Below are 230,686 nucleotides of genomic sequence, written 5' to 3' on the forward strand. Positions count from 1 at the left end.
CTCGACGCCGGCTGCGAGACGCCCACGCCGCGGATGCCCACCGCCTGCGGCGTGTTGCTGAAGCCGCTCGGGACCGTCACGCCGGCGATCAGACCGGCAAGATCGCTCAGTTGCGTGATGCCCTTGATCTCGATGTCCTGCGCCTGCAGCACGCCCATCGAAACCGGCGTGCGTCGGCCCAGCGACTCGGTGCGCTCGGCGGTCACGACGACCTCCGGCAGCGTCGCGACGGTCTTCTCCGAGGCCGTCGTGGTGTCGGAGGATGTCTGCGCTTGCGCTGACGACAGCGTCGCCACGCTCATCCAGAGCATGACCGCGATGCGCGTCATGACGAGGCGCGCGCCGCTCGCGGCAGCGATGAGTGGTGCGAGGACTTGAGCGACGCGATGAGTGCCGCGGCGTCCTGCAGGTCGCGGGTCTCGAAGCCCTCGCTGAACGCCTGATGCGCGGACTGCAGCAGGTCGAGTCCGCCCGCGGCATCGCCCCGGGCCGATCGCAGCCGGGCCGCGTCGATCGCCGCGCGCAGGCACCAGGACAGCGTGCCCAGACGGCGGGCTTCGTCGAGGGCCAGCGCCAGCACGCGTTCCGCCTCTTCCGGCCGGCCGCGGGCGGTCAGCACCAGCGCCTGCACGCGCAGCACTTCCGCCAGGCACCAGCCCTCCTCCTGCGCCTGCGCGATCGACAGGGCCTGCGCGATCGTGGCCTCGGCCTCGTCGAGTCGGCCGCACTGCGCGAGCGCCGTCGCCAGCACGCTCAGGTAGTACGGCATCCTCACCAGGTGATTGGTGCCGCGGAAATCCTCGATGGCGTCGCGCAGCGCGGCCACGATCTCCGGCGATCCGCCCTCGCGCGAGAACGACAGCGCGGCGCGGTAGAACGACGCCGTCGGCCGGCGCGTGATGATGCGATGGCGGCTGAAGTGCTCCTCCAGCAGGCGCACGTTGCGTTCGCAGTCCTCGTACCGGCCGGTCCAGTACAGCACCGCGCAGGTGATGGACAGCGCGTTGTTGACCGTCAGGTGATGCCCGCTCGCCCGCCCCGCTTCCAGGCAGGCCTCGGCGGAACGAAGGGCCGTGTCCGGCAGGCCCGTGAGCCACTGGGCCTGGCACAGGATCCCGCCCGCCAGCGCATACGGATCGAGCACGAAGCGCAGGCTGGACGCGCTGGCCTGGCGGAAGTCGCGCTGCCGGACCGCCTCGAAGCGACGGATGGCGCTCTGCAGTTCGCCGAGCATGAGCTCGCCCACGCCCTGGTTGATCTCGCTGGCGACCAGGATGTCGGGGTCCACCGCCGCCGCGATGACCGCGAAACGGTCGAGCGATCGCTGCCCCGCGCGCAGCTCGCCCGAGAGCATCTGGAACGCGCTGATCGACATCAGGCAGCGCAGCTGGCAGTCGGTGTCGCCGAGGTCCTGCGCGATCGCCAACGCACGCTGCATGGACCCGACCGCTTCGAGCTGCAGGCCCTGCGTGTACATGGACGAGGCGCCCAGCCCCAGCCGCAGCTGCATCTCGTGCGCCGTGCCGGCCAGGCCCGCCGCGTCGAGGTCCTCGATCGCCGCGGCAAAGTGGAAGCGGCTTTCGTGGGTGAGCGAGAAGTGCTCCCACACCGGCATGCCCGCCACGGTCAGGCGGATGGGGAGCGTCCGGTCCGCACCGGACGACCTCGCCCACGCCAGCGCCAGCCGCAGGTCGTCGAGCACCCGGCCGTAGCGGACACCCCAGGCCGGCGCGGCCAGACGCGCCCGCTCGCCCCTGGCGCGCGTCAGCACGTCGCAGACCAGTTCGGCGTGCCGCGTCCGGACACGCTGCTCGTCGAGCGGCTGTTGCCTCAGCCGCTCCAGGCCGTAGGCGCGCGTGCTTTCGAGCATGCGGTACGCGGCGGCGGCGCCGGGCCCGCGGTCGTCGATGCCGCTGTCGATGTCGACCACCAGCAGCGACTTGGCCGCGAGCTGGCCGACGGCCGCGGCCGTCGCCTCGGCGGTCCCGCCGGACACGGCGATCGCGTCGTTCACGTCGAACAGCCCGGCGAAGACGGCGAGCGCGCGCAGCAGCGCCGCCTCCCCGTCGTCGAGCAGTTCGTAGCTCCAGTCGAGCGTGGCCGTCAGGGTGCGCTGCCGCTCGTTCGCCGAGCGCAGTCCCTTCAGCAGCCGGAACCGATCCTCGAGCTGCGCCAGCAGGCCGCGCACGCCGAAGGCGTCCACCCGCGTGGCGGCCAGTTCGATGGCCAGGGCCAGGCCGTCCAGGCGGCGGCAGATGTCGCCCACCGCGGGCGCCTCCGCATCGGTCAGGCGGAAGGTCTCCAGCTTGTCGGTCGCGCGCTCGACGAAGAGCTGCACGGCGGGAAAGGTCATCGCCTGGACGGCGTCGATGACCGCGTCCCGCGGCGGCAGGCCCAGCGCCTGCAGCTGGCGCACGCGCTCCCCCTTCACCAGCAGCGGCTCGCGGCTGGTGGCCAGGATCCTGACGCCGGGCGCCTGCGCCAGCAGGCGGTTCGCACACGCCGCCACCGCGTCGACGACGTGCTCGCAGTTGTCGAGCACCAGCAGCAGCCGTCGTTCGCGGAGGAACTCGCCCAGCGACGCCATCACGTCCGACGAATGGTTGCTCAGGCCGACGGCGGTCGCGACGGCGTTGGGGGTGAGCGCCGGGTCCCGGAAGGTCGCCAGATCCACCAGCCAGACGCCGTGCTCGAACCGGCCGAGGCAGCGTTCCGCCACCGCCAGCGCGACCGTGGTCTTGCCGATGCCGCCGGCGCCGGTGATGCACACCAGCCTGGCCTCGTCGATCTCGCGCCGCAGGGCCGCGATCGTGTCCGCCCGGCCGAAGAGGCTGGTGACGGCGGTGGGCAGGTTGTTGTCCCGTTCGGCGAGGGGCGCCGGCACCGATGCCTGCGTGGATGCCCGCGCCTGCGCGTGCGTCGCCAGCGCGGCCGCCGCGGCCACGGGGACGACGAATCGGTAGCCCCGTCCGGTCACCGTGGCGATGTAGCGGTTGCCCTGCGCGTCGTCGTGGAGCGCGCGCCGCAGCGACAGCATGTTGACCTTGAGGTTGGCCTCCACGACGACAGCGTCCGGCCAGGCGCGGGCCATCAGCTCGGCCTTGGTGACCAGCTCGCCTGGGCGCTCGACCAGGGCCGTCAGCAGGTCGATCGCGCGGCCGCCCAGACGCACCGGCTCGCCGTCGCGCAGCAGCACCTGACGCCCCGGGATCAGGACGAAGGGGCCGAAGCTGAAGCTGTGAGAGGACGCCATGGGCAGGCAATGTAGGCAGTCCGCCCGCGCCCATGACGACGGCCTTACCAGAATTAACCCGCCGGATGCGCCCTTCCCGTGCCGCCCGGCCAACGGCCTGCCCGGCGGTCCTCTCGACGGTCCAATCGACGGTCCACTCCTCGGCTCACTGCATGTTCCACCCGTGGCTGACCACCAGCGACTGCCCGGTCAAGGCATTGCTCGGGAAGGCCGCGAACAGCAGCGCGACCTGCGCCACGTCCTCGAGCGTGGTGAACTCCCCGTCGACGGTCTCCTTGAGCATCACCTTTCGGATCACGTCCTCCTCGCTGATCCCCAGCGTCGCCGCCTGCTCCGGGATCTGCTTGTCCACCAGCGGCGTGCGGACGAAGCCGGGGCAGATGACGTTGGCGCGCACGCCGTGGCTGGCGCCTTCCTTCGCCACGACCTTCGCCAGGCCGATCAGCCCGTGCTTGGCGGTCACATACGGCGCCTTGAGCAGCGACGCCTCCTTCGAGTGGACCGAGCCCATGTAGAGGATGCTGCCGCCCCTCCCCGCCGCGTACATGTGCCGCAGCGCCGCGCGCGTGGTGAGGAAGGCGCCGTCGAGGTGGATCGCCAGCATGCGTTTCCATTCCTCGAAGCTCAGGGCGTCGACCGGCTTGACGATCTGCACGCCGGCATTGCTCACCAGGATGTCGATGGCGCCGAAGTGCTCCACGGCCCGGTCCATGGCCGCGTCCACCTGGGCCTCGTCGCCCACGTCCACCGCGACGGCGATGGCCTGCGCGCCGGTCGCGACCAGCGCTGCGGCGGCCTCGTCTGCGGCCTTCCCGTTCAGATCCGCGATCACGATCCTGGCGCCTTCCCGCGCGTAGCAGTGGGCGATCTCGCGGCCGATGCCGCTGGCGGCGCCGGTGATGAAGGCGACCTTGTCCTTGAGTTTCATGTTGCTCATGCCTTGGAGGTGGAGGTGGAGGAGGAGGAAGCAGTTGTGGAGCTGCCGGGCAGGTAGTCGTGGACCACCGTGCCCAGCGCGAGCGTCAGGTCGGCGACGAAGTGCAGGGCCGACACGACGCGCCGGACCGGCAGGTCGGTCAGCGGCGCCAGCGCATGGGGATGAAGTTCCAGCGCCGCCGGTCCCGACCACGCGCCCTTGAGCACGACCTCGGTGGTGTGATAGCGGACCAGCTCGCAGATGCGCGGCGTGCCGTCGACGTGCGGAATCACCTTGAGCAGGAAGTTCGGCGCCGCCAGAGACGCGCGCACCGCGTCGAGGTCCGCGGGCCGGTGCTTGAAGCCCATCGTCGCCGTGGCCACCCGCACCGGACCGTAGTCGAGCGTGCCCAGCAGGGTGTCGCCGGCGACCGAGAGCTTGGGCGCGCCCAGCTTCTTCGGGAAGCCCCACAGCTCGCGGCCGCCGGCGATCGGCGATTCGTTGTCCAGGAACATGGCGTGCACGTAGCTGCCGGCCTCGCCATTGAAGCTCACCGGAATCACCTGTCCCGACTCGGTGTAATCGCCGAACCCGGTCGAGTCCGGCATCCGCATGAATTCGAACTTCACGACCGGCTCGCGCACCAGCAGCGGCTCGGGCACCACGGCGCGCAGCGCCTCCGGGTCGGTCTCGTAGGTGACGATGAGGTACTCGCGGTGGATGAAGCGGTAGGGCCCGCACGGAAAGGCCGGACTGGTCAGCGGCATCGCGAAGGCACGCTCGCGCACTTCCTGCTCACGCATGGCAAGACTCCTGGTTGAGGATGGACAGAGGATCGGGCCCTCGAGGGGCGACGGCTCAATAGAGCCCGAAGAGCAGGTAGACCGCGATCACCACGAAGACGGCGATCGTCTTCAGGCAGGTGATCGCGAAGATGTCGGCGTAGGCCTGGCGGTGCGTGAGGCCGGAGACGGCCAGCAGCGTGATGACGGCGCCGTTGTGCGGCAGCGTGTCCATGCCGCCGCTGGCCATCGCGGCCACGCGGTGCAGCACCTCCATCGGGATGCCCGCGGCCTGCGCGGACTGGATGAACTGCTCCGCCATCGCGGCCAGCGCGATGCTCATGCCACCGGACGCCGAGCCTGTGATGCCGGCCAGCACGGTGACCGTCACGGCCTCGTTGAGCAACGGGTTGGGAATGCCCTTGAGCGCGTGCGCCACCACCGCGAAGCCCGGCAGGGCCGCGATGACGGCGCCGAAGCCGTACTCCGAGGCCGTGTTCATGGCCGCCAGCAGCGCCCCGGCGATCGCGGACTTGCTGCCGTCGACGAAGGAACGCATCACCCGCCGCCAGGCGAAGGCGAGCACGGTCGCGATGCCGATCAGCAGCGCCGCCTCGACGGCCCAGATCGCCACCACCGGCCCGACGTCCGCCGTGACGGGGTGCGCCAGACCGGGCAGCGCGACGGTGTAGGTCTTGCCGTAGAGCTGCGGGATCCAGCCGGTCAGCAGCTTGTTGCTCACCGCCACGATGACCAGCGGCAGGACGGCCACCCAGGCGTTGGGCATCGCTCCGCCGTTGGCCGTCTCGTTCTCGGGCTCGTTCAACGTATGCTGGCCGTAGCCCTCGCCCGCGGCGGCGGCGCGCCGGCGTCGCCATTCGAGGTAGCTCAGTCCCGCGATCAGGATGAACACGGCGCCTATCGTGCCCATCCACGGCGCGGCCCAGGTGGTGGTCCGGAAGAAGGTGGTGGGGATGATGTTCTGGATCTGCGGCGTGCCCGGCAGCGAATCCATCGTGAAGCTGAAGGCGCCCAGCGCGATGGTGCCGGGGATCAGGCGCTTGGGGATGTCGAGCTGGCGGAACAGTTCGGCCGCGAAGGGGTACACGGCGAAGACCGCCACGAACAGCGAGACCCCGCCGTAGGTGAGCGCGGCGCACACGACGACGATGGACAGCATCGCGCGCTCCTTGCCCATCAGCCGGATCGTGGCGGCCACGATGGCGCGCGCGAAGCCGGAGATCTCGATGAGCTTGCCGAACAGCGCGCCCAGCATGAACACGGGGAAGTACAGCTTGATGAACTGCACCATCTTGTCCATGAAGACACCCACGTAGACGGGCGCGACCAGACCGGGGTCGGTCAGCAGCACGGCCAGCAGCGCGGCCACCGGCGCGAACAGGATGACGCTGTGCCCCCGGTAGGCGACGACGATGAGCAGCCCCAGGGCGAGGAGCACGATCAGGAGGGACATCGGAAGAATCCTGGACGGTGGGAAGTGGGTCCACTGTCGTCGGATCCCGCGCCGCCCTCGTCCCCCGGGCGGGAGTCGCCGCCTCCTCCATTGGTGGCACGAGAACGCGACGACCACCCCATCCGCGCCAGGCACGGTGCCCCGGGAATAGGGTCACCCGTTGCCTTGCCCTCAGGTCGCCTGAAGGACGCTCCGAGCCTTGCGCAGGTCCTTGGTGTCGAAGCCTTCGCTGAATCGTCCGTAGATGAGCGCCAGCTGCGCGAGGGCCTGATCGCGCAGGGCGACGTCGGCATCGGCATCGGCGCGGGCGTCGGCCTCCGACCACAACGCGGCCAGGTTGGTCGCCGACCGCAACTCCCACGCCAGCGCCGCCTGCTGATGCGCCATCGTGATCGACTGGCGGTAGCACTCGGCCGCCGCGGCCGCCCAGCCCGGCGACTGGCCCGGCGACTGGCCCATCGATCGGCCCGCCTCGATGTAGCTGCCTTTCAGGCGGAGCATCTCGGGGATGCCCCAGACCTGGCCGCTGCGCGCGGACAGGGCGATGGCCTCGTCGATGCTCGCCAGCGCGCCTTCGGTGTCGCCGCGCAGCGATTGCACGTGTCCGAGATTGGCCAGGAACGGCGCATAACGGATGCCGAGGCTGCCGTCGCGGATCATCGCGAGCGTCTCCTCGTACCGCGCCTGGTCGACCGCCCTGCCGGCGTCGAGCAGCCATTTCACGCGCACGCATTCGGTCATGGCGCCCCACATCGGCAGGCCGTGTTCGGCCGCGTACCGGGCGACGAAGTTCAGGGACTGGTCCGCATCCTCGAAGTCGCCCGTGTAGATGGCCAGCGGCGCCGAGGTCAGGACCATGGACGAGCAGACGGGCGCCGCATAGTGGCTCGCCTGTGCCTCCGCACGCTGGCGCCGCGCGGTCTCGATGGCCTGGTCGGAATACCCCAGCAGCCAGAGCACGAACGCGAGCGACCCGCGGGCCTCCAGGCGTTGATCGAACTGGAAGCGGGCCGTCTCCCAGCCGGTGCGCGCCTGGACCGGCGACGCCAGGAAGTCCTCCAGGTGACGGCGCGACTGGTGCAGGTCGCCGAGGTAATGCAGCGCGGATCCCGCGTGGGCATCGGCATTGGCGATCGCGGCCAGGTCCCCCTGCGCGCTCGCGAGCACGCGGATCTCCGCGGAGACTTCCAGGGAGGCCCGCGAGTCGCCTTCCCACAGGTGGTACTCCGACAGCCGTTTGAGGCACTCCAGCCGCAGGTCGCCGCGGCCCAGGCCGTCGGCGATCGCCAGGGCCTGCAGGAACAACGCCTTGACCTCCGGCATCGGTCCGCGCGTGAAGAGCTGCGCGCCGCCGGACGCCAGGGACAAGGTCAGTTCGTCCCGCGGGGTCCGGTCCGTGGCGAGGCTGTTCTCCAGCGCGCGCTTCACGAAGAGCCGGCATTCCTCCAGCAGCGACAGCCGTTCCCACAAGGGGATGGCGGCGACGGTGAGCCGCACGCCGAGCGCGGCCTGCGCGGGACGCGAGAAGCTCCAGTCCAGCGCCGTGCGCATGTCGGCGATCGTCTCGCCGTAACGGGCGAGCCAGTCCGCCTGCGTCAGCGCCTCGCCGTCCGTGCGGGCGTGCCCGGCCAGCTCCAGCACATGCCGGGCGTGACGCAGGCGCACGCCGTCCGGATCGTCGTGCGCGGCGAGCTTCTCCGACGCGTAGCCGCGCGTGGTGTCGAGCAGCCGGTATTCGAGATCGACCTCGCCCGGCTCCGCCGCGAGCAGCGATTTCGCCACCAGCGTGGCCACGCCCTCCACCACGTCGGCGGGACCGATGCCGCCGTCGGCGGCCACCGCCACCGCGGACGAGAGCGTGAAGGCGCCGGCGAAGACGGAAAGCCGGCACAGGATGGTCTGATCGCAGGGCGACAGGAGATCGAAGCTCCAGTCGATGGTCGCCATCAGCGTCTGGTGCCGGTCCGGACCGGACCGACGCCCCTTGAGCAGCCGGAAGCGGTCATTGAGCAGCGCGAGGATCTCGCCGATGCCGAAGGCGTCGACGCGCGTGGCGGCCAGCTCGATCGCGAGCGCGAGGCCGTCCAGACGCCGGCAGATCTCGGCGGCGGCTGGCGCGTCCGCGTCGCTCAGGTGGAACGATTCGAGCCGGTCGGACGCGCGTTCGACGAAGAGCTCCACGGCCGGGAAACTCAGGGCTCGCGCGCGGTCCATCACCGGCGCGACCGACGACGATGCGGACACCACCGATGCCGATGACACCGATGCCGATGACGCGGGCGGCGCCGGCGGGGTCTCCAGTCCGGGCAGCCGCCGCACCCGCTCGCTCTGCAGGCAGAGCGGCTCCCGGCTGGTGACCAGGATCCGGACCCGCGGCGCCTCCGCGAGCAGGCGGTTCACGCAGACGGCGGCCGCGTCGACGAGGTGCTCGCAACTGTCGAGCACCAGCAGGAGTTCGCGCTCGTGCAGGAAGCCGCACAGCGCGGCCAGCATGTTGGCCGAATGCGCGGCCATGCCCAGGGCGGTCGCGACCGCGTTGGGGACCAGCGACGGATCCTTCAACGGCGCCAGGTCCACCAGCCACGCGCCGTCCTTGAGCGACGGCAGCGCGCCCTGCGCGACGGCCAGCGCCACGGTGGTCTTGCCGATGCCGCCCGGCCCGACCAGCGACACCAGTCGCGCACCGTCCAGGTCCTGCGCGAGCGTGGCGATCGCCTCCGCCCGGCCGACGATGCGCGTGGTGCCGGTGGGCAGGTTGTGGCGGCGCAGCGGCCGCTCATCGGCCATCGCGGACGCCGTCGGGTCGGCCGGGTCTGACGGGTCTGACGCGCCGGCCGGCCCCGGCGACAGCACATCGGCGACGAACCGGTACCCCCGTCCCACGACGGTCGCGATGAACTGCGGGTCGCCCACGCCTTCGCCGAGCACGCGTCGCAGGCCGGCCATGTTGACCTTGAGATTGCTCTCGTCAACGACCGTGGTCGGCCAGGCGCGGGCCATCAGTTCCCGCTTGGTCACCAGTTCGCCGGGACGCTCGACCAGCGCCGTCAGGATGTCGAGCGCGCGTCCGCCGATGCGCAGCGGCACGTCGCCGTTCAACAGCAGCTGACGATCGGGCAGCAGGGTGAAGGGCCCGAAGGCGAATTTCCTGCGAGGCCATTCGGCGACATTCATGATCCATTCCCCCGGGCTTGGCCCGAACGTCCGGACCCGCAGGCACTCTAGGATGGGGGTCCCCGCCCCGCCAGCCGCGACGCAGGGATCGCCGTCTCACTCGATCGAGTGAGTCCGCCGCCGTTTTCCTTGACCCCGCCGCGAACGCGGCGTTAAGGTCGTCCGCAGTTTCCGAACCGCGTCCCGTGCGCGCCTTCCATGTCCGTGTCCGAGTCCTCCGATCGCCCGATCCGCCTCCTGGTCGTCGACGACCATCCGATGGTCCGTACCGGCATCGGCGCGGTCATCTCGGGGCAGCCCGACATGACGCTGGTCGCGGAGGCCGAGGACGGCCTCGAGGCCGTCGCGATGTACGAACGCCATCGGCCGGACGTCACGCTGATGGACCTGCAGATGCCGCGCATGAACGGGATGGTCGCGATGGGCGAGATCCTCAAGCGCTGGCCCTGGGCGCGCATCGTCGTGCTGACCACCTACCGCGGCGACGTGCAGGCGCTGCGCGCGCTCAAGATCGGGGCCTGGGGCTACCTGCTGAAGAACACCCTGCGCAAGGAGCTGGTCTGCGCCGTGCGCGACGTGGCCGCGGGCAAGCGCTATGTCGCGGCGGAGGTGGCGCTGGAGCTGTCCCGCCGGGTGACCGACGAGGCCCTGTCCGCGCGCGAGGTCGAGGTGCTGGGCGAAGTGGCTGCGGGCGGCGCCAACAAGCAGGTCGCGGACCGGCTGGGCGTGTCCGAGGAGACCGTCAAGTCCCACATGAAGAACATCCTGGTCAAGCTGGGCGCCAGCGACCGTCTGCAGGCCGTCGTCATCGCGATGCGGCGCGGCATCCTCAACGAGGAGCTCTGACGCCACGAGGCGCTCAAGGTGGCGCTCAACGTGGAGTTCAGCGAGGCGCTCTGACGGGCCGGCCGTCGGATCGCGACCGCGATCCGGCGCCGGCGAGCCGCTGCCACCAGTTGCCGCGCGTGCGGCGGTAGGCGACGCGCGCCGGCACCCGCAGGCGCACGGTGGTGCCGCCCGCGTTCGAGCGGACCTCCAGCATCGCCCGCAGACGTGCGGCGCGTTCGCGCATGCCGACCAGTCCCCAGCGGCCGTTGGGCTTGAGCGCGGTGTCGAAGCCGCGACCGTCGTCCGACACCTGCAGCGTAAACGCCCGCGCCGTGTAGACGATGTCCAGCCGCACCGTCGCGGCCTCGGCGTGGCGGAACGCGTTGCTCAAGGCCTCGGTGGCCAGGCGCTGGCATTCCTGCAGCGCGATGGGGTCGAGCGCCCTCGCCTCGCCCTGGACCTCGGCCTCGAAGGCGACGCCGGTGTCCAGCGACCAGCGTTCGCCGATCAGGTGCAAGTCGGCGGCGAGATCGATGGACTCGTCCGCCGGCTCGCGCAGGTTCAGCACGGCGTCGCGGCCGAGCGCGGTCACCTCGTCGGCGCTGTCCAGCGCGTGCTCCATCAGCTTGCGCGCCGGCTCATGCGCGGGGATGACTTCCATCGCCGAATGGAAGCGCAGCATCAGGCCCTGCACGGCCTGCAGGAAGGTGTCGTGGAGCTCGCGCGCGATGCGCTCGCGTTCCACCATGCGTTCCTCCAGCCGCAGCCGCAGCCGGTCGTTGACCGAGCGCAGACGCATCACCGACAGCCACCACAGCAGCGCGAGCACCGCGATCACGCACAGCGCGATGAACCACGGCGTCTGCACGAAGGCGGGAGGGATCTCAATCTCGACGCCGGCGCCGGCCTCGCGCGACAGGCCATCGTTGTTGGAGGCGCTCACCTCGAACCGGTACCGGCCCGGCGCCAGATCGCGGAAGTAGACCTCGCGGTGATGGCCGATGTCCTGCCAGTCGGCGGCCTTGTCGGCGCGCTCACCACTCGCACCTCGCTGACCCCACCCGCCTCTCGGGCCCGTCTCCGCGTCCGCCTCCACCAGGCGGTACCGGAAACGCACCCGCTCCGGCATCGTGAGGCTCGAGGCGGTGAAGGTGATCTTCAGATCGTGGGTCCGCATCGGCAGGCGCGCCGGTTCCAGCGCGGAGAAGGGATAGACCTTGCCGTCGGCGAGGATCGATTTCAGCACCACCGTCGGCGCCACCGAGTTGCGCAGCCGGCGGGACGGGTCGATCCACACCACGCCGTCGACGGTGGCGAACCAGATCCGTCCGTTGTTGCCCACGGCCCCGTCCAGCACGCCGGGCAGGCCGTCGAGGTGGTCGAGCGCCTCATGGCGGACGCGATGTCCGGGATGCAGACGGGCCTGTTCCAGCTCATCGGCGCCCACGCGGACCGCGGCCTCCACGGAGGTCAGCCAGAGGTCGCCGTCGGCGGTCGGCACGATGCCGGCGACGCCGGCGAAGGCGCCCTGCACCCCTTCGACAGCCTGAAGGTGCAACTTGCCGTCCAGGCGCCACAAGCCCTTCTGCGTGCCGATCCAGAGCGTCTCGCCCTGCTGCACGAAGACGGACACCTCCCCCAGCACCGGGCGAGGCGGCGCCTCCGCGGCAGGCACCACGGTCGTGAGCCGGTCTCCGTCCAGGACGATGACCAGGCCGTCGTCATACCCGAACCAGACGCGGCCCGCGGTATCGGTGAACAGGGCGGTGACGTTGTGGCCGGGCATGTCGGTGCGCCCGCCCCACAGCGTCCACTGATCGCCGACGACGCGGTACACGCCGACCCGCAGCACGGACACCCACATCGCGCCCTGTGCGTCCTGCGTCATCGCCTCGATGCTGGAATAGTTGTAGCCGCCCTCCGCCGCCGCCGCGGCCGCCACGCGCGCCGATCGATGCCAGCGCTGGTCGGTCCGCCGCTGCCAGATCGAATCCCCCGCGGCGACCCACAGGGTGCCGGCGGGGTCGGTGTAGAGCACGTCGATGCCGATGCTGAAGCGCGGGTCGGTGGCGATGCGTTCCTGGATGCCGGGGTGCGCGCGGGCGATGCGGCCGGTCGAGGTGCCGATCCAGACGCCGCGATCCCCCGCCGGCGCGAGCCCGAACTCCATCGCCTCGGGGTCGAACGGCACCTTGCGGAGCGCCGGCGCGCGGATCCGCTCCAGGCCGCTGCGGGTGGCGATCCACATGTTGCCCTCGCGGTCTTCGAGGACCCGGGTGGCGGGTCCGGCAGGCAGGGACACGGGTTCCGGGGCCTCCAGGCGCGCCGCCGGCGCCGCCGCGACGGTCTGTCGTGGCGCGGGCGGGAAGCGTCCGCCGCCCTTGGGGTTGCCGAACCACAGTTGACCCTGGCTGTCGAAGCCGCAGCGGTTTTCGCCGAGATCCACCGGACGGTCGACCCAGGGCGGCACGTCGCGCGTCGATGTCGATGTCGATGTCGATGTCGTGAGCGAAGTCGCCGGTGGCGTGAGGGTCAGCACCCGGGTCGCTTCGCAGACCATCGCGGAGCCGTCGGGATGCAGCAGCAGCGTGGAGAAGTTGCTCCCCCGGATCTTCACCGCCGTCGGCTCGAAACGGGCCGCGCCGCGCGGGAGCCGGTAGACGTGGTCGTTGGCCATCACCCACAGCGTGCGATCGCGGTCCAGCACGATCTCATCCACGGGGTCCGGGGGCACGTTCCAGGTGGCGTTCACCGCCGTCCAGCGATCGCGGTCGAGCCGGTACAGACCGCGGGTGGTGCCGACCCACGGGATCCCGTCACCGTCCTGGGCGGATGCGGTCAGCGACGCCCGGGGCAGCCCCTGCTCCGGGCCGTAATTGACGAGCCGCCCCTGATGCAGCCGACTGACACCGCCGAGGTGATGACCGATCCACAAGGCGCCGTCGGCGGCGACATTCAGGGAATAGATATCCTGCGACAGGAGAGGCACGCCGCCGGCGCCGGTGAAGCGCTCGAACTCCACGCCGTCGAAGCGGAACAGGCCACCCGGCGAGCCCATCCAGAGGAAGCCGTCGGGCGTCTGGACCATGGCGGCGATGCCGGTCGGCACGCCCTCACGGACGGTCCACCGCGTCTGGTAGAGCTCGGCGACGCTGTAATCCGCCGGCAAGGCCCAGGCGCCGGTGCGCGGCAGCAGCGCGGCCATGACGAGGCCGACCGCCTGCAGCAGCCGGGTCCAGGCCTGGCTCAGACGCCAGTCGAGTCGTGCGTGGTCTCTGGTCACTCGCTGGCCTGTCGAGGGCTGGCCGGTGGATGGGAAGGTCGCTCAAGGCGCGGGCGGATTATGGACGCGCAAGACCTGACCCCGCGGCGGGTCTTTTCGTCCTCGTCGGCTTCGTGCCCGCCGGCTGGGTGGCCGGCTTCGGACTCGTTGGCTTCGGAGTTGCCGGCTTGGTGCTCGCCAACTTGGGCGCCATCGCGCCCACGGTCTTGCGCAGGTGCTCGACCACGTGCTGCGCGCGCGCCGAGAGCGGCCATTCGGCGCGATGGATCATCCACAGCGTGTCCACCACCGGCGAGCCGCAATCGAGCACCCGGATCTCGTCTTGACGGGGGAAGGCGCGACGCGCGTGCTGCGTCAGGACGGTGAACCCCAGGCCGCGCGCCACCGGTTCGAGCAGCAGGCCGATCTGGTTGCTGAAGCCGCGCACCGGCAGGTCGCGCACCCCTGGCGAGCCGGGGAAATGCCGGCTCAGCAGCCGGTTGGCCATCGCCTGCCCGTCGGGGTGATCGATGAAGCCGATGCGCCGCAGGTCATCCCATTGCGCGCACTTCTCCGAGGCGGGCAGCACCAGCTCCAGCGGCTCCTCCAGGAACGCGCAGCTCGCGAGCCGGGCGTCGTCGGGGCGCAGCGTGACCAGTCCCAGTTCATAGCGGTTGTCGAGCACCGCCTGCAACACGTCGGGATCGGGCGCGAACCGGTGTCGCACCACCAGCCCCGGGCGCTGCGCCTGCAGGTCCAGCAGATGCGGGTAGACGAAGAGGCCGATCCCGCCCGGCGTGATCATGCCGACCTCGCCCTGGCAGGCGTCCTCGTCGGCGAGCCGGCCGCGCAGGCGCTGGTCGGCCTCGTCCAGCTCGCGCCAGTAGTCCAGCGTCGCGAGCCCGGCCGGGGTCAGTTCGATGGCCCTCGGACGGCGGATCAGCAATGGCCCGAGCGACGCCTCCAGATGCCGCACGTGCTGGCTGACCGCCGCCTGCGTCAGGTCCAGCGCCTCCGCGGCGCGCGTGAAGCTGCCCAGGCGTGCCAGGGTGGCGAAGCTCCGCAGCCATTGAGGATTGAGCATAAGCAAGTCTTATCGCGGCAATAAGGCCGCATCGCTTTTCATTATGGATCGCGGTTCCTAGACTGCGCCTGCGCAGGTCTTTCCTGCCCGCTCCGCCCCGTTTCCCTTTCCCTTCCTGCCCAAGGTCTCCATGTCCAGCTTGTTCTCTCCGTTCACCCTCAAGGATGTCGTGCTGCGCAACCGCATCGCCGTGCCGCCGATGTGCCAGTACAGCGCGACCGACGGCCTGGTCAACGACTGGCACCTGACGCACTACGCCGGCCTGGCGCGCGGCGGCGCGGGGCTGGTGATCGTCGAGGCGACCGGCGTCGCGCCCGAGGGCCGCATCACGCCGGCCTGCCTGGGCCTGTGGAACGACGAACAGGCCGCGGGCCTGGCGCGCGTGGCCGCGGCCATCGGCGCCGGCGGCGCCGTCCCCGGCATCCAGATCGGCCACGCCGGCCGCAAGGCCAGCGCCCACAAGCCCTGGGAAGGCGACGACCACATCGCCGCCGGCGATCCGCGCGGCTGGGCCACGCTGTCGCCGTCCGCCGTGCCCTTCGGCAAAGGCCTGCCGCAGGTGCCCAAGGCCATGGACAAGGACGACATCGCCCGCGTGCAGGCCGACTTCGTCGCCGCCGCGCAGCGCGCCCGCGACGCCGGCTTCCGCTGGCTGGAGCTGCACTTCGCGCACGGCTATCTGGCGCAGAGCTTCTTCTCCGTGCACGCCAACCAGCGCGACGACGAGTTCGGCGGCAGCGCCGAGAACCGCGGTCGTTTCCTGCTGGAAACGCTGCGCGCCGTGCGCCGGGTCTGGCCCGAGCATCTGCCGTTGACGGCCCGCTTCGGCGTCATCGAATACGACGGCCGCGACGAACAGACGCTGGCCGAAGCCATCGGCCTGACGCGCGCGATGAAGGAAGAAGGTCTGGATCTGCTGAGCGTCAGCGTCGGCTTTTCGACGCCCGAGGCGCAGGTGCCGTGGGGCCCGGCCTTCCTCGGTCCGATCGCGCAGCGGGTGCGCCGCGAGACCGGCCTGCCGGTCGCGTCGGCGTGGGGCTTCCACACGCCGCAGCTGGCCGAACGCGCCGTGGCCGACGGACAGCTGGACCTGGTCATGATCGGCCGCGCGCTGCTCGCCAACCCGCACTGGCCTTACCAGGCCGCGCAGGAACTGAAGCAGGAGAAGCCGACCTGGGTGCTGCCCGCGCCGTACGCGCACTGGCTGGAGCGGTATCAGCCCCAGCAGGGCTGAGCGAAGCGGTTCGCGGCGCACGGTCGCGCCGCGCGGCGTCGGATTGAACCTCGTCGCGCGGCTCAGTGCCGCGCCGCGTCCAGCGGCACCGCCGCCGTCTCCACGAAGATCGACGGCCGGAAGCCCTCGGCATGCCCGCTGGTGGCCCTGCCCGCGTCCGACGCCAGCACCTCGATCGCGAAGGCGGACATCGGCTTCGCGAACAGGTAGCCCTGCAGCTCGTCGCAACCCATCGCGACCAGCTGGTCGCGTTGCGCGGGCGTCTCCACGCCCTCGGCGACGACCTTCAGCTGCAGCACCCGCGCCATCTCGATGACGGCGCGCACGATGGCCTGCGCTTCGACGCTGGTCGCCACATCGGCGACGAAGCTGCTGTCGATCTTGAGTTCCTGCGCCGGCAGCAGGCGCAGCGAACCCAGGCTCGAATACCCGGTGCCGAAATCGTCGATCGACACGTGCACGCCCAGCGCGCCCAGCCGCTTGAACGCGCGACCGGTGACGGTGGCGTGTTCCATCGCGACGGATTCTGTGATCTCGACCGTGAAGCGCTCGGGCCGCAGGCGATGCTTCTTGAGGCCCTTCTCCAGCCGGACGATGAACTCGTCCGATCGCATCTGGTAGCCCGACACGTTGATCGCGACGCGCATCCGCAGGCCCATCTCGCGCCAGCGCGCGGCCTGGGCGAGCGCGGTGTCGGCGACCCAGTCGCCGATCGTGTCGATCACGCCGTAGCGCTCCGCGATCGGGATGAAGCGCGACGGGCTCACCATGCCCAGCGTCGGATGCCGCCAGCGCAGCAGCGCCTCGACCGCGGTGACCTGCATGGTGCCCGCGTTCATCTTGGGCTGATAGACCAGCTCCAGTTCCTTGTTCTTGATCGACTCGCGCAGCTCGCGCGCCAGCGTCAGTTCCTCGCGCAGCTCTTCCTCCTGCACCGCATCGAAGAACGCGTGGCCGTTGCCACCCAGGCGCTTGACCGAGCGCATCGCCGTCTGCGCGCGCCGGATCAGCCGGATCGAACTGCCGTGCTCGGGCGCCATCGCCACGCCCACCGACAGCCCCACGCGCAGCGGCGTCGTGCCGATCACCACCGGTTGGCTCAGGCTGTCCAGCACCTGCCGCACCAGCGCATCGGTCTGCGACGGCGGCAGCTCGCTCCAGAGGGCGAATTCATCCCCCGCGAGCCGGCCCACCAGCGCCTTCTTGCCGCCGATCTGGCGCAGCCGCTCGGCGGTGCGGACCAGCAGGTAATCGCCGAATTCCTTGCCGTGTTCGTCGTTGACCAGACGGAAGCCGTCCAGGCCGATGTACATCAGACTGCCCTGACCGTTGCGGCGCTGGAGCGCCTCCAGCGTGACGGCGAACTCGTCCTCGAAGCGGCGCGACAGCAGCAGGCTGGTGAGGCGGTCACGCTGGCGCCGACGGCCGAAGCGACCGAGCACGCTGAAGCGTCCCTGCGCCGCCATGAGCAGGGCCAGAGTCAGCGCGACGCCCAGCAGGACGCCCAGGAGAACCCACATCAGCGTCAACAACGGCTCCGGAAGCAGGGCAGGAAGTTCGCATGCTAGGCGCTGAATGCGATTCCGTGCGCCCGCAGCACCGGAATGCGGGGGCAGGTCTCACCTGCTGTGACCGGAGGCTGTGAAGAACTCGGCGCCGCCGGGGCGCACAGCGTCGAATCGGTCCGGGGATCGAGGCCTGCGCGCGACACCCACCCATTGGGGCGATAGGCAAGCGCCGATAGGTGGAAACCCCATGCGCACAGTCATGTCAGCACGATGTCAGGCAGAGACAATGCGCGCTGTTTTTTTGTTTCAAAACAGCGCCTTTTCCTGCTTTCCTGGTCACGAGCCGGGGGCCCGGCGCGACAGCGGGGACGACCCCGGAAAGATCGAGCACAGCATGGCGCTACAGCATTTGACCGACGAGCAGGTGCAGACCTGGTCGCGCGCGCAGAAGGACGAGTGGTGGTTCAAGAACGTCTTCCGCGGCGACATGGCGCAGCTCTCGCTGCGCTCCGGCTTCACCGGCTTCATGCTGGGCGGCATCCTGGCGGCGACCTCGCTGTACATCGGCGGCAAGACCGGCATCAGCGTCGGCGTGGGGCTGACCTCGGTGATCCTGGCCTTCGCGATGTTCCGCATCTTCGCGACGCTGGGCTGGGCCTCGGACTACACGATCCTGGAGAACAACTGCACCCAGTCGATCGCGACGGCCGCGGGCTACGTGGTGTCGCCGCTGTTCTCGTCGCTGGCGGCCTACATGCTGGTGGTGGACCGCATCGTGCCATGGTGGCAGATGATCATCTGGATGGTCGTGATCGCCGTCCTGGGCGTGCTGGTGGCCTTCCCGATGAAGCGGCGCTTCATCAACGAGGACCAGCTCCCCTTCCCTGAAGGCCGCGCCTGCGGCGTGGTGCTGGATTCGCTGTACACCGGCGAAGGCGGCGAAGGCATCTACAAGGCCAAGCTGCTGGCCAAGGTCGCCGGCGCCGCCGCGCTGTACCAGGCCATCGTGAGCGACGGCTGGATGAAGCTGCTGCAGTTCAAGATCCTGCGCATGGACAAGTGGGCCGGCATGACCGAGCCCTGGACCTTCCACGAACGGCTGGACCAGTACTACTACGGCCTGGCCGTGAAGGCCGACATCTGGATCCCCAAGATCCTGGGCACCGACATCCGCGCGCTGGGCCTGCGCCTGACGCTGGATGCGGCGATGCTGGGCGTCGGCGGCCTGATGGGCATCGCGGTGGCGACGAGCTGCCTGCTGGGCGCCTTCGTCAACTTCGTGGTGCTGGCGCCGATCATGATCCAGGCCGGCGACATCGTGCAGCGCGTGGGCCCGACGGGCGCGCTGATCCCGATCTCGCGCGTGGAGATCGTCAACCAGTGGTCGATGTGGTGGGGCGTGGCGATGATGGTCGCGGGCTCGCTGACGACGCTGCTGGCCAAGCCCGACCTGTTCCTGGCGGTGTTCAAGGTCTTCAAGAAGAAGCCCGCGGGCCAGAGCGAAGGCAGCGACCTGCTGAATCACATCGAGGTGCCGCTGTGGATCTCCTACGTGGGCGTGCCGATCTTCGGCGTGCTGGCGGCGTGGACCTCGCATGCCTTCTTCGGCGTGCCCTTCCTGATGGCGCTGATCTCGCTGCCGCTGATCTTCGTGCTGACGGTGATCTGCACGAACTCGATGGCGCTGACCTCGTGGACGCCCACGGGCGCGCTGTCCAAGATCACGCAGTTCACGATGGGTGCCATCGACCGCTCCAACCCGGCGTCCAACCTGGTGCCGGCGGGCATGACCGCCGAGATCGCGTCGAACGCGGCCAATCTGCTGAGCGACATCAAGCCCGGCTACATGCTGGGCGGCAAGCCGCGCCACCAGGCGATCGGTCACATCATCGGCGTGGTGGCGGGCGTGCTGTTCTGCGTGCCGCTGTTCTTCCTGCTGTTCGTGCCGAAGAACGCCGACGGCGTGCGCACGACGGCGACGATCATCTCGGACCAGTTCTCGATGCCGGCCGCGGTGCAATGGCGCGGCGTGGCGGAGATCATCGCCAACGGCCTGCACAGCCTGCCGGCGTCGGCGCTGATCACGATGGCGATCGCGGCGATCTGCGCGGTGGCGATCGAGGTCATCAAGATGGCGACCAAGGGCAAGTTCCCGCTGTCGTCGGTGGCGATCGGCCTGGGCGTGGTGCTGCCGCCGGAGTCGACCTTCGCGATGTGGGTGGGCGCCATGATGTTCTTCATCATGGGCAAGGTCTACAAGACGCCGGGCACGAAGGGGTGGAAGCGCTGGGTGGACGGCTGCGAGCCGATCTGCGCGGGCCTGATCTCGGGCGCGGCGCTGATGGGCATCGGCAACGCGATCGTGAACGTGCTGATCTGAGGAAGCGCGTGAAGTTGAGCTAATCGAGAGTCGATCGGGAGTCGATCGAACAAGGATCGACTTCGAACCGTTCCACGGCCGCCGTTGACGGTGGATCGCGTGGCACAATTCGGGCCCTTCGGCAGGCGTGGGAACGCCTTCCAAGGGCCCGAAGTCGTTTCCGGACGTCGGGCGTCAGATCTACTGATTTCAGTCTGCCCGTAGCTCAACTGGATAGAGCAGCTGCCTTCTAAGCAGCAGGTCGGGGGTTCGAGTCCCTCCGGGCAGGCCACACATGCGCAGCCGGCCGTCGCCGGGCCTGCGCTGAGGCGTCGCTGTCGCGCACCTGAAAGCTCTTCCATTGCTTCGTTGCGGAGCGACATGCTGCAATCGTCGCGGCGCTGTCGCCGGCTGGAGCCACGGAGGAGATCCCTTGACCCCATTGACAACTATCCGATGCCTCGCGCTCGCAGCCCTGCTGAGCGCATCCCTCGTCGCCCGGGCCGAGCCCGAGATCCAGGTCGGGTTCTCGCCTGAAGGCTCGGCGCGGCAGCTCGTGCTGGAGACCATCGCCGGCGCGAAGGAACGCATCCAGATGCTGGGCTACGCCTTCCAGGCGCCGGACATCATGCAGGCGCTGGTCGACGCGAAGCGGCGCGGCGTGCAGGTCCAGGTGGTCGTGGACAAGAAGCGCAACCAGAACAAGCCGAGCCGCAAGGCGATGGACTTCGTGACGAGCCAGGGCGTGGAACTGCGCACCAATGACCATTTCCACATCCACCACGACAAGACGATCATCGTGGACGGGCACACGGTGGAGACGGGCTCGTTCAACTTCGCGCCCTCGGCGGAGACGCTCAACTCGGAGAACGTCGTCGTGATCCGCAATGCGCCGGAGATCGTCCGCCAGTACCTCGCGCACTGGCAGTCGCGCTGGGACCTCGGCAAGCCCTATGACGCGAAGTCGTTCCCGGAGAAGGCCGCTGCTCCGCCCGTGCCCTGAGCGGGGTCAGCCGGGTCAGCGCGGTCGGGCCCCGCGCGGGAAGATCCCGAGCAGCAGGATCCTGGTCGCCGGCAGGCGCACGCGGATCTGGTCGATCACGCGACGCACGCCGGCCGCGGTGACGGCGGGGTGGTGACGTCGATCGCCCGTCTGCTGCGCCGGAATCGTGCGATTCATGGGGCGCGAGCTTAGCGCCTGATACTGTGCCTGTCCGTTCCGATCCACGCCCTTCCCCGACGCCCCCGATGCTCCTGTCCGCGCTCCGCAAGTTCTTCAAGTTCCTCCTCTTCCTGCTGTTCGCCCTGACACTGCTGGCAATCTGGGGATTCGTGGTCGAGCCGCGCTGGGTCGCCCACCGCGAGATCGCCGTCGAGGTCCCCGGCTGGCGCGGCCCGCCGGGATTGAAAGTCGCGGTCGCCTCCGACTGGCACATCGCGCACGAGGTCAGGCACGTCATGACCATTCCGCGGGCGAACGCCATCGTCGACGCGATCAACGCCGCCAGGCCCGACGTCGTGCTGCTGCCCGGGGACTTCATCCATGGGCGCGGCGAGGACGGCACGACACCGGAGCAGGTCGCCGCTGTGCTTGGTCGGCTGAAGGCCCCGCGCGGGGTCTACGCGGTGCTCGGCAACCACGATTGGTGGACCGACGGGCCGCGCTTCCACCGCGCGCTGCGCGCGGCCGGCATCAAGGTCCTGCACAACGAGGCCGTGCCCCTGCCCGACTCGCCGGTCTGGGTCGTCGGCATTGGCGACCTGATGTCGGGCCAGAGCGATCCGGTCCGCGCCACGCGCCGCCTGCCCCCGGGCGCCCAGGCGCTGACGCTGATGCACGACCCCGCCAGCGTGCGCGAACTGCCCCCCCTGGCCGGGCTCACCGTGGCCGCGCATACGCACGGGGGTCAGGTCTGGATCCCCTTCGTCGGCTCCGCGGTCGCGCCGCACGGCTGGCCCAAGGACCAGACCCACGGCTGGGTCGACGTCGACGGCCGGCGGCTCTACATCACCAGCGGTCTGGGCGTCAGCATCTATCCGGTCCGCCTCAACATGCGGCCCGAGTGGGTGATGTTCACCATGAGCGATCGGTCTCGGCAATAGCTCAGCAATATCCCGGCAATCGCTCGGCGATCGCTCGACAAAATGGCCCGCGATTGAGGGACGCTCCATCGGCAATGCTGGCGCTAGCATCGTCCCCATGTGCTACAGCGCCCGTATCCGCCAGGAGTGGAAGACCTTCTGTGCCCGACTGGGCGTGAAGATCTCGCTGGCCGATTACATCGAGCTCTTCTGGGAACGCGCCGACGGCCGCAAGCTGCCTCTCCCCAAGACGATGGAGGCGATGTTCGCGAACCCCAGCACCGGGGATGAGCGCCGCGCCTGGGACGCCGTCGTCCGATACCGCGAGACGCGGACGGCGGAAGTGGAGCAGGAGCTTTTCGACCTGCGGCGCCGTGTCGCCGACGCCGAACGCAAGCTCGCCACGAAACCGACGAAGTCCGCCCAGGACAGCCGCCGCATCGCGATGAACAAGATCGATCAGCGCCTGCGCTGGCTCGGCGACCTGCGCCGCGATCTCCCCACCGAGGAGCAGGACGCCCGCATCTATCCCGGGTGGTACGTGCCGGTGATCGTCATGGAGAACGGCGAGCGCGTGCTCAAGCCGATGCGCTACCAGTGCCGCCCGGCGGGCAAGCCGGCCTTCTTCGACACCAAGTTCCCCGGCACCTACAACGCGCGGCGCGACAGCCTGTCCGGCTTCTGGAAGGGTCAGTTCGGCGTGAACCACGGCGTGATGGTCGCCGAGGCCTTCTTCGAAATCGTCGAGCGCGACGGGCGGAAGGTGGTGCTCGAGTTCCGACCCCAGGGGTTGGGCGACATGCTGGTGGCCTGCCTGTGGTCGCGCTGGGAATCGCCGGCAGCGGATGGCGAACCGGGCGAGCCGCCGCTCCTGTCCTTCGCGGCCATCACCGACGATCCGCCGCCTGAAATCGCGGCCACCGGGCACGACCGGTGCGTGATCCCGATCAAGGGAGCGAACCTGGACGCCTGGCTGGATCCGCGCGGCGATCTGGACGCCATGCAGCGCCTGCTCGACGACCGGGAGCGACCGTTCTTCGAGCACCGGCTCGCGGCCTGAATTCCGCTTCGCCCGCGTGATAGCCTCGCGCCCCATGTCCCAAGCGCCCAAAGAGCTCCAAGAATCCCAAGAGCCGCAAGAGCCGCAAGAGCCCCAGGAGCCTCACGAACCCACCGTCGACGACGTTCCCGCGCGCGCCTCGCTGCCCGAGGTCCTGCTGCTCGCCAGCGTCTTCGTCATCGCCGCCTGCGGCCTGGTCTACGAGCTGGCCGCCGGCGCGCTCGCGAGCTACCTGCTCGGCGACTCGGTCCTGCAGTTCTCGACCATCATCGGCGCCTACCTCTTCGCGATGGGCGTGGGTTCCTGGCTGTCGCGCTACATCGACCGGCAACTGGTCGCGCACTTCCTGCGCCTGGAACTGCTCGTCGGCGTCGTCGGCGGTCTGATGCCGGCCGCGCTCTTCACCGCGCACAGCCTGCTGCCGCCGTCCCAGGTCGCCGGCTTCCGCGTGCTGCTCTACGGACTGGTACTGCTCGTGGGCACGCTGGTCGGCCTGGAAATCCCGCTGGTGATGCGCATCCTCAAGCGCCACTTCCGCCAGCGCTACGCGCTCAAGGAGCTGGTGTCGCAGGTGCTCACCTTCGACTACCTCGGCGCGCTGCTGGTCGCCGTCGCCTTCCCGCTGCTGCTGGTGCCCAACCTCGGACTGGTGCGCACCGGCCTGTTCTTCGGGCTGCTGAACGTCGCCGTCGCGGTGTGGGCGCTGTGGCTGTTCCGCGCGGAACTGCGCAGTTGGCGGTCCCACGCCGTGACCTGCGCGGTCTCCATCGGGATCCTCGCCGCGGCCATGGCCGGCGCCGACCGGCTCAGCACCTGGGCCGAGGACCGCTTCTACGGCGAGCAGATCGTCTTCAAGGAAAGCAGCAACTACCAGCGCATCGTCGTCACGCAGGGCGCGGCGGGCACGCGGCTGTTCCTCAACGGCAACCTGCAGTTCCACTCGCGCGACGAGTACCGGTATCACGAGGCCCTGGTGCACCCTGCGATGGCCGCGCAGGGCGCGCCGCGCAAGGTGCTGGTGCTGGGCGGCGGCGACGGCATGGCCGTGCGCGAGATCCTGCGTTATCCGTCGGTCGAGCAGATCACGCTGGTCGAGCTCGACCCGCACATGACGACGCTGTTCTCGACCATGCCGCTGCTCAAGGGGCTCAACAAGGACGCGCTGCTGAGCCCGAAGCTGCGCATCGTCAACACGGACGCCTTCGCCTGGCTGGAGACGGCCGACGAGATCTTCGACGTCATCGTCATCGACTTCCCCGATCCAAGCAATTTCGCGCTCGGCAAGCTGTACACGGCCAGTCTCTACAAGATGGTCGACCAGCACCTCAGCGCCTCCGGCTACGCGGTGATCCAGTCGACCTCGCCGCTGGTGGCGCCGCGCGCGTTCTGGACCGTCGTCAACACGGTGGAGTCGGTCGGTCTGACCGCCACGCCGTACCACGCACATGTCCCGAGCTTCGGCGAATGGGGCTTCGTGCTGGCGAGCCGGCGACCCTGGTCGATGCCGCGCCAGCTGCCGGACGGTCTGCGTTTCCTGAGCCTGGACGGCATGCCCGCGCTGATGAGCTTCCCGACGGACATGGCGCGGCCGGAACACCTCGAAGTGAACCGGCTCTCCAACCAGGTGCTGGTCCACGAGTTCGAACGCGAATGGGGCAAGCTGCATTGAAGCGCCGCGACCTGCTGACGCGCACGCTGACGGCCTCGCTCGCGGCGTCGCTCGTGCCGATGCTGTCCGCATGCGGGCGCGAGGCGCGGCCGCTCGCCGACCGGCTGGCGGAGCGCCTTGCGGAACTCCCCGGCGGCTGGACCGGCGCGAACTGGGAACGCGGCCATCGGCTGCGAGGTGCCCTGCCCGTCTGGTCGGCGGCCACCGGCGCGCCCAGGCGCGCGCAGGTGCTGGTGCTCGGCGCGGGGATCGCGGGACTGGCCTGCGCGCGTCGGCTGCGGCTGCAAGGCGTCGATGTCGCGCTGCTGGATCTGGAGGACCGCCCCGGCGGCAACAGCCGCGGTCATCGAATCGGCGCGGGGCCTGCTCTAGGCGAAGGCCTGCGTTGCCCGCTCGGCGCGCATTACCTGCCGACACCGGGGCCGGAAGCGGTTGAGGTGCGGGCGCTGCTGGAAGACCTCGGCCTCGCGCGTCAGGAACACGGCAAGACCGTGTATGAGGAGCGCTGGCTCTGCCACAGCCCGCAGGAGCGGCTCTGGTGGCGGGACCAGTGGGTCGACGGCCTGCTGCCGCCGGCGGAGTCGCCGGACGTGCAGGCGCAGTACCGCCGATTCGGAGAGTTGGTCGACCAGGCGCGGCACGAGGTCGGCTTCGCGATGCCGAGCACCCACCACGCGTGGACGTCGGCGCATCAGGCGCTCGATGCCAAGACCTTCGCCGCGTGGCTCGACGAGCATCAACTGACCGCGGCGCCGCTGCGCTGGTACCTCGACTACTGCTGCCGCGACGACTACGGCGCCGATGCGACGCAGGTGTCCGCGTGGGCGGGGCTGCACTACTTCGGCAGCCGTCACGGCTTCATGAGCGGCGAGGAACGCGAAGCCGTGCTGACCTGGCCGCAAGGCAACGGCTGGTTGTCGGAACGTCTGGCCGCACCGCTGGCGGACGCCTTCCATGGTGGCCGCACGGCGCTGCGCGTGCGCGAGGAGCGCCACGGCGTGCGGGTGCTCGTCTGGAACGACAAGGAACAGGCTGCGGAGTGCTGGGAAGCCGATCAGGTCGTGATGGCGATGCCGCTGTTCATCGCGGCGCGGCTGCCCGAGCAACCACCGACCGCGTTGACGGAAGCCGCCGGCACCATGCGCTACGCGCCATGGCTGGTCGCGAACCTGCTGCTGGACGCGCCGCCGCTGGAGCGGCTCGGCGTGCCGATGTCCTGGGACAACGTTGCCTACGGCGGCGAGGCGCTGGGTTACGTCAACGCAAACCAGCAGGACCTCGATCCCAGCCGCGGCCCGATGGTGCTGACCGCTTACCGCTCGCTGCGCGAGTCTCAGCGCAAGGACTTGCTGCAGGACGACTGGCGCGCCTGGAGCGCCCACGTGCTCTCGGACATGGCGCCCCTGCATCCCGACCTGCCGGAGCGGCTGCAGCGCGCCGAGCTCATGCGTTACGGGCACGCGATGAGCATCCCGCATCCGGGACTGCGAGGATCGCAGGCGCTGGCCGCGCTGCGCGAGCAAGCGCACGGCCGGCTGCACTTCGCGCATGCGGACCTGGCAGGCTACTCGGTGTTCGAAGAGGCCTTCACGCAAGGTGAGACCGTGGCCGCCCGGTTTCTGGACAGGCGTCGCGGGAGCACTTGAGCGAGATCGCGCGCGCCTGGATTCACGGGAACACCGCGTCCACGCCCCGGTCCCGCATCATGCGCAGCAGCCTGAGCTCCGCGCCTTTGGGCTTGCCCAGCCCCTGCGCCCATCGACGAATGCGCCGATCCGTCGTGTTGAGCATGCGTGCCACTGAGTAGACGTTGCAAGAGGGCTGCCCCAGGATCGCCTGGAAGTCCTCCGGGGTCAGCGGCTCCGGGGGCAGCATGCCCGCATGCTCGATCCTCCTGGCCGCGTTGTCATCAAATGCGCCGCATGCGTGGAGTGCACGACTCAGGCGCAGCATCTCCAGCACCGTTTCGTTCTTCCTTTTCCTCATCACAGCTCAACTCCTTCAGTTCTTGATTGGTCACGGCCTCAGACAGGCTCGCCTCATTCATGCCGTTCAATTCACGCGCCATCTCCGCGCAAAGCAAACGCGTCCCCTCATCGACGTCATCCATCGCGTTTTTGGCGAAGCCCTTGATGAAGAACCACGGACCGCCGCGGCGATTGGCGACGAGCGCGCGATACCCGCCTCGCTTGCCAGCCCCGGATCGTGCGATCCGCTTCTTCACCAGTCCACTACCCAGATTTGCGTCTGATCAATCCCCGTGCCATTTCAGCCACAGCGCGGCACAGGTCGCGCTCGCTCAAGACCTGCTTGCTCATCCATCGGCGAAAGCCTTCCACCACGTACACCGATCCGATCACGTCGATCTCCGGCGAAACTGCGATGACGATCAGTGCGGCGTCCTGCGCTTGGGAATCTCGTCCTGAAGGAGGCCTTCTGTTGGGGGATCGAATGGACGCTCCGCGGACATGCCCTGCTCGATTCGGTCGTTGAGGTGACAGCGGTGAGCGCATTCCCTGCGCAGAATGTGCCCACCTTCGCCGTTCAAGGATTCTTCCGATGCCGCACGAGCTCGACCAAGCCATCCTCCTCGCCCCCGCCGGCGGCCACCGCTTCGCCGGCGCGACGAATCCGGCCTACGCCAACATGGTCGGACCGTTCGGCGGCACGACCGGCGCGGCGATGCTCAACGCCGCGCTGCTGCATTCAGAGCGCATCGGCGAGCCGATCGCGCTGACGATCAACTTCTGCAGCCCGCTCGCCGACGGCGCCTTCGAGGTCGAGGCCCGACCCGCCCGCACGAACCGGTCGACGCAGCATTGGGTGCTCGAGCTCACGCAGAACGGCGAGGTCGCCGCCACCGGCAGCGCCGTCTTCGCGCAGCGTCGCGAGACCTGGTCCGCCAAGGAGGCCGAACTGCCGGCGGACATCCCGCCCGCTTCCGAGCTCAAGCCGCTACCGAAGGTCGGCTTCCTGCCGGCCTGGGTCTCGCGCTATGACATGCGCTTCCTGCCCGGCTTCGCGCCGGGGCCGTTCGACGGCCAGGAGCAGCCGCATTCGATCAGCCGCTACTGGGTCCGCGACGAACCCGCGCGACCGATGGACTTCCCGTCCCTCGCCGCGATCTGCGACAGCTTCTTCCCGCGGATCTTCGTCCGCCGCCGCCAGCCCGGCGCGATCGGCACCGTCACGCTGACGACCTACTTCCATGCGGACTCGGTCATGCTCGCGCAACAGGGCGAGCGCCACGTGCTCGCGATGGCGAAGGCGCTCAACTTCCGCAACGGCTACTTCGACCAGACCGCCGAAGTCTGGAGCGACGACGGCCACATGCTGGCCAGCACGCACCAGATGGTCTATTTCAAGGCATGAGGGGCGACGTCGACTGCGTCGCCGCCGGACTCAACCGCCCGTGACCGGCGGGAAGAACGCCACTTCCGCGCCGTCCTCGACGGGCGTGTCCTCGGGCAGGATCTGCTGGTTCAGCGCGCAACGGATCGCGCGGCCGCGCGCCAACGCCTCCGCGTGCGCCGCATCGCTGGCAATCAGCGCGTCGCGGATCGAGCCCAGCGTCGCGCCGGCATGGTGGGCGAAGCGCTCGTCGGTCCCCAGGGCCTCGCGCAGCGAGGCGAAGTAGCGCACGGTGATCGTCATCTCGGGTCGATTCTCTCGGGTCGATTCGTCAGAACAGCTCGTTGAACGGAATGAAGCGCAAGACCTGACCCGGCGTCACCATGCTGCCCGGCGGCAGATCGATCAGTCCATCGGCCCAGGCCGCCGAGCTCATCACGCCCGAGCTCTGGTTGCCGAACAGCTGCAGTCCGCCCGCGTCGCTCAGCTTCGCGCGCAGGAACTCGCGGCGCTTGTCGGCCTTGGTCCAGGTGAACTCGGCCGGCAGCGGCAAGGCGCGCGGCACCAGCTGCGTCGCGCCCTGCATCCGCAGCAGCACCGGCCGCACGAACAGCAGGAAGGTGACGAAGCTCGACACCGGGTTGCCCGGCAGTCCGATGAACCAGGTGCGGCCGCCGGTGCTGGTCACCTCGCCGAACGCCAGCGGCTTGCCGGGCTTGATCGCGATCTGCCACAGGTCCAGCCGGCCTTCGCGTTCGAGCGCGGGCTTCAGGTGGTCTTCCTCGCCGACGGACACACCGCCGGAGCTGAGGATCAGGTCCGTGTCCTTCGACGCCTCGCGCAGCGCCGCGCGGGTCGCTTCCAGCGTGTCGGGCACGATACCGAGATCGCGCACCTCGCAGCCCATCGCCAGCAGCAGCGCGTGCAGCGTCGTGCGGTTGGAGTTGTAGATCTGGCCGGGGCCCAAAGGCTGGCCCGGCAGCACCAGTTCGTCGCCGGTCGAGAACAACGCGACGCGCGGGCGCGCCGCCACCGTCAGCGCCGCCGCACCGGCCGTCGCGGCCAAGCCCAGGGATGCCGCATTCAGACGCATGCCGGCGCTCAGCACGGGCTGACCGACGCGCAGGTCTTCGCCTCGACGGCGAATGTGGAGGCCCACCGTCAGCGGTCCGTTGATGCGCACCTGGCCGAGGCTTCCCGCCGCGCCTGCGGCATCGGCGATCGCCTCGCACTGCTCCTGCATGAGCACCGAGTCGGCGCCTTCGGGCACCGTCGCGCCGGTGAAGATCCGCGCCGCCGTGCCCGGCTGCAGCGGCTGGGGCACCGATCCCGCCGGCACGCGCTGCGACACGGGCAGCACCGTGCCCTCGCCGCCCAACGCGGCGACGTCGGCCGCGCGCATCGCGTAGCCGTCCATCGCGCTGTTGTCGTACGGCGGCACGTCCAGCGGGGACACCAGGTCCTGCGCCAGCACGCGGCCGCGCGCCAGCGGCGTGGTCACGGATTCGGTCCGACCCAGGGCCGTGACCTGCGAGAGCAGGCGCTCCAGCGCTTCTTCCATCGGCATCATCGGCGCGCGCGGTGCGCCTGCGCTGGCAGCAGCCGCTGGCGTTGCGGAAGCCGCGGCGGCACCCGGAGCGTGCTTCGCGTCAGACATGGTCGACGATGAACTGCTTGACCTGATCCACCGAGACCGGCATGACGCTCACCCGCTTCGGCCGCGATTCGAGGTCGTCCAGCGCGGCCGGACGCGGCGGCACGATGCCCAGCGCTTCCTCGATGGTGACGGCGAACTTCGCCGGCAGCGCCGTCTCCAGCACCAGCATGGGCACCCCCGGCTCGCGCTTCGCGAGCGCGACCTTCAGGCCATCGGCGGTGTGCGTGTCGATGACGACGCCGTACTGCTGGTGGCACAGCCGGATCGTCGCCACGCGGTCCTCATGCGTGCTGCGGCCGGAGACGAAGCCGTAGCGCTCGCCGATGCGGGCACGTTCTTCCGCCGTGATCTCGAAGAAGCCGTTCGAGGCCAGTTCCTCGCCGAACAGCCGATTCACGCGGTCGCCGTCGCGGTCCAGCAGGTCGAACACGAAACGCTCGAAGTTGCTCGCCTTGGAGATGTCCATCGACGGGCTGGAGGTCTCCAGCGTGTGCGCCGCGCCGCGCGGGCGGTAGACGCCGGTGCGGAAGAACTCGTCGAGCACGTCGTTCTCGTTGGTCGCGACGACCAGACGCTCGATGGGCAGGCCCATCATGCGCGCCACATGGCCCGCGCAGACGTTGCCGAAGTTGCCCGACGGGACGGTGAAGCTCACGCGCTCGCCGTCGGTCTTCGTCGCCTGGAAGTAGGCGGCGAAGTAGTAGACGACCTGCGCCAGCAGCCGCGCCCAGTTGATCGAGTTGACGGTACCGATGCGGTGACCGCGCTTGAACGCGAGGTCGTTCGAGACCGCCTTGACGATGTCCTGGCAGTCGTCGAACACGCCTTGCACGGCGATGTTGTGGATGTTGGGATCCTGCAGGCTGAACATCTGCGCCTGCTGGAACGGGCTCATGCGCCCGTGCGGGCTCAGCATGAAGACCTGGATGCCGGCCTTGCCGCGCATCGCGTACTCGGCGGCGCTGCCGGTGTCGCCGGAGGTGGCGCCCAGGATGTTGAGCGTCTCGCCGCGGCGCTGCAGCTCGTACTCGAACAGCTGACCGAGCAGCTGCATCGCCATGTCCTTGAACGCCAGCGTCGGACCGTTGGACAGCGCCACCAGCGCAAGGCCTGGCTCCAGCGGCTTCAGCGGCGTGATCTGCGGCGTGCCGAAGACCGCTTCCGTGTAGGTCCGGTGCGCGATCGCCTTCAGGTCGGCGGCGGGGATGTCGTCGATGTAGAGCGACAGGATTTCAAACGCCAGGTCGGCGTACGACAGGCCGCGCCAGCGCGCCAGCGTGGCGGCATCGATCTGCGGATACGAGGTCGGCAGATAGAGCCCGCCGTCGGGCGCCAGGCCCTCCAGCAGGATGTCGCAGAAGTGGCGCTCGCCCTGATCGCCTCGGGTGCTGAGGTATTTCACGCCAGCTCTTCCTTGCGCAACTTCACGATGGGCGCCAGCACCGTCGTCAGCGCCTGCATCTTCGCCAGCGCCTCGCTCATGCGGCCTTCCTGCGTGTCGTGCGTCAGGATGATCAGGTCGGTCTGGCTCTCACCTTCGGCCGACTCGCGCTGCAGCACCGCGTCGATGCTGATCTCGTGTTCGGCCAGGATGGTCGTGATGCTCGACAGCACGCCCGCCTGGTCCGCCACCCGCAGGCGCAGGTAGAACGCCGTCTGCACCTGCGCCATCGGCAGGATGGGGGTGTCGTTCATCGCGTCAGGCTGGAAGGCCAGGTGCGGCACGCGGTGGTCCGGATCGGCCGTGGCCAGGCGCGTGATGTCGACCAGGTCGGCGATCACCGCCGAGGCCGTCGGCTCCGCGCCCGCGCCCTTGCCGTAGTACAGCGTCGTGCCGACCGCGTCGGCCTGCACCAGCACCGCGTTCATCGCGCCTTCGACGTTGGCGATCAGTCGGCCCGCCGGGATCAGCGTCGGATGGACGCGCAGCTCGATGCCGTTCTCTCTTCTGCGCGCGATGCCCAGCAGCTTGATGCGATAACCCAGTTGCTCCGCGTACTTGATGTCGGTCGCCTGCAGTGCCGTGATGCCCTCGACATGCGCCTGCTCGAACTGCACCGGGATCCCGAACGCGATCGCGCCCATGATCGTGGCCTTGTGCGCGGCGTCCACGCCCTCGATGTCGAAGGTCGGATCGGCCTCGGCATAACCCAGCCGCTGCGCCTCCTTCAGCACCGTCGCGAAGTCCAGTCCCTTGGAGCGCATCTCCGACAGGATGAAGTTGGTCGTGCCGTTGATGATCCCGGCGATCCACTCGATGCGGTTGGCCGTCAGACCTTCGCGCAGCGCCTTGATGATGGGGATGCCGCCGGCCACCGCCGCCTCGAAGGCGACCATCACGCCCTGCTCGCGCGCCGCGGCGAAGATCTCGCTGCCATGCACCGCCAGCAGCGCCTTGTTGGCCGTCACCACATGCTTGCCGGCCTTGATCGCGTCCAGCACCAGCGTGCGCGCGATGCCGTAGCCGCCGATCAGCTCCACGACGATGTCGATCTCCGGATTGGCGATCACCTCGCGCGCGTCGGACACCACCGTGCAGGCGTCGCCGACGATGCTGCGCGCGCGCTCCACGTCCAGATCGGCCACCATCGCGATCTCGATGCCGCGGCCGGCGCGTCCACGGATCTCTTCCTGGTTGCGGCGCAGCACCTGGAAGGTGCCGCTGCCGACGGTGCCAATGCCTAGCAGGCCAACTTTGATCGGGTTCATCGTCTTGTCTTTCAGAAGGTCGGGAGGTCAGCGTGCGTGGCGTTTGCGGTATTGCGCCAGGAATCGCTCGATGCGGCCGATGGCTTCACGGAGATCGTCCGTGTTGGGCAGGAACACGAGCCGGAAATGATCGGGGGCCTGCCAGTTGAAGCCCGTCCCCTGGACGATCAGCACCTTCTCTTCGGCCAGCAGTTCGTAAGCGAACTGCTGGTCGTCCTCGATCGGGTAGATCTTGGGGTCGAGGCGGGGGAACATGTACAGCGCGGCCTTGGGCTTGACGACGCTCACGCCGGGGATCTGCGTCAGCAGCTCGTACGCGAGGTCGCGCTGGTGGCAGAGCCGGCCGGTCGGCGCAACCAGGTCCTTGATGCTCTGGTAGCCGCCCAGCGCCGTCTGGATCGCGAGCTGGCCCGGCGTGTTGGCGCACAGCCGCAGCGAGGCCAGCATGTTCAGGCCCTCGATGTAGTCGCGGGCATGGCGCTTCTCGCCCGAGACCACCATCCAGCCGGCGCGGTAGCCGCAGCTGCGGTAGTTCTTGGACAGCCCGTTGAAAGTCACGAACAGCACGTCGTCGGCCAGGCTGGCCATGCTGGTGTGGGTGTTGCCGTCGTAGAGCGTCTTGTCGTAGATCTCGTCGGCGAAGACGATCAGCTCGTGGCGGCGCGCGATCTCGATGAGGCCCAGCAGCACGTCGTCCGGATACAGCGCGCCAGTCGGGTTGTTGGGGTTGCAGACCATGATGCCGCGGGTGCGCGGCGTGATCTTGCTTTCGATGTCCGCCAGGTCCGGCAGCCAGCCGCTGCCCTCGTCGCACAGGTAGTGCACCGGGCGTCCGCCCGACAGGCCCACCACCGCCGTGTACAGCGGGAAGTCGGGCGACGGGATCAGGATCTCGTCGCCGTCGTTGACCAGCGCGTTGATCGCCATCTGGATCAGCTCGGACGCGCCGTTGCCCAGGTAGACGTCGTCCACCGTCACGCCGCGCACGCCCTTCTCCTGCGTGTAATGCACCACCGCCTTGCGCGGCGCGAACAGGCCCTTGCTGTCGGTGTAGCCGCCGGCGTCGGCCAGGTTGCGGATCATGTCCTGGACGATCTCGTCCGGCGGCGTCAGCCCGAACACCGCCGTGTTGCCGATGTTGAGCTTGATGATCTTCTGACCCTCTTCCTCCATCTGCCGCGCCTTGTCCAGCACGGGTCCGCGGATGTCGTAACTGACGCTGGAAAGCTTGCTGGACTTGGCGACGGTTCTCAAGATGACTCCGGGCGAGGTTTCAGGGCGCGTCCTTCGGGTTTCACGAGAAGCGCGCGCAGGGGAAAATCGGGGCCATCGATTTAAACACAGGGTAATCGCGGGTAATCCCACGCCCGCGGGGACACACCCTCCGTCGCTGCCAGAATCACCCTCAATGAAATTTCAACCCGACCAGCCGCTCGGCGGCAACATGATTTCCGCCCACGACCTGCACCACGTCTGGGTCAACGGCGTCGAGCAGGCTCACAGCGTGCTGGTGCCGTGGCAGGGCCAGCCGGAGAACTGGGACGTCACCCGCTTCGAGGACCTCAACGAGGCGCACTTCGAGCGCATCCTGAAGCTCAAGCCGGAGCTGGTGATCTTCGGCAGCGGCTCCAAGCTGCGCTTCGTCCGTCCCGCGCTGTACCGGGGCCTGATCCAGGCCCGCATCGGCATGGAGACCATGGACATCGGCGCCGCCTGCCGCACCTACAACGTGCTGGCCAGCGAAGGTCGAGCGGTGCTCGCCGCCTTGCTGATCGAGGCCTGACGGCGTCCTGAGCGCGCGCCTGCGGGCGCCCGCGGACGTCCGCAAACGCCGCCGCCGCCGCGGCCCGCCTCCCCCTCTCAGGGAGGCCAATCACTCGTCCATGTCAGAGGGGGCGAGGAACGACCCATTCAACGTATAATCGCTGGCTATGCCCACCCGGGCACATCTCTCTGAAGAACGCCACATGACGCCAGCGCTCAACAAACCCCTCCCGGACATTGAAGCTCTTGCCACGGGAGGCGTGAAGTTCACTCCCAAGGAATTCCTGGGACGGGTCGTGGTGCTGTACTTCTACCCGAAGGACAACACCCCGGGCTGCACGACGGAAGCGATGCAGTTCCGCGATCATCACAAGGAATTCGTCAAGGCCGGCGCCGTCGTGCTGGGAGTCTCCCGCGACAACATGGCCTCGCACGACAAGTTCAAGCAGAACCTGGAACTGCCGTTCGAGCTCATCGCCGACACGGAAGAGAAACTCTGCCACATGTTCGGCGTGGTCAAGAACAAGATCATGTACGGCAAGAAGGTCAAGGGCATCGAGCGCTCGACCTTCCTGATCGACGCCCAGGGCATCCTGCGCGAAGAGTGGCGGGGGCTGAAGGTCGCCGGCCACGTCGAGGAAGTCCTGAAGGCCGTCAAGGCCCTCAAGAAGGAAGCCGCCTGACCGGCGCCTGACCGCACGCCGGATCCGCGCGTCTGTTGCGCGCGTCCGAACTTCTTCCGTCCGTCACGGACGGGGGCCGGGAGTTGTGCATAATCAGTCGCATGCCCCTGTGCCTGATCGCAGCGAACGACTTCCCGAGAACGAGCCGCACCGGCCCCGGTGCGGCTTTTTGTCTTCTGGGGTCCGCAAGCGAATTCGAGGCCACCGATGCCGCCGACACCTCCGGCATCGCCAGCGCCCGTCAGGCCCGGGGCATGACCCCTGGTCGGCATCGCCCCAGGCTCATCACGCAAGCCCGTCACCCCCGCACATGCCACTGCCCAAGCCTCCGACCAAGCGCGCCAGCCGCCTAGATTCCGACGCCTACGCGACCGACCTGTCGCCCAGCAAACGCCCTCCCGCGCTCGAGGCCAGACCGTCCGCCCCCCTCGCCACTTCCCGCGCCGAACCCGCGCCGCGGGCCGAGGCGCGCGCGGAGTTGCCGGCCCCGGCCACCGCACCGACCGGCACCACGACGCCGTCGTCGTCGGCCAGCGCGCGCCCGCGTGCCGAGCCGGTGGAAGCCCGCGGCGGCCAATCGCCGTCGCTGGCGCTGGTTTCGCCCGCTCCTTCCAAGGCGCCGGCGAAGAAATCCGCCCCGGCCCGCTCGAAGGCGCGCAAGCCGGCGGGCGATCCCAAGCTGTTCGTGCTCGACACCAACGTGCTGATGCATGACCCGATGTCGCTGTTCCGCTTCGAGGAGCATGACATCTACCTGCCGATGATCACGCTCGAGGAGCTGGACGGGCACAAGAAGGGCATGACAGAAGTCGCCCGCAACGTGCGCCAGGTCAGCCGCGACCTGGACGCGCTGGCCACCAGCCTGAAGTCGAGCACGATCGAGGAGATGTCCAAGGGCCTGCCGCTGGACCAGACCGGTCACCGCGCGGCCGGCGGCAAGCTGTTCTTCCAGACCACGCTGTTCGAGACCCCGCTGCCGCAGGGCCTGCCGCAGGGCAAGGCCGACAACCAGATCCTGGGCGTCGTCCAGGCGCTGAAGCAGCAGCAGCCCGGCCGCGAGGTGGTGCTGGTGTCCAAGGACATCAACATGCGCATCAAGGCCCGCGCGCTGGGCCTGCCGGCGGAGGATTACCGCAACGACAAGACGCTGGACGACTCCGACCTGCTCTACACCGGCGTGCAGGCCTTGCCGGCCGACTTCTGGGAGCGCCACGGCAAGACGATGGAGAGCTGGCAGCAAGGCGGCACCACCTTCTACCGGATCAGCGGCCCGCTGGTGCCGACGCTGCTGGTGAACCAGCTGGTCTACCTGGAGGCGCCGGGCGCCGCGCCGCTGTATGCCAAGGTGCAGGAGATCACCGGCAAGACGGCGGTGCTGCGCACGTTGAAGGACTACGGTCACCAGAAGCATTCGGTCTGGGGCGTGGCTTCGCGCAACCGCGAGCAGAACTTCGCGCTCAACCTGCTGATGGATCCGGACTGCGACTTCGTCACCCTGACCGGCTCGGCCGGCACCGGCAAGACGCTGATGACGCTGGCCGCCGGCCTGTCGCAGGTGCTGGACGAGCGCCGCTACAGCGAGATCATCGTCACCCGCGTGACGGTGCCGGTCGGCGAGGACATCGGTTTCCTGCCCGGCACGGAAGAGGAAAAGATGGGCCCGTGGATGGGCGCGCTCGACGACAACCTGGAAGTGCTGGGGCGCGGCGACGGCGCCGCCGGGGAATGGGGCCGCGCGGCCACCAACGACCTGGTGCGCAGCAAGATCAAGATCAAGAGCCTGAACTTCATGCGCGGGCGCACCTTCCTCAACAAGTACGTGATCATCGACGAGGCGCAGAACCTGACGCCCAAGCAGATGAAGACGCTGATCACCCGCGCGGGTCCGGGCACGAAGATCGTCTGCCTGGGCAACCTGGCGCAGATCGACACGCCCTACCTCACCGAGGGCAGCTCGGGCCTGACCTTCGCGGTCGACAAGTTCAAGGGCTGGGCCCACAGCGGTCACGTCACGCTGGCGCGCGGCGAGCGCTCGCGGCTGGCGGACTTCGCGTCCGAGGTGCTCTGACCTCGGCGTGAGCGCCGGGCCTTTCGGGCCCTTGTTCGCCACGACCTCACCAAGCCACCCCTCGGGGTGGCTTTTTCATGCGCCCTACGCCTCGGGGGTCAGCTTGGCCTGGACGGTTTCCTCGGCGGCGCCCTCGTCGCGGCGCAGCTGGTAGAAGATGAACGCCGCCAGCGCGGCCATCGCGCCCAGCGCCAGGTAGGTGCCGTGGAAAGCCGGCACGATCGCGGCACCCTGGGTGCGCGGCAGCCCGTGCGAGAACAGCAGCAGGAAGGCGCTCGAGGTCGCCACGCCCAGGCTCATCGACAGCTGCATCACCACCGCCAGCAGGCTGTTGCCGGGGCTGGCGGTGCGTTCGTCGAGGTCGCCCAGCGTCAGCGTGTTCATCGCGGTGAACTGCATGCTGTTGACCATGCCGAACAGCCCGAGGTGGATCGCCAGCCACAGGTGCCCGACGCCGCGCGGGATCAGCGCGAAGCTCGCGATCAGCGCGCCCAGCAGCAGCGTATTGACGATCAGCACGCGGCGGTAGCCGGCGCGCTTGATCAGGCGGATCGCCAGGGTCTTGGTGAACATCGCGCCGAGCACGGAAGGGATCATCGACAGCCCCGCCTCGCTGGGCGAGAAGCCCAGCCCGACCTGCAGGAACAGCGGGGTCAGGAACGGCGTCGCGCCGCTGCCCAGCCGCGCAAAGACATTGCCCAGCAGCCCGATGCGGAAGGTCGGCACGGCGAAAAGCGCGGGCGTGAAGAGCGGCTCGTCGGTGCGGGTGGCGTGCAGCCAGTAGGCCATCATGCAGGCCACGCCGGCGATCAGCATCACGAAGCACACGGCGACGCTGACCATGTGCTCGCCGAAGCCCTGCAGCGCCAGCGACATCAGCATCAACCCGACGCTGAACAGGCCGTACCCGCCCCAGTCGAAACGCTTGCCGATGGGACCCTTGATCTCCGGCATGAAGCGCCGGCAGGCCACGGCGCCGGCCAGGCCCACCGGCAGGTTGATCAGGAAGATCCAGTGCCAGCTGACGAACTCCACCAGCACGCCGCCCAGCGTCGGCCCCAGCAGCGGTCCGAGCAGCCCCGGCAGGCTGATGAAGGTCATCACGGCGAGGAACTCGGCCTTCGGGAAGGCGCGCAGCACGACCAGCCGCCCGACGGGCACCAGCAGCGCGCCGCCGACGCCCTGCACCACCCGCGAAGCCACCAGCACGTGCAGGCTGGGCGAGACCGCGCAGGCCAGCGAGCCCAGGCTGAACAGCCCGATCGCCCACAGGAAGACGGTGCGGGTGCCGAAGCGGTCCGCCAGCCAGCCGGACGCGGGGATCAGCAGGGCCACCGTCAGCAGGTAGGCGACGACGGCCGACTGCATCCGCAGCGGGTCCTCGCCGAGGTCGCGCGCCATGCCGGGCAGCGCGGTGTTGAGGATGGTCGTGTCCAACGTCTGCATGAAGAACGCCAGCGCGACGACCCAGGGCAGCCAGCGCCGGGTGGCGTCGTCGAGGACCGGGCGGCCGAGCACGTCGAGCGGTGTCGTCGAGGAGGAAGGCATGGGCGGCATCCGGCAAGTATCGGACCCCGGCGGCGTAGGATGTGCGACCCATGCGCTTCTACGTTTCCGACCTCGACGGCACCCTGCTCGATCCGCAGGCCCGCCTGTCCGACGCCACCCGCGCCGGCCTCATAGAACTGCTGGCCGAGGGCCTGGCCTTCACCGTCGCCAGCGCGCGGCACGTGGTGTCGATCGCCCGCATCCTCGACGGCCTGCCCATCTCATTGCCGGTCGTGTCGTCCAACGGCGCCTACATCAGCGACCTGCGCACCGGCCGGCACGAGCTGGTCAACGCGATGGAACCGGCGCTCGGTCAGGCCCTTTTCGCGCTGGTGCGGCGGCACGGCCTGATGCCCTTCATCGCGACCCACGGCGCCAAGGGCGACCAGCTCTTCTGGCAGGAAGTGCAGAACGAAGGCCAGCAGCGCTTCGTCACCGAGCGCCAGCGCAACGCCGACCCGCGGCTGCGTCACGTCGACCGCTTGCAGGACCAGCTGGACGACCCGCTGGTCACGATGCTGGTGGTCGGCCGGCCGGAGCCGCTCGAAGCGCTGCAGGCCGAGATCCTCGCCACCTGCGGCGACCTCGTCACGACGCATCTGGCCGAGGACATCTACATGCCGGGATGGCCCTGGCTCAACGTGCACGACCGCCGGGCGAGCAAGGACCAGGCGATCGCCACGCTCGCGCAGCGCTACGCGCTGCATGAGCGCGAGCTCGTCGTCTTCGGCGACCAGGTCAACGACCTGACGATGCTGAAGTCCGCGCATCACGCCGTCGCCATGGCCAATGCCAGCGACGACGTGAAGCAGGCCGCGCACCGCATCATCGGCTTCCACCACGAGGACGCCGTGGTGCGGTTCATCCGCGACGACTGGCGCGCGACCTACTTGCGCAAGTAGTCGTAGAACGCGTTGGCGTCGGAGTTCCGCCCGAGGAAGTCGCGCACCAGCGCCGGCGCCGGTTGCTCGGCGCCGCGCGACAGCACCGTCTCCCGATAACGACGGCCCACCGCGGCATCGAGCTTGTCCGCCGCGAACGGCGTGCGCAGGTCCATCGCGACGACCAGGCTCCACAGGTAGCCGTAATAGCCCGCGCCGTAGCTGCCTGCGATGTGCGCGAAACGCGAGGGGAACATCGTGCCCGGCACGTGGCCCAGCGGCGTGTCGCCTTCCATCTTCGCCCACAGCGCCAGCGGGTCCTGGATGGTCGCGCCGTGCAGCGCGAGGTCATAACTCGCGTACAGATGCTGGCGGCCGAACTTCGTGCCCTTGGCGAAATCGCGCGCCTCGCGGGCCTTGCCGACCAGCTCGTCGGGCACGGGCTTGCAGGACGGGCAGACCTCGGCCATCAGCTTGAGCACCTTCGGGTCGTAGACCCAATCCTCGAGCATCTGCGACGGTGCCTCGACGAAGTCGTGCATCACCGCCCACTGCCCCAGCGACACGTCGCGGGTGTTGGCGAGGTTGTTGTGGACCGCGTGGCCGAGCTCGTGCAGCAGCGTCTCCAGCTCGTCGAGCGACAGCCCGCCGCGATCGAGGTTCACGACCAGTGCGGCGGCGGGATGGCGGCCCAGGCGCGTGCTGCTCGATCGCAGCGGCCAGACCGCCGCGTGGTTGTACTTGCCGTCGCGCGGGAACGGGTCGATGTAGAGCGTGCCGAGCGCCTTGCCCGTGGTCGTATCGCTCACGACATAGGCTTTTACGTCGGGATGCCAGAGGCCCGGCAGCGACACCGGCGTATGCGTCACGCCGAGCAGCCGGTCGACGACGCGCAGGGTGAACGCGAGGCTCTCCGCCGGCGGGAAGTACGGACGGAAGGCTTCCTGGTCCACGGTGAAGCGCTGCTTGCGGATTCGCTCGGCGTAGTAGACGCCGTCCCATTGCGTCACGGTGGTGGCCTCGATCGCGGTGCCCAGGTGCGCCGCCTTCGCGCGGCGGAGCTCCTCGAGATCGGCGCGTTCGCCCTGCTGGACAGTGCCCTTGACCTCGCCGAGGAAACGCGTCGCCGTCGCGGCGTCCTTGGCCATCTGGCGGCGCAGGTTGAAGTCGACGTAGTTGTCGTAGCCGAACAGGCCGGCGTATTCCTTGCGCAGCGTGATGACCTCGGTGAGGCGCTTGAGGTTGCCCTCGCCGCCCTCGTTGGTCTTGGCTCGCCAGATGCGCTCGCGCGCGGCGCCGCTCTCGGCGGTCTGCATCAGCGCGGTGTAGGTCGGGTTGTCGACGCCCAGCAGATAGCGCCCCTGGTCGTCGCGGGGCTTGTCCGTCCAGACACCGTCGGGGACGCCGCGCAGTTCGTCGGCGGTGAACGCGACGCGGATGTTGGCGTCGCGGATCGCTTTCGAGAACTGCTGATCGAGCGCGGAGAGCCGGTCCAGGATCTGCTTGGCGCGCGAGCGCTTGTTCGTCGACAGGCCGACGCCGCTGTCCTCGAACAGCCCCAGCGCGTTGCGCTTGAGCTCGCGGTCGATCGCGTCCGCGGCGGGCGCGGTCTTCAGACCGCGATAGATCTTCCCGTTCTGCGTCAACGCGGTCTGGAAATCGGTCCAGCTCAGCGCGCAGGCCTGGGCGGCGTCGCGCACGGACTTGTCGGCGTGCACGTTCTGGACGAAGTCGATCGGGAACCGCGCGTCCTCGTGATGCGCGATCACCAGGTCGTAGGCCGCCAGCCAGCCCTTGTCCACCCTGCGCTTCGCCAGCTGGTCGACCTCGCGGTTCAGCGCCGTCAGGCCCGCATCACAAGCACGATCGACGGCGTTGCCATCGGCGAAGCTGGGGAACGCCGGCGTCGGCAGCGCGGGCGGGCGCGCCTCCGATTGAGCGGACGCCGGCGCGGCCGACAGCGCACAGCCCGTGACGACGGCCAGGATCAATGCATGCCTTTGCTTCATCAGGAGGTCCCCTTCATCAAATCAAGGATCTGTTGCAACGCGGCGGGATCGTCGAGGGTGATCAGGTCGCCGGGATCGCGATGTTCGCAGACGGCCTGGATCGCGCGACGGAGCAGTTTCCCGGACCGCGTCTTCGGCAGCAGCGCCACGAAGCGCACCCGCGACGGTCGCGCCACCGCGCCCAGGCGCTGGTCGACGCGCTTCAGGATCTCGCCTTCGAGCGTCAGCGCCTCCTGCGGCGTGGCGGCGTGCGCCGGATCCTTCAGCACCGCGAAGGCCATCGCGACCTGACCCTTGAGCGGGTCCGCGACGCCGACCACGGCGACCTCCGCCACCGCCGGGTGGCCGGCGATGCACTCTTCGATCTCGCGCGTGCCCAGACGATGCCCCGCGACATTGATGACGTCGTCGCTGCGCCCGAGGATGAAGTAATAACCGTCCTCGTCGCGCAAGGCCCAGTCGAAGGTCGAATACACCTGCCGGCGGGGCACGCTCTCCCAGTAGGTGCGCACGAAACGCTCGTCGTCGCGCCAGACGGTCTGCATGCAGCCTGGCGGCAGCGGATAGGCGATCGCGAGCAGTCCCTTCTGATGGGGCGCTTCCAGCGCCTCGCCGGTGCGCTCGTCCAGCAGCTGGACGCGGTAGCCGAACATCGCCACGCCGGGCGATCCGAACTTCGGCTCGGCCGGCTCCACGCCACGCGCCAGCGTCAGGATGGGCCAGCCGGTCTCGGTCTGCCAGTAGTTGTCGACGACAGGCTTGCGGATGGCCTCGGCGATCCAGCGCGCGGTCGGCTCGTCGAGCGGCTCGCCGGCCAGGAACAACGCGCGCAGCGACGACAGGTCGTGCCGCGTCAGGCAGCCGGGATCCTGCTTCTTCAGCACCCGCACCGCGGTTGGCGCGCTGAACATCACCGTGACGCGGTGCCGCTCGACCAGCCGCCACCAGACCGCCGCGTCGGGTCTCACCGGCGTCCCTTCGTACATCAAAGTGGCCATGCCCGCGATCAAGGGACCGTAGACGATGTAGCTGTGACCGACGACCCAACCGATGTCGCTGGTGGAGAAGAAGGTCTCGCCCGGATGACCGTCGTAGATGTGCTTCATGCTTGCCGCCAGCGCGACCGCATGACCGCCGACGTCGCGCTGCACGCCCTTGGGCCGGCCCGTCGTGCCGCTGGTGTAGAGCGTGTAGCTGACGGCGTCGGACGGCAGCCATTCGCAGGGCACGCGCGTACCGAGCAGACGCTCGCGCAACGCGGCGTAGTCGAGATCGCGGCTTTCGACGCGTTCGAACGCGCTCAGCCCGCGATCCACCATCAGCACCTTCGCCGGCTTGTGCGCCGCCAGGCGGATGGCCTCGTCGAGCAGCGGCTTGTAGGGCACGACCTTGCCGTTGCGGCTGCCGGCATCGGCGCTGACGATCAGCGCGGGTTCCGCGTCGTTGATGCGATCGGCCAGCGCATGGCTGGCGAACCCGCCGAACACCACGGAATGGATCGCGCCGATGCGCGCGCAGGCCAGCATCGCGTAGGCGGCCTCGGGAATCATCGGCAGGTAGATCAGCACGCGATCGCCGACGCCCACGCCCTGCTCGATCAGGATGGCGGCCATCGCCTCGACTTCCTCCTGGAGCTCGGCAAAGGAGATCACGCGCTCCTGGTCGACTTCGCTCGACGCCCAGATCAGCGCCGCGTCGCCGGGCCGACGGGCCGCATGGCGGTCCACGGCGTTGTGGCACAGATTCGTGAGGCCACCGACAAACCATCGCGCGAACGGCGGCCGGCTCGTGTCGCAGACCTGCTCGAAGGGCCGGGACCAATCGATCAACCGCGCCTGCTCGGCCCAGAACCCGTCCGGATCGTCCATCGAACGCCGGTACATCGCCGCATAGCTCTCGGTCATCACGGTCTCCTGGGATGTTGGTCTCGAATGCGCGAATTCCGCACGGATCCTCGCATCGACAGCTTTTCTGAAACTTTCGTTCACAGCCTTGCGCAGGGGGGCTGTGGTCCAATCCGGGTTTTCCTGGGAAGGGTCTCGTGGCCACGCCCGGACTTTCCCTAGCCAGGCGCGCCCCTGCGGGCATTCGCGCTTGACCGGTACGGAGATGGTGCCTAGTCTCCGCGCCCAACACTGATGAATACCGTTCGTCCCTCCCGCTCCGCTCCCCGACACCAGAAGCTCCAGCGCGCCATGGCCGCACTGGGGTTGATCTGCGTCGTCGCCAGCGGTAGTTGCTGGGCGCAACAGTCGACCTCGTCCACCAACGAGGCGCACGACAAGCCGAAGGCGCAGGCCAAGGCCGCGCCGGCCAAGGCAGCCGCCAAGCCGGTGGCAAAACCTGCCACCAGGAAGACCGCCGAAGCGAAATCCACGTCCAAGTCGACGAAGGACGCCAAGTCCTCGAAGCAGGTCGCGGCCAAGGACGCCGGCAAGGACAAGAAGGCCAAGGCCGACGAGGACAAGTCCCCGTCGACCGGTGCCACCGAGATCGCCGCCGACAAGGCGGCGCCGACGAAGGCCGACGCAAAGGCCGACGCGAAGGTGGCTGATGCCAGGACCGAGGCCGCGCCGCCCGCCGGCACGATGATGGGCGCCTACGGCCAGAGCCTGATGCGTTCGCCGGCCGCCGCGACCGCCGCCGTGACGACCGCGGCCGCGACAGGCACTGCCGCGGCGCTGGTCGCCCCCACCGTGTCCGTCACCAACACGATCACGACGACGACGGCGGCGACCGCCTCGCTGCCGCCGACCGCCCTGATGGGCGCCGCCGCCGGCAACGCGAACGCCAGCGAGTCCGTCGCCCGCTTCCTGCAACAGCGCGGCATCGTCGCGCAGGCGCAGACCTCGCCGACCACCGCCACGCCGAGCGTCGACGCCGCCGCCCCCGGCCTGCTGAACCGGGTGCGCGACAACGCGTCCGACCTGGTCCTGTCGGCGATGAACTTCCTGGGCGTGCCGTACAAGCGCGGCGGCAACTCGGTCAACAACGGCTTCGACTGCAGCGGCTTCACGCGCCACATCTTCGAGATGAGCGTGGGCCTGGTGCTGCCGCGGCGCGCCGACGAGCAGGCCAAGCTGTCCAGCCTGGTGCCGATCAAGAAGGAAGACCTCAAGCCTGGCGACCTGGTCTTCTTCAACACGATGCGCGCGACCTTCTCGCACGTCGGCATCTATGTAGGCGAAGGCAAGTTCATCCATTCGCCACGCGTCGGCGGCGCGGTACGCGTCGAGGACATGCGCGAAGCGTATTGGGCCAAGCGCTTCACCGGCGCGCGTCGCGCCGATCTGAACCAGGCCAACGCAGGGACCTGAACCCCTGTCCAGCGGGCGCCCGGGCCCGCCGGGACGCCCCTCCTGAAGGCAAGTCCTGACACGGGACCCCGTTGATCCCGGCTATGCTGCGCCCCAGCGCCGTCGCCGCGATCCTCGCGATCCACCTTGTCCGCCGTCCTCGATCCCGCCCAGACACCGCTGCACCGAGTCCCCGACCAGATGGGGCAGGCCCTGCTGCTGGCCGTCCTGCTGCACGTGCTGCTGCTCGTGGCGATCGGCAACGCGCCCGGCGGCACCGCCAAGCCCGGCGAGGGCCTCTGGGGCCCCTTGAACGTGAGGCTGCAGGGCGACCGCTACGAACCCGGCTCGGGGGAACCCGCCGCCGTGATTCCCGAGCGCGGACCGGTCGGGGATGCCAAGCAGCCGCGCTCCGGCGGCGCGGTGCGGGAACGCCCGCCGACGCCGGAAGAACGGAAGACGCCCGGTGCCGCGCGCCAGGGGCAATGGCGGCAGCAACCCGGCGACGAACTGACCGGCGATGCGCCTGCCGACCGCAGCGCGCCGCCGGCCGCCACGGCGCCCGCACCGACGCCGAGATCTACGCCCACGCCCGCTCCCCCGGCACCGACCCCTGCGCCCGCGCCGACGCCCGCACCGGCGCCCTCGCCTGTGCCCGCCGACGAACCCGCGGTCACGACGCTGACCACGCCCGGCGAGGCCCCGATGACAGCGCCCACGCGCATCGCACCCGCCGCGCGCGAAACGACGCCCGTTCGTCCTGCAGCGCCGACGGAGGCCTTGCAGGCGCCGTCGCCGACGCTGCAACTGCCGGAACGTCCCGCGCCCATCCTCAGCGAGACGCCCACGACGGTCAGACGCATCGACCGTTCGCCGATCGAGCGGACCACGACACCGCCTGTGCCGACGGAGCTCCAGGCGCCCGCCGAGCTTCCGCCGTTGACACCGGCGCCGGCCGCGGCGCCTCAACCGGCACCCACGCCTGCGCCGGCACCGCCAACGCCGACGCCGACGCCGACGCCGGCTCCGACACCAACCCCGACGCCGCCTGCAACGACCGCGCCGACGACCGCGCCCCCTGCGGCGCCGACGGCACAGCCTCGCGTATCGACCACCCCCTCACCGACGCCGACGCCCGCCAACCGCACGTCGCTGGACGGCTCGACGACGCCGACGACCACGCAACCCAGCATCGGCGCGCCGGACGCCGGAGCGCGCACCGGCCACGACGTGGCCACGCCGGCCTCGACGCCGCCGAACGCGCCGAAGCTGAACCTCGACCTGAATGCGGCGCGCGGCCCGATGCGACCGCGCGGGATGCCGTCCGGCGTGATCTCGGCGGTGCCGAAGCCGCCCGAGGACAAGGATGCCCTGGCCGAGAAGATGCGCGAGGCCGGCCAGCAGGAATGCCGCAAGGCCTACGCCGACAAGGGCCTGCTGGCGGTCGTTCCGCTGGTGCGCGACGCGGCGCGCGACAAGGGCTGCCGCTGGTGAGCCGCATGGGCCTCGACCTCCAGCCCGGGATTTGTGCGAACTCCGCTCCAGTTCCCTTGCACTCGGCGGCGTTCGTGAAATCTCTGCTATAGTCGATGTCTTCGTTGGGGGGGTAGCTCAGCTGGGAGAGCGTCGCGTTCGCAATGCGAAGGTCGGGAGTTCGATCCTCCTCCTCTCCACCAACAGATCCGGAAGGGGTCGCACCGACAGGCGCGACCCCTTTCTCTTTGGCGGACGCGTACGGCAAGGAAGCGGGTTGTCAGGGACTTTCCGAGCACGCCTGGAAGGAACGCGCAACCGGGACACGGAATCCCCCGAACGAGCGGTGGGACTCCGTCCCATGCGATTGCGGCGTGGCGTCCGACAGGTCTAGTATTGATCGCTCCCACCCGGTGGACCGGGCCTCGCGCCCAGGAAGCCGGGAGCCCGCCGCAACGCGGCACCGCCACCAGGAGCACCCATGCTTGAACTGATCGGCGCGATTCTCGTGGGCGCGTTCGCGCTCACCTTCGGGGTCCTGTGCGTCGGACCCATGATGCTCAAGACCGACGACCTCTGATCGTCCCGCCGCCCCGCCCCGGGGCCCCGTGATCCACTGACGGGAACAAGGCTTGCCTGGGCAGGCCATGAAATTCACCGTCCTCACCGTCAATCTCCACAAGGGTTTCGGCTTCTTCAACCGCCGCTTCATCCTGCACGAGCTGCGGGAGGCGGTGAGGGCCGTCTCGGCGGACGTCGTCTTCCTGCAGGAAGTGCTCGGCGAGCACGAGCTGCACGCGGCCCGCGTCCCGACCTGGCCGCAGACGCCTCACTACGAGTTCCTTGCGGACAGCCTCTGGAGCGACTTCGCGTACGGGCGGAACGCGGTCTATCCGCAGGGACACCACGGCAACGCCCTGCTGTCCAAGTTCGCGATCGCGCGGCACACCAATCACGACATCTCGGTCGACGGTCCCGAGCGTCGCGGGCTGCTGCACAGCGTGCTGACGCTGGCGGACGGCCGCGAGGTGCACGCCATCTGCGTGCACCTGGGTCTGCGGGAATCGCATCGGCAGCGCCAGGTCGAGCGCCTGTGCCAGCTGATCGACAGTCTGCCGCCGGAGGATCCCGTGATCGTCGCCGGCGACTTCAACGACTGGCGCCAGCGCGCGCACCGGATGCTGAGCCGCTGCGCGGGCCTCGCCGAGGTCTTCGTCAAGTCCACCGGCGCGGCGGCTCGCACCTTCCCGGCGCGGTTTCCGCTGCTGGCGCTGGACCGCATCTACGTGCGCGGCGCCTCGGTGCAGCACCCGATCGTGCTGCCGCGCCGACCCTGGTCGCACCTGTCCGACCATGCGCCGCTGGCGGCGGAGATCCGGCTGTGAAGCGCCCGGACTGGAGCGCCGGCAACCGCCTCGAGCTGCTCGAGAACGGCGAGGAGTTCTTCCCCGCCGTCTTCGCCGCGATCGAAGGCGCGAAGCAGGAGGTGATCATCGAGACCTTCATCCTCTTCGAGGACAAGGTCGGCCTCGCGCTGCGCGAGGTGCTCATCGCCGCCGCGAAGCGCGGCGTTCGCGTGGACATGACGGTGGACGGCTTCGGCTCGCCGGAGCTGTCGATGAACTTCGTGGACGGACTCACCGAGGCGGGCGTGCGTCTTCATGTCTTCGATCCGCCGCCGAAGCTGTCGCGCCGGCTGAAGCCCTTCCGCCGGCTGCATCGCAAGATCGTCGTCGTCGACGGCGAGACGGGGTTCATCGGCGGCATCAACTATTCGGCGGACCACCTGATCGACTTCGGGCCGGAGGCCAAGCAGGATTACGCGGTGCGCGTGGAGGGCCCCGTCGTGGCTCAGCTGCGGCGGGTGACGGGAGAGATCCTCGCGACGGCGACAACGCAGACGCCGTCCGCGGGTCCGACGGCGCAGCGCCGCTGGTGGCCGAGCCGCGCGAAGGAGCCCCGCAGGAGCGACCCGTCCGCCGACGGCGGACGCGCGTCGTCCAGGGGCCAGGCGAAGGCCGTCGTCGTCACGCGCGACAACCATCGCCACCGCGACGACATCGAGCGGATGTACCGGATGGCGCTGCATGCGGCCCGGCACGAGGTGATCATCGCCAACGCCTACTTCTTCCCCGGCTTCCTGCTGCTGCGAAGCATGCAACGCGCGGCGCGGCGCGGCGTGAAGGTGCACCTGATCCTGCAGGGTCAGCCCGACATCGCGTGGGCGCGCTGGGCGGCGCAGATGGTCTACGACCGGCTGATGCGCGCCGGCGTCCACATCCATGAATACTGCGAGCGCCCCATCCACGCCAAGGTTGCGCTGGTCGACGACCACTGGTCGACGGTCGGTTCGAGCAACCTCGATCCGCTGAGCCTGTCGCTGAATCTGGAAGCCAATCTGATCGTCGAGGACCGTGCGTTCAACCGCGTGCTGCGCGACAAGCTGCTGGCGCTGATGAAGCACCAGTGCAAGCTGCAGAAGATCGAGGAGACCAACGCGCATCGCTGGTGGTGGCGGCTGGGCATGGGCGCGTTCGTGTTCCATGTGATGCGCCATTTCCCGCGCTGGCTGGCGCGGCTGCCGCGACAGGCGCAGCCGGTGATGCCGGTGGCGCAGACGCCGGTGGTCGTGAGCGCATCGCAGTTGCCGGCCGCCGAGGCCTGGCAGTGGCAGAGCGTCTCCGCCCTGTCCGGCGCGCCCCGGGAGACCTGCCTGAGCAAGGAGACCGCCGAGTGAGGGCGACCCCGACGCCGGACGCCGCGGGGCGGGGCCCGGCGCGCTGGCGTTGGGGACGATGGCTGAGCGGCGTGTTCGCGGTGGCCGTGGTGGCCCTGCTCGCGTGGGCCGCGCGACAAGTCGACTGGACCGAGGTCGGCGACGCGCTGGGCCAGTTGCCGATGGGCGTGCTGGCCGGCGGCGCGGCGCTCTGCGCGCTGAGCCACCTCATCTACAGCGGCTACGACCTCATCGGCAAGCGCTGGGCGCATCACACGATCCCGACGCGGCGCGTGATGCTGATCACTTTCATCAGCTACGCGTTCAACCTGAATCTGGGCTCCCTGGTCGGTGGCGTCGCGATGCGGCTGCGGCTCTATGCGCGCGAGGGCTTGAGGCATCCGATCCCGGCGAAGATCCTCGCGCTGAGCATGGCCTCCAACTGGCTCGGCTACGGCCTGCTGGCGGGCGGCCTCTTCCTCTTCGGCTGGCTGGAACCGCCGGCCGACTGGCACGTCGGCGACGCCACGCTGCGCGGGCTGGGCGCGCTGATGTGGGTCGTCGTCGCCGCCTACCTCGCGCTCTGCGCGTTCTCGCCGCGGCGCGAGCTGAGGCTGCGCGGTCACGACTTCTTCATCCCCAGCCTGCGCCTCGCGCTGATGCAGCTGGCGATCTCCGCCGCCAACTGGCTGACGATGGGCGCGGTGCTGTGGGTGCTGCTGCAGCAAGGCGTCGACTACGGCCACACCTTGTCCGTGCTGCTGGTGGCCGCGGTGGCCGGCGTCATCACGCATGTGCCGGCGGGACTGGGGGTGCTCGAAGGGGTCTTCGTCGCCTTCCTCGGTCCGACGCTGGGCCACGGCCAGGTGCTCGCCGCGCTGATCGCGTACCGGGCGCTCTACTACCTCGCGCCGCTGTCGATCGCGGCCGTCGCCTACTTCGTGCTGGAGGCTCGATCGAGGAAGTAGCCGGGCATCCTGATTGCTGAGCCCTGCGCGAGCATCCGCACCGGATGCGCCGCACCGCTCAACAAGGACATCGCCATGCCCCAACTCCGCTTCGAGGTCGCTGCGCTCAGCGCGCTGCTGCTCACCCTGCCCTTCGCGCACGCCGCCGACGAGGCCGGCAAGGGCACCGGCAACGAGCAGCCAAGCAAGATCAAGACCGCCATCGCCAAGACCATGGGCAAATTCCGGCTCGACGGCGACATGCAGGCCGTGCTGAAAGCCCACGAAGGACTGCGCCCCAAGGCGATCGAGAAGATCGACGTCGCCGCCGCCCGCGCCAATCCCACCCTGGCCGATGCCGTCAACGCCCTGCTGCGCAAGAACGGCAGCAGCACCGATCCCGCGACGCTGGTGCCCGGCGTCACCAGCATCGACGGCACCGTGCAGGGCGCCGCGGGCATGATCCCCGCGCGCTTCTACACGCCCGCCGGCACGGGTCCCTTCCCTGTCGTCGTCTACTTCCACGGCGGCGGCTGGGTCATTGCCGACAAGCAGGTCTACGACGCCAGCGCGCGCGGCATCGCCAGGCAGGCGCAGGCGATCGTGGTCTCCGTCGACTACCGCCAGGCCCCGGAGAACAAGTTCCCCGCCGCCTGGGACGACGCGCTGGCCGCCTACAAGTGGACGCTGGCGAACGCGGCCGGCTTCAAGGGCGATACCAGCCGCGTCGCGCTCGCCGGAGAAAGCGCCGGCGGCAACCTCGCCCTCGCGACCGCGATCGCAGCGCGCGACGCCGGCCTGCAGAAGCCCGCGCACGTGCTCGCCATCTACCCGGTCACGCAGAGCAGCCTCAACACCGAGTCCTACCTCGAGAACGCCGCAGCCCAGCCGCTCAACCGCGCGATGGTCGAGTGGTTCATCGACAAGCTGATCGACAACAAGGACCAGCTCAAGGACTGGCGCCTGAACCTCGTCGACGCGAAGCTCGCGGGCCTGCCGTCGGTCACGCTGATCAGCGCGCGCGTGGATCCGCTGCGCTCGGACAGCGCCAAGATGGAGGACGCGCTGAAGAAGGCCGACGTGCTGGTCGAACGCCGCGACTACGAGGGCGTCACCCACGAGTTCTTCGGCGCCGCCGCGGTCGTCGAGAAGGCCCGCAACGCGCAGGCCTTCGCGGGCGAACGGCTGCGCAAGGCGTTCGGGAACTGAGTAGCGCCCGGTGGCCGCCTGATCGGCCCTCGTAGTGGCCGCGCGAGGCCGTCAGTGTGGAGAGCCCCCCCGGCCCCTCAAGCACCGACGGCCCGCGCTGCGCCCTTACACCGCCCAGCGCAACATCGGCGCGGGGACGGAAAGTGGAGCCGGCTGGTGAGCGACGTCGGGCTCGCGACCGGGCGTGCTCAGCACGCGGTCGAGCAGCCGCTGCTCCAGCAAGGCGAAGGCCGCGTCGCGTCGACGCGGACGCGGCAGATCGATGCGCAGGTCCAGCGCGAGCCGGCCGTCCTCGATCAGCAGCACGCGGTCCGCCAGCGCGACCGCCTCGGCCACGTCGTGCGTCACCAGCAATGCCGTGAAGCGATGGCGCGTCCACAGCGTCTCGATGAGGCGCTGCATGTCGATGCGGGTCAGCGCGTCCAGCGCGCCGAGCGGCTCGTCGAGCAGCAGCAGCTTGGGCGCATGGACCAGCGCGCGCGCCAGCGCGACGCGCTGCCGCTGACCGCCGGACAGGCGCGCGGGCCACTCGCCGGCTCGGTCCGCGAGACCGACCTGCGCGAGCGCCTGTCGCGCCCGCTCACGCGCATCGGCACCTGCCAACCCGAGCGCTACGTTGTCCAGCACCCGCGCCCACGGCAACAGCCGCGCGTCCTGGAACATGAAGCGTGTGTCCTCACGCTCGCCCGCTTCGAGCGCGCCGGCGCTCGGCGTTTCCAGCCCCGCGAGCAGGCGCAGCAGCGTGCTCTTGCCGCAGCCGCTGCGGCCGATGATGGCCACGAACTCGCCGGGGGCGATGTCCAGGTCGATGCCATGCAAGACCTGGCGCTCGCCGAAGGCCTTGCCCAGGTTGCCCAGCGTCACGGCCTGCCCGTTGGCTGGGAGCTTCGCGACGGCCTCGCGTCGCACCGGCGCCGCGTGCGGTGACGCCGCATGCTGCGATGCCGAGGGTGGCAGCTCAGCGGGCTGCGAGTCCTGCCATTCGGTCAGGACGTCGATCTCGGTCACGCTCATCATGTCTCACCCATCCTGTTTCAGCCTCGGGCCTGATAGCCCGGATGCCAGCGCAGCCACGCGCGTTCCAGCGCCTGCGCCGCGACGTCGGCCAGCTTGCCCAGCAGCGCGTAGATCAGGATGCCGACCAGCACCACGTCCGTCTGCAGGAACTCGCGCGCGTTCATCGTCATGTAGCCGATGCCGCTCTGCGCCGAGATGGTCTCGGCCACGATCAGCAGCACCCACATCAGGCCGAGCGAGAAGCGCAGCCCCACCAGGATCGACGCGATCGCGCCGGGCAGGATCACCTGCCGGTACAGCGACCAGCCGCTCAGCCCGTACGAGCGCGCCATCTCGATCAGGTCGCGGTCCACGCCGCGGATGCCGTGGAAGGTGTTCAGGTAGACCGGGAAGAACACGCCCAGCGCGACCAGGAACAGCTTGGCCGTCTCGTCGATCCCGAACCACAGGATCACCAGCGGGATCAGCGCCAGCGGCGGGATGTTGCGCAGCATCTGCAGCGTCGTGTCCAGCGCCGTCTCCGCCCAGCGCTGCGATCCGGTCAGCAGGCCCAGCAGCAGCCCGAGCCCGCCGCCGATCGTGAAGCCGATGAAGGCGCGCCCGGTGCTGACGGCCAGGTGCCGCCACAGCTCGCCCGAGAGCGCCAGCTCCCAAGCGGCCTTGGCCACCGAGGACGGCGCCGGCAGCACCCGCGTCGACAGCCAGCCCGCCTGCGCGCTCAGCTGCCACAGCGCCAGCACCGTCAGCGGCACGATCCAGGGCACGAGGCCCTTGAAGGCGACGATGCCGTGGCGCGGTGTCGCCTGGGAACTGGCCTGGTCGTGGGGCCGGGCCTTGATAGCGACGGTGCTCATCTCAGCTCGCCGCGGCCAGCTTGGCCGGACCGGGAACGAAGTTGTTGGCGACGATCTCGCCGAAGGGGCCGGTCAGTTTCGGTGCGCTGAGCTTCTCGCGCACGTCCAGCGGCAGCAGCGGGAAGACCAGCTCGGCGAAGCGGTAGGCCTCTTCCAGATGCGGATAACCGCTGAGCACGAAGTACTCGAGACCCAGCGCCGCGTACTCCTGGATGCGGTCGGCCACCTGCTGCGGATTGCCGACCAGCGCCGTGCCCGCGCCGCCGCGCACCAGGCCCACGCCGGCCCACAGGTTGGGCGAGATCTCCAGCCCGGCACGGATGTCGTTCTTGTCGAAGCGACCGCCGTGCAGTTCCGCCATGCGACGCTGGCCGACCGAGTCCATCGATGCGAACTTGGCTTGCGCAGCAGCGATGACGTCCTCGTCCAGATGCTTGACCAGATCGCCGGCGGCGGCCCAGGCCTCTTCCTCGGTCTCGCGCACGATGACGTGCAGGCGGATGCCGTACTCGAGCTTGCGGCCCTTGGCGTCAGCAGCCGCGCGCACCTCGTTGATCTTCTCGGCGACGGCCTTCGGCGGCTCGCCCCAGGTCAGGTAGGTGTCGACCTGGTCGGCCGCGAGGTCGATCGCCGGTCCCGACGATCCGCCGAAGAACACCGGCGGATACGGCTTGTTGATCGGCGGGTACAGCAGCTTGCCGCCCTTGACGCGCAGCTGCTCGCCGTCGAAGTCGATGGCCTCGCCCTCGTGGCTCGCACGCAGCACGTCGCGCCAGACAGTCAGGAACTCGGTCGAGAGCGCGTAGCGCTCCTCGTGCGGCAGGAACAGGCCGTCGCCGGCGAGTTCATCGGGATCCCCGCCGGTGACCAGGTTGACCAGCAGCCGGCCGCCGGACAGACGGTCGAGCGTGGCCGCCATGCGCGCCGACTGCACCGGCTGCACCAGCCCCGGCCGCAGCGCGACCAGGAACTTCAGCCGCCGCGTCGCCTCGATGAGACTGGCCGCCACGATCCAGCTGTCTTCGCAGCTGCGCCCGGTGGGCAGCAGCACGCCTTCGTAGCCGAGGCTGTCGGCGGCGATCGCGATCTGGCGGTAGTAGTCGAAGTCCGCGACGCGCGCGCCCTTGGACGTGCCGAGGTAGCGCGAATCGCCGTGGGTGGGAATGAACCAGAGGATCTTCATGGGGGGAAGCTCGTGTGAGGGACCACGGCTGATGCCGCGGCGGAGGACTTGCGGGAGAGGCTTCTGCGGCGCTTACTTGGCTGCGGTGCGGACCGACTTCGGCAGCGCGTCGGCGATGCGGATCGGCTTGGGGATCAGCTTCAACGCATGGAACGTGTCGGCGATCTTCTGCTGCTCGGCGGCGATGGCCGGCGTGATCGGCTGGATGCCGTAGGCGAAGCGCGCGGCGGCGACCTCGGTCGTCGCAAGGTCGAGCCCGATCTGCGGCGCGAGCAGCGCGGCCACGGCGGCGCTGTTGTTCTCGGACCAGCGGTCGAGTTTGGCAAGTTCCTCGATGATGGCCTGGACGACTTGCGGGTACTTCTCCGCGTAGCCGCGCTCGGCCAGGTAGAACTGATGGTTCGCGACGACGCCCTTGCCGTCGGCCACCACGCGCGCGCCGAGCTGGCGTTCCGCCGCGGCCAGGAACGGGTCCCAGATCACCCAGGCATCGACCGCACCGCGCTCGAACGCGGCGCGCGCATCGGCCGGCGGCAGGTAGACGACGGTGATGTCTGTGTACTTCAGGCCCTGCTTCTCCAGCAGCTTGACCAGCAGGTAGTGGACGTTGGAGCCCTTGTTCAACACCACCTTCTTGCCCTTGAGGTCGGCGAGCGTCCTGATCGCCGAGTCCTTCGGCACGATCAGCGCTTCGGCGGTCGGCGCGGGCGGTTGATTGGCGACGTAGACCAGGTCCGCGCCGGCGGCCTGCGCGAAGATCGGCGGCGCCTCGCCGACCGTGCCGAAGTCGATGGAACCGACGTTCAGTCCCTCCAGCAGCTGCGGGCCGGCGGGGAACTCGGTCCACTTCACGGCGATGCCCTGCGCGCTCAGGCGCTTCTCCAGATCGCCCTTGGCCTTCAGCACGGTGAGCGTGCCGTACTTCTGGAAGCCGATGCGGACCTCCGTCGGCTTGGCCGCCGTCTGCGCGCTGGCGACACCGGCGAACAGGCTGAGCGAGGTGGTCAGCGCGGCGGCAAACGCGAGGGCCCCGCGGCGGTCGAAGAAGAACGTCATGGTGGTGGTCCTGGAGAGTGAAGAGTCGGGATGAATCGGGAGAAATCGGAGGCGTCAGGCTCGCGGAGCGCGCGCGAAGCGTTCAGGGGTGCTCAGAGCACCAGCGCGGGACGCGAGACCGGCTCCACGGCCTGCGGCGTCGGCACGCGGTCCAGCACCTGCGACGCACCGGCGAGCAGGCGGCGGGCGATGTCGTCGTTGATGCGGTAGTCGCCGGCGGCGTCCTTGGCGATCTGCGCGTCGCAGGCGTAGACGCCGTCGACATGCGAGCGCGCGCCGAGCGCGGACAGGACGGGCAGCAGGCCGTAGTCCAGCGCCAGCAGATGCGCCATGCTGCCGCCGGTGGCCAGCGTCCACACGCTCTTGCCCGCGAGGCCGTCCTGCGGCAGCAGGTCGAGGAAGACCTTCAGCAGCCCGCTGTACGCGGCCTTGTAGATCGGCGTCGCGAGCACGACGACGCGCGCCTCGGCGACCGCGGCCAGCGCGGCGCGGATCTCGGCGTCGTCGAAGTCGGCGTGCAGCAGCGGCTGCGCCGGCAGGTCGCGCAGACGCAGCGTGCGGGTCGCGAGTCCGTGGTGATGCAGCCGCTCCGCGGCGGCGCCGAGCAGCGCGCCGGAGCGCGATTTCACGCTGGGGCTCGCGGCGATGAGCAGGACGGGCGAGCCCGGAAGATCGGCAGTCGAGGCGGTGGCGGAGGCGGTCATGGCGGGGGGAGGAAGCAGGAACCGCCCCATTCTGCGAACCGCCCCGCCCTCGCCGAACGAAGGAGATCGTCGATGCTTAGGCGCTTTGCGGCTATCGCTTGCGCACGGGGGCCGATGGCTTCACGGCCGGCGTGAGCGACGCCAGGGCCTCGTTGCGGCAGGCGACCAGGATCTCGTCCGCCAGCGGCGAGTCGTCCGGACAGGCGCGCGACATCACGATCGCGCCCACCGCCCGCGCGAAGAGGTCGAGCGACTTGGCCCGCGCCTCGTTGGCGCTCGCGTGCTCCAGCACGGTCCCCTCGAGGTTCAGTGCCGCCAACAGACTCTCGATGCCGTTCGCAAAGGTGGCGCGCACCGCGTCCGACTGACGCGCCGCATCGCCGCCGAGCGCCGCCATCGAGCACCCCTCGCCCCGCGCGTCGCGATGTTCGCGCGAGAGATAGAACCGGGCGAAGTCCGAGACCGTCACGCCGGCCGCCTGGGCCACCGTCTGCGCGATGCCGCAGGCCGCCGACTCCGCCATCAGTTCGGCCTTGGAGTCGAACTGCTTGTAGAAGCCGCCGTGCGTGAAGCCGGCCGCGGCCATCAGATCGACGACTCCCACGCCGTCATAGCCGCGCTCACGAAACACCGTGGACGCCGTCTGCACGACGTGCTCGCGATTGGCTTGCGCCTGTGCCTTGCTGACCTTCATCTGTTGTCCATGCGTGTGGAGAGAGCCACGAGCGTCACTATACATAGATGCTGATCATCATCAAAGTATTGACTTTTTGGATTACAAACATAATCATTGCCATCGGTCCTGCGGCGCCGTCGGTGGACGTAGTCCAGACGAAAGACGCCATGTCCACCGATTCAACAGGCCTTCCCGGTCCACCCCCAATCATGAAGACGACGATGAAAGCATTTGTCCTGGAACGCTACGGCAAGCAGAGCACGCTCCAGCCGGTGGAGATGCCGACGCCGGAACCCCGGGATGACGAGGTGCTTGTCGAGGTCCATGCCGCTGGCGTGAACCTGCTGGATTCCAAGCTCAGGGATGGCGAGTTCAAGCTGATCCTGCCCTACCGCCTGCCGCTCGTGCTGGGGCATGACGTCGCCGGCGTGGTGGTCCGGGTGGGATCGCGGGTGCGGCAGTTCAAGCCGGGAGACGAGGTCTACGCGCGGGTGGACGATTTCCGGATCGGCACCTTCGCCCACTTCGTGCCGGTGAAGGAATCGTCGCTGGCGCTCAAGCCCGCGAACCTCACGATGGAAGAAGCCGCCTCGATCCCGCTGGTCGGCCTGACCGCCTGGCAGGCCCTGGTCGAGAAGGCCGACGTGCAACGCGGGCAGAAGGTCTTCATCCAGGCCGGATCGGGGGGCGTCGGCACCTTCGCCATCCAGCTGGCCAAGCACCTCGGCGCGACGGTCGCCACGACGACGGGCACGACCAATGTCGCGCTGGTGAAGGGACTCGGCGCCGACGTCGTCATCGACTACAGGAACCAGGACTTCGACGGCGTCCTGCGCGACTACGACGTGGTGCTCAACAGCCAGGATGGCACGACGCTTCAGAAGTCGCTCGGCGTGCTGCAGCGCGGCGGCAAGCTCATCTCCATCTCCGGCCCGCCGGACCCCGAATTCGCCCAGGGGATTGGAGCGCCCGGCTTCGTGCGACTGATCGTGCGCCTGCTGAGTGCGGGCATCCGCCGCAAGTCGCGCCGCCAAGGCACCGACTACTCGTTCCTTTTCATGCGGGCCGATGGTGCGCAGTTGCGCGAGATCACCCGCCTCATCGAGGCCGGCGTCATCCGGCCGGTGATCGACCGGGTCTTCCCCTTCGAGTCGACCAACGACGCCCTGGCCTACGTCAAGGCCGGGCGTGCCAAGGGCAAGGTCGTCATCAAGGTCAAGTAGATCCCGACACCCCACACGCCTTCCGCCAACGGACGCGGCGGCGCCATCGACGGGCCCGGAAGCCCAACCACAGGAGACAGAAGAATGACATTGATCCCGGCGGTCCATCGCCCCTCCCTGCTCGTGCTCGTTGCCGGCCTGGCTTGCGCCGGCCTCGCTCAAGCCGCGGCCTTCAAGCTCAAGGAGCAGAGCGCCGCCGGTCAGGGACGCGCCTTCGCGGGGTCCATCAGCGAAGGCGGGGATGCCTCCGTGATCGCCAACAACCCCGCCGCGATGACCCTGCTCGACGGGCGGCTCGTCCAGGCGGACGGCGCGGTCGTGACCTACTCGGCCAAGTTCGACGGCTCGGGCCGGGATGCGCTGGGGCGCCCCCTGTCCGGTGGGAACGGCGGCGATGCGGGACAGACCGCGGTCATTCCCTCGCTCTACTTCCATGCGCCGGTGACCGACCGGATCCATCTGGGTTTCTCCGTGACGGCCCCCTTCGGGTTCAAGACCGAGTACGACGACGGATGGGTGGGTCGCTATCAGGGCGTCAAGACTTCGCTGAAGGTGATCGACGTCGGCGTGTCCGGCGCCTACAAGGTCAATGACGTCCTGTCGCTGGGCGCCTCCGTGTTTGCGGAGCGCCTGGACGTCAAGCTGCGCAATGCCGTCGACTTCGGCGCGCAGCTGGCGGCCGCGCGCGTGCCGGGATTCCTGCCGACGAGCGCGGACGGTTACCTGGACGTCGAAGGCGACAACACAGAGGTCGGCTACACGCTGGGCGCCTTGCTGCGTCCCGTCGACGGGACGACGGTGGGCCTGGCCTACCGCTCCGAGGTCAAGCACAAGGCCAAGGGCGTGGACGCGCGCTTCTCGATTCCCGCCGCGGCGAACGCGGTGCTGTCGGCGGCGGCTCCCAACACCTTCGTGAACACCACGGTGGACACCGAGCTGACGATGCCGGCGTCGTGGACGCTCAGCGTCAGCCAGCGGCTGAACCCGCAATGGACGGTGATGGCCGACTACTCGCGCACCGCGTGGCACAAGTTCGACCAGGTGGACCTGGACTTCGCGTCCAACCTGCCCAGCCAGACGCTGGACTTCGGCTATCGGGATTCGTCGTTCTACTCGGTGGGCGCCGAGTACCGCATGAACGACGCCTGGACCTTCCGCGGCGGCTTCGCCTACGACCAGACGCCGGTCACCGATGCGGTGCGCGACGTCCGCGTTCCCGACGTCAGTCGCCGATGGCTGTCGTTCGGCGCGACGTGGCGGGCCAACAAGCAGCTGGCCTACAGCGTGGGCTTCACGCATCTCTTCATCAAGGACACCAGCGTCAACCTGACCTCGCCCTCCGCGAGCACCCTGCAGGGCTCGTACAAGGTGGGCAGCGACATCCTGGCGGTGTCGGCGCAATACAGCTTCTAGGCGCGTCGACATCCGCGCCGGTTCGCGCCGGTTCGCGCCGGTTCGCGCCGGTCTGCGTCGGTCTGCGTCGGTTCGCGCCGCAGCGAATCGCACGGTTCCAGGGGTTGTCGTGCATCGGCTTTGCACACGACCCATTCGCCTCGGACGGCAACGTCCGGGGCGTTTTTTACGACAGGCGCTCCAGCTCCCTCAGCACCTCACCCCGCAGGTCCGCCACCGCCGCGCTCCCGCGCCCGCGCGGATGCACCAGCGGCACCTCGATGCGCCGCACGATGCGGCCCGGCCCGGCGCCGAGCACCAGCACGCGGTCGGCCAGCAGCACCGCTTCCTCCACGTCGTGCGTGACCAGGATCAGGCTGGTGCCATGTCTTGCCGCGACCTCGCGCACGAGGTCCTGCAGCCGCATCCGTGTGAAGGCGTCCAGCGCGGAGAACGGCTCGTCGAGCAGCAGCACGCGCGGCCGCGTGTAGAGCGCCCGCGCGATCGCCGCGCGTTGCGCCTGGCCGCCGGACAGTTGACGCGGCAGCGCCTCGCCGAGCTCGCCCAGCCCGACCTCGCGCAGCAGCGTGTTCACCCACGCTTCATCGTGGCCCTGGCCCAGGTCGAAGCCGACGTTCTCGGCCACCGTCAGCCACGGGAAGAGCCGCGGTTCCTGGAACACGACGCCGATGTCGCGATCCGGTCCGCGACGCGCGCGACCGTCGAGGCGCACTTCCCCGTCGAAGTCCGGATCCAGCCCGGCGGCGATGCGCAGCAGCGTGCTCTTGCCGCAGCCGCTCGCGCCGACGAGGCCGAGGACCTCGCCCGCGTTCAGGTCGAAATGGACGTCCTGCAGGATGGGCAGGTCGCGGGCGAAGCGCTTGGCGCGCACGGACACGGTCAACAGGCTCATGCGTGGCCTCCGAAGCTGTCGCGCCAGTGCAGCGCGCGTTGTTCCACCGCGGCCATCAGGCTGTCGGTCAGTTTGCCCAGCAGCGCCAGCAGCACGATCGCCGCCATCACCAGGTCCGCGCGGCCGGTCTCGCGGCCGTCGGTCAGCAGGTAGCCCAGGCCACGGCTCGCGGCGATCAGTTCCGCAGCCACCATGAACATCCACGCCAGGCTCAGTCCGTTGCGCAGACCCGTGAGCAGCGCCGGCAGCGCGGCGGGCAGCAGCACGCGGCGCGCGAGCGCCACGCGGCCGAGCCCGCGCAGGCGCGCCACCTCCACCAGCTTGCGGTCCACGTCGCGGAAGCCCGAGGACACGCCCATGTAGACGGGGAAGAAGGCCCCGATCGCGATCAGCGCGATCTTGGACGCCTCGTCGATGCCCAGCCAGAGCAGCAGCAGCGGCACCCAGGCGAGCGAGGGAATGGCGCGCAGCGCCTGGAAGCTCGGCGTCAGCACGGCTGCGGCCAAGCCCGAGAGGCCGACCAGCGCGCCGAACAGCACCGCCAGCACCGCGCCGAGCGCGAAGCCACCCGCCACGCGCAAGGTGCTCGCGAGAACGTGTTGCGTCAGTTGGCCGTCGCGCAGCATCTGCGCCAGCGCCGCGGCCACATCGCTCGGCGCCGGCAGCAGGTTGGGCACGATCCAGCCGAGCCGCACCGCCGCCTCCGCAAGGGCGAGGACTGCCACGGGCGGCAGCGCGCCGAGGAGCCACGTCGGCCATCGCCACGCGGCCCGCGTCTGCGTCTGCGTCTGCGTCTGCGTCTGTGTCTGCGTTGATCGCGATCGAGCCGACGCCTGCTCCGGCAAGACCGGCCCGAGCGACGAGACGGCGCGCGCGATGAGGTCGGGGTCGGCGCTCATCGCTCCGGACTCACGCCCTGATCAGGCCGTTGGCGAAGCGCGTGTCGACCAGCTCCGCGATCGTGCGGTTCAGGTCCACGCCCGGCTTCACCAGCTGCTCCGCGTTCAGGATCGGCGCCGCCGCCTGCAGCGCCTTCACATGCTCGTCCGACGGCTGCGGATGCGAGAAGTCGCTGCGCAGCTTCACCTGCAGCAGGGCCACCGGCAGGCTGACCTTGGCCTCTTCGGACAGGATCTTCGCGGCGTCCGACGGGTTGGCCCGCGTCCACGCACGCGCCCGCTCGTAGGCCGCGATCACGCGCTTGACCGTCTGCGGGTGGCGGTTCAGGAACTCCTCCCGCACGTTGAGGAAGCCGTAGGTGTTGAAGCCGACGTTGCGGTACAGCAGCTTCGATCCGGCATCGAGCTCGCTCGCCGCCATCAGCGGGTCGAGGCCGGCCCACGCATCGACGCGGCCCTGCTCCAGCGCCGCGCGTCCGTCGGCATGCTGAAGCGCGACATGCTCGATGTCACCGCGCTTCAGGCCCACCGTGTGCAGCGCGCGCAGCAGGAAGAGATAGGGATCAGTACCCTTGGTCGCCGCAATCTTCTTGCCCTTGAGGTCGGCGAGCGCGCGGATGCCGGAGTCCGGGCGCACGACCAGCGCGGTCCATTCCGGCCGCGAGAAGATGTAGGGCGCGCGGATCGGATTGCCGTTGGCGCGCGCCAGCAGCGCGGCCAGGCCGGCCGTGGAGCCGATGTCGATGCTGCCCGCGTTGAGGTACTCCAGCGCGCGGTTGCTGCCGGCGCTCAGCACCCAGCGCACCGACGTGCCGTCCTTGGCCAGGTCCTCTTCCAGCCAGCCGAAGCGGCGCAGCACCAGGCTGGTCGGCGAGTAGTAGGCGAAGTCGAGCTTCAGCTCCTTCGGCGCCGCGGCGCCTTGAGCGCGCAACGGGGCTGCGGCCAGTCCGGCGGCGAGGCCCGCGCCAAGGACGAGCGCATCGCGACGCGTCGGGCTGTTGTTCTTCGAATCGGTGTGGCGGGTCATGCGACGGGCTCCGTCAGGGGAATGTCCAGGGAAGTGAGTGGGGGATCCCGACCGTCGGCGGTCGTGGTGGTCGAGGGGGTCGCGGCGGCGGTATCGGCATTCGGCTCGCCGAGGCGGACACGACGCCCGGCGTGCGTCGGCTTGAGGCCGTCCCCCGCGCCGAACAGCCGCGCGCGCAACGTCCTCGGTGCGTCGGCGACGTCTGCGCCCTCGCCTGCTTCCGGGCGATAGCGGCCGCGGCGGCGAAGCTCCGGCACCACGAGATCGACCACGTCGCGGAAGGTCTCGTGCGCCAGCGCATAGGCCAGGTTGAAACCGTCCAGGCCCGTGGCGTCCTGCCACGCGATCAACTGATCGGCGATCTCCGACGGATCGCCGACGAAGACCGGCCCTCGACCGCCGAGGCCGATGAACGCGGCGGCCTCGCCCACCGTCCAGCGACGCGTCGGATCCGCGCTGCTGAACGAGGCCAGCGCCGTGCGCCCCGCCTGGGTGTCGAGGTAGTCGATCGTGGCGTCCAGCGGATAGCGGCTGAAGTCGACGCTGGTCCAGCCCGACAGCAAGGCCAGTGCGGCCTCGATGTCGACGTGGGACTTCAAGTCCTCGTGCTTGGCGTGGGCCGCGGCACTCGTCGGCGCGGTGACGATCAACGCCTGACCGTAGATCAGCACGTCGCGGCGCGCCCGGCCCGAGTCGGCGACCGCATCGCGCAGGCCGTTCACGTAGCCCTTCACCACGGCCGTGCTGGGGCCGCTGACGAAGACGCACTCCGCATGCCGGCCGGCGAAGGCGCGGCCGCGGCTCGACGTGCCGGCCTGGAACAGCACCGGCGTGCGCTGCGGCGACGGCTCGCAGAGATGCACGCCGGGCACGCGGTAGTGCTCGCCGCGATGGTGGATCGCGTGGACCTTCATCGGGTCGGTGAACACGCGGCCCGCCTTGTCGCGCTGGACCGCGCCGTCCTCCCAGCTGAGTTCCCACAGCTTGTAGACGACATCGAGGTACTCGTCCGCCAGGTCGTAGCGCTCGTCGTGCGCGCGTTGCCCGGTGTGGCCGAGGTTGCGCGCCGCGCTGTCGAGGTAGCCGGTGACGATGTTCCAGCCGATGCGGCCCCGCGTCAGGTGATCGAGCGTCGACATGCGCCGCGCGAAGCTGTACGGCGGCTCATAGGTCAGCGCCACCGTCACGCCGAAGCCGAGGTGCTTCGTCACCGACGCCATCAGCGGCACCAGCGCCAGCGGATCATTGAGCGGCACCTGCACCGCGCGCCGCAGCGCCGCGTCGGGCGAACCGCCGTGCACGTCGTAGACGCCCAGCACGTCGGCCAGGAACACGCTGTCGAAGCCGCCGCGTTCCAGCAGCCGCGCCAGCTCGACCCAGTAGTCCGGGTCGGTGTAGCGATGCGACTCGTCGCGCGGATGCGTCCACAGCCCCGGCGACTGGTGCCCCACCGTGTTCATCGCGAAAGCGTTGAAACGGATCGGCTTCAACCCGCTGGCGCTCATTGCAGGAACGCCGGCCGCGCGTAGCCGGGGAACTTCTGCACCAGCACCGCCTTGAACTCCGGCGCGCGGAAGGCATCGGCCAACGCCTTCGTCCACGGCTGCTGCTTGTCCTTGCCCTTCACCGCCAGCACCAGCATGTAGTGGTCGGGCGTCTTCTCCAGCAGCAGCGCGTCGGTGAGCTTCAGGCCGCTGGAGATCGCGAAGTTGCCGTTGACGATCGCGTACTCCGCGTCGTCGAGCGTGCGCGGGATCTGCGACGCCTCGATCGGCTGCAGCTTCAGGTTCAGCGGGTTGCTGGCGATGTCCTTCTCCGTCACGCGGATCGGATCGGCGCCCGGCTTCAGCGTCAGCAGCTTCTGGTCGGCCAGCAGCGCCAGGCCGTGCGCCAGGTTGGCCGGGTCGTTGGCCAGCGTGATGCGGTCGCCGGACTTCACGTCGGCCAGGCTCTTGCGCTTCTTCGAGTAGATCCCGAACGGCGCCATCGGCCCCTGCACCACCTCCACGATGTCCAGCCCGCGGTCCTCGCGGAAGCGGTTGAGGTAGGTGATGTGCTGGAAGAAGTTGGCGTCCAGCGCGCCCTGCGCCAGCGCGATGTTGGGTTGCACGTAGTCGTTGAACTCGACCAGCTTGACCGTATACCCGCGCTTCTCCAGCAGCGGCTTGATGCCCTGGCGCAGCACCTCGATGTTGGAGCCGGCGGTCGCGCCGATGGTGATCTCCTTCTTGTCCTGCGCATGGACCAGCGGCGTGGATAGTGCGGAGGCGGTCAGCGCGAGGGCCAACAGGCTGCGGCGGGCGAGGGTCATCGGGAAGTCCTTGGAGGTCCGGGAGGAAGAGGAAGAGAAAGAGGAAAACAGCGGGAGGAAAGGGGAGAGAAAGAGCGGGAAGCGCGCGGCGCTCAGCGCTTGTCCAGCCGCCGCGCCACGCGCTGTCCGGTGAACTGGATCAGCTGCACGAGCACGACGAGGATCGCGACCGTCAGCACCATGACGTCGGTCTGGAAGCGGTAGTAGCCGTAGCGGATCGCGAGGTCGCCGATGCCGCCGCCGCCGACGACCCCGGCCACCGCCGAGTACGACAGGAAGCTGATCGCCAGCACCGTCAGCGCGCCCACCAGGCCGGCGCGCGCCTCGCGCACCAGCACGCGCAGGACGATCTGCGTCTCGGAGGCGCCCATCGCGTGGGCGGCCTCGATGACGCCGCGCGGCACCTCGCGCAGGCATTGCTCGACGAGGCGCGCGAAGTACGGGATCGCGGCGAAGGACAGCGGCACCGCGGCGGCCAGCGGCCCGATCGAGGTGCCCGCGATCACGCGCGTGATCGGCACCAGCGCGACCAGCAGGATGATGAAGGGGAAGCTGCGCACGGTGTTCACCACCGCGTTGATCAGGCGATGCAGCAGGCCCGCGCCGCGATGGCCCGACAGCGACTGGCCCGGGCTCAGCAGGAACAGCAGCACGCCCAGCGGGCCGCCGAACAGCACGGCCGCGCCGAGACCGATGGCGAGCATCAGGCCCGTCTGGCCGAGCGCGGTCCAGATCTCGGGCAGCAGCCCGATGAGGTTCTCAAGCATGGCGGACCTCCCGGCGTCCGATCGACGCGATCACTTCGGAGGTCGCCCGCGCCGAAGCGTCCAGCGCGGCGAGGTTCGCCGCCTGCCGCTGCAGCCGCGCGAGCTCCAGCCCCAGCGGCGAGCTCGCCACGCGCGTCGCGTCGACGACGTCGAACTGCTCGACCAGCCGGCCCTCCGCGATGACCGCGGCGCGTCGGCACAGCGTCTGCACGACCTCGAGTTCATGCGTGACGATCACGATCGTGACGCCCAGCCGCTCGTTGATGTCGGCCAGCGTGGCGAGCAGCTCGCGCGTGGTCTCGGCGTCGAGCGCGGAGGTCGGCTCATCGCACAGCAGCACGTCGGGTTGCGGCGCCAGCGCCCGCGCGATCGCAACGCGCTGCTTCTGCCCGCCGCTGAGCTGCGCCGGATACTGGTCGGCCTTGTCGCTCAGCCCGACCAGCGCCAGGCACTCGGCGACGCGATCGGCGATCTCGCGGCGCGAGCGGCCGGCGTGCAGCCGCAGCGGGAAGGCGACGTTCTCCGCCGCGGTCGCGTTCTGCAGCAGGTTGAACTGCTGGAAGATCATGCCGAGCCGCTGCCGCTCGCGGCGCAACTCGGTCGGCTTCAGCGCGGTCAGCTCGCGGCCGGCGACATGCACCCGGCCCGCGTCGGGACGCTCCAGCAGATTGATCAGCCGCAGCAGCGTGGACTTGCCAGCGCCGCTCTTGCCGATCAGGCCGAGGATCTCGCCGGGACGCACGGACAGGCTCACTTCGCGCACGGCCTCGAAACGCCGCCCTTCGGGCAGCGCGAAGGACTTCGACACGCCGTCGAGACAGATCAGCGGGTCGTTCTTTGGGGCGCTCTTTGGGGCGCTCTTTGGGATGCTCTTTGGGATGCTGTTCTGGTCGCTCATCGGGACCTCCTCGATCAGGAATACGCCGTCGGATCGGGGATCCGGCCGTCGAGGAAGAAGCGGCCCAGGTCGCGCAGCTTGTAGTCGACCGGGTCGTGCAGCGTGTGCACCCGCGCGTTGCGCCAGAAGCGGTCCAGGCCGAACTCGGCCGACGTGCTGCGCGCGCCGGTCAGCTCGAACAGCTGGCTGCCGACCTCGACGCCGGCGCGGTGCGCGAGCACCTTGGCCTCGGCGCCGGCGACCGCGACCTCGCCGCGTTCCTGCGCGGTCAGGGCCTCGCCGCGATCGAGCGCGCGCCGCAGGCGGTCGACCGCCTCGGCCGACACGGCCTGCGCCGCCCTCACCTTCAGCCACAGGTCGCCGTAGCGGTGCTGCACGAGCGGATCGTCGACCGCGCGCGACACGCCCGAGGCCGACCAGGCCCGGCCACGCGTCGCCGTGTAGCGGCGCGCCTCATCGAAGGCGCCCTCGCCGATGCCCAGGTACAGGTGGGTCATGATCAGCTGAGCGATCTGCGAGCGCAGCGTCGCGCGCGGGGTCGGGCTCCGGCCCGGCACCTGCAGCAGCTCGTCGTCATCCAGCCGCACGGCGTCGAAGCGCACCGTGCCGCTGTCCGTCTGGCGCTGGCCGAAGGCGTCCCAGTCCTGCTCGACGCGCACACCCTCGCGCCGCGTCGGCACGATGCCGATGAGGAAGCCGCCCTCGCCCGTCGTCGCCGAGACCGTCAGCCGGTCCGAGCCCAGCGCGCCGGAGCAGAAGCTCTTCACCCCGTCCAGGCGCCATCCGGCGCCGTCGCGCGCCGCCGTCAGCCGCGTGTCGGCGGGATTGAGCGCATTGCCCCAGAACAGGCGCTGCTCGGCCGTCTCGCGCAGATGGCGCGCGCCATGCGCCGTCGCGGCCGGGCCGCCGTAGAGCGACACGCCGTAGAGCTGCAGATGATGGAAGGCGAGGACATGCGCCAGGGCGCTGTCCACGCGCGCCACGCGCCGCACGACCTGGAAGAACTCGGGGACGCCGCCGCCCAGGCCGCCGTGGACTTCGGGGATCGTCAGCGCCAGCAGGCCGCTGGCGCGTATCAGTTCGCGCTGCTCGGCGGCGTGGCCGCCTTCGCGGTCGCGCTGCACAGCCGTCGCAGCCAGTTGCGCCACGACGTCGTCAAGGCCTGCCCCCAGGAGACGGGTCAATGCGGAGGCGGGTTCCAGCGCCGACGCCGACGCGGACGCGGCGGACGCAGAGGAAGCCGTAGCGGAAGAAGAAGCGGAGGAAGGAGCGGGGGGAGCGTCGTCAAGACGCCGCAGCACGGGAGCGGTCATCGGCGGGGAAACACTCAGGAGCGGCACTGCGCGATGGCGCCGAGTGTTCCCGTCCGCCCGCGCGGACCGAAGCGAGAAATTCGTCTGTGCTTATGCGCTCAGCCAGGTGCAGGCGTTCTTGGCCGCCTGCGCATTGCTCTGGATGCCGACGTCCTGCGAGAGCAAGGCCCGCATGCGGTGCGCGCATTGCTCGATGTGACGCTTGTCGGGATGCCATGGCCCTGCCGCATCGCCGCTGCTCTGCAGGTTGGCGTTGCGGGTGTAGACGACGCGCCAGAGCGTCTGTTTGAGGTCGCTGGCTTGCATGGCGGGGAGTATTCCGAAAGCGCCGCGCCTCGCGCGAGAGGGCATCGTCGTCACCGCGTGTCGGGCGTTGCCCTACATCGGGGCGTCCCGTGCCAGAGTGGCGCCCCGGGCTTGCCCCAGGCCAGTGCGCGCGGCCGGGCTGTTAATCTTCCATTCATGAACCTGCTGCTCGCCGAAGACGACGCGATCCTGGCTGACGCCCTGTGCGAACAGATGCGCGCCAGCGGCTTCTCCGTGGAGCATGCGCCCAACGGGGCGGTCGCGCAGTACCTGCTGGCCAAGCAGCAATTCGACGTGGTGGTGCTGGACCTCGGCCTGCCGATGGTCGGCGGCATCGAGGTCCTCAGACAGCTGCGTCAGACGGACGCCTCCTTGCCCGTGCTGATCCTGACGGCGCTGGACAGCCTGGAGGATCGCGTCGCCGGCCTCAACGCCGGCGCCGACGACTACCTCACCAAGCCTTTCGATTTTCCCGAGCTGGAGGCCCGGCTGCGGGCCTTGCTGCGCCGCAGCCGCGCGTTGAAGGCGAGCACCGAGCTGGGTCAGCTCAGCATGCAGCGCGAGACCCGCAGCGCGCAGGTGCGCGGCGAGATGCTGGAGCTCAGCCCGCGCGAGTTCGACCTGCTCGACCTGCTGCTGACGCACCAGGGCCGCGTGATCACGAAGGAGCAGATCAACCAGGCCTGGGCGGGCGACCGCGGCGGCGCGGGGGCCGGCCTCTCGGCCAGCACGGCGGCTTCCTCCGCCGACGGCGGCGCGGCCACCAACGCCGTCGAGGTCTACATCCACCGCCTGCGCCGCAAGCTCGAAGGCTCGCAGGTGGCCATCCGCACCGTGCGCGGGCTGGGTTACCTGCTGGAGCTGGAACGCGCCTGAGGCGCGCCCCCGCAGCTGTCCCATGGCCCCCGCCCGCTTCTCCCTCAAGCGGCAGCTGCTGCTGTGGCTGCTGCTGCCGCAGGTCGTGCTGTGGCTGGCCGGCGCGGTCTTCAGCTACCGCCTCGCGGGCCGCTACGCCAACGAGGCCGTCGACGCCACGCTGCTGCAGGCCACGCGCTCGCTCGCGCGCCAGGTCAAGCCCATGGGCAACGGGCTGCTGATCGACTTCCCGCGCGCCGCGCAGGACGTGCTCGAAGCCGACCCCAGCGACAAGCTGCTCTACACGGTCAGCTCGCCGCCGGGCAAGTTCATCCTCGGCAACCGCAACCTGCCCAGCCCGCCCGCGCAGCCGGCCAGCCCGCCGCTGGGCCAGGCGCAGTTCTACGACGGCGAGATCGAGGCCGAGGAGGCGCGCACCGGCGCGAAGGTGCGCGTCGCCGCGCTCTACCTCCAGTTCGGCGAGAACCCCAAGGCCCAGCAGACCATGCTGGTGCAGGTGGCGCGCTCCAGCGCCAACCGCGAACTGCTCGCGCGCCGGCTGCTGATCGACACCATGCTGCCGCTGTCCCTGCTCATCGTGCTGATGAGCATGATCGTGTGGGCCGGCGTCGGCGCGGGCCTCGCGCCGATCGCGCGGCTGCGCCGGCTGGTCGAGGGCCGCAAGCCCAACGACCTGCGCCCCATCGAACTCGACGCCGCGCCGCAGGAACTGCGCTCGCTCGCGCAGGCCATCAACGATCTGCTCGAAGCCGTGCGACACAACGTCCAGGGCCAGCGCCGCTTCATCAGCGACGCCGCCCACCAGTTGCGCACGCCGCTGGCGGGGCTGAAAAGCCAGAGCGAACTCGCGCTGGCCGAAGCGCCGCCCGGCCCGCTGACGATGCGGCTGGCCCGCGTGCACGAGAGCGCCACCCGCAGCGCCCACCTGGTCAACCAGCTGCTGGCGCTCGCCCGCACCGAACCGGAGTCGCTGACGCGCCAGACACCGGTGCGTTTCGACCTCGGACGCCTGGCCCGCGAGGTCACCGCCGAGCTCGTGCCGCGCGCGCTCCAGCAGAACGTGGACCTGGGCTACGACGGCCCGGACTGCGATCCGGACTGCGCCTCCGCGTCGCAGCTCGAGGAGCCCTTCACCGAAACGCGCGCGCCGGGCCTCGTGCCTGAGCAGGTGGAGCGCCCCGTCGAGGTCACCGGCATCCCGCTGCTGCTGCGCGAAGCGCTCGTCAACCTGGTCGACAACGCCTTGCGATATGCGGGCCGCGGCGCCCGCGTCACCGTGCAGGTCCATGTCCAGACGCACGACGGCGCGGACCGGGCGGAGCTGGTCGTGACCGACAACGGGCCCGGCATCCCCGAAGCGCTGCGGGAGCAGGTCTTCGAGCGCTTCTTCCGCGCCACCCACGAGGGCAACGGCTGCGGCCTCGGCCTGGCGATCGTCAAGGAGATCGTCGAGCGGCACGGCGGCCGCATCGCCCTGTCGGCGGCCCAGCCGCGGGGACTGCGCGTGTCGATGAGCCTCCCGATCGCCCTCTGAGCCTGGTCATGGCGGCGGCCGCCGCCCGGGCCGTCCCGGCTGCGCTGTCATCGCACGTCGGTCTTCGCAGGACTTGCCACCGCGAGCGCTCCCTTGAACCTGCGCGCCCTGCGCCCGTCCTGACGCACCAAGACCGTTCCGACAACACGCTCTGCGCCCTTCCGGCGCGTGAACGACCCCCAAAGATGCACCAGAACGCTAGTGGTAAGCACCAATATAGTTTCATTAATGAATTATTAAAGTTCAGCCCGCATGCAAGAAAGATAAACGTCCGATTAACGGCGGCACGCCCGGAGCACCGTCGATCGGAGACCACCGGAGACTGAACATGACACGCACCTCGCGCTTGCGCACCACCACGCTCTCGTCGCTCGCGACGGCCGCCGGCCTGCTGATGGCCGCCGGTTCCGCCCACGCCCTGGACTACACCGGCTACTTCCGCGCCGGCCCCGGCGGCACCACCAAGGGCGGCGCCAGCCGCGCCTGCTACGCCCTGCAGGGCGGCACCGCCGGCATGAAGTACCGCCTCGGCAACGAGTGCGACATCTACGGCGAGTTCCAGCTTGCCCAGGGCTTCAAGAAGGACGGCATCGACTACAAGGTCGTGCTGATGACGGACTACTACAACCCGCATTCCGACGCCGACGACACCAAGCAGCTGCGCCTGGCGCAGATGTACGCCGAAGCCAAGGGCTTCGACTTCGCCCCCGAGGCCACCGTCTGGGCCGGCAAGGAACGCGGCCGCCGCGGCGACGTCCACATCGTCGACACCTACTTCACCGAGATGGCCGGCATCGGCGCGGGCTTCAAGGGCCTCAACGTCGGTCCGGGCAAGCTCGGCGTCGCGTACTACACCAACGACAAGGACAACAACCAGCGTCCGGCCCACCGCGGCAACGTCGAGTATGTCGACATCAACTCCAACACCGACGGCACCCTGGCCTTCTTCGGCACCGCCACCAAGTCGCAGTTCGCCGGCGGCACCAACGGCTGGGGCCTGACCGCCAAGCACGTGCAGGCCAAGCTGTTCGGCTCGGACTTCAACAACGTGCTGTGGGTGCAGTACGCGCAGGGCTCCACCGGACTGAACTCCAACTTCGGCAACCAGACCGACACCTCCGCGGCCAAGAAGTTCCGCGTCGTCGAATCGGTGAACTTCCAGCAGGGCGCCTGGGGCGGCATGGGCATGCTGCTGTGGGCCAACGAGAAGGACAACGCCGGCAAGGCCACGGTGTCCACCTCCGTCGGCGGCCGCCTGTCCTACGGCGTGACCCGCAACTTCAAGCTGCTGGGCGAAGCCGGCGTCTCGCAGTACAAGCCCGACGGCGGCCAGCGCGCCCGACTGACCAAGGTGACCTTCGCCCCGACCCTGTCCACCGGCCCGGCGCTGATGGACCGACCCGAGTTCCGCCTCTATGTCACCCACGCCAAGTGGAACAAGGCCGCGGGCAACATCACCGGCGTCGACGGCTACGCTGGCGAGACCTCGGGCACCAGCTTCGGTGCGCAGGTCGAAGTCTGGTTCTGACGCGATCCCCCCCGAGAATCCCCCGCGATCCTCAAGCTCAAGACACGGAGACAACCGAATGATGAAGCTCAAGCAACTGACCCAGGCCGCCGCGCTGTGCGCGCTGATGGCCGCCGGCGCGGCCCAGGCCGGCGAGGTCGAGGTCCTGCACTGGTGGACCAGCGGCGGCGAGGCCAAGGCCGCCACCGCGCTGAAGGCCACGCTGCAGAAGCAGGGCCACACGTGGAAGGACTTCGCGGTGGCCGGCGGCGGCGGCGATTCCGCGATGACGGTGCTGAAGTCGCGCGTGGTGTCGGGCAACGCCCCGGCCGCCGCGCAGATCAAGGGCCCGTCGCTGCAGGAATGGGCCGCCGAAGGCGTGCTGACCAACGTCGACGCCGTCGCCAAGGCCGGCAAGTGGGATGAGGTGATCCCGCCGGTGGTCGCCAACATCATGAAGTACCAGGGCCACTACATCGCCGCGCCGGTCAACGTGCACCGCGTGAACTGGCTGTGGGTCAACCCCGAGGCGCTGAAGAAGGCCAACGCCAAGCTGCCCACCACCTGGGACGAGTTCTTCGTCACCGCCGAGGCGCTGAAGAAGGCCGGCCTGATCCCCGTCGCGCACGGCGGCCAGAACTGGCAGGACTTCACCACCTTCGAGGCGGTCGCCCTGGGTGTCGGCGGCACGGACTTCTACAAGAAGGCGCTGGTGCAGCTGGACCCGGCCACGCTGACCGGCCCGCAGATGGAGAAGGTGCTGACCACCTTCAAGCGCATCAAGGACTACACCGACAAGAACGCGTCGGGCCGCGACTGGAACCTGGCCACCGCGATGGTGATCAAGGGCGAGGCCGGCATGCAGATCATGGGCGATTGGGCCAAGGGCGAATGGGTCGCCGCGGGCAAGACGCCGGGCAAGGACGTGCTGTGCGTCGCCGCCCCGGGCACGCAGAAGGCCTTCACCTTCAACATCGACTCCTTCGCGCTGTTCAAGCTGAAGAACGCCGCCAACGAGAAGGCCCAGCAGGACCTGGCCACCGCGATCATGTCGCCGGACTTCCAGGAACTGTTCAACCTGAACAAGGGCTCGATCCCGGTGCGCACCGGCATGAAGATGGACAAGTTCGACGACTGCGCCAAGCAGTCCGCCGCGGACTTCGCCGCCGATGCCAAGTCGGGCACCCTGGTGCCGTCCATCGCCCACGGCATGGCGGTCTCCGCCGCGGCCGAAGGCGCGATGAAGGACGTCGTGAGCCAGTTCTGGAACAGCGACAAGATGACGGCCAAGGACGCCCAGGCGAAACTGGCGTCGGCCGCCAAGACGAAGTAATCGTCACAGGCGTCGCCGGCGTCCTCGACGACACCGGCGACGTCGGCCCCGAGGGCGCGGACCCATCGCACAGACTGGACCGCCCCGCTCCGTAGTCCCGACGCGCCGCCCGCGGCGCGTTCCTCAGGTCCGCGCCTCCGCATGTCCTCCTCCCGAGCCTCCCCAGCCCCCCGAGCCCCTCGCAGCCCCTGGCTTCCGAAGCTGGTCGTCGCGCCGACCTTCCTCGTCTCCTTCCTCTTCATCTACGGCCTGATGGCGTGGAACGGCTACCTGTCGCTGTCCGCGTCGCGGCTGCTGCCGAACTACGAGTTCGTCGGCCTGGACCAGTACCGCGCGCTGTTCGACAACGAACGCTGGTGGCTGGCCCTGACCAACCTCGGGATCTTCGGCGCGCTGTTCATCGGCGGCGCGATGGCCGTGGGCCTGCTGCTGGCCATCCTGCTGGACCAGAAGATCCGCGGCGAAGGCGTGCTGCGCACGGTGTACCTGTACCCGATGGCGCTGTCCTTCATCGTGACGGGCACGGCGTGGAAGTGGATCCTCAATCCCGGGCTGGGCATCGAGCACCTGATGCAGCAGTGGGGCTTCGAGAACTTCAGCTTCGGCTGGCTGGTCGATCCGGACATGGCGATCTACTGCGTCGTCATCGCCGGCGTGTGGCAGTCGGCGGGCTTCGTGATGGCGTTGTTCCTGGCCGGCCTTCGAGGCATCGACGATTCGATCATCAAGGCCGCGCAGGTCGACGGCGCGTCGCTGCCCCGGATCTACTGGCGCATCATCATCCCCACGCTGCGGCCGGTGTTCTTCTCGACGCTGATGGTCGTGGCGCACATTGCCATCAAGAGCTTCGACCTCGTGATGGCCCTGACCGCGGGCGGCCCCGGATACGCCACCGACCTGCCGGCGACCTTCATGTACACGATGGCGTTCTCGCGCGGCCAGATCGGCCTGGGCGCGGCCAGCGCCACGGTGATGCTCGCCACGATCGCCGCCATCGTCGTCCCCTACCTCTATTCCGAGCTCCGCTCGAAGCAGTGACCGCGAGCGCCGCCCCATGAGTACCCTCACCTCCCCCTCCCGTCCCCCGTCCGGTCCTCCCTCCTCGGGGGGATCCCGCAGCCTGACCGCGCAGCGCGTGCTGCTGTGGGCCGTGCTGCTGGTGTTCGCCTTCTTCTTCCTGCTGCCGCTGTACGTGATGGTCAGCACCTCGCTCAAGAGCATGGACGAGGTCCGCAACGGCACGCTGCTGTCGGTGCCCATGGCGCCGTCGCTGGCGGCCTGGTCCAAGGCCTGGACCAGCGCCTGCACCGGCACCGACTGCGGCGGGCTGAAGCCCTTCTTCATGAACTCGGTGTTCATGGTCGTGCCGGCGGTGCTGATCTCCACGGCGCTGGGCGCCATCAACGGCTACGTGCTGACCAAGTGGCGCTTCCGCGGCAGCGAACTGCTGTTCGGACTGCTGCTGTTCGGCGTGTTCATGCCGATGCAGGTCGTGCTGCTGCCGATGAGCCAGGTGCTGGGCACGCTGGGCATCGCCAGTTCGGTCTGGGGCCTGATCCTGGTCCACATCCTGGCCGGCATGCCGTCCACGACGCTGTTCTTCCGCAACTACTACGCCGGCCTGCCGGACGAACTCATCAAGGCGGCGACGCTGGACGGGGCCTCGTTCTGGCAGATCTTCTGGCGCATCGTGGTGCCACTGTCCACGCCCATCCTGGTCGTGACGCTGATCTGGCAGTTCACCTCGATCTGGAACGACTTCCTGTACGGGGTGGTGTTCTCCGGCGCCGACAGCAAGCCGATCACGGTCGGGCTGAACAACCTGGCCAACACGTCCAGTTCAGTCAAGGAATACAACGTGGACATGGCCGCGGCGCTGATCGCCGCGCTGCCGACGCTCGTGGTCTACGTGGTCGCGGGCAAGTATTTCGTGCGCGGGCTGACCGCCGGCGCCGTCAAGGGTTAAGGAGTCAAGCATGGGCGCGCTCGCCATTTCTCAAGTCCGCAAGAGCTACGGATCGGCCGACATCCTCAAGGGCATCGACCTGTCGATCGAGGCCGGCGAATTCCTCATCCTGGTCGGCCCGTCGGGGTGCGGCAAGTCGACGCTGCTGGCGATGATCGCCGGCCTGGAGCACCCGACCTCCGGCGCGATCCACATCGGCGACCGGGACGTCACCTACCTGCCGAGCAAGGACCGCGACATCGCGATGGTGTTCCAGAGCTACGCGCTCTACCCGAACATGAACGTCGCGCAGAACATCGCCTTCGGGCTGGAGATGCGCAAGGTGCCGAAGGCGCAGCGGGACACGACGGTGCAGCGCGTCGCGAAGATGCTGCAGATCGACCACCTGCTGGACCGCAAGCCGGGCCAGCTGTCCGGCGGTCAGCGGCAGCGCGTGGCGATGGGGCGTGCGCTGGCGCGGGATCCGAAGCTGTTCCTGTTCGACGAGCCGCTGTCCAACCTGGACGCCAAGCTGCGCATCGAGATGCGCGCCGAGATCAAGCTGCTGCACCAGCGCACCAAGACCACCACGGTCTACGTCACCCACGACCAGGTCGAGGCGATGACGCTGGGCGACCGCATCGCGGTGATGCGCGACGGTCTGGTGCAGCAGTTCGGCACGCCGGAAGAGATCTACACGCGACCGGCCAACCGCTTCGTGGCCGAATTCATCGGCTCGCCGACGATGAACTTCGTCCAGGCCGAGCGCGACGGCGGCGGCGCGCTGGCGGCGCAGGGCGTGACCCTGCCGGTGGACGCGGCGCAGCAGGCGTCGATCGATGCCGCGGGCGGCGTGCTCTACGGCGTGCGTCCGGAACACATCCGGCTGGCCGACAACACGGACGTGCGCGCGGGCGGCATGCCCGGCGTGCTGAAGATGAGCGAGCCGACGGGTCCCGAGACCTATCTGCTCGTGGACACGCCGAGCGGCCCGATGACGGCGCGCGTCTCGGGCAACCCCCACCTCAATGTCGGTGACGCGGTCCGCCTGCAATGGGAGGCGGCATCGGCCCACCTGTTCGACGCGAAGGACGAGCGCCGCCTGGCGTGACGGCGTCGGGGGGACCGGCGGGTCTCACCCGCAGCCAGACCGTTTGCGCCGCGAGCACCGCGGCCAGCGCCAGCGCGATCCAGGCGGAACCGTCGGAGCCGGACATCGGCGACGCGGTCTGCTTCACGTAGACGCCGATCAGGCCCCACACCGCGGCGCCGGCATACCCGAGCGCCGCGAGGCCGGTGCCCGGCGCGTGCAGGCGCGCGTTCGCGACCAGCAGCAGCAAGGCGGCCAAGGCCCACAGCACCAGCGTCCAGGGCAACTGGTCCTGCGTCGGCAGCACCTGCGCCGCGACGACGGTCTGCGCGGTGTCCAGGAAGGCCGCCAGCGACAACCAGCCCGCGTGCAGCGCGAGCGGGAACACGGCCAGCCATGACTGCGCGCCGCGCGGCATCGCGCGCGCCACCAGCATCAAGGCCCACAGCAGGCTCGCCAACGCCGCCCAGATGACGGCGAGCGCCAGCCCGAACCACTGCTGCGAGAACACGATCATCCAGCTCGCGGTCAGCGCGAAGCCGATAACAACCAACCAGTGGCAGCGATGGGAATCGCGGTGCCCTTCCCTGTCCGGCACCGGCTGGCCGCGCAGCAGCCACACGGCGAAAACCAGGTCGAGCAGGAAGATCACCCCCCAGATCGAAAAGGCGTAGCCGTCAGCCACGAGCAGCGTCGGGAAACGGTCGGAGATGGCGCCGTTGTCCGGGCCGAAGACGCCGCGCTGGGACGCCCACGCCACCAGGGGCATGGCCAGCGCGCTGAGGATGACGAGGATCTGGAGCATGTCCGATCATGGGCAAGAGACATGCCTCAGGCAAGCCAAGCGCGGGCTCTCCACGACTCAGGGGGCGTCCCTCCGGGAACCCCCAGAGCCATTCCGGCCCCACCGGCATTCGCTGACCCCGCTCCTTCGATCGGCAGGGCATCCGACGATTCACTGTTGATCCATACAGCTATGATCGCGGCATGTCCGATGCCCTCGCCGACGCGCCGCATGACGTCTACGCCGACCTCAATCCCGAGCAACGCTCGGCGGTCGAGCACGGGCTCGACTCCTCCGGCCTCGAGTCGCACGGACCGCTGCTGGTGATCGCCGGCGCAGGCTCCGGCAAGACCAAGACGCTGACCTCGCGCGTGGCGCGCCTGATCCAGTCCGGCGCCGACCCGCAGCGACTGCTGCTGCTCACCTTCTCGCGCCGCGCCGCGGGCGAGATGGAACGCCGCGCGGGGCGTGTGCTGCACCGGGCGTTGGGCCTGGCCTCGACGCAGGCACCGCCGCGTTTCCCATGGGCAGGCACCTTCCACAGCGTCGGCGCGCGCCTGCTGCGCGAATACGCCCATCGCATCGGCCTGGCGCCCAACTTCACCATCCTCGACCGCCCCGACGCGGAGGACCTGATGGGCCTGCAGCGCCAGGCGCTCGGGCTGGCCGAGACGACCGAGCGCTTTCCGCTGAAAGGCACCTGCCTCAACATCTATTCCCGCGTGGTCAACAGCGAGGCGCGGCTGGACCAGGTGCTGCAGGAACACTTCCCCTGGTGCTTCGCGGTCCATGACGAACTCAAGCGGCTGTTCAAGGCCTACGTCGAGGAGAAGCAGCACCAGCAGCTGCTGGACTACGACGACCTGCTGCTCTACTGGTCGGAGCTGATGAGCGACGACGCCCTGGCCGCGGAGTTGGGCGAGCGTTTCCAGCACGTGCTGGTCGACGAGTACCAGGACACGAACCGGCTGCAGGCGACGATCCTGAAGCGGCTCAAGCCGCGCGGCGACCGGCTGACGGTGGTCGGAGACGACGCGCAGGCGATCTATTCGTTCCGCGCGGCGGAGGTGCGCAACATCCTGGAGTTCCCGGCGCAATTCGATCCTCCCGCGCGCGTGGTCGCGCTGGAGCGCAACTACCGCTCGACGCAGCCCATCCTGGAGGCCTCCAACGCCGTCATCGCGATGGCGCGCGAGCGCCACGAGAAACGCCTGTGGACCGACAAGGCGTCGAGCGAGCTGCCGCATCTGGTGACGGTGGACGACGAGGCGCGTCAGGCGCAATGGGTCGCCGACAAGGTGCTGGAGCGCCGCGAGCAGGGCCTGAAGCTGACGCGTCAGGCGGTGCTGTTCCGGACGTCGAGCCACGCGGCGCCGCTGGAGCTGGAGCTGACGCGGCGCAACATCCCGTTCGTCAAGTTCGGCGGCTTGAAATTTCTTGACAGCACGCATGTGAAGGACGTGCTGAGCGTGTTGCGCTGGGCGGAGAACCCGCGCGGTCGACTCGCCGGTTTCAGGGTCGCGCAGTTGCTGCCGGGCTTCGGACCGGCGAGCGCGAGACGCCTGCTCGATGCGATGTCGCCCGCGGCGGATCCCGCGCAGGCGCTGCGTGATTTCGAAGCGCCCCGCGCCGCCGCGGCTGCGTGGGCCGCGTTGCGCGATCTGATGCTGCCGCTGATCTCGGGCTCGAGCTGGCCGATGGATCTCGAGGAGGCGGTGCAGTGGTACGCGCCGCACCTGGAGCGGCTGTACGACGACGCGCCGGTGCGGCTGGCCGACCTGGAGCAGATCACGCGCATCGCGCAGGGCTACGGATCGCGGGAGCGTTTCCTGACCGAGCTGACCCTGGATCCGCCGGACGCGAGCAGCGACGAGTCGGGCGTGCCCTTGAAAGATGAGGATTACCTGATCCTGTCGACCATCCATTCGGCCAAGGGCCAGGAGTGGAACGCGGTATACCTGTTGAACTGCGTGGACGGCTGCATGCCCTCGGACCTGAGCACCGGCGCGCAGGCGCAGATCGAGGAGGAGCGCCGGCTGCTCTACGTGGCGATGACGCGGGCGAAGGACCACCTCGCGGTGATGGTGCCGCAGCGCTTCTACGTGACGCAGCAGACGCGGCACGGCGACCGGCATCTCTACGCGAGCGTGTCGCGTTTCCTGCCCGGCAAGGTGGTGCGCCACTTCGAGAAGCTGGGTCCCGCCAACCAGACGCAGGCGCCGCTGCCCGAGCTCGTGAGACCGGCGATGGATGTCGCCGCGAAGCTGCGCAAGGCCTGGGACTGAGCATCCCATCGGGGTGGACTGGATCCTCCGTCGCGATCGGGTCAGCGTCGGCTGCCGCGAGCGCGAGTGCGAGCGCGATTCTCTCGAACGGATCCGCCAACACCGCATCAGAGTGGCTGAAGAGAGGTCGCTGCATCGTGCGGCCGTCCGCGCGCGTAACGCACGTTACGGGAAGACGGGATGGCGGTCCGTCGCGAAGAACTTAAACTTCGCGACGGTCAACCCCTGACCCCCGCCTCCCCGGACCCAGCCGCCAGCCCAGCCCGACCGCCGTGACGATCCGCGACACCGTTCTCCGCACCCTTGCCCACACCAACTGGAAGCTCGCGCTGCCGGCGCTGATCCTCACCTGCGGCTGTCTGATCGTGCAAGCCGCCAGCGACGATCCCGAGGTCGTCGTTCCCACGGCCGCTCCGACCACGGCGGCCATCAGTCCCAACGGCGTCCTGACGCCCGCGCCGGCCGGTGCGTCCGCGCCGACGCCCACGGCATCCTCGCCCCTGATCGCCAGGTCGCCGGGCACCGTCGTCGCCCCCACGCCGTCCGACGAGCCGCTCATGAAGCTCCCGGTCAACGCCCGCCACATGCTGGTGGTCGACGACAGCGGGCGCGTGCTGATGTCCAAGGAGCCGGACACCGTCGTGCCCATCGCTTCGCTGACCAAGCTGATGACGGCGATGGTCGTGCTGGACGCGAAGCAGGACATGACCGAGGAAATCAAGATCGATGACGCCGACGTCGACCGCCTCAAGCACAGCAAGTCGCGCGTGCGCGTCGGCGCGACGATGAGCCGCGAAGCGGCGCTGGAGCTGGCGCTGATCTCGTCCGAGAACCGCGCCGCGTCGGCGCTGGCCCGCCACTTCCCTGGCGGCATGCCGGCCTACGAGGCCGCGGTCGTCGCCAAGATCCGCGCGCTGGGCCTGTCGCACACCGCGCTGGCCGACCCGACGGGCCTGTCGCCCAACAACACCTCGACGGCCGCCGAGGTCGCCCGCATCGCCGCCGCCGCGGCGAAGTACCCGGTGATCGCGCGCATCAGCAGCGACAAGTCCAGCGCGGTCGAGGTCAACGGCCGTCCGCGAGAGCTGCGCAACACCAACCACCTGGTCGGGGCCAAGGGCTGGGACATCCGCCTGTCCAAGACCGGCTACACCGAAGAAGCCGGGCGCTGCCTGGCGATGCGCATGAAGAGCGGCGGCCAGACCATCACGGTCATCCTGCTCGACGCCGACGGTTCCGCGCAGCGCCTGCGCGACGCGGCCGCGATCCGCAAGTCGCTGGCGAAGATCGCCGCGGCCTGAGCTGACTCCCCCTTGACGTCGGTGTTCCCCCACTGATGGGTGGACCAGCGGTTCTTTTGCCGCTGATCAAACATCCATCGGATTCGGCATTCGCGCCACGCCGTTCGGGCGTGATCACTTCTAGCATTTGCGGCTTCCCTCACCGCATGTCCAGGAGTAGCCGCATGCACCCTCATTCCCAGAACGCCACGAGCGCCAAGCCGGGTACGCACCCGCAACCCGACATCCACCACGTGATGTATCGACTCGACCAATTGGCCGGCGAGACCCACAAGCTCCGCGAGGAGATGCAGGCCGGCTTCGCTCAGGTCCACGGCGAATTCCTGGCCATCAGGAAGGATCACGAATCCTTCAAGAAGGAACTTGCGGAGCAGCGCCTCGAGTACACCAAGGAATTCAGCCAGTGCCGCGCCGAGTTCAAGGCCGATCTCAATGCAAGCCGCGCCGAGTTCAAGGACGGGCTCGCCGCAAGCCGCGCCGAGTTCAGGGACGAGCTTCACGCCATGCGCGACAAATTCTGCAAGGATTTCGACGTCATGCTCGATCGCTCCAGGATCGACATGAAGGAGTTCGTCGCTTCTGTCGTCGCTACCGTCGACGACCGCATCAAGATGAGCGGACAAGCCTCGGACCTCCGGCTGATCAAGTGGTGCGCCCGGGCCGCCATCAGCTCATCCGCCGCTGCGGGTAGCCTTGCGTAACAACAAGCTGCTCCGCTGGTGCGCCGGTTCTGCGGCCGGTTCGTCGGGCCTGGCCTACCTGATGTCGCGGCTGCTGTCGTGACCGCGCCCCGGAGGGCGCACGGTTCGCGCCTCCCTCCGTCACCCGCAGTAGGCCCCGTCCTACCCGTCCGATGAGCCGCCGGAGCTACTGTCGAGCCATCTCGGCAGACTGCGTCCCGCCCTCATGGCCCACCCCTCCGCTCCCGCGACGGACCTGCCGCCGTCCGCGCCGTCCGCTCCATCCGCGCCACCCGCGCCCAAGAAAGCCCGGCGACGTCGTCCGCCGCGCCTGTCCGCCGCCGCCTGGCGCCAGTTCATGCAGATCGCCAGACCCTACTGGCTCGGCGACCAGCGCAAGGCCGCCTGGGGTCTGCTGCTGCTCATGATCGTGCTGATGCTGTGCGAGACCCAGCTCGCCGTCATGCTCAACGACAAGACCGGCGAGATGACCTCCGCCCTCGCCGAGCGCAACCACTCGCGCTTCTGGCTCGCGGTGCGCGACAGCCTCATCGTGCTGGGCTTCGCCGTGCCCGTGTACGCCTTCTACTACTACATGCGCGACGCGTTCTCCAACCACTGGCGGCGCTGGCTCACCGGCAGGTTCCTCGACGGCTACCTCGACGGGCGCAAGTACTACGAGATCGGCGCCGGCGCGGCGGGTGACATCGACAACCCCGACCAGCGCATCTCCGAGGACATCAACACCTTCACCGGCCGCTCCACGCATTTCATGCTGCTGATGCTGGGCTCCCTGATGCAGCTGGTCGCCTTCTGCGCCGTGCTGTGGTCGCTGTCGAAGATGCTGGTCGCCTTCCTCGTCGTCTACGCGACCGTGGGCACCTTCCTCGCGCTCTACGTCTTCGGCTCGCCGCTGATCCAGCTCAACTTCTGGCAGCTGCGCCGCGAGGCCGACTTCCGCTTCGGACTCATGCGCCTGCGCGAGAACGCCGAATCCATCGCCTTCTACCGCGGCGAGCCCCAGGAACGCGCCCACATCGAAGGCCGCTTCGAGTCCGTCTACCAGAACTACTGGAAGCTGATCCGCAAGCAGCGCGCGCTCAACCTCTTCCAGCGCGGCTTCAGTCAGCTGACGCTGGTCGTGCCGGCGGTGATCCTGGCCGAACGCGTGCTGTCCGGCGATCTCGAGGTCGGCGCCGCCGTGCAGGCCGCCGGCGCCTTCGCGGCGGTGCTGACCGCCGTGTCGCTGATCGTCGACAACTTCGAGAGCCTCAGCCGTTTCGTCGCCGGCATCGACCGGCTGCATGCGCTCTCCGAGGTCATGCACAAGCGCAAGCCCCGCCACGAGCGCGCCCGCGAGAAGATTGCGACGAAACACGCCGAGCAACTCGCGCTGCGCGGCCTGACGCTGTACACGCCGCAGTTCGACCGGCTGCTCGTGGAGAAGCTCGATGTCGCGCTCCGGCCCGGCGAGAGCCTGCTGATCACCGGGGTCAGCGGCTGCGGCAAGAGCTCGCTGCTGCGAGCGATCGCCGGCCTGTGGCGCTGCGGCGAAGGAACGATCGAGCATCCACCGCTGGAGGACGTCTTCTTCCTGCCGCAGCGGCCCTACCTGCAGCCCGGCACGCTGCGCAGCCAGATGATCTACCCGGACACCACCACCGAGCTCGACGACGACGCGCTGCGCGCCATCCTCGACGAGGTCTGCCTGCCCGAACTCGCCGACCGCGTCGGCGGTCTGGACGCCTCGCAGGACTGGGAAAAGCTGCTGTCCATGGGCGAGCAGCAGCGCCTGGCCTTCGCGCGGGTGCTGGTGCGCACGCCGAAGATGGTGATCCTCGATGAGGCCACCAGCGCACTGGACAGCTGCAACGAGCGCCGACTCTACGAGCGCCTGTGCCGCGACGGCGTCACGCTGGTGAGCATCGCCCACCGCCATGCCGTCCTGCAGCATCACACCCACGTGCTGCGACTCACCGGCGGCGGCGCCTGGCAGCTGCATCCCGCCGAGGGCTACGATTTCGATGCGGTGGAGGCGGAGGCCGAAGCGGCCCGTGAAGCCGCGCTGGACAGCGCGCTGGCATCGAAGCTCGGGAACGGCGCGGAGACGGGGCCGGTCGCCGCACCGACCGAGAAGACGAGCGGGAAGCCGAGCGGGAAGGAGTCGCGATGAGCACCTGGACGGACGAGGTCGTCGAGACCGTGCGATCCGAATTCTCCGACGTCCCCGACGTCGCGCAGATCACCCGCATCGCGGTGCGCCTGCTGTTGGCGGCGGTGCTGGGCGGCATCCTCGGCTACGAGCGTGAGCACCACGGCAAGGCGGCGGGCATCCGCACGCACATGCTGGTGTCGCTGGGCGCGGCGCTCTTCGTGCTGGTGCCTCAGCACGGCGGCATGGCGCTGGCCGACATGAGCCGCGTGCTGCAGGGCGTGATCGCGGGCATCGGCTTCCTGGGGGCGGGCGCGATCCTCAAGCTCAAGGACGAGGAGCAGGTCCACGGCCTGACCACCGCCGCCAGCATCTGGATGACCGCCGCCATCGGCATCGCCTGCGGGCTGGGCCGCGAGGCCACGGCCGTCTTCAGCATGCTGCTGGCGCTGCTCATCCTGGCGGTGCTGCCGCTGTTCACGCGACCGCATCCCGGGAAGCAGGACGACGAGGCCCCGCCAGCTTGATCGCCTGCGGCACCGGCCGCGGGCGTTTCGTCAACGCGGTCCCCAGCCTGGTGCTGAGCTTCATCCGGTTGTTGATGGCCCAGCCGCTCGCGTCCAGGATGGGACCGAGGCTGCGCTGGCGCAGCTTGAGCCAAGCGATCAGCATGCTGGGGCCGGAGATCGACAGCACGATGCCGAGGACGCCCAGCGGGATCCACCAGCCGAGTTCGATGAAGCGCCCGAACAGGCCGACAATGACCGTGCTGATGCTTCCCAGCGCGACGCCCAGCGCCGCCACGGTGCCGACGTCGACGCGGCGACCGGGCAGCGGAAGCCCCGCCGGCGGCGGGGTCCCGGCCGGTACGGCCGCGTTGGCCGCCATGGCGGTCGCGGCCGGCGGCAGATCCGCCGTCGCGACACGTCCCGCGAAAGTGCCCAGCTTGCCCTGCTGCGTCGAGTCGCTGGCCGCGGCCCGCTTGGCCACCTGCTCCTCGACCAGGCGCACCAGCTTCTTGTACGGCGACAGGAAGGCCTGGCCCACGCTGATGGGGTTCTCGATCACCTTGACGATGCGCGCGTCCCAGTCGTGGCCGTCGCGGTCGTAGAACAGGCCATTGCGTCCGACGAACAGGAAGTCCACGTCGCCCGCGCTGACCACCGCCACGCGCGTGCGCTTCTGGTTGAGGCGCTCGCACTCGACGTACACGAGGTAGGCCTTCGCCAGCCCCGCGATCGGCGCATGCCTGGCCGCATCGGCCACGTCGACGCACAGCTCGCAGGCGCGACCGTCGACGAACAGCGTACCGGCCTGGAAGATCGCGCCGCGTCCTTCGTAGAAATCCTCGAAGGACACGAAGTTGCGGGCGAGCCGCAGCAGGTGGCGCTGCAGCAGCAACAGCTTCTCGAGATCGTTCAGCGCCGCGTGACGCGGCGCGGCGGCGCGGTCGTCCTCGACCTGCTTCAGCAGGCGCGCGCGCACGTCGTCGAGATGTCCGCCAGGCTGCCCGGCGGCGAGCGAGGCCACGACCTCGACGCCCAGCGCCGCGACCGGCCCCGTCGGCTGGCGCCGCTGCCACTCCCGGCAGGCCCGGACCTCGTCCTTCAAGCTCAGCCAGTCACGCTCGTCCAGGCTGTCACCGAAGTCGGGCTGCAAGGCCTGCTTGCGCAAGGCGGCAAGCGCGCCGCGCCAGGCGGGATTGGCGCGATCGTCCAGCGGCAGCGCCGCGCCTGGCGACACCGGCGCGATGGGCATCTGCCAGAGCACGCCGGCCTCCAGCGACAGCAGCCCGGTGGCATGCGCCTTCAGTTGCTCGGGATCGGTGGCGTTGAGCGTCGCTGCGGCGGACGCGTCGTAGCTCGCGAGCCGGCAACGCGCGAAGAAGTCCTCCACCTTGTCATGCACCGCCTGCACGGCCATCGCTGCCGCGCGGCGGCCCGCGCAGCCGGCTTCGGCCTCGCCCTCTCGGTGCCAGGCGAGCAGCGTCGCCGCCTGATCGAAGAAGGCCTTGATCCGGGTCTCGTCGATGCCGGGCTGGCCGCCCGCGTCGGCGACGGTGCCCATCGCCTCGCCGATGCGCTGCGCGATGGCGCGATCCCCGGCGTCCTCGATCGCCGCCAGCGGCACGATGCCGTCGCCGTTGTGCCGTTCGGCGGCGAGGTGGGACTGTCGTTCGCGGACCTCGTCCAGACCGATGTCGGATTGCCGCGCATGTCCCGTCAGGTCCAGCGTGCGTCGGAGTTCCTCCGCCAGCGCGCGGCCTTCATCGGTGTCCGCCAGGGAATCCGGCGCGAGCCGCGCGTCGCCGCGCAGCAGTGGCTGCCAGTCCTTGAGCCGCGCGCCGACCCATTCGGCGGCGGCGATCAGCTCGGGCGCGCGGATGCGGCCGTCGCGATCGAGGTCGATGAGATCGAGGGTGCGTTCGTCGAATTCAAGGCCGCGGGTGGGACAGGCCAGCGCGACCCAGCGTTTCTGGTCGAGGTCGCGGAGATGCAGGAGGTCGTCGGCGGACTCGATGCGCGCTTGGTCCGCGCCGCCCGCCCTGAAGAATCGCCAGGGATGTGTCATTGAAGCGCCAGGCGGCAAGCGACGTGCCGCCGGCCCTCCGCCCGGGCGAATGTCGGGTCCGCGTCATGGGGCCGGCGTCGCCACGTGCGAACGCCGGACCGTCACTCCCATCCGCGACGCGGGCATGACAGTTGCCGCTCCTTGCGCTAGGGTCGACACACCGGAGGCGACCCGGAGCAGCGCGCATGGACCTCGACACCGTCTCTTACGTTTTCCAGAGCCTGGATGGCACATTCACCATCAAGCCGCGACTGTCGCGGCGCTGGCGCGTGAAACACGACAGCATGCCGTGGGGGGATTCCTTCGCTTCGGCGGAGGAAGCGGCCAGGGCGCTGTCCGCACGCTTCGCCGTGCCGGCCGACCTGAACGAATGGACGGAGATCGGCGACTTCCATACCGATGTCGGAGGATTCCACCTCTGACGCGGTACGGCCGGGGCGCCTCGCGCCTCGCGCCTCGCGTGTCGCGTCTCGCGCCTCACGCGTCACGCCATACGCGACGCTTCATGCGGGCCAGACCGCGCCGCCGCCGACCGCGTGACAACGCGAACCTGCCGGCAGGCCGGCCTGCGTGGTGCCGGTGAAGGCACCGAACGCGGGCAGGATCATCAAGCCCTCGGATTCAGCGAAGCACGGCAGCCGGTGACGCTCGTGCGCACGACCGTGCAAGGTCGTCGCGGGATGCAGATGCCCGGCGAGCACGTAGGCATGGTCCACGCGGCGGGGATGGTGACAGGCCGCGAACGGGCCCATCGCATGAGGCTCATCGACGATGTCGAAGCGCAGCGACGGCGGCGGGTCTCCGGCGCGGCTGTCGTGGTTGCCGCGGATCAGCAGGCACGCGACGCCCGCATGCCGCTCCCGCCAGCGATGCGCGGGCTCCAGGACCAGCGGCTGCTGCGCCGCGGCGGCATGCAGGAAGTCGCCGAGCACGACCAATCGCCGCGCGCGCCGTTCGTCGATCAGCGCGCTGAGGCGGTCGAGGTTGTCGCGCGTCGTGCCCGAGGGCACCGGCTGTCCCAGCGCGCGGAAGCTCGCGGCCTTGCCGAGGTGCACGTCGGCCACGAACAGCGTGCGCGTCGCGGGCCACCACAGGGCGCGCCCGGGCAGCAGCCAGACGCGCTCGCCGGCGAGCGTCGTCGCGAGCGCGCCCTGCGGCGGATCGTCGCCCGTCGTCATCGTCGCCGTGTCCCCTTCCGTCATCGCCGTGCCCTCGCGGCCCGGTCCGACCGCCGGCCGCCGGGACGGCGCGCAGGCGCCTCGCCACGCGTCTCCAACGCGAGCGAGTCCTGCACCGCGTGGACGGCCTGACTCGCCTGGATCGCGAACTGCGGCGAGTCCTTCTTCGCGAACACCGCCAGCGCGCGCTCCGCGGGCTGGCGAGCGGTGCCGACCGCCTCGCCGCCGGCGCTGCGCTCCAGTTCCGACACCATGCGCGCGATGCGATCGCCCAGCGACTCGTTGCTGAGCTTCTCGCGGAAACGCTCCACCATCAGCGGGAAGGCCAGCGGCGTCGGTTTCTTCAACGCATGCACCTGCAGCGTCTGCCGTTCCATGCGCGCCAGGGCCGCCGCCAGGTGACTCACGTCCAGCTCCTGCGTCAACAGCTCCTGCTCCGCCTGCACCAGGAGCCGGTTGCCCGGATCGTGCTGCTGGAAGACCTCGAAGAACAGCGTCGCGGACGCTTGCAGCTGCCGGTTGCTGCGACGTTCTCCGGGATGGCTCTGGAAGATCAGCCCCGCGATGCGCGCGATCTCGCGGAAACGCCGTCGTGCCAGCTCGGTCGCGTTCAGGCTGGCGAGCACCTCGCGCAGCAGCTCGTCCATCGGCGGCAGCGTGAGGAGCGCGGGCAGGCGCGTTCCCCAGTCGATCGGCTTGGCGCTGAGCAGCTCGATGCCATAGTCGTTGAGCGCGATCGAGAAGGTGCCGGTCTCCGGCTGAGCCGCGCGCCACGCGATCAGTCCGGCCAGGCCCAGATGCACCTGCCGCCCGGCGAAGGGGTACAGGAAGAGATGCCAGCCCTCGCGCGACTTGAGCGTCTCCGCCACCAGCGTGTCGGGACCGGGCACGCCGGACCAGCATCGCTGGATGTCGATCAGCGGCCGCACGCACTGCATCTCGGGTGAATCGAAGCGGCCTGCGTCGGCGTCGGCCAACTCGCGCAGCACCGCGTCGGCGAGCGTGCTCGACAGCGGCATGCGACCGCCGTTCCAGCGCGGCAAGGCGGCGCGCCCGGACGTGGCGCGCCGCACCAGTGCCGTCATCTGCTCAACCCGCACCAGCTCCAGCAGCCGGCCGCTGAACATGAACGCGTCGCCCGGTTTCAGGCGCGCGATGAAGCCCTCCTCGACGCTGCCCAGCTTGCCGCCGCTGAGGTACTGGACGCTGATCGCCGCGTCGCTGACGATGGTGCCGATGTTGACCCGATGGCGTCGGGCCAGGCGCGCGTCGGGCACGCGCCAGACACCTTGGTCGTCGGGCACGACGCGGTGGTAGTCCGGATAGGCCGTCAGCGAGGGACCGCCCTGTCGCACGAAATCCAGGCACCACTGCCAGTTCCCGTCGGCGAGCGCCTCGTAGGCGACGGTGCCGCGCACCTCGGCGAGCAGTTCGTCCGGGCGGAAGCCGCCGCCCAGCGCCACGGTGACCAGGTGCTGGACCAGCACGTCCAGCGGCGCGCGCGGGCTGTGCCGCGCCTCGATCCGGCCGTCGCGGACGGCCGCGCGGGCGGCGGCGGCTTCGACCAGCTCCAGACTGTGCGTCGGCACCAGCGTGATCCGCGACGGCCGGCCCGGCGCGTGGCCGGAGCGGCCGGCGCGCTGCACCAGCCGCGCGACGCCCTTGGCGGAGCCGATCTGCAGCACGCGGTCCACCGGCAGGAAGTCCACGCCGAGGTCGAGGCTGGAAGTGCACACGGCGGCCTTCACGCGGCCCTCCTTGAGACCGAGCTCGACCCATTCGCGCACCTCGCGGTCCAGCGAGCCGTGGTGCAGCGCCAGCACGCCGGCCCAATCGGGACGCGCCTCCAGCAGCGCGCGGTACCAGCGCTCGGCCTGCGATCGCATGTTGGTGAAGACGAGGCAGCTCACGCTGGCCTCGATCGCCGCCACCACCTGCGGCAGCATGCGCAGGCCCATGTGACCCGCCCAGGCGAACCGCTCGGCGGTCTCCGGCAGCAGCGTGTCGATGACCAGCGTCTTGTCGGTCTCGCCGTGGACGATGACGGCCTCGGCCTGGGCCTCGGCGTCGGCGTCGGCGACCGCCGTGCCCTGCAAGGTCCGCATGGCCTCGTCGAGATTGCCGAGCGTCGCCGACAACCCCCAGGTCATCAGGGCACTTCCACTGCCGCCGGCCCTCTCCGCCGCCCTCTCCGTCGCCCTCTCACCCGCCCCCTCCCGCAAGCGGGAGAGGGCGCGAGACGAGGCGAAGCGACGCAGCCGCGCCAACGCCAGCTGCGTCTGCACGCCGCGCTTGTTGCCCATCAGTTCATGCCACTCGTCGACGACGACCAGCCGCACCTGACCGAGCTGATCGCGCGCGTCGGCGCGCGACAGCAGCAGCGAGAGGCTCTCCGGCGTCGTCACGAGCACGGTCGGCAGCCGTCGGTCCTGCGCGGCACGCTGCGCCGAGGTCGTATCGCCGCTGCGCAGCGCGGCGGTCCAGCCGGGGCACAGCGCCGCCATCGGCGCTTCGAGCGCGCGCAGCGTGTCGGCGGCCAACGCGCGCATCGGCGTGATCCAGAGGACCGTCAGCGGCGGTGCGATCGATCTGCCGCCATGTACGCGCGCCTGGGCGCCGACCTCATCGCGCAGCGCCGCCAGCGCACCCAGCCACACCGCCAGCGTCTTGCCGCTGCCGGTACTCGAATGCAGCAATCCTCCGCGGCCGCGCGCCATCTCCTCCCACACACGACGCTGGAACGGAAACGGCGCCCACCCCTTCTCCTCGAGCCACGCATCGACCGCCGCCAAGCCGCCCTCCTCCGGTCCCCTCACGCGCCTCCCTCCGGCAGCAAGGCTTGCAGCGACTGCAAGGTGTCGGCCTCCTCGACCGGCTTGTCCTCGCGCCGGCGCAGCATGCGCGGAAAGCGGACCGCGATGCCGCTCTTGTGCCGACCGCTGCGCGCGATGCCTTCGAAGCCGAGTTCGAACACCATCGTGGGCGTGACGCTGCGCACCGGGCCGAAGGTCTCGGTGGTGGTCTTGCGGATCACCGCGTCGACATCACGGATCTCGGCGTCGGTGAGCCCGGAGTACGCCTTCGCGAACGGCACCAGCTGGCGTGCCGGATCGCCCGGCGCCCCGTTCCACACCGCGAAGGTGTAGTCGGTGTAGAGGCTCGCCCGCCGCCCGTGCCCGCGCTGCGCGTAGATCAACACCGCGTCGATCGACAGCGGATCGATCTTCCACTTCCACCAGACGCCGACGTCCTTGGTGCGCCCCACGCCATACCGTGCGTCCCGGCGCTTGAGCATCATCCCTTCGACGCCGAGCGCGCGCGCCTGCTCGCGCTGGCGTGCGAGATCGGACCAGTCGGCGCCTTCGATCAACGGGCTGAGTTCAAGTCCCGCCAGCGCATGCGCCGCGACCAGGCGCTCCGAGCGCGCGCGCCGCTCCTGCTGCGGCCGATCGCGCAGGTCCTCGCCGGCGTCCTCCAGCAGGTCATAGACGCACAACGCCACCGGCAGCTCGCCGAGCAGCTTCGCGCCCAGCGTCTTGCGGCCGATGCGCTTCTGCAGCGCCGCGAACGGCATCGCGCGGCCGTCGCGCCAGACGAGGATCTCGCCGTCGAGCACCGTGCCGTCGGGCAGCGCCTCGCCCATCGCGCGCAGCTCCGGGAATCGGTCGGTGACGAGTTCCTCGCCGCGCGACCAGATCGCCGCCTCGCCGCCGCGCTTCACCAGCTGAGCGCGGATGCCGTCCCACTTCCATTCGACCAGCCAGTCCGCCGCCGGACCGATCGCGGCGTTGAACTGTTCGACGGGCTGATTGAACGGATGCGCGAGGAAGAACGGATACGGCTGCAGGCCGCGCGTCGGGCCGTCGGCGCCGTCAAGGTCCGCGGGCGCGATCAGCGCCGCGTAGTCCGCCGCGGACGGCGTCGCGCCGATGTGCGTGTAGCCCATCAACCGCTGCGCGACGAGCTTGGCGTCCAGGCCGCCGACGGCCGCCAGCGCCTGCGTCACCTGCAGTTTGGACACGCCCACGCGGAACGCGCCGGTGATCAGCTTGAGATGGACGAAGCGCTGCTCGACCGCCAGGGCGGCCCACTGCGCCTGCAAGGTCAGCGCGAGCGCCTCGGGCGGCTGGCCGCGCAAGGGCAGCAGGTGGCCGCTCATCCATTCGGACAACGGCCGCTCGAGCGCCTGAATCGGCTCGGGCAGCAGCAACGCGATCGTCTCGGCCAGATCGCCGACGGCTTCGTAGCTCTCGTCGAACAGCCACTCCGGGAGCCCGGCCGCGAGCCGGGCCTGCTCGCGCAACAGCTTCGTGGGCACCAGTTGCCGCGGCTTGCCGCCGGCCAGGAAATACACGGCCCACGCGGCATCCTCCGGCGGCGCTTCCCGCAGATAGGCCTGCAGCGCGGACTGCTTGGCGAGGCTGGACGTGGACGCGTCGAGTTCGCGGAACAGAGCGGCGAACGCCTTCATGCCGGCGCCTCACCATCGGTCGCATCGGTCGCATCGGCCGCATCGGACGTCTTGACCTCATCGGCCGCATCGGCCGCGTCGGTCGCCCCCTCCGCCTCCTCCGCGCCGTACTCGGTCACGAATCCCTGCGCCTGCAATCCCTGCTCGCCCAGCCACCGCACCATCGTCGCCACGCTGCCGTGCGTGACGAAGACGCGCTCGGCGCCGGTGCCGCGGATGGCCGCCATCAGGCCCGGCCAGTCCGCATGGTCGGACACGACGAACCCCCGGTCGACGCCGCGCCGCCGCCGCGTGCCGCGCAGCTGCATCCAGCCGCTGGCGAAGGCGTCGGAAAGATCGGGGCCGAAGCGTTTCAGCCAGGGCGAGCCCCCGGCCGACGGCGGCGCGATGACGAGCGCGCGCGACAACGCGGCCTTGTCCAGCGACGGGTCGGCCGCATTCAAGGTCGGCGGCAACGGCACGCCCGCCGCGCGGTAGACGGCGTTCAAGGGCTCGACCGCGCCATGCGACACGATGGGCCCGATCGACGCGTCCACGCCGTGCAGCAGCCGCTGCGCCTTGCCCAAGGCGTAGGCATAGAGGACCGACGGCCGGCCCGCCGCCGCGTTGCGGCGCCACCAGGCGTCGATCTCCGCGAACAGCGCCGCCTGCGACGGCCAGCGATAGATCGGCAGGCCGAAGGTCGACTCGGTGATGAAGGTGTCGCAGCGCACCGGCTCGAACGGCGCGTTGGTGCCGTCGGCCTCCAGCTTGTAGTCGCCGGACGCGACCCAGACCCGTCCGCCGTGTTCGAGCCGCACCTGTGCCGATCCCAGCACGTGGCCGGCCGGATGCAGCGAGACGCGCACGCCGTGATGCTCGATCGCCTCGCCGTAGGCCAGGGTCTGCAGCGTGATGTCCGCGCCCAGCCGCCGCCGCAGGATCGCCGCGCTGTCGCGATGGGCCAGGTAGTGCGCGCTGCCCCAGCGCGCATGGTCGCTGTGGGCGTGCGTGATGACGGCGCGGTCCACGGGGCGCCACGGGTCGATGTAGAAGTTCCCGGGGGGACAGTACAACCCCTCCGGCCTGGCCACGACCAGATCGACCGGCTCCCGCGCGCTCCTGGGCGTGTTGCCGTCGTCCGTCCCGCCGCCGTTCCCGATGTCCATGCGGACCGATGCTAGCCGCCTCGCTCCGGCGACCGTGTAGGACGACTCCGCATCCGGGGCCCGCCCGGATCTGCCCCTCGCCGACCACCGTTTTCGCGGGGCTTGCGCCCCGCGCCGCCGCCTCTACACTGACCCTGCGTTCATCCACCGAAGTCCGACGAAGGCACGTCGGTCGTTCCTGGGGGGGAGAAGGATGGGTCGTGTGTCCGACTGGCTCCTGGCGCATCGCCGCGTCGCGTGGCCCCTGGCCGCGCTGGCCGCGCTGTCCCTGGGCGTCGCCGCGAGCGAGCTGCACCGGCACTCGCTGGAGTACGACTTCCGGCGCGTCCTGAACAACGCGGCGCAGCGCGAGGCGCTGTCGCTGCAGGGCCTCACGCTGACCGGCAAGGGCATGGGCGCGATCGTGCTCGCCGGCCAGCTCGACCCCGCGATCAAACGCGCCGCGGCGATCACCGACGTCGACTCGGCGCGCAGCACCCGGCCCGCGGCCGACACGCTGGAGGTGATCGCCACCGGCGTTGGCGCCCAGCAGGTCTTCGTCGTCAACGCGCGCGGCCGCATCGTCGCGGCCTGGGACGACGAGGGCGCGTCGCCGATCGGCCTGGACGTCGCCTTCCGCCAGTACTTCCGCCAGGCGATGAACGGCCAGCCCAGCGTCTTCGCCGGCATCAGCATCAGCACCGGCCAGCCCGTCTACTGGCTCGCCGCGCCGGTGTACCGCCTCCCCGGCAAGGACAGCGAGATCGTCGGCGCGGTCGTCGGCCGCGTCTACGTCGACAGGCTGGACCACTTCCTCGATACCCGCAGCTACGCCGGGGCGTTGCTCATCTCGCCCTCCGGCGTGGTGCTCGCGTCCAGCCGCCGCGACTGGCGCATGATCCTCGACGGCCCCGCCACGCCACAGCGCGCCCGGGCGATCACCGCGGCGCGCCAGTTCGGCAAGCTCTTCGAGGACGCCGCGCGCTCGCGCAGCCTGCCGTTCACGCTGGACGGCCCCACCGTGACGATCGACGGCGTGCGGCACGCCGTCGCCCGCGCCGAGGTGTCCTGGAACGATCCGACCGGCCCCTGGCGACTGGTGCTGCTGGGCGACCTCGACGCCCTGGAGCCGCTGGCGACGCGGCTGGGCATCGCGGCGCTGGTGACCCTGCTGGCTTTCGGGCTGCTCGCAGCGACCCTGCGCAGCCTGGCCCACGGTGTCTCGCGCGAGCGCAAGGAACTCGAACTGCAGGCCCAGCACGGCCAGTTGCAGGCGCTGCTGGCGGACCGCGAGCGCGCCCAGGCGGCGCTGCAGCAGGCCAAGGAGGACGCCGAAGGCGCGACCCGCGCCAAGTCGGATTTCCTGGCCAACATGAGCCACGAGATCCGCACCCCGATGAACGCGATCATCGGCATGTCCCACCTCGCCCTGCAGACCGGCCTGGACGCCCGGCAGCGCAACTACATCGAGAAGGTGAACCGCTCGGCCGAGAACCTGCTCGGCGTCATCGACGACATCCTGGACTTCAGCCGCATCGAGGCCGGCAAGCTCAGCCTGGAGTGCGTGCCCTTCCAGATGGAGGACGTGCTCGACCACCTGGTCAACCTGATCGGCTTCCGCGTCGAGGACAAGGGCCTGGAGCTGCTGCTGAACGTGCCCCCGGACCTACCCACCGCGCTGATCGGCGACCCGCTGCGCCTGGGCCAGGTGCTGGTGAATCTGGGCAACAACGCCGCCAAGTTCACCGACCACGGCGAGATCATCGTCGGCATCGAGGCCGTGAGGCTCGCGCCGGGTACGTCCAGCCCCTCGGGCATGCCGGAGGCCGGCGACGCGGCCTGCGACCCCGAGGTCGAGCTCCACTTCCAGATCCGCGACAGCGGCATCGGCATGACGCCCGAGCAGCAGCTGCTGCTGTTCCGCAGCTTCAGCCAGGCCGACAGCTCCACCACGCGCAAGTACGGCGGCAGCGGCCTGGGCCTGGCGATCTGCAAGCAGCTGGTGGAGATGATGGGAGGCCGCATCTGGCTGGAGTCGACGCCGGGCGTGGGCTCCACCTTCCATTTCACCGCCCGCTTCGTGCTGCAGGCGCAAGGCTCCGACCTGCCCGCGCGCCGAGCGCTCATGGCGCACGAGCTGTCGCGGCTGCGCACGCTGGTCGTCGACGACAACCGCGCCGCGCGTGAAATCCTGTCCGCGCTGGGGACGGGGTTCGGGCTGGACGTGTCCACCGCGGCGGACGGCGCCGAGGCCGTGCGCAACGCCGAGCGCGCCCAGGCCGACGGGCGTCCCTATGCGCTGGTGCTGATGGACTGGCAGATGCCGGTGCTCGACGGCCTGGAGGCGACGCGCCAGCTCGGCGACGGCCGGCTTCGCACGCCGCCGGCCGTCGTGCTGGTGACCTCCTTCGGACGCGACGATGCGCTGACGGCGGCGCTGGCCGCCGCCAACGAGCCGCGCCGTCCGGTGCTGCTGACCAAGCCGGTGACCGCGTCGGCCCTGCTGGGCGCCATCGGCGAGGCGCTCGGCCACGTCGACCTGCCGGCCCCGGCGGCGCAGCGCCGGCGGGATTCCGCGCGCGAGGCGATGCGCCAGGTCGCCGGCGCGCGGCTGCTGGTGGCGGAGGACAACGAGTTCAACCAGGAGCTGGTCACGGCGCTCCTGGAGGATGCGGGAGTCCATGTGACGCTGGCCTGCAACGGCCGGGTCGCGCTCGACCTGCTGGAGGCCTCGCCCGAGGGCTTCGACGGCGTGCTGATGGACTGCCAGATGCCGGTGCTGGACGGCTATGCCGCCACCCGCGCCCTGCGCGCCGTGCCGCGCTGGGCCACCCTGCCCGTCGTCGCGATGACGGCCAACGCCATGAGCGGCGACCGCGAGCGCGTCCTCGCGGCCGGCATGAACGACCACATCGCCAAGCCGCTCAACGTCGATCATCTGTTCGAGATCCTCGCGCGCTGGATCCGCCCCGCCATGCCGGCCTCGGACGTGGCGATGGACACGCGCTCCGGCGCGGGCCTGCGCGTGGACACGCAACACGGACGCAGCGAGGTCCTCGAGCCCGGCGCGGATACCGCGGGCCTGCGCGACGGCCCGTCCAGCGGCACTTCCGGCGGCACTTCCGGCGACGACCCGTCGGCGCCCCCCGCCTCCCGCCGCCCGGACGGACTGCCGCAGATCGCCGGACTGGACGTGCAGACGGGCCTGGCGACGGCGGGCGGCCACCTCGCGCTCTACCGCAAGCTGCTGCGCACCTTCCACGACACGCAGAGCGGTTTCGCCGCCGATTTCGCCGAGGCCGTCGCGGCGGGCGACGCGGTCACGATGACGCGGCTCGCCCACTCCCTGCGCGGCGCCGCGGGCACGCTGGGCGCGCGCCCGCTGTCGGCCGCGGCCGGCGCGCTCGAACAGGCCTGCGCGCAGCGCGCCTCCGCCGCCGAGCGCGATCCGTTGCTGACCCGTGCGCAATCGCTGCTGGCGACGCTGCAGGTGTCGCTGGGCCGGCACCTCGCGCTCGAGGCGATGGTCCAGGCGTCCGCCCCTACCCTGGACGACGCCTCGCGCGAGCACCTGGACGCCCTGCTGGCCCGGCTGACCGGACTGCTGCGGGACAGCGATTCCGCGGCCACCGACGCGGCGCAGGAACTGACGGCGCTGCTCGACCGCCTGCCGCTGCCGACCGCGCGGGCGCGCGTGCTGCGCCGCGCCGCGGATTCCGCGGCGCGATTCGATTTCGACGGCGCGCTGGACTGGCTGCAGGACGATAGGCGCGACTATCGCAGCAACGATCGCAGCACCGACCGCAGCAGCGATCTGCGCAACGATCCCACCTCGTCAGGGAGTCCCGCATGAGCGACCTGCCCGTCCCTGCCGGCGCCGCGGAGGCGCCCGATCCCACCGACGGGGCGACCGTGCTGGTCGTCGACGACACGCCCGACAACCTGCTGCTGATGAGCGAGCTGCTGCGCGACCGTTACCGCGTGAAGATCGCCAACCACGGCGTGAAGGCACTGGCCATCGCCGGCGCCGAGCCGCGGCCCGACCTCATCCTGCTGGACGTCATGATGCCGGGCGTGGACGGCCACGACGTCTGCCGGCGCCTGAAGGCCGACCCGGGCACGCGCGACGTGCCGGTGATCTTCCTGACCGCGAAGTCCGACGTGGCCGACGAGACCCGCGGGCTGTCGCTGGGCGCCGTCGACTACATCACCAAGCCGATCAGCCCGCCCATCGTGATGGCCCGCGTGCGCACGCACCTGCGGCTGAAGGCGAGCGCCGATTTCCTGCGCGACAAGGCGGCCTACCTCGAGGCCGAGGTGGCGCGCCGCACCGAGGAGCTGGCCGCGATCCAGGACGTCACCATCCTGGCGATGGCCTCGCTGGCCGAGACGCGCGACAGCGACACGGGCAACCACATCCGCCGCACGCAGCATTACGTGCGCGCGCTGGCCGAGGCGCTGCGCGACCACCCGCGCTGCCTGGAGCTGCGCGTGCCCGGCGTCATCGCCACGCTGTTCAAGTCGGCGCCGCTGCACGACATCGGCAAGATCGGCATTCCCGACCGCATCCTGCTCAAGCCCGGCAAGTTCACGCCGGACGAGTTCGAGGTCATGAAGGCGCACCCGGCGCTGGGGCGGGACGCCATCCAGCAGGCCGAAACGCAGCTGGGGACGCCGGTGGCGTTCCTGTCCACGGCCAAGGACATCGCCTACTGCCACCAGGAGAAGTGGGACGGATCGGGCTACCCGCGGGGCCTGCGGGGCGAAGCGATCCCGTTGTCGGCGCGGCTCATGGCGCTGGCGGACGTCTACGACGCGCTGATCAGCCGCCGCGTCTACAAGGAAGGCATGCCGCACGACCAGGCCGCGGCCCTCATCGCGCAGGGTTCGGGCACGCATTTCGATCCGGACATCGTCGAGGCCTTCCTGCGCATCCAGCCGGAATTCCAGACCATCGCGCGGCAGTTCGCCGACGACGACGCGGCGCTGGCGCGCAAGCGCGCCTGGATGGAGACGGTGAGCCCGCCGGACATCCCGCCGGACCTCACGGCGATGGGCGCGGAGCGGAGCCGCTGATGCCGTCCTCGGCGGCTGACCGCGCGGCGATCGGCCCTGGCGGGGCCGCCGCGCCGTGGACCGGCTGGGGGAGCGCCGTCGTGGCCGCCATGGCCGCGATCGCGGCGGGATGGGCCTTGAGCAACGCGCAACGCTGGTACCTGGAGACGGACCTGCACCGCGCCCTGCAGTCGGCCGCCGACCGCGAAGGCGTCGCCCTGGTGCAGCAGACGCTGTCCGGCCAGGACATGGGCGCCGTCGAGCTGACGGGCCTGATCGATCCGCTGGTCAAGACGATGACGCTGGAAACCGACGCCGAGCGCGCGCGGCTGGTGCGACCCGGCGAGGCCCGCTTGCGCGGCATCGCGCAGACGATCGGCGGCGACGACGCCTGGGTCCTCAACAAGTCCGGCGTCCTGGTCGCGGAATGGGTGCAACGCGACGTGGAACGCGCCATCGGCATGAACCTCTCGCACCGCGCCTATGTCCGGCAGGCGCTGCAGCGGGGGCGGCCCTCGATCTACCTGGGCCTGAGCCCGCATCTGCAACAGCGGGCGGTCGTGTTCTGCGCGCCCATCTTCGCGACGCGGGAATCCACCAGCGCCGTCATCGGCGTGATGGCGGTGCGCCGGTCCCCGGCGGTTCTGGACCGCTTCTTCGCCGCGCGGGCGCAGGGGGACGCGCTGCTGGTGTCGCCGCACGGCGTGGTCTTCGCGGCGAGCCGGCCGGACTGGGACATGACGCTGGTGGGCCCGGTCACGGACGAGCGCGCCGCCGCCCTGACGGCGACGCGGCGCTTCGCGACGCAGTTCCAGACGCCGGCGAGTGCCCGGACGCTGCCCTTCGATCCGGTGGACGGCGCGGTGGTCGACGTCGACGGCCGGCGTATGGCCGTCGCCACGAGCCGCATCGAATGGAACGACCCGGACGGCGCCTGGCGCCTCGTCCTGCTGGAGGACCTGTCCGCCGCGATGAGCCCGCGGCAGCATCTGATGGCCGCGGGGCTGGCCGCCGCCCTGCTGCTGAGCGCCTACGCGCTGGCGAGGCTGATCGCGGTCCACCGCCGCCACCGCGCCCGCAACGCCGCCGAGATCGCCGCCCGGGGCGATCAGTTCCGGGCCATCATGCGCACCTCGCCCGTCGGCTTCTGCGCGATCGTCAAGGATCGACTGGAGGTCGTGAATCCGGTCCTCACGGATCACCTGGGCGTGGGTCTGTTCGACCAGTGGCCGCACCGCTACTGCGATGAGCAAAGCCGCACGCTGGTCGAGGCGGTGTTGCGGGAACGGCGCCGCACGCTGGACCTCGAGGTCGGGCTGATCGGAGCGCGCGGCGAGCCGCGGGCCTACCTCATGTCCTCGATGCCCATCGACTACGAAGGCGACAAGCCCGCCGTGGTGCTGTGGCTGGTCGACATCACGCGGCGTCAGGAGGCCGCGCGCGAAGCGCGCCGGGCGATGGAGGCGGCCCATGACGCGGCGCGCGCCAAGTCCAGCTTCCTGGCGGGCATGAGCCACGAGATCCGTTCGCCCATGAACGTGATCGTCGGCATGTCCGACCTCGCGCTGCAGACCGGCCTGGATGCGCGCCAGCGCAACTACCTCGAGAAGGTGAACGGCGCGGCGCTCAGCCTGCTCGACCTCATCGACGACATCCTGGACTTCAGCAGCATCGAGTCCGGCCGCATCGCGCTGGAGCAGGTGCCGTTCCAGCTCGACCAGGTGCTGGAGCGGCTCGTCGACCTGATCGGGCTGCGCGCCGAGGACAAGGGGGTGGAACTGCTCATCCATCGCCCGGCCGACGTGCCGGACGCCCTGATCGGCGACCCGATGCGGCTGGGTCAGGTGCTGATCAACCTGGGCGCCAATGCGGTCAAGTTCACCGACAGCGGGGAAGTCATCGTCGCGGTCGAGCGCGTCGTGCCCGGCGAGCCGGCCGCGGGGTCGGCGCAAGCATCGCTGGAGGACGCGCCGGCGTCCGGGGACGGGACGGGCGAAGACACCATCGCCCTGCGCTTCAGCGTGACCGACTCGGGCATCGGCATGACGCCGGAAACCATCTCGCGGCTGTTCCACAGCTTCAACCAGGCCGACACCTCGACGACGCGCCAGTACGGCGGCAGCGGCCTGGGCCTGGCGGTCAGCCGGGAACTGGTCGAGATGATGGGCGGACGCATCCAGGTGAGCTCGCGTCCGGGCGAGGGGTCGACCTTCTCCTTCACCGTGCGCCTGGGACTGCGCCACGGCGCCCGCGCGGCGGCCGTGCCGGCGAGCGCGGCACTGGCCGACCTGTCGCGCCTGCGCGTGCTGGTGGCCGACGACAACCGCGCGGCGCGCGAGATCCTCGGCGCGTTGTGCGCGGGCTTCGGCATGCGCGTGGACACCGCCGTCAACGGCGCCAACGCGGCGCAGTGCGTGCTCGAGGCCGATGCGGAGAAGCGCGCCTACGATCTGGTGCTGATGGACTGGCAGATGCCGGTCCTCAACGGCCTCGAAGCCACGCGGCTGATCGCCGCCGGCCGGCTCACGTCGCCGCCCGCGATCCTGCTGGTCACGGCCTTCGGCCGCGACGCCAGCCTGGCGGCGGCGCTGGCCGACGCGGATCCGCGCCACCGGCCGCGGCTGCTGAGCAAGCCGGTCACCGCCTCGACGCTGTTGTCGGCCATCGGCGAGGCCACCGGGCAGGCGCTGGTGCCCGCCCTCGCCTCGCCGCAGCTTGGCGGCACCACGCGCGCCGCGATGGCCCGGCTGACCGGCACGCGGCTGCTGGTCGTCGAGGACGACCCGGTCAGCCGCGAACTGAGCGCCGAACTCCTGCGCGCCGCCGGACTCGACGTGACGACCGTGCCCGACGGTCAGACCGCGCTGGACCTGCTCGGGCGCACGGAGCCCGGCATCGACGCGGTGCTGATGGATTGCCAGATGCGGGGGATGGACGGCTACGAGACCACGCGCCGCCTGCGCCAGGATCCCCGCTGGCGCGACCTGCCCGTCATCGCGCTGACCGCCAGCGCGTCGCTGGAAGCGCGCGAACGCATCATGGCCGCGGGCATGAGCGGCTGCCTGAGCAAACCGCTGAGCGTGGACCGGCTGTTCGAGGCGCTGGCGCGCTTCGTGCACGGCGCGCAGGCCGCCGCGCCAGGATCGGACGACGCGCTGGACGGCCTGCTGTCGCGCCTGACCGACCTGCTGCGGGCCGGCGACGCGGCCGCGATCGACCTGGGCCGGTCGCTGGCGGAGGCGCTGACGCTGCGCCCCCCGCCGCCCGCCCGCCTCCAGCTGCTGCGCCGCGTCGCGGCGGCGGCCTCGGGCTTCCGCTTCGAGGAGGCGCTGGCGCTGCTGAGCTGGGACGCCGGCGCGCCGGCCGGAGGAACCCCGCCATGATCCGCATCGCGATCCTGATCGCGCGCCATCCGAAGCCGGCGTGGGTCGCCGCCGGCGTGCTGTCGGTGATCGTCGGCGCCGGCATCGCCGAGGAAACCCGGCGCGTCCTGGACGACCGCTTCCGCGCGCGGATGGCGACCACGATCGATCGGGAGGTGCTGCTCTTCCACGGCCTCACGCAGGAGAGCAAGGCGATGGGCGCGCTGAGGCTGTCGGGCCGCCTCGATGCCGACGTCAAGGCCACCGCCCTGCAGACCGACCTCCAGGTGGCGCTGCGCATGCGGCCGGCCGTCGACATGCTGTCGGCGATGAACGACCAGCTCGGCGCGGACGTGAGCTTCGTGGCCAACGGCCAGGGCATGATCGTCGGGGAATGGAACCGCGGCCTGCAGCGCTCGCCGATGGGACTGGACGTCAGCCATCGCGAGTACTTCCGGGAGGCGATGGCCGGCCGCACCGCCGTGTCCATGGCGGTCAGCCAGTCCACGTCCCGCCGGGCGATCTTCCTGAGCGCGCCGGTGTTCCGCGACACCGACGCGAAGGGGCCCGTGATCGGCGTCATCGCCACGCAGTTCTACGGACCGTCGCTGGACCGCTTCCTCAGCCCGCACGCGGACGTGACGTCGCTGATCCTGTCGCCCGAAGGCGTGGTGATGGTGTCGACGCGGCCCGAGTGGTCGCTCCGGCTGGCCGGCCCCGCGTCGGCCGAGCGCAGCCGGCGTCTCACCGAGGGGCTGCGCTACGGACGGCAGTTCGAGGATCCGGCCCACACGCTGTCCCTGCCCTTCGACCCCGACGCGCGCGACGCGCGCATCGACGGCCGCCCCCACGCGCTGGTCTCGCGCGACCTGGGCTGGCGCGACAGCGCCGGTCCGTGGCGCATGGTCTTCGTCGCCGATCTCTCGGGCGTGTTCGGCGCGCCGGCCCGGGCGGGCGTGGGCCTGCTGTCGGCGCTGCTGTGCTTCGCCGGGCTCGCCGCGCTGCTGCGCAGCCTCACGCTGCGCGCGGCCCGTCACGCGCAGGAACAGGCGCTGCTGCGCCAGGGCGAGCGCTTCATGGCCATGATCGAGCACACGCCCATCGGCATCGGACTGATCTCGGACGGCCTCGTGAGCGTCGCCAATCCGGCGCTGCGGCGGCTGCTGGCCGTCGAGATCGGGCGTCCCTGGCCCGACGCCTACGCGGACGACGCGAGCCGCCGACGGGCGCAGGCGCTGCTGGAGGGAAACGTCGACGGTGACGGCGACATCGGCGGGAGCGCAAGCGACGTCGAGCTGAGCATCGTCGACCCCGACGGCGCGCACCGCGACTGCGTGGCGGCCTTCATGCCGGTGGACTTCGGCCGCACGGGGATGCTGGTCTGGCTGATGGACCTCACGGACCGTCTGTCCGCCGAGAACGAGATCCTCGCCGCCCGCGAGTCCGCCGAGTCCACCACCCGCGCCAAGGCCGACTTCTTCGCCAACATGAGCCACGAGCTGCGCACGCCGATGAACGCCATCATCGGCATGTCCGAGCTGGCGCTGCAGACCGAACTCGACGCGCGCCAGCGCAACTACGTGGACAAGACCTGCCGGGCCGCGGAGACGCTGCTGGGCGTCATCGACGACATCCTCGACTTCAGCCGCATCGAGGCCGGCCGGCTCGCGCTGGAGCACATCCCGTTCGAGCTCGACGAGGTGCTCGCCCACCTCGTGCAGGTGGTCGGCCTGGGCCTGGAGGAAAAGGGGGTGGAGCTCCTGCTCAGCGTGCCCGCCGGCTTGCCGCGCACGCTGGTCGGCGATCCCTTCCGCCTCGGCCAGGTGCTGGCCCATATCGGCAAGCACGCCGCGCGCCGCAGCGAACAGGACGAGGTCGTGGTGGCGGTGTCGGACGTGTCGGAAGCAGGCGCCGCGGGGGACGACGTGACGCCGGCGGGCGCGGACGGCATCGTCCTGCAATTCAGCATCCGCGACAGCGGCCCGGCGCTGTCGCCGCCGGAACTGGCGCGGCTGGTGCGGCGCCCGGCGCAGGCCGACGCCGACACGCCCGACCGCGGCGACCTGGCGCTGGCCGTGTGCCGGATGCTGGTGGAAATGATGGGCGGCGTGCTGCGGGTCGACTCGATGCCCGGCGCGGGGCTGACGCTGCATTTCACGGCGCGGCTGGGGGTGGCGCCGTCGCACGAGGCGGCGGGCGAGGACGAGGCACCGCCGGCGCTGCGCGGCCGGGCGCTGGTCGTGGACGACAACCGCGTCGCCCGCGAGGTGCTGGCCGCGCTCTGCCAGGGGATGGGCCTGCAGGTCGAGCAGGCCGCCGACGGCCCGCGGGCGCTGCGGGCGGTACAGACGGCGGCGCGCGAGCACCGTCCGTTCGACTGGGTGCTGATGGACTGGAAGATGCCGGAGATGGACGGGCTGGCCACGGCGTCCCGACTGTTCGAGCAGGCCTCGCCGATGCCCCGGATCGTGATGGTGACGGCCTTCGGCAACGACGACGGGCTGTACGAGACGATGGCGGCGATGGCGTCGACCTCGGCGCTGCCCGACGGCCAGCCCCTGCCCGTCCTGGCCAAGCCGGTGACGGCCGCGACGCTGCGGGACGCGCTGGGCGGCGCGGCCTCGTCCGGCGCCGTCCCCGACGCGCACGCGCGCCGCGCCGCGACGCGGGCGTCGATGCAGTCGCTGGCGGGCGCTCGCCTGCTCGTCGTGGAGGACAACCAGGTCAACCAGGAGCTCGCCGAGGAGTTGCTGACCAAGGCCGGCATCGCGGTGACCATCGCGGACAACGGCGCCATCGCGCTGGACCTGCTGCAGCGCTCGCCCGACGGTTTCGACGGCGTGCTGATGGACTGCCAGATGCCGGTGATGGACGGCTACGACGCCACCCGGAGCCTGCGCCAGGACCCGCGCTGGCGCGAACTGCCCGTGATCGCGCTGACCGCCAACGCCACCGGCGCCGACCGCGCGCGCATCCTGGCCACCGGCATGAACGACCACGTGGCCAAGCCGCTGCACGTCGACACGCTGTTCGAGGTCCTGTCGCGCTGGGTGCATCCGGCCACGCCCGCGGCGGTCCCGCCGCAGGACGCGTTCGCGGCCGGCACTTCCCGGCACCGACCCGCGGCCGCCCCGGCGCTGCCCGTCGTCGACGGCCTGGAATCGCGCTCGGGGCTGGCCTCGGCCGCCAACAACGCCGGCCTGTACCTGCGCCTGCTGCGAATCTTCCTGCACACCCAGCGGGACACCGGCGACCGCCTCACCCAGGCGGCCGCGTCGGACAACGCGCAGGCGCTGGAGTACCTCGCGCATTCGCTGCGGGGCGCCTCCGCGACCATCGGCGCGCTGCCTTTGAGCGCGGCCGCCGCCGCGCTGGAGAGCGCCTGCCGCGAGCAGGCCCCGGCGGCGCGGCGCCAGGAGCTGGCGCGAGCCGTGCGCGTGGCGCTGGACCGTCTGCTGCATGCGTTGGGAGAGACGCTGGCGGATGACGCGCCGCCGACGATGCCGGGCCCGCTGGACGATCCGTCGCCGTCGGGGGGCCTCGCCGAACTTGACGGGCGCCTGGCGCGCCTGCGGCGCCAGCTGGACGAACACGACGGTGCGGCGGTGGACACCGCCGAGCAACTCACGGCGCTGCTGGCCCGGGGACGCCACGGGCTCGACGAACGGCGCGCAGCCGCCCTGCGCGAGGTCCTGGAAGCCGCCGCGCGATTCGACTTCGAGACCGCCCGCCGCGGACTGGAAGATGACGCGGCCGCCGGCATGGCGCCGCCGGACGGCGTCCGATCGATGGAGGAACCCCTGCCATGAGCATCTCGAACGGAGACCCGCGTCCCACGATCCTGATCGTGGACGATTCCCCCGAGGTCCTGTCGCAGCTCTACGAGCTGCTCAAGGAGCGGCACCGCGTCAAGGTGGCGACCACCGGCGACCGCGCGCTGCGCATCGCCGCCGAGGCCCCGCCGCCCGACCTCATCCTGCTGGACGTGCTGATGCCCAACATGGACGGCTACGAACTCTGCCGGTGGCTCAAGGCGGACGCGGCCACGCGCGACATCCCCGTGCTCTTCCTGACCGCGCGCTCGGATCCCGCGGATGAGTCGCACGGCCTGTCGGTCGGCGCGGTCGACTACATCACCAAGCCGATCAGCCCGCCCATCCTGCTCGCCCGCGTGCGCACCCACCTGCAGCTCAAGGCCACCGCCGACCTGCTGCGCGAACGCGCCGCGCACCTGGAAGCCGAAATCGCCCGCTGGGCGGGAGGCTCGGAGCTTCCATAATCGTCCGATCCGTCGCCCTTCTTTCCCTGTCATGCGCTTCCGGCTTCCGTGCGTCGTCCTCGCGAGCTTCCTGGTCTGTTCCGGCAACACCTGGCCCCAGCCGCGGCCGGTCACGCCGCGCGGGCCGCTGGACGCGCAGGAGCAGAACAACATCGCGGTGTTCCGCAAGCTGTCGCCGTCGGTGGTCCACATCACGACGCTGGCGCAGCAGCGCGACTTCTTCTCGCGCAACGTGACGGAAGTGCCCAGCGGCACCGGCAGCGGCTTCCTGTGGGACGAGCAGGGCCACATCGTCACCAACTTCCACGTGATCCGCGGCGCCTCGTCGGCCAAGGTGACGCTGTCGGACCAGAGCGCCTACGACGCGAAGCTGGTGGGCGTCGACCCGGACCGCGACCTGGCCGTGCTGCGCATCGGCGCGCCGCGCGAGAAGCTCGCCCCCGTGCCCATGGGCAGCAGCCGCGACCTGCTGGTGGGGCAGACGGTGTATGCGATCGGCAACCCGTTCGGGCTGGACCAGACGCTGACGCGCGGCATCGTGTCCGCGCTGAACCGCGAGATCGAATCGATGACGCAGCGCACGATCCGCGGCGCCATCCAGACCGACGCCGCGATCAATCCCGGCAACTCCGGCGGCCCGCTGCTGGACTCGGCGGGCCGGCTGATCGGCGTCAACACCTCGATCTTCAGCCCGAGCGGCGGCAGCAACGGCATCGGCTTCGCGATCCCCGCCGACGAGGTGAACCGCGTCGTGCCGCAGCTGATCCAGCACGGCCGCGTGATCCGCCCGGCGCTCGGGCTGACCGCCGGCAGCGAACAGCTGCGCCAGGTCCTGCGCCTGCCCAAGGGCGTCGTGCTGATCGGCCTGCAGCCGGGCGGCGGCGCCCAGCGTGCCGGACTGCAGCCTTTCCTGCGCGGGCGCGACGGCCGCGTGGTGGGCGGCGACGTCATCACCGCCGTCGACGGCAAGCCGGTGGCCGACCTGGACGACCTGCTCGGCGAACTCGAGGAACGCAAGATCGGCGACAAGGTCACCCTGACCGTCTGGAACGGCGGCAAGACCCGGCAGGTCCAGGCCCCGCTCACCAGCGACTGAGCAGCGGCCGGGCAGCGATCGAGTCTGCCTCCCTACTCCAAGTGGCGATAACCCTCCCGGGACCCCGGTCCGGACGTCGCCTCTAGACTCCGCGCCCATGCAACCCCGACTTTCGATCCTCGACCTCGCCTTCATCGTCGAAGGCGGTTCCGCCGCCCAGGCGCTCCAGGACAGCGTCACGCTGGCGCAGCATGCCGAGCGGCTCGGCTACACGCGCTACTGGGTGGCCGAACACCACAACATGGACGGCGTCGCGTCGTCGGCGACCGCGGTGCTGATCGGCCAGATCGCCGGCGCGACCTCGACGATCCGCGTCGGCTCCGGCGGCATCATGCTGCCCAACCACGCGCCGCTGACGATCGCGGAGCAGTTCGGCACGCTGGCGACGCTGTTCCCGGGCCGCATCGACCTGGGCCTGGGTCGCGCCCCGGGCACCGACGGACCGACGATGCGCGCGCTGCGCCGCCACCTGGCGACCGCGCACGAGGACCGCTTTCCTGAAGACGTGCTGGAACTGATCAGCTACCTGGCGCCCGAGCAGGAGGGTCAGGTCGTGCGCGCCGTGCCCGGCCAGGGCACCGAGGTGCCGGTCTGGCTGCTGGGCTCCAGCCTGTACGGCGCGCAGCTGGCGGCCTACCTGGGCCTGCCGTTCGCGTTCGCCTCGCACTTCGCGCCGGCCATGCTGATGCAGGCGCTGGAGATGTACCGCGCCCAGTACCGGCCCAGCGCGCGACATCCGCAGCCCTACGCGGCGGTCGGCCTGAACGTGGTCGTGGCCGACACCGATGCCCAGGCGCAGCGCCTGTTCACCTCGATCCAGCAGCGTTTCCTGGGCATGCAGCGCGGCCAGCGCGGCCTGCTGCCCCGCCCGATCGACAGCATGGACGTGCTGTGGACCGCCGGCGAGAAGCTGGGGGTGGAACGCATGCTGTCGGAGTCGATCGTCGGCTCGCCGCGCACGGTGCGCGAAGGCCTGCGGGAGACGGCCGAGCGCACCGGCGCCGACGAATTCATCGTCGCCTGCGCCGTCCATGACGCGGCGGCGCGTCGACGGTCGTACGAGCTGCTGGCGGGGATCGCGGCGGAGTCGGAGGGCGGCTGAGTCCGGCACGGCACCAGCGTTCTGCTGTCGCAGCGGGATGACGGGGACCCGGGATACGCTGCCGTGGATCTGCGATAGGCGGACGCGGATCGCTCAACTTCGCGGATTGGCACGAACACGGCGGGCAGGGACGATGACGGCCCCTACCCTTCCCGGAGTTCCTTCCGCATGCCTGTCCGCGCCTTCTTCTCTCCCGCCGCCCGTGCGACGCGGCAGTCCGGTTTCAGTCTGTGCGAAGTCATGATCGCCTTGGCGTTGCTGGGCGCGATGTGGCTGGCTTCGCTGCAGGTCCAGCAGTTCCAGCAGATTGTCGAGAGCGGACGGCAGGCCGGATTGCGGCTCGCCGCGCTGCGCGACGGCGCCGAGCGCTACGTGCTCGATCACGGCGCCGCCCTGATGGCGGTAAAGTCCATCCCGACCTGCGAGGACGTCGCGCTGTCGCAGGGTTCCCATGCTGGCACTCGGCCCCACGCGGACTGCGAGCTGAAGGTCGACGGCAAGGCCGTGGTGCACAACGCGTTCCAACCGTCGATCCAGGAACTCCAGGACCTGGGTTACGTGACCTTCGGCGACAGCCTGCCCTTTCCGCACGGCGACACGATGCTCGACGGCCGCACCGGCCAGCCCGCCGCGGCGCGATGGGCCGTCTCCGTGCAGTGCCATGCAAATTGTCCGCAGCGCGCCAATGCCGGCCAGGCCGCCGCGGGATCCGGCACCACGGGGCCGGCCGCGCCGACGCTGCGGGTTCTGCTCTACAACACCCAGCCCTTCTTCGCGACCGCTGATCTGCCCTTCGGCTACGGCGCGCAGTTGAAAGCGGCACTGCAGGCGCTGGGGCCGGATGCCGTGGTGTCGCTGCCGAGGGAGTCCTCCGAGACTGCGGCGCAGTTGCGCGGCAAGGGCGTGGCGTCCGTCCCCAATCCGCTCAGGGCCGGCGCGCCGGGCACCGGCGTCCCGGGGGTGCTGGCGTCACATCAGCTGGTGTTCCTGGACGGCGTCGCCGCCGCGCATTGCGGCGACACCCGCGCCGCGAACCGTGCCGCGGGCGCGGGCGCGGACAACAATGGCGTGACCTGCCGCGATGGCTCGGCGAAACCGACGGCCCGGTGGGATTTCGGCGGGCAGGATCTGGACAACGTCGGTCAACTCGGTGTCGCAGGGAACGCGACGGTCATGGGGAAACTGACGGCCGCCCAAGCCGTCCACGCCAACGGCGGTCTGTTCGTTCGTCATCCCAGCAACGGCATGGTGACCCGGGAGCGCTACGACGGGTCCACCGTCACCGAGACACACGCCGTCGTCGACGTGGGCGGCCACGCCGTCATCCGCAAGAAGCTGATCGTGGGCGCGGGCGACCATGCCTATCCCTTCGGCGCCCACGACGACAAGGGGATGCAGCTCAACGGCACGCTGGCGGTCAGGGACGGCTTCGTGGACGTCAGTTCCCTGCAACGCGGCGGCGAGCCCTTCGACCCTCGCCTCAGCGGCATCCGCATTCCCCATCGCAGCCCCGACCAGCCGTGCAACCAGCAGGGCATCGATCCGAGTGTCTCGGGCGGCAACATCGCGCTGTACCAGCCCTACCGGGGTCAGGAGGTCTACGTGATGGCGTGTACCCGCGAAGGCAAGTGGACCAAGGCCCAGGGGGGCTGACGGTCAGCCCACCCACGCCCGTGCGTTCCGGAACATGCGCATCCACGGGCTGAACTCGCCGGCGTCGCCGCCGGTCCAGCTCATCTGGATGTTGCGGAAGACGCGCTCCGGATGTGGCATCAGCGCGGTGAAGCGACCGTCGGCCGTGGTCACCGCGGTCAGGCCCTGCGGGCTGCCGTTGGGGTTGAGCGGGTACTGCTCGGTCGGCTGGCCGTCGCCGTCGACGTAGCGCATCGCGCGCAGCACCTGGCCGGCGTCGCCGCGCTGCGAGAAGTCCGCGAAGCCCTCGCCGTGCGCGACTGCGATGGGCAGGCGGCTGCCGGCCATGCCGGTGAAGAAGATGCTGGGCGAGTCGACGATCTCGACCTGCGCCAGGCGGGCCTCGAACTGCTCGCTGCGGTTGCGCACGAACTTCGGCCAGTGCTGCGCACCGGGAATCATCGGCGACAGCGCGGCCAGCATCTGGCAGCCGTTGCACACGCCCAGCGCGAAGCTGTCGGAACGCGCGAAGAAGGCCTCGAAGGCCGCCTTCAGCACCGGGTTGAAGAGGATGGACCGCGCCCAGCCCTCGCCCGCGCCCAGCGTGTCGCCGTAGCTGAAGCCGCCGCAGGCGACGAAGCCCTTGAAGTCCTTCAGGTCGACCGCGCCGGCCTGCAGGTCGCTCATGTGCACGTCGTAGGCGTCGAAGCCGGCCTGCGCCATCGCATAGGCCATCTCGACATGCGAGTTGACGCCCTGCTCGCGCAGGATCGCGACCTTGGGACGCACGCCGCTGGCGATCAGCGGGGCGGCGACGTCGTCCTTCACGTCGAAGCTGGGCGACCAGTGCAGTCCCTTGCCCGGCGCGCCGGACAACGCGTGCTCCTGGTCCGCGCAGACGGGGTTGTCGCGCTCTCGGGCGATGCGCCACGAGACCTGGTCCCATTCCTGCTGCAGCTCGGCCAGCGGCGCGGCGAAGACCTTCTTCGCGTCGCGCCAGACTTCCGCCTGCTTGGCGTCGTTCGTCTTGCCGACGACGTGGGAGATCTTTGACAGCCCGTGCGCGCGCAGCGTCTGCAGCACCGCGTCGCGGTCGCCGGTGGCGACCTGCAGCACGACGCCCAGTTCCTCGTTGAACAGCGCCTTCAGCGTCAGTTCGTCGCGGCGGCCGCTGACCTGCGACGCCCAGTTCTTGGAGTCGCCCACCTCGGCGCGGCTGTCGCTGATGCCGTCGCCTTCGGTGACCAGCATGTCGACGTTCAGGCTCACGCCGCGCTGGCCGGCGAAGGCCATTTCCATCGCCGCGGCGAACAGGCCGCCGTCGCTGCGGTCGTGGTACGCCAGCAGCTTGCCTTGACCGCGCAGGTCGTTGACCGCGGCGACCAGCGCCTTCAGCAGCGCGGGATCGTCGAGGTCGGGCACCTCGGGGCCGAACTGGTTCAGCGTCTGCGCCAGGATCGAGCCACCCATGCGCATGCGGCCCTGGCCGAGGTCGACCAGCACCAGCGTCGTGTCGCCGTCTTGCAGCTGCGGCGTCAGCGTGCCCCGCACGTCGGCCAACGACGCGAAGGCCGTGATGATCAGCGAGACCGGCGCGGTGACCTGCTTCGTCGCGCCTTCATCGCTCCAGCGCGTGCGCATCGACAGCGAATCCTTGCCCACCGGGATCGAGATGCCCAGCGCCGGGCACAGGTCCATGCCGACGGCCTTGACGGTGTCGTACAGCGCGGCGTCCTCACCGGGTTCGCCGCAGGCGGCCATCCAGTTGGCCGACAGCTTCACGCGCGACAGCTCGATCGGCGCGGCCAGCAGGTTGGTGATGGCCTCGGCGACGGCCATGCGGCCCGACGCGGGCGCGTCGACGGCGGCCAGCGGCGTGCGCTCGCCCATGCTCATCGCCTCGCCGGTGAAGCCCTTGAAGTCGGACAGCGTGACGGCGACGTCGGCCACCGGCAACTGCCACGGACCGACCATCTGGTCGCGGTGGTTCAGGCCGCCGACGGTGCGGTCGCCGATGGTGATCAGGAAACGCTTGCTGGCCACCGTCGGGTGGCGCAGCACGGTGCGCGCGGTGGTCGCCAGATCGACGCCGTCCAGCGTCAGCGCGCCGCCCGAGCGGGCCACGCGCGTCACGTCGCGGTGCATCTTCGGCGGCTTGCCCAGCAGCACGTCCATGGGCATGTCGATGGCGCGTTCGCCGTCGGTGCCGTCCTCGAGCACCAGCTCCCGCTGCTCGGTCGTCACGCCGACGACCGCGAACGGGCAGCGCTCGCGTTCGGCCATCGCGGTGAAGAGCTCGAGGCTCTCCGGCGCAATCACCAGGACATAGCGCTCCTGGCTCTCGTTGCACCAGATCTCCTTGGGCGCCAGGCCGCTTTCCTCGAGCGGGACCTTGCGCAGATCGAAGATCGCGCCCCGGCCGGCGTCGTTCACCAGTTCCGGGAAGGCGTTGGAGATGCCGCCCGCGCCGACGTCGTGCACCGCCAGGATGGGATTGCGCTCGGCCAGGCCCCAGCAATGGTTGAGGACTTCCTGCGCGCGGCGCTGGATCTCGGGGTTGCCGCGCTGGACCGAGTCGAAGTCCAGGTCGGCGGTGTTGGTGCCGGCGGCCATCGAGCTCGCCGCGCTGCCGCCCATGCCGATGCGCATGCCGGGGCCGCCCAGCTGGATCAGCAGCGAGCCGGCGGGGAAGGCGATCTTCTTCGTCAGGTCGGCGCGAATCGCGCCGAGGCCGCCGGCGATCATGATCGGCTTGTGATAACCGCGGCGGATGCCGTCCACGTCCTGCTCGAAGACGCGGAAGTAGCCGCCCAGCGCGGGCCGGCCGAATTCGTTGTTGAACGCGGCGCCGCCCAGCGGGCCTTCGGTCATGATCTGCAGCGCGCTGGCGATGTGCGCGGGCTTGCCGACGGGGTTCTTTTCCCAGGGTTCGGACAGGCCCGGCAGGTCCAGGTTGGAGACCGAGAAACCGGTCAGGCCGGCCTTGGGCTTGGCGCCGCGGCCGGTGGCGCCCTCGTCGCGGATCTCGCCGCCGGCGCCGGTGGAGGCGCCCGGATGCGGCGAGATCGCCGTCGGGTGGTTGTGCGTCTCGACCTTCATCAGCACGTGCGCGGTTTCGGCGCGGGCCTCGTACCGGGGCGCGCGACGGTCGCCGGCGGCCATCCAGCGCTCGATCACGTGGCCTTCCATCACCGCCGCATTGTCGGCGTAGGCGATCACCGTGTGCTGCGGGTGCAGCTTCTCGGTGTTGCGGATCATGCCGAACAGCGACAGCGGCTGCGCCTCGCCGTCGATGGTGAACTCGGCGTTGAAGATCTTGTGACGGCAGTGCTCGCTGTTGGCCTGCGCGAACATCATCAGCTCGACGTCGCTGGGGTCGCGTCCCAGTTTCGTGAAGGCAGCGACCAGGTAGTCGATCTCGTCGTCGGACAGCGCCAGGCCCCAGGCGCCGTTGGCCTCCTCCAGCGCGACGCGGCCGCGCGCCTGCACGTCGACGTGCGCGAGCGGCTGGGCCTGCTTCTCGTCGAACAGGTGGGCGCCGGCCTCGCGCGACAGCAGCACGCTCTCGGTCATGCGGTCGTGCAGCAGGTCGGCGCAGGCGAGGATCTCGGTCTCGGTCAGCGCTTTCGCACCGCCGGCCAGGCCGGCCGTCAGGCTGCTGAGCAGGCCGGACTTCAGCGTCAGGCGGAACTCGGTGACGCGCTCGACGCGGTGGATGGGCAGGCCGCAGTTGTGGGCGATGTCGGTGGCCTTGGAAGCCCAGGGGCTCAAGGTGCCCAGGCGCGGGGCGACCACGATCAGCGCGCTGTCGGCAGCGCCGGCGGACGGGCCCTCGTAGGCGTCGCCGTAGTCCAGCAGCGCGGCCAGCTTGCCACGGCCTTCGTCGTCGAGGGCGGCGTCGGTCCAGACCCAGTGGACATGGCGCGCGTGCACCGCGGCGATGCGGTCGCTGACGGCCTGCAGACGCGCCAGCAGCGCCGCGGCCCGGAAGGACGAGAGGGCATTGCCCCCCTCGAAGTGAATCAGATGCTTGGAGGAGGTGGTGCTGGCCATGGGATCCCAGGGGGTTTGCGCCGCGCGCGCCGCGACGGTGAGCCCGCCATTCTAGCCAGCGCGGTCGCCCGGGCCGGGTTTACCCCGTCCGGTCTCCGCGCCTGTCGCCCCGCCGTCCCGGCGCCCCCTCAGTGGCAGTCCGTCAGGCGCTCCAGCGCCAGGTGCATCTGCTGGTCGGTCAGCTTGCCGCGCTGCGGCTGGACCCAGGCGCCCGGGGCTCCCGTGGTCAGGGACTTCAACGCCAGGACCTTCACCGGTTCCGGCTGCCGCGGACGCTCGCGGTCCAGCGACCACCAGCCGTCCGGGACGGTGCAGGTCATGCCGACGTCGATCGTGGCAGGCGCCGCCACGACGCCCGTCGCGGTGGAGGCGACCAGGGACAGTCCCAGCATCGGCACGGACCGGCGGACAAACACATGCAGCTTCACGACCACTCCCTGGAACACTTATTCGAGTGATCGAATGTAGGGATGTTTCGTGACGTAACCGCCCGGACATTCCGGCAATCGCCCGATTTCGCGTCCCTCATTCGCGGGGGTGCCGCGGGCGCGCGGCATGCCGGGTGGCGCGCTCCTCGCCCCCTGAGGCGCCGGGTTCTTCCGGATGGCCGATGGCGGGGGTCATGGCTTGTCGCTACATTGGTCGGTTCTCGGACCCGGCGCACGCCTCCCCTGAAGGTGGCGCGCGCGGGTCGTCCCTCGCCACTGGAGACCACCATGTCCCGCAAGACCCCCATCGAGCTCTACCGCAACATCGGCATCTCGGCGCACATCGACGCCGGCAAGACGACGACGACGGAGCGCATCCTGTTCTACACCGGGGTCAATCACAAGATCGGTGAAGTGCATGACGGCGCGGCCACGATGGACTGGATGGCGCAGGAGCAGGAGCGCGGCATCACGATCACCTCCGCGGCCACGACCTGCTTCTGGAAGGGCATGGACCGCTCCTATCCCGAGCACCGCATCAACATCATCGACACCCCGGGGCACGTGGACTTCACCATCGAGGTGGAGCGTTCCATGCGCGTGCTGGACGGCGCGGTGATGGTGTACGACTCGGTCGGCGGCGTGCAGCCGCAGTCGGAGACGGTCTGGCGCCAGGCCAACAAGTACAAGGTGCCACGTCTTGCCTTCGTGAACAAGATGGACCGCGTGGGCGCGGACTTCTACCGGGTGCGCCAGATGATGGTGGACCGGCTCAAGGCCAACCCGGTGCCGGTGGTGCTGCCGATCGGCGCGGAAGAGCACTTCAAGGGCGTGATCGACCTGCTCAAGATGAAGGCCATCCTGTGGCATGACGCCACGCAGGGCATGACCTTCGATTACCAGGAGATCCCGCCGGAGCTCAAGGCGCAGGCCGACGAATGGCGCGAGAAGATGGTCGAGGCGGCGGCCGAGGCCGACGAGGAGCTGATGAACAAGTACCTCGAGACCGGCGAGCTGTCGGAGGACGAGATCCGGCGCGCGATCCGCAAGCGCACGATCGCGGGCGAGATCCAGCCCATGCTGTGCGGCACGGCGTTCAAGAACAAGGGCGTGCAGCGGATGCTGGACGCGGTGATCGACTTCATGCCGTCGCCGGTGGACATCCCGCCGGTGCACGGCACCGACGACGACGAGCAGGACACGACGCGCGCGGCCGACGACAACGCGAAATTCAGCGCCCTCGCCTTCAAGCTGATGACCGATCCGTATGTGGGCCAGCTGACCTTCGTGCGGGTGTACTCGGGCATCCTGAAGTCGGGCGACTCGGTCTACAACCCGACGCGCGGCAAGAAGGAGCGCATCGGCCGGATCCTGCAGATGCACGCCAACCAGCGCGAGGAGATCAAGGAGATCCTGGCCGGCGACATCGCCGCCTGCGTGGGCCTGAAGGACGTCACGACCGGCGAGACGCTGTGCGACCCCGAGGCCATCATCACGCTGGAGCGGATGATCTTCCCGGAGCCGGTGATCTCGCAGGCGGTGGAGCCCAAGACCAAGGCGGACCAGGAGAAGATGGGCATCGCGCTCGGGCGTCTCGCGGCGGAGGATCCATCCTTCCGCGTGCGCACGGACGAGGAGTCGGGCCAGACCATCATCTCCGGCATGGGTGAACTCCACCTGGAGATCATCGTGGACCGGATGAAGCGCGAGTTCAGCGTCGAGGCCAACGTCGGCAAGCCGCAGGTGGCGTATCGGGAGACGGTGCGCAAGTCGGTGTCAGACGTGGAAGGCAAGTTCGTGCGCCAGTCCGGTGGCAAGGGCCAGTACGGTCACGTGGTGTTCTCGCTGGACCCGCAGGAGCCGGGCAAGGGCTTCGAGTTCGTCGACGCGATCAAGGGCGGCGTGGTGCCGCGCGAGTTCATTCCGGCGGTGGAGAAAGGCGTCATCGACAGCCTGCCCAACGGCGTGCTGGCGGGTTATCCGGTGGTGGACGTGAAGGTCACGCTGACCTTCGGCTCGTACCACGACGTGGACTCCAACGAGAACGCGTTCAAGATGGCCGCGTCGCTGGGCTTCAAGGAAGCCTGCCGGCGCGCCAGCCCGGTGATCCTGGAGCCGATGATGGCGGTCGAGGTCGAGACGCCCGAGGACTACGCCGGCACGGTGATGGGCGACCTGTCCAGCCGCCGCGGCATGGTGCAGGGCATGGACGACATGGTGGGCGGCGGCAAGATCATCAAGGCGGAAGTGCCGCTGTCGGAGATGTTCGGGTACTCCACCTCGCTGCGCTCGGCCACGCAGGGCCGCGCGACCTACACGATGGAGTTCAAGCACTACTCGGAGGCGCCGAAGAACGTCGCCGACGCGATCATGACCGCTCGCGCCAAGTGATCTGCCGTTGTTGATTGACGCCCGAGGCGTCATACCCGAATGGGCCGCGAGAGCGGCCCATTTGCTTTCAGATGATCTACATCAACGTCTGAGGACCACTCGACGGGACCACCGGTGCCGGAATCGCGGGGATGCAGCCCAAGATCATGGTGCCCGATCGACCCACGATCCCCATCCCCTCCTTGATCGACTGTCGCGCACGGCGCTGGCGGAGCGCTTCCGGGAAGCGATGGGCGACACGCCGCTGAATCATCTGCGCGTGGTTGCGCATGAAGCGCGCCGTGCAGTTGCTGGCGCAGGCGGGGCACAGCCTGGAGGCGGTGGCCGCGGCCGTCGGCCACAAGGATGCGTTCGGGTTCTCGAAGGTGTTCAAGCGCACGGTCGGGCTCTCGCCGAAGGCGTTCCGGCAGCAGGACGCTGCGGAGCGGCAGGATCCGTGGCGCCTGTCGACGGGCTGAATACGCGGGTTCAGGCGAGCCACACGAGACCGTCCACGGCCGCGGTCGACACCACCAGCACGCGCACCGGCTGCGCGTAGGCCGCGCTGTTGGCGCGCAGCGCGGACAGCAGCGCCGCGGCGACGACAGGATCCGGCGCGCGCACCATCAACAGCGTGGCCCGGCGCGGTCGGAAGGATTCGGCGGGCCCCGGCGCACCCTCTCGCCACCAACCGCAATCCCAGGGGTCGTCGGGCTGAGCGCCGCGCTTCGTCATGCACTCGCGCCACAGGATCTGCAAGCGCCACCACAGGCCGCGCCAACGACTCAGACGCGCCAGGTCGCGACTGCCGTCGAGCTCGCAGGCGACTCCGTCCAGCGCGGGATTCGGCGCGATGCCGGCCACACGCAGCGGCTCGGTCAGCGACGGATAGGCGCCGCCTTCGCACCATTCCCGGATCGTCTCAAGCAGCGCAGCATCGACCGTACGGCCAGCGACGTCGACGCTGCCTGCACCGCCCGCGACGAGCGGATCGGGCGGGCTCATCAAAGCGCCGTCGAAGCGACGGGGAAAGCGCATCAGCGTCCGTCCGACCGCCCCGTGCTGGCCGAGGCCGGACGGGACGGGGGAGACACGCCGATGGGAATGACCCGCACGCCGGAGGCGACGGCTCCGGTATCGGCGGGCCGGGCCGCCTGCGGGTGCTTCGCCGGCGAGCTCAGGCGGATGACGGAGAACATGTTGACCACGCCCTGACGCGCTTCGGAGGCGAAGAACAGGCCGCCGATGGCGAGGATGACGGCGGCGAGGCCGGCGATGACTTTGACTGGGGAGATGCGCATCATGATCGGGGCGAAGCGTACCTGAATGCCGATGCGGCCCTGGGCCGTCGTCGATTTCCGATCGCCTCGTTCGTCGTCACGGTATCAACCCTCTGAAAGGACCCTCGATGAAATACCTCGGACTCGCCTACTTCACGCCGGAGAAGTTCGACGAGATGCCGCCCGACGACGTCAAGGCGCTGGTGAGCCAATGCCCGGCGCTGGACGAGAAGATGCGCGCGACCGGCAAGATGCTGGTCTCCGCGTCGCTGGGCGATCTCGACAAGTGGAAGACGCTGCGTCCGCGCGGCGGCAAGACGCAGATCACCGACGGCCCCTACACGGAGTCGAAGGAGGTCGTCGGCGGCCTGTTCATCATCGAGGCGGACAGTCCCGAAGAGGCGCTGCGCATCGCCGCGATGCACCCGGCCGCACAGATCGGCGAAGCGGGAGGCTGGGCCGTCGAGCTCATTCCGACGGACTTCTATCTTTCCCTCTGAGCCTTCGAGATAGACCGGCACCGCGCGACGGCACCCGGGACGACATCGAGCGATGGCGGAAGGAACAGCCTTGAGGACATCCAACGATCGCATCGACAGGTTCGAGGAGAGTCAAAGATGACACTGCTGCTGCTCGGCGCCTCCGGCCTGGTGGGAAGCCATGCGCTGGCACTCGCGCTGGCCGATGACGCGATCTCCGAAGTGATCGCGCCGACTCGCAAGCCGTTGCCTGCGGCCAGCAAGCTGGTGAATCCCGTCTGCCCGCGACTCGATGACTTCGTTTCGATGCTGGCGTCGTACCGGCCGCAGGCGGTGATCTGCGCCTTGGGCACGACCCTGGCCAAGGCCGGGTCGAAAGAGGCGTTCCGGCACGTCGACCACGAACTGCCGATCGCGCTTGCGAAGGCCGCACATGCCGTCGGCGCAGAGACCTTCGGCCTCGTCTCAGCGGTCGGCGCGTCGGCGGACTCCTGGTTCTTCTATACGAGGACCAAGGGAGTAGTGGAACGGGACATCCAGGCCATCGGGTTCCGGTCCTTGACGATCTGCAGGCCCACCCTGATCGGCGGAGAGCGGTCCGAGACGCGGAGCGCCGAAGGCGCGGCGATGGCGCTGACCCGACTGCTCACGCCGATCCTGCCGAAGCGCTTGCGCATCAATCCGGCGAGCAGCATCGCTGCAGCGTTGCTCGACGCTGTGGTGGCAGCACGACCGGGGCTGCGGTGGATCGCATCGGACGAGATGAACTGAGCCTCGGCCGGCCAGGAAGTCGGGCTCCATGAATGGAATGGGCAGGCCTCGTTAGCCAGGGCGCATCGCCACGTGCCACGCGGCCCTGCAGCATCCGGGCGCTTTTGGACCCCTTGATATCCGGCGTCGCCAAACGCAACCTCTCCCGAGGATCCGGGCAATTGATCCAACGCAATCGCCTCGGGCTGAGTCGAGCCTACGCTGAGCCGATCAGCCGGGCACATCGTCGGCTGATCCCGGCGTTTGCCGTCGGGCGCGCGCAAGCGGTGCTGCACGCCCCCAACAAGGAATTGCCATGCACACCATGAAAGCCGCCGTGGTCCACGCCTTCCGTGAGCCGCTCGTCATCGAGGACGTGCCCGTTCCCGAAGTACGGTCCGGCCAGGTCCTCGTGAAGCTCGCCGCCTGCGGCGTCTGTCACACCGACCTGCATGCCGCCGACGGCGACTGGCCGGTCAAACCGCAGCTGCCCTTCATCCCGGGACACGAGGGCGTGGGCACCGTCGCCGCCGTCGGCGCTGGGGTCACGCATGTCCGAGAGGGTGACCGCGTCGGCGTGCCGTGGCTGCACACGGCCTGTGGCCATTGCGAGCATTGCCTCACAGGCTGGGAGACCCTGTGCGATCACCAGCAGATGACCGGCTACAGCGTCAACGGAGGCTTCGCCGAATACGTCCTTGCGGATCCCCACTACGTCGGCCACCTGCCGGCACAGGGCTCGTTCGAGGCGCTTGCGCCGATCCTTTGCGCGGGTCTCACGGTCTACAAGGGATTGAAAGTGCTCGACGCCCGGCCCGGTCAGTGGGTCGCTGTCGTTGGCGCCGGGGGGCTGGGCCACCTGGCCATCCAGTACGCCCGAGCGATGGGCTTCCATGTCGTCGCGGTGGACGTGGACGCCGCCAAGCTTGGCCTGGCCGCAGCGCTGGGGGCAGAGCTTTGCGTCAACGCCGTCGAAGACGATCCCGCCGTCGTCTTGCATCGGGAGCTGCAGGGCGTGCACGGGGCGCTGGTCACCGCCGTGTCGCGGCAGTCGTTCAGCCAATCGCTGGCCATGCTGCGCAAGCGCGGCACCATGTCGATGGTCGGGCTGCCGCCAGGCGATTTCGCGCTGCCGATCTTCGATGTCGTGCTCAACGCGAAGACGGTGCGTGGCTCCATCGTCGGCACACGCCAGGATCTCAACGAGGCGCTGCAGTTCGCCGCGGAGAAGAAGGTCCATGCCGAGACGACCCGACACGCGCTGGAAGACGTCAACGTCATCTTCGACGCGCTCAGAGGCGGTCGCATCGAGGGCCGAGCCGTGCTGAGCTTCGAGTGAAGTGCGGGCCGGCCCCGTGCGAGGAGCACGACATGACCTACAGGACCGTGATGGTGGGCTTGGATGGCGCACCGACCTGCGCCGCGCGCACCGAGGTGGCGATCCACCTGGCGCAGGACTTCGATGCCCACCTGATCGGCGTCGCGCCCACCGGTTTGGTGGACCTGCCGGCCACGCCGGGCGCAGCCGCGCTGCTCGGGGTTCACGCGACGTCCGCCTGGCTGCTGCTGATCGAGCAGGCCGAGGAGGCGGCTGGAAACTTTCGCGCGCGCTGCGAGGCCGCGCGTTTGCCGTCGTTCGAGGCCATCACCGATGAAGGCCCCGTCGCGACCTCGCTGGCCGGCCGCGCCCATTGCACCGACCTGCTGGTGATGAGCCAGCCCGATCCCGCGCGGGCCGGTCACCGGCACGAGCTGTCGACCCTGGAGCAGGTGTTGCTGCATGGCGCGCGGCCGACTTTGCTGGTGCCCTGCACGCATCACGGACCGCTGCGCATGCGGCGCATGCTCATCGGTTGGGACGAGAGCCGAGAAGCCGTACGCGCGATGACCGACGCGCTGCCCTTGCTCCGACGGGCCCAGCAGGTGCTGCTCGCCCATTGGCGGCACGAGCCCGACGGCGGCCGAGCGCTGCAGCGCCTGCACAGCATGCATCAGTGGTTGGCCTTCCAGGGGGTGGACGCGCAACCTCAAGATCTGGTAACCACCCTGCCGATCGGCGAGGCCATGCTGTCAGCCGCCTGCGACCTGGACACCGACCTGATCGTGATGGGGGCCTACAGTCATCCCCGCTGGTCCGAACTCCTGTTCGGGGGAACGTCGAGCGCCTTGCTCAGCACGATGACGGTGCCCGTGCTCATGTCGCATTGACCGGCGCCGCTGGCCGGCTGGTCCCGCGCCGACCCGAGACTCAGTGCGAGACCAGCAGCGGCACGGACGAGGTTTCGAGCATGAAGCGCGTGGTTCGGCCGATCCAGGGCGCACGCCAGGTTTCCCGGCCATAGGCGCCCATCACGACGAGTTTCGGCTCGAGCAGCTCCGCCAGGCACCGGAGCTGGCGCCCAGGTCGTGTCTCGAGGGTGATCGTGCGGCTCACCGCCGCGACACCTTGCCGGCGCAGCCAGTCGCGCAACGGCGGCCACCGATCCGTCAGGCCGGTGCGAGCGGCTCCCAGGGAGATGAGCTGTACCACCTGCACCTGGCCCGCGCGCCGAAGCAGCGGCAGCGCATCGGCCACCGCCCGCGCACAGGCGCCGCTGCCATCCCAGGCGATCAGAACGTTCCGGGTAGACAGTGGCTCGCTCTTCGCCGCGGGGAGGATGAGCACGGGACGAGCCGCCAGGCGAAGCACCACCTCAAGGTCGTCGATGGTGAGCGGCCCGCCCGGCGGGCTCGCCACCGGCTGCGTGACGACCAGCAGGTCCGCGGCGTGACTCGCCAGCACGAGCGCCGCCGAGGTCTGCCCGGCGTCGGGCGCCACATCGCCGCAACGGACCCCCGCGGCATCGCACTGGACGCGCAGGCGCTGGCGCAGGGTGACGCGATCGATCGACCCGGCGTCCGTGGACGATCTCCAGCGCAGCGAAGAGGAGGGGTCGGCCTCGATGCCGGCGGCGTTCGCACCGGCGCTCACGCCCGTGACGCGAGCGTCGAACCAGCGGGCCAGCAACAGCGCCGCGTTGATGCGCCGCTGCGCCGCGGCTCCCAGGCCGACCTGCACGGCGATGGACCGCCATCCGCCAGCGTCCGCGATCATGGCGCGTGACCGGGTTCCTTGACGATCAACACGGGCACCGGCGACAGCCGGGCCACCAGCTCCGCATCGCTGCCGAGCAGTGCGCGGCTGACGCCGCGGCGACCATGGGATCCGATCACGATGAGGCCGGCGCGCTCGCGCACGGCGCGCTCCACAATCGCCTCCGCCGTGCGGCGTCCGCTGGCGTCCAGGATCGTGCTCAGCGCGGACAGGCCGTTCTCCTCCAGGTGTCGGCTGGCGTGCGAAAGGATGGCCTCGGCGGCGGCGCGTTGCGACGAGCGCGACGCCTCAAGCAGGGTCGCGTCCGAGAACTCCACGCTCAGCGGCAGGTCGGACATCACATAGACCAGCTCCAGCTCGGTGGGCTGTCCGCGCAGCAGCATGGCGGCCGCGGCCAGCGCAGCGTTGGCGGGTGGGCTGCCATCAAAGGCAAGTAGCACTTTGCGATACATGGTCGACCTCAGCGAACGATGGGTTGAGGGGCGAAATGGAGACGGGAACGGGAACGGGAACGGCCATGGGTTCCATGAGGACCATTCTGGTGGGGCGTTCGGCAGACCCCTTGCGCTTGCGCAATCCGGCATCGGACGCCCCGCTTCAGGGACACGCGCCGTGTTCTCTGATGCATGTCAAATAGTCTGCTTGTGCGCGAGGAAGGCTGGCTCTAACGTTGCCCTGCGCGCCTCGAAGGCGTGGTGGTCTGCGATGCGTGAGGCGTCCGTTGGCGGACGCTGGATCATCGGACCGGTCAAGGAGCGACGTGATGATGACGACAGGGACTGCCGGCTCGCCGGAAGGCGAGGCCGCGCGTTGCACAGGGATGGATCTGCTGCGCTGGGGCGGCATGCCGGTCGAGGAAGCGAGCTCGTTGCGGGATGTGAGCTTCCCGGTGAAGTGGCTGTCCGCAGGGCAACTGCTGGTGGTGGAGGGGGCGCCGATGGAGAGCCTGTATTTCGTGCGCTCGGGCACGCTGAAGGTGTTCCAGACCGAGTGTGACGGCTACGAGCAGGTCCATGCCTTCGCGCTGAAGGGCGACATCCTCGCGCTGGATGGCCTGCACGACGAGCGCCATGCCACGGCCGCGACGGCGCTGGAGCCGTCCTCCGTGGCCGTGCTGGCGCTGCGGGAGTGGCAACGCGCGACCCGGGAGCATCCGTTGCTGGCGCGCCTGCAGGCCCGAGCAGCAAGCCTGGAGCTGGCCCGGCGCGGCGCCACCTTGCACAACATGGCGGCGGTCGCGGCGGAGGTGCGGCTGGCGCGCTTCCTGCTCCAGCTCTCGGCGCGGCTAGCGCTGCTCGAGTTTCCGCCACGCAAGCTGCGGCTGCGCATGAGCCGGCGCGACATCGCGAGCCTGCTGGGCGTCTCGCACGAGTCGGTCAGCCGCTCGTTGGGCATCCTCGCGACCGAAGGCCTGATCCGGGTGAACCACAGGGAGGTGGACCTCGTGGACGAGGGCGGGCTGGTGGCTCGGCAGAGCACGACCCGTCCGGAGCGCGATGGGCCTCGAGTGCTGGCGCATTGACGGGCAAGGACTGGACGGTGGGCGGTGGCGGGCGGCCCGAGCGGCCGCCCCTTCTTTTGCGTCAGTCCCGTGTCACGAGAAAGACGTACAGGCGGCTGAGCAGCCCCAACATTGCCACCAGCGCCAAGGCCACCCCCACGATCGCGCGCCAGCTCATCGGGCAGTCCCCCCGGCGGCAGGCATGTCCTTGTCCGGCGGGCCGACGAGCAGGACCGGCACAGGGCTGTCGCGCAGCACCACCAGCGCGTCGCTGCCAACCAGCATGCGCGACAGTCCGCGACGCCCGTGCGTGCCCATGACGATCAGGTCGCATGCCAGCTCGCGAGCCTGCCGGACGATCTCCGCACCGGCGTGGGCGTCCAGCGTTTCCTTCAGCACGATAGAAACGGGCAAGTGCGCGTCCTGCACGTCGAGGGCCGCGGCGGCGAGGAGGTCGTTGGCGACCTCGCGCCGGGGCGCCAGTTCAAGTTCCAGCTGTCCGGTGAGCCCGGCATGGCCGAAGAACGGATAGACATCCAGCACGTGCAGCAGCGTGATGCGGGCGTCGAGCGGTGCTGCGAGGGCAATGGCCTCGCGCAGTCCTCTTGCGGCGGTCGCGCTGCCGTCCAGGGGAACAAGGAGAGAGCGGTACATCTGCGGCTACTCGGTTCAGGTGGATGAGGCTTCTGGCGGAGGCCGGCGAACGAGCATCACTGGCACAGGACTCTCGCGCACGACCAGTTCAGCATCGCTGCCCAGCAACAGACGCGACATGCCGCGCCTCCCGTGCGTGCCTATCACGATCAGGTCGCAGGCGGTGTGCGCGGCCTCCGCAACGATGACGTCGGCGATGCGCCCCGCCGGCAGTTCCTTGAGCACCGCCTCGCTGGTGACACCGGCATCGAGTGCCCACAAGCTGGCGTCACCCAGCAACTTGTCGCCCTCCTTGAGCATCTGCCGCCGCACTTCGTCGAAGGCGATTGCGGAGGCGGTCTCCAGCACGGCCGGCCGTTCATTGACGACGTGCAGCAAGACCAGCGTGGCGTGCAGGCCGGTGGCCAGGCGGATCGCCTCCTCCAGGCCTCTGTTGGCGGTGACGCTGCCGTCGATGGGCACGAGGATTCTTTTGTACATGCGGAACTCCCGCGGCCCGGGAACACGGGCTCAGGCCGGGCCGCCAGCGTTGAGCCCCCTCATTCTGGGAAGTGGGAAGCCGCCGCCGATTGAGCAAACGCAGGATTGCCGTCGGGTCGCGCCGCCGCCCGGTCGGCGAACCGGCTGCTGAAGATGCGCCCTCCGCACTGCCATTCGTCATGCCCTCGCAAACCCGGTCGGGTTTCCGAGCAGGCGGCGAATATGCTGCCGGCACTCTTCATCCCAGGGTGCCCCATGACGAACAAGATGCTCACGAAGCAGGCCTCGCCGACGACCGTCCGGACCACTTTCACCGTCACGCCCGCCCGCGCGGGCGTGATCGCTTTCGGGCTGGCGCTGCAGGCCGCGGCCTTCGCGGCCGACGCCCCTGCTTCGGCGCCCTCGCCCGCCACGGCCGCCTCGGCGCCCGCCGCAAAGTGGAACGTCAACCAGCCCCCCGGCGACAAGAAGATCGCCACCATCGACGTGCACACCGGCACCTGGATGTCCGTCGACGTCAGTCCCGACGGCAAGCAGATCGTCTTCGACCTGCTCGGCGACCTCTACGTGATGCCCGTCGGTGGCGGCGAAGCCAAGGCGCTCACGCATTCGATCGCCTGGGAGATGCAACCCCGCTTCTCCCCCGACGGCAAGCAGATCGCCTTCGTCTCCGACGCCGGCGGCGGCGACAACATCTGGGTCATGAACGCCGACGGCTCCAACGCCCGCGCGATCTCGACCGAAGACTTCCGCCTGCTCAACAACCCCGTCTGGCATCCGAGCGGCAAATACATCGCCGCCCGCAAGCACTTCACCGGCACCCGCTCGCTGGGCAGCGGCGAAATCTGGCTCTACCACGTCGACGGCGGCAAGGGCCAGCAGCTCAACGAAAAGCCGAACTGGCAGAAGGACCTCGGCGAACCCGCGCTGTCGCCCGACGGCAAGTTCCTCTACTACTCGCAGGACAGCACGCCCGGGCGCCAGTTCGAATACAACAAGGACAGCACCGGCGAGATCTTCCGCATCTATCGCCAGGACCTGACCGACGGCACCAGCGAGCCCTTCGTCACCGGCCCCGGCGGCGCGATCCGCCCGACGCCCTCCCCCGACGGGAAGTACCTCGCCTTCATCCGCCGCCTGCGCGACGCCACGGGCAGCCGCACCACGCTGTTCCTCAAGGATCTGAAGACCGGTCGCGAGTTCCCCGCCTGGACCGGCATGGAACGCGACCTGCAGGAGTCCTGGTCCGTCCACGGCGTCTACCCCGGCATCGCGTGGATGCCCGATTCCAGGCAGGTCGTGGCGTGGGCGCAGGGCAAGCTGTGGCGCATCGATCCCTTCAAGTCCAGCGCCGCCGAGATCCCCTTCCACGTGAAGGACGAGCGCCAGGTCACGCCCGCGCTGCGCTTCGCGCATGAGGTCGCGCCCGCGACCTTCGACTCGAAGATGCTGCGCTGGGTCAAGGTCTCGCCGGACGGCAAGCGCGTGGTGTTCTCCTCCGCCGGCTACCTCTACGCGAGCGAACTGCGCGACGGCCAGCCGGTCGGCGAGGCGAAACGCCTCACGTCGCAGACTGAGCGCTTCGAATACTTCCCGGCGTTCTCGCGCGACGGGAAGCAGCTCGTCTACGTGAGCTGGAACGACGCCGACCAGGGCCGCGTGCGCGTGCTCGACCTCGCCGGCGGTCGCGATACCGTCGTCACGCCGGAGGCGGGCAAGTACCTGTCGCCGGCGTTCTCGCCGGACGGCAGGACCGTCGCCTACCAGAAGGCCAAGGGCGGCTTCCTGACCTCGCCCTGGAACAGCCTGGAACCCGGTGTCTACGTCGCCGCCGCCGACGGCAAGGGCCGGCCGCGCCGCGTCACCAAGGACGGCGAGGCGCCGCAGTTCGGCGCCGACGGAGAGACGCTCTACGTCACCCGCAAGCAGACGACGGGCGAGGTCGACTCGAATCATCAGCTGGTCCGCCTCAACCTCGTCGAGCGCAGCGAGTTCGCCGTCGCCAAGAGCGAGTTCGCGACCCGCTTCACCGTGTCGCCGGACGGCCAGTGGCTGGGCTTCACCGAACGCTTCCACACCTACGTCACGCCGCTCGCGCCCGCGGGCAAGCTGCAGATGGTGGGACCGAAGGCCGAGGCGATGCCGGTCAGGAAGCTCGACGTCAACGCGGGCGACGACCTCCAGTGGTCGGGCGACGGCAAGTCGCAGCCGTACGCGCTGCATTACGCGCTCGGCAACGAGCTGTTCACCGTGCCGCTGACGCAGGCGCTGCAGCCGGGCTTCAAGCCGGCGGAGCGCGGCGCGACCATCCAGCTCACGCTGACCGCCGACAAGCCCAAGGGCCGGATCGCGATCGTCGGCGCCCGCATCGTCACGATGAGCGCGAGCAAACCCGATGAAGTGATCGAGGACGGCGCCATCCTGGTCGACGGCGACCGCATCGCGGCGATCGGGCCGCGCGCGTCGATGACCATCCCGGCGGGCACGGAGACGATCCAGGCGGCCGGCAAGACGGTGATCCCCGGCCTGATCGACGCGCACTGGCACGGCACCATGGCCGAGAGCGAGATCATCCCGCAGCAGAGCTGGATCAACTACGCGTCGCTGGCCTTCGGTCTGACGACGCTGCACGACCCGTCCAACCGCACCAGCGACATCTACACGCAGTCGGAGATGCAGCGCACGGGCCGCGTGGTGGGACCGCGCATCTTCTCGACCGGCACGGTGCTGTACGGCGCCAAGGCCGATTTCTCCGCGGTGATCAACAGCCTGGAGGACGCGCAGACCCATCTGAAGCGGCTGAAGTCGGCCGGCGCGATCAGCGTGAAGAGCTACAACCAGCCGCGGCGCGACCAGCGCCAGCAGGTGCTCGAAGCGGCACGCGAGACCGGCATGATGGTCGTGCCGGAAGGCGGTTCGCTGTTCCAGCTCAACATGTCGATGGTGGTCGACGGCCACACCGGCGTGGAGCACGCGCTGCCGGTCGGCAAGGTCTACGACGACGTCAAGCAGTTGTGGCCGCAGACCCAGGTCGGCTACACGCCGACGCTGAACGTCGCCTACGGCGGCCTGGACGGCGAGCACTACTGGTACGCGCGCACGGACGTGTGGCGCCATCCGATCCTCAGCAAGTTCGTGCCCAAGGCCGTGCTGGAACCGCGCAGCGTGCGCCGCGAAACGGCGCCGGAAGAGGACTTCAACGTCATCCAGGTCGCGAAGACCGCGACCGAGCTGCAACGCGCGGGCGTGTCGGTGAACATCGGCGCGCACGGCCAGCGTGAGGGCCTGGGCGCGCATTGGGAGATGTGGATGATGGGACTGGGCGGGATGACCTCGCTGGAGGCCATCCGCACCGCGACGCTCAACCCGGCGCGCTATCTCGGCCTGGACAAGGACATCGGCTCACTGGAGCCGGGCAAGCTCGCGGACCTGGTGATCCTCGACGGCGACGTGCTGAAGGACATCCGCCAGAGTGATCGCATCTCGCAAGTCATGCAAGGCGGACGCGTCTTCGACATCCCGTCGATGAACGAGGTCTGGCCGGCGAAGAAGCCGCGCAAGCCGTTCTTCTTCGACGGGGTGAATGCGAGCGCGCCGGTGGATGCGGCGGCGGCAGGTGTCGAAGAGGGGCATGGGCACGGGGATTGAGCCATCAGGCAACGATGAGCCCACCGTCTGCGAAGGCCGCAGTGGATCGGATCAGATCAGCCAGGCGGAGGTGCCGCCGTCGGAGATGTTCGCCTACTGCGACCATAGCAACCCCAGCGCCGCCTCGGCGATCGCCTCGATCTGCGCTTGCTGATCGAACGTCGCATGCCGCTCGGCGAAGGCGCGCGCCTGTGCGACGAAGGCGGGCTCGTGCAGCAGCCGCCGCACGGCCGTCGTCAATGGGCCGGAACCCTTCATGCCGTTGGCATTGATCGCCGCGCCGGTGCGCGCGACCTGCGTCGCCATCAGCGCCTGCTCCAGATGCATCGGCAGCATCAGCACCGGCACGCCGGCTGTCAGCCCCTGCACGATGGTCGCCTCGCCGGCATGCGTGACCATCAGCCGGGCGTCCTTCATCGCCGCCGCGACGTCCACCGGCGCCTTCGCGTAGCGGATCAGCGGCGAGCTGACGGGAGGTGCCCGTCCCGCAGCGACCTCGGGCATGTAGCACAAGGTCCGGCATCCTGCCGCGTCCAGCGCCCGGAGCGCATCGACGCTGGCAGGGTGCCCGGCTTTCAGGTAGGCGAAGGCGCGTGGCCCCTCCCCGTCGTTCCACGCGGGCGGCTCGCCGCCCCGGGTCATGAAGCTCGGTCCGAGCCATCGCTGTCCGGGCGGCAGCGCGTCGCGGCCGTAGTGGTCGAGCTCCGGCCACGTGCAGAGCAGCGGCGCGTCGCCGCAGAACAGCGTCGATACGCGCGCCAGTGGCGCGCGCCCAGCGGCGCCCAGTACTGCGTTGACCGTCTCGAGCACGCGCGCGTCCGCCTGCTGCAGCCGCTGCGGCGACACGGCCGCGTCGGTCAGGAAGGACGGCATCGGATGCACATCCGGCGGCATGTAGAAGCCCAGTCCCACCGTGATCGACGGCAAGCCGAGCACTCGCGCCGCCAGCACCGCCGTGGGCGCGTAGTCGCCGATCACCGCGTCCGCGACTATCGTCTCCAACGCCGAGGTCCAGCCGCCCACCAGCCCGGACAGCGTGGCGGCGAGCAGGTAGCCATGACCGAGCAGGATCTCCGACAAGCTCACCAGCGGATCCGGCAGACCGTTGACCTGATGCAGCCAGACCGGTCCCTGCAGCGCCGGCAGTCCCAGTTCCCGCAGCAACCCGCCCGACTGGACCAGGTCCCTCACCATCAGCACGCAACGATGGCCGCGCGCCTCCAGGGCTTTCGCGATCGGTATTAGCCGCCCCACATGACCCAGCCCCGCACCGAGCTCCCAACACAGCACGAACGTCTTCACGCCGACTCGTCTCCCCGCTGGGGCATCAGCGCATCACAGGCACAGGCACAGGCACGGGTACGGGCACGGGTACGGGTACGGGTACGGGTACGGGGATTGATCACGGAAAGATCGTGTCGGGAGGTAGAAGTCCCAGAGTCGGTGCAGGCATCTCCGGGCGCCTGAAGTCGAAGCTGAAGAGCGCGGACGACTCGGACGCATTGCCGGCAACGTCCGTCTGCGTCGCTTCGCGGATGTGCATGGGAAATGGTCTCCAATCCGTCTTCAGCGGAAGCTCGAACGAATCGCCGCTCATCGAATGAGAATTGGGTTCTTCCGTTTGTCCGGCTCGCCCGCCATACATGACCCAACTCATGCTGTTTCCCTGTTCGAAACCGTCGAAGACGATCACGGGGTCGGTAGAGAACGGAACGCCACGTTCGTCCGTCCCCTCAGAGGATTTCAACCTGGGGACAACGGGCTTCACCTCGGTATCGAGGACAAAGGAGAAAGACGACAGTCCGCTGTCTTTGTCTCCGCTTTGCTGCTTGACCCACACGGTCTTCTGGCCATCCGCGCCCAATTCGCGAGCCGGGATCTCGTTGCCGTCACCAACTCGCCACGAGCGCCCCTCGTCAAGGCTGAACTGCCAGATCGCCGCCTCGTTCAGACCGGAGACGCTCAAAGTCCCGTCTTTCGTGATGCCGTCGTGCTTGTGAGACCCGTCCACGGCCACCTCAGTCCCCGAGGCGCCGTCGTAACGGGTACGAGCGGTATCGTTCTTCAGTGACAAGCGCGGTGCCCCGGTGTCCAGCGTGAATGTCAAGGACGTCGCGTCGCTGACATTCCCCGCCTGATCGGTCTGGTCCACCTGCACCTTGTGGTCGCCGTCGAACCTGATATCCGAGATTTCCGACCCGTGACCCACGTGCCAGGTCTTGCCACCATCCAGGCTGTAGCGCCATGAGGCGCCCTGCTCCAGTCCCGACACCGTGATCGTCGAGTCACTCGTGACCCCATCGTTGGCGTCGGAACCCGTGTCGCGCTTCAGCGCCAGCGTGGGACGGGCAGGCGGTGTCGTGTCGACTTCGATCGGAGGAACGATCTTCGGCTCAACCTTGGGTTCGATCTTCGGCTCGACGGTCGGATCGACGATGCCCGGCACCTGGGTGCCAGGTCCCCGCGTGCCCACCCCTTCCACGGGATCCGGCGACTTCGTCATCGGGATCTTGGGCAGCGTGACCGCAGGCTCGCGTGTCTCCGGAATCAATGTACCGGTCGCGGGAGGCGACACGGGTCTCGCCACGACGACGTCGCCCGTCGGGGCGATCTCCCCCCCACCGGAGCCGCCACGCAGGCCCGCTGCCACCACGCCGGCGACGCCGACACCCACCAGACCGATCAAGCCCTCGACCGTCTCCAGGCCACGTCCGTCAGGACCGTCTTCCACCATGGCCGCCGGCGGCGACTCCTGCCCGGCATCGGCTGCCGCTTTGGCGACGGGGAGGCTCTCGTCGCCGCCCTCTCCCGGCTTGCGCTTGCGCGCCGGCTTGGCGCGATGGAGGGGCTGGTTCACTGCTTGGCGTTCTGACATCGGCATCGGCTCTCAGGAATTGGGAAGACGATGAGTTTGTCGGTAGGGACGCCATCCGGCACTCGCGTGCAGACTCGCTTTCCGATATCAGGCATGCCTTGTCCAAGGCCACGACGACGTTGATGTGTCAGCCCTGTTCGACCTCATGAAGGGAATCGCGAAACTCAGTCAGCCGTCCGCCTTCAGCCGACCGTCGGCGGTGTTTGCAACTCCCCCAATGCCTTCACGGCCGCCTCCACGTCCTTGACCCTGCCGACGATCCTGTCGAGCTGTCGCAGGTGGGCGGCGTTCAGCCGCCAGTCGTCGAAGCTGGAGAACGGGAAGTAGGACGTGTAGTGCCCCGGCTCGCGCACGCTCTTGGACACGCGCGTGCCGGCGCCTATCGTCGTGCCGTCGGCGATCGAGAGGTGTCCCACCACCATCGCCGCGCCGCCGATCAGGCAGCGGGCGCCGATCCGCGTGCTGCCCGCGATGCCCGCACAGCCCGCGATCGCCGTGTGGTCGCCGATGCGCACGTTGTGCGCGATCTGCACCAGGTTGTCGATGCGCACGTCGCGCCCGATCACCGTGTCCGTGAGCGTGCCCCGATCGATCGCCGAATTCGCGCCGATCTCGGCATCGTCGCCGATGACCACACCCCCGCGCTGCGGGATGCGGCACCAGTGCCCGCCGTCCTTGCCCTCGCCCCCGTTCCAGGCCATGCCGAAGCCGTCCGCGCCGATCACGGCGCCGCTGTAGATCGTCACCCGCCGACCGATCGCGCAGCCGTCGTGCACCACGACGCGCGGATGCAGCACCGAATCGTCCCCGATGCGGACGTCATCGCCGATCACCACGCCAGCATGGATCACGCAGCGCTCGCCGATCGTCACGCGGTCGCCGATGCAGGCCAGCGCGCGGACCTCCGTCGAGGCGGCGATCATGCCGTCGATCCCGATCACCGCACGCGGATCCACGCCGCCGCGCGCCGGCGCCGACGGATACATCAGCGAGGCGGCCCGCGCAAAGTAGAGATAGGGATCCGGCGTCAGGATCAGGCTGCGCCCCGCCGCAGCCGCAACGTCGGCGCACGCCGGCGGCACGATCAAGGCCGCGGACCGGCAGGTCGCGAGTTCCGGCAGGTGCTTGGGCGACACCAGGAATGACAGCTCGTCCGCCGCCGCCCCCTCCAGCGCCGCGATGCCGCGCACGTCGCGGTCCTTGCCGCGCAGCCTGCCGCCCAGCAGCCGCACCAGCTCCGAGAGCCGCCAGACCCGTGTCGCCGCCGGCCCCGTCGTTCGGGGTCCGGCCCTGTCGTCCGCGTCCGATATCGTCATCTGCTTCGCCTTTCGAGCATCGAAAGGCCAGCAGTCTGCGCAGCCGGCGCCGGTTTGACACTGGCGGATCCGCGCGCAACCGCAGTCGCCGCCTGGCCGATCAGCGGTGCGGCCTCCTCAAGTCGAGCGCGTCGGTTCGCCAGAAGACCGACACGCCGCCATCAGGCCTTGCCGGTCGAACCGAAACCGCCCTCGCCGCGCGAGGACGCGTCGAAGTCGTCGACCACGCGGAAGCTCGGCTGCACCACCGGCACGATCACCATCTGCGCGATGCGCTCCATCGGCTGGATCGTGAACACATCCTTGCCGCGGTTCCACACGCTGACCATCAGCTGGCCCTGGTAGTCCGAGTCGATCAGGCCGACGAGGTTGCCCAGCACCACGCCGTGCTTGTGACCCAGTCCCGAGCGCGGCAGGATCATCGCGGCCAGGCCCGCGTCGCCGATATGGATGGCCAGGCCGGTCGGCACCAGCACGGTGTCGCCGGGCGCCAGCGTGATCGCCTCGTCCAGGCAGGCGCGCAGGTCCAGGCCGGCGCTGCCGGTCGTCGCGTAGGCGGGGAGCTGCTCGGCCATGCGGCGGTCGAGCACCTTCAGATCGATGGTGGTCATGGAATCAGTCGGAAAGGAAGTCCTGGCAATCTGAAGGGCCGCGACGGCTTCAGGTGCCGTAAGTGGTCAGCCGCTGCGCGATCTCGCGCACCAGCTCGCGCGCCAGGGTCAGCTTGTCGGCGCGCGAGAGCTCGCGCTCGCCGCGCGCGTCGACCAGCGTCAGCGCATTGTCGTCCTGGCCGAAGGCCTGCGGACCGATGTTGGCCACGATCAGCGGCACGTTCTTGCGCTGGCGCTTCTCGCGCGCATGCTTGATGAGGTCCTGGCTCTCCGCCGCGAAGCCGACGCACAGCGGCGGATGCGGCATGGCGGCGACGGTCGCCAGGATGTCGGGGTTCTCCGCCAGGTCCAGCGCGGGCGCGACCGCCTCGCCCGCCTTGGCGTTCTTCTTGATCTTGTGTTCGGCCGTCTGCGCCGGGCGCCAGTCCGCGACCGCCGCGGTCGCGACAAACACCTGGTGCGTGGCCGCGCGCGGCAGCACCGCATCCAGCATCTCGCGCGCGCTCAGCACGTCGATGCGCGTGACGCCCAGCGGCGTCGGCAGGTGCACCGGACCGGCGATCAACGTCACCTCGGCGCCCGCCTCCGCCGCCGCGCGCGCGACGGCGAAACCCATCTTGCCGCTGGAGCGGTTGGTGATGCCGCGCACCGGATCGATCGCCTCGTAGGTCGGTCCGGCCGTGATCAGCAGCTTGCGTCCGGCCAGCACCTTCGGCTGGAAATGCGAGACCACGTGCTCCAGCAACTGCATCGGCTCGAGCATGCGGCCGTCGCCGACCTCGCCGCAGGCCTGGTCGCCGGACCCCACGCCCATCACCAGCGCACCGTCCGCCTGCACCTGCGCCAGATTGCGCTGCGTGGCGGGGTGCGCCCACATCTCGCGGTTCATCGCGGGGGCCAGCAGCAGCGCGCACTTGTGCGCCGGACGCGCCAGCGCCGTCAGCGACAGCAGGTCGTCCGCGCGGCCCTGCGCCAGCTTGGCGATGAAGTCCGCGCTGGCCGGCGCGACCACCATCACGTCGGCTTCGCGCGTGAGGTTGATGTGCGCCATGTTGTTGTCGGGGCGCGCATCCCACTGGCTGGTGAAGACCGGGCGGTTGGACAGCGCCTGCATCGTCACCGGCGTGATGAAGGCCTCCGCGGCCTCCGTCATGATGACCTGCACCGTGGCGCCGGCCTTCACGAACAGCCGCGTCAGCTCGGCGATCTTGTAGCAGGCGATGCCGCCGGACAGGCCCAGGAGGACGTGCCGGCCGGCGAGGGAGTTGGATTCGGACATAGAGAGGAACTCTACCAGCGCGACCTTTTGGCGATCCCTGAAAGGCCTTGCAGGTCCGGCCGTGCCTGACCTTTGTCACGTGGGGCGCCGCCCCGACGGGCGGGATGCGGAGCGAGGACCCGCGAACCCGGGACACCGGCCCGCGGCGCGCGGGTCAGGCCTTGCGCTTGAACACCAGGTCCCAGACGCCGTGACCCAGTTTCAGGCCCCGGTTCTCGAACTTGGTCAGCGGGCGGTACTCGGGCTTGTCGGCGTAACCGTCCGCGCGGGTCGAGGTGTTCACCAGGTCCGGATCGCCGCTGAGCACCTCCAGCATCTGCTGGGCGTAGGGCTCCCAGTCGGTGGCCAGATGCAGGTAGCCGCCGGGGGCCACGTGTTGCACCAGCTTGGCGATGAACGGCGGCTGGACCAGCCGGCGCTTGTTGTGGCGCTTCTTGTGCCAGGGATCGGGGAAGTAGATGTGCACGCCCGCGAGCGATCCCTTGGGAATCATCGCGCCCAGCACCTCGAACGCGTCGTGCTGGAAGATGCGGATGTTGGCGATGTCCTGCTCGCCGATCAGCTTGAGCAGCGCGCCGACGCCGGGTTCGTGCACCTCGCAGCCGATGAAATCGATGTCGGGCAGCGCCTGCGCGATCTGGGCGGTGGCCGCCCCCATGCCGAAACCGATCTCGAAAACCACCGGCGCCTGGCGGCCGAAGGCCGCCTCGTAGTCGAGCGCCTCGTCCTTGAACGGCAGCACGAACCTGGGTCCGAGTTCCGCGAGCGCCCTCACCTGACCAGTGCCCATGCGCCCAGGGCGCACGACGAAGCTGCGGATGCGCGCCTTCGGGTGGTTGACGCCCTCGCCCGCCGGCGATTCGCTCGCGTTGATGCTGTCGCTGTCGATGGGATCGTCGATGGAGTCGATGGAATCGGACATGTCGTGAATCAGGAATCGAGGGCCGGGATTCTAGCGATCAGCCCAGTTCCGCCATGACGAGCGGCGTCGGCGCCCAGGACGGCGCGTCGCCGACGGTGATGGCGGCGAGCACCTGCGCGCTGGCGCGATCGGCCGAGGCCTCGTCGGCGGCATGCACGAAGGCGATCGGATCGCCGGCCGCGACGACGTCGCCGAGCTGCGCGAAGCGGTCGAGGCCCACGCGCATGTCGAGCGCGTCGCCCGGCAGGCGCCGGCCGCCGCCGAGTTCGACGATGACGAGCCCGAGCGCGCGGGTGTCCATGCCGACGATGCGGCCTGCGCGCGCTGCCGCGATGGGGCGCACGACGGGCGCCGACGCCAGACGCGCCTCGGGCTTCTCCAGCAGATCGGCCGGGCCGCCGAGCGCGGCGACCATCTTCGCGAAGCGTTCCGCCGCCGCGCCGCTGTCCAGCGCGGCCTGCAGCTTCACGCGCGCCGACGCCGTGTCGGGCGCGAGTCCGCCCAGCACCAGCATCTCGGCGCACAGGGCCAGCGTGAGTTCATGGGTGCGGGCCTCGCGCGGGCGGCGACCGGTCAGGTAGTCGATGGCGCCGCGCACTTCCAGCGCGTTGCCGACCTCGTGCCCCAGCACCTGGTTCATGTCGGTGATCAGCGCCCGCGTGCGCAGGCCGGCGCCGCCGGCCACGTCCACGATGCTCTGCGCGAGCTCGCGTCCGAATTCCGGCGTCGCCGCGAACGCGCCGTTGCCGCACTTGATGTCCATCGCCAGGCCCTGCAGACCGGCGGCGAGCTTCTTCGACAGGATGCTTGCGGTGATCAGCGGCACGCTTTCCACCGTCGCGGTGATGTCGCGCACCGCGTAGAAGCGCTTGTCCGCCGGTGCCAGATCGCTGGTCTGGCCGATGACGGCGCAACCCAGCGTGCGCACGATGCGGTCGAAGTCGGCCGGCGCCGGCGTCGTCGTGTAGCCGGGGATCGCTTCGAGCTTGTCGACGGTCCCGCCGGTGTGCCCCAGTCCGCGTCCCGCGATCATCGGCACGTAGCCGCCGCAGGCCGCCACCATGGGCGCGATCATCAGGCTCAGCTTGTCGCCGACGCCGCCGCTCGAATGCTTGTCGAGCACCGGCCCCGGCATGTCCGGCCAACTCAGCACCCGGCCGCTGTTCATCATGGCGCGCGTCAGCGCCACGGCCTCGTCGCGCCCCATGCCCTTGAGGAACACCGCCATGCCGAGCGACGCCACCTGGCCTTCGCTCCAGCTGCCGTCCACCAGGCCGCGCACGAAGTGCTGGATCTGGGTCTCGTCCAAGGCGCGCCCCTCGCGCTTGGTTCGAATGATTTCCTGAGCCAGCATGATCGCCGCGTCCCTTGGTATGTTGTCGTCATGCGCCCGCCCCTCGTCCATCGGGGCGGGTCGTCGCGGCTTGCGCTCGTCGCGCGCTGCTTCAGTAGGCGGCGCTGACCGCCGCGCTGTCCTGGCCGGCCAGGACCGCCTCGATGTCGCCCAGCAGACCGCTCGCGCCGAAGCGCAGGCGTTGCGGCGTCAGGGCGGCGGCGCCGAGCGCCTCGGCGGCCAGCTGCAGATAGACGCGGGCGTCGACCACCGAGCGGATGCCGCCCGAGGCCTTGAAGCCCGCGTTGCCCAGGCCGCTGCCGGCGATCTCGCGCAGCATGGTCGCGGCCGCTTCGGGCGTCGCCGACACCTTGGTCTTGCCGGTGCTCGTCTTGACGAAGTCCGCCCCCGCCATCAGCGCCTGGCGCGTGGCCTCGGCGATGCGCGCGGTCGAACCGAGTTCGCCCGATTCGATGATCACCTTGAGCGTCAGCGGCCGCGTCGCGTGCCGGACCTCGGACAGGAATTCACCGACCTCGGTCGACTGCCCCGCCATCAGCGCGCGGTACGGCAGCACGACGTCCACCTCCTGCGCGCCGGCCTGCGCGATCGCGTCGATCTCCGCCAGCACGCGCGGCAGATCCAGGCTGCCGTCGGGGAAGTTGGCGACCGCGGCGACGCGGATGTCCTTGGGCAGCGCGGCGCGCGCCTGCGCGACGAACGTCGGCCACACGCACACGGCGGCGACATGACCACGGCCCTCCGCGCCGATCGCGCGCTGGCACAGGGCCTCGATGTCGGCGGCGGTGTCGCCGTCGTTCAGGCTCGTCAGGTCCAGGCATTGCAGCGCCAGGCGCGCCGCTTGTTCGAGACTCATCTCCGACTTCATCGACTACTCCCTACTGCTCATTCACAAACGGCCGGCCCGGCAGTCCGCCGGACCGCGGCGATCTGCCTCCGGCGGTCGGACGACCGGGGTCCGTCGCCCCGATCTTGCACCGACGGGGCTCAGGCCTTCAGCGATGCCAGCGTCGCCAGCGAGGCCAAGTAGTGGCCCAGGTAGGCCGCCGCGCGGTCGCCCGAGACCTTGGCCTGCTGCAGCGTCAGCGCATGCGTCAACGCTTCGTCGGACATGCCCGCGGCCATGTTCGTGATCAGCGCCAGGCCGGCGACGCGCAGACCGGCGTGACGCGCCAGGATGGTCTCCGGCACGGTGCTCATGCCGACCGCGTCCGCCCCCCAGGCCGCGAACATGCGGATCTCCGCCGGCGTCTCGAAGTGCGGCCCGACGGCCCACACGTACACGCCTTCGGTGAGCACCATGTTGTGCTCGCGGGCGATCCTGAAGCCCTGCTGGCGCAGCTCCGCGTCGTAGGCGACGCTCATGTCGCAGAAGCGGTCGCTGCCCGGCAGGCCCGTCAGCGGCGAGCGCTGCGGCGCGTTGATGTGGTCCGAGATCAGCATCAGGCTGCCCGGGGGCTGGTGCGAGCGCAGGCTGCCCGACGCGTTCGTCAGCACCAGCACCTTCACGCCCCAGGCCTTCAGGCTGCGGATCGCGCCGGCCATGCCGGTGCAGTCGCCGCTCTCGTAGGTGTGGGCCCGGCCGCGCAGCATCGCCACGCGTTGCTGGCCGACGCGGCCCACGGCGATCTCGGCCACGTGGCCTTCGACCTTGGGCTGCGGGAAGGCCGGCAGCTGCGCATACGGCAGGTGCTGCACGTCCTGCAGCTGGTCGACGGCGCCGGACCAGCCGGAGCCCAGCACGACGGCCACTTCGGGGCCTTGCTCGCCGAAGGTCGACTTCAGCGTGGCGATGCTGGCGGTGATGGCGGCGTCTAGCGCGGCGCCTTGCAGGGGGATGGACATGTTCGTTCTCCTGTCGCGGCCAGGCGGCCGCGTCGTGTCGATATCGATGTCGACGTGACTGTCGACGTTCAGGGCTTCAGGTGATCCGGACCGAAGCTGGCGGGCAGCAGCTGCTCCAGGGTCCAGTGGGCGCGCACGCCGGAGGCGTCGCCCGCGATCACGATGAGGTCGTCGGGCCGCGCGAACTCGCGCAGCTTCTGGCGGCAGCCGCCGCAGGGGGTGATGATTTCCGAGCCCGCGCCGGTGACCATCACCGCGCGCGCCACGCGGCCGCCGCCCATGATCATGTGGCCCAGCGCGTTGGTCTCCGCGCACCAGCCTTGCGGGTAGGCGGCGTTCTCGATGTTGCAGCCGGCATGGATGCGACCATGCTCGTCGAGCACCGCGGCGCCGACGAAGTACTTCGAATACGGCGCGTGCGAATGCTGGCGCGCGGCCAGCGCGGCCTCGAGCAGCCGCTCGATGACCTCGGCGGGCAGCGGGATCGCCGCGATCAGGTCGGCTTGGGAATCCTGGGACGACGCCATCATCAGCGCTCCTTCACGTAGGGCTTGCTGAGCGCCTTGGGCGCGATCGCCTGGCCGATGAAGCCGGCCAGCAGCACCACCGTCAGGATGTAGGGCAGCGCCTGGATCAGCTGCACCGGCACTTCGCCGATGCCCGGCAGCGAGACGCCCTGCAGGCGGATCGCGACGGCGTCCAGGAAGCCGAACAGCAGGCAGGCGCACAGCGTGGGCACCGGCTTCCACTTGCCGAAGATCATCGCGGCCAGCGCGATGAAGCCGCGGCCGGCGGTCATGTTCGGGGAGAAGGAGGCGTTCTGCGCCAGCGTCAGGTAGGCGCCGCCCAGGCCGCACAGGACGCCGTTGAGCGCCAGCGCGGTGTAGCGCAGCCGCGGCACGGACACGCCGGCCGCGTCGACCATCGCCGGGTTCTCGCCGACCGCGCGCAGGCGCAGGCCGGGGCGCGTGCGCTCCAGGAAGAACCACACGACGACCACCAGCAGGAAGGCCAGGTAGACCAGCGCGTTGTGGCTCAGCAGGCCGTGGCCGACGACGGAAGCGAACCAGCTGCCGGGCGTGGGCTCGGCCCACTGCGGCAGCAGGCCGGTGATGCGCTGTTCCGCGCCGATCGGCGGCGTCTGGCCGCCCTGCGCGAACCACGCGATGCCCAGCACCACGGTCAGGCCGGCGGCCACCATGTTCAGCGCGACGCCGGAGACGACCTGGTCGCCGCGGTGCGTGACCGTCGCGAAACCGTGGACCATCGACATCGCGATGGCCACGACGATCGCGGCGAGCAGGCCCAGCGTCGTCGAGTGCGACACGCTGGCCACCGCCGCCGCGGCGAAGGCGGCGGAGAGCATCTTGCCTTCCAGGCCGATGTCGACCACGCCGGAGCGCTCCGACAGCAGGCCGGCGAGCGCGGCGAACAGCAGCGGCGTGGTGACGCGCAGCGTCGACGCCAGCACGGAGCCGATCAGGACCTCATCCATGGGACTTCCCTTCCGCGGCGCGCTGCTTGCGCGCGAACGCGCCGTAGAGCTTCGCGAACATCGGCGCGCTCACCATCGCCATCGCGCCGGCGAACAGGACGATGAGGCCCTGCACCGTCACGACCATCTCGCGGCTGAAGCCGGGGACCTCGAACGACACCTCGACACCGCCCTGGTACAGCGTGCCGAACAGCAGCGAGGCCAGCACGATGCCGACCGGATGGTTGCGGCCCATGAGCGCGACGGCGATGCCGGTGAAGCCCGCGCCGGCGACGAAGTCCAGCGTCAGCTTGCCCTGCACGCCGGCGATCTCGTTGACGCCGACCAGCCCGGCCAGCGCGCCGGACAGCCCCATCGCGGCCAGCACCTGCCAGCGCGGCCGGATGCCCGCGTAGTGGGCGGCGCTCGGGTTCGAGCCGACCGCGCGCAGCACGTAGCCGGCGCGGCTCTTCCACAGGAACCACCAGACGAAGACGCAGGCCGCGACGGCCAGCAGGATCGACAGGTTCAGCGGCGAGGACGGCCATTCGACGCCGAACTTCGCCAGCAGCTCATGGACCGCCGGCATGCGCGCCGAGTCGGCGAAGGCGTCGCTCTCGACCGACATGGAGCCGTTCGGGCGCAGCCAGTTCACGAGCAGGTAGCCGTTGAGGCTGGCCGCCAGGAAGTTGAACATGATGGTCGTGATGACCACGTGGCTGCCGCGCCAGGCCTGCAGGTAGCCGGGCACCGCGGCCCAGACCATGCCGAACAGCGCCGCCGCGACGATCGCCAGCGGGATCATCAGGACGCCGGGCAGCCTGGCGCCCAGCCACAGCGACACCAGCGCCACGCCGATGCCGCCCAGCGTCGCCTGCCCTTCTCCGCCGATGTTGAACAGGCCGCCGTGGAAGGCGACCGCCACCGCCAGGCCGGTGAAGATGAAGGTGGTCGTGTAGTAGAGCGTGTAGCCGAGGCCGCGCGCGCTGCCCAGCGCGCCGTCCAGCAGCACCGTCAGCGCCTGCATCGGGCTGGCGCCGATCAGCAGCACCACGCCGCCGGCCACCGCCAGCGCGATCAGCAGGTTCCACAGCGGCAGGAGGATCAGGTCCATCCAGCGCGGCATCTGCAAGGCTTGGGCGCTCATGGGGCGGTCGCCGCGACGGCGGTCTTCTCGTGATTCGGGGAGGCGGACATCAGCAGGCCCAGGTTCTTCTCGCTGCACTCGTCGATGGCGAGTTCGCCGGTGATGCGGCCGGCGTTCATGACGATCACGCGATCGGCCAGCGCCAGGATCTCGTCGAGCTCGCTGGAGACGACGAGGATCGCGCAACCGGCGTCGCGCAGGCGACGCAGCTGGTTGTGGATGAATTCGATCGCGCCGATGTCGACGCCGCGCGTCGGCTGGCCGACCAGCAGCACGACCGGGCTCTGCCCGATCTCGCGCGCCAGGATCAGCTTCTGCTGGTTGCCGCCGGAGAACTTCGACGAGCCCAGCTCCGCGTTGCGCGGTCGGACGTCGAAGCGCTCCATCATCTCCGCGGTCTGCGCGCGCAGGTGGCGCTGGTTCATGCCCAGGCCCATCGGGCCGGCGCGGTAGGCGTCCTGCTCGTGATAGCCGAGCGCGGCCGTTTCCCATGCGGGGAAGTCCAGCACCATGCCGAGCGCGTGACGGTCCTCGGGCACGTGCGCGAGCTTGAGCTCACGCGCCGTGCGCGGATCCATCCACGAGGTCGGGCGGAAGTCGCGGCCCGCGACGTGCAGCGTGCCGGCATCCGGCGCGCGCATGCCGGCCAGGACTTCCAGCAGCTCGCTCTGGCCGTTGCCGGACACGCCGGCCACGCCGACGATCTCGCCCGGACGCAGGACCAGCGTCGCGTTGCTGAGCAGGTGGACACCGGAGCCGCTGTCGCCGGCGACGGTCAGGCCTTCGGCCTTCAGCACCGGCGCGCCGGACGACGCCTTCGCGCCGGCATCGTCACGGCCCAGGTTGACCTTGCGGCCGACCATGCTCTCGGCCAGGTCCTCGGGACTGGTGTCGCCGATCGCGCAGGTCTTGATCACGGCGCCCGCGCGCATCACGGTCACGGCGTCGCACAGGGCCATCACCTCGCGCAGCTTGTGCGTGATCAGGAGGATGGTGGTGCCGCGCTCGCGCAGGCGACGCAGGACCTCGAACAGCTGGTCGGTCTCCTGCGGCGTCAGCACCGCGGTGGGCTCGTCCAGGATCAGGATCTTCGCGCCGCGGTACAGCGCCTTCAGGATCTCCAGCCGCTGCATCTCGCCGACCGGCAGGTCCGCCACCGTCGCGTCCAGGCGCACCGTCAGGCCGGTGTCGCGCATCAGCGCTTCCAGCTCCTGACGCACCTGGCGCTTCGCGCGTGAGAGGAAGAAGGCGGGCTCGGCGCCCAGCATCACGTTGTCCAGCGCGGACAGCGTGTCCACCAGCATGAAGTGCTGATGCACCATCCCGATGCCCAGCGCGATGGCCTGCTGCGAGTTGGCGATGGTGACGCGCTGGCCGTCGACCTCGATGTGGCCCTCGTCGGCGTGGTAGTAGCCGTAGAGGATCGCCATCAGCGTGCTCTTGCCGGCGCCGTTCTCGCCGACCAGGCCGTGCACGGTGCCGCGCTCGACGGCCAGGCTCACCGCCCGGTTGGCCAGCACCGCGCCGAAGCGCTTGGAGATCTCGCACAGACGGACCGCGGGCGCGGCGCCGCCGCGTGGGGACTGTGTCATGTCAGGAAGACTCGCTCGCGAGGGGTCAGTTCTTGCAGGCGTTGTCCGCCATGTAGTCCGCAACCTTGATCTTGCCGGCGATGATGTCGGCCTTGTACGCGTCCAGCTTGCTCTTGATCGCGGGGGCGATCAGCTTGGCGTTGTTCGCGTCGACGGCGTACTCGACGCCGCCCTCCTTCAGACCCAGCACGCTGATGCCGGGCTTCCATTCCTTGAGCACGTTGTAGACGGCGACGTCCACGCGCTTGACCATGGAGCTCAGCATGGTGCCGGGCTGGAGGTGGTTCTGGTTGCTGTCGACGCCGATGGCCAGCTTGCCGGCGTCCTTCGCGGCTTGATAGACGCCGACACCGGTGCCGCCGGCCGCGGCGAAGACCACGTCCACGCCCTTGGCGAACTGCGCCTTGGCCAGCTCGCCGCCGCGGGTCGGATCGTTCCAGGCCGACGCGGTCGTGCCGGTCATGTTCTTGAAGACCTCGGCCTTCGGATTGGCGGCCTTGACGCCCTGCTCATAACCGCATTCGAACTTGCGGATCAGCGGGATGTCCATGCCGCCCACGAAGCCGACCTTGCCGGTCTTGCTGGTCAGCGCGGCCAGCGCGCCGACGAGGAAGCTGCCTTCCTGTTCCTTGAACAGCACCGACTGCACGTTGGGCTGGTTGACCTTCTCGTCGATGATGACGAACTTGGTCTTGGGGAAGTCCTTGGCCACCTGGTTCAGCGCCGAGGCCTGGGCGAAGCCCACCGAGATGATGGGGCTGGCGCCGCGCTCAGCCATGCGGCGGATCGCCTGCACGCGCTGGGTCTCGTTGCTGATCTCGAACTCGAGATACTTGCCGCCCGTGTCCTTCTTCCACTGCTCGACGCCGCGGTACGCGGCCTCGTTGAACGACTTGTCGAACTTGCCGCCCATGTCGAAGATCACCGCCGGGGTGGTCTGCGCGGCCGCCGCGCCGCCCGCCACAGCCAACGACAGGCCGGCGGCGATCGAGAGGACAGTCTTGGAGAGCGACAGGGAGAACTTCATCATTTGCGGTCTCGATGCGAAGGGTGAGGAGCAGCCGGGCATTCTAAGAAGGCGCGAGTGTAAGCCACGTCAAGGTAAACGCTAAACGTTTGCGGGGCCGGGAAATCAGGAGGTGGATCACTGCTCGAAGGCGGTGCGCGGCGGGTGGAATGCAGCTCGCCCTACCCCGCTCCGCCAAGCGCGGGCGCTCCGCGACGCAGGGGGCATCGCGTGCGCGAACCCCCAGCATCACTCCGGCCCCACACCCGCTCGCTGACTTCGCCCCCCTCGAGGATCCGCTGGTTGGGCGAATTGCAGTCCGCCCTCGGGTTCACCGAACCTTCACCTCGGTTCTGCGAAGGAAGTTGAGAATCACTATCATTTAGAATCTTTCGCTTCGCAAGCCCGCAGGCTCCTCCCCGAGATCCCTACGACATGAGCGCCGTTCTCCAAGCCCCCACCCTCGCGCAGGCCGTCATCGGCCAGGCGCACCGCGTCAAGGCGTTGCAAGCCCCGGCCCATGCGCCGGAATGGAAACAGATGCTGGAGGAACTGGGATTCGTCGCCGGTGAACACGTCGCCGTGCTCGCCCGCGCCCTGCCAGGCGCCGATCCGCTGGTGGTGCGCATCGGCCAGTCGACCTTCGCGCTGCGCCGCGCCGAGGCGGAATGCGTGGAGCTCGAAGGCGCCGCGTCCGGCGAACCGTCGGGAGCCGCCCGTGCGTGAGTCCGTCGTCCACATCCATCCGTCCGGGCCGCTGCTGGCGCTGGTCGGCAATCCGAACTGCGGCAAGACCGCCCTGTTCAACCGCCTGACCGGCAGCCGCCAGAAGGTCGCCAACTACGCCGGCGTGACCGTCGAGCGCAAGGAAGGCCGCCTCAAGACCGCCGCCGGCAAGCTGCTGCGCGTGCTGGACCTGCCGGGCACCTATTCGCTGTATCCGCGCTCGCCGGACGAGCGCGTCACCGTCGACGTGCTGGCCGGACGCGCGCAGGGCGAGAAGCGCCCCGACCTGATCGTCTGCGTGCTGGACGCGACCAATCTGCGCCGCAACCTGCGGCTGTTCCTGTCGGTGCAGCGCCAGGGCCTGCCCTGCGTGGTCGCGCTGAACATGGCCGACCTGGCGCAGCGTCGCGGCATCAACGTGGACACGCAGAAGCTGAGCACGCTGCTGGGCGTGCCGGTGATCCGCACGGTGGCCACGGACGGCGAGGGGATCGACGACCTGCGCGCATTGCTGGACCAGCCCGAGCGCTGGCGCACGGATGCCGTCACCGCGGAAGGCGAGGACACCGCGCGCATCAACCACATCCTGAAGGCACTGGGCCTCGACTCGCTGCAGGGCGAGCTGCCCAGCGACAAGGTCGACCGCTTCGTGCTGCATCCGGTGCTGGGACCGATCCTGCTGGCGGTGCTGCTGTTCTTCCTGTTCCAGGCGGTGTTCGCCTGGGCCGAGGCGCCGATGGGCTGGATCGAGGCCGGCACCGGCTGGCTCGGCGAACAGGCCGGCGCGCTGCTGCCCGAGGGCCATCTGCGCAGCCTGGTCGTGGACGGGCTGATCGCGGGCGTCGGCGGCGTGCTGGTGTTCCTGCCGCAGATCCTGATCCTCTTCTTCTTCATCCTGCTGCTGGAAGAGTCCGGCTACCTGCCGCGCGCGGCCTTCCTGCTGGATCGGCTGATGGGCTCGGTGGGCCTGTCGGGCCGCAGCTTCATCCCGCTGCTGTCGAGCTTCGCCTGCGCGATCCCCGGGATCATGGCGACGCGGTCGATCGCGAGTCCGCGCGACCGGCTGGTGACCATCCTGATCGCGCCGCTGATGACCTGCTCGGCGCGGCTGCCGGTGTACGCGCTGCTGATCGGCGCCTTCATCCCGCAGCGCGAGCTGTGGGGCGGCATCGAGCTGCAAGGACTGGTGCTGTTCGTCCTCTACTTCGCCGGCATCATCGCGGCGATGGCCGTGGCCTGGGTGCTGAAGCGCTTCACCAACGCCGGCCGCACGGTGCGTCCGCTGATGATGGAGCTGCCCAGCTACCACTGGCCGCATGCGCGCAACGTCGCGATCGGACTGCTGCAGCGCGCGGAGATCTTCATCAAGCGCGTGGGCGGGATCATCCTGGCGCTGACGCTGCTGCTGTGGGTGCTGTCGACCTTCCCCGGCGCGCCCGAAGGCGCGACCGGTCCGGCCATCGAGTACAGCTTCGCGGGCTACCTGGGCCGCGGGCTGGCGACGATCTTCGAGCCCATCGGCTTCAACTGGCAGATCAGCCTGGCGCTGGTGCCGGGCATGGCGGCGCGCGAGATCGCGGTCAGCGCGCTGGGCACGGTGTACTCGCTGTCGGCCACCGGCGACGAGGCCGCTCAGGCGCTGACGCCGCTGATCGCCTCCACCTGGGGCCTGCCGACGGCGTTCTCGCTGCTGGCGTGGTTCGTGTTCGCGCCGCAGTGCCTGTCGACGATCGCGGCGGTCAAGCGCGAGACCGGCGGCTACAAGATCCCGGCGATCATGCTGGCCTATCTGTTCGTGCTGGCGTATGTGGCGTCGTGGCTGACCTTCCATGTCAGCCGGTGGTTGCTGACGTGACCTCGACCTGACGCCGGAAACGGCATCGACACACAAGGGCGCCGTTCGCATCGACCGGCGCCCTTTTCATTGCCTCGACACCTTCTTTGCTTTCGGCACGGGTGTCGCGGCGGGGCCGCCAAAGTTATGCTCGCGCCCCATGACGAATCGCCCCACCCGCCTCACCCACCTCACCCTGTCGGCGCTGGCCGTGGCCGCGCTGACCACCGTCGGCGCGCTGTCCGCCGGCACGGCCTTCGCCGCCCCCGCCAGCGACACCCCCAAGCCGACGCGCGCCGTCATCAAGCTCGACCCCGACCAGACCCTGGACGCCGACACCCGCTTCCAGCGCCTGGCCAACGACTACATCGAGGCGCTCTGGCGCCTGGACCCGGATGCCGCCATCGGTGCGGGCCGTTATGAATTCGCCGCAGAGCTGCCGGCGCCGGACCGCGCGATGCGCGCCCGCTCGCTGAGTTTCGCGACCGACTGGCTCAAGCGCTTCGAGGCGGTCGACGTGAAGACACTGAGCCCGGCCTCGCGCACCGACCTCGGTCAACTGCTCAACAAACTGCGCAGCGACCGTTTCCAGCTGACCGAGCTGCGCGAGTACGAGTGGAATCCGTCCTTCCTCAACATCGCGGGTCCGATCGACTACATCCTCGCCACGGACTACGCGCCGCTGCCGGTGCGGCTGAAGACGATCTCGGCGCGACTGGCGCTGGTGCCGGCCTACTACCGCGCCGGCGCGTCGCTGCTGAAGCAGCCGACGCTGGAGCACACGCAGCTCGCCATCGACCAGGCGCCGGGCGTGCTCAGCGTGCTGGAGGAAGTGGCCAAGGCCGCGCAGGGTCCGGACGCCGCGTCGCTGACCGAGGCCGAGCGCAAGCAGCTCGCCGATCGCATCGCCGGCGCGAAGACCGCCGTGGAGGGCTACCGCGCGCAACTCGCGCAACTGCTGGCCGAGGGCAAGGCCACCGGCAAGGCGCGCGGCTTCCGCCTGGGCAAGGCGCTGTACGAGCAGAAGTTCGGCTACGACATCCAGTCGGTGCATTCCGCCGAGCAGATGTACCAGCGCGCGTTGAAGGCGCGCGAGGCGCTGCTGGCGCAGATGGCGCAGATCTCCGACCAGCTGTGGACGCGGACGATGGGCGACGCGCCCAAGCCGGAGGACCGTTTCGCCCGCATCGGCGCGGTGATCGGCAAGCTCAGCGAGCAGCACGTCAAGCGCGAGGACTTCGTGAAGGAGATCCGCGCGCAGATCCCGCAGCTGGAGCGCTGGATCACCGAGCACGACCTGCTGACGCAGGACGCGAGCAAGCCGCTGATCGTGCGCGAGACGCCGGTCTACCAGCGCGGCGTGGCCGGCGCCGGCATCGAGGCGCCCGGCCCCTACCGGCCGCAGGATCGCACCTACTACAACGTCACGCCGCTGGACGACCTGACCCCGGAACAGGCGGAGAGCTCGCTGCGCGAGTACAACCACTGGATCCTGCAGATCCTCAACATCCATGAGGCGGTGCCCGGTCATTACACGCAGCTGGTGCACGCGAACAAGTCGCCGTCGCTGGTGAAGACGCTGTTCGGCAACGGCGCGATGGTCGAGGGCTGGGCGGTCTACGGCGAGCGGATGATGCTGGAGTCCGGCTACGGCGGGAACGCGCCGGAGATGTGGCTGATGTGGGGCAAGTGGAACCTTCGCAGCGTCACCAACACGATCCTGGACTACAACGTGCACGTGCTCGGCATGACCGAGGCGCAGGCGCTGGACCTGCTGCAGCGCCAGGCCTTCCAGACCGAGCGCGAGGCGCGCGAGAAGTGGCGCCGGGTGCAGCTGACCTCGGTGCAGCTGACGAGCTACTTCAGCGGCTACAGCGACATCATGGAGCTGCGCGAGCAGCGCAAGCAGGCGCTGGGCAAAAACTTCAGGCTGAAGGACTTCAACGAGCAGTTCCTGAGCTACGGGAACGCGCCGGTGTCGGTGATCTCCGAGCTGATGTCGCAGCCGGCGGCGAAGGCGGCGGCCAAGGCGTCGGTGAAGGCGGCGCCATGAGCGAGGTCCCGGGCGACGGCGAAAGAGCCGAGGAGCTCCGCGTGCTGGAGTCGCGCGTCACGGAGCTGGAGATCAAGGCCAGCTTCGCCGAGGACCTCGTCGATCATCTGAACGCGCAGGTCGCGAAACAGCAGGAGCAGATCGACGCGCTGGTGCGCGAGGTCCTGCAGTTGCGCCGCCAGGTGCCCGAGGGACGCGGCGACGGCACCGGCGGGCTGCGGGACGAGTTGCCGCCGCACTACTGAGCGGCGCTGCGCAGCAGCGCGGGCGGCGTCGACCGGCGCCCTCCCGCCGCGGACGCTCCCCTCTCGACGGAGTGTCCCTCCGCCGATGTCCGTGAAAGGACGAAAGTCAGGTGCGAGGGAACGGCGATCGGCGCAGCATCGCCGAGTGCGATGCTGAGGTCCCGCCGGATGTTCGGTCGGACGGCGCGCGATGGAGCTTTCCATGTTCGAGAAGATCAAGCCGGGCCACGTCCTCCGTTTCAACGGCACGGACCCGGGCAACATCGTCCCGCCGGCCGCCACGGCCGTGGGCAACGACATCACCGCCGAAACCCTCTGGACCGCTCAATCGGCACTGGGTCGCGTCGACGTGCTCTCGCATCCGACCGGCCCGCTCGCCGACATGGCCGCCGAAGTAGCCAGGAAGCTGCGCCCCGGCATCAGCTTGACACGTCTGGCGAGCTACTCCGACATCGCCAGGGAGCACTCCTCGCAGAACCGCTTCATCGGGGCCGCCCTGTGCGACTTCGTCGGCTACGTCGACGGCCGCAGCAACTACATCGCCACGGATCGTGCCGTCATCAGCAAGGATTTCAGCGGTTGCCTGATGGTGAGCTACGTGGTCGGCGGCCAGCGCCGCGTGGCGCATTCGGCGGCCAGTCAGGATCCCGCGCGCGACTGCAAACAGGCCTTCCTGACCACGCTGCGAGGACTGAACGCCCAGCAACTGATCTGGTTCAAGCCCTACACCAATGACGAAGCCGCAGGCTTCATCCAACGCTTCGCGGTGGCGCGCGCGCACGTGAACGGCAACGTCAATCGCATGACGACCTTCGGTGTCGTCACGCCGACCGGCGAGGCCTACGCGATCGAGGCGTTCAAGCCGCTCGCGGCGGTTCAGAACGACTGGATAGTCACCGCCGTGCGGCGCCCGCAGATCCGCACATCCTGGACGGTGTAAACGCCCGACGGTGCGGGCCTGCGCGGGATCACGCCGCGGGACGCGCCGGAATGTTCAGCCCGCGCTTGACCGCGTCGCGCGCGACGAACGCGTCCAGCACGCGCTGCACGTTCTTGAATTCGCTGAAACCGACGAGGTCGCCCGCGCCGTAGAAGCCCACCAAGTTGTTGACCCAGGGCCAGATGGCGATGTCGGCGATCGTGTACTCGTCGCCCATGATCCAGCCGCGGCCGGTCAGGCGCTGCTCGAGCACACCCAGCAAGCGCCTGGATTCGTTGAGGTAGCGATCACGCGGACGCTTGTCCTCGTAGTCCTTGCCGGCGAACTTGTGGAAGAAGCCGACCTGGCCGAACATCGGCCCGATGCCGCCCATCTGGAACATCACCCACTGCAGCGTCTCATAGCGGCGCGCCGGGTCTTGCGGGATCAGCTTCCCCGTCTTCTCCGCGAGGTAGACCAGGATGGCGCCCGACTCGAACAGCGGCAGCGGCTGACCGCCGGGGCCGTCGGGATCGATGATCGCCGGGATCTTGTTGTTCGGGTTCAGCGACAGGAACTCGGGCGTGAGCTGGTCGTCGGTCTGGAAGCTGACCAGGTGCGGCTCGTAGGCCAGGCCCAGTTCTTCCAGCGCGATCGACACCTTCACGCCGTTGGGCGTCGGCAGCGAGTACAGCTGCAGGCGCTCGGGGTGCTGCGCGGGCCACTTCTTCGTGATGGGGAAGCTGGACAGGTCCGTCATGGGGGTACCGTCGGAATGTTGTGAAGGCGCCGGGACGCACCGCGGAGGTGTCGGCAAGGCGTGGATGAACGTGAGCGATGAACGTCAGCGACGGACCATTCTCTGCGGGCTCGGAGAGACCTTGCGGGGGACGGGTCAATGGGAATCGTGCAGCGTGCGCTCAGCGCAGCGGCGCCGCGAACCGGCCCCAGCGCGGCGCCCAATGGGCGGTGATGTCGGCCGAGACCAGCACGCGATGCGCCTGTCCGATGATCAAGCGCCGCGGCACGAGTCCGATGAAGCGCGAGTCCTCGCTGTTGTCGCGGTTGTCGCCCATCATGAAGAACTGGTCGGCCGGCACCACGAGGGGACCGAAATCGCGCCGCGCGCGGACGTCCGGCAGGAACTGCACGACGCGGCGCTGGCCGCCCCACTGCTCGACCTCGCGGACGCCGCGGACCGCGATGCCCGGCGCGACCGCCTCGGCGACCTCCTCCACCGGCACGTACGCCGCCGGCTGGCCGTTGAGGATCAGCCGGTCGGCGCGCAGCTCGACCGTATCGCCGGGCACCGCGACGATGCGCTTGATCAGCCGCGTGCCGTCGCGCGGCGAGCCGAAGGTGACCACGTCGCCCCGCTGCGGCTCGCCGACGCGGCGCAGCGAGATGTCGGTCAGCGGGAGCTTCCAGTCGTAGGCGACGCGCTCGACGAAGACGACGTCGCCTTCGAGGATGGTCGGCCGCATCGATCCGCTGGGGACCGGGTTCCAGTCCGCGATCGCGGTGCGGAAGAACAGGAAACCGACGAGGAACAGCAGGAAGCTGCGGTTCTCGCGGAACCAGGCGGCGACAGGGATCTTCATGGGAACGCTCCAGGGTCGGACGTCGAGGCGCCAGTGTGGCCAGCCGCCCCGCCGCCTGGTAACCGCGTGCGGCGAGTGGCGGGAATCCGCGCCTGAGTGGCGGCTCGCCCCGCCGTGACGACAGGTTCGCGACAGCCTGACGTCTGGCGGGACGCCTTCCGACCTTCATAATCCCGCGCCATGCGCAAGCATCTCCTGCACTTGCTGCTCCCGCTGTTCATGCTGCTGTCGCAGCAGGGCGCGGTGTGGCATGGCATCGGTCATCTGACCGGTGCGCGGGGGCATGGGCCTGCGACCGCCACGGCGACCGCCTCGGTCCAGGCCGGGCGCGACGACGTCGCCCACGCCGATCCGGACGACCTGTCCGCCGATCAGCTGTGCGAGGTCTGCCTGGCCTTCGACGACCTCGCCGCCTCGGCCCGCGCCGAAGCGCCGGTGCTCGCGCTGGCCGAAGCCGTCCACGTCCAGGCGGCCGTCATCGAGCGCGTCACGCGCTCGCTGCCCGCGCCGCCGCCGCGCAGCCGCAGCCCGCCCCTGGCGATCTGAACCCGACCTCCTCACCGCAGCGCCGACCGGCCGCGCCTGAACGCTTCGAACGCCCCAGTTCCTGAAGCTTCCGGCGACCGGACAACGACCACCCGGCCTCATCGGCCGGCCTGCGCTCGACCGAATTCAGATTGCCAGAGATCCACCATGACCCACCCTCCCCTGCGCGTGCTCGCGCTGTCCCTGTCGCTCGCCTATCCGCTGCTGCTCGCGCTGCCGGCGCGCGCCGACGACACGGCCGCCTCGTCGGCACCTGCTGCGACCAGCACCGTTGAAGCCCCGACCGCCGCCGGCGGCGCCGCGCTCCCCACCGTCCAGGTCCAGGGCGCGCGCAGCCGCCTCGACGCGGCGCGCAACGGCCTGTCGCCCGACACCGGCAGCACGATCTACAAGTTCGACAAGAACGACATCGCCCGTCTGCCGCAAGGCGACGACACCCCGCTGAACCAGGTGTTGCTGCAGACGCCGGGCGTCGTGCAGGACTCCTACGGCGGCCTGCACGTGCGCGGCGACCATGCCAACCTGCAGTACCGCATCAACGGCGTCGTCATCCCGGAGGCCATCAGCGGCTTCGGACAGACGCTGGAGACGCGCTTCGCCGACAGCATCAGCCTGCTGACTGGCGCGCTCCCCGCGCAATACGGCTACCGGACCGCCGGCATCGTGGACATCACCACCAAAGGCGTGGGCGACGACGACAAGCCCTTCGCCGGCAGCGCCGGCATCACGCTGAGCACGCAGCGCTCGCGCGAGCTCGACCTGTCGGTGCACGGCACGCAGGGTCGGCTGAGCTACGAGTTCAGCGGCTCCTTCCTCGGCAACGACCTGGGCATCGAAAACCCGACCGCCTCGCGCGACGCGCTGCACGACCGCACGCATCAGGGCAAGGGCTTCGGGCTGGTGTCCTACCTACTCGACGACGACAGTCGCATCACCGCGATGGCCGGCGTCACCGACAACCGCTTCCAGATCCCGAACTCGCCGGGGCAGTCGACCGCCTTCACCCTCGACGGCACGCCGGACAAGGACTCCAGCACGCTGGACGCGCACCAGCGCGAGCGCAACCGCTTCGCCGTCGTCAGCTACCAGAGCGTGATCGGCAAGGACATCGACTACCAGGTGTCGCTGTTCCACCGCTACACCGACGTCCACTACACGCCGGACACGACGGGCGACCTGCAGTACCTGGGCGTCGCCGCCAACATCCTGCGCCGCAACGAGGCCAACGGCGTGCAGGCCGATGCCAGCTACCGCCTGGACAGCGCCCACACCATCCGCACCGGCCTCTTCGCGCAGCGCGAGCACGCCAGCACCGTCAACAACGCGCTGGTCTTCCCGGCCGACGACGACGGCAACCAGACCAGCGGCACGCCGGTGAGCATCTCCGACGGCGGCCGCCTGAGCGGCCTCCTGTGGGGCGCCTACCTGCAGGACGAATGGAAGCTGGACCGCACGCTGACGCTGAACTACGGCGCGCGTTACGACGAGGTCGACACCGTCACGAAGGAACATCAGCTAAGCCCGCGCATCGGCCTGGTCTGGGACGCGGCGCCGACGGTGCGGCTGCATGCGGGCTACGCGCGCTACTTCACGCCGCCGCCGACCGAGAAGATCGACACCACCTCGGTGGCGGCCTTCGCCGGCACGACCAATGCGCTGCCGACGGACGCGGACACGGCGGTGCGCTCGGAGCGTTCCAACTACTACGACGCCGGCGCCGCCTGGCAGGTCACGCCCAAGCTGACGCTGGGCATCGACGGCTACTACCGCGCGGTGCAGCACCTGCAGGACGAGGGCCAGTTCGGCAACGCGCTGATCTACTCGGCCTTCAACTACGCGAAGGGCCGCATCTACGGCGTCGACCTGTCGGCGAGCTACAAGGAGAAGACCTGGTCCGCATACGCCAACCTCGGCACCACGCACGCCCGCGCGCAGCAGGTGGAGACGGGCCAGTTCAACTTCGAGCAGGACGAGCTGGACTTCATCGCCAACCACTGGGTGCACCTGGACCACGAGCAGAAGCTGAGCGCCTCGGCCGGCGTCAACGTGCGGCTGGACGACGGCTACGCGGTCGGCGCGAGCGCGCTGTTCGGCAGCGGCCTGCGCAACGGCTTCGCCAACACCACGCACCTGCCCTCGTACACCAGCGTCAACGCGGACGTGAGCAAGAAGTTCGACCTCGGCGGCGGCGGTCCGGTGGAGGCGCGCCTGTCGGTGCTCAACCTCTTCGACAAGGGCTACCAGCTGCGTGACGGCTCGGGCATCGGCGTCGGCGCCCCGCAGTACGGCCAACGCCGCACGGTCTACGTGAGCCTGACGAAGGAGTTCTGACCTTCGCTTGGCGGGAAACCGTGCGTCGTCCTGTCGCCTGTATCGGGCGAAGGTGGGGCGACGCACGGCGGAAAGATCGGGGGCGAGGTAGGCTGCTCTGCATGAATGCCCCGCCCCCAGATCTGCCTGCATCCGATGAACCGAACGAAGCGCCCGAGGCCGCCTCGGACGTCTGGGACCGCCGCTACGCCGCCCAGCCCTTGAGCCAGGATGAGGCCTGGCTGAGCGGCTGGCAGCATCGCCTGCCCGGCGTGCGCCGCGCGTTGGACATCGGCTGCGGCGACGGCTGGGAGACTGCTGCGCTCCTGGAGCTGGGCGTCGACGTCACCGGCATCGACATCTCCGCCGAGGCGCTGGCGAGGTGCCGGCGGCAGTCGCCGGCGGCCAGGCATGTGCTGGCCGACGTCCGCGCGATGCCCATGCTGGCCGACAGCGAATTCGACCTGGCTGTCGCGCAGCTCTCGCTGCATTACTTCGACCACGACGACACGCAGCGTGCGCTGTGCGAGATCGCCCGCGTGCTCGGGCCGGGCGGCCGGCTGATCGGCTGCGTCAACGCCGAAGACGACTGGCATTACGGCGCGCCGGACGACGCGTCCTCATGGACACTGACAGTCGTCGACGGCGTCGCCAAGCAGTTCTTCACCCGCGAAAAGATCGAGGACGTGCTCGCCGCGTGCTTCGAAATCGAGCACCTCGACAAGCGATCGCTGAACCGCTACGGCAAGCCGAAGTCGGTGTGGGAGTTCTTCTGCACAAAGAAGCCGGAGTGAATCCTCAGCCCTCGCTGCGGCGCTTGTACAGCGTCAGCAGCCCGTCGACGAAGTCGCGCCCGAGGAAGTCGGCGACCGGCACCGCATAGACGTTGATGCTCGATGTGACGCGGTAATGGGCCTCGATGTCCAACCGCGTGTGGGTCGCATCGAGGGGCGTCAACGAGAACCGCGTCTCGCCGAGATCGAAGTAGCGCCCGCCGATGACGACGTGATCGTCCATCGTGCCGGGCGGGAAGGAATCCGGCGAAAACTCGTAGCGCCACGCGATCCGCCGATCCTCGACGCGCTCCGTGACCCGACCGAGGAAATGGACGCCGCGCTCCCAGCGCGATTCCCGGACCTCGCCTTGCGGCGTCGCACGGTTGACGCCTTCGACGGGTCGCGGCACCCCGATGAGGTGGATCCAGGTGCGCGGGAACTCCTCACGCCGGATGTCCCGCGCCGCGACGATCTCCGACCACACCCGCGCCGGGGCCGCCTCGACGACCACGGAACGATCGATGCGCTGCCACTGCTCGACGGTCAACGGGCCTTCCACCACGGTGAACAGCAGCGGCAGCGTCGCCAGCGCGCCGGCCTTCAGCCTGCCCACCCGCGTCGTCTTCAGGACCAGGTTCATCAACAGGCCGCCGACCGACGCCAGGACGAGGAACACCGGCGACAGGATCACGACGCAGATGCCGCCTTCCAGCAAGGTCAGGATGGCGCCGACCATCATCAGCGCCGTCGCGCCCCACGGCACGAACGCCGCCTCCATCCACGTGGGCCCCCGACGGCCCGGCGCGGCCCGCATCACGTACACGGTGATCGCGCCAAGCACCACCGGCGTCATCAGCACGAAGCCGGTGCTCATCACGAAGCCGGTGTCCGACGAGAAGTTCAGCCACGGCGACACGAACGTCAGACCGCCAAACGCCAGACGCATCACCAGTCCATAGATCGCTCCCGCGAGCACGGGCACGTAGACAGCACGCGCCCTCCCCTTCGGTTTGCGGACGGTCGCGCCTGACCCAGTGCCCGCCTCCTCTCGTGGTGTCCCATCCCCGTCGTTCATCAACGACTCCCTCTCTCGATCTCTATTGTTTCGGCTTCGGTAAAAGTGCCTTACCCGCCGCCGCGATTGTGACGGCGGTCCTGATGGTCGATCGATGTCGCGAGGACTGAACTCACGCCACCGGCAGCACGCGCCGATCCGGCTCCGCGATGTGCAGGAAGCGCGTGAGCGTGTCCGGCGGGGAGCTCCCGCCCGCTTCCACCAGCATGCGACCGATGGCGCCGCGGTGGTAGGTCCCGTGCGTGATGACGTGCAGGAGCATCTCCTCGCGCGTCATCCCCCCGGCCTGACCATCGGTGAACGTGAATTGGATGGCTTCCGACAACTGCTCCGGCGGCAGGCCGGCGACGTACCGGACGTACCAGGCGTCCGTTTCCTTGACGGCGGCCAGCAGCGCTTCCAGCGTCGGCGTTTCCGTCGTGTTCGCCGCCGCATAGCCGTGGACCTGGCCCGTCAGATGCGCGGCAAAGATGCGGTCGACGACCAGCATGTGATTCATCGTCCGGATCGCGCCTTGCCATCGTTCACCGGGAGCGCCGTCGTCGACCTTGCGCCAGACCTTGTCCATCTCCGCATTGGCCCAGGCCTTGTAGCCAAAGAGCGAAACGAGGAGAGACGCGCGCGTCGTGTTCACCATCGAGGGACCTCATCAACCGTTGTCGGTGCCCGCAGTATTGCCATCCTGCCTTTCCCGACGGAACGGCGAGGACATGCAATGGACCGTTAACGGTTCAGAAACGGCGCGCGTGCGCGGTTAGCAGACGACTGCGCGCACTACACCCTGCAACCGCGATGCCCCTCCCGCCGGCCCGGCCAACAATTTCGCTTGCAATTCATTCGCACACTAATTAAAGTTCACCCCATGGCACGCACCACCACCCCCAAGCAGCAGACGGCGACCGGCACCGACGCCAACGCCGTCTGCCCGCCGCTGGAGATCGATCAACAGCTCTGCTTCGCGATCTACTCGACGATGCTGGGGCTGAACAAGGTCTACCGCGAACTGCTGAAGGACCTGGAGCTGACCTACCCCCAGTACCTCGTGATGCTGGTGCTCTGGGAACGCGACGGCCTGACGGTCGGCGAGATCGCGCAACGCGTGTTCCTCGACTCCCCCACCGTGACCCCGCTGCTCAAGCGCCTGGAAGCCGCCGGCCTGGTCAGCCGGGACCGTTCGCCGCAGGACGAACGCCAGGTGCTGATCACGCTGACCGCCGCCGGCCGCGCGCTGCGCAAGCGCTCCACCCATCTGCCGCAGTGCATCGTGGATGCGTCGGACTCGGACCTGTCCGAACTGATCGAACTCCGCGATCGCCTGCTCGTGCTGCGCGAACGCATGGCCCGCAAGGCCGGCTGAACGCCTCATCGACGAATCCGCATGACCTGCCCCTTCTTCCTCTCAACTAATTCGTACACAAACAATTAGCAAGCAACTCGAATCCACGACATCTGCTCACCCACCACCAACCCCACTTTCTCCAACCCATCTTCACCCACCACCCGAAGGAGCCCACCATGAACGCCATCGCCACCCTCGCCCGTCAATCGCGTCGTCAACTGCTGGTCCTCTCGACGCTGGCCGTGGCCGTCGCCGGCGCTGTCGCCACCCCGGCCTTCGCCGCCGATGCCAAGCCCGCGCCAGCGCGCATCGTCAGCGCGCAGCCCTCGGGCTCCTACATCACGACCAAGGACGGCGTGCAGCTGTACTACAAGGACTGGGGACCGAAGAACGGCCAACCCATCGTCTTCAGCCACGGCTGGCCGCTGAACTCCGACAGCTGGGAATCGCAGATGATCTTCCTGGCCGACCAGGGCTACCGCGTCATCGCCCATGACCGCCGCGGTCACGGCCGCTCCAGCCAGCCGTGGGACGGCAACGACATGGACCACTACGCCGACGACCTGGCCACCGTCATCGAGACGCTGAACCTCAAGAACGCCGTGCTGGTCGGCTTCTCCACCGGCGGCGGCGAAGTGGCGCGCTACATCGGCCGCCACGGCACCTCGCGCGTGGCCAAGGCGGTGCTGATCTCCGCCGTGCCCCCCATCATGGTCAAGTCCGACAAGAACCCCGGCGGCCTGCCCATCGAAGCCTTCGACGGCATCCGCAAGGGGCAGCTGGAGAACCGCTCGCAGCTCTACAAGGACATCCCCTCCGGCCCGTTCTACGGCTTCAACCGTCCCGGCGCGAAGGTCTCGCAAGGCCTGATCGACAACTGGTGGTTCCAGGGCATGCAAGGCGGCCACAAGAACACCTATGACTCCATCAAGGCGTTCTCCGAAACCGACTTCACCCAGGACCTGAAGAAGTTCGACAAGCCCACGCTGATCATCCACGGCGACGACGACCAGATCGTGCCGATCGATGCCGCGGGCCGCGCTTCGGCCAAGCTGATCAAGGGCTCGGTGCTGAAGGTCTACCCCGGCGCGCCCCACGGTCTGACCGACACCCACAAGGACCTCGTCAACGCGGATCTGCTGGAATTCATCCGGAAGTAAGCGCGGCAAAACGGGTCGCCTGGCCGCCTACCACGGCAGCCAGGTGGCCCGGACGCAAGACCCGTCCCCCACCTTCGGGGGAAGTCAGACGCGGGGTACCGCTACCCGCTCCGTTTGGTACGCTCGGTGATCTTTCCGATGGCCGGCGCCTCGACGCGCCGGCACGTGGACTCCCGCCGATGCCGATTCCTCTCCCGCCTTCCTTGTCGCTGCCTCACGTCCGTGTATTCGAACTCCAGGCCAGCGATGAGGACCTGCTCCAACGGTTCTACGAACGGAATCCCCTGTACTTCGAGCAGGTGACCGGCGCCGCGCCCCGGCCCGACGAGGCCCGCGAGGAGATACGCGACCTGCCGCCCGAAGGCTGGAGCTTCAGTGCCAAACGGTTGCTGGGCTACGCCGACGACTCCGGCGAGCTGGTGGCGATGGCCTCGCTGGTCTCCGACCTGATGGCGCCGCGGGTCTGGCTGGTCGGACTGTTCATCGTGGCAACGTCGCTGCACGGCTCCACGGCCGCGCGGGAGATCTATGCGGAACTGGAAGGCTGGATGCAACGCAATGGCGCGTTGTGGGTCCGTCTGGGCGTCGTCGTCGGGAACCCGCGCGCGGAGCGCTTCTGGGAACGCCAGGGCTTCACCGAGGTGCGCCGTCGCGACGGCCTCACGATGGGCCAGCGCGTCAACGAACTGCGCGTGATGGTCAAGCCGCTGGACGGCGGCCGGATCGCCGACTACCTGGAGATGGTTCCTCGCGACCGCCCCGGCGAACCCTGACGGGCCGAGGTCGCCGTCGCCGGAAAGCACGAAGGGCCCTCGCGGGCCCCTCGTCATGGTGCGGCGGAAGTCCCGCCCGGGCATCGTTCCCCCGCTTATTCGCCGAGGTAGGCCGCGCGCACCTTCGGGTCGTTCAGGAGCGTCCTGCCGTCGCCCTTCATGGTGATCGCGCCCGACTCCATCACGTAGCCGCGGTTGGCCAGTTCCAGCGCCCGGCTGGCGTTCTGCTCGACCAGCAGCACCGTCACGCCCTGCTGGTGGATGTCGTTCACGACCTCGAAGATCTTGTCGACCATGATCGGCGACAGGCCCATCGACGGCTCGTCCAGCAGCAGCAGCTTGGGCTTGGCCATCAGCGCGCGGCCCATGGCCAGCATCTGCTGCTCGCCGCCGGACATCGTGCCGGCGAGCTGGTTGCGCCGTTCCTTGAGCCGCGGGAACAGCGCGAAGACCTTCTCGATGTCGGCCTCGATCTCCTTGTCCTTGCGGATGAACGCGCCCATCTGCAGGTTCTCGGTGATCGTCATGCGGGTAAAGGTGCCGCGGCCTTCGGGCACCATCACCAGGCCCTGCTTGGCCAGGTCCCAGGCGCCCTGGCCCTTGATCGAGCGGCCCATGAACTTCACATCACCGACGCCCAGCGGCTGCAGCCCGGTGATCGCCTTCAGCGTGGTGGTCTTGCCCGCGCCGTTGGCGCCGATCAGCGAGACGAGCTCGCCCTGGCGCACGTCGAAGTCCACGCCCTTGACCGCCTGGATCCCGCCGTACGCGACCGCGAGGCCCTCGACCTGGAGGAGGATGTTGTCTGCCATCTTTTCGATTTCCATGGGTCGGGATCAGGGGGCCGCAGGCGCCGAGTGGGTCACGGCTTCCGCCGCGTGGGCGCCAAGGTACGCCTCGATCACCTTGGGGTTGCGCTGCACTTCCGCCGGGGTGCCTGACGCGATCAGCTTGCCGTAGTCCAGCACCGACACGTGGTCGCACAGGCCCATGACCAGCTTCACGTCGTGCTCGATCAGCAGGATCGTGCGGCCGTCGTTGCGGATGCGGTCGATCAGCTCGCGCAGCACGACCTTCTCGGTCGCGTTCATGCCGGCGGCGGGCTCGTCCAGCGCGATCAGCTTGGGATCGGTGGCCAGCGCGCGCGCGATCTCCAGCCGGCGCTGGTCGCCGTAGGACAGCGTGCGCGCCTTGAAGTCGGCATGCCGGCCGATGCCGACGTAGTCCAGCAGCTCGCGGGCGCGGGCGGTGATCTCGGCCTCTTCCTTCTTGAAGCCCGGCGTGCGCAGCACCGCGCCGATCAGGCCCGAATGCGTGCGCACGTGGCGGCCGACCATCACGTTCTCCAGCGCGGTCATGTCGGCGAACAGCCGGATGTTCTGGAAGGTCCGCGCGATGCCGGTCTTGGCGACCTGGTGCACCGCCTGCGGCTTGTAGGCCTGGCCGCCCAGCTCGAAGCTGCCGCCGTCCGGCACGTACAGCCCGGTGATCACGTTGAAGAAGGTCGTCTTGCCGGCGCCGTTGGGACCGATCAGGCCGTAGACCTGCCCCTTCTTGATCTCGATGCCCACATCCGACAGCGCCTGCAGGCCGCCGAAGCGCTTGGAGGCGCCGGCCACTTTCAGTACGGTTTCAGTCATTGGTTCTTGCTCCTGGCGCGGCTCAGGCATTGATGGCGTTGCCGGCATTGGCAGGCGGCTGCGCGCCGGGCGGCAGGGGCCGGGACTTGCCATGCTCGGGCGAGGGCCACAGGCCGCGCGGACGCATCAGCATGATCACGATCATGGCCAGCGCCACCAGCAGCTGACGCAGGATGGACGCATCCAGGCGGCCGTCGGTCATCTGCTGCAGCGGGCCCGCGACGTAGCGCAGCACTTCCGGCAGCGCGGCCAGCAGCAGCGCGCCCAGGATCACGCCGGGGATGTGGCCGATGCCGCCCAGCACCACCATGGCGACGATCATGATCGACTCCTGCAGGCTGAACGATTCCGGCGAGACGAAGCCTTGGAACGCGCCGAACATCGAGCCCGCCACGCCGCCGAAGGTGGCGCCCATGCCGAAGGCCAGCAGCTTCATGTTGCGGGTGTTGATGCCCATGGCCTTGGCGGCGATCTCGTCCTCGCGGATGGCCATCCAGGCGCGGCCGATGCGGGAGTTCTCGAGGCGGTAGCAGATCAGCACCGAGCCGACCACCAGCGCCAGGAAGAGGTAGTAGTACATCGCCACCGAGTTGAAGGCCAGCCCGAAGAACTCGTGGTTCTGGTTGAACTCGAAGCCGAGGAAATGCACCCCGTCGATCTGGCCGATGCCGCGCGGACCGTTGGTGATGTTGAGCGGATATTCCATGTTGTTCAGGAACACCCGGATGATCTCGCCGAAGCCCAGCGTCACGATGGCCAGGTAGTCGCCGCGCAGCTTCAGCGTCGGCGCGCCCAGCAGCACGCCGAACACGCCGGCCAGCAGCGCCGCCAACGCGATGGCCAGCAGCAGCGGCAGGTGCAGCCCGTTGGGGAAGGCGGCGGCGATGTGCTCGAAGTTCTCCGACAGGTGCGGACTGTTGAGCATCGCGAAGAGATACGCGCCCACCGCATAGAACGCGACGTAACCCAGGTCGAGCAGGCCGGCGTAGCCAACGACGATGTTCAGGCCCAGGGCCAGCAGCACATACAGCAGCGCCAGGTCGATGATGCGGACCGGGCCGTTGCCGAATTGCTGCGCAAACAGCGGCAGCACCAGCAGCAGCGCGCCGGCGATCAGGAAGGTGATCAGCTTGGAGGATTTGGTCTGGAACATGGACGGCTCCTCAGGCGCGGTCGGCAACGCGTTCGCCCAGCAGGCCCGACGGCCGCAGGGTCAGCACCAGGATCAGCGCGATGAAGGCGAAGATGTCGGAGTAATGGCTGCCCAGCACGCCGCCGGTCCAGTCGCCGAGGTAGCCGGCGCCGATGGCCTCGATCAGGCCCAGCAGCACCCCGCCGACCATCGCGCCGGCCAGGTTGCCGATGCCGCCCACCACCGCGGCGGTGAAGGCCTTCAGGCCCGGCAGCACGCCCATGGTGTGCTGGGCGGTGCCGTAGTTGGCGGCCCACATCAGGCCGGCCACCGCGGCCAGCGCGGCGCCGATGATGAAGGTCAGCGAGATCACCGCATCGGGCTTCACGCCCATCAGCGATGCGACGCGCGGGTTCTCGGCCGTGGCGCGCATCGCGCGGCCCATCTTGGTGTGGTTCACCAGGAACAGCAGGCCGCCCAGGATCACCACCGTGCTCACCAGGATCACGATCTGCGTCACCGTGATCACGGCGCCGCCGAGGTGGATCGGGTCAGCCGGCAGCAGTTGCGGGAAGGGCTTGGGATTCGGCTTCCAGATGATCATGGCCAGCGTCTGCAGCAGCAGCGACATGCCCATCGCGGTGATCAGCGGCGCCAGTCTGGGCGCGCTGCGCAGCGGCCGGTAGGCGATCTTCTCGATCGCGTAGTTCAGCAGCGTGCAGACCACGATGGCGCAGACCAGCGCGGCCAGCATCAGCACCCAGCCGGGCAGGCCCAGCGACGCCAGCGCCGTGACCACGGTCCAGCTGACGAGCGCCCCCACCATCAGCACGTCGCCGTGCGCGAAGTTGATGAGGTTGATGATGCCGTAGACCATCGTGTAGCCCAGTGCGACGAGGGCATACATGCTCCCCAGCACCAGGCCGTTGATGATCTGCTGAAAAAGTATCTCCATAAGGCCCCAGCATGTAGTTGGACGCGGCTCGCACCGCGTGACGGCGCTTCGGGGTGCAACCCCCGTGCCAAGCGCCGCGTTTCAAGGGTATTCACCGACAAGGCGACATCGGTGCGCGCCAGTCGACGTTGTGTTCCCAGTCTCGGCGACGCAACAAGGTGCGGAAATCCGCACAAACCGCCTAGCCAGCCGGGCGATTCCTCGCCAGTCACAAAAAAGCCGTCGCGCCGGGTGCAAGGCGTGCGCCAAGTTGGGCACACTGGGCGTCGACTTTTCGACGTCCATGCCCTCGGTCGCTTCCTCCTCCTTCGCCCCGACATCGGTCCGCCAGCGGCTGGCGCATTTCCTCGGCCGGCCGACCTTCTACCTGTACCTCACCGGCGTGCTGATGCTGCTGGGCCTGCTGCTGGGCCACCGCCTCAGCGAACGCGCGAGCCTGGACCAGTTGAGCGCGCTGGCGACCGAGCGGCTGGAGCTCTACGCCTCCAACCTGCAGACCGAACTCGGCCGCCACGCCTACCTGCCCAGCCTGCTGGCCATCGACGGCGAAGTGACGCGGCTGATCGAGCATCCCGACGACGAGGCCCAGCGCAAGGCCGCCAGCCTGCTGCTGGCGCGAGTCAACGTGCGGGCGGGGACGACGCAGATCTTCGTCGCCGATCCGGAAGGCCGCGTGCTCGCCGCCAGCGAGCCGCTGACGCCACCGCTGCGCCTGCAGCAGGCGATCGAGCAGGACCGCCACCACTTCTTCGCCTCCGACGCCGGCCAGGCGGGGCTGAGCGGCTCGACCAATTTCTTCCTGCTGCACCCGCTGCGGCGCAACCAGCAGCTGCAGGGCGTGATCGTCGTGAAGCTCAACCTGGCGCCGCTGGAGTCGACCTGGGTGGACCTGGGCCTGCGCTCGCAGGGGGAGCGCATCCTGGTCTCGGACGACCAGGGCGTGGTGATCATGAGCTCGGTCGAGGACTGGCGCTACGCGGTGCTGAACCGTGCCGACGCCTCCGAGCGCGACCGGCTGCAGGCCAGCGCGCGTTACCCGCGGATCGGGCCGGACCTGGGCCTGCCGGGCGCGCTGGAGGCCTACAACAGCCTGCTGGTGCGGGCGCCCGCACCGGCCAGCGCGACGCTGCTGGCGCAGGAGCGGCAACTGCTGCCGCTGGGCGTGCGCCTGCTCGCCCTGTCCGACCTGTCGGAAGTGCGGCGACAGGCACGGCTGGCCGCGTGGAGCGGCGCGGCCTTCGGCGCGGCGATCGGGATGCTGCTGCTCTACCTCGCGTCGCGTCGGCGCGCGCTGCGGCAGCTCTTCCACGCGAAGACCGAATTGCAGAACGCGCATGCACAACTGGAGCTCATCGTCGACGAACGCACGGCGGAACTCCGCCAGACCAACGAAGAACTGCTGGACCAGATCGCGCAGCGCCGCCAGGCCGAGGGCGAACTGCTGCAGACCAGCAAACTGGCGGTGCTGGGGCAGATGTCGGCGGGCCTGTCGCATGAAGTCAACCAGCCGCTGACGGCGCTGCGTGCGCTGGCACGGAATTCGCAGAGGCTGCTGGAGGCCGGCCGCACCCAAGCGGTCGCGGACAACCTGCAGACGATGGACGACATGGTCGAGCGGATGGGTCAGATCACGCGCCAGCTCAAGAGCTTCGCCCGCAAGGCGGAGCCCTCGCGCACGGCGGTATCGCTGCTGGCGAGCGTGAACAACGCGCGACTGCTGCTGGAGCACCGCACGCGTCAGCTGGACCTGCCCGTGGAGGTCGACGTGCCGCCGGGACTGCGGGTGAGCGCCGAATCGAACCGGTTGGAGCAGGTGCTGGTGAACCTGCTGGCCAACGGCATCGATGCGATCGCGTCGGAGCCCGCGCACCATGCGTCGGAAGGCCACGAACGCCGGTTGCGCGTCGCGGCCGTGCCGGCGGAGGACGGCCGGCGCGTGCGGGTCCAGGTGCTGGACACCGGACCGGGGCTCAGCGAATCGCTGCTGCCGCGGCTGTTCGAGCCGTTCTTCACCACCAAGCCGGCCGGCGAAGGGCTCGGGCTGGGGCTGGTGATCTCATCAAAAATCGTCCACGAGTTCGGCGGCGCGCTGCGGGCGCAACGTCTGGACCATGGCATGTGTTTCGAGTTCGACCTCGAGGTCGACACCTGGCAGGCCGAGGAGGGGCAGTATGTTTGAGGGCTACAAGGTGGTGTTCGTCGAGGACGACCTGCCGGTGCGGGTCAGCCTGACCCAGACCTTGGAACTCGAAGGCCTGGCGGTGGTGCCGTGCCGTTCGGCCGAGGAGGCGCTGCCGCACGTGCAGCCCGGCGCGCAGGTCATCGTCATCACGGACGTCCGGCTGCCCGGCATGGACGGCCGCGCGCTGCTGGCGCATGTGCAGGCGACCGATCCGCAGATCCCGGTGATCCTGATCACCGCGCATGGCGACGTGAACATGGCCGTGCAGGCGATGCGCAACGGCGCCTACGATTTCATCGAGAAGCCCTTCGCCCCGGAGCGGCTGCTGGACACGGCGCGCCGCGCGCTGGACCTGCGCCTGATCCGCCATTCGGCCGACGAACTGCGCGCGCAACTGTCCGCGGCCAGCGGCATCGAGGCGGCGCTGCTGGGCAAGTCGGCGGCGATGCAGCAGCTTCGGCGTCAGGTGCTCAACCTGGCCTCGACCTCGGCGGATGTGATGATCCTGGGCGAGACGGGCACCGGCAAGGAGCTGGTGGCGCGCTGCCTGCACGACCAGAGCCCACGCCGCGATCGCAACTTCGTCGCGATCAACTGCGGCGGACTGCCGGAAGCGCTGTTCGAGAGCGAACTCTTCGGCCATGAGTCCGGCGCGTTCACGTCGGCGGGCAAGCGCCGCATCGGGAAGATCGAACACGCCAACGGCGGGACGCTGCTGCTCGACGAGATCGAGACCATGCCGGTGGCGCTGCAGATCAAGCTGCTGCGCGTGCTGCAGGAACGTCGCGTGGAGCGCCTCGGCTCCAACGAGGAACAGGTCATCAACGTCCGTTTCATCGCGGCCAGCAAGGCCGACCTGAAGGAGATGGGCGAGCGCGGACAGTTCCGCAGCGACCTGTACTACCGGCTCAACATCGCCACGCTGGTGCTGCCACCGCTGCGCGAACGGCGCGAAGACATCCCCCTGCTGTTCGAACACTTCGTCGCGCAGGCCTGCAAGCGCTACGAGCGCGAGGCGCCGGAACTGACGCCCGACAAGCTGCGCGAACTGATGGCCCACGACTGGCCGGGCAACGTGCGCGAGATCCGCAACGCCGCCGACCGCTTCGTGCTGGCGCTGGACGACCTCGACTCGTCGGCCGCGATCCAGGCCGTCCCCAACCTGGCGCTGGCGCGCCAGATGGAAATGGTGGAGAAGGCGCTCATCGAGCAGGCGCTGCGCCGCTCTGGCGGCAAGGTGCCGGCAGCGATGGAGCTGCTCGGAACACCGCGCAAGACGCTCTACGACAAGCTGCACCGCCACGCGATCCAGCTCGACGATTTCCGCTGAATCTCGACCGAACTCGCCGCTCCTCTTAGTCCCTCTCCCGCTTGCGGGAGGGGCAGGGGTGAGGGCCAGCTGAGGTGGAAGTACGGCGACCCTCTTCCCTTCGACGTCTCTGGGTCCGTATGGGAGAAAGATTTTCCCGGCTCCGCCGCGAAAACCCTTCCCCCATACACCGACGCAGCACCGCACTGATGCGGCCGCGCACCGAGGCGTTCGGGAGAAGTTCTTTGCGGCCCTCAGGCCGCCTGGCGCGATCCCTGTGACGCGCGATCGAGCACTTCCTTCAGCTGATCGATCGTCGCCGGCTTGACCAGGTAGGCGCTCGCGCCCCGACGGATCGCCTCGGCAGCATCACCCGGATCCGACGTGCCCGTCAGCATCACGACCGTCATCGGCCCCTGCAGCAAGGCCTCAACCAGGAAATCCATGCCCTGCCCGTCCGGCAACGCACGGTCCAGGATCAGCACATCCGGCCGGTGCTCCGCGATGCGCTGACGCGCTTCGCGCAAGCTCGCCGCAGTCGCGGCGGTGTAGCCCTCCAATTCCAGGAGGATGCCCAGCGTTTCGCTGGACTCGAGGTTGTCGTCGACGATGACGGCGTGGGGAGACATGGCAAACCCTGCGGCAAGAGATCCACTGAGGAAAAGTCCGACGCGCGCGGCAAGCGCGGTTCGCGACGGACGTGCGATTAGGCGAATCGGAGAGCGTCGGCAAACGGCGTGCCTCCCCCACCCGCTTCCCTCTGAAGGAGGGCACGACATTCTTGCCGGTTTGCGCAACAGGCGTCGGCCCCCGCGTCCGTAGGGGCGGGACGGATGTTTGCCCTGCGCCTTTCTGACCATAATCCGCGCGGCGCATCCGCCTTGCCTCCTGAGCCTCATGACGACGACCGCCGCCAAGATCGAGACCGACCTGCTCCCCCGCCTGCGCCGCAGCACCGGGCCGCTGCACGACGACATCGAGGCGCTGCTCCACCTGGAGGCGCCGATGCCGCTGAGGCGCTACGGCCGCATCCTGCGCGGCTTCCATGAATTCCTCCAACTCTGGGAACCGCGCGTGCGCCAGGCCTTGCCGGAGCGCCTGCATCCCTGGTTCGACGCCCGGGTGCGCTCGCCCTTCGCGGCGCGCGACCTGACGGCGCTGGCCCTGCCCGAGGACGGGACGCACCAGACGATGCACGCCTCTGCCCTCGCAGCGCAGCAAGGGCTGCGGCTGGACTCGCCGGCGGCGGCGATCGGATCGCTCTACGTGATCGAGGGCTCCGCCCTCGGCGGCCAGGTGCTGACGCCGAAGCTCCTGGCCGCGCACGGCCTCACCCCCGAGCACGGCACGGCCTACTTCCACGGCTTCGGCGCCCGGACCGGCGCGATGTGGCGGGAATTCCGCGAGCTCGCCCAGGCCGAGGCCGGCACCGGGGAAAGCGAACGCTCGGCCGCTTGCGACGCGGCCGTGGCGACCTTCCGCGCGCTGATCGCGACCTTCGGCCCCATCGACGCGCCGACCGTCGCCGCGTCACCGCCGAGGTCCGCATGAACACCGGTGCGCTGGCGACCATGCCGACGGATCTGCAGATCGCACAATGCGCGAGCGAGCCGATCCGCGTGCCCGGCGCGATCCAGCCGCACGGCTGGCTCGCCGTGGTGGACTGGCGTAGCGGCGGCCTGGTGGCGTTCAGCGAAAACTGGGCGACCTTGCTGCCGTCCGCGCCGGACGCGCTGGCCGCGCGCATCGAAGGGGCACTGGACGCAGTCAGCGGTCAGCGCCCGGCACTGGTCGACGGTGAAGGTCCCATCTCCTGCGGCACGCTGGCCCTCGGCGAGCAGCGCCTGCATGTGTCGGGCCACCGCATCGGCGGCCTGGCGTATCTGGAACTCGAAGCCGACATCGCGGACGCCGGCAATCGCGCGCCGATCTACAGCCTGGCGCGCCACCTCGTGCCGATGATGCAGCGCACGTCCGCGGTGACGGAACTGTGCCGCGTGGTGGTCGCGGAGATGAAGCGGCTGACCGGTTTCGGCCGCTGCCTGGCCTACCGCTTCGACGCGGACGGCCACGGCGAGGTGCTCGCCGAAGCGATCGACGCAGGCTACGACGCCTACGCCGGCCACCATTTCCCGGGCTCGGACATCCCGCCGCAGGCGCGCGAGCTCTACCGCATCAACCACATCCGGCTGATCGCCGACGCGAATTACGAGCCGGTGCGGGTGCGCTTCGTCGACGGGCGCGACGGCACGGCGCTGGACCTGTCGCAGGCGGCGCTGCGCAGCGTGTCGCCGGTGCACCTCGAGTACATGCGCAACATGCGGACGCTGGCGTCGATGTCGGTGTCCATCATCGTGGGCGGGAAGCTGTGGGGGCTGGTGTCCTGCCACGACCACGATCCGAGGCAACTGTCCTGGCAGACGCGCATGGCCTGCGAGCATCTGGGGCAGCTGCTGTCGCTGCAGATCGAGGCCAAGGAAGAGAACGAGCAGGTCACCGAGCAGCTGCGGCTGCGGCAGTTGACGCTGGCCATCGTGTCGCACCTGTCCGACAGCGACGCCACGCTCCAGCGCCTCATCGAAGAGCCCGGTCCGCTGCTGCGCCTGGCGCGCGCGACGGGCGCGGCGGTGATCCTCAACGACAGCTGCTGGGCCGTCGGGGAAACGCCGGACCACGCGACGCTGCTGGCGCTCGGCCAGTGGCTGGGCAACCGCATCGACGAGGTCTGGCACAGCGACCGGCTGCCGGTGGAGGCCTCGTCGCTGGGTGAGTTGATGGACACCTCCGCGGCGCAGGCGCTGGGACCGACGGCGGGACTGCTGGCGATCTCGATCTCCAAGCTGCACCGCCACCACATCGTCTGGTTCCGGCCCGAGATCGTGCAGACCATCGTCTGGGCCGGCGATCCGCGCAAGGAATCGGCCACGGGCCAGGACTCGCGCCTGCATCCGCGCCGCAGTTTCGCGAGCTGGAAGCAGCAGGTCGGCGGCCGGTCCCTGCCCTGGACGCAGGGCGAGGTCCACGCCGTGCAGGAACTGCGACAGGCCCTGATCGGCATCGTGCTGCGCCGCGCCGAGGAGATGGCCGAAGTCGCCATGGAGCTCGGCCGCGTCAACAAGGAGCTGGAAGCCTTCTCCTACACCGTGTCGCACGACCTGCGCGCGCCGATGCGCCACATCGCGGGCTTCGTCGACCTGGTGCTGGAGATGGAAGGCGGCGCGCTGTCCGAGCGCTCGCGCCGCTACCTCGCCCACGTGAAGGAGGCCTCCGCGCACGCCGGCCAACTGGTGGACGCGCTGCTGGACTTCTCGCGGATGGGACGCTCGGCGATCAAGCACGGCTCGATCAACACCGAGCACCTGATCGACGACCTGATCGCGGAACAGAACACGCTGAACAAGGACCGCCGCATCGAGTGGACCGTCCAGCGCCCGCTGCCTCGCCTGTGGGGCGATCCGGTGCTGCTGCAGGTCGCCATCCGCAACCTGGTCTCCAACGCCGTCAAGTACACGCGACCGCGCGATCCCGCGCGCATCGAGATCGCCGGCATCGAGACCGGGGAAGGCATCGGCCTGAGCATCTCGGACAACGGCGTCGGTTTCCAGATGAAGTACGTGAACAAGCTGTTCGGCGTGTTCCAGCGCTTGCATCAGACCGAGGCCTTCGAGGGCACCGGCATCGGCCTGGCGAGCGTGCGTCGCATCGTCGAGCGGCACGGCGGCCAGGTCGAAGCGCTGGGCGAGGCCGACCGCGGTGCGTGCTTCCGCTTCACGCTGCCGACCCGCACCATGCAAGAGGCGTTGTCCGCCGCCTCCGACCGATCGTCCGATAATGGCCCCGCCTCCTCCGACGCCCTCCCCCCTGCCGGATCCACCGCGAGCGTTTCCGGACGGCCGGCGCCGACCGACACCTCTCTTTTCTGACCTGCAAGATCCAGAACGCCATGCTCAAGCCCATCCTGCTTGTTGAAGACGACGCCCGCGACCTCGAACTGACGCTGGTGGCGCTGGAACGCAGCCAGCTCGCCAACGAAGTGATCATCGTGCGCGACGGCGCCGAAGCGCTGGACTACCTGAACCGCGAAGGCGTCCACGCGGACCGCGCCGAGGGCAACCCGGCGGTGGTGCTGCTGGACCTGAAGCTGCCGAAAGTGAACGGCCTGGAAGTCCTGAAGGCCATCCGGTCCACGGCGTCGCTGAAGAGCGTTCCGGTGGTGATGCTGACCTCGTCGCAGACCGAGTCGGACGTGGTCCACAGCTACGAACTGGGCGTGAACGCGTATGTCGTGAAACCGGTGGAGTTCAAGCAATTCGTCGCGGCGATCGCGGACCTGGGCGTGTTCTGGGCCGTGCTCAATGAGCCGCCGCCGGGATCGCTGCGCGCCACGCGCCGCTACGAATGAGCTCATGACCGATTCGTCGACGCCGCCTATCGACGCGGGTGCACCGCCGCTGGAGATCCTGCTGCTGGAGGATTCCACTTTCGACGCGGAACTGCTGCTCGCGTCGCTGGAGACGACGCATCCGCGCGCGCGGGTGACCTGGGTGAAGGACGAGCCGCAACTGCTCGGCGCGCTCGAAACGCAGCGCTTCGACCTGATCCTGTCGGACTACCAGTTGCCCGGCTTCACCGGCGCGGAAGCGCTGACGTTGGCGCAGCGGCTGTCGCCGAGCACGCCGTTCATCTTCGTGTCGGGCGTGATCGGCGAGGAAAACACGGTGGAGCTGCTCAAGCGCGGCGCCACCGACTACGTGATGAAGGGCCGGCTGACGCGGCTGCCGGTCGCGATCGACCGCGCGCTGCGCGAGGTGCGGCAGCGCGAGGCGCAGATCCAGGTCGAGGCACAGTTGCGCGAGGCCGACGCGTTGTACGCGCGCGTGGTCGATTCGCTGCAGGACCACGCGGTGATCCTGCTGGACACCGAGGGTCGCATCCGGGACTGGAACCGCGCGGCCGAGACGATCTTCGGCCATGCGCTGGGCGCCGTGCGCGGCATGTCGGCGGAGATCCTGCTGACGCCGGAGGACCGGGCGGCGGGCGTGCTGGAGAACGAACTGGCGCTGGCGCTGACGCAGGGCGCGGCGCGGGACGACCGCTGGCTGATGCGCCAGGACGGCACGCGGCTGCGCGCGGAAGGCGTGGTGACGCCGCTGTTCAGCGCGTCGGGCGTCACGACGGGTTTCTCCAAGATCATCAAGGACTCGACGCCGGCCTACGAGGCGCAGCAGGCGCTGCGCCAGGGCAAGGAAGAGGCGGAGCGCGCCAACGAGCTCAAGGACCAGTTCCTCGCGGTGCTGTCGCACGAGCTGCGTTCGCCGCTGAGCGCGATCACGGGCTGGGCGGACATCCTGACCAACTTCGCGGACGCGCATCCGCTGCTGGGCAAGGCGTCGACGGTGATCCGTCGCAATGCGCAGCTGCAGGCGCGGATGATCAACGACCTGCTCGACATGAGCGCGGTCGCGGCCGGCAAGCTGGTGCTGCAGACGATGCCGATGGACCTGGCGGCGCTGGCCTCGGAATCGGTACTGGGCGCGCTGCACGAGGCGCAGGGCAAGGGCGTCGCGTTGAACTGCCATGCCGCGGGCGTGGTGTGGATCGCGGGCGATGCGCAGCGCCTGTCGCAGGTGCTGACGAACCTGATCGGCAACGCCATCAAGTTCACCGAAAGCGGCGGCAGCGTCGACGTGCACGTCGGGATCGAAGACGGCTGCGCGCTGCTGCGCGTGCGGGACACGGGGCGCGGCATCTCACCGGAGTTCCTGCCCTTCGTCTTCGACCGGCTGCGGCAGGAGGACGGCTCGAAGACGCGCAAGGTCGGCGGTCTCGGCCTGGGCCTGGCGATCGCGCGCGCGATCGCGCAGCTGCACCAGGGCCGCATCAGCGCCGACAGCCCGGGACCGGGCGGCGGCTCGGTGTTCGAGCTGCGCCTGCCGTTGCTGAAGGACCAGGCGCTGGAGCCGCCGCCGTGCGTCGAGCCGGTCGACTTGTCGGAGGACACCTTGTCGGGCGTGCGGGTGCTGCTCGTCGACGATGAGGAGGACGCGCGCGAAGTCGGTCAGGTGGCGCTGAGCCGCCTGGGCGCGAAGGTCAGCGTGGCGACGAGCGCGGCGGAGGTATTGTCGCGGCTCGAGGAGGGCGAGGAACACTACGACCTGCTGGTGTCCGACATCGGGATGCCGGAGATGGACGGGCGCTCGCTGATCCGCGCGGTGCGCAAGCTGCCGGGAGGCAGCCCCGAACAGCTGCCGGCGGTGGCGCTGACGGCGTTCGCGATGGTCGCGGATCGGCAGGAAGGCCTCTCTGCGGGCTTCCAAGGCTACGTCGCGAAGCCGATCGAATTGGCGGCGCTCACGCGCGCGATCCAGGTGGCGTTGGGGCGCAAGGCTGGCGGGGATTGAGGGTCGGCGCGACGGACAGTTCTCTTCATCGTGAGGCCAACCAGGACGCCAGTTGTAGCTTGACCAACTCGAGGTTGCGAACTCGACTGCGACCCTGAATCTGAAAGGTCTCGCCCGTCGCGACGTGAGTCAGGTGAACGCAGCTATCGGTGTGACGAATGAACTGGCTGTCGATCGCATCAGGGCGTCGATAGAACTCGATCCGAACCTCACCTGGATCCGGCTCAGGTATGGCCTGCGCAGCGATGGCTTCGCAACAAGTCACCGAAAGGCCGGGAGAGAGGAGCTCATGCCAAACCGCGAGAACGTCCAAAACGATGGCGTGGCTGCCTGGAGATCGGAAGTAGAGCACCAGTTTCTCTAGCCCGGTGGGCATCGCCCAGCGGTCCAGCAGATGATGCACTTCGCGCAGCGGCTCCTTCTCGTCAAATGCGAGTATGAGCAGGTGAGCGCTTTCCTGAGCCCGTGCATCGGATGGATCGCAACGCAATGTGACGAAGGTGCCGGACATGTTCAAGTTCGAGTACGAATCTGATGTTAGCTGGGGCCGTCGGCAACCCACCGAATCTGCTCGGCAGAATCACGTGAATGACCTGGCGCTCTACGAAGACGTTCTCAGTGACTTTCTCAAGAATCCAACGAACCGTGGCAACCTTCCATAAGACGCTTGGCGCCGGAGCGCTGCTCTGCCTGTCGGCGCCCTCATGGGCCACATCCGCCATGGGTACTGCGGAGGTGAAGCTGCTGGATGACGGCCGCCCCTGTTTCGCAGTGCCCGCGAAAGACGCGAAGCGCGATCCTGCTGCTCGCCTGCAGGCGGTCTCGGTCGCCGATGACGCGGAGCAATCCAACCGCAAGATGTGGGCGATGCATTTCCGCACGGTGGGTGGGCTGCCCGTCTCGTCGTTCTCGTGCCTCGCGTACGGCCAGGTGCCGGAAGGCGGCACTTCGGAACCGGTGAGCGAGTTGCGAGACGGCAAGGCTTACTACGTGTCTCTCAACGTGAAGCCCTCGGACCGCTCCGATCCCACGCGAGGCTACTACGCAAAGTTCTGCATCGTTGGCGCAGGTGCTGAACGACGGATCAAGCCCATTCCGGAGAGTTCGCCGAACTGGCAAACGGGGCGATGCGAATGAGCGGTCGCGTGCCAAGTGGCGGAAGGCTTGAATCAGCGCCCAGCCAAGGGTAATCAGCTCCTGGTGCGCGGTACGCCTTCAGCGTTTGACGGTACGCGGTCCGCCAGCGCTCAACGCACGCGCCTTGCGTGGACGTTGAAGTTCGGACGACCGACGCGCTTGCCGCCTGGGTCGATGTCTTGTCTGGACGGCCATGTACTCCGCCCTGTCGATCTGACCCGAGCGGTAGAAGTCCAGGACCGTCTGGAGCAGCATTCGATCAAACGTGGTCAATGACTTGCGCACGGTGATTCAACTCGATGGGCTCGCAGGGTCGCCTTCAGCGTCGAGGTCCAGAGGCAGCCAATGCACGACGCTTGTGCGGTCGAAACGGTTCCGCAGATTCGCGAGGTTGCAACCGAGGTCGATAGCGGGCTTGTACCCCCATGTACTGCGCCTTAGTGACGGCGCCACTCTTGTAGAGGTCGAAGAACGTTCCGCGCATCATCAGCTGAGAAATGTTCAGGGACTTGTGCATCGCAATCCATTTCGAAGAGTTGTCCAGAGTCAACGTGGCACTCGCGTGCCTTTGTATCGAGCGACAAGAAGTGCCGAGCGACCTCTCGGCAATCCTGCTCCGTCTGACGATCCATATTCGCCTGATCGCTCTTGGTGAAACCGTAAACGAAAAACCAATGCCCCGATTGACGAGTGGCCACGATCGTCCGAAAGCCACCACGCTTTCCTTGACCATTTCGAGCAACGCGCTTTTTCACCAGACCGCCTCCGAGCCTGGCATCGATTAGTCCCTGCGCCATCTCTTGCACAGCCCGACACAGATCGGATTCCGCAAGCCCGTACTGATCCATCCAGCGCCTGAACCAACGCACGACATACACCGCCACATCGACCTCCGCGCATCACTGCGATGAAGGTCAGTGCCGGGTCTTGCATGCGAACGATTCGTTCTGAAGACGGCCTACCGATGGGGGTGGCGACGCACGTACGGCGAACGCGTTGAGCGCCTCGACTGGTTCCAGTCTGCGCACCTACTGGAACCAGTAGTGTTTGGCTCGACGAGTACTGATTTAGCGGATCGCGTTTTTTCTGGCGGAGGAAGAGACTACGTCCCAAGGTGCTCGAAAACACTGGCATGAGACGGATCGCCGCTCCGAGATGCGGCTACGTCCCACTCGAAAGGAAAACTTTCATGTCTGCTGAAGTGAGCCCCGAGCACATCGCCACCACCGGCCATCTGCTGTCCCGCGAGATCGCCTGGCGCGCCATTGAGAAGGCGTGCGAGCTGCCGCCGTCGGATCCTCCGGGCGACGGTATCCGCGTCGCGCCGTTCTGGCCCGCGCGCACGCCGATCCTCGATCGCCGCCCGCTGGAGAACGAGTTCGACGTGATCCTCGAACTCATCTCGGACCACGCGTCGGTCGACGGTCCGCACGAGGTGCAACGCCCCGACCGCGTCGGCGCCCGCTGCTTCCTCGCGAACCGCCGCATGACGACGCGCTCCGCGCTGATCAGCCTGCGCGAGCGCCTGATCCAGATGTCGGCGATCAACAAGGCGACGCAGGTTCCGCTCGGCGCCGCGAACTCCGAAGCCGGTCACCTCAACGCGATGACCGCGGACATGGTCCACGAGATGTCGACGCTCCTGACCGTCCTGGAAGTGGCCATCCATGAGGAGCACTTCTTCCAGATCCTCACCATGGAAGGACCCGAGCACTGAGAACGAACCCCGGCCGCCGCTCGACCGCGTTTGAGATCGCAGATTGCGATCTCAAACATCGGTGGCCGGAATCGACGGAACGATGGACTGCGCGTCAAAGTGCGCGATGCGCCGTCTGAACTCAGAACGTGGATCGCGGGCGCACCAGGCTCGGCACGGCGAGCAGGACGATCAACACCGCCTCGAAGAGATCGAAGGCGTAGGGGCCATCCGAAGCGTAGAGCTCCATGACATGGCGCCAGCCGAAGAAGACGATGCTCAGCGCATAGAGCACCAGTAGCAGCACCGCGCCGACGCGGCGCACCCGTTGCGGCACGAGCCGCATGACGAGCAGCCCCGCCAGCACGCCTGCGGGCACGAGCGCCCAGAACGGCGGCGACGCGTAGGTGAACGCGTAGGCGAAGAGGCGGAAGCAGATGACGGCGATGACGGTCAGCGTCAGCAGCGCCGTGAGCAGCACGCGAAGGGCCTTGAGGAGCGCTTCGAGCGACTGCGTTTCCTGATTCATGAACTCATCCTGATGCCGATTGATCCAGGACCGATTGTGCCGTCACGGCCCCTACCCTAGTCCCAGGGCCACACCACAAGCGGAACGGGCCGCGCCCCTGTCGAAGCGCGGCCCGCGGTCAGCGGAAGTCGCCGTGGAGGTCGGTCCGGATCAGAACCGCTGCGACTGCATGTAGTCGTCGAAGCCCGCTTCCGCGAAGCGGAACCACAGGTTCTGGTCACGCCGGAAGTTGGCGTAATCCTCGTAGACCTTCTTCCAGTTCGGGTTCTTCGCCGACAGCTCCGCGTACAGCGCCATCGACTCCTTGAACGCCAGGTCCATCGTGTCCTTGGGGAAGCGCATCAGCTTGGTCTTGGCCGCCACCAGCTGCTTGAGCGCCTGCGGGTTCAGCACGTCGTACTTGGCCTGCATGTCCACGTGCACGTACGCGGACGCCGCCTCGACGATCGCCTTGTATTCGGGCGACAGCGCTTCATACGCCTTGGTGTTGATGAAGAAGTCGACCTGCGGGCCGCCCTCCCACCAGCCGGGGTAGTAGTAGAACGGCGCGACCTTGTTGAAGCCCAGCTTCAGGTCGTCGTACGGCCCGACCCACTCCGCCGCGTCGATCGTGCCCTTCTCCAGCGCCGAATACAGCTCGCCGCCCGGCAGGTTCTGCGGCACGCCGCCCATGCGTTCGATCACCCGGCCGGCGAAGCCGCCGATGCGGAACTTCAATCCCTTGAAGTCCGCCGCCGATTTGATCTCCTTGCGGTACCAGCCCGCCATCTGCGCGCCGGTATTGCCGCCGGGGAAATTGATGATGTTGTAGTTCCGGTAGAACTCGCGCATCAGCTTCAGACCGTTGCCGTGGTAGGTCCACGCCGTCATCTGCCGCGAGTTCAGACCGAACGGGATCGACGCGCCGATCGCGAAGGTCTCGTCCTTGCCGAAGAAGTAGTACGGCACCGTGTGCGCGATCTCGACCGTCGCGTTCTGCACGCCGTCGACCACGCCGAAGGCCGGCATCAGCTCGCCGCCCGCATGCACGCTGATCTGGAACTTGCCACCGCTGAGTTCGCTGACCTTCTTGGCGAAGACCTCGCCGCCGCCGTAGATCGTGTCGAGCTGCTTGGGGAAGCTCGACGCCATCCGCCACCGGAGGTTGGCCTGCGCATGCACGATGGCCGGTGCCGCACCCGCGGCCAGCACGCCGGCCAGGCCGGCATTCTTGACGAACGAACGACGCTCCATGAAGTCTCCTTTTTCGTTGGTATGGGCGCCCCGTCACGGGCGCCTCTGAGCGAAAAGAGGATTAACTACTGGAGGGCTGGCGTCAACCTGACAAGCCCGGGGAGGACTCAGGCCCCGGCGAGCTTCATGTTCTCCAGCAGGATCGAGCCTACCGTCTTGCTGCCCAGCGTGTACGTGTCGGCGCCGATGCCCACGATCTGCTTGAACATCTCCTTGACGTTGCCCGCGATCGTGATCTCGTTGACCGGGAAGGCGATGACGCCGTTCTCGACCCAGTAGCCGCTCGCGCCGCGCGAGTAGTCGCCCGTCACGTAGTTGACGCCCTGCCCCATCAGCTCGGTGACGAACAGGCCGGTGCCGAGGCGGCGCAGCATGGTCGGCAGGTCGTCGCCCGGCGCCGTCGCCCTGCTGCGCATCGTCAGGTTGTGAGAGCCGCCCGCGTGGCCTGTCGTGCGCAGGCCCAACTTGCGCGCCGAGTAGGTCGACAGGAAGTAGCCCTTGAGCACGCCCGCGTCGACCACGGTGCGCGCCTTCGTCACCACGCCTTCGTCGTCGAAGGGCGAGCTGCCCTTGCCCTTGACGATGTGCGGATCCTCGACGACCTCGACGTGCGGCGACAGGATCTGCTGGTCCAGGCTGTCCAGCAGGAAGGTGGCGCGGCGATACAGCGCGCCGCCGCTGGTGGCCTGCACCAGCGCGCCGAGCAGGCCGGCCGCGACGGGCGCCTCGAACAGCACGGGCACGCTGGCCGTCTTGACCTTGCGGCCCTTCAGCCGCGCCAGTGCGCGCTCGGCGGCGTAGCGGCCGATCGTTTCAGCGGAGGACAGGTCGGCCGCGTCGCGCATCGAGCTGTACCAGGCGTCGCGCTCCATGCCGGCGCCGCGGCCGGCGATGGGCGCGACCGACAGCGAATGCCGCGAGCTGGCATACCCGCCCCGGAAGCCGCGCGAATTGCCCGAATAGAAGTGCGACTGCTGCGCCGAGACCGCCGCGCCTTCCGAGTTGGTGATGCGCGCGTCCGTCTTCAGCGCCGCCTCTTCGCAGCGCAGCGCCAGTTCGGCGGCCTGCTCCGCAGTGACCGACCACGGATGGAACAGGTCCAGCGACGGCCGTGCCGCCTCGTCCAGCGACAGGTCCTGCTCATCGGGCAGACCGGCGAACTCGTCCTCGGCCGTGAAGCGCGCGATGTCGTAGGCGGCGCGCACCGTGTCCTTCAGCGCCTGCGGCGAGAAGTCCGAGGTGCTCGCGTTGCCTCTGCGCTGGCCCAGGTAGACCGAGATGCCCAGCGACTTGTCGCGGTTGCGCTCGACGTTCTCGAGCTGGCCGCGACGCACCGACACGGACATGCCGCTGCCCTCGGACACTTCCGCGCCGGCGTCGCTGGCGCCCTGGCGTTTGGCCTCGGCCAGGACGTCCTCGATCAACTGGCGGAAGTGGTCCTGGCTGTAGGCGAATCCTTGCTCGGCTTGACTCATGAATGCGGTCTCTTTGAAAGCAGCGCGGCCTGGGGGAATCCGAGGCCGCGGCGGGGTGGCGACTATCATACGGGCGCTGTGCCCCGCCCTTCCGGTCGGGGCTTCTCGCTTTCCCCCGCTCATGACCCCCGACCACGACCACGACGACGACCGCGCGGACTTCGACGACTTCGAAGACGACCGCCCCAGCAAAAGCCAGCTCAAGCGCGACATGGACGCGTTGCAGGCGCTGGGCGAGGAACTGCTGACGCTGCCCGAGAAGCGCGTGGCCGCGCTCGACCTGCCCGAGTCGCTGCTCGACGCCATCAAGGAAGGTCGCCGCATCGTCGCCGGCACCGCCCGCAGCGGCAAGAAGCGCCATCTGCAGCTGATCGGCAAGCTGATGCGCCAGGTCGATCCCGAACCGATCCGCCAGGCCGTCGCCGAGTTCAAGCTCGGCCGCGCGCAGGACTCGCTGGAGCTGCACCAGGCCGAACGCTGGCGCGTGCGCCTGGTCGAGGAGGACAGCGCGCTGCAGGGCTTCATCGACGCCTTCGATGAGGTCGACACGCAGCAGCTGCGCAGCCTGATCCGCGCCGCCCGCAAGGACCGCGCCCAGGCGCCCGAGCAACGCAACGGCCGCGCCTGGCGCGAGCTGTTCCAGTTCGTGAAGGGCCATGTGCTCGCCGGCAAGGACAACGCCTCGGCGAACGGGGACGCGGAGGCCTCCGACGAGGACGACGATGAGTGAGCCGCCGGTCCCGTCGGTCCCATCGGACAACGGCGCGGCGCTGCCGCCGCCTGAGGCCGTCCGCATCGGCATCGTGTCGATCAGCGATCGCGCCTCCAGCGGCGTCTACGAGGACAAGGGCCTGCCCGCGCTGCAGGACTGGCTGCGCTCCGCGTTGATCAACCCGATCGAGTTCCAGCCGCGCCTGATTCCCGACGAACGCGCGCTCATCGCGCAGACCTTGCGTGAGCTCGTCGACGAAGCGGGCTGCGACCTCGTGCTGACCACCGGCGGCACCGGCCCCGCGATCCGCGACGTCACGCCCGAGGCGACGATGGACGTCGCCGACCGCGTGATGCCGGGCTTCGGCGAGCAGATGCGGCAGATCTCGCTGCGCTTCGTGCCGACCGCGATCCTGTCGCGACAGGTCGCGGTGATCCGCGGCCAGGCGTTGATCATCAACCTGCCGGGCCAGCCCAAGGCGATCGCCGAGACACTGGCCGGGCACGAGGCCGCCAGCGGCATCTTCGCCGCCGTGCCGTACTGCATCGACCTGATCGGCGGCCCCTATCTCGAAACACGCGACGCGGTCTGCGCCGCGTTCCGTCCCAAGACCGCCCAACGGCCCAAGCGCCCGGGCTGAACCCCCTGCGGCCCCCACGAGCCCTCCCCACAGACGCAACCCAAAGCAACACCCATGAAGATCACCAAGGACACCATCGCCACCGTCGAACTGAAGGTCGCGAACAAGCTCGGCCAAGTCATCGAGAAGACCGACGAGCCGATGGCGCTGCTGATCGGCGGCTACGGCAATACGCTGCCGGTCGTCGAAGCCGCGCTGGAAGGTCAGGAGAAGGGCTTCGCCACCACGATCGAGCTGACGCCCGAGACCGGCTTCGGCGAGCGTGACGAGAGCCTGCTGATCACGATCCCGAAGAAGGACTTCCCCCCCGGCGTGAAGGTCGGCGGCCAGATCCAGATCCGCCAGGCCAAGGAGGGCGAGGAAGAACCGGCAGCCGACGACGGGTTCCACGTCTTCACCGTCGTGAAGGTCAAGGGCGACACCGTGCACCTGGACGGCAACCACCCGCTGGCCGGCCAGCACCTGAAGGTCAGCGTCAAGGTCACCGACGTCCGCGCCGCATCCCAGGAAGAGATCGAACACGGCCACGCGCACGGCGACCACGGTCACCATCACTGATTCGTCCCTGGTCGACGCCCTCGTCTTCCCCCCGCTCCCGCACTGCGGGAGAGGGGTGGGGTGAGGGTCGTTGAGGAGAGGGAGTCGCGCGAGAGCGACGCGTCAGGGGATCAGCGACTCACTTCACCAGCCGTGACAGCTCGGCCGCATCGAAGTGCTCGCCCTGCTGCGCGCCTTGCGGCACGCAGTCCTTGCGCTCTTCCTCGGACAGCTTCGCGATCGCCTGCCACAGCAGCGCGATCTGGTGCTCCTGGGTCGCGGCGTTGTCGATCAGGCCTTTCATGGCCAGCGCCACCGGGTCGTCGCCCTGCGTGACGCCATAGGCCGAGAAGCCCATCCGCGCCGCCGCCTCCTCGCGTCTGGCATCGAGCTTGGCCTCGATCACGCGCGCCGGATTGCCGACGGCCGTCGCACCGGGCGGCACCGGCTTGGTCACCACCGCGCCGGAGCCGACGCGCGCGCCCTCCCCGACCGTGAAGCCGCCGAGGATGCAGGCATTGGCGCCGACGATGACGCCGCGCTCCAGCGTCGGGTGCCGCTTGGCGCCCTTCACCAGCGAGGTGCCGCCCAGGGTCACGCCTTGATAGATCGTGACCTCGTCGCCGATCTCGGTCATCTCGCCGATGACGATGCCCATGCCGTGATCGATGAACACGCGCCGGCCGATGGTCGCGCCGGGATGGATCTCGATGCCGGTCAGGAAGCGGCCGATGTGGGACGTGAAACGCCCCAGCCAGCGGAATCCACGCAGCCAGAACCAGTGCGCGCAGCGATGCACCACCAGCGCGTGCAGACCCGGATAACAGGTCAGCACCTCCCAGGCCGAGCGGGCGGCAGGGTCGCGTTCGAGGATGCAGGCGATGTCTTCGCGAAGACGCTGGAACATGGTGGGAGGACCCGATGGCAGCCCGCGAAGGGCTGGAGCTGAGGGTCGGCCAGTTTAGCGGCGGGTCCCGACCTTGCCGGGCGCAGGCTTACTGCCCTGCCGCGTGCGCGCCACGCCCTGGACCACGCCTGGGCTACTCGTCTCCCCCAAGTGCGGGGGGCGTCCCGGCGGCGGGTTGGGTCTTCTCGATCGCACGGGCGATGCCGCGCAGGATGTGGATCTCTTCCTTCGTCAGCCCCGCGCGATTGAAGAGCTGGTTCAGGCGCGGCATCAGCTTCTTGGGCGAAGCCGGGTCGAGGTAGCCGAGGTGGACGAGGCTGCTTTCCAGATGCGTCAGCAGCCCCTGCACGGCCTGCGCGTCCGCGAGGTGCGGATCGGCCGTGCGCGGCGCCACGGCGAAACCGCCCAGCGCCTGCCGCCAGTCGTAGGAGATCAGCTGGACCGCCTGCGCGAGGTTCAAGGAGCCGTACGTCGGATGCGTCGGGATCGACAGCACCGCATGCGCGCGGTACACGTCCTCGTTGCTCATGCCGTAGCGCTCGGACCCGAAAAGGAACGCCACCTGATGGGCGCCCTCCCCCGAGGGAGGTGTCGCCGCGAGTTCGCCGAACAGCGCGCGAGGCTCGCGCGTCGGCGGGCCGAAATCCCTCGGCGTCATCGCCGTGGCGCAGACGAAGGTGCAACCGTCGAGCGCGTCCTCGACGCGGTCGACGATGCGCGCGCGGGCCAGGATGTCGGCCGCCCCGCTGGCCATCGCGACGGTCTCCTCCTGGCTCAGCACGTCGGCGAAGCGCGGCCGCACCAGCACCAGGTCGCGGAAGCCCATCACCTTCATCGCCCGCGCGGCCGCGCCGACGTTGCCGGGGTGGCTGGTCTCGATCAGCACGAAACGTGTCGGATCCGACGTCGGAGGGCGGGCGGTCGTGCCGGAGTCAGCCGGGGGCATAGGGGAAACCACGAGTCTGTGTCAAAATGGTCGATTATCCGCGCCGGACCCACCTCGTTCCGATTCCATCCGAACCGCAGGTCGCCAGGTCCGACGCCCGCTCTTTCCTTTCGCCAGTCCACTTCCCAGCACAGGAACCGTCCCGCATGACGCAAGCCGCTCACCATCCCATGCTCAACGTCGCCATCAAGGCGGCGCGTACCGCCGGCGCGATCATCAACCGCGCGTCGATGGACCTGGACATCCTGAAGATCAACACCAAGTCGCCCAACGACTTCGTGACCGAAGTGGACCAGGCCGCCGAGCAGGCGATCATCGAGACGCTGCTGCAGGCCTACCCCGACCACGGCATCCTGGCCGAAGAATCCGGTCGCGAATTCGGCGCGAAGCACTCCGAGTACCAGTGGATCATCGACCCGCTGGACGGCACGACCAACTTCATCCACGGCCTGCCGTTCTACTGCGTGTCGATCGCGCTGGCGCACCGCAACATCGTGCAGCAGGCCGTCGTCTACGACCCGACCCGCAACGACCTTTTCTACGCGACCAAGGGCCGCGGCGCCTACCTGAACGACAAGCGCATCCGCGTGAGCAAGCGCACCCGCATGAGCGACGCGCTGATCGGCACGGGTTTCCCGTTCCGCCGCGGCGACAACTTCAAGCGCTACCTGAAGATGTTCGAGGACGTCATGACCCAGGTCGCCGGCGTGCGCCGCCCGGGCGCGGCCGCGCTGGACCTGTGCTATGTGGCCGCGGGCCACTATGACGGCTTCTTCGAGACCGGCTTGAACCCGTGGGACGTGGCCGCAGGCTCGCTGATCATCCAGGAAGCGGGCGGCCTGGTGGGCAACTTCACCGGCGAGCCGGACTTCCTGCACCAGCGCGAGATCGTGGCCGGCACGCCGCGCATCTACGGCCCGCTGGTCCAGATCCTGGCGCCCTACACCCGCGTGATCACGCAGGACGCGCTGGACGCGGATGCAGAGGCGGCGGCCGGCGGAGATGCGACCGACAAGCCCGCCCCCAAGAAGAAGGCCGCGACCACCACCGAAGGGGGAACCGACGCGCCGAAGAAACGCGCGCCGGTGCGCATCAAGAAGACCGACGGCAGCGCAGAAGCCTGATTCCATCGGCACTTCCGGCGATCGACGGCGCCGTCGACGCCATTCCACGAAGCCCTCCCCTTGGAGGGCTTTGTCGTTTTTGGCGCGAACGGTTGAAGCGCCGGCGGATGGCGCAGGCCTAGCATGGCTGCAAGCATTTCGCAGAACGGAGCCCGCATGAACAAGCGTCAACCCCTCAGGCCTGCCGCACGGGCGCGTCCACGGCATCCTGGTCGACGAGGTGTTCTACATCGTCCGGCTGGATCCCGAACATCGCCTCTGCCAATGAGCCCGGAGCGACCGATCATGAACAACGGCCATGCCCTACACTCGTTCTCCAATCAGCCACCCCAGCGCCCTCAGCCCGAGGGCGTTGTCCATTTCCCGTCCGCACCGCTCCCGATGACCAGCGCCGTCCCTGCCGATTTCAGCCATCACACGCCCATGATGCAGCAGTACTTCGGCCTGAAAGCCGAGCATCCGGACACGCTGCTCTTCTACCGGATGGGGGACTTCTACGAGGTCTTCTTCGACGACGCCCGCAAGGCCAACGCGCTGCTGGATGTCACGCTCACCACCCGCGGCCAGAGCGGCGGCGAACCGGTGGTCATGGCCGGCGTGCCGGTGCACTCGCTGGAGTCCTACCTCGCCAAGCTGATCAAGCTCGGCGAGTCCGTCGCCATCGCCGAGCAGACCGGCGAGGTCGGCGTCGGCAAGGGTCCCGTCGAGCGCAAGGTGCAGCGCCTCGCCACGCCCGGCACCGTCATCGACCAGGAGCTGCTCGCCGACAAGCAGGACGCCATCCTTCTGTCCATCGCGACCCAGGGCAAGACCCTGGGCCTGGCCTGGCTCTCGATGACGCAAGGGCAGATCGGTCTGGCGCAATGCAGCGAACGCGACCTGCCGTCGTGGATCGCCCGCCTCTCGCCGGCCGAGGTCCTGGTCGACCGTGAGAAGCACCCGCAGGCCGTGCTGGCCGCCAAGCTGCCGATCACCAACCGCCAGAGCTGGCAGTTCGACGCGCGGCTGGGCAGCCGCAAGCTCTGCGAACAGCTCGGCGTGATCAATCTGCAGGGCCTGAATGCCCACGACCTGCCCGTCGCCCATGCGGCCGCCTCCTGCCTGCTGTCCTATGCCGAAAGCACGCAGGGCACACGCGCGCTGAGCCATGTGAAGAGCCTGCGCGTGGTGCGCGCGTCCGACCTGCTGGACCTGCCGCCCGCCACCCAGCGCAACCTGGAGTTGACGCAGACGCTGCGCGGCGAAACCTCGCCCACGCTGCTGTCGCTGCTGGACACGTGCCGCACCGGGATGGGCAGCCGCTCGCTGCGCCACTGGCTGCTGCATCCCGAGCGCGACCGCGCCGCCGCGCGCGAGCGCCAGGACGCCATCGCCGAGCTGATCAGCACCGGCTCCGAGCCGCTGCGCGAGGCTTTCCGCCAGGTCTCGGACGTCGAACGCATCACTGCGCGCATCGCGCTGCGCCAGGTGAAGCCGCGCGAACTCTCCGGTCTGCGCGCGACGCTGCTGATCCTGCCCGAACTGGCCCAGACCGTGCCCGGCGGCTCGGTCCTGCTGGAGCAACTCTCCGAAGGCCTGCGCGCCTCGCCGCACATCGCCGAGCTGCTGACCCGCTCGATCGCCGAGGAGCCGCAGGCGCTGATCCGGGATGGCGGGGTGATCGCCAAGGGCTTCGACGAGGAGCTCGACGACCTGCGCGCCGTGCAGACCGACTGCGACAAGTTCCTGCTGGAGATGGAAGTCCGCGAACGCGCGCGCACCGGCATCAACAACCTGCGCGTCAAGTTCAACAAGGTGCACGGCTTCCACATCGAGGTCACCAACAGCGGCCTCGGCAAGATCCCCGCCGACTACACGCGCCGTCAGACGCTGACGAACGCCGAACGGTTCATCACACCCGAACTCAAGGCCTTCGAGGACAAGTCGCTGTCCGCGAACGAACGCGCGCTGGCCCGCGAGAAGATGCTCTTCGAACTGGTCATCGACCAGCTCACCGAGGAACTGCCGGCGCTGAGCCGCCTGGCGCGCTCGCTCGCGTCCCTGGACGTGCTGGCCGCGCTGGCGGAGCGCGCGGCCACGCTCAACTGGTGCCGCCCCGAATTCGTCCCGCATCCCTGCATCGACATCCAGGGCGGCCGCCACCCCGTGGTCGAGGCGCGCCTGCGCGAGACCGGCGCCGGCGAGTTCATGGCCAACGACTGCCGGCTCGACGCCCGCACCAAGCTGATGGTGATCACCGGCCCCAACATGGGCGGCAAGAGCACCTTCATGCGGCAGGTCGCCTTGATCGCGCTGCTGGCGGCGATCGGCGCCTACGTGCCGGCGACCGCCTGCCGGCTCGGGCCGATCGACGCGATCCACACGCGCATCGGCGCGGCGGACGACCTCGCGAACGCCCAGTCGACCTTCATGCTGGAGATGACCGAGGGCGCCGCCATCCTGCACAGCGCCACCGAGCAGTCGCTGGTGCTGATGGACGAGATCGGTCGAGGCACCTCGACCTTCGACGGCCTGGCGCTGGCCGGCGCGATCGCCACCCATCTGCACGACAAGTGCCGCGCGTTCACGCTGTTCGCGACACATTACTTCGAGCTGACCGAGTTCCCGACCAAGCACCCGCAGGCGGTCAACATGCATGTGTCGGCAGTCGAGAAAGGCGAGGACATCGTCTTCCTGCACGAGATCCAGCCCGGTCCCGCGAGCCGCAGCTACGGCGTGCAGGTCGCGCGGTTGGCCGGCATGCCGGGCCCGGTGGTGCGACAGGCCCGCGCGGCGCTGGAGGCGCTCGAAGCCCGCGCCACGGAAGGCGAGACGCAGATCGACCTGTTCGCCGCACCGCCGGAACCCGCGCCGGGCGCGGCGGTCGAGGAACCGTCCGAACTGCTGGACGCGTTGCGCGACCTGGATCCCGATGCGCTGAGCCCGCGCGAAGCCCACGCGGCGCTCTACCAGCTCAAGCTGCTGGCCGCCGGCCGCGCCTGAGTCGCCACCGAGCCCTTCGCCCGAGCCCGCCCATGGACACCGCCCAGACCCTCGTCTTCTCGCATGCCAACGGGTTCCCGGCGGGCTGCTACCGGGTGCTGTTCGAGCGCTGGCGCGACGCGGGGTGGACGGTGCACGCGCTGCCGCGCATCGGCCACGATCCGCGTTATCCGGTGACCAGCAACTGGCCGCATCTGCGCGACGAGCTGCTGCACTTCATCCAGGACGAGGTCCGTCCGACCGGACCGGTGATGCTGGCCGGGCACTCGCTGGGCGGGCTGCTGTCGCTGCTGGTGGCGTGCCGCAAGCCGGGGCTGGCGCGAGGGCTGGTGATGCTGGACTCGCCGGTGATCGACGGCTGGCGCGCGCACAGTGTCCGGGTGGTCAAGTCGACCGGCCTGATGAAGCGCATCTCCCCAGGCAAGATCTCGCATCAGCGGCGCTACGAATGGCCCAGCCTCGACGAGGCGCACGCGCACTTCGCCGCCAAGCACAAGTTCGCGCGCTGGGATCCCCGCGTGCTGAAGGACTACATCGCCAGCGGCTTCGATGCGCACGAGGACGGCCAGGTCCGCCTGGGCTTCCAGCGAGAGATCGAGACCCGCATCTACAACACGTTGCCGCACAACCTGCCGCGCATCCTGAAGGGTCATGCGCCGCGTTGCCCGGTGGCCTTCATCGCGGGCACGCAGTCGGAGGAACTCCGGCATGCCAACGCGGCCGGTTCCAAGGCGCTCGCCAAGGACCTGTTCCGCTGGTTCGAAGGCACCCACCTCTACCCCTTCGAAAGACCCGACGACACGGCGTCGCTCGTCCTCGAACTGATGGGCGAGATCGATGCCCGAGTCGAGGCCCGAATCGGGGCCCCGATCGAGGCCCCGATCGAGGCCAAAACGGCATCGCTATAATCTCCTTTTACCACCACGGCGTTTTCGGGATTCCGGTCGGAAATCCCGGCGCTGCAAGACAATGACCAAGTACGTCTTCGTCACCGGCGGTGTCGTGTCCTCTCTCGGCAAGGGCATCGCATCAGCCTCCCTGGCGGCCCTCCTCGAGTCCCGCGGCCTCAACGTCACCCTGATCAAGCTGGATCCCTACATCAACGTGGATCCGGGGACGATGTCGCCGTTCCAGCACGGTGAAGTGTTCGTGACCGACGACGGCGCGGAGACCGACCTGGACCTGGGTCACTATGAGCGCTTCATCACCACGCGGATGAAGAAGAGCAACAACTTCACCACCGGACAGATCTACATGTCGGTGCTGGAGAAGGAACGTCGCGGCGACTACCTCGGCAAGACCGTCCAGGTGATCCCGCACATCACCAACGAGATGCAGGACTTCATCCGTCGCGGCGCCGGTCACGGCACGCCGGACGCGGTGGACGTGGCGATCGTCGAGATCGGCGGCACGGTCGGCGACATCGAGTCGCTGCCCTTTCTCGAAGCCGCGCGCCAGATGAGCCTGAAGATGGGTCCCACGAACGTCGCATTCGTGCACCTGACCTACGTGCCCTGGATCGCCGCCGCCGGCGAGCTCAAGACCAAGCCCACCCAGCACACGGTGCAGAAGCTGCGCGAGATCGGCATCCAGCCCGACGCGCTGCTGTGCCGCGCCGACCGCCGCGTGCCGGACGACGAGCGCGAGAAGATCTCGCTGTTCACCAACGTGCCCGAGTACGGCGTGATTTCCATGTGGGACGTGAACACCATCTACAAGGTGCCGCGCGTGCTGCATGAACAGGGCCTGGACCAGCTGATCTGCACCAAGCTCCAGCTCAACACCAAGTCCACCGACCTGAAGCGCTGGGACACGCTGGTCAACGAGGTCGAGAACCCCAAGACCGAAGTCACCATCGCCATGTGCGGCAAGTACACCGACCTGTCGGACAGCTACAAGTCGCTGAACGAGGCGCTGCGCCACGCCGGCATCCACAACCACGCCCGCGTCAACATCGAGTATGTGGACTCAGAGACGCTGGACGCGGAACACTCGAAGCAGCTGGACAAGTACGACGCGATCCTGGTGCCGGGCGGCTTCGGCAAGCGCGGCGTCGAGGGCAAGATCCTCGCCGCCCAGTACGCCCGCGAACACAAGACGCCTTACCTGGGCATCTGCCTGGGCATGCAGGTCGCGACCATCGAATACGCGCGCCACAAGGCGCATCTGGACGGCGCGAACTCGACCGAGTTCGAACCCGACGCGCCGCACAAGGTGATCGCGCTGATCGACGAATGGCAGGACGCGGACGGCTCCATCCAGAAGCGCACGGCCCAGTCCGACCTCGGCGGCACGATGCGCCTGGGGGCGCAGAGTTCCGACGTGAAGCCGGGCACGCTGGCCTACGAGATCTACGGCCCGGTCGTGAACGAGCGTCACCGCCACCGCTACGAAGCCAACGAGGCCTACCTGGACCAGCTGCAGGACGCCGGCCTGGTGATCTCGGCGATCACGCAGCGCGAGAAGTTGACCGAGATCGTCGAGCTGCCGCGCAACGTGCACCCCTGGTACATGGGCGTGCAGTTCCACCCGGAGTTCAAGTCGACCCCGTGGGACGGCCACCCATTGTTCATCGCGTTCATCAAGGCCGCGCTGGAACACAAGGCCAAGGCCGGCCACGAGGTCAGCGCGCCCGCGGCGGCCTGAGCCCTCGGGATCCGGGACGACTTCAGACACCAACGATCAGAGACACCGCCCATGCCCGCCTTCATCATTGCCGACGTGACCGTGACCGACGCCGACCAGATGGCGAAGTACCGCGAATGGAGCACGAAGGCGATGCAGGAGCATGGCGCGGAAGTGCTGGTCCGCGGCGGCGCGTTCGAGGTGCTGGAAGGCCCCTGGACGCCGAACCGCCTGGTGGTGCTGAAGTTCCCCGACCGCGAGGCTGCGAAGCGTTTCTACGCTTCCGAGACTTACCAGCACGCCAAGTCGTTGCGCGAGCACGCCGGCGTCATGCGCATGATCGTGGTCGACGGCGTCTGATCCCCCGCCATGCCCGACACGAGCCATCGCGCCGCCAGCCTGTCCAGACGGACGGCGAGCGGCCCGGTGGCTTTTTTTCGTCCCCCATTCAGGCCGCAGGTTGTTCAGCACAGGTAACCCGTTGCTGGCACCATGCGCGCCGACCGAGTTTTTTCACTTCTGGAGACTGTTCCCATGAGCGCCATTGTTGACATCGTCGGCCGAGAGATCCTCGACAGCCGCGGCAACCCCACCGTGGAATGCGACGTGCTGCTGGAGTCCGGCGTGATGGGCCGCGCCGCCGTGCCGTCGGGCGCGTCGACCGGCTCGCGCGAAGCCATCGAACTGCGTGACGGCGACAAGTCGCGCTACCTGGGCAAGGGCGTGCTGAAGGCCGTCGAGCACATCAACACCGAGATCTCGGAAGCCGTGCTGGGCCTGGACGCCTCCGAGCAGGCCTTCCTGGACAAGACCCTGATCGACCTGGACGGCACCGAGAACAAGAGCCGCCTGGGCGCCAACGCGATGCTGGCCGTGTCGATGGCCGTGGCGCGCGCCGCCGCGGAAGAGTCGGGCCTGCCGCTGTACCGCTACTTCGGCGGCATGAGCGGCAACCAGTTGCCGGTGCCGATGATGAACGTCATCAACGGCGGGGCGCACGCCAACAACTCGATCGATCTGCAGGAACTGATGATCATCCCCGTGGGCGCGCCGTCGTTCCGCGAGGCGCTGCGCTGGGGCGCGGAAGTCTTCCATGCGCTGAAGAAGATCATCGACGCCAAGGGCATGTCGACGGCGGTCGGCGACGAAGGCGGCTTCGCCCCGAACGTCGAGAACCATGAAGCCGCGATCCAGATGATCCTGGAAGCGATCGACAAGGCCGGCTACACCGCAGGCGAGCAGATCGCCCTGGGCCTGGACTGCGCCGCCAGCGAGTTCTACAAGGACGGCAAGTACGTGCTGGAAGGCGAAGGCGGCATCCAGCTGTCGGCCGAACAGTGGACCGACATGCTGGCCACCTGGGTCGACAAGTACCCCATCATCTCGATCGAGGACGGCATGGCCGAAGGCGACTGGGACGGCTGGAAGCACATCACCGAGAAGCTGGGCGACAAGGTGCAGCTGGTGGGCGACGACCTGTTCGTCACCAACACCAAGATCCTGAAGGAAGGCATCGACAAGGGCATCGCCAACTCGATCCTGATCAAGATCAACCAGATCGGCACGCTGACCGAGACCTTCGCCGCCATCGAGATGGCCAAGCGCGCCGGCTACACGGCCGTGATCTCGCACCGTTCGGGCGAGACCGAGGACTCGACCATCTCCGACATCGCCGTCGGGCTGAACGCCGGCCAGATCAAGACGGGTTCGCTGTCGCGCTCGGACCGCATGGCCAAGTACAACCAGCTGCTGCGCATCGAGGAAGACCTGGGCGACGTGGCGGTGTACCCCGGTCGCGCGGCGTTCTACAACCTGCGCTGATCGCCGGCGGCGCTCCTCTGCCCTGGCAGAGGGCGTCGACGACAGGGGCGGCGCGGGCGCTCCCCGCGTTCGAAGGGCAGGCCTGCGGGCCTGCCCTTTTTCGTTGCAGCTAAACTCGCGGCCTGTGAAAGCCCTGGCCATCGTCCTCACCGCGTTCCTTGTCGCCATCCAGGCCCAGCTCTGGTTCGGCAAGGGCGGCCTGGCCCGCGGCGTGCAGCTGCGCGCCGAGCTGCGCGAGCAGGCCGACGCCAACGAGAAGGCCCGCGCGCGCAACACGCAGCTGCAGGCCGAACTGCTGGACCTGCGAGAAGGCCTCGAGATGGTCGAGGAAAAGGCCCGCATGGAACTGGGCATGGTCAAGCCGGACGAGGTCTTCGTCCCGCTGCGCCGCTGAACTTCCACATTCCCGCATGCTGTCGCCGATGGATGCTCTGTTCGCCTGGGCGCTCTCGCCCGCTTTCCATGCCCTCGGCAGCCCGATCAGCTGGCTGGAGCTCGTCGCGTTCGCGCTGGCGATCTGGATGGTCGTTTGCAACATGCGCGTGCAGGTGATGGCATGGCCGCTGGCACTGACCAGTTCGCTGCTCTATTTCCTGCTGTTCTGGAGCGGCAAGCTCTACGGCGAGGCCACGTTGCAGCTGCTGTTCGCCGCGCTGGCGCTGTGGGGCTGGTGGCAGTGGATGCGCGGGCGCACCGCGGACGGCGACGCGCTGCATGTGCGCACGCTCGGCCCCAAGGGCCGTCTCACCGCCGTGCTGTTCACGCTCGCGGCCTGGCCGCTGCTGGGACTGTTCCTGCAGCACCGCACCGATTCCCCCCTCCCCTATTGGGATGCCCTCCCGACGGTGGCCAGCATCACCGGACAGTGGCTGCTCGGCCGCAAGTACCAGGAGAACTGGCCCGTCTGGGTGATGGTCAACCTGGTCAGCATCGGGCTGTTCGCGCTCAAGGGCTACTGGCTGACGGTCGTGTTGTACGCGGTGTTCGTGCCGATGTCCGTGGCGGGCTGGCGCGCCTGGCAGCGACAGCTGCGGCCCGCGGCGATCGCCGCTTGAACGGCGACGCCTGACCCCGTCGACCCGAAGCGTCCACGCCGGCTGTCCTCCATGACCTTGCACATCGCCCTCGTCGGCGCCGAGAGCACCGGCAAGAGCCGGCTCGGGGTCTCGCTGCTCACGCACCTGAGCACCCAAACGCGGCTGCGCTGCGCGCTGGTCGGCGAATACCTGCGCGAGTGGTGCGAGCGCGAACAGCGCACGCCGCGCCCCGACGAGCAGCGCGCGATCGCCGAGGAGCAATGGCGCCGGGGCGAAGCCGCCGCGTTGGATCACGACCTCGTCCTGCACGACACGACGCCGTTGATGACCGCCGTCTACAGCGAGCTGCTCTTCGACGACGTCAGCCTCTACCCGTTCGCGCTGCAGGTCCAGGCCCACATGGACGCCACGCTGCTGATGGCGCTGGACCTGCCCTGGGTCGGCGACATCATGCGCGACGGCCCGCATGCGCAACAGCCCACCGATCGCCTGCTGCGCCGCGCACTGCGCGACGCGGGCCTGGGCTACAGCCTGGTCTCGGGCAGCGGCGCGGAGCGGCTGCAGCAGGCGCTCAATGCGCTCGGTCCGCTGCTGAGGCCGCATCTCGGCCGCGAGGACGGTCTCTTCGGCCGCCTGCTGCAGCGCGAGGAAAGCCTGGGCGGCGACGGCCGCTGGTTGGGCTGCGAACTCTGCGACGACCCGGCGTGCGAGCACGCCAGCCGCACTGCCGGCCGCGCGACGGAACGCCAGCCGCGCGGCTGAACGCAGCGCTCACGGCGCCGCCACACAGCCGAGGCACAATCCGCCGCTTCGCCATCGCAAACATTTGCGGACAGTGCGTTGTCGCGTTTGATGGCGTTCCTGGAGCCTCCCCCCGATGAACCGTCCTTCCGTCCGCCGCCCGATCGGCGCCCTCGCCATGCTGCTCAGCGCGGCGCTGCTCGCCGCCTGCGGATCGCTGAGCTCTTCCGGACCGCAGGCCCCGCTGCCGCCCGCGCTGGATGCGACCGCCGCCAGGACGGCCCAGCCCGCAAAACCCATGACAGGCTCGGTCGCCGTCAAGGTGCTGGCGATCAACGATTTCCACGGCAACCTGCTCCCGCCTGCCGGCGGCATCAAGCTGCCGGACCCGCAAAATCCCGACAAGACGATCACGCTGGCCGCCGGCGGCGCCGAGCGCATGGCCACGGTGGTGGCGCAGATCAAGGCGAAAAACCCCAACCACGTGTTCGTGGCCGCAGGCGACCTGGTGGGCGCGAGCCCGTTGCTGTCGGCGCTGTTCCACGACGAGTCGACCATCGAGTCGCTCGGCCTGATGGGACTGGACCTCTCCTCTGTCGGCAATCACGAGTTCGACCAGGGCATCGACGAGCTGCTGCGCAAGCAGCGCGGCGGTTGCCACCCGAAGGACGGCTGCAAAGGCCCGACCGAATTCAAGGGCGCGAAGTACCAGTACCTGGCCGCCAGCACCATCGACGAGAAGACCGGCCAGTCGGTGCTGCCGGCCTACGCGATCAAGCGCTTCGACGGCGTGCCGGTGGGCTTCATCGGCCTGTCCCTGAAGGGCACGCCGGAGCTGGTCAGCCCGACCGGCATCCGCGGCCTGCGTTTCGACGACGAAGCCGAGACGATCAACCGCCTGGTGCCCGAACTGGACCGCCAGGGCGTGCACGCCTTCGTCGTGCTGATCCACGAAGGCGGCTACCCGACCGGCGGCATCAACGACTGCCCGGAGATCTCGGGCCCGATCGTCGACATCGTCAAGAAGCTGGACAAGCGCGTCGGCCTGATCGTCTCGGGTCACACGCACCGCGCCTACAACTGTCGCATCGACGGCCGCCTCGTCACCAGCGGCGACAAGTACGGCACCCTGGTCACCGAAATCGACCTGACCCTGGACCGCACCACCGGCACGATGACCGAGGTCCGCGCCAACAACGTCGTGGTGCGCCCGGAGACCGCCAAGGACCCGCGCCAGACGCTGCTCATCAGCAGCTACCAGCATGTGGCGCAGCCGCTGATCGAACGGAAGGTCGGTTTCCTGGCGCAGGCGCTGAGCAAGGAAGGCAACGACAGGAATGACGGCGGCGGCACGACAATGGGCCAGCTCGTGGCCGACGCGATGCTGGCCGCAACGCGCGCGCCGGAGAACGGCGGCGCGCAGGTCGCGTTCCAGAACATCGGCGGCGTGCGCACCGGGCTGATCCACCGCGCGGACGACACGGTCACCTACGGCGACCTGTTCGCGGCGCTGCCGTTCTCGAACGCACTGGTGGTGGTCGAGCTGTCAGGCGCGCAGCTGCAGGCCGTGCTGGAAGAACAATGGTGGGCCAACGACCCGAAGAAATTCCTGCCGCTGCAGACCTCGCACGGCTTCAACTACCGCTGGGACAACCGCCGTCCGTTCGGCTCGCACGTGGTGCCCGGGAGCATGACGCTGAACGGCCGGGCAATCACGCCGGACCAGAAGATCCGCGTCGCCATCAACAACTTCCTGCAGGTCGGCGGCGACAGCTTCAAGACCTTCACGACCGCGCGACTGGTGCAGACCGGACCGATGGATGTGGACGCGCTGGAGGCCTACTTTAAGGCCCATGGGACCCAGCGCGTGAAGGCCACGGCGCTGGATCGGGTCGTGCGCGTGGATACGCCCTGACCGCATTCGAAGAACGACTCCGGAAAGCCAGGCGCGGGCTCTCCGCGACGCAGGGGGCATCGCGTCCGCGAACCCCCAGCATCACTCCGGCCCCACCAGCGCTCGTTGACCCCGGTTCTTGGCGAGGCGATCGGTGAGGCGTCTGGTTACTGGACGTTCTTCGAGCCCGGGGCCTGGTACTGGGGGTCGGTGAAGAGTTCGCCAACATCCACCGGGTCGAAGACGTAGTGGTTGCCGCAGAACTCGCAGCCAATCTCGACGCCGCCCAGCTCGGCCAGGATCTCGTCAACTTCCTGTCTGCCCAGGCCCAGCAGCATGCGGCCGACGCGCTCGCGTGAGCAGGTGCAGGCAAAACGCGGGTACTGCGGATCGAAACGGCGGACGTTCTCTTCCCAGAAGAGGCGGCGCAGGATGGTGTCGCTGTCCAGCGTCAGCAGCTCTTCCGCGGTCAAGGTCGCGGCCAGCATGCTGATGCGGTTGTAGGCTTCCTCCATCTCCTCGCGCGCGACGCCCGAGCTGGCGCCCGGCTCGAGGTTGCCCTCGCCTTCGATCGGCAGGCGCTGGATCAGCAGGCCGGCAGCGAGCTGGTCGTTGGCGGCCAGCACCAGCGTGGTCTCCAATTGCTCGGACTGCCGCATGTAGTGCTGCAGCACATCGCTGAGCTTCTCCAGCGGCTGCCCCTGCGGACCGCTCAGCGGTACGACGCCCTGATACGGCTGCTGGCCCGGGAGACGGTCCTTGGGATCGAGCGTGATCGCGACTCGGCCCTGGCCGTGCACGTTGAGCATCTGCTGCAGGGTCGCGCCGTCGACCACCGTCTCGCGCGTCTTGGCGGTGGAGCGGAAGCTCGCATCCGGCTGCACCTCGACGACCGCCAGCTTCAGCGGTCCATCACCCATCACCTGGAAGATCAGCGCGCCGTTGAACTTGATGTTGGCCTGCATGAGGACGCCGGCCGCAGTAATCTGGCCGAGCAGGTCGCGCACGGCCGGGGCCAGCGGCTCCTTGCGGCGGCCCAGCAGTTCCTTCCAGCTGTCGTCGAGCCGGACCAGCATGCCGCGCACGGGCAGGCCTTCGAAGAGGAATTTGTGGAGCTCGCTCGGAGCGGGCTTGATCGTCGTGACGGGCGTGGCCATGGGGTTCCTTTGAATTCGAGTTATCTGGGGGCGGATTGAGGATCGTCAATGCGCGGGCTGTCGATGCGGACGAGTTCCTCGGCGTAGCGCTGGCCGTTCCTGACGTAATGGGCGGCGCTCATCGCCAGGCCCTGGATCTGCTGCGGCGTGAGCTCGCGCACGACCCGCGCGGGCGAGCCGACGATGAGACTGCCGTCGGGGAATTCCTTGCCTTCGGTGACCAGCGCGCCGGCGCCGACCAGGCAGTTGGCGCCGATGCGCGCGCCGTTGAGCACGACCGCGCCGATGCCGATCAGCGCGTTGTCGCCGACACTGCAGCCGTGCAGCATGACCTGGTGGCCGACGGTGACGTTGCGGCCGAGGACCAGCGGCATGCCGGCATCGGCGTGCAGGACGCTGCCGTCCTGGATGTTGCTGCCGGCGCCAATGGTGAGGTGCTCGCTGTCGCCGCGCAGGACGGCGTTGAACCAGACGCTGACGTCGTCGCCGAGCGTGACGCGGCCGACGACCTGCGCGCTGTCGGCGACCCAGACGCCGGTGCCGAGTTCCGGCGTGTGTTCGCCGAGGCGGTAGACGGCCATGCGCTGCTCCAGCTTTTCCAAAAGGGATAATTCTACGAATGGAACTTCGAACCCGCGCGCTGCAGGTGCTTCTGATCGCGGATCCGCTGGCCAAGGCGCTGGCGGCCCGGGCGCTGTACGCGGTCGCCACCGGCGCCGACGCCGCGCCGGCCTCGGAAGCAGCGATCGACGCGGTCACGCTCGACACCGCCGCCCGCCTCGCGCCCGACACCGAGCCGCCCGGCCGCCCCGAGCGACCGCGCCTGCTCGCGGCCGTGAAGGTGGCCTCCCGCTCGCCCTTCACGCCGGAAGGCCGAGCGGCGCTGATCCATGCGATCGCGCACATCGAGTTCAACGCGATCAACCTGGCGCTGGACGCGGTCTGGCGCTTCCCCGGCATGCCGCGCGCCTACTACCTCGACTGGCTGCAGGTCGCGTCCGAGGAGGCGCTGCACTTCACGCTGCTGGACGAGCATCTGCGCGGCCTCGGCAAGTCCTACGGCGACTTCGACGCGCACGACGGGCTGTGGACGATGGCGATGCGCACGGCGGGCGATGTGCTCGCGCGCATGGCGCTGGTGCCGCGCACGCTGGAAGCGCGCGGGCTGGACGCGACACCGCCGCTCCAGGCGAAGTTGGCGAAGGCCGGCGACATCCGCGCGGTGGAGATCCTCGACGTGATCCTGCGCGACGAGGTCGGCCACGTCCGCATCGGCAACCACTGGTACCGCCACCTGTGCCGCGAGCGCGGGCTGGATCCGCTGACGCTGTATCCCGAGCTCGTCGAACGCTACGAGGCGCCGCGGCTGCGCCCGCCGTTCAACGTCGAGGCGCGCAGCGCCGCCGGCTTCAGCGACGAAGAGATCGCCTACCTGAGCAGTTGACGGCCGCGCTGCCTGCAAACTTCGGCGAAAGCTGCTGCTGCAAGCGTCCCCTGCCAGCCCAAGAAGGCTGACCCGCCCGTGCCATCCGGCGCGGGCGCCGAGATCCCCGACACTCCCGCCCATGACCCGCATCCAAGCCAATCTGCTGCTGACCCTGATCGCGATGATCTGGGGCTCGGCGTTCGTCGCCCAGGCCCACGGCATGGAGAGCATCGGTCCGATGATGTTCACCGGGATCCGCTTCCTGATCGGCGCGCTGGTCGTGCTGCCGCTCATCGTTCGCGAGCGCCGCGCGCCGGGCGCGACGGTGCTGCGCGGCAGCGACGCGCTGAAGATCATGGGACTGGGCGCGCTGCTGACCACGGGCGCGGCGCTGCAGCAGATCGGCATCCAGTACACCTCGGTCACCAACGCCGGCTTCCTGACCGCGCTGTACGTGCCTCTGGTGCCGCTGCTGGGCTGGCTGGTGCTGCGCCACCTGCCGCACTGGTCGGTGTGGCCGGGGGCGCTGGCCTGCCTGGTGGGCGCCTTCCTGCTGTCGGGCGCGCACGAACTGAACATCGGCGCGGGCGACGCCTGGGTCATCGCGTCCTCGCTGCCTTGGGCGGTGCACGTGCTGCTGGTGGGCATGGTCGCGGACCGGATGAACGCGCCGTTCACCGTGGCCGGCGGGCAGTTCCTGTTCTGCGGCGTGGTCGCGCTGGTCTGGGCGCTGTTCTTCGAATCGTGGAGTTGGGCCGGCATCCAGGCCGCCGCCGGGCCCATCCTCTACACCGGCGTGCTGTCGGTGGGCGTGGCCTTCACCGGCCAGGTCGTCGCGCAGCGCTACGCGCACGCGGCGGACGCCGCGATCATCCTGTCGTCCGAGACGCTGTTCGCCGCCGTCTTCGGCTACCTGATGATGGGCGACCGCCTCAACGGCGCCGGACTGCTGGGCTGCGCGCTGATCCTGGGCGCGATGCTGCTGATCCAGCTGCTGCCGATGCTGCGCGTGCTGCGGCCGCGCACGGCCTGACCCTCCGCGCGGAACTCAGATCCAGCGCTCACTCCAACGCTCAGTCCACGCTCATTCCAAGGGGAAGGCGCTCGTCTTCTTGACCGTGCGCAGCACCAGCATCGAGTTCGCCTTCGCCACGCCCGGCAGTTGCATGAGCACATGCGTGTGCAGGCGCTCCAGGTCTTCCGCGTCCTTGTAGGCGAATCGCAGCAGGTAGTCGTTGCTGCCGGCGACGTAGAAGCAGTCGAGGATGTCGGGCGCGTCCTTCACGGCCTGCTCGAACTCGGCCAGCGCGGCGGGCGTCATGCGTTCGACGTTGACGATGGTCCAGCTCGTCCCCGGCTTGCCGATCGCCTTGGGATTGAGCAGCGCGACGACGCGGTCGATCACGCCGGAGTCCTCCAGCCGCTTCACCCGCCGCAGGCAGGCCGACGGCGAGAGATGGACCTGTTGCGCGAGGTCCTGATTCGAGATGCGCGCGTCGCGCTGCAAGACCGCGAGGATCGCGCGGTCGATCGCATCCAGTTGCACTTCCTTGATCATGGACGGCATTCTGTTCGAAGAATCGTCCAGACCACCGCATCGGATTGCGTTGTTGCGGGTTTTCCCGCCGCCGGAACGCTCACCAATTGCGCGTGCGCTTGCCTAGACTGGGACCATCGCCCAGCCCTCGCTGAGCCCATCGATCACGCGCGCCGAGCGCGCTCCGGGAGTCCTCATGTCCACCCCTGCCCGCCCCGATCTCGATGCCTACTGGATGCCGTTCACGGCGAACCGCCAGTTCAAGCAGGCGCCGCGCCTGCTGACGCGTGCCGACGGCATGTTCTTCACCGACGACCAGGGGCGGCAGATCCTGGACGGCGTCGCGGGCCTGTGGTGCGTGAACGCCGGCCACAACCGGCCTCGCATCGTGAAGGCGATCCAGGGGCAGGCGGCGGAACTCGACTTCGCGCCGCCGTTCCAGATGGCGCATCCGAAAGCGTTCGAGCTGGCGTCGCGACTGGCGGAGATCGCGCCCGAGGGCATGAACAAGGTGTTCTTCACCAACTCCGGGTCGGAGTCGGTGGAGACGGCGCTGAAGATCGCGCTGGCCTACCACCGCGTGCGCGGCGAAGGCCAACGCACGCGCTTGATCGGCCGCGAGCGCGGCTATCACGGCGTCAACTTCGGCGGCATGTCGGTGGGCGGGATGGTGGCGAACCGCAAGATGTTCGGCTCGCTGCTGGCGGGCGTCGACCACCTGCGCCACACGCACGACATCGGACGCAATGCCTTCAGCGTCGGCCTGCCGCCGCACGGCGCGGAGCTGGCCGACGACCTGGAACGGATGGTCGCGCTGCACGACGCGTCCACGATCGCCGCGGTGATCGTGGAACCCGTGGCCGGCTCGGCCGGCGTGCTGATCCCGCCGCAGGGCTACCTGCAGCGGCTGCGCGAGATCTGCGACAAGCACGGCATCCTGCTGATCTTCGACGAGGTCATCACCGGCTTCGGCCGCACCGGCAGTCCGTTCGCGGCGCAGACCTTCGGCGTGACGCCGGACCTGATGACGGTCGCCAAGGGCCTCACCAACGGCTGCGTGCCGATGGGCGCGGTGTTCGCGCAGCAGCGCATCCACGACACCTTCATGACCGGGCCGGAACACCTGATCGAGTTCTTCCACGGGTACACGTATTCGGCGCATCCGCTGGCCTGCGCGGCGGGTCTCGCGACGCTGGACACCTACGCGGAGGAAGGCCTGCTGACGCGGGCGTCGGAGCTGCAAGGCTACTTCGCCGAACAGCTCCACTCGTTGCGCGGCGAGCCCCATGTCATCGACGTGCGCAACCTCGGCCTGGTCGGCGGCGTCGAGCTGTCGCCGCGCGCCGGCGAGCCGACCAAGCGCGCGTTCGAAACCTTCCTCGACTGCTGGCAGCAAGGCGTGCTGATCCGGACGACCGGCGACATCCTGGCGCTGTCGCCGCCGTTGATCGCTGAACGCGAGCACCTGGATCGGATGATCGATGCGATCCGGGTGGCGTTGCGGCGGTTGAAGTGAGGCTGTATTCCACCTGCCTCGACTCAGGCGTTGGCCGCCAGAGCGCAGGGCTGTCAGACCTTTGGTCTTCCAGCGCTCGCCGGCGGCGTTCAGTCCACTGGACTGAACTCGGTCCGGCTCTCCCTTGGCGTCAAGCGCCAAAACCCCGCGCCCTGCCGTCCCCGATCACCTGCTGACTGCTTTGAGTTCTTTGCGGGCGACGAGCTTGAGGCCTGACCACACGTCGCTCACGGCGCAGACCTTGATGCTGCCCGCCTGGATCCCCAGCTTGCGTGCGAGGGGCGTTCCCGAGTAACCCGCCGCCGTCGCTCCCCCCCCTGTCGCCATGTCTGAGCCCTCCGTGCGTCGGGCATCATCACCCACCATGTCCAACGCCACAACCGACCGCACACCCGCTACCGCCGCGGCCGACGCAAGCGCCGATGGCGCGCAAGGCCACCACGGCCACCACGTCCCGTGGCTCTCCTACCTCAGCCTGGCCGCCAGCACGAGCGTGATCGGCAGCTACGTCGGTCTGTCCAAGCTGCTGGTCGTCGTGTTCCCGGTCTTCCTGCTGGCCTTCCTGCGCTTCGGCATGGCCGCCGTGTTCATGCTGCCGTGGCTCAAGCGCGGTCCGACCGAGAAGCCGCTCACCGGCCGCACGCGCTTCCTGCTTTTCCTCGAATCGTTCTTCGGGAACTTCCTGTTCTCGATCTGCCTGCTGTTCGGGATGAAACACAGCTCGGCCGTCGTTGCCGGCGTGATCATGGCCGGCATCCCCGCCACCGTCGCGCTGATGAGCTGGATCTTCCTGCGCGAACGCATCGCGCCGCGCACGCTGTTCGGCATCGCGATGGCGGTCGGCGGGATCGCGATGGTGGCGCTCAGCAAGCACGGCGACAGCCCCGGCGCGGCAACGTCCGGTCTGGGCGCCCTGCTGCTGGTCGGCGCGATGTGCTGCGAGGCCTGCTACGTCGTCATCGGCAAGCACCTCACCGCCGACCTGCCGCCCCGGCGCATCAGCGCGCTGATCAACCTCTGGGGACTGGCGCTCGTGACGCCGCTTGGCCTATGGCAAGCCGTGGATTTCGACTTCGGCACCGTCGCGCTCAAGGACTGGGGCCTGCTGCTCTTCTACGCGATCGCCGCCAGCACGGTCACCGTCTGGCTGTGGATGAAGGGCCTGCAGCACGTCAGCGCCGCCAAGGCCGGAGTCTTCATGGTCTTCCTGCCGATCTCGGCCGCGCTGATCGGTCTGATCTTCCTCGGCGAGCAGATGAACGGCATCCAGATGCTCGCCTATGCGCTGGCGCTGGGCGGCGTCGTGCTGGCCACCTGGCCGGGACGCGCCCCGTCCTGACGACCGTCAGCTGCCGCCATCGGCGGCCACCAATCGGACCTGCGGCGGGCTCGCGGCACGCCCGCCGGAAGATCCAACCGGTCTTTTCCGGGATTACACCGGTCTCCATCTAGTTTTACTACCAATGTAATACCATTCGGAGATCCGGCCCGCTAAGATGGGTCGATCGAACTCGCCCGGACGGCTGATGCCCGGGCCGCCAACGCCCCGCCGATGAACGCGAACTTCCCTTCTCCGGTTCCTACGCCAGGTTTTCCGACCACCGTCAGCCCCGCCGCCAGCCAGGCCGAATGGGAAAGCTGGATCGCCAGCTGGTATGCGGTCCTGCGCCAACCTGTGCGTACCGGTGTGAGTCCTTTGGCATCCGAGTCGACGCCTGCGTCGGTCCCGGCGGGTTCCGGTACCAAGCCGCCGCACGTGCTGGTCTTCGCGCCGCATCCGGACGACGAATGCATCGTCGGCGCGCTGCCGCTGCGGCTTCGGCAGGAAGCGGGCTGGCGTGTCACCAACATCGCGGTCACCCTGGGCAGCAGGCAGGACCGCCGCGCCGAGCGCTGGAAGGAACTCGGCGCCGCGTGCGACGTGCTGGGCTTCGACCTGCGCCTGCTGGCCGCGGACGGCTTCGAGCAGGTGAAGCCCGAAGCCGCCGACGCGCGCACGCCGCTGTGGCAGCAGCAGGTCCGGTTGGTGGCCGAACTGCTGGTCGCCGAGCAGCCGCCGCTGATCCTGGTGCCGCACGCCGGCGACGGCATCCCGACGCACATCGGCGTGCATCTGCTGGTGAGCGAGGCGCTCGCTCAGGCGAAGATCTCCACCGTCTTCGCCCACACCGAGTTCTGGGCCACGCAGCCCTCGCCGACGACGCTCGTCGAAACCGGCCGGCGCGACACCGCGCTGCTGGTGCGGGCGCTGGCCTGCCACCACGGCGAGATCGCCCGCAATCCGTATCACCTGCGCCTGCCGGCCTGGATGGCCGACAACGTGCGCCGCGGCGGCGAGCTGCTCGCCGGTCCGGGCGAGGCGCCGCCGGACTTCGCCTTCGGCACGCTGTACCGGCTGACGCGCTGGGTCGACGGCGTCCCCGCCGGCGAACTGCCGAACACGCACTGGTCCTGCGACGCGGCACTCGATCCGGACGCACTCCTCGGCGGCTGAACTCCGGCCGGACTCGCCTGAACCGAAGGCGATCGTCCAGCGCTCCGCGCCTCAACTTCAACTCATCCCCGCCTGCGCTTTCGGCATACGCGCCGCGCACGCAGGCGCAGTGCGCGGCCTCGCGCGGGCCTATGCTTCGGGTTCCTTTTTCGAGCCCTTCCGCCACGCCATGAGCGACGCCCGCACCGATCATCCGACCCACCTCCGCATCCACCAGTTCGCCGGCCTGAAGCCTGGTCCCAAGCTGCTGGTGACGGGCGCCGTGCACGGCAACGAGGTCGCCGGCGTCAGCGGCATCCAGCGCGTGCTGACGATGCTGGACGACGGCACGCTGACGCTGCTCAAGGGCACGCTGACGATGATCCCCATCGTCAACCCGCTGGCCCACCGCCTGCAGCGCCGCGAAGGCGAGCGCAACCTCAACCGCAACCTGCGCGTCAACCCGATCCCGCAGGACTTCGAGGACCGCATCGCCAACCGCCTGTGCCCGTGGATCGCCGCCAGCGACGTGCTGCTGGACCTGCACAGCTTCAACAACCCCGGCCCGGCCTTCGCGATGATCGGTCCGCGCGACAACGACGGCGAGCTGGAACCCTTCCGCCACCAGGCCGCCGAGAGCGCGCTGGCGATGGCCGTGGGCACCTCGCGGCTGGTCGAGGGCTGGCTGTCGACCTACGCGCTGGGACTGAAGCGCCGCGCCGACAAGGTCGCGGACGGCTCGCGCAGGATGGCGCTGCAGCAGGACCCCCATTACGGCGTCGGCACGACCGAATACATGCGCAGCACCGGCGGCTACTGCATCACGCTGGAATGCGGCCAGCACGCCGACCCGCAGGGGCCCGAGGTCGCCTTCAAGGCGATCCTGCGCACGCTGGTGCTGCTGGGGATGATCGCGCCCGAGGGCGTCGAACTCGCCGATCCGAAGCGCCCGGTCGAGTGCCTGCAACTCTATGAGGTCATCGACCGTGAGAGCATGGACGACACCTTCGCGCGCGCCTGGGCCAGCTTCGACGCGATCGCCGAGGGCGAGCGCATCGGCGCCCGCGCCGACGGCACGCCGGTGCTGGCGCCTTTCGGCGGCCGCATCGTCTTCCCCAACAACAATGCCGAACCCGGCCACGAGTGGTTCTACCTGGCAAAGCCCAGCGACCGCGTGTTGACTTGAGCTTCTGGCTAGAGTCGGCGGCATGAACGACACCACCGCCTCTTCCGCTGCCTCTTCCGCCCAACCGCTGCAACCCCTGCGCATCGATTTCGTCTCCGACGTCGCCTGCCCCTGGTGCGCCGTCGGTCTGAAGTCGCTGGAGACCGCCCTCGCCCGCGTGCCGGACGTGCGGGTCGACATCCACTTCCAGCCCTTCGAGCTGAACCCGCAGATGGTCCCCGAAGGCGAGGACATCGAGGAGCACCTGACGCGCAAGTACCGCTCGACGCCCGAGCAGCGCAAGGACATCCGTGCCCATCTGAAGCAGCGTGGCGCCGATGTCGGCTTCACCTTCACCGAAGGCGCGCGCAGCCGCATCTGGAACACCTTCGACGCCCACCGTCTGCTGCACTGGGCCGGGTTGCAATCGGCGCAGGCGCAGCGCGACCTGAAGCTCGCGCTGCTGACCGCGTATCACACCAATGGCCGGAACCCGGGCGACCGCGAGACGCTGCTCGACACCGTGCGCGAGATCGGTCTCGATGCCGCGGAAGCGGCGCGCGTGTTCGACAGCGGCGAGTTCGCCGACGAGGTGCGCGAGTCCGAGTCGCTCTGGCAGAGCCGAGGCATCAGCTCGGTGCCGGCGGTCGTGATCAACGAGAAGTACCTGATCTCCGGCGGCCAGCCGCCGGAGGCGTTCGAGCAGGCGCTGCGTCAGATCGCCAGCGAACAGCAAGCGCCGGCGTCCGCGTAACCGATGCAAGCATGAACGCAAGGGGGTTGTTCCGCTGCCGGCGCGACCGCCAGACCTGAGACAATCCCCGCAACGTTTGAACGGGGCCCGCGTCGTCCGCGTGGCCCCGTTGTCATTGCTGTCGTCCTGACGTTGTCGCGAGTTGTCGTCCGTATGTTCAAGAACCTGATCGTTTACCGCCTGTCTGCCGATTGGCAGCCCAATGTCGAGAAGCTCGAGGACGCCCTCGAGAACGAGCGCTTCGTCCCCTGCGGCGCCACCGAAGCGCTGTCCGCCGGCTGGGTGCCGCCGCGTGGCGAACCGGGCGCGCGGCTGCTGGAAGAGATCGGCGATCACTGGCTGCTGAGCCTGCGCATGGAGAAGCGCGTGCTGCCCGGCTCCGTCGTGCGCGAGAAGGTCGACGAGATGGTCGAGCGCATCGAGCTCGAGACCGGCCGCCGTCCTGGCAAGAAACAGCAGCGCGACATGAAGGAGCAGGCCACGCTGGAGCTGCTGCCGCGCGCGTTCACCTTGCAGTCCCACCTGCGGGTGTGGATCTCCCCCAAGCAGGGCTTCCTGATGGTGGACGCGGGCTCCATCGGCAAGGCCGACGAGCTGATCACGCTGCTGGTGAAGGCCGACTCGTCGATCAACCTGCACCTGCTCCAGAGCGCCGAATCGCCGGCCGCCTGCATGGCCGCCTGGCTGATGGACGGCGTGCCGCCGGCGGAGTTCGTCATCGACCGCGACTGCGAACTCAAGGCCGCGGACGAGATGAAGGCCGCCGTGCGCTACGCCCGCCACCACCTGGACACCGACGAGGTGAAGGCGCACCTGACCAGCGGCAAGATGCCCACGCGCCTGGCGATGACCTGGAAGGAACGCGTGTCCTTCACGCTGACGGACACGATGCAGATCAAGGGCATCAAGTTCCTGGACGTCGTCTTCGACGGCCGCGACAAGCCGGCCAAGGACGAGGCCTTCGACGTCGACGCGGCGCTGGCCACCGGCGAACTCGCGCAGCTGATCCCCGACATGATCGAAGGCCTGGGCGGCGAGCTCGACTTCATCGGCCAGTCCGCCAAGATCGCGGCGGAGCATGCCCCGGGCGGCGCGTCGTCCAAGCCGGCAGCCTCGGAATCCACCTCTGGAGCCGCGGCATCGAAGGCGTCGAAGACGGCCTCGCCCGCGAAGGACGAGGACCTCGCCGCCGAAGCGGCGCCCTGGGACTGAGCCTCCCGAGTCCGTTGAGCCTGCCATGACGCACGCCAGCGCCGCGGACACCGACTGGGTGCGCCACGGCGCGGGCCAGGACGGCCTCGATCGACTCGAGGCCTTTTTTCATGGCGAGGCCTACACCCCGCATCGCCACGACACCTACGCCATCGGCAGCACGCTGAGCGGCGTCCAGTCCTTCACCTACCGCTCGTCATTGCGCCACAGCCTGGCCGGGCACACGGTCGTGCTGCATCCGGACGAACTGCACGACGGGCACGCGGGCACCGACGCCGGGTTCCGCTACCGCATGCTGTACCTGGCGCCGGCGCGGCTGCAGGAGATGCTGGGCGGCGTCGCGCTGCCCTTCGTGCCGGGCGGCGTGTCGACCGATCCCCGACTGGCTCGCGCCACTCGCGCGCTGCTGACGCAGCTGACCGCGCCGCTCGATGCGCTGGAGCAGGACGACGGGTTGCTGGAACTCGCCACCGCCTTGCAGCTCGCAGCCGGCGCCACGCCGCGGCCGGTGCACGGCGACTACCGCGCCGCGCTCGTCGCGCGCGAACTCATGGACGACCGGCTCGACAGCGTCGTGACGCTGGACGAACTCGCCGAGGCCGCGGGGCGCGATCGATGGAGCCTCTCGCGCGACTTCCGCGCCAGCTTCGGCACCAGCCCCTACCGCTATCTGACGCTGCGGCGCCTGGACCTCGCGCGCCGGTTGATGCTCGCTGGACAGCCGCTCGCGGCATGCGCCGTCCACGCCGGCTTCGCGGACCAGAGCCACCTGACGCGCCAGTTCGCGAAGGCGTTCGGCGTCACACCGGCGCGGTGGTTGCGCATGTCGGGCAAGACCGGGCCGACCGGGCCGACCGGGCCGACAGGGCCGACCAGGCCGACCTAGACGCACGATCGTTCAAGACGAACCGCGGGCCGCCCGCCAAGATGGGCGCTCCGATGCACTCCTGCGCGCCGAACGCGCCGAACGCCATGCCCACGCCCGCTGCTCCCGCCATGCCCGGGGCCCGTCCCCTCCCGTCGCGCGACTACCGCGCTGTCAACATCGCCGACAAGCTCTCTCTGCTGCACGAGCAGTGGTCGCAGCGCGTCGTGGCCGAGATCAACGGCTACCAGTTCAAGATCGCCAAGGTGGAAGGCGACTTCGTCTGGCACGCGCATGCGGAGACCGACGAGGCCTTCCTGGTCATGGCCGGCGAGTTGCGGCTGGAGTTCCGCGACGGCTCGGTCACGTTGCGTCCGGGCGAGCTGTTCGTCGTCCCGCGCGGCGTCGAGCACAAGCCCAGCGCCGCGCAGGAAACGCACATCCTGGTCGTCGAGCCTCGCGGCGTGCTCAATACCGGCGCCGAGCGCAATGAGCGCACGCAGCCGAACGACCGGTGGATATGATCAGAAATCGGGGCCATCCGACAGCCAATCACGAAGCGAAAGCCGGGGCTGTCAACGGACTGAGTCGCACCCGCCATCAGGCAGGCTGCCCTCGTCTTTCGGATCCCTCTTGATGCACGACTCTGACGCCGACGCCCACCGTCGAACATTCCTCCGCACCTTGGCCTTGGCTGCGGCCATGCCGTCGGCGGCATATGCCGACGCCGCGCTTGCCGCGGCACCCGCCATCCCCGTTTCATGGCCACCTCGCGCTGCCCGCAATTGCCAGGAGCTTTACCAGCAACTCGCTTCCATGGACCCCGGTGCGCGAGCCAGGGACATCAACTATGCACTGTCCACGTCCGACAGGCCCAATGGAGCATTCTGGATCAATGCGCCATTCGACGACTGGTCGGCAGCGCCCGAGATCCCTTCTACAAGCCCCTTCAGCCGTGCCCTGCGAGGTGCCGTCGCGCAGGGCATCGTCTACGACCGCTGCTTCATCGATCTGTTCAATCTTGGAGACGGGGACGCCGGTCTGCTCGGCGATGCTGCGCTGCAGCCGAACGCACTTCTGATGCTGGCGGATCACATCAACGCGTTGCCGCTCCATGTCTCGCCGACGATCCGCTACCTGACGGGATACCCCGATCACAAGGGCTTCGTCCCCGATGGACTGGTGCACGGCATTTTCTCGGGCCTGATCCGCCATCCGAAAGCCACGATGTACGTTGGTGCGTACCAGCCGGTACGTCAGTTCGCGATCGACGAGACGCGCCGCCTGGCGCGCTTGAAGCGCGACATCCTGGACCACGGCTTCCAGGTGCTGGCGGAGGCAGACCGCTCGAAGTTCGGGGCGCTGACCGAGGCGGCTGGGATTTTCGGGGCGCAGTTCCGATCGAGCGTCGAAGACGCGATCTCGTTGTCATTGCCCCCTGTCAGTTGGAACCACGCGAAGATTTTCGCGATGAACGGCACCTCCCTGGTCACCGGCGGCATCAACTATTGGGCACCTGAATATGCCAGCCATCCCAGCTCGACCGTGCTCGATCTCAGCGCACTGCTGACTGGCCCCGCGACGGTGAAGGCCCATCAGTTTGCAGATGCGATCTGGCGATACCTCAACGCGCTGCCTGCACAGGACAAGGGCAGTTGGGCCAAGAGCGCACGGATCATCGACGGCGTCGACCAGTTCAAGGATTGTCGAGCCACCCCGATGTTCACGCGCCGCGCGGCGTCTCCGGCCGATCACGAACTCCCCTCGGCGGACACCGACCGGATATCCACGCTGTCGGTCACCAATTTCGGACAGTGGCCTCACGCCGACGGCACCCCGTCGCTGTATCTCACGGCCATCCGGGATGTGTTCATTGCCATGGTGGATGCGCTGGCGGTCTCGCGCTTCCAGAATCGCGGACATGAGCTGACGGCCCATCTGGCCCATCGCATGAACGAACTGACCGACCCTGCTTTTGCGCACCTGCTGTTGAATCACGGTGTCAATCCCGCGCATTGGTCGAGCCGGTCCGCTCGTGCGGTCGCGGTGGCATCGGCTTCGAAACGGCTGCGCCTCTCTCAACAGAGCCTGGTGGATGCGTATGGCATGTCGTCGACCGCCTTTTCAAGCATGGTCAAGCAATTCAATACGCTCTTCGGCACGAACTGGGACGGCCGACTCTGGCCGTGGGAGCTGTTGGGGGGCATCGCCTACGGATGTGCCGGCATGCTGAGAGCCCAAGGATCCGCGCATGTCGATCTGGTCATGTCCTATGCCGACGGAGGTTGGGACGACGACGGTACACCGGAAGGATTGCGAGCCCGGTTGACCGCCTATCTGACGATGCTTCAATCAGCCGGATCCATTGATCCGATCGCGGACACTCCCGCCTTCGTGGCACGCTCCGTGAACTACCGGCGCGTCGTACCGGGTCTCACCAACGACGGCAATCATGCGAAGGCGATCATCGTCGACGACGCCTTGGCGTACATCGGCTCGGACAACGCCTATCCCAACTACAACATCCAACACGGGATCTGGCTGGACGATACGCAAGCGTTGCTCGCATACATCGCCGGCTACTGGGATCCTCTTTGGAGCAAATATTCCGTCCCGTCTTGAAGGGCCATCCTGGCGGTCCGGCGCTGGCGCGCCGACTTCTCAGAACAGGTCCTGCTGCTCGCCCACCTGCTGCCCCGTCGCACGCGCCTCGATCGCAAGGATCCTGAGCTTCGTCGCGACACCGCCGGCCGCGGAGAAGCCCGTGAGGTTCGCCGCATTGCCGGCCGTCGGCGCGCCCATCACGCGGTGGCAGGGCACGATCGGCGGGAACGGGTTGTGACCCTCCGCGCGTCCGACCGCGCGCGCCGCGTTCGGCTGCCCGAGCCGCGTGGCCACTTCACCGTAGGTCAGCGTCTGCCCGACCGGAATGCGCCGCGTGAGCGCCAGCACCTCGCGATCGAAGGCCGGCACCGCGCTGTCGTCGAGTTCGACCTCCAGCAGGTCGCGGGCCTCGCCGTCGAGCAGCGCGCGCACACCCAGACAGGCCTGCTTCACCGCTTCAGGCAACCGCTCGAAGTCGGCCTCCTCGCGGGCCGTGGGGAAGCGGACCCACATGCGGTCACGCGTGACGGACAGGGTCTCCTCCGGCAGCTGCGAGGCGACGATGCCGCGCTCGGTCCACGCGATGCCGCAGTGGCCGAGCACCGTCGGATAGCAATGGAAGAAGACCTGCGGCGACATCATGCAATGCGATGCTGATGCGGCGCGGGGTCAGTCCGTGACCGACGCGTCGGCGGGCGAGTCGACGGGCGGCTTGAACGCAGGATGCTGGCTGGCGATCTCGGCGGCCTGGCGGCGCGCGTCCGTGGCCAGCTTCGCGACCTCGCGCGGCGCCATCGCCTTGAGCTTGTGGTCCGACCACACCTGACGCCAACGCCGCGCGCCGGGCAGACCGTTCCACAGGCCCAGCGCATGCCGCATCGCCTGCGACCACGGACGGCCGAGCGCCACCTGCCGGTCCAGATAGTCGAGCCACAGCGCCTCGACCGCTTCGCGGCTGGCGACCGGCGCCTGCGCCTCGCCGAAGAAGCGCTGGTCCCACTGCGCCATCTGCCAGGGCTCGTGATACGCCTGCCGGCCAATCATCACGCCGTCGACATGGTCGAGTTGCGCGGCGATCTCGTCGTCCGTCTTCAGGCCGCCGTTGATCGCGATCGTCAGATGCGGGAACTCGCGCTTGAGGCGATGGACCAACGCATAGCGCAGCGGCGGGATGTCGCGGTTCTCCTTGGGCGACAGGCCCTGCAGCCACGCATTGCGCGCGTGGACGAGGAAGACCTCGCAGCCCGCGTCGGCGACCTGGCCGACGAAGTCGCGCACGAAGTCGTAGCTCTCGATGCGGTCGATGCCGATGCGGTGCTTGACGGTGACCGGGATGGCGACCGCGTCGCGCATCGCCTTGACGCCGTCGGCGACCAGCGCCGGCTCCGCCATCAGGCAGGCGCCGAACGCGCCGCGCTGGACGCGCTCGCTGGGGCAACCGCAGTTCAGGTTGACCTCGTCGTAGCCCCATTGCTCGGCCAGCTTCGCGCAGGCCGCGAGATCGGCCGGCTCCGAGCCGCCGAGCTGCAGCGCGACCGGATGCTCCTGCTCATTGAAATCGAGGTGCCGCGGCTTGTCGCCGTGCAGGATCGCGCCGGTCGTCACCATCTCGGTGTAGAGCAGCGTGTGACGGGTCAGCAGCCGGTGGAAGTACCGGCAGTCGGCGGTCGTCCAATCCAGCATGGGGGCAACGGACAGGCGCCAGGGGGAAAACTTCGAGGACATGAGGCGGATTATCCCGCCGACAGTGACGTCAACTGGGCGATGAGCTGTTCCAGCCGCTCCGGCGAGACGGGTTTCACGACGTGTTCGTCGAACCCGGCCGCGAGCGCCCTCGCCCGGTCCGACGCCAGGCCGTAACTGGTCAGCGCGATCAGCACCAACTGGCCGCTGGCGATCAGCGCGTCGACGTCGATGTCCGCCTCCAGCAGGGTCGCCCGCAGGCGCTCGGCGGTCTGCAGGTGGACCAGGTAGAGCATATGCTCGCACCGCTCCAGCCCAGGCGCACGAAAGTCCTTTGTCGGACCCCAACGGCCCACCGTGGAGTGTAGACCCGGCGCGACAGCGACCCGTCTGGCGCATGCCGGCGCGCCTGTCACCCCTCGTTCGAGGCAGCGGCTTGTGTCCAATTGCGTCGGAGCCCCTGAATGCGGCGACGCCGGAGCTTGCGTCCGTCGTACCATGCCCGCGCCCCCGCGGTCTCTCCTGCCTCAAGTCCGATGCCCCCGTCCCGTCGCCCGCCCGGCTCCGCCGGCGGCCTTGCGCGCCTTCGCGCCCCCGCTCTCGCGCTGCTGATCGCCGCGGGCGTGGCGCTGCCGTCGGCGCAGGCGCAGACACAGACACCGACGAAGGCCAAGACGACGAAGGCAGTGAAGGCCCCGAAGCCGGGCGCTTCGGCGGCCCAGCCGGCATCGAACCTGGCGAAGTCCGAACTCGCCGACATCGCCGACCTGCGCAAGCGGATGGCCGCGAAGACCGTGGTGGTGACGCGCCACGCGGAGGTCGCCGACATCGCCATCCAGGTCTGGGCGCGGACGACGCTGCCGAAGAAGTACTACGTCGCCGTGACGCAACAGGGCACGGTGCGGCGCACGCTCACCGCCACCGACGAGGCCGAAGCCTGGCGCACCTACGACAGCTTCCGCCGCATGGCGGGTCTCGGCGACGTGGGACGACCGGTGCTGCTCGGACAGATGACTGTGGAACCGGCGCCCGCAGCACGCGTCCCCGAGGTCATGGCGGCCGCCGCGATGCCCATGGTTCCCGCCGTTCCCACGACGCCGACGATTCCCGCGATGGCGGCAACACCCGCGCCCGCAGTCCAGACCGTCTTCCCAACGACGCAAACGGCCGCGCCCGCTCCCCAAGCGGAGGCGCCTGCGTCCGCGCGCGAGCTCTCCGCGACGACGGGAGAGTCCGTCGATCAGCGAACGGACGCGCGCGCCGGCGGCTACGCGGTCGAGACGCTGCGTCGCGCGCGCTTCGGCGACGAGGTCGCGCGCCTGGTCTGGAGCGCGGAGAGTTCGCAGTACTTCGTGTCGCTCACGCGCCAGGGCACGGTCGTGGAAATGCTGCGCAGCCGCGACAGCGCCGAGGCGACCCGCACGTACGAGGACTATGCGCGCCAGGCCGAGAAGCGGGCCGCGCTGCTGCAACGCCCACCGACGGGACCGACGTCATCGGCATCCCGCTAGCGTCGGCACCCCGTCCTACAGACACCGCCCCGGGATAGGCGAAGACTGGACGCATCCGGCCCTCGCGGCCATCGCGCTTCAGGAGCACGCCATGATCCGCAAGCTCAGCAGCGGGCAGTACCGCCTCTACTCCCGCAACCCCGATCCCAAGACCGGCAAACGCCGCAACCTCGGGACCTTCGACACCCGTGAAGCCGCCGAGAAGCACGAGCGGGAAGTGCAGTACTTCAAGCGGCATTGAATGCACTCAGGACGCGCGTGTCGAGCGGCGGATACCGTCGCAGCATGCGAAGAGTTCCTCAGCGACATCGGTGATACGCAGCGTAGTACGCGCGACTGATCGTGGCGCGTCGACGTGCCTCAGCGCTGTGGCCCTGTGCTGCCACGGCCTGTGCCAGGAGATCCTTCGTTGACGTCGCCGTCAGTCGGGGAGTGCTCCTTCAGCACCTGCGCCGCCACCTGCAGCATCTGGATCATCACCATCACCGTCCTCGCTTTCTCTTGCATTCCTGGGTGCGTTCCACCCGAATGAAGAAAGTGTCGGACCGGATCCGCAAAAGTCGATTCCCCTCGAAGGGCGATTAAATGGGGGACACACCTTCGTGTGAGTGACTCCCCCTGCGCAAACCGATACGGGTCGTGGCATCGATGCCTCTATGCTTGAGCCGAACCGGCCCGCCCCGGCGTGCCGGTCTGCAGAGCACAGGGAGACAAGACATGCGACTTTCCGTTCGACGCGGCAGGAGCCCGCTGTATGCATTGACATTGGCCGTGGCCGTGGGATCGGCCGCGCTGCTCGCCGGTTGCGGCGGCGACGATGACGGCGATGGCGACGGCGGTACGCCCGCCTCGAAGTACAGCGCCGAAATCCGCCGCACCGCCATGGGCGTGCCCCACATCAAGGCCGCCGACTGGGGCGGCGCCGGCTACGGATACGGCTATGCGCAGGCCCAGGACGACCTGTGCACCATCGCCAACTCGATGCTCACCTTCCGCGGCGAACGCGCCCGCTTCTTCGGCGCCGACGCCGTCGTGCCCTTCCAGGGCACCATCGGCCAGCCGAAGAACATCGACTCGGACTTCTATCACCGCCACGTCCTCAACGACGAGGTGATGCAGCGCTTCGTCGCCGCCCAGCCGGACAAGCTCAAGCAGATGGTTGCCGGCTTCGCCGCCGGCTACAACCGCTATGTCCGCGACATCAAGGCCGGCGCCGACTCCACCGCCCATGCGGCCTGCCGCAACGAGGCCTGGGTCGTGCCGGTCACCGACACCGACATCTTCCGCCGCATGTACGCCGCCCACTTCGCGGCGGGCTACAGCAATTTCGTCGCCCAGATCGCCAATGCGACGGCGCCCGCGGCCGCGTCGCCCACGATGGCGTCGGCCGCCAGGGTCAAGGTCGCCGCAGCCACCGCCGCGGCGGCCGGCAAGTCCCGCGCCGCGCCACGCTCACGCGATGGCGCGCCACATCCGCTCACCATCGCCACCGCGCATCTGCCGGACTTCCAGGTCGGCGGCAACGACGGCGTGGGCAGCAACATGATCGGCTTCGGCACCGCGGCCACCGGCGACGCCAGCCCGCTGCTGTTCGGCAATCCACATTGGTACTGGCGCGGCCCCGACCGCTTCTACCAGGCGCACCTGACCGTGCCCGGCGAGCTCAACGTCGCCGGCGCCTCCTTCCTCGCCCAGCCGATCGTGCTCATCGGCTACAACGACAACCTCGCGTGGAGCCACACCGTCTCCGCCGCGCGCCGCTACGGGCTGTTCCAGCTCACGCTGTCGCCCGGCGACCCGACCAGCTACCAGCGCGACGGCGCCGCCGTGAAGATGACCGCCCGCGCGATCACCGTGCAGGTCAAGCAGGGCGACGGCAGCGTCGCGCCGGTGTCGCGCACGCTCTACGAGTCGCAGTACGGTCCGATCGTCAACCTCGGCGCGCTCAACCCGGCCCTGGGCTGGAACACCAGCACCGCCTTCGCGATCCGCGACATCAACGGCGAGAACTTCCGCGTGTTCCGCGTGTGGATGCGCTGGAGCCAGGCGAAGACGCTCGAGGAGTTCCAGACCATCCAGCGCGAGGAGTCCGCCATCCCCTGGGTCAACACCGTCGCCGTCGCGCGCGGCGCGAATCAGGTCTGGTACGCGGACATCGGCGCGATGCCCAACGTGTCCGCCGCGCAGCTGTCGAGCTGCGCCACGCCGCTCACGACTGCGCTCAGCGCCGCGCTGCCGCGCACGCCGGTGCTGGACGGCTCCAAGAGCAGCTGCGACTGGCAGAGCGATCCGGATTCGAAGCAGCCCGGCGCGCTCGGCCCGGCCCGCATGCCCAGCCTGCTGCGCGACGACTATGTGCTCAACAGCAACGACAGCTACTGGCTCGCGAATACCGCCGCGCCGCTGACCGGCTTCCCGGACATCCTCGGCCCGGCAGGCACCAGCTCGATCAGCTTCCGCACGCGGCTGGCGCATCTGCTGGCGCAGGGACGCCTGGCCGGCACCGACGGCTATGCCGGCAACAAGGCCACCAGCGAGACGGTGCGCGCCCTGGTGCTCAACAGCCGCACGCTCACCTCGGAGCTCTTCCGGGACCAGGCGGTCGCGATGTTCTGCGCGCCGCCGACGTCGATCACGGTGAACAGCGATCCCGCCACCGGCGAGACCTTCAGCCCGGCGCGCAACGTCGATCCCACCGAGGCCTGCGCGGTGCTGCAGGCTTGGGACGGCAAGGCGCTGCTCGCGTCACGCGGCGCGCACCTGTGGGACGAGTTCTGGACGCGCGCGGCGCGCATCCCCGAGGCCACGCTGTACGCGGTGCCCTTCAGCAGCGCCGATCCGCTGCACACGCCGCGCGACCTGAACCCCGCCGTGAAGACGACGCTGCAGCAGGCCTTCGGCGCCGCGATCGTGCGCGTGCAGGCCAGCGGCTTCGCGATGAACGCGACGCGCGGCGAGACGCTCTTCGCCACGCGCGGCAGCGAGAAGATCCCGCTGTTCGGCGGCTGCGGCCAGCCGCAGGGCTACTACACCGTCGCCTGCGCGCTCAGCCGGCTGGACCAGGGCGGCTACGACCTCAACACCGCGACCAGCGCGAACAGCTACCTGCAGGTGGTGCGCTTCCCCGCCGGCGACGTCGAGGCCTACACTTTCCTGACCTTCTCGCAGTCGGACGACGCCGCCTCGGCGCACTACAGCGACTACACGCGCGCCTACAGCGCGGGGCAGTGGCAGAAGGTGCCCTTCTCGGAGGCCGACATCGCCAAGGACACGGCCTTCTCGACGAAGACGATCAGCGAGTAATCCGGAACGCGGGCCCACAACGACACAGCCGGCCGACCGCCTCGACATCGAGGCGGCGCGGCCGGCCGTGGCACCCGATCGCGGGTGCGACCGGTCGGTGGGACGTCCGGGTCAGACCTGCAGCGCGCGTTCGATCTCGGTCAGCTTGTAGCGGGCGAGGGCCAGGTTGCCCTTGTTCTTGTCCAGCACCAGGTACAGGAACAGGCCGGCATTGTTCGGCACCAGGCGGATCAGGTGGTACTGGTCCGACAGCGTGATGAGGATGTCCTCGATGCCCTTGCGCAGGCCGAGCGACTCCATGGTCTGCAGCTTGGCGCGCACCACCTGCGTGTTGCCGGCGGCGGCCAGGTCCAGGTTCACGGCGGTACCGGCCTGGGCCAGGCACATGCCGCTGCGGAAATCGACCAGCGCGGCGGCCAGGGCGCCGTCGATGGTCATGGCGGCGTCGATGGACTGCTTCAGATTGCTCATGGTGTCTTTGTTCAGGGAGGGGGCGGGTTGCAGGGAGTCGAGCCCGAAGCGGCTCGTCAGCTTGTTGAATTCCTCGATCAGGACGAACCACAGCGTCTCCGGGCTGCTGTCGGGCAGCCGGTAGAGCACCGTGGTCGGCGTGGCCGCGGTCACCATCGGCACGAAGGTCATCTCCTCGACGATGGCGCTGGGCATCAGCAGCAGGCGCACGGCCGGCACCTCCGCGGCCCAGGCGCGGCGCAGCAGGTCCAGCGCGCCGTGGACCGAGCCCGGTCCGACGATCACCAGCAGCCCGGCGGGGCCGTCGACGGCGGCGAGGTCGTCGTTGGGATACGGCGGCCGCACCCAGTCGATGGTGGGCATGCCCGGCGTCGTGCTCAGCGCGATCGCCTGGCGGGATTCCGTGGAGGACAAGGTCGCGCCGGTCTGGCCGATGGCCAGGCCGCCCAGGCGGGCCGTCATGTCGACGACACGCACACCGGATCTGCTCATGAAAGGGTCCCGAGAGTGGAGGAAACGACGCTTCGGTCGCTGGACGCGCAGTGTGAAGAAAGCGCTTGCAGAACGCGCCCCCACGCTTGGGGGGTCAGACCTTGCCGGTGGCGCTTCGCGTGCCGAAGGTCACGACCGCCGCGTCGGGACTCGGTGCATCCGGGCGCTGAGCGCCCTCGCCTTCACAGGCGTTGGCGGCCCTTGTAGCTGGCGTCCTTCGTGCGCCTGTGCAGGAACATCAGCGTATCGCGGTCGATCTGCAACTCATAGCGGTTTATCGATTCCCTCCGGAGGGCGTCCTGAGGGGGGCGTTGATTGAAGTAGGTCAGTCCACCGCGTCTGCACAGGAGGTCATTGACTCAGCTCGGGCGGATCGTGATACGACTCGGCGTCAATCGAGCCCGCGCAGCGGATGCCCGGACGCCGGCCAGGGGCTCCGGAAGAAGGCCTCGACATCGGCACGCGTCACGTCCTCGATGCGGGCCGGGTTCCACTTCGGCGCATGGTCCTTGTCGACGGCCAGCGCGCGCACGCCCTCCACCGTCTCGCTGGCCGCGCCGGGCCGCAGATGGAAGCAGTGATGCACCAGGTCGCGCTCCATGCGCAGATCGTCGGCCAGGCTCATCGAAGCGGCGCGGCGCACCTGCTCCAGCGTCACTGCCATCATCAGCGGCGAACGCTTCTTCAGCGTCGCCAGCGTGTGCTGCGCCCACGGGTCGGCGTCCGCTTCCAGCGACGCGAACAGCGCCGGCACCGACGCCGCCGAGAAGTGCCTGTTGATCAGGGCGCGCGCGTTCCAGTGCTCGGCGACCGGCGCCAGGTCCACCCGCTCCATCACCGTCGCGACCACGTGCTCGGCGCTGTCCTGCACGCCGGTGCGCAGGGCCTCGACGATCGCCGGCAGCTCGCTGCTCTGGACGAAGACGTCGCCCAGGCCGAGCTCGATCGCGTCGCCCGCGCCGATGACCTGGCCGGTCAGCGCCAGCCATTCGCCGCTGTGCCCGGGGCAGCGCGACAGGAAGTAGCCGCCGCCCACATCCGGGAACAGGCCGATGTTGGTCTCGGGCATCGCCAGCCTGGAGTGCTCCGTCAGCACGCGCAGCCGCGCGCCCTGGCTGATGCCCATGCCCCCGCCCATCACGACACCGTCCATCAGCGCGATGCAGGGCTTGGGGAACTGGTGGATGAGGTGGTTGAGCGCGTATTCCTCGGTGAAGAACGCGTCCAGCGCGCTCATCGCCTCACCGCCGGCGAGCGCCGCCTGGTGGAAGAAACGGATGTCGCCGCCGGCGCAGAACGCCGCGGGTTTTCCCTCGCGGCAGGCACCGATCAGCGCGACCGCCTGGATCTCGGGATCCTTCGCCCACGCCGTCAGCAGCGCGGTCATGTCGCGGATCATGGGCAGCGACAGCGCGTTGAGCGCCTGCGGACGGTTCAAGGTGATCAGGCCCAGGCAGCCGTTGACCTCGGCCAGGACCAGCCCTTCGGATTGCAGCGACGGAATCACAGCGACATCTCTCCACTCGTAGAGGCTGCCGGGCGGCGCCACGCGGCCAGCAGCTCGTTACCAATCAATGCGGCCAGCACCATAACACCCCCCGGGCCGGGCAGGCAGGACCCCGGCGGGCCCACGGCTGGACAACGCAGGGCGTCGGACGACCTCATTCGTCCCGGTAGACGCCGACGACGGGCACGCCCCCGGCCTCGACCCAGCCGCGGTACATGCCCTCCGTGTTGAAGCCGAGCCAGACGTTGCCCAGCGTGTCGACCGCGATCAGCCCGCCGTCGCCGCCCACCGCGGGCAGTTCGTCGAACACGACGCGGGCGCAGGCATCCGCGAGCGGGAGACCGCCGATGCGCATCAGCGCGCCGACCTCGTGGGCCGCCGCGGCTCGGATGAAGGCTTCGCCGGTGCCCGTGCAGGAGACGGCGACGCTGCGATCGTCCGCATAACAGCCGGCGCCGGGGATGGGCGAATCGCCGACGCGGCCTGGCCGCTTGTTCGTCATGCCGCCGGTGGAGGTCGCAGCGGCGAGGTGCCCCGCCGCGTCGCGCACCACGGCGCCCACGGTACCGAACTTGGTCCGTTCGTCGATGGGACCGCCGGCATCGACCACCGCCTGCCGGCCGTCGTGGTCCAGGACCTGGCCGGACGCGGACGCCCTCGCCTGCGCCAACTGCGCGAGCCGCTGCGGCGTGCCGAACCAGTCCGGCGCCACGCGCTCCAGGCCCTGCTCGAACGCGAAGCTGTCCGCCGCCGTGCCGACCAGCAGCACATGGCCGCTGTGCGTCATCACCGCGCGTGCTGCGAGGACGGGATTGCGCACCCGCGTCACGCCGGCCACCGCGCCGGCGCCGCGATCGCGGCCGTCCATGACGCTGGCGTCGAGTTCATGCCGCTGGTCCGCGGTGTACACCGCGCCCTTGCCGGCGTTGAAGAGCTCGCATTCCTCGAGCCGGCGCACGGCCTCGACAGCCACGTCCATGGCCGCTTCGCCGCGCGCGAGCCGCGTCGCTCCGTCGGCGAGGATCTCCGCCAGCGCGGCCCGGTAGCGCGCTTCCATGTCCGCGCTCATGCTGGCGCGACGGATCGTGCCCGCGCCGCCGTGCAGGGCGAGCACCGGCCGCGGCAGGGACGTCGGGAACCATGCGGGAAGCGATGTCGATGGCGAGGTCGGCGGCGAGGCGGTCATGTCGGTCCTTGGAAGCCCGGGAGCCGGGCATTCTCCCCCGCCCCCCGGGATGCCCCTCGGCTTGTCCCGGTCGGGACAGGAAAAAAGCGAACGCTCGTGCTAAAAATCGGCGCAGTCCGGAGACACGCTGCACCATAAGCACAGGACAAGCCATCAAGGACCGCAGGAGACGACATGGACCTCAACTTCACGCCCGAGGAACAAGCTTTCCGGGCCGACATCCGCCAGTGGGTGGCCGGGCATCTGCCGAAGGACATCAGCCACAAGGTGCACAACGCGCTGCGTCTGAACAAGGACGATCTGCAGCGCTGGGCGCGCATCCTGGGCAAGCAGGGCTGGCACGGCTGGGCCTGGCCGAAGCAGTTCGGCGGCCCGGGCTGGAACGCCGTGCAGCGCCACCTGTTCGAAGAGGAATGCGCGCTGGCCGGCGCGCCGCGCGTCGTGCCCTTCGGGCCGGTGATGGTGGCGCCGGTGATCATGGCCTTCGGCTCGCGCGAGCAGCAGGAGCGCCACCTCCCCGGCATCATGAGCGGCGACGTCTGGTGGAGCCAGGGCTACAGCGAGCCGGGTTCGGGCTCGGACCTGGCCTCGGTCAAGACGCGCGCCGAGCGCCGCGGCGACACCTACGTCGTCAACGGCCAGAAGACCTGGACCACGCTGGGCCAGTACGGCGACTGGATCTTCTGCCTGGTGCGCACGGACACCAGCGTCAAGCCGCAGGCCGGCATCTCCTTCCTGCTGATCGACATGAAGTCGCCCGGCGTGACCGTGCGGCCGATCACCATGCTGGACGGCGAGCACGAGGTCAACGAGGTCTTCTTCGACGACGTGGTGGTCCCGGCGGAGAACCTGGTCGGCGAGGAGAACAAGGGCTGGACCTACGCCAAGTACCTGCTCGCGCACGAGCGCACCAACATCGCCGACGTCAACCGCGGCAAGCGCGAGCTGGAGCGGCTCAAGCGCATCGCCAAGGCCGAGGGCGTCTACGACGACCCGCGCTTCCGGGACCAGATCGCGCTGCTGGAGGTGGACATCGTCGCGCTGGAGATGATGGTGCTGCGCGTGCTGTCGGCGGAGTCCAGCGGCAAGCAGTCGCTGGACGTGGCCGGCCTGCTGAAGATCCGCGGCAGCGAGATCCAGCAGCGCTACACCGAGCTGATGATGCTCGCCGCCGGGCCGTACGCGACGCCTTTCATCCAGGAGGCGATGGAGGCCGGCTGGCAGGGCGACCAGGTCGGCGCGGCCCACTGCGCGCCGCTGGCGAGCCACTATTTCAACTATCGCAAGACGACGATCTACGGCGGGTCCAACGAGGTCCAGCGCAACATCGTCGCCCAGACCGTTCTGGGCTGATCGCACCGGCGGACACGAGGAGACACGACATGGATTTCGATTTCACCGAAGACCAGAACTCGCTGCGCGACGCGGTGCGACGCTACGTGGACAAGGACTACGGATTCGAACAGCGCCGCGCGATCGTCAAGGCGGGCGGCTTCTCGCGCGAGGCGTGGAACGCGCTGGCCGGCCTCGGACTGACCGCGCTGGCGGTGCCCGACGCGCACGGCGGCCTGGGCTTCGGCCCCGCCGAGGCGATGGTGGTCATGGAGGAGCTGGGACGCGGCCTGGTGATGGAGCCCTACGCGCAGGGCGGGCTGGTCGCGCCGGCCGTGCTCGCGCACGCCGGCGATGATGTTCAAGGCGAGTGGCTGCCGCGCATCGCGGGCGGCGAGGCGCTGGTCGTGCTGGCGCATCAGGAGCGCAAGGCGCGCTACCGGCTCGACGTGTGCGACACGCTCGCGACCGCGGATCACCGCTTGACCGGCGCGAAGAGCGTCGTCCCCGCGGGCGATGCGGCCGACGCGTTCATCGTGCCGGCATGCGCGGGCGGCGCCGGCGCGAACATCGCGCTGTACCTCGTCGCGAAGGACGCGGCCGGCGTCGCGCTGCGCGGTTATGCGCTGCACGACGGCTCGCGCGCCGCCGAGCTCACGCTCCAGGACACGCCCGCCACGCTGCTGGTCGGTCCGGACCGCGGGCTCGCGGTGCTGGAACACGCCGTCGACATCGCCATCGCCGCGCAGGCGGCGGAGGCCGTCGGCGCGATGGACCGCTTCGTGGCGTTGACGGCGGACTACCTGAACACGCGCAAGCAGTTCGGCGTCGCGATCGCCAGCTTCCAGGCGCTGCGCCACCGCATGGCCGACGTCAAGATGCAGCTGGAGCTGGCGCGCTCGATGAGCTATTTCGCCACGCTCAAGCTCAATGAGCCGGCGCAGGCGCGCCGCCGGGCGATCTCTCAGGCCAAGGTGCAGCTGGGGCAGTCGATGCGCTTCGTCGGCCAGCAATGCACGCAGCTGCACGGCGGCATCGGCGTGACCGACGAGTACATCGGCAGCCACTACTTCAAGCGGCTGGCCGTCATGGAGATGCAGTACGGCGACACGCTGCATCACCTGGGCGAGGTCAGCGCGCTGATGCAGGACACGGCTGGCGTGTTCGCTTGAAGACTTGAGCGCGACGTAGACTTGGCCGAGCTCGCCGCCACTGCGGCGAGGGAGCCTGCCATGTCGCTTGCACCCTCTTCCTTCGCGCCCCCTTCCCTGATTGCGGGCCTGCTGCTCTCGGCGGCCGCCATGGCCGCCTCGGCCCAGGATTTCAAGCCCGGGTTGTGGGAGATCAGGCAGAAGCCCCAGCTCGATCCGCAGCGCCAGGCGCAGATGGCGCAGATGCAGAAGCAGATGGCGGCGTTGCCGCCGGAACAGCGCAGGCAGCTGGAATCGATGATGTCGCAGAACGGCGTCAGCATGAACGTCCAGGGCGGCGAGCTGACGCTCAAGTCCTGCGTCACCCAGGACCAGGCCGATCGCGCCGCGATGCCCAGGACCGACGGCAAGTGCTCGCATGACAGCAAGCGCACCGGCGACACGATGCTGGTGAACTTCCGCTGCACCAACCCGGCCTCGGAAGGGACCAACGAGATCACCTTCCTCGGCCCGGACCATTACCGGACGAGGACCGAGGTCCGCGCGCAGCGCGACGGCAAGACCGAGGTGATCCGCTCCACCGGCGAAGCCCGCTACCTGGGCAGCGATTGCGGCTCGCTGAAGCCGCAGGGCGCCAAGCCTTGAGCGGGATTCCGGACGGGGGCGCCCTCTGCGACGTCGCCGGCCTGAAGGTCGGCCACTTCACGCATCCGACGGCGTCCACGGGCTGCAGCGTCGTGCTCTGCGAGCGCGGCATCACCGCCGGCGCCGACGTGCGCGGCGCGGCACCGGGCACGCGCGACCTCGACCTCCTGCGTCCGGAAAACACCGTGCAGCAGGTCCACGCGATCCTGCTGACCGGCGGCAGCGCGTTCGGCCTCGCCGCGGCGGACGGGGTGATGCGCTGGCTCGCGGAACGAGGCCACGGTTTCCAGGTCGGCGCGGTCCGCGTCCCCATCGTGCCGGCGGCGGTGCTCTTCGACCTGTGGCTGCACGACGCATCGACCGCGCCCGATGCGGCGGCGGGTCGCGCGGCCTGCGAGGCGGCCTCGGCCGATGAGCGCTCGCGCGGTCGCGTCGGCGCCGGTACCGGCGCGACGGTGGGCAAGCTGCTCGGCGTCGAGCGCTCGATGCCGGGCGGACTCGGCATGGCATCGGTGCGCATCGGCGGCATGACGCTGTCGGCGATGGTCGCCGTGAACGCGGTGGGCGACGTCGTCGATCCACACGGCGGCGAGGTGATCGCCGGCTCGCGCGGCGCGTACGGTCGGCCTCGTTCGACCATCCAGGCACTGCTCGACGGCGAACGCCCCGGCGGCGCGCTGCAGGGCAGCGCCACGACGATCGGCGTCATCGCGACGGACGCGCGATTGACGAAGGCGCAGGCCACCAAGCTCGCGCAGATCGCACACGACGGCCTGGCGCGCGCGATCCATCCCGTTCACACGGTGATGGACGGCGACGTGATGTTCGCGCTCGCCACCGGCGCCGCGGAGGTCGACGGCGACATGACGCTGCTGGGCGCGGTGGCGGCGGAGGTGGTGGCGCGGGCGGTCTTGGATGCGGTGTCGTCGCCGACTACACAGTGTGGAGACGCGGCGTCGTCGACGACCAGCTCTCGGAGTGCCCTTCCTCCGGCGTGCTGAAGATCCTGGCCGCAAAGGTGGGAACGACCGTGCCATCTTAGTCGGTGATGAGCCGCTTCACATCCTTGACGGTCCGGGTGACTTCGAACGGATCGTCGTCGTCGTGCACAGTGTCCGTCAGATAGCGCAGGTCCACTTCCTTCGCGAAGGCCACCCGGACCTTTCTGTTTTCGCCGCCGTCTGCCGCTTCCTTGAACACCGATCGCGGCAACTTCAGGATGGGACCCGGCAGGCGATCCGTGCTCGGCGGCTGCGTGCGCGGCCGGACGCCTTGAAGCCCGGCGTCGAGCAACTCGCCACGATGCAGCATGGCCACCAATCGTGTCGCGAACTCGCGCAACGACGCCAGATCCTCGGCGCGGAAGACGTCCGGGCGGTGATGGCCACGCACCTTGGCGCACTCTTCAAGCAGGTATTCGTCGATGCTTCCGGCAAGCATTTCTTCACGTCGGCATCGCTCCACCAGACTGCGGGCGACGGCGAAGGTCGCGCTGTCGTGACCGCCGTCGGCGGACTGGAAGACCGTGACGCCGCCTTCTTTCGCTTCGAGGTGCGCCAGATGCAGGCAGACATCGAAGAGGCGATCCACGGCAATCGTCCGGCCGCTGCCCACCGGCATCCGGATCACGGAGAGATCCTGCGTGGCCCCGGGCACGGCCTTGCCGTTGCGGCTCAGCCCCACGGAAACGCGACGCGTGTGCGCATCGCGAGCGGGGATGCGAGCGCCGACCGACAGCAAAGGCGTGCGGGACTTCATGTGCCTGACGGTCACCTTCCCGTGCTCGCCGGCAACGAGCCTGGCGCTTCCATCCAGCACGCTCGGGCAGGGACCGGACTTCTCAGCCGCGGAACGCAGATCCACCACGCGCCGGATGTTCTGCCGCACGCAGGCGTCGGCGAAATCCAGCGCCTGTCTGGGCGACGCGACGCTCATCACGAGCGTTCCGTCGGGAAGCCGGCTGGTGTCCAGGCCACGCAGCGACGTGGAAGGCGACGGCTTGGGCGCCGTGTCGCTCAACTGATCGAGCTGGCGCTTGAGCTCAAGGGCTTTGGCAAGGTCCTTGGCCGGAACAACCGGAGCGGCATCGGTATGGGCCGGTCCTGATCGGCCGAAGAGTCTGGAGAGGCGTGTCATGGCGAACTGAAGGCGAAGAGTGGCACAAGCAAGTCAGACGGCCCCGAGGCCGGTTTGAAGACATCGGGGCTCGGACCGTCAGGGGTCGCCCGTCGTCGGACGAGGCTTGCCGAAGAGCTGCTCATGGGCCGACTTGCCTGCCGGCGCTGCGTTCGGGCGCTTCAATACGAAGTCCCGCTTGATCGGCAGATCCTGGTAGAACCCTCGCACATCGTGGCCTTCCTTGAACGAGACCGGCTTCCTTTCACGGTTCGACGGCTCACCCGCCTTCTTCAGGATCGAACGGGTCTCGCGCCGCGCAGCGTCCGGCGTCGCGGGCGTCGGCCGCAGGGGGGCTTGCAAGCTCAGCGGCTCCTGGCGCTGCAACGCCCGCGCCGTGGGCGGCCGCGACGGTATCTCCACCAGCGGCGGGGTCAGTTCAGCCAGTGGCAGGGTCTCTTCCGGCAGCGGCGCGATCTCCCGCTGAAGCGGCGCACGCAGATGCGCCGTCGCAGGCGTTGAGGATCCGACGGGAGCCGCGGGAACGGCCGGCATCGTGGAAGGCGGGAGATCCTGCAGCGCCCCGCGTCGGTCCTGATCCAGCATCAGGCGACCGAAGGCCATCAGCGCCGCCAGGTCTTCGGCCCGGAACAGCTCCGGGCCCCGATCCCGGCGGATGCTCAGACACACGTCCATCAGGGTCTCCTTCAGGTCGTCCGCAGGGATCGGATCGCGCAGGTGCGCCTGGAGCAGCGCATGGGCCGCCGCGAAAGTGGCCCCGGTGTGCTGGCCGTCGGCACACTGGAACGCCGTCCGTCCGTCGGGCGCCGTGCGGGCCAGATGCAGGCTGACGTCGAGCAGACGTTCAGGCGCGACGGCCCTGCCGCTGCCCGCGTGGACGCGGACCCATTCCAGCGATCGCGACAGATCGCGGGGCCTGCCGCCTGCCGGCGCCGGCGTCTTCCTGCCCGGCTTCAGGCTGACCTGGACGGTGCGGACGTGGTCCTCGGGGTCGCCCTTGCCCGCTCCGTTCAATGGCCTCTCGCGTCCTTGCCGGGCAAAGCGCGCGATGCCGTGATCCTTGCCGAAGGCGGACCTTCCTCCGTCCAGGGGGCAGGCGTGGCCGCGCTGCTTCTCCTTCTCCGACCGAAGGTCCACCACCCGGTCGATCCGATGCTCCACGCAGGCATAGGCGAAACGCAGCGCTTCGTCGAGGTGCGGTGAAGCCATCAGCACCGTCCCGTCGCTCAGGCGGCTGGCATGCGGCAGGGCCTTGTCGAGCAGCGCCTCCTGGTTCAGATGCGCAGGGGATCGCAGACCGGCCGGCGCGGGCGGGCAAGGTGCCAGCGCCGACGTCCAGCGGCCGAGCTCTTGGTGCAGCGCCGCGCCCTCTTCGGACCGGTCGGCGACGGATTCGCGCCGGGACTGGCCGCCCAGGCAATGGGAAATGCGTTGAAAAATGGAAGGCATGGCGACGACCTCAAGGCCTCGGAGTGGACGAAACGGGTGTGGCCGGCGAGGACGGTCGCGCGCCGCCGCGGTGCCCGGAGGCTCGCGGCGGTATCGGCGGCGCGGGTTTGCCTCGAGGAAGGGCGCCACGCCGGTCGGCGTCCAGCATCAGATGCGCGTACGCCACAAGCGCCCCGAGGTCCTCGGCGCGGAACAGTTCCAGTCCGCGATCGGCACGGATGTGCAGGCATTCGTCCAGGACGGCGGCCTCGATGTCCTCCGTGCGCAGCGGATCGCGCAGATGGCGTTGCAACAACGCATGCGCGGCCGCGAACGTGGCGCCGGTGTGCTGCCCCTGCGCGCACTGGAAGACGGTCCTCCCACCCGCGGCGGTGAGGACCATCGCCAGATGCAGGCTGATGTCGAGCAGCCGCTGCGGCGGGATCTGCTCACCGCTGGCGACATGCACGCGGATCCAGTTCAGCGAATGGAGGCGCGGTTCCGAGCGCTGAGTCCCCGTGCCTCGCGCCGGGGCGCCCGGGCTCAGGCGGATCTGGACCGATCGCTGGCGATCTCCGGCCGCGGACGCGGACGTCCCGTGCACGGGAACGGCAGCGCCCTGTCGCGAGAAGCGCACTGTCCCCCGCGAGTCGCTGAAAGGTCGATCGCCGCCGTCCAGCGGGCAGGCAAACAGGCCGCGCTTCTCCGCGTTCGATCGGACATCCACCACGCGCGCGACCTTGTGGGTCACACAGGCCATGGCGTAATCGAGCCAGTCCCGGCGCAACGGGGAGGCCATGAGGACCGTTCCATCCTTCAACAGGCTCGCCGCCCTGAGTTCAGGACCGAGCAGCGTCTGCGCATTGACATGGCGCGGCGCGCGTGCGCCGTCGGGGGACAGGACATGGCTCGCGGTGTCGAGATCCGAGCTCATGCGGCCCAGTCGGTTGACGAGCCGCACGCTCTCACCGGTGGCGAGCGAGGCGGCGGCAGAGCGTCCCAGCAAGCCGTCGAGCGCGTGGGACATGCATTGGATGAGCCGGGGCATGGAGCGACATTCGAAGCGTGGAGGACCGGCACATCGCCGTTCCAGGACCTGATTTGTGCGACCTGCACACCCCATTCATTCGACGAGCGGACGAGCGATGTTGATTTCTGTCAAATCGCGAGGTGATTCGCTGGACAGCGACAATTCCTCCCCATGACGTCGAGTTCCAATTCCTCCCAAAAATCCGCCAAACCCACGGCGATCGCCCAGATCCTTTTCAGCCAGGGCTTTGGCACACGCCGCCATTGCGCCGCGATGGTCCACCACGGGCTGGTGTCGATTCGCGGCGAGGTGGTGGACGACCCGCACCAGACCTTCGACACGAGCGGCCTCGTCTTCGAGGTCGACGGCCAGACCTGGCCCTTCCACGAGAAGGCCCTGATCCTCCTGTACAAGCCCGCCGGCTACGAGTGCTCGCGCAAGCCCAGCCATCACCCGAGCGTGTTCTCGCTGCTGCCGGAGCCGGTGCGCAACCGCGATATCCAGCCCGTGGGCCGCCTCGACGAGGACACCACCGGCCTGCTGCTGATGACCGACGACGGTCCGCTGCAGCACAAGCTCACCAGCCCGAAGTACCACGTGCCCAAGCTCTATCAGGCGGTCTGCAAGGCCGAGGTGGACGAAGCGCAGCTGCGTCAGCTCGTCGAAGGTGTGCTGCTGGAGGAACGCAATCCGAAACTGGCCGAGGAACCGGTGCGGGCGGTCTCCGCCGAACGACTGCCCGACGGGCGGCTGCAGATGGCGCTCACCGAAGGCCGCTACCACCAGGCCAAGCGGATGGTGGCCGCGGTGGGGAACCGTGTGCTCAGCCTGCATCGGCAACGCATCGGCGCGCTGGACCTGCCGGCCGACCTGAAGGAAGGCGGCTGGATGTGGCTCGATGAGGCGCAGCGCGAGCTGGCGATGTCGGAGCCGGTGTCGTGACCGGCACGCCCGCCCCCGGGAAGTCCCCGACACCGTTGTCAGTCATCCTTCGGTAGAAACGCCCCACCGAAGCGCCGCTCCCGAGCGGCGCCAGCAGCCAGGAGGCGCAGCGGTCGGAACCTCGCCGGCCGTGTCGTATGGGACTTTCAGAAAACAAACATCACGAGGACATCGCCGCCCCCAGCGTGGCGATCCAGGTCCGGGCGGAACGGCTGAGCAGCCTGCAGGCCCGCGTGGCCATGCCGGCGGTCGTCGGCGCCCTCTTCGGCCTGCTGCCGGTCGTGCTCCTGTGGCCGCACCTGCCCGCCGTCGACCTGCTCGGCTGGCTGGGCGCGCGCTGGAGCATCTCGCTGTGGCGCACGCTCCAGGCGCGGCGTTTCCTCAAGCTGCCGCTGCAGGAACGCGCCTCGGCGCGCGAAGAGCGGCGCTACCTGGTCGGGCTGGGCATGGACGGGCTGGCCTGGGGCGTGATCGGCGCCCTCTTCGCCACGCCCAACCTGCCGGAGATCGACGGCGCGGTCATGACCACGCTGGTCGGCCTGGTCGCCTTCACCATGGTGTCGCTGGGCCATTGGGCGCGGGGTCAGGCCTTGTTCGCCTCGCTGGTGATCGCGCCGCTGGCGATCCGGCTCGCACTGCAGGGCGGCGTGACGGGGTGGCTCAGCGTCGGCGGACTGGTGATGTTCTGGCTGCTGACGGTGCTGGAGTCGCGTCGCATCGAGGCCCGCACATTGGAGCTGCTGCGCCTGCGCTTCGAACAGGGCCGCCTGGCCGAGCAGCGCCGGCTGGCGCTGGCCGCCGCCGAGGAAACCAGCAGCAGCAAGAGCCGCTTCGTCGCGGTGATGAGCCACGAGATCCGCACGCCGCTCAACGGCATCATCGGCATGACGCAGCTGCTGGAACGCGGCGACCTCAGCGCGCCGCAGCGCGAGCAGGTGGAGATCGTGCGCCGGTCCGGCCGGCACCTGCTGACACTGGTCAACGACATCCTGGATCTGGCGCGCATCGAGTCCGGCAAGCTGGTCGTCGAGGCCCGGCCCTTCGACATCCGGGAGGTCGCCGGCGACGTCGGCCGGCTGCTGGGCGAGTCCGCGCGGGCCAAGGGACTGGACTTCACGCTGAGCGTCGCGCCGCAGCTCCCCGTCCGGGCGATGGGCGACGCGTCGCGCATCCAGCAGGTGCTGCACAACCTGGTGGGCAACGCCGTGAAGTTCACCGATCATGGCGGCGTCGCGGTGGAGGTGTCGTCGGTCCTGGACATGCGCGCCGGCACCCTGCTCCGCTTCGCCGTCCGCGATACCGGCGACGGCATCCCCGCGGACCAGCTGGAGCGCATCTTCGCGCCCTTCGAGCAGGCGGCCCGCACGGGCACCGACCGGGCGCGTCGCGACGGCGCGGGACTGGGCCTGACGATCTCCCGCGAGATCGCCCGGGCGATGGGCGGCGATCTGCGCTGCGCGTCGGCGCCGGGCCAGGGTTCGGTCTTCGAGTTCACGCTGCCGCTGCAGGCCTGCGCCGCGGAGGCCGAGCCGCCGGGCACTGCGTCGGCCGGCATGCCGGGACCGCTGCCGCGGTGGCAGGGCCGCGTGCTGCTGGTCGACGACAATCCGGTGAACCTGCTGGTCGCGGCGACGATGCTGGAGCGATGCGGCCTGCAGGTCGTGTCCGCCGAACACGGGCGGCAGGCGCTGGAACAGCTGCGCGCGCAGCGCTTCGACCTCGTCCTGATGGACTGCCACATGCCCGAGCTGGACGGCTACGCCGCGACGACCGCCTGGCGGCAGGAAGAAGCGCGCCGGCTGCTGCCGCGAACGCCGGTGGTGGCGCTCACCGCCAGCGCCATCGACGACGACCGGGCCCGATGCCTGGCCAGCGGCATGGACGACCACCTGGTCAAGCCGTTCGAGATGGACGAGCTGCTGGCCGTCGTGGCGCGGCACCTGCCGGACTCGCACGACGTGCCCGACCTGCCCGCGGCGGCGGCGGCCTGATCCCGGCGCCGCCCCGCGCGGCGGCTGATAATCCCTGCCCATGCAGGTTTTCCGCGGCTTCCACCATCCCGGCATCGCGGCGCAATGCGCGCTGACGATCGGCAACTTCGACGGCGTCCATCGCGGCCACCAGGCCATGCTGGCGTTGCTGCTGTCGGAGGCCCGCCATCGCGGCCTGCCGACCTGCGTGCTCACCTTCGAGCCGCACCCCCGCGACTTCTTCGCGAAGAAGCTCGGCAAGCCCGAGCTGGCGCCGGCGCGCATCGCGACGCTGCGGGACAAGCTCCAGGAACTGGCGCGCTGCGGCATCGACCAGGTGGTGGTGCTGCGCTTCGACGAGGCGCTGGCCTCGCTGCCGGCGCAGGACTTCATCCAGCGGGTGCTGATCGACGGTCTCGGGACGAAGTACGTGCTGGTCGGCGACGACTTCCGTTTCGGCGCCAAGCGCCAGGGAGACTACGCCACGCTGGACGCCGCCGGGCAGCGCCAGGGCTTCGACGTCGCGCGCATGATGAGCTACGAGGTGCACGGGTTGCGGGTGTCGAGTTCCGCCGTGCGCGAGGCGCTGGCCGACGGCGACATGGACGGCGCGGCCCGGCTGCTGGGCCGGCCGTACGCGATCTCGGGCCACGTGATCCATGGCCAGAAGCTCGGGCGGCAACTGGCGGAAACCGCCCCCGGCCGCGGCGACGGCTTCCGCACGCTGAACCTGAAGTTCGACCACGACAAGCCGGCCGCGCACGGGATCTTCGCCGTGCGCGTGCATGGTCTCGACGGCCAGGACCGCACCCTCGGCGGGTCCGGCGGGATCGTGCTGGACGGCGTCGCCTCGCTGGGCGTGCGGCCGACGGTCGAGGACGCCGGCCGGGTGCTGCTGGAGGTCCACGCGCTGGACTGGCCCGAGACGCTGGCCGCCCGCCTGGGGCCGGGCGAGGCCTACGGTAAACTCGTGCGCGTGGAACTCTTGCAAAAACTGCGTGACGAAGCCCGTTTCGACGGCCTGGACGCCCTGACCGCCGCGATCCGCGAGGACGTCCGTCAGGCACGCGCGTACTTCGCAGAACCGGCGACCACCCACGCCGCCGTCAGACGCCAGACCACCCG

194 protein-coding genes, 2 tRNA genes and 1 pseudogene (2 of these 197 only partly in view) are annotated in these 230,686 nt (G+C 69.3%); 105 read left to right on the forward strand and 92 right to left on the reverse strand.

Annotated elements, in window-relative coordinates; all coding sequences use genetic code 11:
- The 6 genes from PV762_RS18025 to PV762_RS18050 form a co-directional block, all read right to left on the reverse strand.
- A protein-coding gene (locus PV762_RS18025) for a TonB-dependent receptor (protein ID WP_421036383.1) crosses the window boundary here: on the reverse strand, positions 1–329 show its beginning. The gene continues 1,837 nt to the left of window position 1, outside the view; 329 of the gene's 2,166 nt are visible here — the first part of the coding sequence; the start codon lies at positions 327–329; the stop codon falls past the left edge of the window.
- Positions 326–3,253: an ATP-binding protein gene (locus PV762_RS18030; RefSeq protein WP_421036384.1), complete on the reverse strand. Its 2,928-nt coding sequence runs from the start codon at positions 3,251–3,253 to the stop codon at positions 326–328. The genes PV762_RS18025 and PV762_RS18030 overlap by 4 nt, the downstream gene beginning before the upstream one ends.
- A 145-nt stretch (positions 3,254–3,398) precedes the next feature.
- Positions 3,399–4,181, reverse strand: a complete 783-nt coding sequence (locus PV762_RS18035; RefSeq protein ID WP_421036643.1) for a 3-hydroxybutyrate dehydrogenase — start codon at positions 4,179–4,181, stop codon at positions 3,399–3,401.
- A gap of 5 nt (positions 4,182–4,186) precedes the next feature.
- Positions 4,187–4,972, reverse strand: coding sequence for an acetoacetate decarboxylase (locus PV762_RS18040; RefSeq protein WP_421036385.1), 786 nt, complete (start codon positions 4,970–4,972; stop codon positions 4,187–4,189).
- A 55-nt stretch (positions 4,973–5,027) separates the two neighbouring features.
- Positions 5,028–6,425 (reverse strand): GntP family permease, encoded by a 1,398-nt coding sequence (locus tag PV762_RS18045; protein WP_421036386.1) that lies wholly within the window; start codon positions 6,423–6,425, stop codon positions 5,028–5,030.
- 171 nt (positions 6,426–6,596) lie between these two features.
- On the reverse strand, positions 6,597–9,599 hold the full coding sequence (locus tag PV762_RS18050; protein WP_421036387.1) for an ATP-binding protein: 3,003 nt from the start codon (positions 9,597–9,599) through the stop codon (positions 6,597–6,599).
- 198 nt (positions 9,600–9,797) lie between these two features.
- On the opposite strand from PV762_RS18050, the gene PV762_RS18055 reads away from it, so the two are divergent.
- A complete protein-coding gene (locus PV762_RS18055) occupies positions 9,798–10,445 on the forward strand; it encodes a response regulator (RefSeq protein ID WP_421036388.1) in 648 nt (215 codons plus the stop codon).
- Between the two features lie 37 nt (positions 10,446–10,482).
- Here PV762_RS18055 and PV762_RS18060 read toward each other — a convergent pair whose 3' ends face one another.
- A complete protein-coding gene (locus tag PV762_RS18060; protein WP_421036389.1) occupies positions 10,483–13,710 on the reverse strand; it encodes a sensor histidine kinase in 3,228 nt (1,075 codons plus the stop codon).
- A 58-nt stretch (positions 13,711–13,768) separates the two neighbouring features.
- Entirely contained in the window at positions 13,769–14,773 is a 1,005-nt protein-coding gene (locus PV762_RS18065) for a LysR family transcriptional regulator (protein ID WP_421036390.1), read from the reverse strand.
- A 130-nt stretch (positions 14,774–14,903) separates the two neighbouring features.
- Between PV762_RS18065 and PV762_RS18070 the strand changes: the two genes are divergently transcribed.
- Positions 14,904–16,007, forward strand: a complete 1,104-nt coding sequence (locus PV762_RS18070) for an NADH:flavin oxidoreductase/NADH oxidase (protein WP_421036391.1) — start codon at positions 14,904–14,906, stop codon at positions 16,005–16,007.
- Positions 16,008–16,069: 62 nt separating this feature from the next.
- On the opposite strand, the gene PV762_RS18075 is transcribed toward PV762_RS18070, so the two are convergent.
- On the reverse strand, positions 16,070–17,527 hold the full coding sequence (locus PV762_RS18075; protein WP_421036392.1) for a putative bifunctional diguanylate cyclase/phosphodiesterase: 1,458 nt from the start codon (positions 17,525–17,527) through the stop codon (positions 16,070–16,072).
- A 382-nt stretch (positions 17,528–17,909) separates the two neighbouring features.
- On the opposite strand from PV762_RS18075, the gene PV762_RS18080 reads away from it, so the two are divergent.
- The 3 genes from PV762_RS18080 (at position 17,910) to PV762_RS18090 (ending at position 20,877) form a co-directional block, all read left to right on the forward strand.
- Positions 17,910–19,895, forward strand: a complete 1,986-nt coding sequence (locus tag PV762_RS18080; protein ID WP_421036393.1) for an OPT family oligopeptide transporter — start codon at positions 17,910–17,912, stop codon at positions 19,893–19,895.
- A gap of 194 nt (positions 19,896–20,089) precedes the next feature.
- A tRNA-Arg gene (locus tag PV762_RS18085) sits at positions 20,090–20,166 on the forward strand.
- 141 nt (positions 20,167–20,307) lie between these two features.
- The gene (locus PV762_RS18090; RefSeq protein ID WP_421036394.1) at positions 20,308–20,877 is read left to right on the forward strand and encodes a phospholipase D family protein; all 570 of its coding nucleotides are present in this window, start codon (positions 20,308–20,310) and stop codon (positions 20,875–20,877) included.
- Between the two features lie 15 nt (positions 20,878–20,892).
- Here the strand turns inward: PV762_RS18090 and PV762_RS18095 are convergent, their stop codons facing one another.
- On the reverse strand, positions 20,893–21,054 hold the full coding sequence (locus PV762_RS18095; protein ID WP_421036395.1) for a hypothetical protein: 162 nt from the start codon (positions 21,052–21,054) through the stop codon (positions 20,893–20,895).
- Between the two features lie 68 nt (positions 21,055–21,122).
- Between PV762_RS18095 and PV762_RS18100 the strand changes: the two genes are divergently transcribed.
- The 4 genes from PV762_RS18100 to PV762_RS18115 all read left to right on the forward strand — a co-directional run bounded on the left by PV762_RS18100 (position 21,123) and on the right by PV762_RS18115 (position 26,331).
- Positions 21,123–21,977: a metallophosphoesterase gene (locus tag PV762_RS18100; RefSeq protein WP_421036396.1), complete on the forward strand. Its 855-nt coding sequence runs from the start codon at positions 21,123–21,125 to the stop codon at positions 21,975–21,977.
- A 97-nt stretch (positions 21,978–22,074) separates the two neighbouring features.
- On the forward strand, positions 22,075–23,016 hold the full coding sequence (locus PV762_RS18105; RefSeq protein ID WP_421036397.1) for an SOS response-associated peptidase family protein: 942 nt from the start codon (positions 22,075–22,077) through the stop codon (positions 23,014–23,016).
- Between the two features lie 34 nt (positions 23,017–23,050).
- Entirely contained in the window at positions 23,051–24,685 is a 1,635-nt protein-coding gene (locus tag PV762_RS18110) for a polyamine aminopropyltransferase (protein WP_421036398.1), read from the forward strand.
- A complete protein-coding gene (locus PV762_RS18115; protein WP_421036399.1) occupies positions 24,667–26,331 on the forward strand; it encodes a flavin monoamine oxidase family protein in 1,665 nt (554 codons plus the stop codon). The genes PV762_RS18110 and PV762_RS18115 overlap by 19 nt, the downstream gene beginning before the upstream one ends.
- A gap of 22 nt (positions 26,332–26,353) precedes the next feature.
- Here PV762_RS18115 and PV762_RS18120 read toward each other — a convergent pair whose 3' ends face one another.
- Together PV762_RS18120 and PV762_RS18125 are read right to left on the reverse strand one after the other, a co-directional pair.
- Positions 26,354–26,560 (reverse strand): helix-turn-helix domain-containing protein, encoded by a 207-nt coding sequence (locus tag PV762_RS18120; protein ID WP_421036400.1) that lies wholly within the window; start codon positions 26,558–26,560, stop codon positions 26,354–26,356.
- A gap of 34 nt (positions 26,561–26,594) precedes the next feature.
- On the reverse strand, positions 26,595–26,924 hold the full coding sequence (locus PV762_RS18125) for a type II toxin-antitoxin system RelE/ParE family toxin (protein ID WP_421036644.1): 330 nt from the start codon (positions 26,922–26,924) through the stop codon (positions 26,595–26,597).
- Between the two features lie 320 nt (positions 26,925–27,244).
- Here PV762_RS18125 and PV762_RS18130 point away from each other — a divergent pair, with 320 nt between their 5' ends.
- Positions 27,245–28,057, forward strand: a complete 813-nt coding sequence (locus PV762_RS18130) for a thioesterase family protein (RefSeq protein WP_421036401.1) — start codon at positions 27,245–27,247, stop codon at positions 28,055–28,057.
- Between the two features lie 30 nt (positions 28,058–28,087).
- Here PV762_RS18130 and PV762_RS18135 read toward each other — a convergent pair whose 3' ends face one another.
- The 5 genes from PV762_RS18135 to PV762_RS18155 all read right to left on the reverse strand — a co-directional run bounded on the left by PV762_RS18135 (position 28,088) and on the right by PV762_RS18155 (position 33,656).
- On the reverse strand, positions 28,088–28,339 hold the full coding sequence (locus tag PV762_RS18135; protein ID WP_421036402.1) for a MoaD/ThiS family protein: 252 nt from the start codon (positions 28,337–28,339) through the stop codon (positions 28,088–28,090).
- 28 nt (positions 28,340–28,367) lie between these two features.
- Complete coding sequence (gene glp, locus PV762_RS18140; RefSeq protein ID WP_421036645.1) at positions 28,368–29,606, reverse strand: gephyrin-like molybdotransferase Glp; 1,239 nt, start codon at positions 29,604–29,606, stop codon at positions 28,368–28,370.
- Between the two features lie 79 nt (positions 29,607–29,685).
- Complete coding sequence (gene thrC, locus PV762_RS18145) at positions 29,686–31,095, reverse strand: threonine synthase (RefSeq protein ID WP_421036403.1); 1,410 nt, start codon at positions 31,093–31,095, stop codon at positions 29,686–29,688.
- Entirely contained in the window at positions 31,092–32,402 is a 1,311-nt protein-coding gene (locus PV762_RS18150) for a homoserine dehydrogenase (protein WP_421036404.1), read from the reverse strand. The genes thrC and PV762_RS18150 overlap by 4 nt, the downstream gene beginning before the upstream one ends.
- 27 nt (positions 32,403–32,429) lie before the next feature.
- Entirely contained in the window at positions 32,430–33,656 is a 1,227-nt protein-coding gene (locus PV762_RS18155; protein WP_421036405.1) for a pyridoxal phosphate-dependent aminotransferase, read from the reverse strand.
- Positions 33,657–33,810: 154 nt separating this feature from the next.
- Here PV762_RS18155 and PV762_RS18160 point away from each other — a divergent pair, with 154 nt between their 5' ends.
- The 3 genes from PV762_RS18160 (at position 33,811) to PV762_RS18170 (ending at position 36,917) form a co-directional block, all read left to right on the forward strand.
- Positions 33,811–34,185, forward strand: a complete 375-nt coding sequence (locus PV762_RS18160) for an Mth938-like domain-containing protein (protein WP_421036406.1) — start codon at positions 33,811–33,813, stop codon at positions 34,183–34,185.
- A gap of 184 nt (positions 34,186–34,369) precedes the next feature.
- Positions 34,370–34,849: a peroxiredoxin gene (locus tag PV762_RS18165; protein WP_067270239.1), complete on the forward strand. Its 480-nt coding sequence runs from the start codon at positions 34,370–34,372 to the stop codon at positions 34,847–34,849.
- 310 nt (positions 34,850–35,159) lie between these two features.
- Positions 35,160–36,917, forward strand: a complete 1,758-nt coding sequence (locus PV762_RS18170; RefSeq protein ID WP_421036407.1) for a PhoH family protein — start codon at positions 35,160–35,162, stop codon at positions 36,915–36,917.
- Positions 36,918–37,001: 84 nt separating this feature from the next.
- On the opposite strand, the gene mdtD is transcribed toward PV762_RS18170, so the two are convergent.
- Complete coding sequence (gene mdtD / locus PV762_RS18175) at positions 37,002–38,465, reverse strand: multidrug transporter subunit MdtD (protein WP_421036408.1); 1,464 nt, start codon at positions 38,463–38,465, stop codon at positions 37,002–37,004.
- Positions 38,466–38,515: 50 nt separating this feature from the next.
- Here mdtD and PV762_RS18180 point away from each other — a divergent pair, with 50 nt between their 5' ends.
- A complete protein-coding gene (locus tag PV762_RS18180) occupies positions 38,516–39,367 on the forward strand; it encodes an HAD family hydrolase (RefSeq protein ID WP_421036409.1) in 852 nt (283 codons plus the stop codon).
- On the opposite strand, the gene PV762_RS18185 is transcribed toward PV762_RS18180, so the two are convergent.
- A complete protein-coding gene (locus PV762_RS18185) occupies positions 39,352–41,355 on the reverse strand; it encodes a M3 family metallopeptidase (RefSeq protein ID WP_421036410.1) in 2,004 nt (667 codons plus the stop codon). The genes PV762_RS18180 and PV762_RS18185 overlap by 16 nt on opposite strands.
- Positions 41,355–43,634 (reverse strand): propionate--CoA ligase, encoded by a 2,280-nt coding sequence (locus tag PV762_RS18190; protein WP_421036411.1) that lies wholly within the window; start codon positions 43,632–43,634, stop codon positions 41,355–41,357. The genes PV762_RS18185 and PV762_RS18190 overlap by 1 nt, the downstream gene beginning before the upstream one ends.
- On the opposite strand from PV762_RS18190, the gene PV762_RS18195 reads away from it, so the two are divergent.
- The 7 genes from PV762_RS18195 to PV762_RS18225 all read left to right on the forward strand — a co-directional run bounded on the left by PV762_RS18195 (position 43,551) and on the right by PV762_RS18225 (position 50,996).
- Positions 43,551–44,672 carry a C40 family peptidase gene (locus PV762_RS18195; RefSeq protein WP_421036412.1) on the forward strand — a complete coding sequence of 374 codons (1,122 nt, stop codon included), beginning with the start codon at positions 43,551–43,553 and terminating at the stop codon, positions 44,670–44,672. The genes PV762_RS18190 and PV762_RS18195 overlap by 84 nt on opposite strands.
- Positions 44,673–44,798: 126 nt before the next feature.
- Positions 44,799–46,145 carry a hypothetical protein gene (locus PV762_RS18200; RefSeq protein WP_421036413.1) on the forward strand — a complete coding sequence of 449 codons (1,347 nt, stop codon included), beginning with the start codon at positions 44,799–44,801 and terminating at the stop codon, positions 46,143–46,145.
- Positions 46,146–46,251: 106 nt separating this feature from the next.
- A tRNA-Ala gene (locus PV762_RS18205) sits at positions 46,252–46,327 on the forward strand.
- 444 nt (positions 46,328–46,771) lie between these two features.
- Positions 46,772–47,509 (forward strand): endonuclease/exonuclease/phosphatase family protein, encoded by a 738-nt coding sequence (locus PV762_RS18210; protein WP_421036414.1) that lies wholly within the window; start codon positions 46,772–46,774, stop codon positions 47,507–47,509.
- On the forward strand, positions 47,506–48,861 hold the full coding sequence (clsB, locus tag PV762_RS18215; protein WP_421036415.1) for a cardiolipin synthase ClsB: 1,356 nt from the start codon (positions 47,506–47,508) through the stop codon (positions 48,859–48,861). Before PV762_RS18210 ends, clsB begins: the two co-directional genes overlap by 4 nt.
- Positions 48,858–49,808, forward strand: a complete 951-nt coding sequence (locus tag PV762_RS18220) for a lysylphosphatidylglycerol synthase domain-containing protein (protein ID WP_421036416.1) — start codon at positions 48,858–48,860, stop codon at positions 49,806–49,808. Before clsB ends, PV762_RS18220 begins: the two co-directional genes overlap by 4 nt.
- Positions 49,809–49,883: 75 nt before the next feature.
- Positions 49,884–50,996: an alpha/beta hydrolase gene (locus tag PV762_RS18225; RefSeq protein ID WP_421036417.1), complete on the forward strand. Its 1,113-nt coding sequence runs from the start codon at positions 49,884–49,886 to the stop codon at positions 50,994–50,996.
- 105 nt (positions 50,997–51,101) lie between these two features.
- Here PV762_RS18225 and PV762_RS18230 read toward each other — a convergent pair whose 3' ends face one another.
- The 6 genes from PV762_RS18230 to PV762_RS18255 all read right to left on the reverse strand — a co-directional run bounded on the left by PV762_RS18230 (position 51,102) and on the right by PV762_RS18255 (position 56,504).
- Positions 51,102–51,953: an ATP-binding cassette domain-containing protein gene (locus PV762_RS18230; protein ID WP_421036646.1), complete on the reverse strand. Its 852-nt coding sequence runs from the start codon at positions 51,951–51,953 to the stop codon at positions 51,102–51,104.
- Between the two features lie 77 nt (positions 51,954–52,030).
- Positions 52,031–52,867: an aliphatic sulfonate ABC transporter permease SsuC gene (gene ssuC, locus PV762_RS18235; protein ID WP_421036418.1), complete on the reverse strand. Its 837-nt coding sequence runs from the start codon at positions 52,865–52,867 to the stop codon at positions 52,031–52,033.
- A 1-nt stretch (position 52,868) separates the two neighbouring features.
- Complete coding sequence (gene ssuD / locus PV762_RS18240; RefSeq protein WP_421036419.1) at positions 52,869–54,050, reverse strand: FMNH2-dependent alkanesulfonate monooxygenase; 1,182 nt, start codon at positions 54,048–54,050, stop codon at positions 52,869–52,871.
- A 72-nt stretch (positions 54,051–54,122) separates the two neighbouring features.
- Positions 54,123–55,106 (reverse strand): sulfonate ABC transporter substrate-binding protein, encoded by a 984-nt coding sequence (locus tag PV762_RS18245; RefSeq protein ID WP_421036420.1) that lies wholly within the window; start codon positions 55,104–55,106, stop codon positions 54,123–54,125.
- Positions 55,107–55,198: 92 nt separating this feature from the next.
- A complete protein-coding gene (gene ssuE / locus PV762_RS18250) occupies positions 55,199–55,735 on the reverse strand; it encodes an NADPH-dependent FMN reductase (RefSeq protein ID WP_421036421.1) in 537 nt (178 codons plus the stop codon).
- Between the two features lie 166 nt (positions 55,736–55,901).
- A complete protein-coding gene (locus PV762_RS18255) occupies positions 55,902–56,504 on the reverse strand; it encodes a TetR/AcrR family transcriptional regulator (protein ID WP_421036422.1) in 603 nt (200 codons plus the stop codon).
- Positions 56,505–56,707: 203 nt separating this feature from the next.
- On the opposite strand from PV762_RS18255, the gene PV762_RS18260 reads away from it, so the two are divergent.
- A complete protein-coding gene (locus tag PV762_RS18260) occupies positions 56,708–57,709 on the forward strand; it encodes an NADP-dependent oxidoreductase (RefSeq protein WP_421036423.1) in 1,002 nt (333 codons plus the stop codon).
- Positions 57,710–57,793: 84 nt separating this feature from the next.
- A complete protein-coding gene (locus PV762_RS18265; protein WP_421036424.1) occupies positions 57,794–59,122 on the forward strand; it encodes an outer membrane protein transport protein in 1,329 nt (442 codons plus the stop codon).
- Between the two features lie 166 nt (positions 59,123–59,288).
- Here the strand turns inward: PV762_RS18265 and PV762_RS18270 are convergent, their stop codons facing one another.
- The 9 genes from PV762_RS18270 to PV762_RS18310 form a co-directional block, all read right to left on the reverse strand.
- Positions 59,289–60,014 (reverse strand): ABC transporter ATP-binding protein, encoded by a 726-nt coding sequence (locus PV762_RS18270; protein WP_421036425.1) that lies wholly within the window; start codon positions 60,012–60,014, stop codon positions 59,289–59,291.
- Positions 60,011–60,913, reverse strand: coding sequence for an ABC transporter permease (locus PV762_RS18275; RefSeq protein ID WP_421036426.1), 903 nt, complete (start codon positions 60,911–60,913; stop codon positions 60,011–60,013). The genes PV762_RS18270 and PV762_RS18275 overlap by 4 nt, the downstream gene beginning before the upstream one ends.
- 10 nt (positions 60,914–60,923) lie before the next feature.
- Positions 60,924–61,940 carry an aliphatic sulfonate ABC transporter substrate-binding protein gene (locus PV762_RS18280; protein ID WP_421036427.1) on the reverse strand — a complete coding sequence of 339 codons (1,017 nt, stop codon included), beginning with the start codon at positions 61,938–61,940 and terminating at the stop codon, positions 60,924–60,926.
- Positions 61,937–63,430, reverse strand: coding sequence for an LLM class flavin-dependent oxidoreductase (locus PV762_RS18285; protein WP_421036428.1), 1,494 nt, complete (start codon positions 63,428–63,430; stop codon positions 61,937–61,939). The genes PV762_RS18280 and PV762_RS18285 overlap by 4 nt, the downstream gene beginning before the upstream one ends.
- A gap of 11 nt (positions 63,431–63,441) precedes the next feature.
- Positions 63,442–64,251, reverse strand: a complete 810-nt coding sequence (locus PV762_RS18290; protein ID WP_421036429.1) for a MetQ/NlpA family ABC transporter substrate-binding protein — start codon at positions 64,249–64,251, stop codon at positions 63,442–63,444.
- 92 nt (positions 64,252–64,343) lie between these two features.
- Positions 64,344–65,018, reverse strand: coding sequence for a methionine ABC transporter permease (locus PV762_RS18295; RefSeq protein WP_377155778.1), 675 nt, complete (start codon positions 65,016–65,018; stop codon positions 64,344–64,346).
- Positions 65,011–65,916 carry a methionine ABC transporter ATP-binding protein gene (locus PV762_RS18300; protein ID WP_421036430.1) on the reverse strand — a complete coding sequence of 302 codons (906 nt, stop codon included), beginning with the start codon at positions 65,914–65,916 and terminating at the stop codon, positions 65,011–65,013. The genes PV762_RS18295 and PV762_RS18300 overlap by 8 nt, the downstream gene beginning before the upstream one ends.
- Positions 65,917–65,930: 14 nt before the next feature.
- Positions 65,931–67,064 carry an acyl-CoA dehydrogenase family protein gene (locus PV762_RS18305; protein ID WP_421036431.1) on the reverse strand — a complete coding sequence of 378 codons (1,134 nt, stop codon included), beginning with the start codon at positions 67,062–67,064 and terminating at the stop codon, positions 65,931–65,933.
- Between the two features lie 255 nt (positions 67,065–67,319).
- Positions 67,320–67,535: a hypothetical protein gene (locus PV762_RS18310; RefSeq protein ID WP_421036432.1), complete on the reverse strand. Its 216-nt coding sequence runs from the start codon at positions 67,533–67,535 to the stop codon at positions 67,320–67,322.
- Between the two features lie 156 nt (positions 67,536–67,691).
- Between PV762_RS18310 and PV762_RS18315 the strand changes: the two genes are divergently transcribed.
- The 7 genes from PV762_RS18315 (at position 67,692) to PV762_RS18345 (ending at position 75,841) form a co-directional block, all read left to right on the forward strand.
- A complete protein-coding gene (locus PV762_RS18315) occupies positions 67,692–68,411 on the forward strand; it encodes a response regulator transcription factor (protein WP_421036433.1) in 720 nt (239 codons plus the stop codon).
- A gap of 22 nt (positions 68,412–68,433) precedes the next feature.
- Positions 68,434–69,945 (forward strand): sensor histidine kinase, encoded by a 1,512-nt coding sequence (locus PV762_RS18320; RefSeq protein ID WP_421036434.1) that lies wholly within the window; start codon positions 68,434–68,436, stop codon positions 69,943–69,945.
- A 328-nt stretch (positions 69,946–70,273) separates the two neighbouring features.
- Positions 70,274–71,473: a maltoporin gene (locus PV762_RS18325; RefSeq protein ID WP_088408278.1), complete on the forward strand. Its 1,200-nt coding sequence runs from the start codon at positions 70,274–70,276 to the stop codon at positions 71,471–71,473.
- 58 nt (positions 71,474–71,531) lie between these two features.
- Positions 71,532–72,785 (forward strand): ABC transporter substrate-binding protein, encoded by a 1,254-nt coding sequence (locus PV762_RS18330; protein ID WP_421036435.1) that lies wholly within the window; start codon positions 71,532–71,534, stop codon positions 72,783–72,785.
- A 141-nt stretch (positions 72,786–72,926) separates the two neighbouring features.
- On the forward strand, positions 72,927–73,823 hold the full coding sequence (locus PV762_RS18335) for a carbohydrate ABC transporter permease (RefSeq protein ID WP_421036436.1): 897 nt from the start codon (positions 72,927–72,929) through the stop codon (positions 73,821–73,823).
- Positions 73,824–73,839: 16 nt separating this feature from the next.
- On the forward strand, positions 73,840–74,751 hold the full coding sequence (locus PV762_RS18340; RefSeq protein ID WP_421036437.1) for a carbohydrate ABC transporter permease: 912 nt from the start codon (positions 73,840–73,842) through the stop codon (positions 74,749–74,751).
- Positions 74,752–74,761: 10 nt separating this feature from the next.
- Positions 74,762–75,841, forward strand: a complete 1,080-nt coding sequence (locus tag PV762_RS18345) for an ABC transporter ATP-binding protein (protein ID WP_421036438.1) — start codon at positions 74,762–74,764, stop codon at positions 75,839–75,841.
- Here the strand turns inward: PV762_RS18345 and PV762_RS18350 are convergent.
- Entirely contained in the window at positions 75,756–76,625 is an 870-nt protein-coding gene (locus tag PV762_RS18350; RefSeq protein WP_421036439.1) for a hypothetical protein, read from the reverse strand. The genes PV762_RS18345 and PV762_RS18350 overlap by 86 nt on opposite strands.
- 182 nt (positions 76,626–76,807) lie before the next feature.
- Between PV762_RS18350 and PV762_RS18355 the strand changes: the two genes are divergently transcribed.
- The 5 genes from PV762_RS18355 (at position 76,808) to PV762_RS18375 (ending at position 83,549) form a co-directional block, all read left to right on the forward strand.
- Positions 76,808–78,889: an ATP-dependent helicase gene (locus PV762_RS18355; RefSeq protein ID WP_421036440.1), complete on the forward strand. Its 2,082-nt coding sequence runs from the start codon at positions 76,808–76,810 to the stop codon at positions 78,887–78,889.
- Positions 78,890–79,161: 272 nt separating this feature from the next.
- Positions 79,162–80,190: a serine hydrolase gene (locus PV762_RS18360; protein ID WP_421036441.1), complete on the forward strand. Its 1,029-nt coding sequence runs from the start codon at positions 79,162–79,164 to the stop codon at positions 80,188–80,190.
- Between the two features lie 164 nt (positions 80,191–80,354).
- On the forward strand, positions 80,355–80,891 hold the full coding sequence (locus PV762_RS18365) for a hypothetical protein (protein WP_421036442.1): 537 nt from the start codon (positions 80,355–80,357) through the stop codon (positions 80,889–80,891).
- Between the two features lie 337 nt (positions 80,892–81,228).
- Positions 81,229–83,043: an ABC transporter ATP-binding protein/permease gene (locus PV762_RS18370; RefSeq protein ID WP_421036647.1), complete on the forward strand. Its 1,815-nt coding sequence runs from the start codon at positions 81,229–81,231 to the stop codon at positions 83,041–83,043.
- Entirely contained in the window at positions 83,040–83,549 is a 510-nt protein-coding gene (locus PV762_RS18375) for an MgtC/SapB family protein (protein ID WP_421036443.1), read from the forward strand. Before PV762_RS18370 ends, PV762_RS18375 begins: the two co-directional genes overlap by 4 nt.
- Here PV762_RS18375 and PV762_RS18380 read toward each other — a convergent pair.
- Entirely contained in the window at positions 83,500–85,593 is a 2,094-nt protein-coding gene (locus PV762_RS18380; protein WP_421036444.1) for a hypothetical protein, read from the reverse strand. The genes PV762_RS18375 and PV762_RS18380 overlap by 50 nt on opposite strands.
- Positions 85,594–85,778: 185 nt before the next feature.
- On the opposite strand from PV762_RS18380, the gene PV762_RS18385 reads away from it, so the two are divergent.
- Positions 85,779–86,015 carry a hypothetical protein gene (locus PV762_RS18385; protein ID WP_421036445.1) on the forward strand — a complete coding sequence of 79 codons (237 nt, stop codon included), beginning with the start codon at positions 85,779–85,781 and terminating at the stop codon, positions 86,013–86,015.
- 81 nt (positions 86,016–86,096) lie between these two features.
- On the opposite strand, the gene pdeM is transcribed toward PV762_RS18385, so the two are convergent.
- Genes pdeM through PV762_RS18405 form a run of 4 tightly spaced genes read right to left on the reverse strand, consistent with a single transcriptional unit; the run spans position 86,097 to position 92,390 of the window.
- Entirely contained in the window at positions 86,097–86,795 is a 699-nt protein-coding gene (gene pdeM, locus PV762_RS18390) for a ligase-associated DNA damage response endonuclease PdeM (protein ID WP_421036446.1), read from the reverse strand.
- Positions 86,792–89,563, reverse strand: a complete 2,772-nt coding sequence (locus PV762_RS18395) for a ligase-associated DNA damage response DEXH box helicase (RefSeq protein WP_421036447.1) — start codon at positions 89,561–89,563, stop codon at positions 86,792–86,794. The genes pdeM and PV762_RS18395 overlap by 4 nt, the downstream gene beginning before the upstream one ends.
- 20 nt (positions 89,564–89,583) lie before the next feature.
- Positions 89,584–91,242: an ATP-dependent DNA ligase gene (locus PV762_RS18400; RefSeq protein WP_421036448.1), complete on the reverse strand. Its 1,659-nt coding sequence runs from the start codon at positions 91,240–91,242 to the stop codon at positions 89,584–89,586.
- Positions 91,239–92,390 carry a ligase-associated DNA damage response exonuclease gene (locus PV762_RS18405; protein WP_421036449.1) on the reverse strand — a complete coding sequence of 384 codons (1,152 nt, stop codon included), beginning with the start codon at positions 92,388–92,390 and terminating at the stop codon, positions 91,239–91,241. The genes PV762_RS18400 and PV762_RS18405 overlap by 4 nt, the downstream gene beginning before the upstream one ends.
- Before the next feature lie 202 nt (positions 92,391–92,592).
- Between PV762_RS18405 and PV762_RS18410 the strand changes: the two genes are divergently transcribed.
- From PV762_RS18410 to PV762_RS18445, 8 genes and pseudogenes are all read left to right on the forward strand, one after another.
- Positions 92,593–96,222, forward strand: a complete 3,630-nt coding sequence (locus tag PV762_RS18410) for a response regulator (protein WP_421036450.1) — start codon at positions 92,593–92,595, stop codon at positions 96,220–96,222.
- Positions 96,219–97,445: a response regulator gene (locus tag PV762_RS18415; protein WP_421036451.1), complete on the forward strand. Its 1,227-nt coding sequence runs from the start codon at positions 96,219–96,221 to the stop codon at positions 97,443–97,445. The genes PV762_RS18410 and PV762_RS18415 overlap by 4 nt, the downstream gene beginning before the upstream one ends.
- Positions 97,445–100,807, forward strand: a complete 3,363-nt coding sequence (locus PV762_RS18420) for a response regulator (RefSeq protein WP_421036452.1) — start codon at positions 97,445–97,447, stop codon at positions 100,805–100,807. The genes PV762_RS18415 and PV762_RS18420 overlap by 1 nt, the downstream gene beginning before the upstream one ends.
- Positions 100,804–104,595, forward strand: a complete 3,792-nt coding sequence (locus PV762_RS18425) for a response regulator (protein ID WP_421036453.1) — start codon at positions 100,804–100,806, stop codon at positions 104,593–104,595. Before PV762_RS18420 ends, PV762_RS18425 begins: the two co-directional genes overlap by 4 nt.
- Positions 104,592–105,035, forward strand: a pseudogene (locus PV762_RS18430) (response regulator); the annotation flags it as partial. The gene PV762_RS18425 and the pseudogene PV762_RS18430, both read left to right, overlap by 4 nt.
- A 61-nt stretch (positions 105,036–105,096) precedes the next feature.
- The gene (locus tag PV762_RS18435) at positions 105,097–106,161 is read left to right on the forward strand and encodes a S1C family serine protease (protein ID WP_421036454.1); all 1,065 of its coding nucleotides are present in this window, start codon (positions 105,097–105,099) and stop codon (positions 106,159–106,161) included.
- Positions 106,162–106,258: 97 nt separating this feature from the next.
- The gene (locus PV762_RS18440; protein ID WP_421036455.1) at positions 106,259–107,263 is read left to right on the forward strand and encodes an LLM class flavin-dependent oxidoreductase; all 1,005 of its coding nucleotides are present in this window, start codon (positions 106,259–106,261) and stop codon (positions 107,261–107,263) included.
- A 168-nt stretch (positions 107,264–107,431) separates the two neighbouring features.
- Positions 107,432–108,916, forward strand: a complete 1,485-nt coding sequence (locus PV762_RS18445; protein ID WP_421036456.1) for a type IV pilin protein — start codon at positions 107,432–107,434, stop codon at positions 108,914–108,916.
- 3 nt (positions 108,917–108,919) lie between these two features.
- Here the strand turns inward: PV762_RS18445 and purL are convergent, their stop codons facing one another.
- Positions 108,920–112,948, reverse strand: coding sequence for a phosphoribosylformylglycinamidine synthase (gene purL, locus PV762_RS18450; protein ID WP_421036457.1), 4,029 nt, complete (start codon positions 112,946–112,948; stop codon positions 108,920–108,922).
- 128 nt (positions 112,949–113,076) lie between these two features.
- Positions 113,077–113,376, reverse strand: a complete 300-nt coding sequence (locus tag PV762_RS18455; protein ID WP_421036458.1) for a hypothetical protein — start codon at positions 113,374–113,376, stop codon at positions 113,077–113,079.
- A 288-nt stretch (positions 113,377–113,664) separates the two neighbouring features.
- Between PV762_RS18455 and fusA the strand changes: the two genes are divergently transcribed.
- Together fusA and PV762_RS18465 are read left to right on the forward strand one after the other, a co-directional pair.
- Complete coding sequence (fusA, locus tag PV762_RS18460; protein WP_421036459.1) at positions 113,665–115,767, forward strand: elongation factor G; 2,103 nt, start codon at positions 113,665–113,667, stop codon at positions 115,765–115,767.
- Between the two features lie 269 nt (positions 115,768–116,036).
- A complete protein-coding gene (locus PV762_RS18465; RefSeq protein ID WP_421036460.1) occupies positions 116,037–116,225 on the forward strand; it encodes a helix-turn-helix domain-containing protein in 189 nt (62 codons plus the stop codon).
- Between the two features lie 10 nt (positions 116,226–116,235).
- Here the strand turns inward: PV762_RS18465 and PV762_RS18470 are convergent, their stop codons facing one another.
- Entirely contained in the window at positions 116,236–116,784 is a 549-nt protein-coding gene (locus PV762_RS18470; RefSeq protein WP_421036461.1) for a hypothetical protein, read from the reverse strand.
- On the reverse strand, positions 116,784–117,050 hold the full coding sequence (locus PV762_RS18475; RefSeq protein WP_421036462.1) for a hypothetical protein: 267 nt from the start codon (positions 117,048–117,050) through the stop codon (positions 116,784–116,786). The genes PV762_RS18470 and PV762_RS18475 overlap by 1 nt, the downstream gene beginning before the upstream one ends.
- 104 nt (positions 117,051–117,154) lie before the next feature.
- Here PV762_RS18475 and PV762_RS18480 point away from each other — a divergent pair, with 104 nt between their 5' ends.
- The 4 genes from PV762_RS18480 (at position 117,155) to PV762_RS18495 (ending at position 120,463) form a co-directional block, all read left to right on the forward strand.
- The gene (locus PV762_RS18480) at positions 117,155–117,526 is read left to right on the forward strand and encodes a YciI family protein (RefSeq protein WP_421036463.1); all 372 of its coding nucleotides are present in this window, start codon (positions 117,155–117,157) and stop codon (positions 117,524–117,526) included.
- 117 nt (positions 117,527–117,643) lie between these two features.
- Entirely contained in the window at positions 117,644–118,276 is a 633-nt protein-coding gene (locus tag PV762_RS18485) for an NAD-dependent epimerase/dehydratase family protein (protein WP_421036464.1), read from the forward strand.
- A 295-nt stretch (positions 118,277–118,571) separates the two neighbouring features.
- Complete coding sequence (locus tag PV762_RS18490) at positions 118,572–119,594, forward strand: zinc-dependent alcohol dehydrogenase (RefSeq protein ID WP_421036465.1); 1,023 nt, start codon at positions 118,572–118,574, stop codon at positions 119,592–119,594.
- 32 nt (positions 119,595–119,626) lie between these two features.
- Complete coding sequence (locus PV762_RS18495) at positions 119,627–120,463, forward strand: universal stress protein (RefSeq protein WP_421036466.1); 837 nt, start codon at positions 119,627–119,629, stop codon at positions 120,461–120,463.
- A 40-nt stretch (positions 120,464–120,503) separates the two neighbouring features.
- Here the strand turns inward: PV762_RS18495 and PV762_RS18500 are convergent, their stop codons facing one another.
- Together PV762_RS18500 and PV762_RS18505 are read right to left on the reverse strand one after the other, a co-directional pair.
- Positions 120,504–121,349, reverse strand: a complete 846-nt coding sequence (locus PV762_RS18500; protein ID WP_421036467.1) for a universal stress protein — start codon at positions 121,347–121,349, stop codon at positions 120,504–120,506.
- The gene (locus PV762_RS18505; protein ID WP_421036468.1) at positions 121,346–121,801 is read right to left on the reverse strand and encodes a universal stress protein; all 456 of its coding nucleotides are present in this window, start codon (positions 121,799–121,801) and stop codon (positions 121,346–121,348) included. Before PV762_RS18505 ends, PV762_RS18500 begins: the two co-directional genes overlap by 4 nt.
- A 314-nt stretch (positions 121,802–122,115) precedes the next feature.
- On the opposite strand from PV762_RS18505, the gene PV762_RS18510 reads away from it, so the two are divergent.
- The gene (locus PV762_RS18510; RefSeq protein WP_421036469.1) at positions 122,116–122,871 is read left to right on the forward strand and encodes a Crp/Fnr family transcriptional regulator; all 756 of its coding nucleotides are present in this window, start codon (positions 122,116–122,118) and stop codon (positions 122,869–122,871) included.
- Between the two features lie 153 nt (positions 122,872–123,024).
- On the opposite strand, the gene PV762_RS18515 is transcribed toward PV762_RS18510, so the two are convergent.
- A complete protein-coding gene (locus PV762_RS18515; protein ID WP_421036470.1) occupies positions 123,025–123,504 on the reverse strand; it encodes a universal stress protein in 480 nt (159 codons plus the stop codon).
- 15 nt (positions 123,505–123,519) lie between these two features.
- The gene (locus PV762_RS18520; RefSeq protein WP_421036471.1) at positions 123,520–123,984 is read right to left on the reverse strand and encodes a universal stress protein; all 465 of its coding nucleotides are present in this window, start codon (positions 123,982–123,984) and stop codon (positions 123,520–123,522) included.
- Between the two features lie 255 nt (positions 123,985–124,239).
- On the opposite strand from PV762_RS18520, the gene PV762_RS18525 reads away from it, so the two are divergent.
- Positions 124,240–127,632: an amidohydrolase family protein gene (locus PV762_RS18525; protein ID WP_421036472.1), complete on the forward strand. Its 3,393-nt coding sequence runs from the start codon at positions 124,240–124,242 to the stop codon at positions 127,630–127,632.
- A gap of 93 nt (positions 127,633–127,725) precedes the next feature.
- Here PV762_RS18525 and PV762_RS18530 read toward each other — a convergent pair whose 3' ends face one another.
- The 14 genes from PV762_RS18530 to PV762_RS18595 all read right to left on the reverse strand — a co-directional run bounded on the left by PV762_RS18530 (position 127,726) and on the right by PV762_RS18595 (position 143,074).
- Positions 127,726–128,934 carry a glycosyltransferase gene (locus PV762_RS18530; RefSeq protein ID WP_421036473.1) on the reverse strand — a complete coding sequence of 403 codons (1,209 nt, stop codon included), beginning with the start codon at positions 128,932–128,934 and terminating at the stop codon, positions 127,726–127,728.
- Between the two features lie 100 nt (positions 128,935–129,034).
- Positions 129,035–130,513: an Ig-like domain-containing protein gene (locus PV762_RS18535; RefSeq protein WP_421036474.1), complete on the reverse strand. Its 1,479-nt coding sequence runs from the start codon at positions 130,511–130,513 to the stop codon at positions 129,035–129,037.
- Between the two features lie 176 nt (positions 130,514–130,689).
- Entirely contained in the window at positions 130,690–131,823 is a 1,134-nt protein-coding gene (lpxD, locus tag PV762_RS18540; protein ID WP_421036475.1) for a UDP-3-O-(3-hydroxymyristoyl)glucosamine N-acyltransferase, read from the reverse strand.
- Positions 131,824–131,984: 161 nt separating this feature from the next.
- The gene (gene dut / locus PV762_RS18545) at positions 131,985–132,434 is read right to left on the reverse strand and encodes a dUTP diphosphatase (protein WP_421036476.1); all 450 of its coding nucleotides are present in this window, start codon (positions 132,432–132,434) and stop codon (positions 131,985–131,987) included.
- Positions 132,435–132,483: 49 nt separating this feature from the next.
- Positions 132,484–133,713, reverse strand: coding sequence for a bifunctional phosphopantothenoylcysteine decarboxylase/phosphopantothenate--cysteine ligase CoaBC (gene coaBC, locus PV762_RS18550; protein WP_421036477.1), 1,230 nt, complete (start codon positions 133,711–133,713; stop codon positions 132,484–132,486).
- 154 nt (positions 133,714–133,867) lie between these two features.
- Positions 133,868–134,635 (reverse strand): tRNA (guanosine(46)-N7)-methyltransferase TrmB, encoded by a 768-nt coding sequence (gene trmB / locus PV762_RS18555; protein ID WP_421036478.1) that lies wholly within the window; start codon positions 134,633–134,635, stop codon positions 133,868–133,870.
- Positions 134,636–134,672: 37 nt separating this feature from the next.
- Positions 134,673–135,992, reverse strand: a complete 1,320-nt coding sequence (gene deoA / locus PV762_RS18560; protein WP_421036648.1) for a thymidine phosphorylase — start codon at positions 135,990–135,992, stop codon at positions 134,673–134,675.
- Between the two features lie 88 nt (positions 135,993–136,080).
- Positions 136,081–136,845, reverse strand: coding sequence for a deoxyribose-phosphate aldolase (gene deoC / locus PV762_RS18565; protein ID WP_421036479.1), 765 nt, complete (start codon positions 136,843–136,845; stop codon positions 136,081–136,083).
- A 131-nt stretch (positions 136,846–136,976) separates the two neighbouring features.
- Positions 136,977–137,834, reverse strand: coding sequence for a purine-nucleoside phosphorylase (locus PV762_RS18570; protein ID WP_421036480.1), 858 nt, complete (start codon positions 137,832–137,834; stop codon positions 136,977–136,979).
- Between the two features lie 68 nt (positions 137,835–137,902).
- Entirely contained in the window at positions 137,903–138,364 is a 462-nt protein-coding gene (gene cdd, locus PV762_RS18575; RefSeq protein ID WP_421036481.1) for a cytidine deaminase, read from the reverse strand.
- Entirely contained in the window at positions 138,364–139,329 is a 966-nt protein-coding gene (locus tag PV762_RS18580) for an ABC transporter permease (RefSeq protein WP_421036482.1), read from the reverse strand. Before PV762_RS18580 ends, cdd begins: the two co-directional genes overlap by 1 nt.
- Entirely contained in the window at positions 139,322–140,455 is a 1,134-nt protein-coding gene (locus PV762_RS18585) for an ABC transporter permease (RefSeq protein ID WP_421036483.1), read from the reverse strand. Before PV762_RS18585 ends, PV762_RS18580 begins: the two co-directional genes overlap by 8 nt.
- Positions 140,452–142,047: an ABC transporter ATP-binding protein gene (locus tag PV762_RS18590; RefSeq protein ID WP_421036484.1), complete on the reverse strand. Its 1,596-nt coding sequence runs from the start codon at positions 142,045–142,047 to the stop codon at positions 140,452–140,454. The genes PV762_RS18585 and PV762_RS18590 overlap by 4 nt, the downstream gene beginning before the upstream one ends.
- Before the next feature lie 25 nt (positions 142,048–142,072).
- A complete protein-coding gene (locus PV762_RS18595; RefSeq protein ID WP_421036649.1) occupies positions 142,073–143,074 on the reverse strand; it encodes a BMP family lipoprotein in 1,002 nt (333 codons plus the stop codon).
- Between the two features lie 414 nt (positions 143,075–143,488).
- Between PV762_RS18595 and PV762_RS18600 the strand changes: the two genes are divergently transcribed.
- From PV762_RS18600 to PV762_RS18620, 5 genes are all read left to right on the forward strand, one after another.
- Positions 143,489–143,779: a FeoA family protein gene (locus PV762_RS18600; protein ID WP_421036485.1), complete on the forward strand. Its 291-nt coding sequence runs from the start codon at positions 143,489–143,491 to the stop codon at positions 143,777–143,779.
- Positions 143,772–145,634 (forward strand): ferrous iron transporter B, encoded by a 1,863-nt coding sequence (feoB, locus tag PV762_RS18605; protein WP_421036486.1) that lies wholly within the window; start codon positions 143,772–143,774, stop codon positions 145,632–145,634. Before PV762_RS18600 ends, feoB begins: the two co-directional genes overlap by 8 nt.
- 139 nt (positions 145,635–145,773) lie before the next feature.
- The gene (locus PV762_RS18610; protein WP_421036487.1) at positions 145,774–147,666 is read left to right on the forward strand and encodes a DUF885 domain-containing protein; all 1,893 of its coding nucleotides are present in this window, start codon (positions 145,774–145,776) and stop codon (positions 147,664–147,666) included.
- Positions 147,663–147,911: a SlyX family protein gene (locus PV762_RS18615; RefSeq protein ID WP_421036488.1), complete on the forward strand. Its 249-nt coding sequence runs from the start codon at positions 147,663–147,665 to the stop codon at positions 147,909–147,911. The genes PV762_RS18610 and PV762_RS18615 overlap by 4 nt, the downstream gene beginning before the upstream one ends.
- A 202-nt stretch (positions 147,912–148,113) precedes the next feature.
- Entirely contained in the window at positions 148,114–148,851 is a 738-nt protein-coding gene (locus tag PV762_RS18620; protein ID WP_421036489.1) for a hypothetical protein, read from the forward strand.
- 28 nt (positions 148,852–148,879) lie between these two features.
- Here the strand turns inward: PV762_RS18620 and PV762_RS18625 are convergent, their stop codons facing one another.
- Both PV762_RS18625 and lepB read right to left on the reverse strand, forming a co-directional pair.
- The gene (locus PV762_RS18625; RefSeq protein WP_421036490.1) at positions 148,880–149,590 is read right to left on the reverse strand and encodes a glutathione S-transferase N-terminal domain-containing protein; all 711 of its coding nucleotides are present in this window, start codon (positions 149,588–149,590) and stop codon (positions 148,880–148,882) included.
- Positions 149,591–149,750: 160 nt separating this feature from the next.
- Complete coding sequence (gene lepB / locus PV762_RS18630; RefSeq protein WP_421036491.1) at positions 149,751–150,431, reverse strand: signal peptidase I; 681 nt, start codon at positions 150,429–150,431, stop codon at positions 149,751–149,753.
- 180 nt (positions 150,432–150,611) lie between these two features.
- Between lepB and PV762_RS18635 the strand changes: the two genes are divergently transcribed.
- From PV762_RS18635 to PV762_RS18645, 3 genes are all read left to right on the forward strand, one after another.
- Positions 150,612–150,977, forward strand: a complete 366-nt coding sequence (locus PV762_RS18635; RefSeq protein ID WP_421036492.1) for a DUF2946 family protein — start codon at positions 150,612–150,614, stop codon at positions 150,975–150,977.
- A 147-nt stretch (positions 150,978–151,124) separates the two neighbouring features.
- A complete protein-coding gene (locus PV762_RS18640) occupies positions 151,125–153,308 on the forward strand; it encodes a TonB-dependent receptor (protein WP_421036493.1) in 2,184 nt (727 codons plus the stop codon).
- Positions 153,309–153,409: 101 nt separating this feature from the next.
- Positions 153,410–154,081 carry a class I SAM-dependent methyltransferase gene (locus tag PV762_RS18645; protein ID WP_421036494.1) on the forward strand — a complete coding sequence of 224 codons (672 nt, stop codon included), beginning with the start codon at positions 153,410–153,412 and terminating at the stop codon, positions 154,079–154,081.
- 4 nt (positions 154,082–154,085) lie between these two features.
- Here PV762_RS18645 and PV762_RS18650 read toward each other — a convergent pair whose 3' ends face one another.
- Both PV762_RS18650 and PV762_RS18655 read right to left on the reverse strand, forming a co-directional pair.
- Positions 154,086–155,009, reverse strand: coding sequence for an SRPBCC domain-containing protein (locus PV762_RS18650; protein ID WP_421036495.1), 924 nt, complete (start codon positions 155,007–155,009; stop codon positions 154,086–154,088).
- Between the two features lie 241 nt (positions 155,010–155,250).
- On the reverse strand, positions 155,251–155,775 hold the full coding sequence (locus tag PV762_RS18655) for a DinB family protein (RefSeq protein ID WP_421036496.1): 525 nt from the start codon (positions 155,773–155,775) through the stop codon (positions 155,251–155,253).
- Between the two features lie 225 nt (positions 155,776–156,000).
- Here PV762_RS18655 and PV762_RS18660 point away from each other — a divergent pair, with 225 nt between their 5' ends.
- The 3 genes from PV762_RS18660 to PV762_RS18670 all read left to right on the forward strand — a co-directional run bounded on the left by PV762_RS18660 (position 156,001) and on the right by PV762_RS18670 (position 158,410).
- Positions 156,001–156,495, forward strand: coding sequence for a MarR family winged helix-turn-helix transcriptional regulator (locus tag PV762_RS18660; protein ID WP_421036497.1), 495 nt, complete (start codon positions 156,001–156,003; stop codon positions 156,493–156,495).
- Between the two features lie 158 nt (positions 156,496–156,653).
- Positions 156,654–157,637, forward strand: a complete 984-nt coding sequence (locus tag PV762_RS18665) for an alpha/beta fold hydrolase (RefSeq protein ID WP_421036498.1) — start codon at positions 156,654–156,656, stop codon at positions 157,635–157,637.
- Positions 157,638–157,816: 179 nt separating this feature from the next.
- Positions 157,817–158,410 carry a GNAT family N-acetyltransferase gene (locus tag PV762_RS18670; protein ID WP_421036499.1) on the forward strand — a complete coding sequence of 198 codons (594 nt, stop codon included), beginning with the start codon at positions 157,817–157,819 and terminating at the stop codon, positions 158,408–158,410.
- A 95-nt stretch (positions 158,411–158,505) separates the two neighbouring features.
- Here the strand turns inward: PV762_RS18670 and PV762_RS18675 are convergent, their stop codons facing one another.
- The 4 genes from PV762_RS18675 to PV762_RS18690 are packed head-to-tail and all read right to left on the reverse strand — an operon-like array spanning position 158,506 to position 162,137.
- Positions 158,506–159,222 (reverse strand): ABC transporter ATP-binding protein, encoded by a 717-nt coding sequence (locus tag PV762_RS18675; RefSeq protein WP_421036500.1) that lies wholly within the window; start codon positions 159,220–159,222, stop codon positions 158,506–158,508.
- Positions 159,223–159,246: 24 nt separating this feature from the next.
- Positions 159,247–160,050: an ABC transporter ATP-binding protein gene (locus tag PV762_RS18680; RefSeq protein ID WP_421036501.1), complete on the reverse strand. Its 804-nt coding sequence runs from the start codon at positions 160,048–160,050 to the stop codon at positions 159,247–159,249.
- Between the two features lie 22 nt (positions 160,051–160,072).
- A complete protein-coding gene (locus PV762_RS18685; protein ID WP_421036502.1) occupies positions 160,073–161,203 on the reverse strand; it encodes an ABC transporter permease subunit in 1,131 nt (376 codons plus the stop codon).
- A 10-nt stretch (positions 161,204–161,213) separates the two neighbouring features.
- A complete protein-coding gene (locus tag PV762_RS18690) occupies positions 161,214–162,137 on the reverse strand; it encodes a branched-chain amino acid ABC transporter permease (protein WP_421036503.1) in 924 nt (307 codons plus the stop codon).
- Positions 162,138–162,420: 283 nt separating this feature from the next.
- Between PV762_RS18690 and PV762_RS18695 the strand changes: the two genes are divergently transcribed.
- Together PV762_RS18695 and PV762_RS18700 are read left to right on the forward strand one after the other, a co-directional pair.
- Positions 162,421–164,316, forward strand: a complete 1,896-nt coding sequence (locus PV762_RS18695; protein WP_421036504.1) for a sensor histidine kinase — start codon at positions 162,421–162,423, stop codon at positions 164,314–164,316.
- Entirely contained in the window at positions 164,309–165,649 is a 1,341-nt protein-coding gene (locus tag PV762_RS18700) for a sigma-54-dependent transcriptional regulator (RefSeq protein ID WP_421036505.1), read from the forward strand. Before PV762_RS18695 ends, PV762_RS18700 begins: the two co-directional genes overlap by 8 nt.
- A gap of 233 nt (positions 165,650–165,882) precedes the next feature.
- Here PV762_RS18700 and PV762_RS18705 read toward each other — a convergent pair whose 3' ends face one another.
- Entirely contained in the window at positions 165,883–166,257 is a 375-nt protein-coding gene (locus PV762_RS18705; protein ID WP_421036506.1) for a response regulator, read from the reverse strand.
- 268 nt (positions 166,258–166,525) lie between these two features.
- Between PV762_RS18705 and PV762_RS18710 the strand changes: the two genes are divergently transcribed.
- Genes PV762_RS18710 through PV762_RS18725 form a run of 4 tightly spaced genes read left to right on the forward strand, consistent with a single transcriptional unit; the run spans position 166,526 to position 172,029 of the window.
- Positions 166,526–167,179, forward strand: a complete 654-nt coding sequence (locus PV762_RS18710; RefSeq protein ID WP_421036507.1) for a biliverdin-producing heme oxygenase — start codon at positions 166,526–166,528, stop codon at positions 167,177–167,179.
- Positions 167,176–169,551: an ATP-binding protein gene (locus PV762_RS18715; protein WP_421036508.1), complete on the forward strand. Its 2,376-nt coding sequence runs from the start codon at positions 167,176–167,178 to the stop codon at positions 169,549–169,551. The genes PV762_RS18710 and PV762_RS18715 overlap by 4 nt, the downstream gene beginning before the upstream one ends.
- A 20-nt stretch (positions 169,552–169,571) precedes the next feature.
- Positions 169,572–170,030, forward strand: coding sequence for a response regulator (locus PV762_RS18720; protein WP_421036509.1), 459 nt, complete (start codon positions 169,572–169,574; stop codon positions 170,028–170,030).
- A 4-nt stretch (positions 170,031–170,034) separates the two neighbouring features.
- A complete protein-coding gene (locus PV762_RS18725) occupies positions 170,035–172,029 on the forward strand; it encodes a response regulator (RefSeq protein WP_421036510.1) in 1,995 nt (664 codons plus the stop codon).
- A gap of 25 nt (positions 172,030–172,054) precedes the next feature.
- Here PV762_RS18725 and PV762_RS18730 read toward each other — a convergent pair whose 3' ends face one another.
- Positions 172,055–172,540, reverse strand: coding sequence for a peptide chain release factor family protein (locus PV762_RS18730; RefSeq protein ID WP_421036511.1), 486 nt, complete (start codon positions 172,538–172,540; stop codon positions 172,055–172,057).
- Between the two features lie 134 nt (positions 172,541–172,674).
- Here PV762_RS18730 and PV762_RS18735 point away from each other — a divergent pair, with 134 nt between their 5' ends.
- Entirely contained in the window at positions 172,675–173,166 is a 492-nt protein-coding gene (locus PV762_RS18735; protein WP_421036512.1) for a hypothetical protein, read from the forward strand.
- Between the two features lie 437 nt (positions 173,167–173,603).
- Here the strand turns inward: PV762_RS18735 and PV762_RS18740 are convergent, their stop codons facing one another.
- Entirely contained in the window at positions 173,604–174,050 is a 447-nt protein-coding gene (locus tag PV762_RS18740; protein WP_421036513.1) for a type II toxin-antitoxin system RelE/ParE family toxin, read from the reverse strand.
- Between the two features lie 305 nt (positions 174,051–174,355).
- Between PV762_RS18740 and PV762_RS18745 the strand changes: the two genes are divergently transcribed.
- A complete protein-coding gene (locus PV762_RS18745) occupies positions 174,356–174,883 on the forward strand; it encodes a hypothetical protein (protein ID WP_421036514.1) in 528 nt (175 codons plus the stop codon).
- Positions 174,884–175,004: 121 nt separating this feature from the next.
- Here PV762_RS18745 and PV762_RS18750 read toward each other — a convergent pair whose 3' ends face one another.
- From PV762_RS18750 to pmbA, 3 genes are all read right to left on the reverse strand, one after another.
- The gene (locus tag PV762_RS18750) at positions 175,005–175,391 is read right to left on the reverse strand and encodes a hypothetical protein (protein WP_421036515.1); all 387 of its coding nucleotides are present in this window, start codon (positions 175,389–175,391) and stop codon (positions 175,005–175,007) included.
- 150 nt (positions 175,392–175,541) lie between these two features.
- Positions 175,542–176,624, reverse strand: coding sequence for a TRAP transporter substrate-binding protein (locus PV762_RS18755; protein WP_421036516.1), 1,083 nt, complete (start codon positions 176,622–176,624; stop codon positions 175,542–175,544).
- Between the two features lie 107 nt (positions 176,625–176,731).
- Complete coding sequence (pmbA, locus tag PV762_RS18760; RefSeq protein ID WP_421036517.1) at positions 176,732–178,099, reverse strand: metalloprotease PmbA; 1,368 nt, start codon at positions 178,097–178,099, stop codon at positions 176,732–176,734.
- Between the two features lie 121 nt (positions 178,100–178,220).
- Between pmbA and yjgA the strand changes: the two genes are divergently transcribed.
- The 3 genes from yjgA to PV762_RS18775 are packed head-to-tail and all read left to right on the forward strand — an operon-like array spanning position 178,221 to position 180,009.
- On the forward strand, positions 178,221–178,829 hold the full coding sequence (gene yjgA / locus PV762_RS18765; protein ID WP_421036518.1) for a ribosome biogenesis factor YjgA: 609 nt from the start codon (positions 178,221–178,223) through the stop codon (positions 178,827–178,829).
- Complete coding sequence (gene mog / locus PV762_RS18770) at positions 178,822–179,451, forward strand: molybdopterin adenylyltransferase (protein ID WP_421036519.1); 630 nt, start codon at positions 178,822–178,824, stop codon at positions 179,449–179,451. The genes yjgA and mog overlap by 8 nt, the downstream gene beginning before the upstream one ends.
- A gap of 54 nt (positions 179,452–179,505) precedes the next feature.
- On the forward strand, positions 179,506–180,009 hold the full coding sequence (locus PV762_RS18775) for an FKBP-type peptidyl-prolyl cis-trans isomerase (protein WP_421036520.1): 504 nt from the start codon (positions 179,506–179,508) through the stop codon (positions 180,007–180,009).
- A 118-nt stretch (positions 180,010–180,127) separates the two neighbouring features.
- Here PV762_RS18775 and cysE read toward each other — a convergent pair whose 3' ends face one another.
- Both cysE and PV762_RS18785 read right to left on the reverse strand, forming a co-directional pair.
- Entirely contained in the window at positions 180,128–180,895 is a 768-nt protein-coding gene (gene cysE / locus PV762_RS18780) for a serine O-acetyltransferase (protein ID WP_421036521.1), read from the reverse strand.
- Between the two features lie 133 nt (positions 180,896–181,028).
- On the reverse strand, positions 181,029–181,841 hold the full coding sequence (locus PV762_RS18785; protein WP_421036522.1) for an RNA methyltransferase: 813 nt from the start codon (positions 181,839–181,841) through the stop codon (positions 181,029–181,031).
- Between the two features lie 146 nt (positions 181,842–181,987).
- Here PV762_RS18785 and PV762_RS18790 point away from each other — a divergent pair, with 146 nt between their 5' ends.
- From PV762_RS18790 to PV762_RS18835, 10 genes are all read left to right on the forward strand, one after another.
- The gene (locus tag PV762_RS18790; protein WP_421036523.1) at positions 181,988–182,965 is read left to right on the forward strand and encodes an inositol monophosphatase family protein; all 978 of its coding nucleotides are present in this window, start codon (positions 181,988–181,990) and stop codon (positions 182,963–182,965) included.
- Between the two features lie 381 nt (positions 182,966–183,346).
- Positions 183,347–185,947, forward strand: a complete 2,601-nt coding sequence (mutS, locus tag PV762_RS18795) for a DNA mismatch repair protein MutS (protein WP_421036524.1) — start codon at positions 183,347–183,349, stop codon at positions 185,945–185,947.
- A gap of 32 nt (positions 185,948–185,979) precedes the next feature.
- Positions 185,980–186,855: an alpha/beta fold hydrolase gene (locus PV762_RS18800; protein ID WP_421036525.1), complete on the forward strand. Its 876-nt coding sequence runs from the start codon at positions 185,980–185,982 to the stop codon at positions 186,853–186,855.
- A gap of 61 nt (positions 186,856–186,916) precedes the next feature.
- Complete coding sequence (locus PV762_RS18805; RefSeq protein WP_421036526.1) at positions 186,917–188,593, forward strand: CTP synthase; 1,677 nt, start codon at positions 186,917–186,919, stop codon at positions 188,591–188,593.
- A gap of 51 nt (positions 188,594–188,644) precedes the next feature.
- Positions 188,645–188,932: a DUF1330 domain-containing protein gene (locus PV762_RS18810; protein ID WP_421036527.1), complete on the forward strand. Its 288-nt coding sequence runs from the start codon at positions 188,645–188,647 to the stop codon at positions 188,930–188,932.
- Between the two features lie 174 nt (positions 188,933–189,106).
- Entirely contained in the window at positions 189,107–190,393 is a 1,287-nt protein-coding gene (gene eno / locus PV762_RS18815; RefSeq protein WP_297529437.1) for a phosphopyruvate hydratase, read from the forward strand.
- 124 nt (positions 190,394–190,517) lie between these two features.
- Positions 190,518–190,787, forward strand: coding sequence for a cell division protein FtsB (ftsB, locus tag PV762_RS18820; protein ID WP_088405488.1), 270 nt, complete (start codon positions 190,518–190,520; stop codon positions 190,785–190,787).
- A 28-nt stretch (positions 190,788–190,815) separates the two neighbouring features.
- On the forward strand, positions 190,816–191,448 hold the full coding sequence (gene pnuC, locus PV762_RS18825) for a nicotinamide riboside transporter PnuC (RefSeq protein ID WP_421036528.1): 633 nt from the start codon (positions 190,816–190,818) through the stop codon (positions 191,446–191,448).
- A 51-nt stretch (positions 191,449–191,499) separates the two neighbouring features.
- Positions 191,500–192,192, forward strand: coding sequence for an AAA family ATPase (locus tag PV762_RS18830; protein WP_421036529.1), 693 nt, complete (start codon positions 191,500–191,502; stop codon positions 192,190–192,192).
- A gap of 115 nt (positions 192,193–192,307) precedes the next feature.
- A complete protein-coding gene (locus PV762_RS18835; RefSeq protein ID WP_421036530.1) occupies positions 192,308–194,086 on the forward strand; it encodes a bifunctional metallophosphatase/5'-nucleotidase in 1,779 nt (592 codons plus the stop codon).
- Positions 194,087–194,232: 146 nt separating this feature from the next.
- Here PV762_RS18835 and PV762_RS18840 read toward each other — a convergent pair whose 3' ends face one another.
- On the reverse strand, positions 194,233–195,222 hold the full coding sequence (locus PV762_RS18840) for an Hsp33 family molecular chaperone HslO (protein WP_421036531.1): 990 nt from the start codon (positions 195,220–195,222) through the stop codon (positions 194,233–194,235).
- 20 nt (positions 195,223–195,242) lie between these two features.
- Positions 195,243–195,803, reverse strand: a complete 561-nt coding sequence (locus PV762_RS18845; RefSeq protein WP_421036532.1) for a gamma carbonic anhydrase family protein — start codon at positions 195,801–195,803, stop codon at positions 195,243–195,245.
- Between the two features lie 38 nt (positions 195,804–195,841).
- Here PV762_RS18845 and PV762_RS18850 point away from each other — a divergent pair, with 38 nt between their 5' ends.
- Together PV762_RS18850 and PV762_RS18855 are read left to right on the forward strand one after the other, a co-directional pair.
- The gene (locus PV762_RS18850; protein WP_421036533.1) at positions 195,842–196,666 is read left to right on the forward strand and encodes a ferritin-like domain-containing protein; all 825 of its coding nucleotides are present in this window, start codon (positions 195,842–195,844) and stop codon (positions 196,664–196,666) included.
- Positions 196,667–196,787: 121 nt separating this feature from the next.
- On the forward strand, positions 196,788–197,681 hold the full coding sequence (locus tag PV762_RS18855) for a DMT family transporter (RefSeq protein ID WP_421036534.1): 894 nt from the start codon (positions 196,788–196,790) through the stop codon (positions 197,679–197,681).
- A gap of 51 nt (positions 197,682–197,732) precedes the next feature.
- Here the strand turns inward: PV762_RS18855 and PV762_RS18860 are convergent, their stop codons facing one another.
- Positions 197,733–198,206 carry an Lrp/AsnC family transcriptional regulator gene (locus PV762_RS18860; RefSeq protein WP_421036535.1) on the reverse strand — a complete coding sequence of 158 codons (474 nt, stop codon included), beginning with the start codon at positions 198,204–198,206 and terminating at the stop codon, positions 197,733–197,735.
- 175 nt (positions 198,207–198,381) lie between these two features.
- Here PV762_RS18860 and PV762_RS18865 point away from each other — a divergent pair, with 175 nt between their 5' ends.
- The 9 genes from PV762_RS18865 (at position 198,382) to PV762_RS18905 (ending at position 208,792) form a co-directional block, all read left to right on the forward strand.
- On the forward strand, positions 198,382–199,701 hold the full coding sequence (locus PV762_RS18865) for an aspartate aminotransferase family protein (protein WP_421036536.1): 1,320 nt from the start codon (positions 198,382–198,384) through the stop codon (positions 199,699–199,701).
- A gap of 364 nt (positions 199,702–200,065) precedes the next feature.
- Positions 200,066–201,040, forward strand: coding sequence for a DMT family transporter (locus PV762_RS18870; RefSeq protein ID WP_421036537.1), 975 nt, complete (start codon positions 200,066–200,068; stop codon positions 201,038–201,040).
- Positions 201,041–201,253: 213 nt separating this feature from the next.
- Positions 201,254–202,195 (forward strand): PIG-L deacetylase family protein, encoded by a 942-nt coding sequence (locus tag PV762_RS18875; RefSeq protein WP_421036538.1) that lies wholly within the window; start codon positions 201,254–201,256, stop codon positions 202,193–202,195.
- Positions 202,196–202,364: 169 nt separating this feature from the next.
- Positions 202,365–203,360: a succinylglutamate desuccinylase/aspartoacylase family protein gene (locus tag PV762_RS18880; protein WP_421036539.1), complete on the forward strand. Its 996-nt coding sequence runs from the start codon at positions 202,365–202,367 to the stop codon at positions 203,358–203,360.
- Positions 203,361–203,382: 22 nt separating this feature from the next.
- The gene (locus PV762_RS18885) at positions 203,383–204,093 is read left to right on the forward strand and encodes a DsbA family oxidoreductase (RefSeq protein WP_421036540.1); all 711 of its coding nucleotides are present in this window, start codon (positions 203,383–203,385) and stop codon (positions 204,091–204,093) included.
- Between the two features lie 153 nt (positions 204,094–204,246).
- Complete coding sequence (locus PV762_RS18890; RefSeq protein ID WP_421036541.1) at positions 204,247–205,305, forward strand: recombination-associated protein RdgC; 1,059 nt, start codon at positions 204,247–204,249, stop codon at positions 205,303–205,305.
- A gap of 25 nt (positions 205,306–205,330) precedes the next feature.
- Positions 205,331–206,191 (forward strand): AraC family transcriptional regulator, encoded by an 861-nt coding sequence (locus PV762_RS18895; protein WP_421036542.1) that lies wholly within the window; start codon positions 205,331–205,333, stop codon positions 206,189–206,191.
- 86 nt (positions 206,192–206,277) lie between these two features.
- A complete protein-coding gene (locus PV762_RS18900) occupies positions 206,278–206,694 on the forward strand; it encodes a cupin domain-containing protein (protein WP_421036543.1) in 417 nt (138 codons plus the stop codon).
- A gap of 112 nt (positions 206,695–206,806) precedes the next feature.
- Positions 206,807–208,792, forward strand: coding sequence for a hypothetical protein (locus tag PV762_RS18905; protein WP_421036544.1), 1,986 nt, complete (start codon positions 206,807–206,809; stop codon positions 208,790–208,792).
- A gap of 39 nt (positions 208,793–208,831) precedes the next feature.
- Here PV762_RS18905 and PV762_RS18910 read toward each other — a convergent pair whose 3' ends face one another.
- The 3 genes from PV762_RS18910 to PV762_RS18920 are packed head-to-tail and all read right to left on the reverse strand — an operon-like array spanning position 208,832 to position 210,753.
- Positions 208,832–209,416, reverse strand: coding sequence for a methylated-DNA--[protein]-cysteine S-methyltransferase (locus tag PV762_RS18910; protein ID WP_421036545.1), 585 nt, complete (start codon positions 209,414–209,416; stop codon positions 208,832–208,834).
- Positions 209,417–209,443: 27 nt separating this feature from the next.
- Complete coding sequence (gene dusA, locus PV762_RS18915; protein ID WP_421036546.1) at positions 209,444–210,499, reverse strand: tRNA dihydrouridine(20/20a) synthase DusA; 1,056 nt, start codon at positions 210,497–210,499, stop codon at positions 209,444–209,446.
- Positions 210,500–210,507: 8 nt separating this feature from the next.
- Entirely contained in the window at positions 210,508–210,753 is a 246-nt protein-coding gene (locus PV762_RS18920; protein WP_421036547.1) for a hypothetical protein, read from the reverse strand.
- A gap of 240 nt (positions 210,754–210,993) precedes the next feature.
- On the opposite strand from PV762_RS18920, the gene PV762_RS18925 reads away from it, so the two are divergent.
- Together PV762_RS18925 and PV762_RS18930 are read left to right on the forward strand one after the other, a co-directional pair.
- On the forward strand, positions 210,994–211,968 hold the full coding sequence (locus tag PV762_RS18925; RefSeq protein WP_421036548.1) for a DUF2968 domain-containing protein: 975 nt from the start codon (positions 210,994–210,996) through the stop codon (positions 211,966–211,968).
- Positions 211,969–212,059: 91 nt separating this feature from the next.
- Positions 212,060–212,209 carry a hypothetical protein gene (locus PV762_RS18930; protein ID WP_088405464.1) on the forward strand — a complete coding sequence of 50 codons (150 nt, stop codon included), beginning with the start codon at positions 212,060–212,062 and terminating at the stop codon, positions 212,207–212,209.
- A gap of 119 nt (positions 212,210–212,328) precedes the next feature.
- Here the strand turns inward: PV762_RS18930 and PV762_RS18935 are convergent, their stop codons facing one another.
- Complete coding sequence (locus tag PV762_RS18935) at positions 212,329–212,475, reverse strand: hypothetical protein (protein ID WP_421036549.1); 147 nt, start codon at positions 212,473–212,475, stop codon at positions 212,329–212,331.
- 210 nt (positions 212,476–212,685) lie between these two features.
- Between PV762_RS18935 and PV762_RS18940 the strand changes: the two genes are divergently transcribed.
- The gene (locus tag PV762_RS18940) at positions 212,686–215,271 is read left to right on the forward strand and encodes a penicillin acylase family protein (RefSeq protein WP_421036550.1); all 2,586 of its coding nucleotides are present in this window, start codon (positions 212,686–212,688) and stop codon (positions 215,269–215,271) included.
- A 111-nt stretch (positions 215,272–215,382) separates the two neighbouring features.
- Here the strand turns inward: PV762_RS18940 and PV762_RS18945 are convergent, their stop codons facing one another.
- The 3 genes from PV762_RS18945 to PV762_RS18955 form a co-directional block, all read right to left on the reverse strand.
- A complete protein-coding gene (locus PV762_RS18945; protein ID WP_421036650.1) occupies positions 215,383–215,742 on the reverse strand; it encodes a hypothetical protein in 360 nt (119 codons plus the stop codon).
- A gap of 883 nt (positions 215,743–216,625) precedes the next feature.
- Positions 216,626–217,741, reverse strand: coding sequence for an enoyl-CoA hydratase/isomerase family protein (locus PV762_RS18950; RefSeq protein ID WP_421036551.1), 1,116 nt, complete (start codon positions 217,739–217,741; stop codon positions 216,626–216,628).
- A 154-nt stretch (positions 217,742–217,895) separates the two neighbouring features.
- The gene (locus PV762_RS18955) at positions 217,896–218,867 is read right to left on the reverse strand and encodes an isoaspartyl peptidase/L-asparaginase family protein (protein ID WP_421036651.1); all 972 of its coding nucleotides are present in this window, start codon (positions 218,865–218,867) and stop codon (positions 217,896–217,898) included.
- A 234-nt stretch (positions 218,868–219,101) separates the two neighbouring features.
- Between PV762_RS18955 and PV762_RS18960 the strand changes: the two genes are divergently transcribed.
- From PV762_RS18960 to PV762_RS18975, 4 genes are read left to right on the forward strand one after another with little or no spacing between them, the layout of a single operon-like run.
- The gene (locus PV762_RS18960) at positions 219,102–220,280 is read left to right on the forward strand and encodes an acyl-CoA dehydrogenase family protein (RefSeq protein WP_421036552.1); all 1,179 of its coding nucleotides are present in this window, start codon (positions 219,102–219,104) and stop codon (positions 220,278–220,280) included.
- 29 nt (positions 220,281–220,309) lie between these two features.
- Positions 220,310–221,431 (forward strand): acyl-CoA dehydrogenase family protein, encoded by a 1,122-nt coding sequence (locus PV762_RS18965; RefSeq protein ID WP_421036553.1) that lies wholly within the window; start codon positions 220,310–220,312, stop codon positions 221,429–221,431.
- A gap of 60 nt (positions 221,432–221,491) precedes the next feature.
- Positions 221,492–222,055: a DUF3617 domain-containing protein gene (locus tag PV762_RS18970; protein WP_421036554.1), complete on the forward strand. Its 564-nt coding sequence runs from the start codon at positions 221,492–221,494 to the stop codon at positions 222,053–222,055.
- On the forward strand, positions 222,052–223,056 hold the full coding sequence (locus tag PV762_RS18975) for a P1 family peptidase (protein WP_421036555.1): 1,005 nt from the start codon (positions 222,052–222,054) through the stop codon (positions 223,054–223,056). The genes PV762_RS18970 and PV762_RS18975 overlap by 4 nt, the downstream gene beginning before the upstream one ends.
- A 37-nt stretch (positions 223,057–223,093) precedes the next feature.
- Here the strand turns inward: PV762_RS18975 and PV762_RS18980 are convergent, their stop codons facing one another.
- The 3 genes from PV762_RS18980 to PV762_RS18990 all read right to left on the reverse strand — a co-directional run bounded on the left by PV762_RS18980 (position 223,094) and on the right by PV762_RS18990 (position 226,667).
- A complete protein-coding gene (locus tag PV762_RS18980; protein ID WP_421036556.1) occupies positions 223,094–224,191 on the reverse strand; it encodes a hypothetical protein in 1,098 nt (365 codons plus the stop codon).
- A 78-nt stretch (positions 224,192–224,269) separates the two neighbouring features.
- Positions 224,270–225,769, reverse strand: a complete 1,500-nt coding sequence (locus PV762_RS18985) for a hypothetical protein (protein WP_421036557.1) — start codon at positions 225,767–225,769, stop codon at positions 224,270–224,272.
- The gene (locus tag PV762_RS18990) at positions 225,651–226,667 is read right to left on the reverse strand and encodes a hypothetical protein (protein ID WP_421036558.1); all 1,017 of its coding nucleotides are present in this window, start codon (positions 226,665–226,667) and stop codon (positions 225,651–225,653) included. The genes PV762_RS18985 and PV762_RS18990 overlap by 119 nt, the downstream gene beginning before the upstream one ends.
- A gap of 153 nt (positions 226,668–226,820) precedes the next feature.
- On the opposite strand from PV762_RS18990, the gene PV762_RS18995 reads away from it, so the two are divergent.
- The 3 genes from PV762_RS18995 to PV762_RS19005 form a co-directional block, all read left to right on the forward strand.
- On the forward strand, positions 226,821–227,591 hold the full coding sequence (locus PV762_RS18995) for a pseudouridine synthase (RefSeq protein WP_421036559.1): 771 nt from the start codon (positions 226,821–226,823) through the stop codon (positions 227,589–227,591).
- Positions 227,592–227,728: 137 nt separating this feature from the next.
- Positions 227,729–229,582 (forward strand): ATP-binding protein, encoded by a 1,854-nt coding sequence (locus PV762_RS19000; protein ID WP_421036560.1) that lies wholly within the window; start codon positions 227,729–227,731, stop codon positions 229,580–229,582.
- 40 nt (positions 229,583–229,622) lie between these two features.
- On the forward strand, positions 229,623–230,686 hold the 5' portion of the coding sequence (locus PV762_RS19005) for a bifunctional riboflavin kinase/FAD synthetase (protein ID WP_421036561.1). It continues 13 nt past the right edge of the window; only the first 1,064 of its 1,077 coding nucleotides appear in the window; it begins with the start codon at positions 229,623–229,625; its stop codon lies off the right edge, out of view.

The organism is Mitsuaria sp. CC2 (assembly GCF_048957715.1).
Classification (GTDB): domain Bacteria; phylum Pseudomonadota; class Gammaproteobacteria; order Burkholderiales; family Burkholderiaceae_C; genus Roseateles.

Coding starts and splice junctions, on each gene's coding strand:
- PV762_RS18030 (WP_421036384.1), bottom strand. CDS start 3,253: ATGGCGTCCTCTCACAGCTTCAGCTTCGGCCCCTTCGTCCTGATCCCG.
- PV762_RS18035 (WP_421036643.1), bottom strand. CDS start 4,181: ATGAAACTCAAGGACAAGGTCGCCTTCATCACCGGCGCCGCCAGCGGC.
- PV762_RS18040 (WP_421036385.1), bottom strand. CDS start 4,972: ATGCGTGAGCAGGAAGTGCGCGAGCGTGCCTTCGCGATGCCGCTGACC.
- PV762_RS18045 (WP_421036386.1), bottom strand. CDS start 6,425: ATGTCCCTCCTGATCGTGCTCCTCGCCCTGGGGCTGCTCATCGTCGTC.
- PV762_RS18050 (WP_421036387.1), bottom strand. CDS start 9,599: ATGAATGTCGCCGAATGGCCTCGCAGGAAATTCGCCTTCGGGCCCTTC.
- PV762_RS18055 (WP_421036388.1), top strand. CDS start 9,798: ATGTCCGTGTCCGAGTCCTCCGATCGCCCGATCCGCCTCCTGGTCGTC.
- PV762_RS18065 (WP_421036390.1), bottom strand. CDS start 14,773: ATGCTCAATCCTCAATGGCTGCGGAGCTTCGCCACCCTGGCACGCCTG.
- PV762_RS18070 (WP_421036391.1), top strand. CDS start 14,904: ATGTCCAGCTTGTTCTCTCCGTTCACCCTCAAGGATGTCGTGCTGCGC.
- PV762_RS18075 (WP_421036392.1), bottom strand. CDS start 17,527: ATGTGGGTTCTCCTGGGCGTCCTGCTGGGCGTCGCGCTGACTCTGGCC.
- PV762_RS18080 (WP_421036393.1), top strand. CDS start 17,910: ATGGCGCTACAGCATTTGACCGACGAGCAGGTGCAGACCTGGTCGCGC.
- PV762_RS18095 (WP_421036395.1), bottom strand. CDS start 21,054: ATGAATCGCACGATTCCGGCGCAGCAGACGGGCGATCGACGTCACCAC.
- PV762_RS18100 (WP_421036396.1), top strand. CDS start 21,123: ATGCTCCTGTCCGCGCTCCGCAAGTTCTTCAAGTTCCTCCTCTTCCTG.
- PV762_RS18105 (WP_421036397.1), top strand. CDS start 22,075: ATGTGCTACAGCGCCCGTATCCGCCAGGAGTGGAAGACCTTCTGTGCC.
- PV762_RS18110 (WP_421036398.1), top strand. CDS start 23,051: ATGTCCCAAGCGCCCAAAGAGCTCCAAGAATCCCAAGAGCCGCAAGAG.
- PV762_RS18115 (WP_421036399.1), top strand. CDS start 24,667: ATGGGGCAAGCTGCATTGAAGCGCCGCGACCTGCTGACGCGCACGCTG.
- PV762_RS18120 (WP_421036400.1), bottom strand. CDS start 26,560: ATGCTGCCCCCGGAGCCGCTGACCCCGGAGGACTTCCAGGCGATCCTG.
- PV762_RS18130 (WP_421036401.1), top strand. CDS start 27,245: ATGCCGCACGAGCTCGACCAAGCCATCCTCCTCGCCCCCGCCGGCGGC.
- PV762_RS18135 (WP_421036402.1), bottom strand. CDS start 28,339: ATGACGATCACCGTGCGCTACTTCGCCTCGCTGCGCGAGGCCCTGGGG.
- glp (WP_421036645.1), bottom strand. CDS start 29,606: ATGATGCCGATGGAAGAAGCGCTGGAGCGCCTGCTCTCGCAGGTCACG.
- PV762_RS18150 (WP_421036404.1), bottom strand. CDS start 32,402: ATGAACCCGATCAAAGTTGGCCTGCTAGGCATTGGCACCGTCGGCAGC.
- PV762_RS18160 (WP_421036406.1), top strand. CDS start 33,811: ATGAAATTTCAACCCGACCAGCCGCTCGGCGGCAACATGATTTCCGCC.
- PV762_RS18165 (WP_067270239.1), top strand. CDS start 34,370: ATGACGCCAGCGCTCAACAAACCCCTCCCGGACATTGAAGCTCTTGCC.
- PV762_RS18170 (WP_421036407.1), top strand. CDS start 35,160: ATGCCACTGCCCAAGCCTCCGACCAAGCGCGCCAGCCGCCTAGATTCC.
- mdtD (WP_421036408.1), bottom strand. CDS start 38,465: ATGCCTTCCTCCTCGACGACACCGCTCGACGTGCTCGGCCGCCCGGTC.
- PV762_RS18180 (WP_421036409.1), top strand. CDS start 38,516: ATGCGCTTCTACGTTTCCGACCTCGACGGCACCCTGCTCGATCCGCAG.
- PV762_RS18185 (WP_421036410.1), bottom strand. CDS start 41,355: ATGAAGCAAAGGCATGCATTGATCCTGGCCGTCGTCACGGGCTGTGCG.
- PV762_RS18195 (WP_421036412.1), top strand. CDS start 43,551: ATGGCCGCACTGGGGTTGATCTGCGTCGTCGCCAGCGGTAGTTGCTGG.
- PV762_RS18210 (WP_421036414.1), top strand. CDS start 46,772: ATGAAATTCACCGTCCTCACCGTCAATCTCCACAAGGGTTTCGGCTTC.
- PV762_RS18225 (WP_421036417.1), top strand. CDS start 49,884: ATGCCCCAACTCCGCTTCGAGGTCGCTGCGCTCAGCGCGCTGCTGCTC.
- ssuC (WP_421036418.1), bottom strand. CDS start 52,867: ATGAGCACCGTCGCTATCAAGGCCCGGCCCCACGACCAGGCCAGTTCC.
- ssuD (WP_421036419.1), bottom strand. CDS start 54,050: ATGAAGATCCTCTGGTTCATTCCCACCCACGGCGATTCGCGCTACCTC.
- PV762_RS18245 (WP_421036420.1), bottom strand. CDS start 55,106: ATGACGTTCTTCTTCGACCGCCGCGGGGCCCTCGCGTTTGCCGCCGCG.
- PV762_RS18255 (WP_421036422.1), bottom strand. CDS start 56,504: ATGAAGGTCAGCAAGGCACAGGCGCAAGCCAATCGCGAGCACGTCGTG.
- PV762_RS18260 (WP_421036423.1), top strand. CDS start 56,708: ATGAAAGCATTTGTCCTGGAACGCTACGGCAAGCAGAGCACGCTCCAG.
- PV762_RS18265 (WP_421036424.1), top strand. CDS start 57,794: ATGACATTGATCCCGGCGGTCCATCGCCCCTCCCTGCTCGTGCTCGTT.
- PV762_RS18270 (WP_421036425.1), bottom strand. CDS start 60,014: ATGAGCCTGTTGACCGTGTCCGTGCGCGCCAAGCGCTTCGCCCGCGAC.
- PV762_RS18275 (WP_421036426.1), bottom strand. CDS start 60,913: ATGAGCGCCGACCCCGACCTCATCGCGCGCGCCGTCTCGTCGCTCGGG.
- PV762_RS18280 (WP_421036427.1), bottom strand. CDS start 61,940: ATGACCCGCCACACCGATTCGAAGAACAACAGCCCGACGCGTCGCGAT.
- PV762_RS18290 (WP_421036429.1), bottom strand. CDS start 64,251: ATGACCCTCGCCCGCCGCAGCCTGTTGGCCCTCGCGCTGACCGCCTCC.
- PV762_RS18295 (WP_377155778.1), bottom strand. CDS start 65,018: ATGCTTGAGAACCTCATCGGGCTGCTGCCCGAGATCTGGACCGCGCTC.
- PV762_RS18300 (WP_421036430.1), bottom strand. CDS start 65,916: ATGAGCGACCAGAACAGCATCCCAAAGAGCATCCCAAAGAGCGCCCCA.
- PV762_RS18310 (WP_421036432.1), bottom strand. CDS start 67,535: ATGCAAGCCAGCGACCTCAAACAGACGCTCTGGCGCGTCGTCTACACC.
- PV762_RS18315 (WP_421036433.1), top strand. CDS start 67,692: ATGAACCTGCTGCTCGCCGAAGACGACGCGATCCTGGCTGACGCCCTG.
- PV762_RS18320 (WP_421036434.1), top strand. CDS start 68,434: ATGGCCCCCGCCCGCTTCTCCCTCAAGCGGCAGCTGCTGCTGTGGCTG.
- PV762_RS18325 (WP_088408278.1), top strand. CDS start 70,274: ATGACACGCACCTCGCGCTTGCGCACCACCACGCTCTCGTCGCTCGCG.
- PV762_RS18330 (WP_421036435.1), top strand. CDS start 71,532: ATGATGAAGCTCAAGCAACTGACCCAGGCCGCCGCGCTGTGCGCGCTG.
- PV762_RS18335 (WP_421036436.1), top strand. CDS start 72,927: ATGTCCTCCTCCCGAGCCTCCCCAGCCCCCCGAGCCCCTCGCAGCCCC.
- PV762_RS18340 (WP_421036437.1), top strand. CDS start 73,840: ATGAGTACCCTCACCTCCCCCTCCCGTCCCCCGTCCGGTCCTCCCTCC.
- PV762_RS18345 (WP_421036438.1), top strand. CDS start 74,762: ATGGGCGCGCTCGCCATTTCTCAAGTCCGCAAGAGCTACGGATCGGCC.
- PV762_RS18350 (WP_421036439.1), bottom strand. CDS start 76,625: ATGCTCCAGATCCTCGTCATCCTCAGCGCGCTGGCCATGCCCCTGGTG.
- PV762_RS18355 (WP_421036440.1), top strand. CDS start 76,808: ATGTCCGATGCCCTCGCCGACGCGCCGCATGACGTCTACGCCGACCTC.
- PV762_RS18365 (WP_421036442.1), top strand. CDS start 80,355: ATGCACCCTCATTCCCAGAACGCCACGAGCGCCAAGCCGGGTACGCAC.
- PV762_RS18370 (WP_421036647.1), top strand. CDS start 81,229: ATGCAGATCGCCAGACCCTACTGGCTCGGCGACCAGCGCAAGGCCGCC.
- PV762_RS18375 (WP_421036443.1), top strand. CDS start 83,040: ATGAGCACCTGGACGGACGAGGTCGTCGAGACCGTGCGATCCGAATTC.
- PV762_RS18380 (WP_421036444.1), bottom strand. CDS start 85,593: ATGACACATCCCTGGCGATTCTTCAGGGCGGGCGGCGCGGACCAAGCG.
- PV762_RS18385 (WP_421036445.1), top strand. CDS start 85,779: ATGGACCTCGACACCGTCTCTTACGTTTTCCAGAGCCTGGATGGCACA.
- pdeM (WP_421036446.1), bottom strand. CDS start 86,795: ATGACGGAAGGGGACACGGCGACGATGACGACGGGCGACGATCCGCCG.
- PV762_RS18400 (WP_421036448.1), bottom strand. CDS start 91,242: ATGAAGGCGTTCGCCGCTCTGTTCCGCGAACTCGACGCGTCCACGTCC.
- PV762_RS18405 (WP_421036449.1), bottom strand. CDS start 92,390: ATGGACATCGGGAACGGCGGCGGGACGGACGACGGCAACACGCCCAGG.
- PV762_RS18415 (WP_421036451.1), top strand. CDS start 96,219: ATGAGCGACCTGCCCGTCCCTGCCGGCGCCGCGGAGGCGCCCGATCCC.
- PV762_RS18420 (WP_421036452.1), top strand. CDS start 97,445: ATGCCGTCCTCGGCGGCTGACCGCGCGGCGATCGGCCCTGGCGGGGCC.
- PV762_RS18425 (WP_421036453.1), top strand. CDS start 100,804: ATGATCCGCATCGCGATCCTGATCGCGCGCCATCCGAAGCCGGCGTGG.
- PV762_RS18435 (WP_421036454.1), top strand. CDS start 105,097: ATGCGCTTCCGGCTTCCGTGCGTCGTCCTCGCGAGCTTCCTGGTCTGT.
- PV762_RS18440 (WP_421036455.1), top strand. CDS start 106,259: ATGCAACCCCGACTTTCGATCCTCGACCTCGCCTTCATCGTCGAAGGC.
- PV762_RS18445 (WP_421036456.1), top strand. CDS start 107,432: ATGCCTGTCCGCGCCTTCTTCTCTCCCGCCGCCCGTGCGACGCGGCAG.
- purL (WP_421036457.1), bottom strand. CDS start 112,948: ATGGCCAGCACCACCTCCTCCAAGCATCTGATTCACTTCGAGGGGGGC.
- fusA (WP_421036459.1), top strand. CDS start 113,665: ATGTCCCGCAAGACCCCCATCGAGCTCTACCGCAACATCGGCATCTCG.
- PV762_RS18465 (WP_421036460.1), top strand. CDS start 116,037: ATGAAGCGCGCCGTGCAGTTGCTGGCGCAGGCGGGGCACAGCCTGGAG.
- PV762_RS18470 (WP_421036461.1), bottom strand. CDS start 116,784: ATGCGCTTTCCCCGTCGCTTCGACGGCGCTTTGATGAGCCCGCCCGAT.
- PV762_RS18475 (WP_421036462.1), bottom strand. CDS start 117,050: ATGATGCGCATCTCCCCAGTCAAAGTCATCGCCGGCCTCGCCGCCGTC.
- PV762_RS18480 (WP_421036463.1), top strand. CDS start 117,155: ATGAAATACCTCGGACTCGCCTACTTCACGCCGGAGAAGTTCGACGAG.
- PV762_RS18485 (WP_421036464.1), top strand. CDS start 117,644: ATGACACTGCTGCTGCTCGGCGCCTCCGGCCTGGTGGGAAGCCATGCG.
- PV762_RS18490 (WP_421036465.1), top strand. CDS start 118,572: ATGCACACCATGAAAGCCGCCGTGGTCCACGCCTTCCGTGAGCCGCTC.
- PV762_RS18495 (WP_421036466.1), top strand. CDS start 119,627: ATGACCTACAGGACCGTGATGGTGGGCTTGGATGGCGCACCGACCTGC.
- PV762_RS18500 (WP_421036467.1), bottom strand. CDS start 121,349: ATGATCGCGGACGCTGGCGGATGGCGGTCCATCGCCGTGCAGGTCGGC.
- PV762_RS18505 (WP_421036468.1), bottom strand. CDS start 121,801: ATGTATCGCAAAGTGCTACTTGCCTTTGATGGCAGCCCACCCGCCAAC.
- PV762_RS18510 (WP_421036469.1), top strand. CDS start 122,116: ATGACGACAGGGACTGCCGGCTCGCCGGAAGGCGAGGCCGCGCGTTGC.
- PV762_RS18515 (WP_421036470.1), bottom strand. CDS start 123,504: ATGTACCGCTCTCTCCTTGTTCCCCTGGACGGCAGCGCGACCGCCGCA.
- PV762_RS18520 (WP_421036471.1), bottom strand. CDS start 123,984: ATGTACAAAAGAATCCTCGTGCCCATCGACGGCAGCGTCACCGCCAAC.
- PV762_RS18525 (WP_421036472.1), top strand. CDS start 124,240: ATGACGAACAAGATGCTCACGAAGCAGGCCTCGCCGACGACCGTCCGG.
- PV762_RS18535 (WP_421036474.1), bottom strand. CDS start 130,513: ATGCCGATGTCAGAACGCCAAGCAGTGAACCAGCCCCTCCATCGCGCC.
- lpxD (WP_421036475.1), bottom strand. CDS start 131,823: ATGACGATATCGGACGCGGACGACAGGGCCGGACCCCGAACGACGGGG.
- dut (WP_421036476.1), bottom strand. CDS start 132,434: ATGACCACCATCGATCTGAAGGTGCTCGACCGCCGCATGGCCGAGCAG.
- coaBC (WP_421036477.1), bottom strand. CDS start 133,713: ATGTCCGAATCCAACTCCCTCGCCGGCCGGCACGTCCTCCTGGGCCTG.
- trmB (WP_421036478.1), bottom strand. CDS start 134,635: ATGTCCGATTCCATCGACTCCATCGACGATCCCATCGACAGCGACAGC.
- deoC (WP_421036479.1), bottom strand. CDS start 136,845: ATGAGTCTCGAACAAGCGGCGCGCCTGGCGCTGCAATGCCTGGACCTG.
- PV762_RS18570 (WP_421036480.1), bottom strand. CDS start 137,834: ATGTCCATCCCCCTGCAAGGCGCCGCGCTAGACGCCGCCATCACCGCC.
- cdd (WP_421036481.1), bottom strand. CDS start 138,364: ATGATGGCGTCGTCCCAGGATTCCCAAGCCGACCTGATCGCGGCGATC.
- PV762_RS18580 (WP_421036482.1), bottom strand. CDS start 139,329: ATGGATGAGGTCCTGATCGGCTCCGTGCTGGCGTCGACGCTGCGCGTC.
- PV762_RS18585 (WP_421036483.1), bottom strand. CDS start 140,455: ATGAGCGCCCAAGCCTTGCAGATGCCGCGCTGGATGGACCTGATCCTC.
- PV762_RS18590 (WP_421036484.1), bottom strand. CDS start 142,047: ATGACACAGTCCCCACGCGGCGGCGCCGCGCCCGCGGTCCGTCTGTGC.
- PV762_RS18595 (WP_421036649.1), bottom strand. CDS start 143,074: ATGAAGTTCTCCCTGTCGCTCTCCAAGACTGTCCTCTCGATCGCCGCC.
- PV762_RS18600 (WP_421036485.1), top strand. CDS start 143,489: ATGAGCGCCGTTCTCCAAGCCCCCACCCTCGCGCAGGCCGTCATCGGC.
- PV762_RS18610 (WP_421036487.1), top strand. CDS start 145,774: ATGACGAATCGCCCCACCCGCCTCACCCACCTCACCCTGTCGGCGCTG.
- PV762_RS18615 (WP_421036488.1), top strand. CDS start 147,663: ATGAGCGAGGTCCCGGGCGACGGCGAAAGAGCCGAGGAGCTCCGCGTG.
- PV762_RS18620 (WP_421036489.1), top strand. CDS start 148,114: ATGTTCGAGAAGATCAAGCCGGGCCACGTCCTCCGTTTCAACGGCACG.
- PV762_RS18625 (WP_421036490.1), bottom strand. CDS start 149,590: ATGACGGACCTGTCCAGCTTCCCCATCACGAAGAAGTGGCCCGCGCAG.
- lepB (WP_421036491.1), bottom strand. CDS start 150,431: ATGAAGATCCCTGTCGCCGCCTGGTTCCGCGAGAACCGCAGCTTCCTG.
- PV762_RS18635 (WP_421036492.1), top strand. CDS start 150,612: ATGCGCAAGCATCTCCTGCACTTGCTGCTCCCGCTGTTCATGCTGCTG.
- PV762_RS18640 (WP_421036493.1), top strand. CDS start 151,125: ATGACCCACCCTCCCCTGCGCGTGCTCGCGCTGTCCCTGTCGCTCGCC.
- PV762_RS18645 (WP_421036494.1), top strand. CDS start 153,410: ATGAATGCCCCGCCCCCAGATCTGCCTGCATCCGATGAACCGAACGAA.
- PV762_RS18650 (WP_421036495.1), bottom strand. CDS start 155,009: ATGCGTCTGGCGTTTGGCGGTCTGACGTTCGTGTCGCCGTGGCTGAAC.
- PV762_RS18655 (WP_421036496.1), bottom strand. CDS start 155,775: ATGGTGAACACGACGCGCGCGTCTCTCCTCGTTTCGCTCTTTGGCTAC.
- PV762_RS18660 (WP_421036497.1), top strand. CDS start 156,001: ATGGCACGCACCACCACCCCCAAGCAGCAGACGGCGACCGGCACCGAC.
- PV762_RS18665 (WP_421036498.1), top strand. CDS start 156,654: ATGAACGCCATCGCCACCCTCGCCCGTCAATCGCGTCGTCAACTGCTG.
- PV762_RS18670 (WP_421036499.1), top strand. CDS start 157,817: ATGCCGATTCCTCTCCCGCCTTCCTTGTCGCTGCCTCACGTCCGTGTA.
- PV762_RS18675 (WP_421036500.1), bottom strand. CDS start 159,222: ATGGCAGACAACATCCTCCTCCAGGTCGAGGGCCTCGCGGTCGCGTAC.
- PV762_RS18680 (WP_421036501.1), bottom strand. CDS start 160,050: ATGACTGAAACCGTACTGAAAGTGGCCGGCGCCTCCAAGCGCTTCGGC.
- PV762_RS18685 (WP_421036502.1), bottom strand. CDS start 161,203: ATGTTCCAGACCAAATCCTCCAAGCTGATCACCTTCCTGATCGCCGGC.
- PV762_RS18690 (WP_421036503.1), bottom strand. CDS start 162,137: ATGGAGATACTTTTTCAGCAGATCATCAACGGCCTGGTGCTGGGGAGC.
- PV762_RS18695 (WP_421036504.1), top strand. CDS start 162,421: ATGCCCTCGGTCGCTTCCTCCTCCTTCGCCCCGACATCGGTCCGCCAG.
- PV762_RS18700 (WP_421036505.1), top strand. CDS start 164,309: ATGTTTGAGGGCTACAAGGTGGTGTTCGTCGAGGACGACCTGCCGGTG.
- PV762_RS18705 (WP_421036506.1), bottom strand. CDS start 166,257: ATGTCTCCCCACGCCGTCATCGTCGACGACAACCTCGAGTCCAGCGAA.
- PV762_RS18710 (WP_421036507.1), top strand. CDS start 166,526: ATGACGACGACCGCCGCCAAGATCGAGACCGACCTGCTCCCCCGCCTG.
- PV762_RS18715 (WP_421036508.1), top strand. CDS start 167,176: ATGAACACCGGTGCGCTGGCGACCATGCCGACGGATCTGCAGATCGCA.
- PV762_RS18720 (WP_421036509.1), top strand. CDS start 169,572: ATGCTCAAGCCCATCCTGCTTGTTGAAGACGACGCCCGCGACCTCGAA.
- PV762_RS18725 (WP_421036510.1), top strand. CDS start 170,035: ATGACCGATTCGTCGACGCCGCCTATCGACGCGGGTGCACCGCCGCTG.
- PV762_RS18730 (WP_421036511.1), bottom strand. CDS start 172,540: ATGTCCGGCACCTTCGTCACATTGCGTTGCGATCCATCCGATGCACGG.
- PV762_RS18745 (WP_421036514.1), top strand. CDS start 174,356: ATGTCTGCTGAAGTGAGCCCCGAGCACATCGCCACCACCGGCCATCTG.
- PV762_RS18750 (WP_421036515.1), bottom strand. CDS start 175,391: ATGAATCAGGAAACGCAGTCGCTCGAAGCGCTCCTCAAGGCCCTTCGC.
- PV762_RS18755 (WP_421036516.1), bottom strand. CDS start 176,624: ATGGAGCGTCGTTCGTTCGTCAAGAATGCCGGCCTGGCCGGCGTGCTG.
- pmbA (WP_421036517.1), bottom strand. CDS start 178,099: ATGAGTCAAGCCGAGCAAGGATTCGCCTACAGCCAGGACCACTTCCGC.
- yjgA (WP_421036518.1), top strand. CDS start 178,221: ATGACCCCCGACCACGACCACGACGACGACCGCGCGGACTTCGACGAC.
- mog (WP_421036519.1), top strand. CDS start 178,822: ATGAGTGAGCCGCCGGTCCCGTCGGTCCCATCGGACAACGGCGCGGCG.
- PV762_RS18775 (WP_421036520.1), top strand. CDS start 179,506: ATGAAGATCACCAAGGACACCATCGCCACCGTCGAACTGAAGGTCGCG.
- cysE (WP_421036521.1), bottom strand. CDS start 180,895: ATGTTCCAGCGTCTTCGCGAAGACATCGCCTGCATCCTCGAACGCGAC.
- PV762_RS18785 (WP_421036522.1), bottom strand. CDS start 181,841: ATGCCCCCGGCTGACTCCGGCACGACCGCCCGCCCTCCGACGTCGGAT.
- PV762_RS18790 (WP_421036523.1), top strand. CDS start 181,988: ATGACGCAAGCCGCTCACCATCCCATGCTCAACGTCGCCATCAAGGCG.
- mutS (WP_421036524.1), top strand. CDS start 183,347: ATGACCAGCGCCGTCCCTGCCGATTTCAGCCATCACACGCCCATGATG.
- PV762_RS18800 (WP_421036525.1), top strand. CDS start 185,980: ATGGACACCGCCCAGACCCTCGTCTTCTCGCATGCCAACGGGTTCCCG.
- PV762_RS18805 (WP_421036526.1), top strand. CDS start 186,917: ATGACCAAGTACGTCTTCGTCACCGGCGGTGTCGTGTCCTCTCTCGGC.
- PV762_RS18810 (WP_421036527.1), top strand. CDS start 188,645: ATGCCCGCCTTCATCATTGCCGACGTGACCGTGACCGACGCCGACCAG.
- eno (WP_297529437.1), top strand. CDS start 189,107: ATGAGCGCCATTGTTGACATCGTCGGCCGAGAGATCCTCGACAGCCGC.
- pnuC (WP_421036528.1), top strand. CDS start 190,816: ATGGATGCTCTGTTCGCCTGGGCGCTCTCGCCCGCTTTCCATGCCCTC.
- PV762_RS18830 (WP_421036529.1), top strand. CDS start 191,500: ATGACCTTGCACATCGCCCTCGTCGGCGCCGAGAGCACCGGCAAGAGC.
- PV762_RS18835 (WP_421036530.1), top strand. CDS start 192,308: ATGAACCGTCCTTCCGTCCGCCGCCCGATCGGCGCCCTCGCCATGCTG.
- PV762_RS18840 (WP_421036531.1), bottom strand. CDS start 195,222: ATGGCCACGCCCGTCACGACGATCAAGCCCGCTCCGAGCGAGCTCCAC.
- PV762_RS18845 (WP_421036532.1), bottom strand. CDS start 195,803: ATGGCCGTCTACCGCCTCGGCGAACACACGCCGGAACTCGGCACCGGC.
- PV762_RS18850 (WP_421036533.1), top strand. CDS start 195,842: ATGGAACTTCGAACCCGCGCGCTGCAGGTGCTTCTGATCGCGGATCCG.
- PV762_RS18855 (WP_421036534.1), top strand. CDS start 196,788: ATGACCCGCATCCAAGCCAATCTGCTGCTGACCCTGATCGCGATGATC.
- PV762_RS18860 (WP_421036535.1), bottom strand. CDS start 198,206: ATGATCAAGGAAGTGCAACTGGATGCGATCGACCGCGCGATCCTCGCG.
- PV762_RS18865 (WP_421036536.1), top strand. CDS start 198,382: ATGTCCACCCCTGCCCGCCCCGATCTCGATGCCTACTGGATGCCGTTC.
- PV762_RS18870 (WP_421036537.1), top strand. CDS start 200,066: ATGTCCAACGCCACAACCGACCGCACACCCGCTACCGCCGCGGCCGAC.
- PV762_RS18875 (WP_421036538.1), top strand. CDS start 201,254: ATGAACGCGAACTTCCCTTCTCCGGTTCCTACGCCAGGTTTTCCGACC.
- PV762_RS18880 (WP_421036539.1), top strand. CDS start 202,365: ATGAGCGACGCCCGCACCGATCATCCGACCCACCTCCGCATCCACCAG.
- PV762_RS18885 (WP_421036540.1), top strand. CDS start 203,383: ATGAACGACACCACCGCCTCTTCCGCTGCCTCTTCCGCCCAACCGCTG.
- PV762_RS18890 (WP_421036541.1), top strand. CDS start 204,247: ATGTTCAAGAACCTGATCGTTTACCGCCTGTCTGCCGATTGGCAGCCC.
- PV762_RS18895 (WP_421036542.1), top strand. CDS start 205,331: ATGACGCACGCCAGCGCCGCGGACACCGACTGGGTGCGCCACGGCGCG.
- PV762_RS18900 (WP_421036543.1), top strand. CDS start 206,278: ATGCCCACGCCCGCTGCTCCCGCCATGCCCGGGGCCCGTCCCCTCCCG.
- PV762_RS18905 (WP_421036544.1), top strand. CDS start 206,807: ATGCACGACTCTGACGCCGACGCCCACCGTCGAACATTCCTCCGCACC.
- PV762_RS18910 (WP_421036545.1), bottom strand. CDS start 209,416: ATGATGTCGCCGCAGGTCTTCTTCCATTGCTATCCGACGGTGCTCGGC.
- dusA (WP_421036546.1), bottom strand. CDS start 210,499: ATGTCCTCGAAGTTTTCCCCCTGGCGCCTGTCCGTTGCCCCCATGCTG.
- PV762_RS18920 (WP_421036547.1), bottom strand. CDS start 210,753: ATGCTCTACCTGGTCCACCTGCAGACCGCCGAGCGCCTGCGGGCGACC.
- PV762_RS18925 (WP_421036548.1), top strand. CDS start 210,994: ATGCCCCCGTCCCGTCGCCCGCCCGGCTCCGCCGGCGGCCTTGCGCGC.
- PV762_RS18930 (WP_088405464.1), top strand. CDS start 212,060: ATGATCCGCAAGCTCAGCAGCGGGCAGTACCGCCTCTACTCCCGCAAC.
- PV762_RS18935 (WP_421036549.1), bottom strand. CDS start 212,475: ATGCAAGAGAAAGCGAGGACGGTGATGGTGATGATCCAGATGCTGCAG.
- PV762_RS18940 (WP_421036550.1), top strand. CDS start 212,686: ATGCGACTTTCCGTTCGACGCGGCAGGAGCCCGCTGTATGCATTGACA.
- PV762_RS18945 (WP_421036650.1), bottom strand. CDS start 215,742: ATGAGCAATCTGAAGCAGTCCATCGACGCCGCCATGACCATCGACGGC.
- PV762_RS18960 (WP_421036552.1), top strand. CDS start 219,102: ATGGACCTCAACTTCACGCCCGAGGAACAAGCTTTCCGGGCCGACATC.
- PV762_RS18965 (WP_421036553.1), top strand. CDS start 220,310: ATGGATTTCGATTTCACCGAAGACCAGAACTCGCTGCGCGACGCGGTG.
- PV762_RS18970 (WP_421036554.1), top strand. CDS start 221,492: ATGTCGCTTGCACCCTCTTCCTTCGCGCCCCCTTCCCTGATTGCGGGC.
- PV762_RS18980 (WP_421036556.1), bottom strand. CDS start 224,191: ATGACACGCCTCTCCAGACTCTTCGGCCGATCAGGACCGGCCCATACC.
- PV762_RS18990 (WP_421036558.1), bottom strand. CDS start 226,667: ATGCCCCGGCTCATCCAATGCATGTCCCACGCGCTCGACGGCTTGCTG.
- PV762_RS18995 (WP_421036559.1), top strand. CDS start 226,821: ATGACGTCGAGTTCCAATTCCTCCCAAAAATCCGCCAAACCCACGGCG.
- PV762_RS19000 (WP_421036560.1), top strand. CDS start 227,729: ATGGGACTTTCAGAAAACAAACATCACGAGGACATCGCCGCCCCCAGC.